Here is a 230,686-nt window from a genome sequence, read left to right on the forward strand (position 1 = left end):
CGTCGAATACGCCATGAATATAAACGTCCTCGTATTCTTTGATACGGCCAAGCCCTTTGGTTGCAGTAAGCCCTTCGCTTCGTGTTTGGGCGGTAATTCCCTTGGCCCCTACGTCTGTAATGACTCGTTCTTTTGTTGGTTTACTAATCACGGTTGTGAGTACAGAAGCAGCACAGCGATCATACGTACCAATTACATTTGCTTGTGAGGCGTCCATAAAAATGTAAGTGCCAGGTCTAATTTCTGTCACCCCTTCTGGAATATCAAACTTAAACATGAAGGGGGGAGTAGAGCCAATACTAACCACTTTCGGCTTTAGATCCATTTCTTCCGCAATTCGGGCAAAATGTAATGTTCGTTCTACACTTTCTTTATAGAGTTCTTTACAATGTGCTACACTTTTCGCTTTATAAGAATGTCCGTCATGTGAGAAGATTCCTTTTAGCTCGACATTTTGACACGTTTTGATTTCTAATAAAGTACGAAAATCATCTTCTTCAATAATTCCGGAGCGTTGTTCTCCTACTTCAATTTCCACTAACACTTGGGCTTTCTTTGAAGCTCCTTCAAATACTTCTTCAATTTCACGTACTTGATACGCACTATCGATTCCAAAAGAGATATCAATCGTTTCAGATAGTTTTCTAATACGTTCAAGCTTTGATTTCCCAACAATTTCATTTGCGATAAAGATATCTTTTAAGCCATTTCTCGCCATCACTTCAGCTTCTCCTACTTTCGCTACAGCGATTCCTGTAGCTCCCATTTCTTCTTGTAGCTTAGCTAATTTAGGCATTTTATGTGTTTTTGTATGAGGTCGTAAGTTTACTTTCTGTTCATTAGCGTAATTTTGCATATCCTTCATATTGCTTAACATCACGTCTTTATCGATTAAAAGAGCTGGTGTATCTAATTGTAAATCATTCATTGTACCTCCTCCTTTATCGCTGCAATGGCTTCAACTTCAACAAGACATCCGGCATATAAATGATTTGATGGAACAACTACTCTTGCCGGTTTATGATTGCCGAAGAAATGAGCATAAACCTCATTGATATCCGGCCAATACTTTACATCTGGGGTATAAAGTCTGCATAATATCACATCTTCCTTGGCTAATCCCCGTTCCTTGAGGACAAGCTCCATATTTGCCAATGCCTGTTTTGCTTCTTCTTTTATGCCCCCAGCTGGAATTTTCCCCGTTTCCGGATTCATCGACAACTGCCCTGAAATATAGAGAACACCATTGTGTTCCATGGCTGGCACGTAATGGCCCCCCATCACGTGTTGAATATTTCGTGTGTACAGGCTTCAATAAAATCGCCTCCTATTATCCCTTTTAGTATTTAAAGCTAGCCTCATCAATCTTCTGTCCAGCAGCCAGCAAAACAGCGAGTTTGATTCTTGCTTTCTTACTGTCATAGCAGCCGCCTAGTATGATTCCGGCATCTGCATATGTTGAAGCACTTCCTTTGAATCCATATACTCCCTTAACTTCACCTTCATCAGCACTTGTTGTCAGAACGACAGGAATCCCTTTCTCTACGGCTTTCTTTGCACTTTCTAATATTGCTGGAGCCGTATGCCCTCTTCCCGGCGCCTCAATAATGATTCCTGCACTTCCGCACTCGGCCGCATAATCTATAAACTTTCCGTCTGATCCAAGTGAACACTTAATAAGTTCTACATTTGGCAATGGTTGAATCAGCTGATACGCCTCATGCTTGATTAATCTTTGATGAATTGCGATCTCATCTTGATCGGCCGTTCCCAAATAACCGAATCCCGGTGAGAAAAAACCATCAATATTTGACGCATGCTGTTTTTTCACATATCGAGCAGCAAAGACCCTCTCATTAAACAACACTGTTACCCCTAAGCCTCGCGCATCAGGATGTGCCGCTAATAAGAAAGCTTGTCTTAGGTTCACAAATGCATCTGTACCTTCAAGTGTCGATCCTCTTTGTGACCCCGTTAACACGACCGGCCGATCATCAGAAATAACCAGATCAAGGAAATACGAAGTCTCTTCAAGGGTATCTGTCCCATGCGGTATCACAATTCCGGCAACATCTTCATTCCGGAAGAAACTCTCTATATTTTGCTTCAGAATGTCAAGGTGATGAAAAGTCATATGACTGCTTGACATTTGAAAGACTGACTTGATTTCAATCTCTATATGAGAAGGCAGTCGACACATTTCAGAAAGCTCTTCACCTGTCATAGCACCTGCTTCTAATAGACCTGTTTCAGGATCAGGCTTACTTGCAATTGTACCGCCGGTACTCAGTAAAATGATTTTCTTGTTTTCCATGCTAACTCCCCCATTTTCATATTAAATGTTTCTCTCTTCGTTCCTAATTAGATTTAATCCCAGCCCCGCATAATGGAATCACGATTTTTTCATCAGAAGAATGATCGTATTTTAAATATCCTGCATAGTTAGCTGCTGTTGTTGGCTCAACATAAAAGCCTTTACTTGCTAATGCTGTACGAGCTTTTAGAATCTCTTCCTCATTGGTTGTAATGATTTGACCGTTTGTGGCACGGATGGCTTCTAATATTTGAGCAGATCTTGCCGGTTTGGCAATCGCGATGCCCTCTGCAAGTGTTCCGCTGCTTTTGACGGATTCAGCAGCTTGTTGATTGTTGATAAATGCCTTTGCCAACGGCGCACAATTCTCTGCCTGTATCGCAACAAGCCTTGGCATTTTGTCTATACATTTGCTCTCTAGTAATTCTTTAAATCCATAGTAAACTCCAAGTAATAACGTACCATTGCCAACTGGAATAATAAGCGTATCCGGCGCTCCATTCATTTGTTCCCAAATCTCAAAGGCATACGTTTTTGTTCCTTCATAGAAATATGGATTAAAAACGTGACTGGCATAGAATTTTTTCTCTATATTCACAGCCTTTTGCGCTGCTTCAGCCACATCTTCTCTTGTTCCTTCAATTTCGCGAACGTTGGCTCCATGCGCTTTCACCTGCGCGATTTTCTTAGGCGATGTACCCTTCCGAAGAAAGATGTCACATGCGATGTCAGCCCGCTTGGCGTAAGCTGCAATAGATGTCCCCGCATTTCCGCTGCTGTCAGCTATTACATGCTTCACTCCCAGCTCCTTTGCCTTAGCTATTAATACAGCAGCACCGCGATCTTTAAAAGACAAAGTAGGCATCATATAGTCCACTTTCACAAAAGTATTCGGCTCCCCGCTGTCTAACACGATTAAAGGCGTGTATCCCTCCCCCATCGTGATGCCGCTCCATATGGCTGAGTCGCGATCAAATGGCATAGCATCAATATATCTCCACATAGAAGGAATATCTTTGAGCACTTTTGAATCGGACCATTCTACTTTTTCTTTTACAAGGTCTAACACTCCGCCACACTGGCATTTCCACACCTGTTCAGATACATTGTATTTCGTACGGCAGGAATGACATTGATACTGTTCCATTATTTTTAGACCTCCTATTATATATTTTTTTATATGTTATATATTTTTTTATATGCTTTAGGCAAAAAAATATATTACAGACTGGCGCTTGCTTCAATTTCAACCTGAAAACCGTAATGCAGCTCGTTCGTCGGAACAACTGACCGCGCTGGGCGATAATCGCGAAAAAAACCCTGACAGACATTGTCAACACGGTCTAATAAATTGATATCGTGTAGATATAGGGTCATCTTTACAATTTTGCCTTTATGACTGCCGGCTTTTTTTAAGATATACTCTATATTTGACAATGCCTGTAAAGTCTCTTCTTCAATGGTACCAAATTTCTTTTCCTGCGTGATTGGGTCAATGGCAAATTGCCCTGATACATAGACCGTGTTTTGATGAATTACAGCTAATGCATAATGACCGTTCGATTTTAAATTCCCTGCTTCAAAAATACTCTCCACTCCGCTCACTCCGATTGTCTTTTTTTCACTTCATCCAAATAGCTGTAGACGGTTACCTTTGAAATGCCTAGTTGTTCTGCTACTTTATCAATGGCACCTTTCATGAGGAATATTCCCTTCTCATCCATAAATCTGATCAGCTCGATTTTTTCCCGGCGTTTCATCAGGGAATGTTTGCGATTCGCCACAATTTGTTCAATTAACTGGTTCGTGATCTCTTCTACATTCTGAATCGAAGCTTCCTGCTCCGCCGTATTCGAAGTTTGTATTTGATTTTTCTTTTCAACACCGGGCATAAATGCATCTAACATTTCTTTCATTTGAATCATTACATTCATGTCGTAATTGATGCAAAATGCCCCAATCACCTGCTGCTGGCCATCTCTAATGAGGGTAGTCGATGATTTTATTGTTCTCCCATCATCTGTTTGAATTTCATATCCAGCTAAGTAATCCTCTTTAAATTCATTGGATAAAAGAACCTTTTTCACCAAGTGGTCAAAGGATTGGCCAACCTCTCTTCCCGTCACATGGTTGTTCATTGTAAAAATGACGGAAGACTGGGGGGTTGTCAAATCATGAATGACGACCTCACAATATGGACCAAACATTTCCCCTATCGTTTTTGCAAATGGTATATAACTTTTTAAAACCTGTTTTGCTTCAGTCAAACCTAACACCTAACTTTCATTTACCCGCATTTATCACAAGTGATTTCATTCTTGACTTCATTATATAATTTTTTATACAAAAATGAAACAAAAATATATTTTTTTATACGAAGGATTGATCATTCATTACCTTCAGTTTGCATCTTTTTATTTTGTCATCAAACAGGAACTATTTAGATATAGTTCGGTATCTTTTTAGTTCAGTCCCTCAACCTGGTAAAAGTAATTGCCCAAAACGGATAACCTGTGAGTGGCATTTAAATCAGCCTCATCGAGAAAAAAAGTCATCGCCGGCCGCTTCAGCCTTGATTTGAAGAAAGAAAAAACGCAGCGGGAAATTGCGAAGGAGCTCGGGATTTCGCGGATTGAAAAGCGCACGCTGATGAAGATGTTTCATGAGTTTTACCGGGCGGAGAAGGAGAAGCGGAAGTGAGATCAATGAAGAGACTAGGAATAATATAAAACCCAGCCTCTTTTTATGCCAGCTAATTTGGCTGGATAACGGGTGCGTCTTCTTCTACTCGATGAAGTTTCACCGTATGGAATAAATCAGCCAATTTTGATTGCTCTTGGAGCGTGTCAACTTCACTAGTGACCATTTGTTTATTTAGCTTTTTTATGTGTGAGATGAAGATTATGGCAAGGACAATTGTATATACTAAGAACCCGGCATGATAAACTTTTAGCTGTCGCAAACAATTAGATTTGTGTATTCATACTTTTCTATAACATCGATAACTTTTTTTATCGTTTCTTTAGACATTTCGCCTGAGAATATTTCTTTTCCCGAATCTATTACGTAAGCACCGTTCTCAGCAACGAAAGCTATTTCATTTTTAATTGATGGAAAAAAGGATTTAAGCTGATCATATTGATTGCCGCTTGCAACCACAAATTTTATTCCCCGTGCTTTTAATTCATGATATTGTTTCATAAAACGATCATTGTTATATTTCATGTCATCGTCCAAAAATGTTCCATCCATATCAACCGCTATTAGTTTTATGCTCACTTTTTCCTCCTTATCAGCTGAACATAAAGTGAACGCCCAATTTAACCAACTGCTCCCCCCTTATGCTTCTATTTTTTTAAAAAACCTTGGCAAATGCTCTTTATGCGCTTCAAGCATTTCATCTAAAATCGCTTTGCCGATTTTATCAGAAGGGACAAGCGGATTGATCGTCATCGCCAGCAAAGCTGTATCATAGCTTCCTGTTACAGCGGCTTCGGCGCCTACTCGTTCAAATGACTTGATTTGCTGAACGAGTCCCCGGACTGCAACTGGCAGATCACCATGAACGATTGGCCTTGGACCTTCCTTTGTAATCACACAGCTTACTTCAACCGCAGAGTCATCCGGAATACTTGCAATCGCTCCATTGTTGATTGTGTTAACCGGCTGAATATCACGTTTATCGTTATAGATAGACGAAACGAGACGAACGGCTGCGTCGCTGTAATACGCACCGCCGCGCTCCTCTAATTGAGGCGGTTTAACGGCCAGGTCGGGATCTTTGTACAGCTCGAATAATTCCTCTTCAAGCTTCTGAACGACTTCAGCTCTCGTTGTTCCCTTTTTAAAGTTCTCCAATTCTTTTTGCAGCATTTCATCTGTCTTATAATAGTACATATGATATGGACAGGTTAATACATTTAAGGCCCGAATAAATTCCGGCTCCCAGCCTTGCCCTTCGATGTTTTTTACAAAACTGCTGTTCTCCGGATCTGATAACAGCTCCATCACTTTCTCTTTTACACTGACTCCGTCGACGTATACATCCAATCCATATACCATATGATTGAGACCGGCGAAATCAATGCGAACCCGTGAATGATCAACATCCAAGAGCTTGGCGATCCCCATCTCAATACCGATTGGAACATTGCACAAGCCGACGATTTTCTTATGGTCAGTGTAGCGAAGGACAGCTTCGGTCACCATTCCGGCAGGATTTGTAAAGTTGATTAACCAGGCATCCGGACATAACTCTTTCATATCTTTTACAATATCCAATATAACCGGAATGGTACGCAGTCCCTTAAACAATCCGCCCGGTCCGTTTGTTTCTTGGCCTAAAACCCCGTGACTCAAAGGTATTCTTTCATCCTTTGCACGGGCATCAAGCAGCCCTACGCGAAACTGAGTCGTAACAAAATCGGCATTGTGTAAAGCTGATCTCCTGTCAAGCGTTAAATGAATTTCAATTGGAAGACCGGCTTTTTCAATCATTCTTTTCGCAAGGTTTCCGACGATTTCTAATTTTTCTTTTCCCGCTTCAATATCTACCAGCCATAATTCTCGAACCGGCAATTCATCGTACCGTTTGATAAACCCTTCTACTAATTCAGGAGTATAACTCGATCCCCCGCCTATCGTGACAATTTTAATTCCTTGTGTCATCCTCTTTACACCTCCGGGTAATTTAGCAAAAGTACTTATGGATCAATTGTATCTGCAGATGAGCAAGCCGGTAAATAAGCCGGTAACATGTTGTTTTTAATCACACAAGAAGTCATTTGTTGCACATATGTAACACTATGTTTCTTAGGAAGCAGGTATGCTAAGATGGAGTTAGCAGAAAGGGTCAAGGGAAGGAGAGCCCCGCATACATGTTTACACACGAGATCATCGCTTCGTTTAATGAACTGGAAACTTCTTTATATAATTACATTTGTCAAAATGGCGAGAAAGTCGTCTATATGCGAATCCGCGAATTGGCAGATGAAACGCACGTATCAACAGCCTCCATTCTGCGTTTCTGTAAAAAACTAAATTGTGAGGGTTTTTCGGAATTTAAAGTAAAGCTTAAAATGCAGTTAGAAAAAGATAAAAAGACGGTATTGAAGAGTTCCCAACATTCAATAGCCGAGTTTTTTGAGAGAACGTTAAAAGGAGACATTGAAGAAAAGATTGCGGAGGCCGCGCTTCTAATTACCAAAGCGGAGAGTGTCATTTTTATCGGCGTAGGAAGCTCAGGTATTCTTGCCGAGTATGGAGCAAGGTACTTCTCATGTTTAGGCAAATTTTCAATGTATATTAAAGATCCTTACTTTCCGACACATTCCCAATTCCGCCGCAATAGCATCACGATTGCTTTATCCGTCTCAGGTGAAGGCCATTCTACAGTCACTCATCTTCATCAGCTCAAGCAAGAAGGAAGTAAAGTGATCAGTATTACAAATCATAAGCACTCCACCATTGCCAGAATATCCGACATTAATATCTCGTATTACGTGACGGAAGAGTGGTTTGAAAATGCTAATATTACTACGCAAATCCCCGTTATGTATATTTTGGAATCAATGGCTCGTGAAATACATAGGCTTAGTAATAAACAATCGAATTAATACCTTTGGCCTGATCTAGTATCTACTTGTGATCGCCCTTAAACATTCCTTAAGTTACAGTAGATATTTCATTAGCTTTACCAGGCGGAGAAGCGGAAGAAGGGGAAATGAAGAAGAAGCCGGTCCATAAGTTCCGGCTTCCCTTTTATTTCACCAGGCCCTCAACCTAGCTATTGAAATTGATTTGCCTTACACCAATTCAATTTATTTTTATTTATTCTGGGCAGTTCATGAGCTCTTTCAGCAAGAGCTTTGCTGAAACAGAGCCCTTTATACCGTTTGATTTTTTGACGCGCCCAGACCGAATATGAACAGCAGAATGCTGACCATAAGCAACAGTAATATTGGGAGATTCCAGCTTGCCGTGACATCATGGAGCAAACCAAACAAGGTCGGTCCTGTTGCAGCCAGCAAATATCCGACAGATTGGGACATACCAGACAAAGAAGCCGCATCGGTGGCATCTTTCGTCCGCAAGCTTAAAAAGATCATAGCCAAACTGAACGCACATCCCCCAGCAATTCCGAGTAAAATTGTCCATAACAAAATAAGTGCATTATCGCCGAAATAAAGGCCACCTAATGAAACAAAAAACAGGACAGTCATGATGACAACCAGCAAACGCTGGTTCTTCATGCGTCCCGCAACGATTGGTACGATGAATGATACGGGAAGCGAAGCGAATTGAAACAACGATAGCATCCAGCCAGCGCTGTCTTCATTCAAGCCCCGGCTTGTCATGACTTCAGGTAACCAAGCGATCAATACATAGAAAAGCAAAGACTGCAATCCCATAAAAAGTGTAATTATCCATGCCAACGGTGAACGCCACAGACTTCGCCGCGTCGACGCACCGCTAGTTGTTATTCCGGCTGACGCGTGACTCGCCCGCACTTTAGGAAACCAGAATAGTGCGGCTATCAGAGCGAGCAGACCCCAGATTCCAAGTGCGCCATTCCAGCCAAAACCGAGATTGCGGGCGAGCGGGACGCTTACACCGGAGGCTATCGCACCGCATAAATTCATCGATACTGAATACAGTCCTGTCATCAAACCGACATTATGAGAAAAATCCCGTTTAACCAGACCTGGAATTAGCACGTTGCACACCGCAATCGCAAGCCCAAGCAAAACGGTGCCTGCAAACAAAGGAACTGTTGCGGACAGAGAGCGGACAGCGATACCTATCATGAGCAGAACCAAGGCATAAAGTATAATCCGTTCCATCCCGAAGCGGCGCGCCAAGATAGGTGCGAAGGGGGAAAGAAGCGAGAAAGCAAGCAACGGCAATGTCGTGAGCAAGCCTGCCGCAGTATTTGATAATCCAAGGGACTCGCGAATCGAACCTACCAGTGGGCCTACCGATGTCAGCGGTGACCGCATCGTCAGTGAAATAAGGACAATGCCTATGATGATCGGCAAACTCAATGAGAACGAAAGCTTTGCCTCAGTTGGCTTTGTACCACTTTGTACGCTCATAGCCGCTCCCCCTCTTCACCGGCAATAACATCCTTCGATTCCCCGATATAGCGATGAACTGCTTCCACGGCACGAGCAGCGTTTTGACCAACAATCGCTTCGACCAGTTGACGGTGCATTTCCAAGAAATCCGCATCTACTTCATAACGGGTCAGGCTTGTGATCGAATCTTGTAACGCTTCGGCGATATGGCTGTATATTTCAATCAATATTTCATTATGAGATGCCTTGACAATATTTTGATGCAGATCAATATCGGCCGCTACAAAGCTATCAATGTCACCGAGTTCTGCCGCTGCCTCGCAGCGTTCCAGCAGAAGAAGAAGGTCGCGCGCCTCGTCATCGGTTCTGCGTTGTGCAGCAAGATGAGCTCCCTCTCGTTCGAGTGCATATCGAACTTCTAATGTTTGCAGCGTATCTGATCGCAAAATGCGTTTTTTCAACACGGCTCCCAAGGCACTTGAAGAGCAGACATAAGTTCCGTCACCTTGTTTCGTCTTCAAGAGTCCCGCATGTATCAATGCCCGAATTGCTTCCCTTAATGTATTGCGGCTAACATTCAACTCGTTCATCAACTCCGGCTCGGCAGGAATGCGCATCCCGACACCCCACTTACCAGATTCGATCATACTTTCTATTTGTAGTGCGACTTGCTCAACCAGCGTCTGCCGGTTTGTTTTCTGAAGCATATGTCTATCCTCCTGTAATGCATTTATCAAACATAGGATGTTTGGTTATTTGGAATTTTATCATGCCTATGAAATTAAGACAACAAAAGCAACTTAATAATAGGATTAATGAAGATGAATTTTAACTTGCAATTTTCCCAAAACAAAAACAGATAGTCTGCAAATGGAAATTTAAATACCTTTTGGAGGGTAAAATGAATTGAGCCTTACAAATATAAAAAGACCGCAAAGCCTTCTTAAAGAGAAGCGTTGCGGTCTTTGGTCTCTTTTTTACTTCGTATAAGTCAATGAGTTCCAGCGGAGTCCGCTGCAGATACATTCATTGATTGGTTTCCTCTACTCTATGCGGAGAAACCTGAATGTTTCAATCAGTTTTGGGATAAAAAACGTGTTGACGCTCCTCTGCTTGACTATTTAATATTCGATAGCTGGCCCCTCCAATATGAAGCGGAACATCCAATTTCTCTAAATTCGGCATACCATTTTTTAAGAAAAGCTCTTGATCTTGATATCTCTGTAAAACTTCTCCCGCAATCCACTCTTGATCGCCTAAAGTGGAAACACTGTGTACTTTACACTCATAAGCGAAATACGCATCAGTTAAAATCGGTATCTCAGCTTTTAGTCCTTCTTCGTATTGAATATGAAATGCTTCAAACTTATTTAAATCTCTGCCGCTATGGGTGCCTAATGCTTGAATGAGTTCCGAACATCTCCCCGGAAGAAAATTCACACCGAAAACGCCGCTTTTCTCAATCAATTTGTAAGTATATGTCTCTTTATTTATCGATATCCCATACATTCCGGGAGAAGATCCAATATACGTATGCCACCCGGAAGCCATTGCGTTTTTTTCACCTTTATATTGAGCCGTAACGACAGCTACCATTCCAGGGTAAGCGTACCAAATGGGTTCATCTATCGGTGCTCTCATCTTCATCGCTCCTTTTGTTTTAGATTCATTAAATTTGAGAGGCACACATCTAAGTCGCCAGGTACTTCTTCAGATGAACCATTCGTTTAGAATTTAATAAATGGGCTTCCAGCAGGCTTTTTGGCATGAGTAACCGAAGCGTCTTATTTTCTGCCATTTTTATACATCCTCCCTTTCGAATATTCATCAGAACGATGCATAAATCATAAACCCTATAGCAACTATAGGGTCAAGGGGATTGTTATTTTTTCCGCACTCTAAATTCTGTGAGGAAGTCTTCTTCTTTTAATGAGTTATAGCTATTTGGAAAAGAAACTTGATATACTTTTCCATCCGTTTGAATACCATGTGATTCAATAAAATGGTACAGTTTTTGATAGTAGTCAAAATAATTTGTTGCCGTGCAATCAAATGAAATACATACATATTCGCCGGATGGGATTGTATCTAACCTCATGTTTTGTTCCCCTGTATCTATCTTTACTCCATCATAAATCGTCGTATAAACGCTGTTGCAATAAATGTCACCGGAATCTTTATAAGGCTTTAAATCATAAATCAGTCCATAATAGTTATCAACGATATCTCCACTTTCTTCAAGAACTTCAGCCAATTTTCGGTAGTACAAATCTGATTGGTCATGAGGATTCACTTGAGGTGCCGTTGCTTTTAAAATGGTTTGGCCTCCTATATGTCGAACATAAACTAGACCTTCTTCTTTTTTAGTGCGGATCTCCAATTGTTCATGAAGCTGGTTCTTTCTTCTTTGAAGCAATTGCCTGGCACATTCGAGTCTTTCCATCTCACGCTCAATCACGCTTTCTTGCTCCTCAAGAAAGGCTTGCATCAGTTCGGGGGTACATGTATGTGAGATCATGCGCTTAATTTCTCCCAACGGCGTTTTAATAGATTTGAGATATTTTATAATATCTAAATAAAAGAACTGTTTAACATGGTAATATCGATAGCCATTATCCTGATCTGTACATTGAGGCTTGAAAATTCCGATCTTATCATAATAGCGCAATGTTTGAATAGAAATGTTATTTAGACGGGCTGTTTCCCCGATTGAAAAATATTCCTTCATTAATCTCATCCTTTCTTTTTAGTTTCTATTCTTTATGTTCATGGTTCTTCTGATCACCGAAATGCGAATGGAAATTAACCACATTATAGCAATTTCGCGGTCGATGGAGTGTATATAAGTCTTGAATATAGCCGTATTCTCAGGGATTGTGCTGGAAAAAACAACAGATATGCGACATACTAAGCCATCTCCAAGTGCAATGTTTAATCCGCCACCTGAACTTGTATACAGATCATGACCATAAACTCTCCCTGAACGGTCTCTTTATCCGTACAAAACGAATAACCGTCGAGTGGCAACGAAATCACCCTTACGATGTCCTCAGGGTCGGAAAACGAAAGCTTCATCGTCACCAGCAAGTTCAGGTATGAAACTTGAAAAGTGAATCATACATCGACATCCATAAGGAGAGAGAAAAAGAAGTCATCGTCGGCCATGATCCGAAGGCAGAGAAAACGCGAAGAAGCGGGGCTGTGGAAATGTTTCAGAGGTTTGATCGGACGGAGAAGGAAAAGCGGAAATAATATCAGTCAGAGGCCGGGAGTAAGACAATATCGGCCTCTTGACTCTTTATTCCATGACTTGAGCAGAAATTTTCTTTCATTAAAATCCGCTGCAAGGGGTTGAAATGGCAAGACCGTCTTTCTGCCATTGGACAATGCCGCCGCTCAAACTCAAAACTTGTTTGAAACCGCCGTTAGCTTGCAGGATGCTGGCCCCTATTGCAGATCGGGCTCCGGAATGGCATTGCACAAGGATTGGACAGTCTTTTCTAATGTCATCCAGACGTTCTTGAAGCGTTCCCAACATGATGTGTTGTGCATTCGGAATATGACCTTCCTGCCATTCAGTCAGATTGCGAACATCAAGCACGTGCACGAATCCGTCATCGACTAATTTTGCGATTTCAGGTGGTGTAATCTCCGCGTACGATTCAAGTGAAAAAGCACCGCTTGCCAGGATTTTGTCCCGATCTATAAACCCTGCCGCATTGTCAATGCCCACAGAGCGCAGCGCTTCCAGGAGTTCGTTCACTTCGGCCGGATTCGTTATGAAGTATACAGGACGAGTGTAGTCGATGAGCCAGCCAGCCCAGTTCGTAAACGCCTTGTTGAATGGAATGTTGATTGTGCCTTTGATATGCCCTTCAGCAAATTCTCGGGAAGAGCGGGTATCCACAATTTGCTCTTTTCCCTGCAAATCTTTCACTTGTTCAATCGAAGTAATCTCTAAAACAGCAGAAAGATCTTTGAGCAATGCAGGACCTTCTTTATTTACTCGTTTCATCACAGCGAAATACTTTGGCGGTTCAGGTTGCCCGTCAAGCAAGGCTTTAACAAATTCTTCTTCATCGGTGTATGCCATTGCCCAGTTAAACATCTTTTCGTAGCCGACAGTCGTAGTTGGAATGGCTCCCAATGCCTTGCCGCAAGCGCTGCCTGCGCCATGAGCCGGCCAAACCTGCAAGTAATCCGGGAGTTGTTTAAACTTTCCGAGGGACTTGAACATCTCTCTTGCTCCCGATTCTGACGTTCCTTTGATTCCCGCCGCTTTTTCGAGCAAATCGGGTCTGCCGATGTCGCCCACAAAGACGAAATCTCCTGTAAAGATGCCGATAGGACGATCCGCATTTCCTCCGCCGTCCGTCAACAGGAAGGAAATGCTTTCCGGGGTATGGCCGGGAGTATGCATAACCTCAAACATCAGGTTTCCGATGGAAAAGCGATCGCCGTCTTTTACAAGTTGATGGTTCAATTCATCGACATATTGGTATTTCCAGTCTGCGTCTCCTTCATCGGAAAGATACAGCTTCGCTTGATGTGTAGCACCGAGTTCGCGAGCGCCGGAAACAAAGTCGGCGTGAATATGGGTTTCTGCGGCCGCTGTGATGTTTAGCCCTTCATCTTCGGCTGCTTGCAAATATGGTTTCAGATTGCGGCCGGGATCAATGACAATTGCCTCCCCTGTTTTTTGGCAGCCAACCAGATAGGATGCATGGGCCAGTTTTTCATCGTAAAAATAGCGCAATAACATGTTGTATTCCCCCTCTTGAAACATTTATCGAAATATATCCTTTTTTGAGTTCGCATCACATCAGTCCTTTTAACATGCCATTCCAATACATGATGGGAAGCAATCTTCTTTTTAACAGGTACATGCTGAATCGTTCCTTGGACTGATCAAATGGAAACGTTTCTTGCGGCACCTTATGATAGTCAAACTCGGCCAGCACGAGTTTGTTGTACCCTGTAACCAAGGGGCACGAGGTATATCCATCGTACTTTGCATCTAATGAAGATCCTTTGATCAAGGACATCAGATTTCGCACCACAACCGGAGCCTGTTTACGAACAGCCGCCCCTGTTTTGGACGTCGGCAGGTTGGCACAGTCACCAATTCCGAAAACATTGGCAAACTTTTTGTGCTGCAGAGTGTACGGATCAACATCGACCCAGCCGCCGGCATCCGCCAATGCGCTTTCTTTGATGAATAGAGGCGCTTTCATCGGCGGCGTCACATGAAGAAGATCATATGCTAATACTTCCTGCTCTCCCGTATCCAAGTTTTCGAACAAGGCTTCTTTTGAATCAGGCCGAATTTCGATTAGATTTCTCTTGTACATCGTTTGGATATCCTTGCGCCGGACGACTTTTTCGAGCGCATTTGCGTATTTGGTGACATCAAAAATGGTTGATTTCGCCGATGCAAAAATCATGTCCGATTGATTGCGAACATTTGACTTGCGAAAATAGTCGTCTGCTAAATACATAATTTTTTGCGGAGCTCCCCCGCATTTCACGGGAGAATCAGGATGAGTGAAAATGGCGGTTCCGCCTTTGAAATTGCGGATATTTTCCCAAGTGCTGTCTACCGTATGATATGAATAGTTGCTGCAAACCCCGTTTTTTCCAACCGCATCTTTCAAGCCTTTGACCCCGTCCCAATCGATTTGCAAACCGGCTGCTGCCACGAGATAATCATAGGAAACGATCGTTCCTTGTTTTGTAAGAAGTGTGTTCTGATTCGGGCGAAACTCTGTTACAGCATCGCCGATCAAGTCTACCCCGGCAGGAATCAGGGAAGCTAATTCGCGCTCGGACTCTTCCTTCTTCGCTGCGCCGCCTCCGACTAATGTCCACAAAGGCTGGTAGTAGTGCTTTGTTTGCGGGTCAATGATGGCAATTTGTCCTTTGAGTTTTTTAGAAGCCCGGACGAGACGGGCGGCGACAGAGATGCCAGCAGTCCCTGCTCCTACAATGACAATGGTATAACGAGCTTGTCTTGCCATAGTCAACCACCTTTTGTTTTAAAAAGTTGCTGTTTGTCTTAAAGATGTGTCTCTCGTTTTTTAAGTTACCATCCATCTTCCTTTTTTTGTATAGGGGAACTCCCCTACTTTTATTTGAGCCCCGTCTTCCCAAGCTGCCAAGGTTAAGAGGCAGTATGTTAGAACGTCAGATCGAGATATTTGTTTTTGATCGCATATTGGATTAATTCGTGTTTCGAGTCCAGTTTTAATTTCTGCATCATATTTGTTTTATGATTTTCGACGGTTTTGACGCTGATTGAGAGTTTATCGGCAATCTCCTTATTGGCATAACCCAGCACAATGAATCTGAGAATCTCCTTTTCGCGAACAGTTAAAACAGAAGGCGGCTTTTGGGAATCTGAATTCAGCCATTGATCAATGATGTCTGGCGATACAGATGTCTTGTAGAAGAGATTGCCCCTGTACACTTCGACAATTGCCTGATAAAGCAACTGATAATGGCTGTTTTTCAAGACGTATCCATGGGCCCCCGCCTCTATCGCTTTTTGGATAAAAATTTCTTCATCATGCATGGTCAAAATCACGATTTTAACAGAAGGGTTCATCTTTCGGATCGCAGTGCTCGCTGTGAATCCGTCCACCCCGTTTGGCATCGACAAATCCATCAGCACGACATCCGGCTTCAACTGTCCGGCGCTAAGAACGGCTTCGTTGCCATTATTGCTTTCTCCCGCAATCTCAATTCCAGAAAAGCCTTCCAAAAGGACACGGATGCCCTTGCGAATCATCATGTGGTCATCGACCAGCAATACCCTGATCACTCCCCCTTCCCCTCCTTGTCCTGTACTTTCACTTTAATCGTCGTTCCTCTCTGAAGTGCAGAGTGAATTCGAAGACTTCCATCCATCTGATCGACTCTCTCTTTCATATGTTTGAACCCCAGGCCTTCCTCTGTCAGCCCGCGTTCAAAACCAATGCCATCGTCCTGAATGATCAAAACGAGCTCGCCGTCTTCTTTGTGCAGTATGACTTCAATAAGTGTCGCCTGCGAATATTTCAGGGCATTATGCAGCGCCTCCTGAATAATTCGGTACAAATTGATTTCAAAAATCGGCAGCAAGCGATTGCTGACATTGCTTGAGGCAAACGTAATAGAAACATCCTGATGAGTCTTGTTTAAGCTGGACACAAGGTGCTCGACAGCAGGAATCAGCCCCAGCTGATCGAGACTGTGCGGCCGCAGCTGGAGAGCGTAGAGCTTGACGTCTTGGATCGCCTTTTCCAATTCATCGATGATTTCCTGCATGTACTCTCTAAATGTTTCTTCCTGCTCCATGCGCGATTGAATCGCTTGAATACCTACTGAAACCGAATAAAGCGATTGCCCTACGCCATCGTGCAGTTCCTGGGCCAGCCGCTTGTGTTCGTTTTCCTGAGTTTCTAGCGTTTTTTGCAGAACAAGCTTGGAGATCCGCGCTTCCTCTTCCTTTTTCTTTATCGTTAAATCTTTCAGAACCAAAAGAACTTCCATTTGATCGCCGTTTTCAGAAATGACAGCCGTACTCATCTCCATGTCGACGAATCGCCCTTCATAGGTGGGCATCGAAGAAAGAAAATAAGGAACTTCCCGCTTGGCCAGCAAATAACAACGCTCTTCTCCCGCTTCCAATTTTCTCGTTTGGCAGTAGGAACAATACGGAACCTTGTCCCCTAATTTCCATCCCGTCATCTTCTCTGCGGACGGGTTCATCACCAGAATTCTGCGTTCCTGATCCATCATGATGATTCCATCCTGCAAGTGGTCGAAGATCTGCCTTAAATAGCCGCTTTCCATTGAGATTCCTTCTTCTTTATACCGTTCAAAAAAAGTCGGTTTTTGACACATCATGGCCCCTCCCTCAGCTATCTATTCCTCGTACAACTGATAGATTCTTTTTAGCTTCTGTTCAAGCTGTTCAAAATGAACAAAACGCGCTTCTCTTAGACATTCGGTTCCCTCAATAAACAAAAGAAGCACAGGAACTGTGAAAACTGAAAACCTGCCGGCAACCTCCTCCACTATGTCAGCATTTATATGTCCTAATTTGATCTTTGGAAAGCGGGCCAACAGCGCTCTAAGCTGAGGCAGAACAGCGTGACAGACTGTGCATTGAGGTCTTGATATATATATAAAACTTAATTGATGATCAGTTATAAATGTCTCAATTGACACCATTGAAGTTAGTTCTACAGCCTCTTTCATCCAATTCCTCCTTCAAAACGGATCATACAGAAATCCTTAAATACGGAAGATATCAACCCAAATTTTCACTGTTGTAAGCAAAATAACGAATATCAAAATACCTTGAAGAACTTTGACATTCATTTTCTTGCCAATGAAAACACCGATCGGGGATGCAATTAGACTGGCAGCCATTACAATCAAAGCCGGTAAAATGGGCACCTGTCCGAATATAAGCTTTGTGGCTGTTGTTCCAACCGATGAAATAAATGTAACTGCGAGCGATGTTGCGATTGTGATTCGTGTAGGTATTTTTAAAACGACTAACATGAGCGGAACAAGCAGAAAAGCTCCGCCCGCACCGACTATGCCCGAAGTCAAACCGACTGCAAAAGTCATGATTGAGGTTAATATCTTTGGAAAGCGAACGTGATCACTTTGATGAGCTTCTGTTCCTGTCTTTGGAATAAACATCATGATGGCAGCGATAATCGCCAATAATCCGTAAACCAGGTTTATGGCGTCTTCAGAGAAAAAATGTGACCCATAACCACCGATCAGACTGCCGATCAAAATACTTAATCCCATGATGGAGATCAGTTCTTTATTTAAGTAACCGTCTTTCCGGTAAGCCCATACACCGGAAAATGTTGCAACAAAAACCTGGGCTGCGACAATACCTGAAACCTGGTGAGCATTAAAACCTGTAAACCCTAATAACACAGGAATATATAATAATAGAGGGTAATTAATTATTGCCCCGCCGACACCAAGCATTCCGGACATAAAAGAGCCAACAAATCCGATGAAAAATATGAGAAGAATAAAAGAGATGTCCACCGGCTTTCCCCCTTTTCTTCAATAAAAAGGGGAATAGTCCCCCCTTTTATCACCTTAACCTTTTTTAAGCCAAAACTTTAGTACACCATCTTCCTCAGTACCTTGAAGCAACTCATGACCGCCTGACTTCGCCCATGCTGTCAGATCACTTTTTGCCCCTTTATCAGTGGCATGTACTTCTAACACTTCTCCGGATTGCAATTCATCCATCGCTTTTTTTGTTTTCACAATTGGCATCGGGCACGCGAATCCTTTAGCATCTATGACTTTATCTGATTTCATGTTTTATCTCTCCCTATCTTCAAATCTATATTCATCCATGAACCGCACAACGGTTTGGTCCAATTTCCATCTCACTTTGTCTGTCAGCATCAGGCATTATTCTGCCCATGTTGGTTTGCCGAATTTCCCGATAGGCATTTGGCTGTGGCGGCAGGTTTTCTGATACAGCACGTCTGAACTCATTTTCATCCAGATTTAAACCGGCATTCTTTTTATATACATCACTCAGCTTAGCTTGAACCTGCCCTTGATCGCCTAATTCACTGACTGTCGAAAAGTGAGCTGGAAGAACAATCAAGTCACCTGATATTTGTTTGTATTTTTCATGCAACGTGTTACGTAAATCCTCTGCCCAGTCCCCGGCTTTTCCAGCCAAGTCTGGCCGGCCGATTGATTCAACAAATAAAATATCTCCTGTTAACAAATAGTGATTATCAACAATTAAAGATGTGCTTCCGATCGTATGGCCCGGTGAGTAGATAGGCTCCACTTTCATGCTTGTGTTTCCTATCGAAACATCATGACCTTCAATTAACGATTCATGCGAAAATCGCACTTCCTCTGCATCTTTTGGCGGCAGGTAGTATGCGGCTCCTGTACGCTCACGCAGTAAACGTCCGCCAGAAATATGATCCGCATGTAAATGTGTATCGACCACATGTTTAATTGTAACGTTTCTCTCTTTTGCAAAATCTATATATGCGTCTACAGTACGAGCAGGGTCAACTACAATCGCTTCTCCGTCAGTCTCAATAAAATAGGATAAACAGCCTTTCCCCATTCTTACGAATTGATAGATTGAGCCTCCTTCTTTCAAGTTTCCTATTTTTACTGGATGTAAAAATTCGCTCCACGCCTTCATGCCGCCTTCAAGCGCAAAAACTCTTTCAAAACCGGCATCCACTAAATGCTGTGCAACCATCTCTGAAGACCCTTGTTTGGCACAAACCACTAAAACATCTTGATCTTTAGGAACTTGGCCTGCAATCTTATCTACACCATCAATTAAATCAAAATACGGAACATTTAAATGCTCAACCCGGCTGCCCTCGATTTTCCAATCACTAAAGGCATCTTTATTTCGTACGTCTAAAATAAAAAACGATTCTTTTCTTAATAGCTTTTCGGTTACTTCTTTTGGTGAAATGATTGTAAAGTCCACTTCTAAACCTCCTTAGATTGTTAGCATCTCATTGGCATCATGTTGCAGTGGTCGCAACTTTTGCAGCCGTTCAATTTATTGATCCTTTTTCAATAGGCCCTGACCACTCCTCCATTCCCCGCACCACATTTTCAACGTCTTTAAAGCCGTTAGCTGCAAGCTGTTTAGCTGCCAGATCGCTTCTATTACCTGTACGGCAAACAACGTACATTTTCCCGTCTCTATTCAGTTCATTTGCTCTTTTTTCAAGTTCACCTAATGGGATTGAAATCGCTCCTGGAATATGGCCGAGACGGTATTCTGCAGGTTCCCGAACATCAACGACTGTTATCCGTTCTCCCGCCTCTACCTTTTTTTGAAGTTCTTCATTTTGAATCACATAAGGAAACGTTTTTTCTTTCTTTATTTCCGAGTGACCTGCTTTACGAAGAAAATGCTTTAATATATCTCCGTCTTCTGTCGTCCCGAGATACTGGTGGCCGCTTCCTTTTGCCCATGCCTGTATATCAGCAAGAGACCCTTTATCAGTAGCATGCACTTCAATTACCTGCCCCGGTTCTAACTCATTAATGGCCTTTTTCGTTTTTACAACGGGCATTGGACAAGCAAGCCCCTTTGCATCTAACACGCGGTTAGATTTGATGTTCATCAATCATCCCTCCATACTCATTTTCTGTATCACGGTTCCATTTGATCGCTCCGGCAACCATATTCCTTAAAGCACCGTTTAATTTGGAGACCGTTATATAAATAAATTCACTTTTGCTTCGTTGGCATCCCCGAGATATGCGGCAACTCCTGCATAATCAATACCATCGATAAGTTCTTCTTTTTGCAAGCCTAACAAGTCCATTGTCATTGTACAGGCAACAAGCTTAACTCCTTGTTCTTGGGCCATTTCAATCAGCTGAGGCAGAGACAACACGCCGTGCTTTTTCATGACATGTTTGATCATTTTAGGCCCGATACCGGCAAAATTCATTTTAGATAATCCGAATTTCTTTGGACCCCGGGGCATTATGAAGCCGAACGCTTTTTCAAGCGGCCCTTTCTTTACTGGCACCGGTTCATCTTTTCTTAAAGCGTTAAGGCCCCAAAATGTATGAAAAATTGTTACCTCATGATCATAAGCAGCGGCGCCATTTGCAATAATAAAAGCGGCAATCGCCTTATCTAAGTCACCGCTAAATAAAACAATGGTCGTTTTTTCTTTTTGGTCTGACATAGATCAACCCTCCTATTTTATATACCTATACCCGCATGGGTATATAATAAACTAAAAAAATATAAGTCAGCTTTTTTATACCCTAGAGGGTATAAAAACAGCAAAAAATTTTTCTTTTAACCAGGGGTATATAGAGGTTGTATCATAAACAACAGCCATCTAAACATTATCTGCTTTTAACCAATAAATTAACGGCTTCTTGAATGAGGTCTTCGGTATCTTCTCCTCTTTCGATTTGAAGGCGAACGCATTTCTCCAAGTTGCTGCTGACAACAACACCAATGGCGCGATCTAATGCGGAACGAACCGCTGACATTTGGCTTACGAGCTCTTTACACTCTTTTCCTTCATCCATCATTTTTAATATCCCTCGAACTTGACCCTCAACTCGTTTGATCCTATTTTTTAATTGATCATCGTATTCCATCAGATTACCTCCCATTTTCTTATGATGATAGCATATCATTTTTATCAACAGTTTCGCGAAACCGTTACTATGCGGATATGAACTGTCCTGCATTTCTGTCATATTCGTTAAGAATCCAGCCTGTGATGACTTTTTGTACAAAACAGCCTATCCTACCGGAAGAATATCTCCCATAACATACATATACCCCTATATGTATAATATACTGAACTGCTGAGGATAAATCAAATTTTAGGCTCCTGTAAGGAAAGGGAAGTATTAATAAGCACTCCTTTAAAATTAAAAAATACAGCGATATCTTCAGCGTCAGGGGCGAAAGAGCTTGGGATTTCATGAGCTGTGTGTCGCAGATCGCGGATGAAGATGTTTGATGAGCTTTACCGGGCGGAGAAAGAAAAAGGATGCAGAAAAAGCCGGATCGTTTTCCGGCTTCCGCTATTTCTTTTCAAAAAACAAGAAATCACTTTATGCTGCTGGATATAAACATTGAAGCATCTTGATTCATAAAAATACGATGGCCGTGATAGAATGTCTTCATTTCAGTTGATTTAAATCCAACATCGGATAATCTTTTTTTCAATTCTTCGTGCGAAAAACCGCTGTGAACTTTCGGATGTTGAATTTTATCGTTTTGGTCAAAATCAATAATCATGAGCTTTCCGCCATTATTTAAAACACCGAACAATTCTTGTAAAATTTTATCCGTTTCCGGAATATGAAGAAGGACGAGTGACATTAAAACGATGTCTGCCTTCAGTTCAGGAGTTTCTTCGGTAAAATCTGAATAAAGCACTTTTGCGTTGGCGATTCCTTTGCGAGAAATTTTAGCATTAGCCACCTCCAGCATTTGTTTTGATGAATCGACCAACAAAATAGAATGTACTAAATCTGATAATTCTAAACTAATGAGACCCGTACCGCTCCCATAGTCGATTAAAGATTTTGATTGACTATTTCGCAATTCCTGTCTTACTTCATTCACGATCACTTTTGCTAATTCAATTCTTTCTTCTGTATCATATCGTTTTGCCATCTGTTCAAAAACGTTATTTTCCATATTCCACTTCCTATTTATTTTTAGATGGTTTACTAAAACTATGCTAACACCTTACATATTTCCGTTTGAAACCAAGACGGCCTCTATCAATATCCATTTGAATATTTTTGGAAGCGTTCAGGATACTGCCTTTTTTCTTGCCTCGCCTGAGTTCGACCGGGCCTACTGCTTTTGCGGTTTCAACCGCCTTTTCATGAAGCGGCAAATATGAAATCGCGACTGTGTAGATAAAGTTATTCATAGCCGATTTTGTTCGATCCGGAGAATCGTGAATCGCCTGTTCCACCTGATCAAGCATACCGGCAATTTTGGTCACATTAAATTCATCGTCCGGTCGATTACCTAAAAGCCAGCAGTAACAGCTCCAGCCTGCCGACATTTTAAGCTCTTCACCGCTTGAGATCCATTTATCAGCAACAGCCTGTGCAAAATCGGTTTCTGCCAAAGTTACTGCAACAACATAATCAGATAGCATATAGAAATACGCCTCATCGATCCACCGCTCAAAATCCGCTTCAGTCATTGTGATTGGGTCAGCAATAATGCCGGCAAAATACATGGCATCGTAGTTCCCGGTAGCGTAAAGCTGCTGCGCCAAAGGTTGATTTTTCTTGATTTTCTTTGCAAGCGGCTTCATTTTGCCTGTAGCCACACCAAAAAGCGGATCGTGTGCACCATTCGTTATGTATCTTTTTTTCATATTTTCCGTACCCAGCGCTTCAAGTTCCTTCATAACCGTTTCAAAATCCATGCTTTCACTTCCCTCTGTAAATTAAATTCATTTCTTTGATTCCATTATCATGCTCTTTCGCTTCATCTAATCAATACAAATCAACTTTATTTGTTTTTTGCTCTCCATAAACGGTACATCATAATCCTCATCTTTTTTAGCGGCTGTTTTGTTTCTAAGTCTGATAAAAACTAAATTTCCCCTGCATATCATTTATATTTATTATGTGAAACATTTTAACAAGCAGAAAGGGGTTGTTTTTGACCGCTTTTCCTCTTAGACAAACAGAGAATATATGAAATCGTCAGCGGAAAGCCGATTTTCTCTTACCAAATCCCGGATACCCGGTGTTGAGCGCAGTCTGCGATGCCGTGAGAATGCGAATGACTGATTCAATGTTATTGCACCACTTTTCTATGAGTTATTTACAAATCATAAATATTACGATTTGTATTTTGAATTATAGACAATCACATCTATAATTTCAATGTTAGCAGACTCCTATTCTTAACACTGCCTGGTTAACCCCTGCGATATTCGTAAGGAGAAGAAAATTCCAGACGTTGACGTTTTCCAAAGAATGCCCTACAATGAGATCGTAACTTTAACTTTTCAGGAGGATTATTAAAAAATGACACACTCAATGAGACTTCGTTTCCCAACTTTGAACCAGTAATTAAATACGTTCAAAGGCTCTGTTTGTGTATGCAGAGTAAACGGGATCAGTCTGTCCTTTTTTAATAATCTTCAATTTGCATATAAAATTTGTAATTTGTAGAAAGGCGGATCGTTCTGCCTTTCTTTTTTGTTTAATCCTTTTTTTCTAACGGCTGAGAAAGGCTTATTTGGTTATGGAAATACCGCGGCTTCATCCTTAAAGGATGGCTCTTCCCTTTACTCTGAATCACAGGCAGACCGCCTGTGATTTTTTATGATGAGAGGAAGAGGAAACATGAAGAAAAAAAATCATAAGTACAGAGGAAAAAAGTTAAACCGCGGGGAATATCCGAATTTTTCCGGACAGCATTTGATGCATAATAAAAAATTAATTGAAGAAATTGTGGATCGGGCAAATATTAGCATAGACGATACGGTTTTAGAGTTAGGAGCGGGAAAAGGGGCTTTGACAACTGTGCTAAGTCAAAAAGCCGGTAAGGTATTGGCAGTGGAAAACGATTCTAAATTCGTTGATATACTCACACGTAAAACGGCACAACATTCAAATACGAAAATTATTCATCAAGATATCATGAAGATTCATTTACCAAAAGAAAAGTTTGTGGTGGTCTCTAATATTCCCTATGCCATCACAACCCCCATCATGAAAATGCTTTTGAACAATCCTGCAAGCGGATTTCAAAAAGGGATCATCGTAATGGAAAAAGGGGCTGCTAAACGTTTCACATCAAAATTGATTAAAAATTCCTATGTTTTAGCTTGGAGAATGTGGTTTGATATTGGCATTGTCAGAGAAATATCGAAAGAGCATTTTTCTCCCCCTCCAAAAGTGGACTCGGCAATGGTCAGAATAACACGAAAAAAAGAAGCGCCTCTATCACATAAACATTACATTGCGTTTCGGGGGCTTGCCGAATATGCGCTAAAGGAGCCGCAAGCCCCTTTCTGTGTTGCTTTACGCGGAATTTTTACCCCGCGTCAAATGAAACACTTAAGAAAAAGTCTAAAAATCAACAATGAAAAAACCGTTGGAACGCTCACCGAAAACCAATGGGCGGTTATTTTTTACACGATGACTCAGTATGTAATGCATCACAAATGGCCAAGAGCAAATAAGCGAAAACCCGGAGAAATATAAAGAAAAAAGCTGCTGACTTCCCGTCAGCAGCTTTAGCTATTTCTGGAGGGATTCAGATGTCCCTGTCAACATTCCTTTTGTCCGCTTACAGCTTTCCAGTTAAAAACTGCGCCTCGCCGAGGCCGAAACTCCAATCGGCATCTCCATTTTCTGTGATGGACACCATGACATCTTCAGGTGAAATGCCGCATTCCGCTTCAAGCTTTTCAGCAAGTAAAGCGTACAATTTCTCTTTTTGGCTTTCTGTTCTTGTTTTACTGGTGATGCTGATCACAACCAGATCCTTTGATCTATTCAATCCCAAGCCTGTATCTTGGATAATAAGCTCATTCGCCGGATGCTGATGGACAATTTGATAGCGGTCTTTCTCCGGAACGCTAAACGCTTCTACCATCGCATCGTGTGCGGTATCTAATAATTTTTTTAATGCTTGTTCATCACGGCCTTCTATTAGATCGAAACGTAATAATGGCATTTGTTTATCCCCTTTTTGATCATTTTAAATTTCGTTAGCAAAATAACAAGAAATGATGTCTGTTAACTTGATAAAAACATAACACATAACCAAAATATATTCAACAATTGATAATCTTTTCATCTGCTTTATCAGTATCGAAGATATAAGGTCTGTATTATTAAAAATTAGTTGACACCTGTTCTTTAGGAGATGAGTATGTACATAATAGTTCATCAAAACATGACAATAATATGATCAGAAAACGCTTTTTTTGTCTTCCAGTCAAATGAAATCGAATGCGGTTAAGGCGGAAATTACGAAGACCGCCTCCTTCTTTATCAACACTCTACTTATTTCTAAAAAAAAAGGACAAGCTTTCTCAACACGAATATGATGAAAATAATAAAAACAAATAAAGGGATAAACCCAACCAAGCTAAAACTTGTAAGCATAATAAGCTCCTTTCTTCATATATCCATTTAGTCCCTGCTCCAGTTTACGTTATCCACATTTTAAAAATATAATATAGATGTAAATGATATATTAAAAACAGATTTGTATACAAAAAAATCACCATCCAAGATTACGGATGGCGATTTTCTATTATTCAAGATTGGCATGATTTCCATACATGTTATGAGTATTCAGCCCTTTCATTTCCATGATTCGCAATATGATAGCGTCATAATACAATAAAAGAGTCTGTTCAAAAAGCGAGCCCATCGGTTGTATCGTCTGTTTATTGCCTGTCGTTTGATCTTTTGGGGAGCCGGGCAGCTGCAGTATCAGGTCAGATATTTCAGCTATCGGCGAATCTGGAGAGATCGTAACTGTCGCTACAGTGCCTCCGATATCTTTTGCCTTTTCCGCCATATGAAGCAAACTTTCTGTTTTCCCTGATCCCGTGCCCACGATAAGCAAGTCTTTTTCGGTAAATACCGGTGTTACGGTTTCCCCTGTTACAAACGCATTGATCCCCATGTGCATTAATCGCATAGCAAATGATTTCCCCATTAAACCGGAGCGGCCTGCACCGGAAACAAACACTTTTTCAGAAGACAAGATAGTGGATATTAAGTCTTCTATACCTTCCGCTTGATTTTGAGACGTTGCATGATCAAGCTCTGCGATGATCGCTTTTACATAATCATAAGTCTTCATGTTTATTGGATCATCTGCTTCATTTTTGCGGCTGCCGCAGCTTTATCGTCTTGATTTGCAATACCGCCCCCGACAATAACCAAATCAGGTTTTAATTTAACGACTTCGGGCAGTGTGTCTAATTTAATTCCGCCTGCAATAGCCGTTTTAGCGTTTTTCACAACATTTTTAATCGTCATTAAGTCTTCAAATGAATTTTGGCCAATGGCTTGAAGGTCATAACCGGTATGGACACAAATATAATCGACACCAAGCTCATCCAATTCCTTAGCACGCGATTTGATGTCTTTAATCCCAATCATATCCACCAGGATTTTGTTCCCTTGCGCTTTCGCCTCTTCTACAGCGCCTTTAATAGACATGTCTTCAGCAGCCCCTAAAATGGTGATGATGTCGGCTCCTGCTTCTGATGCTTTCATCACTTCATACCCCGCCGCATCCATAATCTTAAGGTCTGCCAGCACTTTCAAATTCGGGAAAGCGGCTTTCATCTCTTTCACTGCACGGAGTCCTTCATTTATCACAACCGGCGTACCGATTTCTACAATATCAATGTATTCTTCTACTTCTTTTACTACTTCGATGGCTTCCGGTATATTGACTAAATCTAATGCTAACTGTAATTCCACTTACAATCACTCCTGTTTGAATTAAGAATTCCGCGGATTATTCTTTTCATATTTTGTTACATCAAGAGTATAACAAGGGGAAAATTCCATTAATAGTACGCACTTTTTTTTTACATACTATACTTTTCCTCATATGGTATAGAAAAAGATACTGTCTCCAAAACAGTATCTTAAAGTCAATCATTCTATTCATCATCTTTTGAAAAGTTCGTTTCTATATAATTTTTACCCCATTCATACATCGCCTCTAATATAGGCATTAAACTTTCTCCTTGTTTTGTTAGGGAATATTCAACTTTTGGGGGAACAACCGGATATACTTCCCTATGTACAATATGATCCTCTTCTAATTCACGCAGCTGATTCACCAGCATTCTTTGCGTAATGCCGGGCATCAAAGCTTTTAATTCTCCGAACCTTTTCGTACCTTCTTTTCCTAAAAACCACAAAATCAGCATTTTCCACTTTCCGCCGATAATGTTGAGCGTCAGCTCCTTCTCACAATTAAATGTTTTATTTTCCATTCGTGACATATGAATTCTCTCCTTATGAAATGACTAAACAATGAACATCTATCACATCATTGTAAAAGAACTTTGTTTAACTAATCAATCACCGCGTTTTTGCAGATTCCATTATTCACCATATCATCATGCGGATTTGCCCATCATGACATTGTCAATCTTCTTATCCATTCGGGTGAAGGAAACATGACAAGTGTCATGTTTGAAGCATGATGTGTGCTACTACAAAGACATCTCTCTGTGCCGTAAACTTAACTTAAGACCCATTTATGAGAGGATAACTTTACTATGACTGAACAAACCACCACACACAAACAAAAACAGTTAACAAAACAGGTTGCTGCATTTGCCCAGCCTGATACCAAAAACAGTCTGATTCAGCTCTTCAATACGTTTATTCCTTTCTTCGGACTGTGGTTTCTTGCCTATCTCAGCCTCGATGTCTCCTATCTCCTTACTTTAGGAATAACGGCGATTGCCGCAGGGTTTTTGACGAGAATTTTCATTATTTTTCACGACTGCTGCCATCTATCCTTTTTCAAACAAAAGCGCCATAACCATATTCTCGGCTTTTTGACAGGCGTTCTGACTTTATTTCCTTATCTTCAATGGCAGCACAGCCATTCGATTCATCATGCGACAAGCAGCAACCTGGATAAACGCGGAACAGGCGATATCTGGCTGCTGACGGTAAACGAATATAAAGCCGCACCTCTACGCACAAAAATCGCATACAGACTTTACAGAAATCCGTTTATCATGTTTATTCTCGGACCGATTTATGTCTTTCTGATCACAAACCGCTTTAACAAAAAAGGTGCAAGACGAAAGGAACGTGTGAACACATATCTTACCAACCTTGCAATCGCGGCATTGGCTGCTGTCTGCTGCCTGATCTTTGGCTGGCAATCGTTCTTGCTCGTACAGGGTCCGATCTTTCTGATCTCAGGTTCGATCGGCGTCTGGCTGTTTTATGTTCAGCATACATTTGAAGATTCTTATTTTGAAGCGGATGAAAACTGGAGCTACGTTCAGGCGGCTGTGGAAGGAAGTTCATTTTATAAACTACCGAAACTGCTTCAATGGCTTACAGGCAATATCGGGTACCACCACGTTCACCATCTGAGCCCAAAGGTGCCTAACTATAAACTTGAAATCGCACATGAGCAGCACGAACCACTAAAAAACGTCCCGACCATCACTTTAAAAACAAGCCTGCAATCACTCGCGTTCCGGCTTTGGGATGAAGAAAAAAAGCAGTTTGTAACCTTTCGGGACATGAAACAAACATCTTCCCCTCTTCCGCAGGATTCAACGGAAAAACAGAAGCTGCGAAAGAACGCCTGACGATGAGGAGGTCTTCTTATATCAACAAGAAGGCTTCCTTATTTATTGTCGGATGATGCAATCCGGCTCAGGCAATGGTAAAGTTACTCTAAAGATGAAAAGCTGAAAACGAGGTTATATCATGTTCAAAAAGCACTTTGCATTTCAAAAACTTAACGGGATCTCGCCGTATATATGGACGATATTTTTCATCCTGCCCTTCTACTTTATCATGCAATCATCATCTACCCTTGTCATCGTCGTCGGCATCATTTTGACACTTTTATTTTTTGCGGTATACAGATTTGCGTTTGTTTCAAAAGGCTGGGACATTTATTTGTGGGCGTTTATATTAATCGGCATTTCAACCGCCTCGATTATGCTGTTCAGCTATATTTATTTTGCTTTTTTTATCGCGTATTTTATAGGGAACATAAAAAAACGAGCCCCTTTTCACATTTTATATTACGTTCATTTAATAAGCGCAGCCGTCGCTGCCAACTTCAGTCTCGTGTTAAAAAAGGAATTTTTCCTGACACAAATTCCTTTTGTGGTCATCACCCTCATCAGCGCGATTTTATTGCCGTTCAGTATTAGAAGCCGCAAGGAGCGCGAACGCCTCGAAGAAAAACTCGAGTATGCTAATGAACGGATTGCCAATTTGGTAAAATTAGAAGAACGGCAGCGGATTGCCCGCGACCTCCACGATACACTTGGACAAAAGCTGTCTCTGATCGGTTTAAAAAGCGACTTGGCGAGAAAATTAATTTACAAAGATCCCGATCAAGCCGCGCGTGAACTGAAAAGCGTTCAGCAAACTGCGAGAACTTCTTTAAATGAAGTCAGAAAAATTGTATCCTCCATGAAAGGCATTCGGCTCAAGGATGAAATGATTAACATCAAACAAATTCTCGAAGCAGCCGACATTGCGTTCATCTATGAAGAAGAAAAATTGCCGGAAAATATCTCATTGCTTAATGAAAACATATTGAGCATGTGCTTAAAGGAAGCTGTCACTAATGTCGTCAAGCACAGTCAGGCTAAAACCTGCCGCATTGACATCCAGCAGCTCTGGAAGGAAGTTGTCATTACAGTGACTGACGATGGAACGTTTCAAGGTGAAGAGAAGTACTTTTCAAAAGGACACGGCTTGCTTGGCATGAGAGAACGGCTTGAATTTGCAAACGGAAGCCTTCACATTGATACAAAAAACGGCACCAAGCTTACCATGTCAATTCCTAATAACTCAAAATAAACAAAAAAGGATGGCTTGCATGATTAGTATATTTATTGCGGAAGATCAACAGATGCTCTTGGGCGCTTTAGGATCACTACTGAATTTAGAAGATGATATGGAAGTCGTCGGCAAAGGCACAACCGGACAGGATGCCGTTGATTTCACAAAAAAACATCGGCCTGATGTATGCATTATGGACATTGAAATGCCGGGAAAGACGGGACTTGAAGCTGCTGAGGAACTAAAGGATACAGGCTGCAACATTATTATCTTAACCACTTTTGCCCGCCCCGGTTACTTTCAGCGGGCCATTAAAGCAGGTGTTAAAGGCTATTTGTTAAAGGACAGCCCAAGCGAAGAGCTTGCGAGCGCCATCCGCAGCGTCATGAAAGGAAAGCGGATCTATGCGCCTGAATTGATGGAAGACATGTACAGTGAGGCCAATCCCCTCACAGATAGAGAAAAAGAAGTGCTCGAACTTGTGGCTGACGGAAAAAACACAAAAGAAATCGCCCAAGAACTCAGCATCAAAAGCGGAACCGTGCGAAATTATATCTCAATGATTCTTGAAAAGCTTGAGGTCAAAAATCGGATCGAAGCCATTACCCGTTCAAAGGAAAAAGGCTGGTTTAAATAAAAAGAGAATCTTGGCATATCTCCAAGATCCCCTCGACGAATCAGCCGCTCCCACGGCGGAAACGTTCCTTTTCTACACGAACATCTTCTTCACAAGCTCGCGGTTGCGCTCTTTGAAAACCTCATTATGTGACGACACCATCGCACTCTTGTGTGCTTCGGGATCGATAAAGCGCTTGGCGCTGTTGACCGCGTTTGCCGCATCCTGAAACGCTCCGGCGATCAAGTGCAGCTTGCCTTCATAATGCACAATATCCCCTGCCGCATACAGTCCGGGCACGGAAGACTGGCAGTTGGCGGTACCTTTAATATAATAGTCATCAACCCTGGTAATATGAAGCCGGCTGTTCTCCAGCAGTGAGGTGTCGCGTTCATAGCCGTGGTTGATAACCACTTCGTCGACAGGCAGCTCCATCACCTCACCGGTTTGAGCGTTCGTGAGCTCGACCCGTTCGATCACCTCATGATCTTCCGAAGCGATCAGCTTGGTAATCTGTGTATGGAAGAAGCAGCTCACCGAGCTGTTCAGCAGCTGATCCACCTGGGCCTCATGCCCGCTGAGCGCATCTTTGCGGTAAGCGAGGTAGACCTTTTTCGCTACAGGTTCGAGCTCGTTGGCCCAATCGACAGCCGAATTGCCGCCGCCTGATACTATGACCGTTTTATCTTTAAAATGCTGCAGCGATTTGACCGTATAATTCAGATTGGACACTTCAAAGCGCTCTGCTCCTTCAATCTGAAGCTTTTGCGGATTGAGGATGCCGCCGCCCACGGCAACGATGACCGTCTTGGACAGATGCACCCCTGAGGCAGCCGTATGTAACTCAAACAACCCTTCTTCATTGCGGGCAATCGATTCAACTTTCTCATTCAGCAGCACTTCAGGATGAAATGTTAGCCCCTGCTGCACGATCTGTTCTATCAGCCTGGCTCCGGAAATCGGCGTTAGCCCCCCGACATCCCAGATCATTTTTTCAGGATATACGTGAACCTTTCCGCCCAGCATCGGCTGATATTCGATAATCTTCGTTTTCATTCCCCGCAGTCCGCTGTAAAAGGCGGAATATAAACCGGCCGGACCTCCGCCGATCACGGTCACATCAAACACTTCATTTCTGCTCATCGCTCTTCACTCCCGGTATATGTCATGAGTTTACACCCTTAATCGTAAATGATTATCATTATCATTAAGTGTACTTTGATTGCTTCGTTTTTACAATCCATTTTAATAAAAAGTTCATTCTTCGCCACTTCATTTTCGCCTCTCCCTCTTTGCGCTCGTTCTTCACGGGATGCCGCCGCTTCCCCATTCCGCAGCATGTAAGCAGTTCCTATATCTTACATTGACAAGGGTATGCTTCCTGCATAGAATGAAAATGATTATCAACTTCATTTAGGAGGAAACAAAGCATGATAAGCGGAAGGATTAGTTCGAAAATTAAAATTACTTTTGTATTAATGCTCGCCTTTTCTATTTTATTGGCCGGATGTACAACCTCAGGAAATTCAACAGAGAAAACGCATGAAAACATGGTCACAATGGCTTGGCCTAGAGATATTGGCGAGATGAATCCGCATGTGTATAATCCTTCCCAATTATTTGCCCAGTCGATGGTATATGAACCTTTGGTTACCTATGAAGCGGGAGGAAAGCTTAAACCGCATTTAGCCGAATCTTGGGATATATCAAATGACGGTAAAGTATATACGTTTCATTTGCGTAAGAATGTAAAATTTTCAGATGGGACAACGTTTAATGCAAAAATTGTGAAGAAGAATTTTGATTCCATTTTAAAACATACTGAATTACACAGCTGGTTAGGGTTTCTTTCAAAAATAGCCCAAACAGAAGTGATTGATGATCATACATTTAAATTGACATTAACTGAACCATATTACCCGACCATTCAGGAACTAGCCGTAGTACGGCCGGTCCGGTTTTTGGGAGAAGCCGGCTTCCCTAAGGACGGCGATACATCAAAGGGTGTCGCAAAACCGGTAGGTACGGGCCCGTGGGTATTGGAAGAGCATAAAGCTGATGAATATGCGGTTTTTAAACGCAATGAACATTATTGGGGTGAAAAGCCAAAAGTCGAGAAAATCAAGGTGAAAGTCATCCCGGACGCCGAAACAAGGGTGCTTGCATTTGAAAAAGGTGAGCTTGACCTCATTTACGGCGAAGGCGTTATCAGTTTGGATGCATTCAAGCAGCTGCAAGCGACAGGCCAATATGAAACAAGCCTTTCTGAACCTGTGGCGACGAGACAGCTTGTCATGAATACGAAAAAAGAACAGCTCTCTGATGAGCGCGTGCGTCAAGCCCTCCACTATGGTTTTGACAAAGAAGCCTTGGTGAAAGGCATCACCTCCGGGTTAGAAGAAAAAGCAGATCATATTTTGCCGACAGACTTCCCATACACGTCTGATATTGATGTAAAGCAAATCAACTATGATCCAGAGAAAGCAAAAGCGCTATTAGATGCAGCAGGCTGGAAGCTTCCGAATGGCAAGACGGTGCGCGAGAAAGACGGAAAGCCTCTTGAATTTAGTTTAATGTATGATTCAGCGGAATCCATTCAAAAAACAATGGCCGAAACGCTGCAGGCAGAATGGGCGGCGATCGGGGTAAAGCTGAATCTTGAAGGTGTAGAATTGGCAACCCAAGTCAAACGGTTTAAAGCGAATGAGTTTGATATGAACTTCTTTAGCAACTATGGTGCGCCTTATGACCCGCACACATTTTTAAACATTGTCTCCTCCAAAGGATTCGGATTTAATGAAGCGATTTCAGCCTATCCAAACAAGGACGAGCTGATCAAGCAGATGGCAAAGGTACCTCAAACGACTGATGAAAAAGAGCGGCAGGAGCTTTACTCATCTATTTTAAAATCCCTTCAAGACCAGGGAGCCATCGTTCCTGTTTCTTATATTAAAAAGACGGCGATATATCAAAAGAATATCAGCAACTTTACGTTCCCTGCCAATCGTGACGAACATCCACTTACAGGGATTCGCATCAAGCAGCAACACTAGGAGGCTTTTATGGGCAACTATATATTGAAACGAATCATGTCTATTATTCCAGTGTTTCTTTTAGCTGCACTTCTCACAACTGGAATGATTCATCTCTCACCGGTTGACCCAGCTGAAGCATACTTAGCTGCAGCACATATCCAGCCAACCGATGAAATTTTAGCGCAAAAAAGACATGAGTTTGGCTTGGATCAGCCATTCTTCATTCAATATGTAAACTCTGTATTGAAGATATGCCAACTTGATTTTGGCATATCTTATGTTTCGAATCAGCCGGTTTGGGATGAAGTTGCACACCGAATGCCGGCGACGATCGAGCTCGCGCTTGGGAGTTTATTGATTGCGGTGCTTGTCAGTGTGCCGCTAGGCTTCTTAGCGGGAATTAAAAGAAACGGTGCAGTTGATCATATCAGCCGCTTCATTTCCTTTTTCGGAGCATCCATCCCGACTTTTTGGTTAGGGTATATGCTGGTTTTTTTCTTTTCTGTTCAGTTAGACCTTTTGCCGGTAGAGGGAATCGGGACATGGCAGCATCTTGTACTGCCGTCGATGACTTTGGCGCTTCCTTTAATCGCGATGTATACAAGGCTGCTCCGTGCAAGTGTCATCGAAAACCTGCAAGAACCCTATGTGCAATTTGCTCGCATAAGAGGAATGACGAGGATGAACATTATGGCCAAACATGTATTGCGAATGGCCATTTCTCCGATGATTACGGGGCTGGGAATGAACCTTGGCAAGCTGCTCACCGGCACAATCATTGTTGAAGTCGTTTTTTCTTGGCCGGGCTTTGGCCGTTATTTTATTGAGGCCATTTTCAATCGGGACATCCCTGTCATTCAATGCTATGTGTTCTTAGCCGCCGCCTTTTTTATATTGAGCAACTTAATTGTTGACCTTATTCAAATGTATATTGACCCGCGCATTTCAAGGAAAGAAGGACAGCATCGATGATAAGTATACGCAAGATTTTCAAAGGCCCAAAAGTGATCACAATCTGCACCATCATATTAACCGTCCTTTTTATCATCGCTGTATTCGCCCCTTGGATTGCGCCGCATCACCCTGCTGATGTCCATTTGGTCTATAAGCTGCAGCCTCCATCCTGGACGTTTCCTTTAGGAACTGATCATCTGGGAAGATGCAACTTATCCCGCCTTTTGTACGGCGCCCGGATTTCTCTTGGATTCGCGATGCTCATTTTCATTTCCTCACTCGTTATCGGCCTCATAATCGGGACGATCTCAGGGTATAAAGGCGGCTGGATTGATCAGCTGTTAATGAGATGCTGCGATGGTGTGATGGCCTTTCCGAACTTAATTTTAGTTCTTGGCCTCGTGGGCATATTCGGTCCTGGACTTCCTCAAGTCATTGTGGCCCTCATGCTTGTGCAATGGGTCTATTATGCAAGAATTTTTAGAGGAATGGTGCTTAGTCTGAAAGAGGAGAATTTTATTGCGGCGGCAAAAATCAATGGATCTTCCCAATGGAAAATTATTAAACAGCATATTATCCCTAATGTCCTCCCTCCCCTCGTCGTCATCGGCACGTTGGAAATGGGCTGGGCCATTATGGATATCTCCGCCATGTCTTTTCTCGGATTAGGCGTCCAGCCCCCGGCAGCTGAATGGGGAGCGATGATTCATGAAGGTAAATCGTATATTCGGACGAACCCCGAGTTAATGATTTATCCAGGGCTGATGATCATGGTTGTCGTTGTGACGTTCAATTTATTGGGCGAAGCCTTATCAGATCAATACGGCGTCAAACGTCGATGATAAAAAGGAATGAGGAAGTTGGGAACAGAACAATCAACAGTACTTCAAGTCAGAGATTTGCATGTGCAGGTTCACAATCAAAAAGGAAATTCAACTATCGTTCAAGGGATTAATTTTGAACTGAAGCGCGGACAGGTTCTTGGTTTAATTGGTGAGAGCGGTTGCGGAAAAACGGTAACGAGCATGTCTATTCTTCAGACGCTTGATCCAAAAACAACCAAGGTGGAAGGAAGTATTGCTTTGCGGGGCCGGGAATTGAACGGATTAGCAGAACAGGACATGCGTAAAATCCGCGGCAAAGATATAGCCTATATCATGCAGAATCCGATGAACGCTTTTACACCCGTTTTTACGATCGGCCAGCAAATGATCGAATCGATTCGCTCTCATACATCTTTTAGCAAAAAACAGGCGAAAGAGCTCGCGACCGAAGCATTGCATCATGTAAACCTCCCCCACCCCGCTAAACTTTTGCATTCTTACCCTTTTCAATTAAGCGGCGGAATGCTTCAACGGGTCATGATTGCAATTGCAGCATGCCTGGAGCCGGCCGTTCTTATTGCGGATGAACCCACAACTGCGCTCGACGTGTTTAATCAGAAGACGGTGCTGAAATATTTAGACGGCTTGCGATCTGAATTCGGCACGGCGATTTTGCTTATATCTCATGATCTGGGCGTCATTGCTGAAATGGCCGATGAAGTCGCTGTGATGCAGAATGGGAGAATTGTAGAAAATGGAGATGTGTTTCAGGTGTTTGATGAACCAAAACATGACTATACAAAGAAGCTGTTAAGTTCACGGTTGACTTTGCCAATGGATCAACTTGCCACTTGAGGTAGTATGAAGAAGACCTGCATTTGATATGGGGTGAACAAGTGAGTTTATTACAAGTGAAAGACGTCACTCATCATTATACGGCGCGCAAATTGTTCAAATGGAAAGCTCTATCGAAACAAGTCCTTTCCAATGTCAGCTTTTCAATTGAAGAAGGCGCATGTCTGGGCATGCTTGGACCAAGCGGAGCCGGGAAAAGCACATTGGGAAAAGTGATGCTCGGTTTGGAACGGCCGCAATCAGGCCAAATCTTTTTTCAAGGTCATGATCTATATAAAGCCGAGCAATCCATCCGGCGGAAAATCCGCCGCGACCTTCAAGCTGTTTTTCAAGACTCATATTCTTCCGTCAACCCGCGAATGACGGCGGAACAAATCATAGCAGAACCGCTGGAAAACTATGAAAGGCTCACAATCGCCGAGCAAAAACGGACCATTATCGAGCTGTTGGAAAGAGTAGGCTTAACTGAAGAGGATTTAACAAAATATCCGCATCAATTCAGCGGCGGCCAATTGCAGCGAATTAATATTGCAAGAGCAGTCTCGCTCAAGCCGAAGCTGATCGTATTGGACGAGTCTGTCAGCAGCCTGGACATGGTAACCCAAACGCTTATATTGGATTTATTAAAAGAGCTCAAAAACGATTTTGGAATGTCGTATTTCTTTATAACGCATGATTTAAAAGCCGCCTATCAATTAAGTGATACACTAGGTGTTTTAGATCACGGCCAATTGACCGGGCTTTACGAGAAAGATCGGTTTTTAAAGTCAGATCACCCGGTTGTAAAAGAAATGAAGCGTTCCATACTGGCAGAGCATCCGCGATTTCGTTCGATCGGAACAAGAGCGCTTCAGCAATAAACTTGCCGGGAACAATTCAAACCTTTTCTCTGAAATGAGCTTCTTTAATTCACGTTTGTGAAAAATAAATGAGGGCTTCCAATCATGAAGCCCTCATTTATTTTTGAAAATCTATCATTTGGCGTAATGCCCCTTTTAGAGGCTGCGGTTCCTTGTTGACCAGGCATGCATTTTCACCTAATGTCAATAGTAGGCTTAAGATATACATCCGATAACCCTAAAAAAAGTTCACATACCAACAAATGAGGTGAAAAATGGTGAATAATCGATTCCGCGTGGGAGAAGTAGCACGGCTTTTCAAGCTGCCCGCATCGACTCTGCGTTACTATGATGAAATCGGACTGTTCAAGCCAAAGTATACTGACCCTGAAACATCCTATCGATATTATGGTGTTGAACAATTTCAGGTTCTGGATACCATTATTTTTTTAAGGAAAAATGGATTTTCGTTAAAAGACATTCAGCATCAGTTAGATAAAAGGACTCCGGAAACGACGATGGATATTTTGAAGAAGAAGCTTGAGGAAGTGAGGATGGAAATTTGCCGGCTCCAACGCAGTGCGGCGAGGATCGAAAACAAAATTTCCACAATCGAAGAAGGAATAAAACTTGCCGGTCATCCTGCTTTAACATTTCAGTATTTCCCAAAACGGCCTGTTTCCTATCTGTATTTTGACAAACCTGTCGATCTGATAGAGGAAGGCGACGACATCTATTTAAAGGATAGAGAAACGCTTTCGAGCCAGTCGATCGAGAATAACGGCTTCTTCACCGGAGACATCGGAACGATCGTGGATATGGAAAGCTTGAAGCAAGAAGGACCTGTAAAATACATCGGCTTATTTGAATTGCTGCACGGCGAAAACAGCAATGAATATTTAAACGAAGGTTTGTATGCAAGCTATCCTCATATTGGCCCCTACGAGGACATGAGAAAAAGTTATCAGCTTGTTTTACGTCAGCTGAAAGAGGAAGGATATAAACTTGAAGGAATCCCCGTTGAGATTTCCGTTCTTGATGAGGCTGTCATCAAGGAGTCCGATCATTTTGTCACTTTAATCCAAATTCCGGTGACAAAGTTTTGATTGACCTTCAAGTAACTTGAAGGTTTAGAATACTCCTGTAGCTCATTATAGGAGGAATACATGATGACAGAAACACATCAGCAGCTAATGAAATTACCAGTTAATCAAGTGTTTTTTAAATATTTCATCCCTGCAACGCTTGGATTACTCTTAATGTCAGCGAATATTTTAATTGATGGCCTATTCGTTGGAAATGGGATTGGAACCGCAGCACTGGCTGGAGTGAACCTTTCCTATCCGGTCATTTCTTTGATTATGGCCATCGCTCTGTGGATTGGGATAGGCGGAGCAACGAAGTACTCTATCAGCATCGGGGAGAATCGTCCGCAAAAGGCAAGCAGCGTTTTTTCTCTGGCTCTCTTCTCTACACTAATCATCAGTGCGCTATTAGGAGTGTTCGGGCTTTTCAATATTCAAGCCATTTCCCTATGGCTTGGCGCTAACTCCGACACCTCTTCTTACGTCATAGAGTACTTAAACGTCATGTTTTTATTCGGCTGGGTCATCGCATTAGAACAGGTCTTAAGTATTTTTGTAAGGAATGACGGCAGTCCAAAGCTTTCGATGATAGCTCTTGCAACAACATCGATTGTGAATATCATTCTGAATTTTTATACAATCATGATTTTGAACATGGGGGTAACAGGCGCTGCGATTTCAACGGTGCTTGGCGGATTCGCCGGACTGCTTGTATTATCCCTGCATTTCTTTAACCGGCAAGCGCAACTGAGAAAGCTGGCGTTTCAGTGGTCTTGGAAATCCCTTCTGCACATCTTTGCCATCGGGTTTCCAAGTTTTCTGGCGGAGGCCGGGCTCCTCATATTTGTAACAGGGTATAACCTGGCGATGTCCGGACTGGCAGGCACGGGAGGAGTCGCTGCCTTCTCGGTCATCAACTACCTTCACGGGTTTATGTTCCTGTCCTTCTTCGGCATTGAAATGGCGCTTCAGCCAATGATCAGCTATTATCATGGTGCTGAAGAAAGCGAACGAATCAAAAGCAGCATGAAGATTGGGGAGAAGACCGCTGTTATCCTGGGAATTCTTTTGCTCGTTATCGGTTGGGTGGCTGCACCGTTCCTTGTAGGTTTATTCGGAATAGAATCAACCGAAATCCAGGAGCTGGCCATCGATGGAATCCGCCTATTTTTTATCGGATATATCTTCCTTGGCTATAACTTTGTCTATATGAGTTACTTTCAATCCATTGGCCGGGCCGGCTCATCGGCTTTGATCATCATATTGCGAAGCTTCGTGTCCCTTCTCATCCTGCTTTGGATTTTGCCTAAGTTTATTGGCGTCACGGGAGTTTGGCTATCCTTGCCGCTTTCCGAGTTTTTTGTCGCCGCCCTCCTCTTTTTCATGACGAGAAAACATGTGATGAAAACAGGAAATCCCGTGTTTGGCAAGGGATGATTTTACAGCCGGGAGTTTCCTCCCGGCTTGTTTCCTATATCTAAGGACTGCATTCATCAATTGAAGATTCAAACAATAATACTTGTCCCTCCTATTTGAAGGTAATGATAGAATACAGGCGCCTGCCTGTCACAGTCTTCGTACGCTGACACGTTCGGCGTAATCGGCAAGTTAAATGTCGTCCTTTGCTAGTTACAGTCCGACAATGGATAGGTAAAGTTATAACTGTCCCGCCAATAAGGCAGGATGGAATGACGACCAAGTGAGCGAAGGTGCAGAAAGTTAAAGGAGTGCTCATACGTATGATGTCTCATAATCGAATTAAATTCCCGGCAGGGTTTTGGGCGGGATTGCGTCACTTAGGAATGAACGCCTCTGACGTGCTCCGAAAAGCCCAGCTGCCGCTCACCATGATGACTGAACCAGTTGTCACCGCCGCCCAATACCTCGCGATCTGGCAGGCGTATTCCGATCTCGTTGATGATGTTTCCAAAGGAATCATCAAGCTTGCGACCGGCTTTGAGCCGGCACATTACCCTCCAGCCGTATTAGCGGCTTACCATGCTCGTGACTACCGCGACGCGCTAAAGCGAATGGCCCGCTATAAACAATTGTGCCCTCCCGAAAGCTTGCGTATCACCGAGGAAAGTGAGCACTGCACAATCGAACTGGAATGGTTGGATGATAAGCAACCCGGTCCGCCGCTCTTGATTGGCATTACACTGGCATTTCTTCTGGAACTCGGGCGCCGGGGTACAGGTCAGCCGTTGACAGCGAAGTCGGTCGAGTTTGCACACCCAATGGGCGACATGCAGGCGCTTGAAGCATACTTCGGCTGCCGTATCCGGAGCGGTGCAGATCGGAATCGGCTGACGCTGCATCGAGGAGATCTGGACCGCCCCTTTGTCTCGTATAATGCAGAGTTGCTGGAGATTCTGACTCCCGTGCTGGATCAATCGTTGAATGATCAGCAAAATAGCCTTTCAATCACTGAAGTGGTCAAGTGGATCATGAAACGCACGCTCACAGGAGGGCACCCAGACATTCAGACTGTCGCGGGCGAATTGGGAATGAGCGGCCGCACCTTGCAGCGCCGGCTTACTGATGAAGGCACTAGCTTCAAACAGCTGTTGATCCAAGTCAGACATGAGCAGGCGCGGGAGTACTTGGCAGACCCTTCGCTCGATATTAAAGAAGTGGCCTTTCTGATCGGATATGAAGATCAGAACTCGTTCTACCGGGCCTTCCGCCTCTGGGAAGGCGAGACACCTTCTAATTGGCGTAAGCAAACCCGGCTGAATGGACTTAACTAGAATAGGAGAAATGTTTGATGGATATGGGATTAAAAAACAAAACAGCTTTAGTTACAGGATCGACGAAAGGGATAGGAAAAGCCATCGCTATTGAACTTGCCAAAGAAGGTGTTCATGTCCTCATTAACGGACGAAATGAGGAAGAGGCAGAACGAACAGTCAATGAAATAAAATCAGCTTTTCCTGCCACCTCTCCCCAAAACGCCGCGGCTGACATCGTGGATATTAAGCAAAGGGAAGCTTTATTTAAAAAATACCCTCAAATCGATATTTTAATAAACAATATGGGTATTTATGAAATCATGGAATATGAGGACGTTGACGATGAAATATGGGAAAAATACTTCCGCACCAACGTTCTGGCCGCAAACAGTTTAACTAAATTTTATTTGCCGAAAATGCTGAAAAGTGATTTTGGCCGCATCATCTTGATTGCGAGTGAAGAAGCGATGATGCCTTCAGGGCAGATGCCTCAGTATTGTATGACAAAATCAATGCTATTATCATTGTCAAAAAGCTTATCTAAATTAACAATCGGAACAGAAGTGACGGTCAATACGATCATGCCGGGGCCGACGCTCTCTGAGAATGTGAAGCAAATCATTGAGGGAATGTACCCTGATGAAGGAATGACTTTTTCAGAAAAAGAGAAGAAATTCATGACCACAAACCTGCCTCAATCCGAAATACAGCGATTTATCAAACCTATTGAAATCGGCAGACTGGCGGCATTTGTATGCAGTCCTTATGCATCCGCATTTAAAGGGTCTCCGATCCGTATGGACGGGGGAATGGTGCCGACTATTTTTTAAGATCTCCTGTTCAAGATAGACTTCGTCAAAACGAAAAACAAGCTGGCGGCAGTAAGCGCCAGCTTGCAGCTTATGATGAAGATCAGCTTCTCCCCTTTTGATCAAGTTTCAACTGAATACTGTTGGACTTATAGATGATCTTCACTTTATACTTGCTTGGCAATCCTCTGGTTTCGACGGAAGAAAATGAGCCATGACGCTTGCGGAAGGTTATGACCGCCGATCCATCAGCCGGAACGTAATTGTCTGTAAAATTGAGACGTAATGTCCCCTTTAATCTTGCTTTTCCTTTAATTTTCAACTGATCTTTTTTTCCGCTGAGATGAAGTTCAAGTATTCCTTCAGCAGATTGTTTGTAGTCTCCCCCGATCATCAGTTTTCCCGGCACATCTTCCCTAAGGGTGCCCCTTCCCAATGAAACATCACCTCTCCCGAAAGCTGTCTCCGAACCGCCCTCAAGCGTCCCTTGATCAATCCGTGTACCGCCGGAATATGTATTTTTCCCTTCCAGCTTCAAAGTGCCTGTCCCCTTTTTGGTCAGCTTTCCAGCGCCGGAGATGTCGTTGCGCCAGCGATCCGTTGCATGGAAGCCGCCTTTGGCAGCATCCATCTTCACGGTAACATCTTTGGTAAAAGCACCATACCCATCTGCGGCGGAAAAGAGATTAAGCCTTCCCCATCCTTCCGCATCATCAAGAACAGGATAGCCGGCCGGAAGACCGGTAGTGGCTAAAATCAAACGGCGCTGCTTTTTATCAAGGTAAGGAAAACGCGTTTCCAGCAGGACTTCGGCTCCCTTTGGAACTGCCATTGGTTTAGCGGTTGTCTTCATTTGACGAAATCCATATGTCAATCGTTCCGTATATTGTTTTTTATTCGTTTCATAATCGCTGTATCTGTCTTCGCCTGTACCGGTTTGCGTTAATAGTTTACGATGAGCTTCATCATAAGCCGTTTTCTTCAATTTTTCATTGTCGGGATCAGACAGAATCGCAGCTGACAATGCTGTAGCCATGACCCTCCCCCCCATAACGTCCAGCGGGGAATGCATACCGGCAACAATCCGGTTATGACCGAGTTCAGAAGCGCGAGTCAGCAGCTCCTGATAACGCTCTGGTATCGCATAGGCCATGGCAAAAGCGCTGAGATATGCGGCGTTCGTATGTCCGCTTGGAAAACCTCCGTCTTTGCTCGGATCAGGATTGATGACGGGAATAAGCGTTGGAACAATGATCGAATTGTCTTTCCAGCGAAACGGACGGGGATAATTGAAATAGCCTTTAGCCGGATTCGATGAAGAATAGTTGCCGCGTAAAGTATTGACCAAGCTCACGACATGTCCAAGTTCCGAACTGGTGCTGCCTGAATTGGTTCCTTCATCATGATATTTTTTTATCGAGGCATCTGCCGGGATGCTGATGATCGTTGTCGTCGCTCCCGCGTTCATTCGATAGACGTCAGCAAGCTTCCCGAGGCCGTCAATAACACTGTAGCTCTGGCCCCTCCGATCATCAAAATATGCAGCATTTTCCTCAAACATCGTGCGGTGTTCAGTAATATCCACGACTTTTTGGATGTTGGCATCCAACACTCTTCTGTTCAGTTTAGTACCGGTATTCCACGTCTTTCCGGGGATCCAAAGTTTATTAAATTCGGAAAGCACCCCGATGACTGGATTGGATTCCACCGTCATATTAGCAGAGATATTATTTTTGTAATGATCTACGAAAAATCCGGAAGACTGCGGCGAAGCTGCAGTTGTTGGTTTAGTTGCCGCGCTCGCATCGCCTACAACCAGAGAACTTAGAAGAAGTGCCAAAGAACAGACAGCTATCAGTAAATGCTTCCTCATCCTTAATCGTTTCATTCTCACATCATATCCCCCTTACTCTTAATCTCCCAACCATCAAGTTCTATATGATCGTATCGTAAATTTGTTAAATCAAATGGCTTGATTTTATTAATGTTTTGTTTATATTTTTCAACGTTCTCTCTAAACAGTTGAAAGATCGTGTATACGCAAACATCGGATTGAAGGCACTGTCAGAGCTTTTTTGGATTCAAAGAAAAAAAGCGCATCCCGCAGGCCGCAAAGGATCTTGGTGAGTTATGTGTCATGCTTGGAAGCGGGAGTGTTTAAAGTGAGAAAGATACCGGCCTAATAGGTAAATGAGAGACAATAAAAATAAGGGGTCTTCGGAATATATCGTGGAATTCATATTTTAATTGCTTGATAAAAATCACATCATAAATCGGATTATATAGTGTAATAATGGATTAATTAAACCCTATTATAATCAGAATCTTTTAAAAAATAACTTGAAAAACATTTTAAATCGAATTACCTTATCTAAGAAAGGAGGATTAAATATGAAAATAACTATTGAAGAATTACCTGAATCAAGGATTGCTTATTTCCGAAATGTTGGGGAGTATGGTGAAAAGCAAAACAAAGAATTAATGGAGAATTTTAAAAAGTGGGCAAAATCGAATGGTGTATTTGATAATTCTACAATTTTAGGCATACCACAAGATAACCCAGAGATTACTCCTAAAGAGGAATGTCGTTATGATGTTTGCGTTGTTATAAATAAAGATTTTAATGTGGAAAAACCAGCTCATGTTGGTGAATTTTCTGGTGGGAAATACGCTGTTTTCTTGCTTGACCATACAAAAGAGGCAGTCAGTGAATTTTGGGGCAATATTTTTTCTGAGATAGAAAGAAATAATCTATCAATAAGAGAACAACCAATTATAGAAAGATATACCTCACAAATGATTGATAATCATTTGTGTGAAATATTAGTTCCTATACAGTAACGAAGCAGGGACATTTCCTACCTTCTGTTTAAAGGATGAACAACATGACAGACCTACTATGTATTTCAGATCTAACTGCAGTTGAAGCAGTCGAGGTAATGATATAATAAATTTTACCTTCTTGTTTGTCAAACATTTTTCTGAATTCAGTTAGTGACGGTAGACATACTGACGACATAGCGGGACACGGTAGACTTCGGGAAAGCGGGCTAAAGAAACGGAAGGTTTTCACTAAAGTACATATCAAGAACTTCGTTATATGAAAAAGAGCTGTATTGACAGCTCTTTTTGGTTTCATAAATTAACGCTTCTTCGCAACCAGATATTCAACGACAGGAAATATAACCATTCCCAAGCTTAACACAGCTAACAAAAATATATTAATGGTTCCGTTCACTAATTGATCAGCAAACACAGCTAACAATATCGCAAATAACAGAATAAAATAACTGATTTTCGAGCTTTTCTCGAGAACTTTTTGATCAAGTTCATCACTTTGATCTTCTTCCTTCTTATCCTCCCTAGCCATTACAGAAAAAAACATCATGAAAAATATCGATATCGTTATAATTTCATTGAAACCCACATCTTTTCCTGACATCATTTTGTAAGTTGTGTAAGCTATTGCGATGAGAGTAGCAATACCAATTATAATTGCACCAATTTTCCGCGTGCTCATTTTTCTATCTCTCCCTCTAAAAGTAAATATCAAAATTAAAGGCGGAAAACATTGTGAAGAAAAAAGAAAATTCAATAGAGAGGACAGATCTTAAAATCCAGCCCCTCTCTCCTAATCTTTAAAGCGCTTATGAACTTGACCGAAATCCATTTACACTTATTTATTTTCCTTCTCTAAAAACGCCATAACCGCTTTTGTCAGATTCTGTGCTTCTGCCGGCGCATCCGGTGAGCCGAACATCTTATTTAAATCACTGTGAGATAAGCTGTTGACCCGATACACAAAATCCGTTGCTTTCGCTTTGTTTACGGTTTCCGCGAATTTGTAGACGGCGGGGTCTTCCCAGCGGGTCACAAGATAGGCAGGCGGCAATTTTGAGTTGTTGATGTAGGAAAGCGGCGATGCTTCTGTCCACACCTTTTCGTCTGTGCCGAACACTTTTTTATAAGACGGGATCGCTTCGATGAATCGTTTCATATCCAAGGGTCCATCTAAAACCACAATCGAATTGAGCGAGGCCGGCGTGAGGCCGACACGATTTAAATATGCCGGATTTGCGGCAATTAAGGCGGCCAAGTGCCCTCCTGCCGAATGTCCCATAACATTGATTTTTGACGGATCGATTTGATATTCATCAGCATGATCCATCACCCATTTAACGGCCTTAGCCGCATCATCAGCCATCTCTTCATACTGAACATCGGGATGAAGCCGATAGTTGACAGATACGAAAACATAGCCGTTTTCCGTGAACAATGCCGGCTTCGAAGCAGCCCTGCTTTTGTCGCCGCTTGTCCATCCTCCACCGTGAAGATAGATGAGAACAGGATGTTTTTCATCCTCGTTTGTTTGCGGTGTATAAATATCCAATGTTTGTCTGTCGTCTTTTGCGTAATGAACATTTTCAGCATTCTTGTTGGAAGTACAGGCGATCAAGCCAATACACAGAATCGCCACCCCTGTCCATTTGATGAATCCTCTCAAGTTTAAAAACACCTTTCTTCTTTAGCCAGTATATTTTAAAACGTCTCACGGAACATTCCGGGAATGCTCATCTGTTAATCAGTTTTAAGGCGGCGGAACATTAGCATATGTTTCTAATTATAAACAGAAACAAGAAACTTACAAATTTTAAAATCAATGAGAGAATTAAAGGTTTTTACTGTCGAGGGCTGTAAACCTGCGAGGAAAATATGAGAGGCTGCATTCGCAAAAGCGGCCTGAAAAAGTATTAGACAATTAAGCCGGCAAGAAAAGTACTCCCCGTCATATCGGGGAGTACGATTTTTATGAGTCCTGTGATAGATGGTCGTCTGCTTTTTCTTCGAGCCGAAATGACAGCAAACATATCACGGCTGACTGTAAATCCAACCATTTAAAAACATAGTGGCAGTTCTTCTAAAGCTCTCATCAGAAAATTGCCTTTCCATTTGATCTGCTCCCTTTCACCTTTGATCTCTATATGTTCAAAGCCGCGCAGCAATGTTTGAATTGCGATTTTGGCTTCCAGCCGGGCAAGCGGTGCGCCGAGGCAAAAATGGCTGCCATGGCCAAAGGCAAGGTGGCGGTTATCCTTTCTTTCAATATCAAAGCGGTCGGCATTCGGGAAAACCGTGTCATCGCGGTTGGCTGACGCTAATGAAACGATGATCACATCTTTTCGCTTAATCTCCTGCCCGTGCAATGTAAATGGTTCGGCCGCCCAGCGCAGGGTGGTTAATTCCACTGGACTGTAAAATCTGAGCGCCTCTTCAATGGCTGAGTCGATTAAATCAGGATTTTGACGAAGCTTTTCCAGCTGATCAGGGTGGTTCAGCAAGGCAAAGGTCATATTGGTTATTAAGTTTACCGTCGTTTCATGTCCTGCAACGATAAGGAGCATAATCGTCGAATACAGCTCTTCTATGCTTAATCTCGTTCCTTCGCTTTCTGCCTGAATGAGCGAACTGACTAAATCTTCAGCCGGCTCCTCCCTTTTTTTGCGGACCAAATATTCCAGGTATTCAGCGAATTCGCCTATTTTATGCTTGTATTCCTCCAGGCTTTCAGGAGTGTCGGAAAAATCAATAATCGCCTGGGACCAAACCCTGAATTTTTGCCGATCTTCAACTGGAATACCAAGCATCTCACTGATCACGATAATCGGCAGGGGAAAAGCGTAGTCGTCTACAAGATTCATAGAATGGTTCGGTTCTACTTCATCCAATAAGGAATCAGCGATTTGTTGGATTCTTCCTTCGAGCTGCAATATCATCCGGGGAGTAAATGCTTTCTGAACAAGGGACCGCAAACGGCCGTGGTCGGGAGGATCTAAGTTGAGCATATGCTTTGATAAAGGTTCTTCATTTCCCAGAGCGGAGAAGTTTTCTAATTCTTCTTCTGTAAACACATTTTCGTAGTTTTTCTTCATTCTTGCATCCTTTAATATACGGACCGCGTCATCGTACCTCGTAATGAGCCAGCCCTCACCCAGATCTCCCATCGATACGGGATAGACAGGACGGGAAGCGCGTAATCGCTTGTAAAATTCGTACGCTTCATCTTTAAATGCCGCAGAAGACAATTCTCTCTCAGTTAATATGGCGAAGCTCTCCTCTTGTTTTGAAGACATACATCCTACCTCCATCTCTATTTTTGTAAATAACAGCCTGCACCGGAATGATAAACCGCGATAGTGCGTTAGGCTATTCACATCCACTCATTCACAAATATTATAATTCCAGGAAAACCCGCATTCAATCGGCAATCAAGCTGGAGATGTTCATTAATAAACACCTTCCGCATTCATTGTTTAGAAATGAGACGGGGAATGCAAAAAGAGGCATGAAAACAAGTTGAGACCGGCGCTATGCCGATCTCGCTATAAGTAAATTTAAAAATAAAAAGTCCTCTTAGTTTACAGTTCCTTTTCAAGGAACGGCAGTCTAACAGGAGCCCTTCGGTTGTCCGATCGGAATGTATTCGTTTGTTGACGGCCTGAAGTTCTTCCCTTCTCTTGCTTATCGACTTCCGCATCTTTTTTAAAACGCTCATGATATCTGAAGCCGTCGCAAGATTATTGATTTAATGCTTGAGCAGTTTGATCACTTGTTCTTATTTTTACAACAATATATACAATAGCTGATATCCAAACTGCGATGATTCCAATATAAATAGCCGGATATAATGCTGTTTGATTGATCCACGAATGGACAAGCGTTCTTGTGTTGACGAGAATGATCAGTCCGCCGACCAGAACGCCCATTAATCGGGCATGCACCTTCTGCACCAGCCAGGCGGCAATCGGAGCCGCAATAATTCCGCCAATCATCAATGCACCAACCCACAGCCAATTGACTTCTTCCCAGCCGAGAGAAATGAAAAATCCTAACGTTGCCGAAACGGCAATAGCAAACTCGCTTGTGTCAACAGTACCCACTACTTTTCTCGCACTGACGCCTTTTTTGGATAACAAAACTGGAGTGGCAATCGGCCCCCAGCCTCCCCCTCCGGTTGCATCAGCAAAACCCGCGATTAATCCCAGGGGAACGGCTTTTTTTCTCGAAAGGCTGATACCGCTTTTTTGCTCTCCTATTTTAAACATGAATAGAAATCGAGTGAGCACATACACGCCGAGGACAAGCAGAAATATTGAAATATAAGGTTTCGCAAGCTCGCCCGGAATGTTGCTTAAAAAGGAAGCGCCGAGAAATGCCCCGAGTGATCCCGGGATGACGAGTCGTTTGACCGTTTGTTTATCAACGTTTCCAAACTTTATATGCGACACACCGGATGCCGCGGTTGTGACGACTTCCGCCAGGTGAACGGATGCTGACGCAACCGCCGGTGCGATGCCGAAGGCAAGCAGCAATGACGACGATGTCACCCCGTACGCCATCCCTAAGGCGCCATCTATCAGCTGCGCAAATAATCCTATCAAGACAAACACAATCAGCTTTTTCATGTTGGCCTCCCACTTCAATTGGTTTATTTTTATTGTTAAATATAATCTATACTATACCTACCTGTAAAGTGGGAATTTGAAAAATATAAATTTTTTGTATTTTTCATCGACACCAGCAAAAAAGAGCATATGCATGCAAAATGAGCGCCTATCCCCCGGTCTTTTGTCTTATGGATGTTCATTAATGAACACCTTCTGTAATCATTGTTTAGTAATGAAGTTTAATTTGAAAGGTTCATAATGCATCTGCTCCTTTTGCGTTTCACTTACCCCAAAGCGAGCGAGGATGACAACTTTTAAATTAACCGAGGAAGGAAAGAGGCATTAAAATGGGAAGGGAAGAAAACAAATTTGAACCGCTCCCGATTGTCGGGAGCGGTATTTTGTTGACTCATAGCTCTTTGTACATAAAGTAATCAAAATCAGCATGTTGATGTGCTCCGCTTGTATCTTGGCATTGCATTCCCACAAAAGCTCCGGTGAAGAATCCTCCTCCGCGCACATAATCATCTGACAGTTTTTTAGATTCCAACGGGATCTCAATTTTATACCAGTCTTTTTTATTAAAAGAATAGGAGTAATAATATGTTTCCCATTCGACATTTACTCTTAAATAAACATATTGTATGTCCCGCGGGATGACAATTTTGTCTTTTATCGGCTGTGAGAATGTAAAATTATCGCATATCGTTACATCCAAAATGCGCCCAAGGTCTTCATCATAAGTCACTTGAAGAGCCGTCCAGTTTTCGGTGTTGTAGTAATTCACGAGTCCCGCGGCTTGCTGAAAGGTCTCCGGGTTGAAATCAACAGCAGTCTCCGCTGTAAAACGGAGGCTTTGCCAACGCCTGGCTACAAACGCCTGGGTAAATGTAGAGGTTAGTGATTCACGTCCATATAAACGTAAATGATTCGGCCTTTCAGTCAATGATCCTAATTCTTTCGTAAAGGGAATCCGCAATGTCTGAAAGTTCATATTTAATGTCCGATCAGCAAATTGATCGACTTCCTGATATGTCGATGGAAACTTGGTTTCAGATATGCGGGGCGCTTCCACCTCCACCCTCCCCTCTTTTCCGCCTGCCACATAAGGCCAGCCGTCTTTCCACTCTAATTTTTGAATCGCGGTTTCTCTTCCCAAAGGACAATATCCTCTTTGGTGAATAACCGAGTCATCAGCAGGATGAATAGGACGCCCGGTTAAGTGAGCTAAATACCACTCGCCTGTATGCGTTTCCACAATTGATGCATGTCCGCATTTCTGCAACGGATTCCGAGGTTCGTGCCAAGACGTTAAAATTGGATTGTCGGGGTGAATCTCATATGGTCCTTCGATATGTTTTGAACGGGCAATTGTGGCGGCATGCTCGTAACGGGTCCCGCCTTCCGCTGTCAACAAATAGTAATAATCCCCGATATGATAAAGGTGCGGCGCTTCAGTCAGTTTAATATCTGTGCCTTCAAAAATGATTTTCGGTTGATGGATAAGCCTTTTTTCGCGCACGGAAAATTCCTGCATCACAATGCCTCCGAATGAATGGCGGCCGATCCGGTGATCCCACAGCATATTTAACAAATATTTTCTTCCGTCGACATCATGGAACAATGAAGCATCGAAGCCGGAACTATTTAGTTGAATCGGCTCCCCCCAATCTCCATCGACGGTTTCGCAAGTAACTAAATAGTTATGACAGTCTTTCCAGGCTCCATCCACAACTTTTACATCTGTATATATAAGCCAAAACTTTCCTTCACTGTAACTTAGACAAGGCGCCCATACACCGCCTGAGTCGGGATTCCCTTTCATATCCAATTGTGAAACCCTCTGCAACGGATGTGCAATTAAACGCCAATTCACCAAATCTTTTGAATGATGGATTTGCACTCCTGGAAACCATTCGAAGGTGGATACTGCGATATAATAATCTTCCCCTACTCTACATATGGATGGATCCGGGTTGAAACCTTTAAGCACCGGATTGATAATTTTCATCTTCATTCCTCCTCACGGTTGTCTTTAAAATGTATATTTCTACTGAAATTCTTCATAGAGTCCAAGTCACTTTATCTCTATTCTCTAATTCACGTACGACTTTTGCATATTTTTCATCGCTTAAATTGTAAAAATTAATGTCGATCATAGCCAATATAAGGAAAATAACCGGAACTACAGTTGTCGTTAATAATATCCCTGTCAACGCTTCAGGTGTTTGGACCTGGCCTGCGGCATAGCCGAACTTCTCCAATATGAGTCCTGGAACGATTCCGCCGAGTGCCATGCCAAACTTGAAAAAGAAGCCGATAATCGCATAAATCAATCCACTCAAACGTTTCCCTGTCTTATATTCGCCATATTCGATTGTTTCAGGGATAAGCGCCCACATATATCCCCCGGCCGTCACGCTTCCAACTGCGGCAATGACCCGAAAGAAGAGCACCAGAAACACATTGCTTGGCGGAACAATGAGAATGGCTAAAAGTCCAATGATATTTAATAATAAAGCGGCATTTAATAGCTTTCTCTTTCCCAGCCACTTATTGATTCGGGGTATAAACGGCAGGATGGCCAATGCAGGAAGGCTTCCAAGCAAGCCGTACCATTTCACAAGATCGGCTCTGCCTACATTGTACGTCATGTAGTAGATGCCGACGGAATTGCTTATCGAGTTGACGCCAAAAATAATGATAAAGAAAATGCTTAAAACGACTAACGGACGATTCACCCGGAATTGCTCGAATAGATCGGAAAATTTAATTTTTTCTTCGGACATTGGCAGAGTGACCCGTTCTTTTGTACTTTTAAAACAAAAGATTAATAGACAGGCGCCAATTATCCCCAGCATGCTCATCGTCAGCTGCCAGCCAAGAGCCGTGTTTCCTGTCGTATCACCTAAATAAGTAGAAAGTAAAGGAACAAAAAAAGATACGATGAGTCCGCCAAGATTGGCAAAGACCATCCGAACCGAAGTAATGCTGACGACCTCTTGATTATCTCTCGTCATCGCGGAGGTTAATGCGCCGTATGGAACATTTATCGCTGTATATGTGAGTGATAACCCGACATACGTGATATAAGCGTAGATTAATTTTCCGGTATCTGAAAAATCTGGAGTTGTAAAACAGAGGATGGCAAGTACAGCAAGCGGAAACGCGCCGAACAGCAGATACGGCCTAAACCTCCCGAATCTGCTGTTTGTTCGGTCTACTAATGTTCCGATAAAAGGATCGGCAAGCGCATCAATGATTCGAACAATCAGAAACATTGTTCCAGCGGCAGCGGCTGATAAACCATAAACATCCGTATAGAAAAATAACAGATATGTAGAAACCGTGGTGTAAATTAAATTACATGCTAAATCTCCAGAAGCATAACCGGATTTCTCATACATACTAACTTGGTTTACATGTCCACCCGTCATGATTCTTACCTCCTCCACAGCCTTTCAAAACGGCTTTATGATAAGTTTTTATGAAAGCGCATACATTGAACCTGGCAAGCGGCCTTTCAGCCGAAGTGAGACAGATGCTTCACTCGTCAACCACGAATACTAGATTGTAGGTTTATGTCATCTTATCACCTCCATTTTTAAATTTTCGCAAGAATCAGATTTCGAAGGTTGCTTTGATCAGAACATAAAATGATCTCCCTCTTTCATCCACTCCTTATGCACACACTTAGTTTAATCATCAAACTAAGTTTAAGTCAGTTTGAAAATGTTGTCAATCATTAGCAGTGTCTATTTCAATTTCAAAAGAAAAAAACTCGAAAAACCGCGGAGGCCTTCATGGGATATCAGCTTCATTTGTTACAGCGCCGCAGCACCATGATCGGCCTTTTTTCTTAATAAAAGCACAATTTATGGATGCCGTTCGCAAAAAGTGCATCATATGAAAAAGATAAACCCAATTTTTCAGGGAACAATGCCTCATTCTTTCATCTGTGATGAATGATACAATCCCCAGTGTAGTGACTAAAAAGGAGGACCAATCATGAAATTCAGCAAAATCGGTGCCTTACTGCTCACTTTGGCGTGTTTGCTTTTGCCTTTTTCTTCTGCGTCTGCAGCAGGTTCCGGTGTATGGGATAATATCGGCACATACGGCATGACATCGCAGACTCCGATCATTAAATCAGGCGGAGGGAAATTTTATTTTCACAACAACAGCTTTTATGGCTTTACTTTTACGCTGTATGAAGTTGACGGGGCGGGAAGCACGCCCGAAATCGTTAGAAAAAATATCTACGTCGGACCGAAAAGCAACAGTCCGGTGATCGATGTCAGCGATTTTACAGATGGCGCGAACAAAAAAGCAGAACTCGTTCTGTTTAAAGGGAACGATACATACATCACCGTTACTTGCTATGATTGAATTCCCCATAAACAGTAAGCCCGCCGTTTACAGACGGCGGTTTTTTGATGCTTTTTTTGCCTGGTCAAACAAACGGTCCCCTCTTTAAACTGAGGGGGCACAAAAAAGTGCCTATATAACTTTAAAGTGCGTACTTCCGTTTCGGGTTCTTCTGTTCCATAATCATGAATGATGTTTTGTATGACATTGTTCTGTTTATACTGAAAAGAAAACGGAGGGATCCATGATGAACCTGAACATACGAGGAAAAACAGCATTGGTGACCGGATCAACGTCCGGAATCGGCAAAGCGATTGCCGCTTCACTTGCGAAAGAAGGTGCGTCTGTCATCATTAACGGACGCCGGCAAGACAAGGTCAATCAAATAATAGACGAATTGAAAGGCCAATTCCCCGAGGCTGTTCTTCATCCGGCCCCTTATGATCTTGGCACTGAGAAAGGGTGTCAAGACCTAATAGCAGCGTTCCCGCATGTTGATATTCTCATTAATAATTTAGGAATTTTTGAGCCGGCGGAATATTTTGAGATTCCGGATGAGGATTGGTTCCGCTTTTTCGAAGTGAATATTATGAGCGGAGTAAGGCTCTCGCGGAGATATTTGCAAAACATGATCGAGAAAAAAGAAGGCCGGGTCATTTTTATTGCGAGCGAAGCTGCGGTTATGCCGTCACAGGAAATGGCGCATTACAGCGCAACAAAAACGATGCAGCTTTCGATTTCCCGGAGCTTGGCAGAGCTTGCTACGGGTACAAATGTGACTGTCAATACCGTTATGCCGGGCTCAACCTTAACCGAAGGCGTTGAAACGATGCTGAAGACTCTTTATCCAGATGAAAACCTGACGGTCGAAGAAGCGGAAAGGCGGTTTATGAAAGAAAACCGGCCGACCTCTATCATACAAAGGCTGATTCGGCCGGAAGAAATCGCGCACTTTGTCACCTTTTTAAGCAGTCCGCTTTCCTCGCCGATCAATGGTGCAGCCTTGCGGGCGGACGGCGGATTGGTCCGCAGCGTCTTTTAAATGAAAGGCTGGAATGCCCGGCATTCCAGCTTCATCGTTATCGATCAGCATAAACATGTTGGAAGACTGCGGTCGCATCCCATGCATTCAAGCCAAATGCTCCCTCGGTAAACGTGGAATCCCGAGCACTTATCACCAATCGGCCGTCCAAGTAAATATGAAAGTTGGAATCGCGGGCCACCGCCTTCAGGTGATATTTCCGGCCGGTTTCTATCGGTGTGCGGTGTTCGGCAATAACAGAGGCCGAGCCGTTTTCAAATTTGAAAAACTTCACCACATCATGCTTGGCATCCACATTGGCAAGATATCCGTTTTGAACATCCTTGTCGGCCCGAAACACGAGAGCACCCGCCCCTCTGCCATTTCCATCCTTTACCGTGACATCTGCTTCATATGTGAAATCTGTTCCTTTTGCTGAAGATAAAATGAACGAATCCCCGTCAGATCGCCCTTGTTTTCCATCAATCGTGTCGGCCCATACACCGTTTACGGTCGTCCAGCCGGTCAAATTCGATTGAAAGGGTGACGTTCCCCATACGTTTTTCAGAGGATGAACCGTCATAGAATTCAGCTTGACAAACCCGTTAGATGCGTATACTTCAAGCCCTTTACTGGATCGGTCCGGCAGAATAATGTCGGTGATCACCTGCCTCCCGTCGTTGCCGAATACTTCAACTGAAGAGCGGTCGACATAAATGCGCATCTTCACCTTCCCACCGACCGGTTGCAGCGGGGCCGCATGCTTTCCGGTGTTAAAGTTCGGATTAAAGGAGACGTTTCCGGATTGGCTTCGGTCGACGAACAGTGAAGCGCTGTTTTTGCTGTAGCCGATTTTCGTATATTGGTTTTCCCCTGTTCGGACTTTAAAGCCAAATTCGGCCGCAGTTCCGGTATTTACTTGAAATTCCGCATTGATTTCGTACGCATTATCTGACAGCGCTTTCAAAAAATTTCTGTTTCGAGGTGAAATGATCTTGTTTTTCCACATTTGCGATGCACCCCTGATCGACTTCAGCTCAGTTACCGGAGCCTGAACAATTCTGAATCCTTCGGAAAACGCTTTCAATTTTAGTTCTCTCGGGATAGACATTGCGCTTCTCCACGGGGAAGTGGGAACATCGTTTGCGTATTGCCAATTGCTCATCCATCCTAACCAAAGCCTTCGCCCGTCAGACCGCGGGATATCAGACCAGCTGACAGCTGCGTAGAAGTCTTTGCCGTAATCTGTCCATAATACGCGATTCGGCGGGTTTTCATTTTTAAAGGTTGTGCCGTCAAAGCTTCCGACGAAATATTGCATGCCTGATCCTCCTGAGACAGCACCGTCTCCAACACTGACTTGCATCACCCATTTCGTTTCATTCGGTCTGCCCTCTACAGGAAGCTCAAACAGATCCGGACATTCCCACACGCCTCCATGGCTGCCTTCTCCTTCGCCGAATTCGCTCGCATATGTCCAGTGCTTCAGGTCAGGCGATGTATAGATTAAAATTCGGTCGCCGCCCGCAAGCACCATCACCCACTTTTTTGTCTGTTTGTGCCAAACGACTTTCGGATCTCGGAAATCTCTTTTTCCCGGATTTGGAATGACGGGGTTGCCTGAGTACTTCGTCCATGTCCTGCCTTTGTCATTGCTGTAGGCGATGCTTTGTACTTGTTCCCCGTCCCGGTCCTGCGTATAAATGGCAACGAGCGGCTTCTCCGTCCCTGTTTGAAACCCTGTTGTATTATGCCGATCGACGACAGCGCTTCCCGAAAAAATTGTCCCTTTTTCATCCGGATACAGCGCGACCGGCAAATGCTCCCACTTGACCAAATCTTTGCTTACTGCGTGCCCCCAATGCATCGGCCCCCAGCGCAAGCCATACGGATGATATTGATAAAACAGATGATATTCCCCCGCGTAATACACCATCCCGTTCGGGTCATTCATCCAGTTTGCTTCCGGCGTGAAATGATACTTGGGCCGATGATCCTCGTTATAGTAGTCCGGGTCGGCCGCAGCTGCGGAAAAGGCTTCCGGAAACATCATAGCCCCTATGATCCCCATCTGAATCATTCTCTTTTTCATCCCTTTTCTCCCCTCTTCTTCACACGGTTTTTAGTGACGGTTAAGGCAGGAAGTCCAAACAGCCTCCCCCTTTTTGCGGCCGAATGGACCTGCCTCTCCAAAAGCTAAGAAAAGAACAACTAAATCATTTTATGCCAAAAAGCCAGCCCAATAGCCGACAATCCCGATGATAAAAATACCGAAAATCATGAGAAGAGGATTCACCCCTTTGCGAAGCATCCAGGCAGCGAGCAATGTCAATCCTAGAGGCAGTACCCCCGGCATGATGCTGTCTAAAATGTTTTGCACGGTCTGTACATCGACTTTGCCTGCATCATCTTTAATTCTCGACACGACGATCGGGATATTGATCGTCGTCCACTTGGAAACGAGCGCTCCCATCACAAACAGCCCGAGTATTGAAGCGCCTTCCGTCAGTTTCTGAATGCGGTTCCCGACCAAGTCCTGCAAAATTTCCATGCCTTTCACATAGCCGTACTTTAACCCGTAGTATTTTGTACTTAACCTGATCGCGTTGATTAAAAAGAAAAACAAAAGCGGGCCGGCGATGTTTCCGCTTAAAGCAAGCGACGCTCCCAAGGCTGCCAGAACGGGACGCAGCGTCCCCCAGAAAATCGGGTCGCCCACACCTGCCAACGGGCCCATTAAGCCGATTTTCATTCCATTAATCGCTTTGGCATCAATCTTTTTATTGTTGGCCATTTCTTCTTCCATCGCAGCGGTCACGCCGAATATCGGCGCTGTCAGCCACGGATGCGTATTAAACCATTCCAAGTGGCGCTGGAGCGCTTCGCTCCGTTTCGCTCCCGGACCGTACAATTTTTTGATCGCCGGAATCATGACGTAGCAGTAGCCGAGCGCCTGTACACGCTCAAAGTTAAATGATCCGAGCAAAAAGTTTGAGCGGATAAACATACTGAAAATCTCTTTCTTCGTTAACCTTTTTTCTGTGCTCATTATTCGTCCCTCCTTCAATAGTTAAGCATCCAGATCATCGTCATCATCATATGCAGCCACGCTGCTGTCACTGGCGGCAGCCACCGCCCCCTGCGCATGATTTTTTTGCATCACTTGCTGATATAAAAATGCCAGACAAAGCCCGAGGGCACCGAAGCCGACTAAATTGAAATCGGTAAACGCGGCCAGCAAAAAACCGATATAGAAAAACGGCTTCAAATACGGAATGTTCATCATGTTGATGACCATCGCATATCCGACAACAACGATAATCCCCCCGCCTATTTGCAAACCTTTTGTGATGACGTCCGGAATATTTCCCAAAAACGCCTGAACAGCGCTGACACTGATCAGAGCCACAATCAATGTCGGAATCATAACGCGCAGCGCCTGAAACGCCATGGCGGTAATATGCATGATTTCAATTCCTTTAAAATTGCCATCCTTTGCGTATTTGTCGGCACGGTGAATTAAAAATACGGTGATCGTCCTGACGAAAATCGTCAGCGCCTGACCCGCAGCAGCCAAAGCCACCGCGACGGCAATCCCTTCACCGACTCCCTGATCGGCGGTAATCACTAAAATGGTCGAAATCACGGAAGCGATAGCCGTATCGGGGGCCATTGCAAGACCGACGTTCATCCAGCCAAGCGCCATCAGCTCCAGCGTTCCGCCGAGAATGATGCCTGTTTTCAGATCCCCGAGAACCAGGCCGACCAACGTGCAGGCAATCAGCGGACGGTGTGTCTGCCCTTCGTCCAATACACTACCGATACCTGTTATAGCTGCAATGACGAGCAGCAAAATAATTTGAATCGTTGACATGGCTTTAGAACCCTCCTTCTAGGATTTTATTGCGTTTCTTAAAATCTGCATAAAGTCTTCGCTCGAATCTGACGGCAGCTGCCTCAGTTCCAGCTTCACGCCCAATCCGTGCAATTGTTCAAACGATTTGATGTCCTTTTCAGTCACGCTTACCGATTTCGTTATTTGCCTGCGGTTATTCTCGAAGCGCATCCCGCCGACATTGACTGTTTCGATCGGAACACCTGCTTCGATTAAAGAAACAATGTCGCCCGGATTTTCGAATAACAGCATTGCCGTCGTATCTTCGTACCGCGGACTGTGAAACGCTTTGGCCATTTTGGAGATCGAAACGGCGCTGGCTTTCACATTTGAAGGTGCGACAGAAAGGATCAGCGTTTTTCTCATTTCGTCCTGCGCCACCTCATCAGAGACGACGATAATGCGGTCAGCAGCGTGGATTTTAATCCATCTTGTTAATACTTGGCCGTGAATAAAGCGGTCATCAATTCTTGCTAAAACGATTTTCATTACAATTCATCCTCTCTTCCCTGATTAGACTGACTGAATTTTTCCAATTGCTCGCTGCAGATTTGGAAGCATTCCCGGCTCATCTTTTTCAACTGGTTCAGCAGTTGTTTGAGCGGCATATGCTCCCTCAAGCTCAATGCCTCTAACAAAATCGGCAGGTTCACGCCGGCTGCCATATCGAATCTCCGCTCCTTCGCGATGTAAGGAGTCGCTGCGTTGTATGGCGTCCCGCCGAAAATATCCACTAAAAAAAGCACCTCGTGTTCCTCCGGAATGTCCTTCAGCGTCTGATGATATTTTTCTTGCAGTGTCTGAATGCCTTCCCCTTTCAGAAACGGCACCGCGATCAGGCTGTCTTCTTCTCCGAATATCATCGCTGAAGATTCTTTTAATGCTGTGGGAAAGTTTCCGTGGCCGCTGATAATGACTGTAATCATGTACATTGCTCCTTTCTTTTTTCGTTCGCTTATTTATAATGCAAGGATCGTGCCAACAAAGTTGTATTAAGCGCTTTCACTGCATCTCAAGACGAATGATTTTCAAGTTTGAAACACATTCAAGCATAAAAATAAACCTGTATTAAAATGGGATTCCACTTAATACAGGTTTACCTGAAAAAATCGCTCATGGAAAACAGCTATAACTCTTCAGAAAAGATGGTCGCGATAAATATTTTTTCATCTTCGCTGATCGCGAGTCCAAGCTTTTCTTCGTAAGGCTTTAATGTTTTCTCTGTGATGTGAAGAACGTTTTGAAGCTGATCATTCATTTCTTCTTCCTCAGGAAAAGCGATCGGATTCTGTTTGATCACCCTTTCAAAAGCAAAAGCGGTATGCATGATGACTTTGATCAGCACCGCGTTGCTGAATGTGATGCGCAGTTCGTCTTGAACCGTCTGAAGCCACTCCAACAGCATGTCTATCATATGATAGGGATTCAAAAAGACAAGATATTTTTTCAGGCTGTCTTCGCACAGCTCCTTCACCACCACATTTTTACCGGATAATCCGCCGCTCGCAGGGACATTGCCGTTTCCAATCACTTGCTGAATCACTTTTTCTCCTTCGCCTTCAATCAATACTTCTAAAGGCACGTGCGGAGCATCGATTTTAGGATTCTTCGTGCCCACCGTGGCAAGGATCTCATACGCTTTTTCAATTTCTTTCATGCGGCTTGCTAATTTGATCGATGACACCGTCAAAATGCTGATTTGTTCATCTGATGTCCTGCTCACGATTGCTGTTAAGATCTCTTCGAGCTTTTTCGCCGTTCCGCCGCCTGTCGTGCAAATGGAGACGATCGCCTTCTTTTTGCCTGAGACCCGCGGTTTATCGGCCCATAAATCGATGAAATCCTTTGTAACCGAATCATAGATGGCGTGCAAATTCAAATTCAAATAATTCACCTTGCGGACAGCATCAAGCACCATCGATGTCGTAACATTGCTGATCGTTTTTATTTTTACGCCCGTTTGTTGTTCGAGCCTTGTTTCCAGCATCGCAAGCGATCCCATGTCGACAAGCATTAATACGCCTTCTCCTTCATCAACCTGCTTCACTTTCTCCGCCAGACTGCTTACGATTTCCGCAGGTGAAACGGTCAAAGGCATATCAACCGCAGCAATCGGGGTGCTCCCCAGCAGTTCAGTGGCTACTTCAACCATAGAGCTCGCCGTGCTGTTTCCATGGGCCGCCACGACAATGCCCGTCCTTTTGTTTTCTTTCCATGATTTAATCGACTGAATCAGCATCGTCAAGTAGATGACTTCGATTTCCGGAACGGTTACTTTAAAATACGCTTGAATTTTATCTTTGAAAATCAGTGCGACCTCATATTCTTTCACATGGGTTTCCCTGATTTCATCTGTTTCCTGCGGGTTTAAAACATCAATCTGTTTTCCGCGCTTTAAAAATGCGGCGATGTGCATGCTCAGGAAATAGATGAATTTACGGTCGAATTTGCAGTCTAACTCATGTTCAGCGACTTCCTTTAATTCTTTCGTCATCTGAATCACGTCGTCTTCAACGAATTTGAGCAAGCTGTGGTTTTGAAGCATTTTCTGATTAAAAAAGCTTCTGACGTGCAAATGAATATCCGTTAAAATATATTGATTGATTTGTTTTTTTGTTAAGCCTTCTTTATTCAGGATTTTCGCTTTTTCTTCTATGACATGGTATAAGTTAAATGAGTCATCGATTTTCGTTGTATCATCTTCCACAATCGGAGAGATGATCGTTGTAATGTTGACGTATTCAGAAATCATTTTGCTCCGTTCGATATTTTTGCTGCTGGACATCCAGTCCTGTTTGATCTCATCGGGAAGATCCCGGACGGTCAGTTCAACAACCTCGTCTTTGTCAAGGTTATTTAAAAATCCGTGCGCACAGACCAGCTGCACATTTGATTTCAGCTGCCCGACATTTCCGAATTTTGCAGAATGAATCAATGCATTATAGACGTCGATATGCACATTTAAGTTTTTTTTGATCCGCTCTGCTTCTTTCCCCAATAAAAACGTTGTCAGCTCCACTCTTTCTCCAAGGGACCGTTCATCGAGCGACGGAATATGTACGGTCATCGGAATTCTCCGTAAAAATGTCTTCAGCAATGCAGAACTCGGGTTTTCTGTTGTTGCGCAGATAAACAGGACTTTTGCCGTTCGCTTATGCTCTGTTTCACCAAGCCTGTTGTATGTGCCGCTGTCAATGAAATAAAACAGCATTTCCTGCCCCTCCGGCGGGAGACGATGAATTTCATCCATAAACAGAATGCCCCCGTCCGCCTGTTCGACTAATCCTGCTTTGTCTTCGCCGGCACCTGTAAACGACCCTTTTTTATGTCCGAACAATTGCGAGAGCAATAATTGAGGATTGTTATAATAATCGGCACAGTTGAATGTGATGAACGGGGAATCGGGCTTCAATATGTCCGAATAAACGGCGAACTGGTAGATCCGGTTCGCAAACAGCGATTTACCTGAACCCGTCGGACCGAGCAGCAGCATGTGCAAGCCGTGCGGAGGATAAAAGACAGCCGCTTTCGCCTGAGAGATTGCCTTTTTCAAGCTCCCTTTAGCCCCGATCATGAGCTCGAGGGGATCGGCGGACATGTTGCGCGCCGGCTTTTTTTGGCCGTCAGCCAGCCGCTTCAGTTCTTCAACCTCCATCAACTCTGAGTTCCATTTGATGTTCAAGATGTTTTCAACGATTTCCACCGGGACATAGCGCACAGGGAACGTTTTAATCTTGATCACCTTTTTGGCACGAACGAGATTGTTTAATTCAAAGCTGACATTTGAACGCTCCATTTGCAGCTGACCGGCGATTTCTTGAGCCGAATTCCCTTGTATCTTTAAAAGCTGATGGATATTCGTTTCGCGAAAATTATCCAGCAGCTGATGGTAGATTTTATCTATTCTTTTCATATGTATCATCCTTTGTTCTCGATTGATCAGCAAAAAGGCGGCAAACTTCTTGAAGATTCAGAACTTTAAAGCCGAATCACGGGATAAAAAAAAGATCTTTTACAGATTGACAATCCTGACTCTCCTACTTTTATATCGATTTGTTCGTGCTCTCATGACACAGTCTGGTGTTTTTGCTTCATCAGAATCCACAGAAACACCCCACCCAAAGTAGCAGCTTGTCAATAGTGTATCATTATTGAGAAAATATTGGTGAAAACATCCTGTATTTTTCTCTAAATGTAAATGTTTTGTGAAAGCTCTGCTGATCAACGTTCACTTCGATACTATGTTGGCCGAACGACCGGCTGCCTTAACTTTCACAAAAAAGGCCGTTGACGGTTCAACGGCCTCTATCTTTATGATTCATCTCCCTTTGAAAATAAACGATTCCTTTAAAAGTCTGCCTTCGCTCCCTTTTTCCGTCCAAATCAAGTCCACTTCCAATTCGGTCGCATTCTCTGCCAATAGCAAATTCCGGTGCTTGACAGGGCTTCCGTCATTTAAGCTTTTGGCTAAAGAGACCGCATTGTCGTGAGGAATATTCCAAAGCGAAAATTTCGTTGAAGAATTGGGTTCATTCCGATAGAGATAAATTTCCGCCGAAGCTACATCGTGTCCAATGTTTTTGATTTCGACAGCATAAGTATGAAAGCTACCTTTTTCCGGCTTCGCCATTCCGTTTTTTGCTTCGGCTTTACCGATTTGAACTTCCCATTGTTTTGAAGCCTGTTTAACCGGCAATTCTTCAAACGTCAGCGCTCTCGTTTCAATTGTCGGAACAATCATGCTGAACAGGCACAATGCACATATGAATAGCCGCATATTTTTCACTCCTCGATGGTCGATGTCCCTATATGTTTTTCCTTATTCATAAATCCTATGCATACCGACGTTTCACTCCTGCTTCCGGCAGGGTAATAAAAGGACTGGAGGGATCAAGCAATGCCGCAAAACCACAATGATCGATACGAACTCTTTTTCAAAAAAAGATACAAAGTTCTTCATACATTAAACGATTTTCTTATCGGTCTTTTATTCCTTGTCGGGAGCTTCTGTTTTTTCTTCGAGGAACTGAAGCCGGCGGGAATATGGATGTTTGTGATCGGCAGCTTTCAGCTGTTAATCAGGCCGACGATCCGTTTGGTTCATGATTTTCATTACCGGAAGTTTGTTGAGAGCCGGCGTTCCAAATCCCGTGAGTAAATTTAAACAGCAGGGAGAGATGGTAGGAGACCCGCTAAGAAGTGCATATAAAAAAGGCCGAATCCAATCGGCCTTTCCTCTGTCACATAAGCCACTCCTCACAATCGGCGGCAAGCCGTTCCAACTCGTTCATAAAAGCGCCGGCATGATAGCCGTCACACACTGCATGGTGTACTTGCAGGGAAACCGGCAAAAATGTTTCACCGCCTTCTGAAAAGTATTTCCCGTTTGTAATAATCGGCAGCAAGTGTTCGCTGTTATCTAGGTTTAAATTAAAGTTTGTAAAGCGCACCCATGGAATAGAAGAAACTGAAAACGCATTGGGCGGGATGTCCGGCTTAGCCCATAAGCCCTTTTTGTCTCCAAAGCGCTCGGCATCCTGAAGATATTGACGATAAAACCGCGAGAAATCATTTGAGTATTCTGTCCAGAGGGCGGAAAACGTTTGGTCGTCCTGATGAAAAATCGTATAGCACGGGTGCATTTGTTCCCAATATCCCAGCTGTCCTTTGTCGTTAAAAGTTGTTCTAAACTCAGGACGCGAATGAATGGCCCTTGATACGATATAAATAAAAACCGGGTACAGCTTGATCTTCTTTTTCTTGAGCACGGCAAGCAAATTGGTCACATTGACGTTTGTCGTTATACTGAAAGAACATTTCGCTTCCTTCATGTAATGGTCAAAATAAGATTTTCTATACCAAGTGTCGAGATCGATTGTTTGAAAATTCATGTTTTACCTCCTAAAATATAGCTTTTTTATTTTAGGAGGCCTGCTTCTCTGATTTCGGCAATATTCTCACCTCATCCTGTATTGCAAATGAATTGTAGCGCGTTTCGGAGACGCAGGCAACCGTCCCTCTTCTTCTTTGTCTTCTTGCTGTGCCATTCCCCGCCTCTCCACCTCCGGCTGTCATTTAGGTTATACTGACATAGATCGGGGTGAAGATATGAACAGCAAATCACGATTGACGCCTGAAAGGTGGCGGGCGATTACGGAAAACGATTCCGCCTATGACGGAGTTTTTTATTACGCGGTCAAAACGACCGGGATATTTTGCCGCCCTTCCTGCAAATCGAGAGTTCCGCAAATCGAAAATGTGCAAATCTTTTTCAATGCAAAAGATGCTTTATCAGAAGGGTACCGCCCCTGCAAACGCTGCAATCCGGCCGGGATGCTGCTGCCGGATGAAGAGCTGGCACAGCGGGCGGTGCAAATCATCGAGGAATCTTATCGCGATCCGCTGTCTCTGCAAGCTTTGGCTGACAGGTGCCATATCAGCCCTTTTCATCTGCAGCGGACGTTTAAACGAATCAAAGGCGTCTCGCCGGCAGAATACATCCTGCAGAAAAGGATTGAGAAAGCATTCGTTTTGCTTGCCCATTCTGAACGAACGATCGCAGAAATCGCCTCAATGGTAGGCATCGGGAATGCGGATTATTTTGCCGCTTTGTTTAAAAAGAAAACAGGGCAATCACCGACGTCATACCGGCAAATGAAACGGAGGTAAACATATGGAAGATCAAATCGTATACTGGCGTACGCTGACTTGCCGCCGCTCGCAGATTCACATTGCGGCGACTGCCCGCGGGCTCTGTTTTACAGGGGCATGGAATCAAGGATTCGGTGAGCTGGCCGCTTGGGCTGAAAAAAGGTACGCACAGCCAGTTTTCATTCGGGATGACAAAGGATTGGCAGAATACGCCGAGCAGATTCAGGCGTATTTAGATGGCAAGCGGACTCATTTCAGCTTTCCTGTCGACCTTGCCGGAACGCCTTTTCAGCTAGCCGTGTGGCAGGCGCTCTCCGAAATTCCTTTCGGCAGCACGCGTTCCTATTCCGATATCGCCGGGCGTATACAAAAGCGGAACGCTGTCCGGGCCGTAGGTACGGCGATCGGCGCAAATCCGCTGTTAATGGTAGTGCCGTGCCATCGGGTTATCGGCAAAAACGGACAGCTCACGGGATACCGGGGAGGATTGGAGATGAAAAAAGAACTGCTGATACTGGAGGCCGCAGGCGCCGCTGAACATCCTTTAACAACGGCATCCCGATCTCAAGCTTTCTCATCCGAGACAATGTGAAGGTCGATTCCGTCTGTATGCCTCATAATGCTGTTGACAATCGAGCCTTTTCTGATTTCTTCCCATCGCGATCGGGCGGATTGGCCGAGCACGATTTGTGTAATGCCGTGCTGTTTCGCTGTATCAGTGATCGTTTCAGAAATGCGCCTTTTGTTTGAGTGTTTAAAAATGAATTCGGCGCCGAATTGTGCACAGAGCGTCTCCCATTGCCCGATTTTATCCCGTTCTGTCGGGGCCAGCTGCTCCTTTGACGTGCGCGACACGTTTAAAACGAGCAGATCGGCCTTCAGCCGGCTTGCGATTCTCCATCCGCGCCGTATCAGTTTTTCGGCATTTTTTCCGTGCTGGACGCACACCAAAATCTTTTCATTCGTTCCCCTCGGCCGTCGGCTGCCGTTCGTCCGCTCCAGACGATCATCCACATCATCTGCAACTTCTCGCAAGGCGAGCTCTCTCAACGCAGCTAAATTATTTTTCGTAAAAAAATGGGTTAAAGCCTGTTGTATCTTATGTTTTTCATATACCTTTCCTTCCTGAAGCCGCTTTTGCAATGTTTCCGGAGTGACGTCAATCAAGATGACTTCATTCGCCAATTCCAACACGCGGTCCGGGATCCGTTCTCTTACTTTCACCCCGGTGACGTGTTGAACGATATCATGGACGCTTTCGATATGCTGGATATTGACGGCGGACAGCACGTTGATGCCTTCCTGTAAAATATCTTCAACGTCCATGTACCGCTTTTCATTTTTCGAACCTGGCACATTGGTGTGAGCCAGTTCATCGACAAGCACAAGGTCTGGCTTCCGGTTAATAATCGCATCGACATCCATTTCTCCCATCGTTATCCCTTTATATGAAATGTTTCGTTTTGGAATGACTTCTAAACCTTTGACGAGTGCGGCCGTGTCTTTTCGATGATGCGTTTCGACAAGGCCGATCACGGCATCGATCCCTTCCCGCTTTAAATCGTGCGCTTCCTGGAGCATCCGATACGTTTTTCCGACTCCCGGCGCAGAACCGATATAAATGGTCCAATGCCCTCTTTTCAGCTGTTCAATTTCGGCCAGCAGCTCTCCCGGCGTCTTCCTTCGATAATCACGGGTGTTTTTTGTCCGCATTGCAGCATCTCCGTTTTCTCATCAAGTTTGTTTTTCCCGGTGTCGTATGATCAGACACCGGGCAGCATTCTACTTCAGTTTTTCTTTTAAATCGATATTGAGAAGCAGCACGTTGACGCGCGGTTCACTTAAGAAGTCGCTTTTGGTATGCTGATGAACAAGCTGCACAAGCTCTTTCTCCGGCAGTCCTGTCAGACGGCTGATTCTCGGAATTTGCGCCATCGCCCCGTCGGGACTGATATCAGGGTCTAATCCCGAAGCGGAGTTCGTGACTAAATCGACCGGCAGTTTACTGATCGGAACATCAGGGTTTTCCTCCTTCCACTTTTCAATCGATGCTTTCATCCGTTTCAGCAAATCGGGATTTGACGGCGCTTCGTTTGGGGATCCAGATCCTGCGGCATCATACTTGATGCTGGATTCCCTTCCTTGAAAGAGCCGCGGGTCTCTAAACCGCTGGCCAATGAGTTCAGAGCCGATCACATTCCCCTGCCGGTCATACACAAGACTTCCATTTGACTTTCCAGGCATGGCGGCCTGTGAAATCCCTGTCAGCGCGAGCGGATATCCAAGCCCGCAAACCAGCATTAACAGCAGGCTGATTCTGAAGATTACTCCGATTTCTTTCATGACGATTCCTCCTTACAACATAATCTGAAGCAGCATATCGATCAGCTTGATTCCGATGAAAGGGACGATGACGCCGCCGAGGCCATAGATCAATAAATTGCGGGCCAGCAAAGCATTTGAGCTCATCGGTTTATAAGCAATTCCTTTCATGGCTAAAGGCACAAGAAGCGGGATGATCAGCGCGTTAAATATCAGCGCAGATAAGATTGCTGAAATCGGCGAACCAAGCCTCATGATGTTCAGCGCGTTCATCTCGGGAATCGCCAGCATAAACATCGCCGGGATGATGGCAAAATATTTGGCGATATCGTTTGCGATGCTGAACGTAGTCAAAGCGCCGCGCGTCATAAGCAGCTGCTTTCCGATCGAGACGACTTCAATGATTTTTGTCGGATTCGAATCAAGGTCCACCATATTCGCTGCTTCCTTGGCAGCTGTTGTGCCGCTGTTCATGGCAAGCCCGACATCAGCCTGCGCAAGTGCGGGCGCGTCATTGGTTCCGTCGCCCGTCATGGCGACAAGCTTTCCTTCAGATTGTTCGCGCTTGATCACATTAATCTTGTCTTCGGGCTTGCTTTCGGCAATAAAGTCATCAACGCCCGCTTCCCTTGCGATCGTAGCGGCCGTTAACGGATTGTCGCCTGTGCACATCACCGTTTTGATCCCCATTTTGCGAAGCTCGGCAAAGCGCTCTTTCATGCCCGGTTTAACGGTGTCTTTTAAATAGATCAAACCGAAGATTGTTCCGTCTGCCGCTACAGCCAGCGGTGTTCCGCCTTCTTTTGAAATCCGTTCGCTTTCCAGATCGAGATTCGAAGGTATCGTTCCGCCATTGTTGATCACCCACTTTTTCACGGCATCGACAGCGCCTTTGCGAATGTGCCTTCCGTCGGGCAGGTTCACGCCGCTCATTCTCGTTTCCGCCTTGAATTCAATCGGTTCTCCTGCTTCAGCAACGGACGAGTCATAATGAATCGAGAGTTTATCAGCGAGTTCGATGACTGAGCGTCCTTCCGGTGTTTCGTCATGGATGGAGCCAAGCGCCGCATATTCACCAACGGTTTGAAGCGATTCATCTCCGACAGGAACAAATTCCCCGGCCATCCGGTTTCCAAAAGTGATCGTCCCTGTTTTATCAAGAACAATCGTGTTAATGTCGCCCGCAGCCTCGACAGCTTTCCCCGACATCGCCAGAACGTTGAAGCGGGTCACGCGATCCATTCCCGCAATCCCGATGGCTGACAGGAGCCCGCCGATCGTCGTCGGTATAAGACAGACAAGCAGGGCAATCAAGACGGCGGGATCAATTTGAAAACCGAGATAGGACGTGAAAAACGGGAGTGTCGCAACAACGATCAGAAAAATCAGCGTTAAGCTCGTTAAAACCGTATTCAACGCGATTTCATTCGGCGTTTTTTGCCTTTCAGCCCCTTCGACTAAAGCGATCATCTGATCGAGGAACGTTTCACCCGGATCACTCGTGATCTTGACTTTAATCGAATCGCTGACGACCCGGGTGCCTCCCGTAACAGAGCTGAAATCACCGCCTGCTTCCTTTATGACCGGAGCAGACTCTCCCGTGATGGCCGATTCGTCTACTGATGCGAGACCCGCGATGACTTCACCGTCGCCAGGTATCATTTCTCCCTGGGAGACGATGACGATGTCCCCCTTTCTAAGCTCGGCAGACGCTACCTTCTCAATGCGGTCATCCATTACTTTATTGGCCGAAACCCCTTTTTTCGTCTGTTTTAAAGAATCGGCCTGCGCCTTTCCTCTTCCTTCAGCCAGCGCTTCGGCGAAATTCGCGAATAACACGGTGATCAGCAAAATGAAAGAAACCGCCGGATTGAACCAGGGAGCCGCCGTACTGCCGAAAAACCGGGGAAACACGGAAAGCAGAACCGTTATGAAAAATCCAACTTCTACGACAAACATAATCGGATTTTTGATCATAGTTCGCGGATCTAATTTTAAAAAGGCATGTTTGACCGCATCTTTGATGATCGTGTCGTTCATCGTTTGCTTTGTTGTGTGAACGGCATCCGGTGTGGCCTGTTGACTGGAATGATGCAAATCGTTCATGAGTAAAGCCCCCTTATCGTAATGTTAAATATTCTGCGGCCGGTCCCAACACAAGCACCGGAAAGAATGTTAAAGCCCCGACGATCAGGATCGAAGCGATAAAAATCCCGCTGAACAGGCTTGAATCGGTGCGAAATGTTCCGATTGTTTCCGGAACGGTTTGCTTTTTCAAAAGTGACCCCGCAACTGCGAGCAGTGTGACAATTGAGAAATAACGGCCGATAAACATCACAATTCCCGTTGTTATATTCCAAAAAGGCGACGCGTCTCCGAGCCCTTCAAATCCTGAACCGTTATTCGCGGCTGAAGACGTATATTCGTATAAAATCTGGCTGATCCCGTGAAATCCGGGATTTGAAATTGCAGCCTGACCCGCTTGCGTCATGACGGCAAGCGCTGACGCCCCTAAGATTAACAAAGGATGAATCAGCAGAGTAACGGCTAAAAGCTTCATTTCATTTCCTTCAATTTTTTTGCCTAAAAACTCAGGCGTTCTTCCGACCATTAAGCCCGACAGAAAAACCGCAACCATCGCGTATAGAAGCATGTTCATCAATCCGGCGCCTATTCCGCCAAACACCGTGTTCAGCATCATATTAAGCAATGCCAAAAGACCCGTTAGTGGCGTGAGCGTGTCGTGCATCGTATTGACAGCTCCTGTCTCGCTCGCGGTGGTAACCATCGCATAAAAAGCTGAATTCAATGTTCCAAAACGCACTTCCTTACCTTCCATGCTGCCTTCTGTGTGCTCGATTCCGAGCTGATTGATGACGGGATTGCCTTGCGATTCCGCCATGAAAGCTGCCCCGGCTGAAAGCAAAAACAAAAGACCTGCGGATACAAAAAGAATGCGGCCTTGCTTCAGATTCCCAACCATTTTCCCATACGTAAACGGCAGTGAGATGGTAATCAAGAGCATTAATAAAATTTGTATCGCATTGCTCCATCCATTCGGATTTTCAAATGGATGAGAAGAGTTGACGCCAAAATACCCCCCGCCGTTGTTCCCCAGCTCTTTGATGGATAAAAAGGACGCCACCGGCCCCCGAACAATGGACTGCTCACCTCCGCTCACCGTATGGGCTGTCACGGAACCGTCAAGCGTCTGCGGTACGCCTAGGGCGACGAAAACAAGCGACACCACAACTGTGATCGGCAGTAAAATCCGCGTGATCGAACGGACCAAATCGACAAAAAAGTTGCCGAACGGTTTCCCGGCGAGCCCCCGAATCATCGCAACCGCGGCTGCCAGCGCCGTAGCGGGAGCGGCAAACATTAAAAAGGTGATCGCAATCATCTGCGAAAGCATGGACAGACCGCTTTCGCCGCTGTAATGCTGCAAATTTGTATTCGTCATAAAACTGACTGCCGTATTAAAAGCCAGTGTGGGTTCCATTCCCGCGACCTTTTCAGGATTTAAAGGCAGTACACCCTGCAGACGAAAAACGAGATAAACGATGAAAATCATCGCCGTATTCGTGAGTACCAGCGCGGCGGCGTATTTCTTCCACGATTGGTTTTCTCCTTTTACTCCGCCCAGCTCAAGCAGCAAGCGTTCCGCCGGAAGGAAAAACCGGTCGATTTTGGACGGGGCGCCGTCAAATACCTTCGCTATGTAAAGCCCCATTGGTTTGGCTGCCAGCAATGCGGCAAGCAGGATAAAACAGATGGATATGAGCGACGTCATTTCAATACCCCCAATTTGTGTACAATTAAAATTTCTCAGGATTCAATAAAGCATAAGTCAAATAGACAAACATGGCGGCTGCTCCCGCTGCCAATAGCGCCATGGCAATCACTCCTTTCACATTTATGATTGATCAGCGGTTTTCCCCGCCCATCTCAGCAACAGAAACATCATCCCCGCTAAAAATGCGACAATGGCCAGCATCACGATATCCAGCACTCCGCTCACCTCCTTTCATGTTTTTTGCACGAAAAAAAGCCGCAAGAGAACAAACCTCTTACGGCTTTTTTGGGCACAGTTAAGAAACCGTGCTTTATGCACGTTTTTTGGTTCTCTTTAAACGCTTGCGAGGTTAGCTGTCGGATTCAGGTGCAAAGAGTCACCTTACCTTGAAAAGGATTCACCCCAAGTGGCAGCGCCACAAAAAATTGGTTCCCCCGCTTCCAATTGGAATTCAGCGGTTACGTTAATTGGAAATTTTATTCAGTTTTTTGATGAGATTTATATTACGCCCGTTCAATCATCGTGTAAAGTTTCATAAATGATCAAATTTCCTCGTTTATCAATTTTATAACCTTTTTTACACAGTTTATGACTTATTACCTTCTATTTTCTCTTAATATCTCGTTTTCTCTTTCATGTTATGGCCTTTACCTGTGAAAAACGGCGGATAAAAAATGTGTCGAAGCCCCGCTCGGAAATTCGAACGGGGCCGTTTTTTGTTAAAAGTCAAAGTTATCAGGATCAGGACCGACACGGGTGTTTTCATTCAGCCCGTCAATTTGCTTCATTTCCTCGAGGGTCAGTTCAAAATCAAATACGTCCGCGTTTTGGGCAATTCGCTCCGCTTTTGTCGACTTTGGAATGGTGATGACTCCGTTTTGCAAATCCCAGCGTAAAATGACTTGAGCAGGTGTCTTGCCGTGCTTGTCCGCGATATCTTTCAGCAGCGGGTGGCTGAGCAATTGGCCTTGCATCAGCGGCGACCATGCTTGAAGCTGGATGCTGTGCGAACGGCAAAACGCTTGCAGCTCTTTCTGCGTGAGCCGCGGGTGATACTCGACCTGGTCGATCACCGGTTTGACGGCGGCATCTTTCAGCAAGTCTTCCAGATGGTGAACGTGAAAATTGCTGACGCCGATTGCTTTTACGCGCCCTTGTTCATAAAGAGTTTCAAGGGCTTTCCACGCCGCTTTATAGCGCCCTTCAACAGGCCAGTGGATCAGGTATAAATCCAGGTAATCGAGCCCGAGCTTTTCGAGACTCGCTTCGTAGGCTGCAATCGTTTCGTCATAGCCTAAATCGTCATTCCAGACCTTTGATGTTACAAACAAGTCTTCTCTAGAAATTCCGGCTTCTTTCAACCCTTCGCGAATTCCTTGGCCAACCCCTTCTTCATTTCCGTAGATGGCTGCCGTATCGATACTGCGGTAGCCGTGCTTGATTGCCGTTTTTACGGCTTGCACCAGTTCGGGCCCTTCCTCTACTTTAAACACGCCTAGTCCAAACCAGGGCATGTCCGACCCGTTATTCAATGTGATTCGATCTTGCAGATTTTTTGCCGTCATCTAATTGGCCTCCTCATATTTTTGTATACATCATGCGCAGTTTTTCTTTAAAGCTTGATTTTGTTTTTGGTCATTTCGTTCCAGCGCCCTGCTCCAGCCCGTCAGCGCGACGGCGCCGAGCACCATCAAAGCTCCGGCCCATGGAGTGTGAATCAAACCGATCGACTGTGTGATGGCGCCTCCTGTATAAGATCCGATCGCGATCCCGGCGTTGAATGCAGCGATATTGACAGCTGATGCGACATCTACCGCCCCCGGAACAAACCGTTCAGCCAGAATTACCACATAGGACTGGAGCCCGGGGACATTCATAAATGCTAAAAATCCCATCAGCATGATGACGATAAAGCCCGCTGCCTGATAAGGAGCAGCCGCCGTTAAGATGAGAAGCACAACCGCTTGGGCGATGAACATATAGAATAATGCAGTAAGCGGTTTTTGGTTGGCCGCTTTACCTCCGATGATATTTCCGAGCGCGACGGCAATGCCGTAAGCAAGCAAAATGACGGCAACAGCTTCCTGTTTAAAACCTGTCACATGCTGAAGCAGCGGGGATAAATACGTAAAGACAACAAATGTTCCTCCATAACCAAGCGCCGTAATGATGAATAAAAGCAGCAGACGGCCATTGGTTACAAGTTTCAATTGGCTCTTGAAAGACGTTCGGACGCCTTTCGGCAAATCGGCCGGAACAAGAAAGCTGTTGGCGATAAACGCCAGTGCGCCGATAGCGACGATCGCCGCAAAAGCAATCCGCCAGCCGAACAGCTGACCGAGGAACGTGCCGATGGGAACTCCGGTAATCATCGCAATCGTCAGACCGGTAAACATAATTGATATCGCTCCGGCTCTTTTATCCACCGGGACCAGGCTTGCCGCAATCGTTGAACCGATTGACATAAATACGCCATGAGAAAACGCGGAAATCACGCGGGCGGTTAATAAAACACCGATGCTTCCGGCACATGCCGCAAGCCCGTTTCCGATCATAAAAATAATCATAATCACAAGCAACAGCGCTTTTCTCGGCATACTCGATGTGACAGACGTCAATACGGGTGCGCCGACTGTCACGCCCAAAGCGTATAACGATACAGTCAGCCCCGCGGTCGTCACTGAAATGTTCATGTCATCAGCAATTAAAGGCAGAAGCCCCACGCTGATGAATTCGGTTGTTCCGATGGCAAATGCGCTGGCCGCCAAGGCTAAAAGCGCTAATGTACTGCGTTTTTTATCATGAACAGAAGTCATTCTTTTTCCCCCTTTCGTTTTTAATGTATAGCAAATGTCTGCCGGCAAATGATATTATGGTACATATCATCTATAAAAAAAAGTACGCACTTTTAAGTGCGATAGGAACCAAAAAGTTAGATAGGTACTTTTCGGTTCCTATGGTTTGGAGGAGAACATGAAGCCGAAAAAGTACAATATATCTGTCGAAGCTACACTTGAAGTAATTGGAGGTAAATGGAAATGTGTGATTTTGTGCCATTTGACGCACGGCAAAAAACGCACGAGCGAGCTGAAGCGGCTGATGCCGAACATTACGCAGAAAATGCTGACCCAGCAGCTGCGCGAACTGGAGGAGGACGGCGTCATCAATCGGCTCGTGTACCAGCAGGTGCCGCCGAAGGTCGAATACGAACTCAGCGAATACGGATGGACGCTTAAAGACATATTGGATTCATTGTGCGCCTGGGGTGAAACACATATTACGAAAGTGTATGGAGACAAATTTGCCGTTTTGGAGGACAGCGTGCTGAATGAACAATTAAAGGAAACATAATAAATAGATGGAGGTCAGGATGGGAAAATGGTTTCTTTCCGGGGGCGGAGATGCGCACCAAACTGAACGGCTGGATCGACATTTTGCCGGGAGCCTCTGCCCGCATAAGCCTTTGTTGTATATTCCGATTGCCATGGACGCCGACAGGTATGATGAAGGCTTCGATTGGATCAGCCGGCTCTTTCACCCGCTCGGCGTTAAAAATATCGTGATGTGGACGGATGTCAAAGGCAAAACCGTGCACGATTTAGACGCATTTTCTGCCGTATATATTGGCGGAGGAAATACGTTTCGTCTGCTCAAACAATTCATTGAATCACATTTTATCGAGGTGTTAAAGCGCTATGCCGAAAGCGGCGGCGTCATTTACGGCGGAAGCGCAGGCGCCGTCATTCTCGGAAAGAACATCATGACTTGCTCTTATATGGACCGCAATGCTTGCGGATTGCGCGATTTTAACGGATTAAAGCTTCTGGGAGACTATGCGGTTTGGTGTCACTACAAGGTTGAACATGATCCGCTGATTAAAAGGTATAGGCATGCCTTTGACACTCCCGTCATCGCCTTGCCGGAAGAAACGGGAATCGCCGCAAGCATTTCAGACATCCGGGTCATCGGAACAAAGCCCGCACGGATTTTTAATGAAGACGGCGCGGTATTCGTTTCAGATCAATTTGTTTTATAAAGCAAAAAACGCTTCGGCTCATCGGCGAAGCGTTTTTCTTGTTTTTGCGGCTGCAAGCCGTTTGACCAGGCTTTCCGTCAGAAAAAACACGGTGAGACTCAAACCCAGCAAAACAGAAAAATTTGACATCAACGGCTCACGATCAACATATTCAAAAGCATGATGCACAAAAAGTATCACAGCCCAGAAAATGATAGCCGCACGGCAAGCTGTGTCTGCGGCTTTTTTCCTTTTGGGTCTGCATACATGACAGCGCCTCCCAAGGAGACTCTCACGCCCCAATCTGCTGATTTCCTTCGCACTTACTGTGTTTTGATTTCCTCTTCCGTTTCATAAAACCGAGCCAGCTCCACAATCATCGCTCCCATTCGTTCGAGGCCGGGAGCGAGCAGGCGTTCAACTCCTTCTTCTCTTAAAGCTTCTGCCGTCACTTTTCCGACAGCGGCTGCCAACACGCTGTCTTGAAAAGATTGGACAATTTTCTCCGCATAGCCGTTTTCTTTCGCAAAATGAAAAAGCGAGCGGACTTGGACGGCTGTTGTAAAGCAAACTGCATCCACTTCACGGTTGATGACCTCGCTGCACAATAAGGCGACGGTTTCCCGGTCCGGTGCAACATGGCGATACGGCAGAAGCGGAAAAACAGCTGCACCTTTCTCTTCCAAAAACTGAAGCAGTGACGGTGCGTTTTCGCCGTGAAGCTGGACCATCACCCGTTTCCCGGAAAAATCATTGGATTGAAGCGAGTCGATCAGTCCTTTGGTGGTGCCGTCTTCATCCGCCGCAACCGGCGTAATGCCGAGCTTTTTTAATGCGGCGATTGTTTTGTAGCCTCTCGATGCCGCCTTCGCCCCGCGGATCGCTTGTAAATAGCGCTCACCGATCCCCAGTTTATCAGCTAGGTTGACAAGCGTCTCCGTCCCGATTCCTGTCGTAAAAATCACCCAGTCGGCTCCCGTTTCAACAAAGGCTCGCAAATCAGGACCTACTTCTTTTTCGGCCAAAAACACGGTACCCTGAAGGGAACGTACGACGGGAACCCCGCCTTGCTTTTTGATTAATGTGCTCATTTCATCCGTTTTTCGCGATGCTCCGATGGCAATTCTTCTGCCGTTCAATCCTTTTCCCAATCCAATCCCTCTTTTCCGTATCTGTTTCTATCAATGTAATGGTTTACTATCATCTTCCAAATGAGATATGATTGAATTATCAAAAAATAACAGGAGGTTTTTCAATGCATTCTCAATTTGAAACCCGAGCCGAGCATTTGACGAAACATGCCCGTTTTTTCGAGTATACCACTGCCTCTGACCCGATTGGAAGCGGAATAATCAGTCCGATTCCTGTGAAAGAGTTCGGACCTGAATTGTATGAAACAGGTGAAACGCGGATCATCCCGCTGGACATCTCAGAAGAACTGAAGACGGAATATCCCGCTTCAAGCCCTTCCCTTCTCGCCCACTTCATCAAGATTCGTTCGGGCGACACGATTCACACCGCCCCCCGCGCGACAAGCGAACTATATTACATTGTCAGCGGCGCAGGGCGTACCGAAGCGGGCGAAGATACGATTCACTGGCAGAAAGGCGATTTTTTGACTTTGCCTGCCGGTTCAAGCAGCCAGCATACCGCAGCAGAAGATGCAGCCATTTATTACATCACCGATTCACCTCTCCTGCATTATTTGGGCGTAAAGCCGTCGGAATCCCGCTTTCAACCAACCATCTACACCGCTGAACAGGCAAAAGCAAAATTGGCTGAAGCGGCCGCCGCTCCTGACGCCCGTTTCCGAAACCGTATTTCCGTTCTTTTAAACAATGATATATTCGATCAAACGCTGACGATCACCCATGTATTGTGGGCGATGTTCGGCATCGTGCCTCCCGGCTCCAATCAAGCGCCCCACAGCCACAAGTCGGTGGCTCTCGATTTTGTCGCCTATGCCGCACCAGGCACGTACACATTAGTCGGAAGCAAAATCGATCCGGACACAAAGGAAATCATCGATCCGAAACGGATTGACTGGGTAACCGGAAAAGCCTTCATTACACCGCCGGGATTATGGCATTCCCACCATAATGAGTCAGGTGAAGCGGCCTATATCATCCCCATCCAAGATGCGGGCCTGCAAACGTACCTCCGGACACTGGATATTCAATTTCAGCATTATGAAAAATGAAAAAGCGGGAAGCCGGATCATTCTTTTCGGCTCCCCGCTTTTCTATTCGTTTTTCGCTTTCTTGGAAATCATGTCCGCGATTTCTTCGGCCTGCGCCTGAACAGCGTTTGGATCATACGGCCAGAACCTGTCCGGATCGAGGAAAAAGACCTTGCCTTTTTTCACCGCGTCAAGCGACTTCCAAACCGGATTGTCCTGATCAAGCTTTCCGTTGTATGATTCATCGACAAATATGTAGTCTCCGGCATATTTCGGCAGAACTTCGAAAGATATGGCTTTATATCCATCAGCTGTATCAATGGCATCCTTTTTAACAGATTCAGGCGGCGTCAGTCCCAGCTGCGTATAGATCGCCTCTCCGCCCCGATACCCGTAGGCCCCGTAGACATACACAGATTTTGCATATGCGCCGATTAAAGAGAACGTTTCGCCTTGCACAGATGCATCTTTGATTTTCGCGCGGGCGACTTTCATTTTTTGATTAAACATTTTCGTCCACTCCCGGGCCTCCTTTTCCTTGCCGAGCAGCGTGCCAAACGTTTTCATTTCATCGCGTGCATCTTTAAACGTGCCGAACGGATAAACGACAGTCGGAGCGATTTTTGAGAGCTTTTCATATTCTTTTTTATCGTTTGTCATCGATACGATCAAATCGGGTTTAAGCTTAAGAATCTTTTCCACAGATACTGAAAAACCGTCTTTTCCCCCGATATTCTTTATTTCTGAAATATGATCTTTAATATAGGGACTTTCAAGATATTTCCCTGTTTCTCCAAGCGGCTTGATTCCGAATGCAAGCATTGTCCCTGCATATCCTATCGTAACGACGCGCTTCGGATTGGCCGGTACAGTGACATTTCCGTTGATTGTTTTCACCACTCTTGTTTTCGCTTCGTTCTTTGATGCCGTCTGTTTTTGGCCGCTTTGACAGCCTGAAAGAAAAACAGAAAATGCGAGTAAAACGGTCAATATATAAGAATACTGCTTTTTCGTCATGTTCAACCCTCCAATTGATAATAATTATCATTATCAATATAAAGGATAATTGTCACCATGAGAAGTCTTTATTTGCTTTACGGCTGATCAGGCCGCTCATTCCGTCGATAGTATTCGATGACAAATTCTTTAAAGTTGCGTGCCGCCGGCGATAAATAATAGTCTTTCAAAACGGCGAGACCGATCGTCCTCTCAGAACGGTAGTCTGACACTCGGCAAAATGCCACCGGAGAATGGATATGTTCCGCCGTTTTCGGCAGGATCGCCGCACCGAGCCCTGCTGACACAAGGCCCAAAATCGTCGACACTTCTTCCCCTTCAAACGCAAGCTTCGGGCTGATGGACAGTTCCCGGCACATTTGATCAAACACATATCGAAGACCATAACCCGGCTTAAAACCGACAAAGTCCTCATGGGCAATGGATCTGATCGCGACTTCTTTCCGATTTGCGAGCGGGTGGTCGGCGGGAAGCACCAGGTAAAGCGGTTCAGTATCCAGCACCGTCCATTCAAGAAGTTCGTTTGGAAGGGGTGGTGAGCTGAGACATATATCAGCCTCGCCCGTCTCCACCATATGCTGAAGATGTTCATTTGCGGCCTGATACAGACGGAACGCAACATTCGGGTATTTCTTTTTAAAACCGGCAATCAGCTGCGGCATCAGGCGTGAACCAAGCGTATGCAAAAAAGATACCGAGATTTCCCCGGCATTCGGATTGACGCTTTCCCTGATTTGCTGGACGCCTTCGTCAAGAGCAAGGCGGGCCTGTTTCGCTTTGATAAGGAACTGCTCGCCGTACTTTGTTAGGCGGATCGATTTTGTTTTTCGAATAAACAGCGGGACGCCCAATTCTTCTTCAAGCTTTTTGATCGACCTGCTCAAAGCCGGCTGGGAAATCCTTTGTTCCAGGGCGGCTTTTGTAAAGTGTTTATGCCTGCTCACGGCAATAAAATGGTCAATTTGATAGAGTTCCAATGCTCATCCGCTCCTTCATAACTAGAATGCATGATGTTGATAGATATTATAAATTAGACACATCACAAATGAAAGCGTACCATGAAACATAGATTGTCATTCTGGAAAAGAGGAGCTACCATGACTTACATACAGCCGCATACGAAAGATTATCAAAAAGCAAGCATCGCTTTATTCATCAGCGGTTTTGTGACATTTGCCACGCTTTACACCACACAGCCGCTCATGCCTCTGTTTGCGGAGGAATTCGGCATATCGGCGGCAGCTGCAAGCTTAACTTTATCCATTTCAACAGGTATATTGGCTTTTGCACTGCTTACGGCAGCAGCTTTATCTGACGGATTCGGCCGGAAGACGATTATGGCAATATCCCTGTTTGCGACATCTGTGCTCGGCCTCTTGACCGCCTTTAGTCCGAACTTCGCGGCGCTCTTGGTGATGAGAGGGCTGCTTGGCTTTTTCCTTGCAGGCGTACCCGCGATCGCCATGACTTATGTCGGAGAGGAATTTGATCCGCGAGGGCTCGGGAAAATGATGGGGTTATACATTAGCGGCACAAGCCTTGGAGGAATGAGCGGAAGGCTTTTGACCGGCCTTTTGACAGACTTGTTCAGCTGGCGTGCAGCGCTTGGAATCATCGGGGGATTATCAGTGCTATTAAGCTATTTGTTTTGGATTTTGCTGCCCCGGCCACAGCACTCCGCTAAGCGAAAAACGAGCATGAAAAAGGCGAGCCTCGCCTACTCTGCCGTCTTGATGAACAAACGGCTGCTGTCGATTATTTCACTCGGATTTCTATTAATGGGAAGCTTTGTTACGCTATTCAATTATATCGGATTTCAATTGATGGGACCTCCGTACAGACTCTCTCAAACTGTCATCGGGTTCATCTTTATCGTTTATTTGGCAGGGGCAATTAGTTCCGTTTATATGGGAAAGAAAGCCGACCGTTTTGGCAGCCCGCTGATGCTGAAAATCGGGATTGCCATTATCGCGGGAGGCGCATTGCTTACGCTTCTGCCTCAGCTTTCTCTGAAAATCGCCGGAATCGCTGTCTTTACATTCGGATTTTTCGGCTCGCATTCGATCGCAAGCTCCTGGGTCGGGCAGACGGCCGGCGAACAGCGCGTTCAAGCTTCCTCTCTTTATTTGCTGAGCTATTATCTCGGCTCAAGCTTAGCGGGGTCTTTCGGAGGCTTCTTCTGGACTCATTTTAAATGGCCGGGAATCGTCGCCTTCATTACCTTGTTGCTTTTGGCCGCTTATCCGGCAATTTTCTTTGCCGAAGCCAAAAGGAACAAGCGGCAAGACGATACACAGATCCGAAATAAAAGCTAAACTTTCTTCACCACATGCCGATATTTAAATCAAAGCCAGCATGACGATTCCTCCTGAAGATCAGCCGTTTTTAGAATGAATAAATGCAGCCTGTCATGTTGGCTTTTCCTTTATCTCCCTCTATAATGGTTTGAGGGGGAATCATCTTGCTTAAAACAATTGGATTTAACGGATTTTTGGCATCTGCATGTTTGAATCTTTTTCTCAGGTTTGGGCTCAAAATAAACGGCACAGCGAATGATATCATCTCAATGGTCTCCCTGGTCTTCGTACTGATGTACGTATGGGGAGATTTGAAAAAACGAAGTGCAAAAACGCTCATTTTACAAGGGCTCGCTCTAGTCACCTCTGTGGCGTTATTCGTGTTTGTCATCATGAAAGGGCAAACATTCATTGATTCTCTGCCTTTTTTCGAGGGCTGGGAGACGCCGGCAAAATGGGGATATATTTTGCTCGTTTGGTTCTTGGGATTAAACCTTTTCATCTATATCAATGAAAAATCACAAACTCTAAAAAAGAGGCATCCTGTTAAGATTACAAGACCTAAATTGAAAAAAGATAAATAAATTAAAGGGCATAACATATTTTATATGACTAATATGTTATGCCCTTTCTTCTTCAACTAACGCCCCCGTTACTTTAAGTACATTCTTTCACAAAGTTAGTCAGATTGATGTTATTTGAATGCGCAGCACCGTTGTACTACGTAGCTAATAGATCTGTTGTTTTTTCGGCTTGATTATTCAACATTAGCTTCTATTGCTGAATAGTTGAAAATGCGAAAAAACATGCTTTATTACCTGTCTGAATACTCTTTTGAGTATTTTAAAAGGTCCGGACTCGAGTATAGTCGCGAACCATGATTTGAAATATTTCAAACTGACTGTATGTGTATTTTACATTTTGATCCATCATACTTATTCACTCAATGTTCCTATATGATAAATATTCTAAAAATTCCTTGGACGCAAGGGAAAGTGATTTTTGGTCCCTTGTGGCTATACCAATATTTCTAAATGCAGGAATTTCAAGCTCTTTCGCTATAATCTTGTGAGGAATACGCTTCAAGATCAATTCTGGTAATATACTGATTCCTAGTCCGTTTTCCACCATAGACATAATGGCATAATCATCCCATGTTGTAAAATTAACTTGGGGTGAAATTTGGTGCATCTCAAAAATTTCAGAGATTTCTGCTTTTGCTCCCTTTTCCAGTAGCATAAACGGACTATTCAATAAGTTATCGATTGGAAATTTTTCGCAATTAGCAAGAGGATGATTTAATGGCATTACGACCAGCAAACGGTCTTGCTCCACAAAGATAGTATCTAAATCTGGTTTTGATGGAAGTCGCACAAATCCAAAATCAACACGTCCATTTAGAATCCAACTTTCAATTTCTGTATAATCACCAAGCAGAAGTTCAAAATCAATCTTTGGGTAATCCTTCTTAAAAATTCTAATCATATTAGGAAGCCAATGGGTTGCTACGCTAGAAAATGTCCCAATACGAATCATCCCAGTCTTTATATCGTGTAACTCTTCGATCTGAGTCATTAAGATCTCATGCTCATTACATATTCTCTTTAATTGGGGCAGTAACTTTAAGCCATCAGAGGTTAAATTAATACCGGCACGTCCTCTTTCAAAAAGGGAAACCCCCCATTCCGTTTCTAAATCGTTAATCATACGGCTGATCCCCGACTGTGTATAGTCCAAGCTTTGAGCAGCTTTTGTAAAGCTACCCAATTCTACTACTTTTACAAACGCCACATATTTTTGGATATTCATACTCGTTTCCTTTTCCATCTGTTTTTGTCATGCATATCATGAGAAAAATTCGTTTTTGTAATACATATGAACATGATATGTTATTACTATCAAAAATTCAAGTTAGGAAAGGCTAGGGATATAAAGATGTTTTTTGTGAGTGATATTATGGAAAAAGTACCAGATAGCTATAAGTCTCCGCTACAAAAAATGGTCTACGAATCATTGACAAAGTTACAGATTTCATTTAAACGAGTGACTACTGATGAAGCCATATCAATGGAGGACTGTATCGAGATCAATCAAAAATTGGATATGAAAATGGTAAAAACGCTGTTGCTCTGCAATAGTAAAAAGACAAGGTTTTATTTATTTATAACCACCGCTGATAAGCCATTCAAATCAAAAGATTTTAGCAATGCACTTGACATTTCACGCGTATCCTTTGCTCCGCCGGAACTAATGGAAAGTATTCTTGGCGTAAAAATCGGTGCTGCTACTGTATTTGGCGTTTTAATGGACAAGGAAAATGTTGTGCAGGTTGTTTTTGATAGGGATGTGCTTTTGGAAGAGTGGTATGGATGTAGCGATGGAACGACAACCGGATATATGAAGGTCAAAACAAAGCTGATCGTCAATAATTTCCTAACTTATGCAAAGCATATTCCGACAGTAATCGAAGTCTAAATTCGGAAAAAGAATGGCGATTCATTACTTTATTTTAATAACAGGTTAATTCTATGCGAAATATAAGCAGTTTCGAGATTATTAGGAGTAGACGATGAAAACTAAAAGGTTCAAAGGAGGGAAGTTTGTGGATCAAAAGCGATTATTACTAATCTATGGTTTAGTATTTTTTGTCACAGCTATTTGGGGACTTAATATGGTTTTAATTAAAGTATTGGTGGAACATTTACCTCCACAAACCATGACGGCATTTCGAATTATGATGGCTGGGATTACGGCATTGATCATAATTGTTCTTGGAAAATCATTTCGTCGTTTATCGAAAAGAGAATGGATTTATACACTACTCGGGTGTGTTTTTGGTGTCATTCTACATCACTCGCTTATAGCAATAGGCTTAACAATTATTGATGCTTCGAATGCTTCTTTAATTCTATCATTAGTACCACTTACAACAGCAATACTTGCCGTCCTCTTTTCAGGTGAACAATTAACAAAATTGCGAATCATAGGATTTCTCCTCGCATTAATTGGTGTCTTTTTTATTCAAGGTGGTTCATTCAATAATATGCAATTGTCTCAAGGAGAATTGATTTTATTTATTGCAATGTTCGTCCAAGCCATTAGTTTTATTTTTGTAAAAAAGGCAACAGCAACTCTCGATTCCAAACAGGTAACAACAATAATGTATTTATTAGGTTCAATAGGTTTGTTGATTATTAGTTTTATAACTGAACCTAAAGGATTCAACGAAATGACTTCAGCCACTTTCTTTATTTACTTTTTATTTATTGTGTCAGGGGTAGTGGCAACAGGTGTGGGGTATATAGTTTTTTATGCAGCGATCCAGCAGATAGGAGCCGGAAAAACAGCCATATTTAATAACTTTGTTCCTTTTTTTGGTCTTGTGTTCTCCGCACTTTTCTTAAATGAAAACATTACAGCTTCACAATTAATTGGATTTGTAATTATTGTAGCTGGAGTTCTATTTGGAACAGGTTATATTGAAAAACTTTGGGCGAAAAAGCATAATCGGATTAATAATACACAAAAGAGTATAGATTAATATCCATTTTTTAGTATTAACTGCTTAATTTCACCTACATCGTTTATATTCCATTTGCGATAATCTCAATATCTAATTAACAAATATAATATGCCAAAGAAAAGAGGATACATGCTCATATATTGAACATAATATCCTCTTATAAGTTTAGTCTATTTAAATCAATTCAGAATGCCTCTTTTTGTTTTACGTTCTTGCAATGTGGTTCGCATTCACGTTATGTTGGGAAACGCCGCCGTCCCACACATCCTTTGCATACCGCCCTTCTTCCAAAAGTCCGGACAGCCAGCTTTGCGACTCTTCCTGACTCGCTCCCTGTACAATGCGGTACGCCTCGCACAAAGCTTGTTCAACAGCGGGAGCCATGTGGCTTCCGTCTCCGCACACATACAGGCGGCCGCCTTCGTTCAACAAGTGAATCAGCATGTCTGCATCCTCTCTGAGCAAATCTTGCACATATGTTTTCGGACGGCCTTCAAGCCTGGAAAACGCTGTATGCAAATGGACGATTCCGTCCTTTTCCGCTTGCTCCAATTCGTCTCGATACAGAAAATCTTCGTTCGGACGGCGGCAGCCGAAGTACAAATGCGCTTCACCGAGCTTTATCCCGGCATCACGCTGGAGGCGGCGCGCCTGAAGAAATCCGCGGTAAGGTGCGATTCCGGTGCCCGGTCCGACCATGATCATCGGTGTTTCAGGATCTTCAGGAAGCCTGAAGCCTGACTGGGGCTCCCTGATGAAACAAGAAATCGCATCTTTCGGCTCAAGGCCTGCGAGATAGTTCGATGCAACCCCCTTATATTGCCCGCGGCCGCTCAATGCCGGGCTGCTTACGACAGAGACGGTGATGCTTGTTTGCCGAGGGTTAATCTGCGGCGAACTGGAAATCGAGTAATACCTCGGTTTTAGCGGAGGCAGAAGCGCCAGAAAGCGGGCGAACGGCAGTTCACAGGCCGGGTATTGCTCAAGCAGGTCAAGCATTGTCAGCCGTTTTTTCAACACTTGATTCTTATAGACGTCATCTTTCAGCAAATCTTCAAGCTCGCGCTGATGAGGCGGACATACAGTATGTGCCGCCAACTCGCGAATCTGGGCCCTTGCAGCCGGTTCCTGCAGCTCGACACAATGTTGAAAAAGATCCTTGACATGAACGGGCCGCTCCAAAGGCAAATGTGATGCTTGACTCCGGCCGCTGATCATAATTTGTTCATTTCCGTTCAGCCCAAACCGCTGAAAAACGCGTTCAATCAGCACCTCGCTGTTTTGCGGAAGCACCCCGAGATGGTCTCCCTCCTGATATGCGGTACCTTCAGGAAGCGATATTTCAATATGCCTCGTGCTTCTCCCGCTCTCTTCACACTGCAGTTCCCGGTTTGCCGATATTTTCGCTGTAAACACTTGATAAGCTTTAGCCAGCGGCGAAGCCGCAGGTGCGCTTACAAACTCGACAGATATGGCTTGTCTGTCTGTTTCTGTTTGATTCGGCTCGGGTTCGGACAATGAAAATTCGGTTCTTAAAAGCGGCCACAGATCGTTTTTCCATGACTCAAACTGTCCTTCAAAATCATCGCCTGCGTCCCCTTCTCCAAGCTTGTGCAGCCTTTGGGCGCCTCTTTTTTCCAATGCGCTGTCAATCAGGCGCGGAATCCGCTGGTAGGTGCTGGCCCAGCTCCGGTTACCGCAGCCGAATACCGCATATTTGACACCGTGCAAATCGCCTGTCTGATCATGCTCAAGCCAATGGACAAATTCCCTTGCGCAATCGGGCGGGTTTCCGTTATAGGAAGCCGTCACAATGATAACAGCCCCTTCTGCCGGGAGGTCGCCTGAATATTGATCAAGCTCCGCCATCCGGCTTCGATATCCTTGCTCACGCGCTTCTTCAGCAAGCTCCTTTGCAACCTCTTCGGCTGTGCCGAGATTTGAACCGTAGAGCACAAGGAGAGGGGTTCCGTGCGTATTTTCCGCAGCCGGTGCGGAAGGCTTTTCTTCCTGCCGCATGTTCTCTTCAGGTTGAGCACCCGGCGTCACCATCATTGCTTCTTTTTTCCTCGGCCTTACCCTGATTGTGAAGCCATCCGGTTTTAATGTCAGCGATTCTTTGATCTTCAATTGATAGTTTGCATGATCTTCAAGATCAAAGTACTGAAGAATCATGCCGAGCACAAGCGTCGCTTCGTGAAGGGCGAACTGCATGCCGATGCATGCCCTTTGGCCGTTGCCAAACGGTTTGTATGCGTGCGCCGGAATGCTGTCCATCTGCTCGAACCGTTCAGGCCGGAACGCCTCGGCATCTTCTCCCCAGACGCTTTGATCCCTGTGCAGTTTTGGGATGAGCACTGTGACGCTCTGGCCTTTCGGAATCAAGTATTTTCCCCCGATAACCGTTTCGTCTTTTGCGTAAAGAGAAAAAGCCGGCGCCGTCGGCCAAAGCCTTATCGATTCATTCAAAATCATTCGAATGTATTTCAGCTGCTGAACCTGTTTGTAGGAAGGAACGGGATCGGTCAGCACGCGGTCCGCTTCTTCATACGCTTTCTTAAGCTTATCCGGATGCTTCAGGAGCAGATAGGTCGCAAACGATAATAAACCGCTCGTCGTCTCGTGCCCGGCGATCAAAAACGTAATGATTTGATAGCGGATATTCTCATCATCCAGTTTTTCGCCGGTCTCAGGGTCTTTCGCATGAAGCATAAGCGATAAAAGGTCATTTCCGCTTTCGCCGCCGGCCTGCTTCCGGTCAGCGATGATCCGGTCAACAAGAGAAAACATCGACTCAACATCGCTGTCAAACTGACGCTTCGTTTGGACCATCAGCTTATCCTGCAGCGGAAAGCGCTTCGTCTGTCTCATCGCTTCGCTCAAACCCCGGACCATGCTCTCGATAAACGGATGCTGCCCTTCGCGGTAGAAGCTGTTAAATCGGTAGTTAAATCCGCATAAGCCGATCGTATCCAGCGTCAGCCGCGTCATATCATCCGGTACGTCAATACTTTCATCCGGATTGAGACGGGACCATTTTTGGATGAGCTGGACGGCGATGTCCTGCATCATGGGATGGTATCCCTTCATCGCTTTTTGGCTGAAGCTCGGCAGAAGGATATTGTGGGCTTTCCGCCAATTGGGTTCCTTCGTCCAGCTCGTAAACAGCCCGTCTCCGCTGAACTCGCGAACTTTCAATAGCCCCTTCCCCATGTTTTTGTCAAACCGGGATTCGTCAGAGACTTCTTTAACCAGTTCATGGCTGGACACAAATACCCCAATCGCATCCGCAAACTTAAATTGAAAGATAGGCCCCATCTCATCCGCGATTTTCCAAAGAGACTGGGAGACCTTGTTTTTGTCAAGCAAAGGCAGGTTGCCGAGCGGTCCGTAAGTTTTAGGGATTGGAATTCCATTTAACGTGTTCATGAAAATCATCCTTTCTGTTTTGAAAAAAGCTTTTCATCCATGATGTTTGACAGCATGCCAGGAACATTCTTCAATCTCTTTGATCAGTCCGGTAGGATCTTCGATTTCCCCAGCCCTTACCAATTTCTGAATATGAACGAACGCCCCGAATACCACAGCCGACAAGATGTGAGAAGGCAAGGGGCGAATCACACCGGCCGCTTTCCCTTTTTCAAAAAATAAATAGACGAAATCCAGCAGTTCGTTTAAGACTTCACGGCTTTTCTCTGTCAGGTAATGAGAGGTTTTGTCAATTTCCAAAAAATAAAGCGCATGGACATTTTCCTGAGAAAACTCGAAAAGGCAGCGGAAAATATGCTGAAATTGTTTTTTTATCCCTGCTGAATCTTCAGGATAGTCCTCCTCAATCTTTTCTTTAAATCTCTTCACACTGTCTTGGAACAAGACGTTCACAAGGTCTTCCTTGCTGTCAAAGTAGCGGTAGATGGTGCCTGCACCGACGTTTGCCTTCTCGGCAATCATCGGAATGGTTGCAGCGTCAAAGCCACGGTCTGCGAAAAGGACGAGCGAAGCCTCGATAATCTTCTGATATTTGCTTTCCGATTCCATTGATTTTGCCCTCCAAGCCAGCGGAATGAACGTTCATTCCGCTTTTTCCAATACATTCACTTTTTGACAGAACACTCGAAAATTCCTTTTTTAATATAAAATTTTTTAAAGAAAAACAAAAAAAGGGAGAATAGACCCAACTGTTGACATGAGTTGAAATTCATAAATCGAATGCAGGCAGCGCGGCTGTTTAATAGTATTCTTATATATTAATTTCGATTAAAAAAGAGGAACTGATATGTCATCAGTTCCCTCTGCCATCGGATTATTTTGCTTGTTTGACTTTTAATATGCTCGCTTTGCTCGTATTGCCGGCTTTATCTTTTGCAGTGACCGCTAAAACAGTGTTTGCCTTTTGTTTTTTTATTTTAACGGAAAACGCGCCTTTTTTATCGGCCTTGCCGGTTCCAAGCGTTTTCTTTCCTGCTTTGACGGTGATGGCGGCGTTTGCCTCTGCTTTCCCCTTAACGGCCGTGCTCTTGTTTGTTACCGTATTCACTTTTGGCGCGGGCGGGGGAGTTTTGTCAAGCACAGTGACGGCTTTCGCTTTGCTGACATTCCCGGCTTTATCCTTTGCTGTAACACTGATGACCGTTCCGGCTTTTTGCCTGCTGATTTTCAGCTTGTATTCACCTTTTCCGTTCGCTTTACCGGAAGCGATCGTCTTTCCTTTTACTTTTGCGCTGACTTGCGCGTTTGCTTCTGTTTTTCCCTGAATCACCGTACTTTTATCGGAAACCGGATAAACTTTCGGGGCGCCTGGCGGGATGACATCAGCAACCGTCATTTTAACATCGCCGCTTTCTCTGTAGTCATCAGCAGATGCGGAGACATACAAAACGGCATATTCTTTTTGCTTATTGATGTTCACTTTAAACGCTCCGGATGCATCCGCTTTGCCTTGCGCGATCACTTTTTTGGACGCGTTTTTCACTTTGATCGTGTAGCCGGCTGCCGTTTTCCCCGTTACGGCAGTATCTTTGTTCGTGATGCGTTTGACGGAAGGGTTTTTCGGCGCTTTTTCCACGACGGTTCTGAGCGAGGCTTCCGCCTGATAACCCGATGCCGCGACATGAAGAACTTGCCCCGCCTTCTGGGCCGGAATTTTCACTGAAAACGCGCCTGATTTTCCGGCTGTTCCCGTGCCCAATACTTGCTTCCCTCGCAAGATTTTGACCGCCACACCGCTTTTGGCTGTGCCTGTCACTGCCGTATGGCGGTTTAAAACGGGATGAACCTTCATGTTCAGCTCAAAAACGCTGGCTGCGTGATAAACATTCAGCCTCCCCCACCCGGAAACGAAATCATAACCAGGGATTTGAGCAGCCGGTTCTAAATCCAGATCATAGTCCGGGTTGGGATTATCCTGTTCTTCAAATGCCACATCTGCTGTCGTCTCGGTCAATAGCTTTGCGACTTGCTTTGGTTTCAAAGATGGATTCTGTGACAAAAGAAGTCCTGCTGCAGCTGCAACATGCGGCGCCGCCATGGATGTTCCGCTCATATAAGTGACATTTCCGTCCGGAACGAGGCTTGGAATATCGGTTCCCGGTGCCACCATATCGAGACCTTTTCCATAATTGGAATAGTCCGAGACGAGATCTCGGAGACGCTTAATTCTGCAGGACACTCTTCTTCCGCCTCCTGGTTTGCCGGAGGCAGGGTGACGCCTTCATAGCTGATGGTGTAAGAAATATCTGTAATTGAAGTGGTTTCGTTTTCCTCATCATGGTGATTTTCTACTTTTATGTAGTAAGGACCTTTCCAGGCAATCGGAAAATCGATTAAAGCGGGATTATTTTCATAGGAGTAGCCGTTGTATCTGTCAAACGTTTGGTGATCAGCTGCGTTTTCCAGGCTGGAGTAAACGGAAATGTTCAGCTCTGCATCTGATTTCAGTTTAACGCGGAAATGCGTGTGGTTTGCGATTTCCTGATTTGAAGGATTGATTTTATACCAATGCACCTCATCATCGCTTTGAAATGACGCTTCAACTGGGGACGCGCCGGTCAGTGTGGTTTCGTTAATCGGAACGCTGTCTTCGGCCGCCATAGTCTTCGGTAGAGGCAGCTGGCCAAAAATCAATGCAACAAGGAGAAAGAAAGCAATTGAACTTTTCACGATCCTTTTGTTCATAAATACCTCCGGAAAATATAGTAAAAACGTTCACTTTGATATTAAACCATGTTTGCTATGTTATTGGAATACTTTTCTTTAAAAATCAAAAATATGATATTTAAGATCCGGTTTCAACTCTATCAAACATAAAAAATCCCTCTCGTATGAAAGGGATGATCGTACAAAGCTCACGATTTTACCGCAGAAATGCAGCAGTCATTTTCGTTCATATGTACCGTGATGTCTCTGAAATGGCTTTCTTCAAGCAGTTGCTTGATTTGCTCTTCTGAGTATAAGGAAAAGCCTTTTGTTTTTTTCGATTTTTTCATTTGCCCTTCCAGATGGACGGCGAGAAACAGCGTGCCGTCAACCTGTAAAACACGGTAAATTTCTTTTAATGCTTGTTTGAAATCCGTCCAAAAATAAAGGGTGTGGACTGAATATACTTTATGAAAAGAACGGTCCGGATAAGGAATGTTTTCGGCATGGCCGAGCTTCAATTCGGCTTTTCCTTCTTCTTTCATATGACGGATTCGCCGCATCCCTTGCTTGACCATGCTTTTTGAAGCGTCTATGCCGCAGGCTTTGCCGCTTTCAAGCATCTCCGCGATCTGATAAAGCGCCGCTCCGCTTCCCGTTCCGATTTCAAGGATGCGCTCATGCGGACAGACATCCATTAAATTGATGGTCCATTCGTTTATATCATGATTTCCGTTTTCCATATATGACGCGACCCATTTCGACAAAATGCCTCTCGGGCTCCGCAATTGTTTTCCAAGCCATTGTTCAAACACGTTATAACACCTGCTTTAATATCTAATTAGCCCGGTTTTTCAGGTTGCAAATCGTTCAAACGGGCCTTTCACCACTCATATCGGTCAATAAACCGAATATTAAAAGCATTAGCAAAAATAACTGCATTCTTTTGTTACATTCCATAACTAGACGGCTTCAGCTTTGAAAATGTTTCGCTTTAAGAAAACTGTTTTTTTAATGAATTGGTCTATCCGCCCTTTCCACAACTCAAACCCATGCATAGTATATATGGAATTTTCACTAAAAGGTGGTGCTATTTATGGGCTTTGGTTACGGCGGCGGATGCTGCGGCGGCTGGGGTGGCTACCCTGGCGGATACGGCGGTGGATACGGCGGCGGATACGGCTATGGAGGCGGATTCGCGCTTGTTGTGGTTCTATTCATTCTGTTAATTATCATCGGCGCTTGTTACGTCTGCTAAATGAACAGGAGGGGGGCTTTAAATCCCCCCTTTTTATTTTGCCATTCAGTTTGTCCACATGAAAAAGAGCAGAAAACAAACGTTTTCTGCTCTTTCTCAATAATACCAATAATGCGGCCAATACCCGAATTGGCGCGCTATCTCCATTCTTTGGCGCCGGTACGGATTACCGTATCCGTGCTTGAAAGAATGAGGCATTGATGTATACCCGTGGCCGATAAAAGGCATTCTGCCGTTTTTCTGCATGCTTTTCACCCGCATTCATTGAATTGCTTGCTTCATATTATGCAGAAAAGCGGAGATGCGGAACTCGTTTCAGCCCCGGCTAAACCTGGTCCTTCTCCCGAGTGTAATGTGCCAACAGTTCCCTTCTATGCATCATCTTGATCTCCTCCTTTATTTTTTTTCGCGCTTTAAGCTAGCGCTGGCTGTTCATGTAAAGATATTTCAGCTGCAGGTCTTTCATTTCGTTGTACATTTGTTCGATTTCGTATTCTCGCTCGTACTCTTCCGGACTTTTAAATCGTCTCTGAATGGTTAGTGTTAAGAAGAATAGATTTATTGTCACATCGCTCACCTCCTTTCAAGTTCGCTAAAAACAAAAACAGCCCGCAGATTATCTGACAAACCTGCGGGCGCAAACAAAAACCGCCAGATAAAAACGAATCGAGTCTTTATCTTGCGGGAGGAGCAGCGTATGATTATGCCTAACTTCCTAACGGACCGGCTGTGCTGAAAAAGCATCGGTTAAGGAAGTGCACAATCTCTCCCACAGGTTTGATGAATCATGATATTGGCGTTCACAAAGTCTAATGTATGTAGTCAGTGCTGGTTTCATGTTCATCAACCTCCTTTGCTTTTTGTTTACTTTGTAAGTATATCCATCAAATTCCTGTTTGTAAACCGTTTTTTTAATAAATGGACGGATTGATCAAACAAAAAAAGCGGAGAGCCCCTCTCTGAGTCTCTCCGCTTACGATTCTTCCATCTCATCTAATTGTCTTTTATATTTAAGCGAGCGCTTCACACAATAGAAGGCTCCTCCCAAAAAGCCGCATGTCGCGAGCATCATTGTCATCTTTTGGCCGGTTTCCAAACCTTGTCCGGGAATGACCGATCCGATATATAAAAATGCGCTTACGCTGAGAAGCGTAAAAGCAAACTGCTTATAGTCTTCCATCAGCGATTTGACTTTTTTCTTCTGCATGTCATGATCACCTGCTTTTGTTTCATAATGGATATGATTCAGGATAACATAGATTGACAGATGACCAGACATGTAAATTCAGCCATTTTAAGAAATCGGGGCCAGCGCTTGCTGCAAGTCTTCCAACAGATCGTCAATATCTTCTACCCCGGCGGAAATGCGGATCAATCCGTCTGTAATGCCAAGCTCCAGCCGGCGTTCACGCGGGATCGAAGCGTGAGTCATCCGCGCCGGCACTGAAATCAGGCTTTCAACCGCGCCAAGGCTTTCGGCAATCGTAAACCATTTCAGACGGCCAAGGACAATGTCCACGTTCTCTTCTTTTCCGATATCAAACGAGATCATGCCGCCGAAGCCCGTGCTTTGCCGCTTGGCAAGCTCATGTCCCGGATGGGACGGCAGCCCTGGATAATAAACCTTTTTGACGGCCGGATGATCATCTAAAAAAGCTGCGATTTTCCTGGCATTTTGCTCATGCGCTTCCATTCTCAAGCCAAGGGTTTTCATCCCCCTCATTAAGAGCCAGGAATCCTGAGGCCCGAGAATCCCGCCTGTAGAATTTTGGATGAAATGGATCTCTTCTGCAAGTTCCTTCGAGGCTGTCACAACCAGTCCGCCGACGACATCGCTGTGTCCGCCCAAGTACTTCGTCGCGCTGTGAAGGACGATATCGGCTCCCAACGAGATTGGGTTTTGAAAATACGGTGTGTAGAAGGTGTTGTCGACAATCAGCAACAGGCCGTGCTTTTTCGCTGTTTCAGCGGCTTTCTTGATGTCCGTGATTTTCAATAAAGGATTTGTCGGCGTCTCAACATAAATCGCTTTTGTATTCGGCTTGATCGCTTTTTCGATGTCTTCAATGCTGCTCGTATCACTGAAGGTCGCTTCAATGCCGATGCGATTCATCACCTTTGTCATCACGCGGTATGTGCCGCCGTATACATCATCTGTCAACACGATGTGATCGCCGCTTTTAAAAAGCATCATGACCGCTGTGATCGCTGCCATCCCAGAGCCGAACGCGTAGCCTGCTTCACCGCCTTCAACATCCGCGATCAAGGATTCGAGCGCCGTTCTTGTCGGATTTCCCGTCCGGGAATATTCGTATCCTGTATGCTGTCCGGCGCGCGGCTGTTTGTACGTGCTGACTTGGTAAATAGGAACCGATACCGCTCCTGTTTTTTCGTCTCCTGTAATGCCGCCGTGGATCATTTTCGTTTTTGGCTTCATCTCATATTCCTCCTTCGTAAATTTTTTTGCTTAAATAGCGGTCGCTGCTGTCGGGGAAAATTGTCACAATGTTTGTGCCGGCTTTCGCTTTTTCGGCTTCTTTCAACGCGGCAAACAACGCGGCGCCTGATGAGCTTCCGATCAGAAGCCCTTCCTTTTCAGCGGCTTCTTTTACAAGCCGGAACGCCTCTTCGTCAAGCACGGTGTAAATCTCATCGAAATGGCTTTCGTCCATATATTCCGGAATGAATTCCATTCCGATTCCTTCGGTTTTATGTCCGTGCGGTTCTCCTCCGTTTAAAATCGAGCCTTCAGGTTCAACAATAACCGTTTTAATGGACGGATTTTTTTCTTTTAGAAACTTGGCGGTTCCCGCAAATGTCCCGCCTGATCCCGCACCGGCGACGAAGACGTCAATCCGGCCCTCAAGATCATCCCATATTTCCGGGGCGATCGTTTTATAGTAAGCCAATGGATTTACTGGGTTTTTAAACTGCAAAATGCAATAAGAATCAGGAATCTCCTTCTCAAGTTCAAGTGCCTTTTCAATCGCACCCTTCATTCCGGCACTTCTGGGGGTATGAACAATTCGAGCGCCGAGCGCTTTCATGATCGACTGTTTTTCCATGCTGAAATGCTCGGGCACGCAAAAAACGGGTCTAATCCTGTGCTTTCTGGCGGCGAGGGCAAGGCCGATTCCCGTATTGCCTGCTGTCGCCTCAATGACCGTTCCACCGGGTTTCAGCTTTCCCGAATCGACGGCTTCAGCAATCATCACTTCTCCGAGCCGGTCTTTAATGCTGCCTCCCGGATTCATCATTTCAAGCTTTGCATATATGTTAACACCGCTGGGGATATGAAAATTCAAAATCTGCAGAAGCGGCGTTTTACCGATCAATTGGGTGATGTCCTTGATCACATTCATGTTCCTTCCTCCTTCAAGAGGTGCAAAACAGAGGGGGGGCTCCCCCCTGTTTTTAATTGATTCTTTTGATCATGCGGAGCACAAGATCTGTCGAATGCTTGGCAGCCTGCTCCAAAAATTGGTCAAATGAAATTTCAGACTCTTTTCCGGCGATGTCTGAAAGCGCCCTGATGACAACGAACGGCGTATTAAATTGATAGGAAACCTGTGCGACAGCAGCCGCTTCCATTTCAACCGCGTAAAGATCTGCAAACTTGCCGCGGATGAATGCCACGCGGTCAGGATCGCTCATAAAGGAGTCGCCTGTTGCAATCGTTCCTTTGACAACCTGAATGTGTCCCAGTTCAGACGCTTCGGCTTCCGCCGCTTGGATCAATGTACTGTCGGCCTTGTATGCGGCCGGCAGATTCGGAACCTGTCCATATTCATAATCAAATGCCGTGACATCGACATCATGATGGCGGACTTCGGTCGAGATGACGATGTCTCCGACATTAAGCGAATGATGGAAGCCGCCGGCTGATCCGGTGTTGATGACAACGTCCGGTTTAAAGCGGTCGAGCAGAATCGTCGTGCTCATGGCTGCATTGACTTTGCCGATGCCGGACTTTAAAAGTACGACTTCTTTTCCTTCATAAAATCCGCTGGTAAATTCACAGTTTGCGATGACTTCTTGGTTCGTCTGTTCGAGCTTGCTTCGCAAAATCGTGACTTCTTCTTCCATTGCTCCGATAACTGCGATTTTCATATCTTAAAACTTCCCTTCAAATTACAATTTTGCCGCTTCCATTACCCAGACAAAATCATTATGCTTTTGAAAGGCAATACTGAATTGTTCTGAGGTAAAGATCATTTCCATTTCCGAAAGCGTCGGATAATGTTCCGTTTCAAGGTCTTCCGCCAATTGCAGGAACCCTTTTTCCTTCGCTTTTTTAACAGCGGCAGAGAAGGCTTCCCGATCCTTGAAGACGGTATCAGCAAACACTATTTTACCATGCTTTCCGAGCATTTTTCCATATCGCTTCACAGCCTCCCGTTTCTCTTCGTTTGTCAGGTGGTGAAACGCATAGGAACTGACAATCGTGTCGGGAGAAAACGGCGGTTCCGGAAAGTCGAGAAAGTCTCCGTCAACGATCACTGCAGTCTCCGCTAGCTTTGCCTCGGCAATTTCCCTCATTGCTTTTGAAGGTTCTACACCTGTGACTCCCTTTCCGGCTGCCAGCAATTTTGCAGTCAGATTGCCAGTGCCGACGCCGAATTCAAGAACTTTATGCCCGGAGCGGCTGACGACATCATCCAGAATGCCGTCGTAGTTGCGAAACACTTCTTTGTACTGAAGATCGCGGCCAACTACTGTATCATCATAAGAATTTGCCCAGTTCTCAAATAAAGGAATGAACTCTCTTCCCATTTTATCGTCACTCTCCATCTATTTTTACAATTCCTATAAGTATAGTATGATTTATTCAGTTGATTAGTTCTTATCCTACCACAAGTCATTCGTTTTGGGTACAAAAAAGGCTTGGTTATATTTCCCTTGTCACCCGGACGCTTCTTTGCTTTAATAAAAAATGACTTGAAACGAATGGAGGATTGGTTTATGAACTTCGGGCTCGATCTGATCAAAGATAAAATTGAGTTTTTTGAGGCGCTGAGCTTAGAGGAGCTTGAAAAAAAGATCAGTCAGCAGATTGAAAACAACCAGGCGCTTTTGCTGAGGGTCCATTCGGTTTCCCATCAGACGGCGGTCATTGACGGACGGATCCACTACAGCGCAGTCGTGCATTTTAAAGCCGAATCATAAAAAAAAGCGCCCGGTTGTTAAAACCGGACGCTTTTTTCTTTACTTCAACTGTTCAACTTTTGTCGGCTTCCAGCCTTTCCCGTCAACCCAAGTAATGGCTACCTGGTATTTGACGCCGGTGTCCTTCGCCTGAATGGTTCCTTTCGCATCTTGCGGGCTGCCGTTGTTTCCGAGCCAGATCAACGTCATGTTATCCTGGGAAACCCCTGTCGCATATGAAATGGCTTCAAGCATTTCTTTCCAGTCTTGTGAAGACGAATCATATGTTGCGGTATGCTGTCCGCTCTGTTGTGTGCCGACAGGCTTCCAGTCAGGATTGATGATCGTTTTTTCAACATTGGCGCTTGAACCGCCTTCTTTCACTTCGGCTCCTTCAAACGGATCATCTGATGTTGATTTGTCCTCGTCTGAAGCAGAGTCTTTATCCTTGTCCGAGTCGGAATCGCTGTCTTCTTTGTCGGCAGAATCGCTTTTTCCTTTGTCCTCATCTTTTACATCTTCGTCAGACGTTTGTTTCTTATTGTCGGAAGCAGGTGCTTCTGTCGTCTGTTCAGAATCGTTTTTCGAAGCATCTTGCTGCGCCTGCTCCTTCGGGCTGTTCATCATCAGACTGCTGGCGACGACAACGATTAATACCAATACGATGCCTATTAAAATGTTAAGCACAAGATTCGCTTTCCTGCGCTTATCACGATTTTCAAAACGAGATTCCCTTGTTTCGCTCAAGTTCATTGCACTCCTTTTTCCCTCTTGCCTCGCTTTCTATTTTATCATCACCTGAGGCATTCTTCTATGTCTGGTTCTTTTCAATTTCATATACTTTTTTAACAATATCATAAAATACGGCATTTGTCGCAGCCTTGCTATCCGGCGTATCCATATGGACGACGACGAGCGCATATTTCGGTTTGTCCGCCGGAAAATAACCTGCGAACCATTTATGATAGAGCGATTTTTTGTCATCTGCCGTCCGGCCTGTCTGAGCTGTGCCCGATTTGCCCGCTACTTCGTACGGAAGATCTCTGAAGCGCCGGCCTGTCCCCTTTTCAGACGTGACGACTTTTCTGAGCAGTTTCTGCAGCTTTTGCGCGGTATACTGATCGATTTTCTCTCCGGGGAGCTTGTGATCTTTAAAAGCCGTCATCAATGTGCCGTTTTTATATTCGATCTGGTCTGCGATCTTGACTTGTTTTTTCTCTCCGCCTCTTGCAATGGTCGCCATCATGTTGGCGATTTCCAACGGGGTCAGCTTCACATTTTTTTGGCCGATGGCGGTCTGGGCTACAGCTTTTTTGACTTTTTTGTCCTTTTCATCCCCCCAGATTGATCCGGCAGTTTCATGATGAAACTGTCTGAACTCATCTTCATGATACAGTTTCCCTTCCCAGCCGACCCGTCCGGTCAGCCCAAGCTTTGCGGCGGTATCTTCGATCACGGAGCTGTTTTTTTCAACGAGCTGCCCAGCAAGATTTGTAAACGTGTAGTTGCAGCTTTCCGCAAAACTGTCTTCCAAGCTGAGCTTCCCTTTGTCTTCTCCGGCCTCACCGTACAGGTTCAAATTGCAGTTAAAGGTTTTTGACGGATGGTCCAAGCCGTTTTCGATCGCTGCCGCAGCAATCACGGTTTTAAAAACCGAGCCGGGATATACCGGTGTCAGCATATAGTTTTGCCTTGTTTTTTGCAATGCCATGTTGAGATCGGGCTTGCTCGCAATCGCCGCCACGCCGTTCGTCTCGATGTCAATCAGAACCGCTCCGCCTTTATCAAGCTGATGGTCAGCCAGTACATCTTCCATTGCCCGCTGAACCTTTTTGTCGATCGTTGTTTTGACTTGCAGCGGGTAAAACGGATTTGCATCTGCCGTATATTTGACGTCCATACCAAACAAAGGGTTTCCCAATCCGTCCACATGATACAACAGTTTTGTATCTTGTTCAGGCAGCAGGAATTCATCAAATGTCCGCTCCATGCCGAAGGTGCCGATTTTCGTGCTGATGGAGAGGCCCTCTTTATCGGGATATTTTCGTCGGAGAAGGTCCGGGTCTTGATTGGTCATACCGAGCGTATGCGAAGCCAGCCTGTTCTTTTCTGTTTCTTCTATGTATACGCCGTAAACGCCGGGATATTTCAGTTTATTGATTTTTTCGAGAGCCGTCTTTGAAATGGACGCTCCTTCATGTTTTGTAAGAATCACAGGTTTTTTCGCATGCTCAAGCTTATTCTCGAGCTCATCTTTTGTCATGTTTAAAATTTCGGCTGCTTCTTCGGCCGGCCATGGCTGATGTTTTAAAAAAGGAAATAAGACGATGGCCGGTTTTTGGGTGACGGACAAATGTTCGCCGTTCCGATCTAAAAAAGATCCTCTCCCGTCTGAAATCCGAACTTCCTCAGTGCGCTGTTTGACGCTTTCCTGGATTAAGTTCACATTCCGTTTAGAAAAGGATTCGGTAAAAAACAGTTGAATTTCAGCGAGCCTGATCAGCAGAAATAACAGGGCAGCCGAAATGATAATCGACACCCACTTCATGCGCTTTTGCCATTTCATAATAAAAACACCTCATCCACATTGTGGACGAGGTCATCGTTTGCTAAACAAATTTTATGAAATTTTCACAATTTTTACAAGCATTTCGCCGCCCGGTGTTTGAACGGTCACTTCGTCCCCGACCTGTTTGCCGAGAAGGCTTTTCGCGATTGGGGAATCGTTCGAGATTTTTCCTTCAAACGGATCAGCTTCCGCGCTGCCCACAATGGTATAAGATTCTTCTTCACCGTCAGGAAGCTCCGTAAATGTAACGGTTTTTCCGAGGCCGACGATATCTGAGTTTGCACCATCGTCTTCGATGATCTTTGCGTTGCGGATCATATTGTCAAGGGTTGTGATGCGCCCTTCTACAAAAGCTTGTTCTTCTTTTGCTGAATCGTATTCGGAGTTTTCGGAGAGGTCTCCGAAGCTTCTTGCCACTTTAATACGTTCAACAACTTCTTTACGTTTAACCGTTTTCAAATACTCAAGTTCTTCTTCCAGTTTTTTCTTTCCCGTTTCTGTCATAGGAAATACTTTCTCTTGTGCCATGTTCCTTCACTCCTTCTAGTTGGTTCCTCATCACTTGTATGTGAGGTATAGACTTGAATATACAAGAATGAGGACAACCCTTGTCCCCTTCTTCTCTCCCATATTTGTAAAGTATCATATAAACCGGATGGAAGGCTCCGGTAAATGGTGCTTATACAGTTAAAGAAGGGCTCAGGATGAGAACCCTTCAATTTCTATACATAATATGGTCAGAGTTGTGTTTGTCTATGCTATGTTATTATAAAATCGCGTTTTGTTCAAGAATAGTTTGTATTTTTGTTACCATCAGGTCGATGGCGACGCGGTTTTGTCCGCCCTCCGGAATAATGATATCGGCATAGCGTTTCGTCGGTTCGACAAACTGGTTATGCATCGGTCTGACGACTGAGATGTACTGCTCGATGACAGAATCGATCGAACGTCCTCTTTCTTTTATGTCTCTGACCATCCTTCTGATGATCCGCAGGTCGGCATCCGTATCGACATACAGCTTGATGTCCATTAAGTCGCGGAGCCTTTCATCCTCGAGGACAAGGATTCCTTCCAAAATAATAACATCTTTCGGATCGACGTGCACGACTTCCTCTGAACGCGTATGCAGCTTGTAATCGTAAATCGGCTTTTTGATCGGCTTGTAGGCAAGCAATTCATTTAAATGCTCGATCAAATAGTCATTATCAAATGCAAGCGGATGGTCGTAGTTCGTGTTCAGCCGCTCTTCAAACGGCAGATGGCTCTGATCTTTATAATATAAATCCTGTTCCAGCATCAAGATCGAATGACCTTTAAACTGTTCATAAATGGATCTGGTGACGCTCGTTTTTCCAGATCCGGAGCCTCCCGCTATGCCGATAACTACCGGTTTTTTCCCCATGCCATTACTGCCCCTTTCTCATCATGTTGCTAGGATATATCTTGTTGTCCACTTTAAATTTGACGATCTGCAGGGGATGGCGGGCTGCATCAAGCACATTGCCTTTTTCGTCCCATATCGTGTCAATTTTGCATGTGAAATTTTCGATTTCCGGACCGAAAAATTCGACTTCATCTCCGGTTTTAAAGAAGTTCCGCTGCTGGAGCGTGACCATTTTTGTCTCTTCATCATAATCAAGGACAAGTCCGGCAAAGTCGTATGTTGTCTTTTTGCCGTGAACGCCGAACATCTGCTCTTCATATCCGGGGGTTCCTTCAAAGAAAGCAGGCGCCGTGTCTCTATTGGCGCATTTGTCCAGTTCTTTCAGCCATTCTTCTTTGATGACGAAATTTTCGGGGTCAGCGCAATAAGAATCGATCACTTTTCTGTACACACTGACGACTGTCGCAATGTAGTGAATCGATTTCATCCGGCCTTCGATTTTCAGGCTGTCAATACCCATTTCAATCATTTGCGGAATCGATTCGATCAGCTTCAGATCTTTCGGGCTCATCGCAAACGGTGCATCGCCTTCTTCATATAGCGGCAGTGCATTCGCCCCGTCCGTCTGATACAAATCATAGTCCCATCGGCATGACTGGCAGCAGCCTCCGCGGTTAGAGTCTCTGGCCGTCATATGGTTGCTGAGCACGCAGCGGCCGGAATAAGCGATGCACATCGCACCGTGTATGAATGTTTCGATTTCAATATCCACTTTTTCTTTCATTTCTCTGATCTCAAGTGCGCTCGTTTCGCGCGCGAGCACGACCCGCTCAAGGCCTTCTTCCTTCCAGAACTGAACGGCTTTCCAGTTTGAAAGGGACTGCTGGGTGCTCAAATGCACTTCCAGCTTCGGCGCGACCCTGCGGCATGTTTCAATGATCAGGGGATCAGCGACGATAATGCCTGACACGCCTGCTCCCTCGAGGTCGCGCAAATAGTCTTCTAGCCCGTCGATATTTTCTTCATGCGCAAAAATGTTTGTCGTCACATAAATTCTTGCGCCGTATTTTTTCGCAAATTCGACACCTTCAGCCATTTCTTCAATTGAAAAGTTATCTGCGTTTGAGCGGAGTCCATATTCACGTCCGCCGATAAATACAGCGTCTGCGCCATAGTGGACAGCGATTTTCAGTTTTTCCAAATTTCCCGCCGGAGCAAGAAGTTCTGGCTTTTTCGTAATGACGCGTTTTCCATCAACGATTTTGGAAATTTTATCTTTTACTGCAGACATGGCTATCCCTCCTTTTAGTATACTGTTTCTTTGAAAAAGAATCCGGTATCGATGCTGCGGTTTGCAGGCTGCAGCTGTTCAATCCGCTCGATCCATTCTTCTTTCTTGTCTTCGTATGCTTCTCTGTCTGCGATGCAAAGGTCGATGGCTTCGCGGTACATGGCCGTTACCTCAGTCATGTATTCGACCGATTTTAAAATCCCTTCAATTTTAAATGAATCGACGCCGGCATCGATTAAATCCTCAAGCTCATCAATGATGCAGACGTCATTCGGACTCATGATGTGCGTGCCGTTTTCGTCTTCGAAAATCGGATATTTGTTACCGCGTTCTTTATCATGAAGATACATGCCTTTTTCTTTTTTCTTTCCTTCGATATCCATGACTTTTCCCTGGTATTCAAAATAGTTGCCGATCAGGGAGCGCTTTGACTGGAACATACATGTCATGCCGTGAACCTGAATTTCGATCTCGACTTCTGCTTTCTCTTTAATCTCAACGATGCTGTCCATGTTGAGCTCTCTTGCGAGCACCGCGCGCTTCGCGCCCTTTCGCCCCCAATAGTTGCAGGAATAATGGTTGGTTGCGGTCGTTTCCGTATTCCAGTGAAGTTTCATATTCGGCGCTGATTCCCGTGCAGCCATAAGTACAGCGGGATCGCCGAAGACAACCGCATCGGCGCCTGCCTCTGCCAAGAAAGAAAGGTAGTCATTCAGTTCTGGCACCCGGTCATTGTGAAAAATCGCATTCACGGCAACATATACTTTTGCGCCTTTTTGATGAGCCTGAATGATGGCTTCTTTTACTTCCTCTCTGGAAAACTCCCCGGCTAAACGCAGACCGAACCTTTGTTCACCGATGATAAACGCATCGGCGCCCGCCTCTGCCAAAGGCTTAATATCCGAAACAGCCGTCGGCGTCACAAGCAGTTCAGGCTTTTTCATATCCGTTCACCTCTTTTTTGACTGACGGCCAATCCGTCGCCCACAGGCAGGATCGCCGTGTGGTAGTCAGGATGCTCCATCAGCCAATGATTGTAATGATCTATTTTCGATACAAGCTTTTTGATGCGCTTGTTTTCGATCTGATTGTAATCTGATGCGACAAGGCCTTTGAAAAGGACATTGTCAGTAAAAATGATGCCGTCATCGGCGAGCATTTTTTCATATATACTGAAAAACTTCTGATACTGGCCTTTTGCGGCATCGATAAAAAGCGCATCATAAGGAGCCATCGATTGAACGGCGTCCGATTCGCTGAGCGCATCGCCGAAGAACACGTGAATTCTGTTTTCAAGCTGGAATGACCGGATGTTTTTCAACGCTTCCCGATACCTGTCTTCATCGCGCTCGATCGTAAAGATTTCAGCTTCGGGAAGGGCAAGTGCCATCCGAATCGCCGAATAACCGATGGCGGTACCGATTTCAAGAATTTTTTTCGGATTTTTGAGTGAAAGAAGCTGCAGGAGCACTTCGATTCCTGTCGGTTCCATAATGGGCACGCCATGCTTTTCGGCATAGGCCTCCAGTTTCATAATTTCAGCCGGTCTTTGCTTCAGCAGCTTTTCAAGATAGCCGGTCAATTCTTCGTGTCCAATCTTCACGGGCAGATGGCCTCCCTTTCATAAAAAAGAGCCTTAGGTCAGATGTGCAGCACTCTCCTAAAGCAGTCGACTGTCTTTTCTCAATAAACAACCCGATATATTTTATCATAAAACCTTTGTATTTGCGAATAAAAGGAGAGTAATTTTTACTCTCCTTTTTCCTCGTCCTGCGTGTTCGTAATGTATTTTGCTTTTGCTTTATTGTGTTCTTCAAGCGTTTTTGTAAAGACGACTTCCCCATTTTTCTTTGCAAGGAAATAAACATAGTCTGTTTGCTCCGGATTTAATGCCGCTTCCCAGGAGCTCTCTCCCGCGTTAGCAATCGGCCCAGGCGGTAGACCGGCATGTTTGTACGTATTATACGGGGAATCCGCTTCAAGGTCTTTGTACATGACACGGTTTTTATGCTCCCCAAGCGCGTATAAAACGGTCGGATCCGTTTGCAATGGCATGTTTTTGCTGATGCGGTTGTAAAAGACGCTTGAGATTTTATGCCGGTCCGCTTTTTCGGTAGCTTCTTCTTCAATTAACGAAGCCATCGTCAAGGCTTTGTGGACGGACATCTTTTTGTCTTTCATCTGCTTTTCATACTTTTCAGCCAGCTGATCTGTTTGTTTGATCATCGCTTCGATGATTGCGTCCAGCTTCGTCTCAGGGTCGTAAAACGGATATGTCGCAGGATACAGGTATCCTTCAAGCGGATGCTTGATATTCTTGTTTAGCACGTCGTCGGTGATCAGTTTCGGATACTTCTGTTTTAATCGGCTGATGAATTCGCGGTCATCCAGCTTTTTCATAATGTCCGCTGCCGAGTAGTTGGTTTGTCCGGCGATGATAGCTGCGATTTCCTGGAGCTGTCTTCCTTCAGGAACGGTAATTTTAAATGCCGGTACATGCGAAGCGCTCGTCAGCTTTTTGACCATGCCGGCCGCATCCATCGACTGGCTGAGCTGAAAGTTCCCCGCTTGAAAGCCGGAGGCATTTTTAAATTTCACATAAGCGATAAATACTTTTTCGTTTTTAATTAGGTCCTCTTTTTTCAGTTTGGCGGCGATGGACGTAACGGTCGATCCTTCCGGAATATAGACGCTGACCGTTTTTGCATTATTTTTATCGACCGGTTCGAGCGCCGATTTGACGTAGAGCGAAATAGCGCCTGCGGTTAAAATCAGCAGAACCGCGACCACAGTCAGCCAAAACTTTATTTTATGTTTAAGGAGTCTTTTTATAAACGGTTTCTTTGTCTGATCTTCAAACATTGGTGTCCTCCTCTCCTCCCATGGTATATACTACATGATTCGTTATCATTCGGCAATTTATTACAAAATGTTTTAATAAAAAAAGCCGCCTGTCGGCAGCAGGGCGCAAATGATTGCAGATGCCCATTTAAAAAATGACAAAATCCTAAAACGGTTTAAGTTTTAGGATTTTGTCAAGCGGTTCAGCCGCTGCTTTATTCTTCTTCGTCTTCATCCGCTAAAAACGTGTTCAGTGTCTCTTCGATCATATCCCACTCTTCTTCTGTTTCAATCGGCATCAGTTCGCCGTCTTCTCCGGCTTCATTCGGTACGAAGCTTGAAGCATGGATCTCGATCTCTTCCTCGTCCTGTGCTTCAACCGGATAATAAAGCACGTATGACTTGTTAAACTGATCGCTGTCAAATGTGAAGAGCACTTCACACAGCTGTTCGTTTCCTTTGTCGTCTACAATCGTAATGTTTTTTTCTCCGTGTTCCATCTTAATCACCTCATGAGTTTAGGCTGTCGAGATATCCTTGAAGGATCATCACGGCCGCCATTTTATCTATTACTTTTTTTCTTTTCTGCCTGCTTACATCTGCTGAAATCAGCATTCTTTCGGCCGCCATTGTCGAGAGGCGCTCGTCCCAAAGCACGACGGGAACTTGAAACGTTTCTTCAAGCACTTCCGCGAACTTCTGGCTCGCCTCCCCCCTCGGGCCGACGGTTCCATTCATGTTTTTGGGAAAACCGAGTACAATCTTGTCAATTACATAGTCTTTCGTCAATTCGGCGAGGCGGTTCAAGCCGTAGTCACCGCCCGCCTCGTCGATTTTAATCGTTTCTATCCCTTGAGCCGTCCAGCCCATTTCATCGCTCAGCGCTACGCCGAGCGTTTTCGAACCTAAATCCAGACCTAATATTCGCATGCTTGTTTACGCCTCTTTATGCTGTTCTAAGTACGATTTAACCAATTCTTCGATTATCTCGTCTCTTTCTATTTTCCGAATCAGGTTACGTGCATCTCGATGCCTTGGAATGTAAGCGGGATCTCCTGATAGCAGGTATCCGACAATTTGGTTGATCGGGTTGTAGCCTTTTTCCTGAAGCGCATCATGGACGGTTATCAGCACTTCATTTACATTGGTTTCCATCGAATCGTCGGAAAAGTTAAATTTCATCGTCTTATCAAATGAGCTCACCGTTTTGCACCTCTTTCCCAAATTCGCAGGCAAAGTTTCAGCCTGATTACCTTCTAATCACCATTCTACACCACAACGGCTATTTATAAAACGGATTTTACCCATTCTTCCGCAGATGCTAATGCTTCAGCAAGCCGCTCAGGCTGTTTTCCCCCCGCCTGCGCCATGTCTGGACGGCCGCCTCCGCCGCCTCCGCATGCTTCTGCGACTTGCTTGACAAGCTTGCCTGCGTGGAAACCCCGCTCTATTAAATCTTTTGTAACTCCGGCGGAAATATTCACTTTTTCGTTTTGAACCGCCCCGAGAACGATGACGGCTGAGCCCAGTTTCGCCTTCAGATCGTCAACCATTGTGCGCAGGTGATTCATATCTTTGGCATTCACTTTTTCTGCGAGCAGTTTGATTCCGTCAATTTCTTTTACTTTTTCTAAAATCTCTCCGGCTTCTTTATTTCCCAGTTTCGCCAATAAAGATTCGTTTTCTCTCTGAGCTTCTTTCAGATCAGACTGGAGCGCTTCGATCCGTTTCGGCACTTCCTTCACATTGGTTTTCAGGACTTCTGCCGCCTGCTCGAGAAGCTCCAGTTTGGCGTTCATCTCTTCATAAGCGCCCTGCCCAGTTACCGCTTCGATTCTGCGGGTGCCGGCCCCGATGCCTGATTCGGACACGATCTTAAAGAGACCGATTTCAGCCGTGTTTCTCACGTGGCAGCCTCCGCACAGCTCGATGCTGTAGTCGCCAACTTGAACGACGCGGACGATGTCTCCATATTTTTCGCCAAACAGCGCCATGGCTCCCATCGCTTTCGCTTCATCAATCGGTTTAAAGTCGATTTGCACAGGAATCGATGCCCAAATTTTCTCGTTCACTTTTGTTTCTATTTGTTCGAGTTCTTCCTTAGTCACCTGTCCAAAGTGAGAGAAGTCAAAGCGCAGACGGCTGTCAGTGACTAGCGAGCCGGCCTGGTTGACATGCGTACCGAGCACATCTTTCAGCGCCTGGTGAAGCAAATGTGTCGCGGTATGGTTTTTGACGATGTCTTTTCTTAGCCGCTCCGTGACTTCTGCGGTCACGCTCATGCCTCTTTTAATTGCGCCGCTTTCCACGATCCCTTCATGCAGGTTCTGGCCGTTCGGCGCTTTTTTAACGTCTGTGACGCGAATCGCGGCATCCCCGCTTTTAACCCAGCCTCTATCACCGATTTGCCCGCCGCTTTCAGCATAGAACGGGGTTTTTTCCAGGATAAACTGAACTTTCTTGCCTTCTTGAACGAGGTCGGCAAGTTCCCCGTCTTGAAGAAGCTCGGCGATTTTCGTTTCCGTTTTGATATCGGAATAGCCGATGAATTCGCTTTTTGTCATGATATCGCGGAGAGCGCCGCCTTGAACCTGCATGCTGCCGACGTCCTGGCGCGCCTGCCGGGCCCGTTCGCGCTGCTTGTCCATCTCGCGCTCAAATCCGTCATGATCGACTTCCATGCCTTCATCTTCGGCGTATTCTTCGGTCAGTTCAACAGGGAATCCATACGTATCATACAGTTTAAAGACATCTTCCCCGGAAATGATGCGGTTTCCTTTTGCTTTTTCCTTTTGAATCACTTCTGAGAGAATCGCCAAGCCCTCGTGCAATGTTTCATGGAAGCGTTCTTCCTCTGTTTTGATGACTTTCGCGATAAAGTCCGCTTTTTCTTTGACTTCGCCGTAGAATGCGGCCATGATGTCGGCAACTACCGGCACGAGCTCATACATAAACGGACGGTTAATATTGATGGACTTCGCATAGCGGACAGCGCGGCGAAGCAGTCTTCTGATGACATAGCCGCGCCCCTCGTTTGACGGAAGCGCTCCGTCGCCGACCGCAAACGCAGCCGTTCGAATATGGTCGGCCACAACCTTAAATGCCGTATCTTTTTCAGCAGATGTGCCGTACTTTTCTCCTGAAATGGCTTCTGTCGCCTTGATGATCGGCATAAACAAATCTGTATCATAGTTCGTCTTGGCATCTTGAATAACAGATACCATCCGTTCAAGACCCATCCCCGTATCGATGTTTTTCTTCGGAAGCGGTGTGTATGTTCCGTCAGGATTGTGGTTGAACTCGGAGAACACAAGATTCCATACTTCAAGGTAACGCTCGTTCTCCCCACCCGGGTAAAGTTCCGGATCAGACGGGTCATTTCCATAATCTTCACCACGGTCATAGAAAATTTCGGTATTCGGTCCGCTCGGGCCTTCACCGATATCCCAGAAGTTTCCTTCCAGTCTGATGATCCGTTCCTCTGGAACGCCAATTTTTTTTGACCATAATTCATACGCTTCGTCATCTTCCGGATGGACCGTGACTGACAGCCGTTCGGGATCGAAGCCGATCCATTTTTGATCGGTTAAAAATTCCCATGCCCACTCGATCGCTTCTTCTTTGAAATAATCGCCGATCGAAAAGTTCCCGAGCATTTCAAAGAACGTATGGTGGCGGGCTGTTTTCCCGACATTTTCAATATCGTTCGTCCTGATTGATTTTTGAGCGTTGCAGATGCGCGGATTCTCCGGCACAACCCGTCCGTCAAAATATTTTTTCAGCGTCGCAACTCCGCTGTTGATCCAAAGCAGGGAGGGATCTTCATGCGGAATAAGAGAGGCGCTCGGTTCAACGGCATGCCCTTTTTCTTTAAAAAAATCTAAAAACATTTGGCGCACTTGTGCGGATGTCAATGTCTTCATTATTTTTTCCTCCTTTAAATGATGCACATGCAAATTAAAAAGCCCCCGCCCTATGCAAACAACGTTTACACAGGGACGAGAGCTCCTCTCGCGGTACCACCCTGATTATGGGCGTAACAAAACGCCCATCACCTTGATATCCGAATAACGCCGGATGAAGACGGCAGGTTTTCGCCTGCACTCAGGATTAGCTTCTACTGATCTTCTGTTAAAGCTCTTTCACCGCAATGGAGCTTCTCTCTATAAAACAGGGCTTCAGTATACTCGGATCCGTCAATCGAGATACGTATGTATGTCTATTTCGAAATTATAGACAACGGAAGCCGTTATGTCAAACTTCTGCCGCTCACGCTTTTCTTGCCGCTAAAAAATGGACGAGCATCACTTTGATAACGGCCATGACAGGCACAGCCAGAATCATGCCGATGATGCCGGCAAGCTCCCCGCCCGCCAGCAATCCAAGCATAATGACGACGGGATGCATATGCAGGCTTTTCCCGACGACAAGAGGGCCGAGAATATTGCCTTCGATAAACTGCAGCACCAAAATCGTAATGATCACCACGAAAACGAGCCTCGTCGATAAAGCGGCAGCTACCATAACGGCGGGAATCGCGCCGATGACGGGACCGAAATACGGGATGACATTTGTCGCGCCGATGACAAGGCCGAGGATCAGCGGATAGGGCAGGTCAAAAAACCAAAATGACAGGCTCGCTCCCAAGCCGATGACAAGACAGACAAAAAGCTGGCCTCTGATGTAGTCTCCAAGAGAATCATCGACATCGCGGATGAATTCGCTGCCTCTCGACCTCCATGAAGAAGGCGTCAAATACCATACCGCCTTCTTCATCGTATCAATATCTTTCACCATGTAGAATACTAAAAAAGGAATAATCGCCGCCACGAGCATATAATCAAAAACGAACCGGATGCTTCTGATCGTCCGTTCCACCCAGCTTGCTACGAATTCCTCCGTCTGATTGACGAACCTGTCGATCCTGTCGTGCATGCCGTCGGGCCAGCCGTCTGTATGATGATGCAGCTGATCCAGCATGCTTTCGTAAGATGCGGCAAGAAACGGAATTCCCTCTGATAGCTCTGTCAGCTGTTTAATGAGGATCGGCACCCCTTTGTAAAAGGCGTAGCCGAGACCGGCAAAAAACAGAACATAAATCAGCAAAATACTCAATGTTCTCGGCACGCCGGCCCGGTGTATCTTTTCAACGACAGGCAAAAGCAGATAGGTGATAAAAACCGCAATTACAAGCGGGATCAGAATCGACTTCAGCAGCACGCAGACAGGCTCCCAAATCATTCTCAGCTGCAAAAAGATATAGACGGTTAATAGCAAAAGCATGAAGATCGAGACCCACATTAAAAGCTGCAGCGGTTTTTTCAGCATTTTTTTCACCCCTTGTTAGCTTTTGATTTCTGCTTGTAATTATTCCCGAAGAAAAAAGGGACACCCTTTTTAAGGGTATCCCTTCTGCTTAAAACATTTTCATGACGCGTCTTCTCAGCTTTCTCATGTTTCGCTTGTTCATCATATCGTTCTGAGACGCCATGTAGTACATCAAAGCCCCGGCTCCTAAAGAAATGAGAGAAGTCATTGTACGATTCAACTTTCTAACCTCCATTCAAAGGTTAATCGTTCGTTCGTCATCTGAAAACAGATCGTCCAGGCTGCTCAATGTTCCGTCCTCTTCGACTTGATGAGTCGAAATTTTTCCTTTTGAAAGGGTCAGCTCAATAAAGCATCCCCAGCAGTAATATTGATTTACACCGATTTTGCCGATGTTTTTGCTTTTGCAATTCGGGCAAACGAGCATTTGAACACACACCTCTTATTCGTTCAAGACGATTGTGCTTCTGCCTACTTCAAGCGGTTCCCCAGATGAGTGAATCTGCTTTTTGTCGCCTGACAAATCGGCAAAAAAACCGTCTGATAGTTCATATGCTACGATTATGCCCGTGTCGGAAGAAAAGTATACATCTTCCAGCATGCCCAGCGTATCTCCTGCTCCGTTTTTGACCATTTTTTGTTTCATCTGGTCATAAGAAAGACTCTGCTTCGGAATTTGCATCGGCTTGAATTCGGTGAAATCAACATATACGCTGTCACGTCCGATTTCGGTGACAGCGGGAAGCGGAAGAAGCGAACGGGGATTGTAAAAGCGCCGCTTCTCTTCCATAATCAATCCGAGACATGTCCCTTCATTGGAAAAACAGATATCTGTTACCACCCCAAGCGGGAGAGAAGATTGTCTGTCGTAAACATTGAGTCCTTCCAGCTCATTGCATGTTCTCAAAGTGTGATCAACCACCTTTTTACGAACATTCTTATGATCTGCTGTTGCAACGCGACTCATACGATGAAATGGATTCCATGAAAAACACTTATTCTGCTTCCTTTTCCATAAAATCAAAAGGTGTAATGCCTTCCATCCCGATATTGGCGTCATAGACGCTAAAAGGCAGCTCTTTTTGCAGCGCCATGAGCTCTTCATCCTCTTCATGCGCCGCCTGCTGAAGCCTTCTTTTAAGCGATGTCTGCCTTTCCGATGATTCCTTATTTTTCACGCCCCATTCAAGGGCCTCTTCTTCCCCGCACAAAATCAGGAATTTCTTGCTTCTTGTGATGGCCGTGTAAAGCAAGTTCCTTCTCAGCATGCGGTAATAGCTTTTGACGACCGGAAGGATGACGATCGGAAATTCGCTGCCCTGCGATTTGTGGATTGAACAGCAATAGGCGTGCGTAAATTGGTTAAAATCTTTTTTTGTAAAGGTGATTTCATTCCCGTCGAAAGAGACGACGGCCATATCTTCTTTTTCCGTATTTTCTTTTGCATAAAAAATCGAGACGATCTCACCCATATCACCGTTAAACACGTTGTGTTCCGGCTGGTTGACGAGCTGAAGCACTTTATCCCCGGTACGGTACACGACATCGCCGTACTTCATTTCCCTGCCTTTCGGCTTCGGGGGATTCAGGATGCCCTGCAAAAGCGCGTTTAACTCGTTGATACCGGCTGCTCCCCTGTACATCGGAGCCAAAATCTGAATATCCCTGGCCGAATACCCTTTTTGCAGCGCGTTTTTGACGACTTTTTCGACGACTTCTTTAATCTGCTGCTGGCGGCAGCGAATGAAAGAACGGTCTTTTGTCGGCGCGGTCAAGTTTTCAGGAAGCTTTCCTTGTTTCATTTCATGCGCCAGTTCAACGATGGAAGAGCCTTCAGCCTGCCTGTAAATATCGGTTAATCTGACAGAAGGAATGACATTCGATGCCAAAAGATCCCTCAGCACCTGTCCGGGACCGACGGACGGAAGCTGGTCTTCATCTCCGACCATGATGACCTGAATCCGGTCGGGAATCGCCTTGAACAATTGGTTGGCGAGCCATATATCAAGCATGCTCGTTTCATCAATGATGAGCAGCCGTCCGTCAATCGGATTGTCTTCATCGTGCGTAAATCCTTCGGCTCCATTCCAGCCGAGAAGCCTGTGAATCGTTACGGCCGGCAACCCGGTCGACTCGCTCATCCGCTTAGCGGCCCGGCCGGTCGGTGCTGCGAGCACAAACGGAAACGTTTCATCCTTTTTGTAATCAGCCGGATTTAAGCTTAAGCCGTGCAGCTCGCTGTACAACTCGACGATTCCCCTAATGACGGTCGTTTTCCCGGTTCCCGGTCCGCCTGTCAAAAGCAGCATCGGCGACATCAGCGCTTTTTGAATCGCTTCTTTTTGACTTGGCGCGTACTGCACTTTCATCCGTTCTTCAAGCTCCCCTAAAGCGAGCAGGAATTCCGATTCGGGAAACTGGTCATCGTATTCGGTCTGTCCGGCGATTTTCTGCACCCTTTTGGCAAAGCTTTGTTCAGCGTAGTAAAGGGACGGATAATAACACCTTTCATCTTCAATGAACAGCTCTTTTTGCTCCCCTAAAGAAATGATCGCGTCCGCCACATCCATCTCGGTTACTTTTTCATCACCTGCAGACTGGTTTAACAGTTTTTGCGTCTCGATGATGAGCTGTCTCGTGTCTATGTATGTATGCCCTTCTTGAAGGCATGTCGCTTCAACCGTGTATAAAATCGCCGCCTTGATCCGCTCTTCATGTTTGCCTGAGATCCCCATTCTGCCGCCCAGTTCGTCCGCCTTGATAAAGCCGATTCCTTCGACATCCTTGACAAGCTGGTACGGATTTTCGCGGATTTTATCAAGCGTTTCCGCTTCATACGCCTGATAAATTTTCATGGACAGCTGGGGGCCGAAGCCGAATTCGCTCAAGGAGATCATAATCTGTTCGAGCCCCTGATGCTGCTGCAGGGCAGCGGCAAGCTTATCCGCCTTTTTTTTGGAGAGCTTCGGAACATCATACAGGACGGTGCCGTCGCTTAAAATTTTGTTGATCGCACCTTCCCCAAGCTTATTAACAATTTCCTCGGCCATTTTTTTGCCGATTCCTTCAAATAAATCGCTGGCCAAGTATTGGATCACACCTTCTTTCGTTGTCGGCACTTCTTTTTTAAAATGATCCGCTTGAAATTGCAGGCCAAATTTCGGATGGGAGGCGGTTTTTCCGTAAAAAGTGTAGATATCGTCTTCATGGATCAAAGGAAAGTAACCCGTGACAGAAACGGTTTTGTCTTCAAAAGACTCCGATGTTTCTTCCACTTTTACTTTTAATACGGTATACAGGTTTGTTTCATTATGATAAATGACAGCCGCAACCGTTCCTTTTACAAATGAAGCTTCTTCCATTTCAATTTGGTCCGGGTTATGGCGCTGCATCACTGTTCTCCCCCTCTCCATTCAAAATCCGTTATGACGGCCCTTGATCAATCAAGCTTCTTCCAAAAGCTGCTTGGCGCGAATGCTGAGCATATGGTCCGGCTGAATGTCCAGCGCCTTGTTCAGCATGGCAAGCGCGGTTTCCCGATCTTCCTTAAACGCATAGGCAACGCCTAAATTATAAAAAGCATCTGCATGGGACGGATCGCGCTCTGTTACATTTGAAAACTCCGTGATCGCTTCGTCCAGCATCCCTTCATTGGCAAGGCACATCGCGTATTGAAAACGGGCTTCGACATCCGTATCGTTCAGCTCAGCGGCCCTTTGCAAATACGGCATCGCGAGCTTCGGCTGCTCAAGCTTCACAAGCGTCGTCCCGAGCATATAATATAAGTCGCTGTTTTCCATGCCCGTCCGATGCGCTTTTTCAAACATGTCCTTCGCTTCTTGATACCGTTCTTTCATGACATAGACATTCCCGGCTCCATAATAAGCTGCTCCCGCTTTCTCGTCCAAAGCAGCCGCCCGGTCGTAAAACTTAAGCGCCCTGTCCAGTTCCCCGACTGCCGAAAGCAGATTGGCAAAGTTGATATAAGGCACCGGATCGCCGCTGTTTTCATCAATTGCCTTTGTAAAGGCTTCTGCGGCTTTTTCAAAGTCGCCTTTTTGCATAGCATCTATTCCAATTTGATTGTAATCCAAAAGCCCTCTCCCTTTCACGAACTATTTTAAAAAGGCCGCCGACATTGCCGGCAGCCGTTCGAGAAGCTCCGGGGTGTTATCCAGAGCCCCGGTTTTATACATACCAAAGTTGTTGTCCGTCTTTAAACACATCATCAATCGTTCCGCCGCCTAGGCATTCTTCACCTCTGTAAAAGACAACTGCTTGTCCCGGCGTAACGGCGCGGACCGGCTCTTTAAAGACGACCTCTGCTTCATCTGTCCCGGTCATTCTGACAGTGACTTCGTGATCGGCTTGGCGATAGCGGAATTTGGCCGTGCAGGCGAGCTCGTCTTCGCCGCCGAAGACGCCGTCATGCACAAAGCTTACGTTTGTCGCCGTGATCTTATCGGAGAAAAGAAGCGGATTGTCGAATCCTTGGTCAACATACAAGATGTTTTTTTCAAGGTCTTTTCCGACGACGAACCAAGGGTCTCCGCTTCCGCCGAGGCCGAGGCCGTGCCTTTGTCCGATCGTATAGTACATTAAACCGTCGTGGCGGCCTTTGAATTCGCCTTCCATCGTCCGCATATCTCCCGGCTGTGCTGGAAGGTACTGGCTGAGAAACGTTTTGAAGTTCCGTTCTCCGATAAAGCAGATGCCTGTGCTGTCTTTTTTGGCAGCTGTCGCAAGCCCCGCTTCTTTTGCGATTTCCCTGACGCGGCTTTTTTGAAGCTCGCCGATCGGAAACAGCACTTTGCTTAACTGCTCTTCTGTCAGCTGGTTAAGAAAATAGGTCTGATCTTTATTTTCGTCCAACCCTCTGAGCATTTTAACACGCCCGTCCGTACGGTCGACCCGCGCATAGTGGCCGGTGGCCAAATAATCGGCTCCAAGCGACAAAGCGTGCTCCAAAAAGGCTTTAAATTTAATCTCTTTGTTGCACATCACATCCGGGTTCGGCGTTCTGCCCGCTTTATATTCATCAAGGAAATATTGAAAAACCTTTTCCCAATACTGCTTTTCAAAATTTACCGCATAGTACGGAATTCCGATTTGATTACATACCTTTATAACATCTTCGTAATCTTCCGTCGCTGTGCAAAAACCGTTCTCATCTGTGTCATCCCAGTTTTTCATAAAAATTCCGATGACATCATAGCCCTGCTCTTTCAAAAGCAAAGCCGCCACAGAGGAATCAACGCCTCCGGACATTCCGACGACCACCCGTGTATCTTCAGGCCGCTTCGTCATTTTCATCAACTCCAATAAATCAATTCAAAAACTTGTCTTCAGATCATATCATCATTTTCGGGCAAGATGCGAATCTTTAGCTCGGAGCGTCGCTTCCCGACACTTATGACAGGCGCTGAACAACTGCCGCAAGTTCTTTCGCGGCCCGCTCCACCTGCTCCTCTGTATTGCCAAAGCCGAAGCTGATCCGTATGGATGACGTCAGCCGGTCATCTTCCTCGCCAAACATGGCGGAGAGAACATGAGACGGAAGCACAGATCCGGCCGTGCACGCCGATCCGCTCGATACTGCAATTCCCGCCATATCGAGATTAACGAGCAGCGATTCAACAGATACTCCCGGAAAATACAGATTTAAAATATGCGGCAGGCTGTGCTCTCTGCTGCCGTTCACATCGAAGGAGACGCCATCTGCTTCCAGCGTACGAATGACGATGTCTTTAAACCGGCGGTAAAGCGCCGATTTTTCTTCTCTTTCCTGACCTGACAGCAAAACGGCTTCACCGAGTCCCGCGATTCCCGGGACATTTTCCGTTCCCGCCCGGCGTTTGCGTTCCTGCTCTCCTCCGAAAAGCAGCTGGCTGAGCTTCACCTTTTCGTTGACGTATAAGAAGCCTGTCCCCTTCGGCCCGTTCAGTTTATGTCCGGAGACTGACATCATATCGATGCGGCTTTTTTGCACATCAATCGGCAAAAAGCCGAAGGCTTGTACCGCATCTGTATGAAACAGCGCCCGATGGTCTTTTAGCAGATCGCCGATCTCATCTATCGGCTGAATCGTTCCCACTTCATTGTTTCCATACATTACCGTCACCAGGATGGTATCGTCCCGCAGCGCGTCTTTCACCTGCTCAGCGGAGATTCTTCCGCTTTCGTCGACATCAAGATATGTGATGTCAAATCCCATTTCTTCAAGCCTGTTGCACGTATGCAGAACGGCGTGGTGCTCGATCTTTGTCGTGATGATGTGGCGGCCCTGCTGCTCTCTCGCCAGCGCGGTTCCGAGAATCGCCATATTGTCGGCTTCGGTTCCCCCGCTCGTAAAAACGATTTCATTGGGATGCGCTCCGATTTCCCGAGCGATCATCTCCCTCGTGCCGTCTAGCCATTTTCGGCTTTCCCTCCCAAAGGAATGAATGCTTGAAGGGTTTCCGAAGTTTTCCGTTAAGTAAGGCAGCATTTTTTCCACTACCCGTGGGTCAGTCGGAGAAGTCGCTGCATGGTCTAAGTAAATCCGTTCCATCCTACCATTACACCTCGATCTTAAATGTAAAACATATACGCTTCTTGCTCGCCCTCTGTATAGCTGGCCAAGTCTTCAAGCGTCGTGGAGTCCAGCACTTCCTTGACAGCGTCGCGAATCTTGATCCACAGCTCGCGCTTTGCCGGCTCCTCATTTTCAAGTACTTCCACCGGGCTGATCGGTCCTTCCAGAACGCGAATGATATCGCCCGCCGTAATCGCCTCAGGCTCGTCACCCAGAATATAGCCGCCGTACGCGCCGCGGATGCTTTTCACAAGCCCTGCGTTCCGCAAAGGTGAAACAAGCTGTTCCAAATAATGTTCCGATAAATCGTTTGTCTGAGCAATACTTTTCAAAGAAGTCGGGCCTTCCCCATGCTTTTTAGCAAGCTCAATCATAATCGTCAGCCCGTATCTGCCTTTAGTTGATATTTTCAAAATAAACACCTCTAACCTATAATAAATCATGCCTTCAGGACGAAGGTACTCGGCGTTTTTCGCAGGACGCGAAAGCTCTTAGCCGAGTCTCCTTTTCTCACCAGGACAAAGCTACTCGGCGTTCCTCGCAGGACGCGAAAGCCTTTAGCCAAGTCTCCTTTCTCACCAAGACGAAGGTACTCGGCGTTCCTCGAAGGACGCGAAAGCCTTTAGCCGAGTCTCCTTTCTCACCAGGACAAAGCTACTCGGCGTTCCTCGAAGGAGGAAAAAGCACGCAGCCGAGTCCCGTTCGGACGCAGGAGGCGTCCGGCACATCCTAACAAGGCATAAGCCGTTCTCCAAATGAAATTACCGGTGCAAGCCGGCTGTTGGTTTTTAAGCATCTGTTATATATTAAAAACTCGGTTAAGGCAAGGTACCGTCCTTGCCCTTCTGATAGATTACAGGTTATTATAGCACACTTTATATAAACTTTCATTTTCGGCCCTATATTCAGCTTGCCATATTCATTTCTTTTCTAATCGTCTTTTTTCCGTTACTCTATAAAAAGAATACATTCGGGAGAGATCAATCATGAAACCACTCGCATTTCGAATGCGCCCTACAAAAATCGAAGAGGTTCTCGGCCAGGATCATCTGGTCGGAGAAGGAAAGATCATTCATCGGATGGTGCAGGCCAAACACCTCTCATCGATGATTCTGTACGGCCCCCCGGGCATCGGCAAAACGTCGATCGCCACGGCGATTGCCGGCAGCACAAGCATCGCTTTCCGAAAGCTGAACGCTGTCATCAATAATAAAAAGGACATGGAAGCCGTTGCCGCCGAAGCCAAAATGTCGGGGCAGGTCATCTTAATCCTTGATGAAGTGCACCGGCTCGACAAAGGCAAGCAGGACTTTCTCCTTCCGTATTTGGAAAACGGCATGATTATTATGATCGGGGCGACGACAGCCAACCCGTACCATGCGATCAATCCGGCGATCAGAAGCAGAACGCAGATTTTCGAGCTGCAGCCATTAGACTCTGAACAAATCAAAGCGGCCATTAAACGGGCGCTTGAGGATGAACACAGAGGCCTCGGTTCTTATGATGTTGCCCTCGACGATGAAGCCCTTGACCATATGGCCCGCGGCTGCGGCGGCGATGTCCGCTCCGCTTTGAATGCGCTCGAGCTTGCCGTATTGTCCACAAAGGAAAACAGCGAAGGAACCATCCGCATTACATTGGAAATCGCAGAAGAATGCCTGCAGAAAAAAAGCTTTGTCCACGACAAAGATGGAGACGCGCATTATGATGTCATTTCCGCTTTCCAAAAATCGATCAGAGGCTCTGATGTCAATGCGGCACTTCATTATCTGGCAAGGCTCATTGAAGCGGGGGATTTGGAAAGCCTTGCACGGAGGCTGCTTGTTATCGCCTATGAAGATATCGGCCTGGCGAGTCCGCAGGCTGGAGGAAGAACGCTTCAAGCTATTCAAACGGCGGAACGAATCGGATTTCCGGAGGCAAGGATTCCGCTCGCCAACGCCGTGATCGAGCTTTGCCTGTCTCCTAAATCGAACTCGGCGATCCTTGCGGTTGACGAAGCGCTGTCAGACGTCCGCTCCGGAAAGATCGGCGATGTGCCGAACCATTTAAAAGACGCCCATTATAAAGGAGCCGCAGAGCTTGGCAGAGGCGTCGAATACAAATATCCGCACAATTACGAGAACGGCTGGGTCAAACAGCAGTACCTGCCTGATCCGCTGAAAAACAAAGTTTACTATCAGCCGAAGCAGACAGGAAAATTTGAGCTCGCGCTGAAACAAGTATATGACAAGCTGATGAAACAAAAATAATAAACAGCCTGTTCCCTTTTCATATGGGGAACAGGCTGTTTATTCTTACACTGAGCTTTAAAGGATGACAAAATCCCAAAACGGCTTTTAGTTTTGAGATTTTGTCAACAATCTTAAACGACAGCACCGTTGCCGTCATTTTTGTATTACTTATCTTTCACCCTTTTGATCGGGATATCTTTCAAAAGCTCCATGATCACATGGCCGCCCATGATCAAGCCTGCGACTGACGGAACAAAAGCATTCGAAGACGGCGGCATCTGCGCTTTGCGAATTTTCGCTTCGTCATTTCCGACGATTTGGCGTACGTCTTCGCGGATCACGATCGGGCTTTCGTCAGAAAAGACGACTTTAATGCCTTTCGTAATGCCTTCCTTGCGAAGCCTCGTCCGGATGACTTTTGCAATCGGATCGGTGTGGGTTTTTGAAATATCGGCCACTTGGAACCTTGTCGGATCTGTTTTATTGGCCGCTCCCATGCTTGAAATGATGTTGATGTCCCGCTTCAGGCACTCTTTCATTAAGTGAATTTTATAATGAATCGTGTCTGACGCGTCGATTACATAATCCGGTTCATAAGCAAAAAACTGTTCATACGTCTCTTCGGTATAGAACATTTTTAAAGCGATGACATCACACTCAGGATTAATATCGGCGATTCTCGCTTTCATTAAGTCAACTTTCGGCTGTCCTACCGTTGAAAGTAAAGCCGGCAGCTGACGGTTGACATTGGTGATGTCAACATCGTCTTTATCGACCATCACGATTCTGCCGACACCAGAACGGGCGAGCGCTTCCGCGGCGAAAGAGCCGACCCCGCCGACGCCTAAAACGGCGACCGTGCTGTTTTTTAAAATATTTAAACCTTCTTTTCCAATCGCTAATTCATTGCGTGAAAACTGATGTAACAAGAATCTCACTCCATCTTTATTAACAGTTACCGATAGTATCTTATCATAATCGGGTGATTAAACAAGCGGTCTATTTCATTTTCCCGTCATATTTTTTCGCTTCGCCTCATAGATTATCCTATGTATGGCCGAAAAAGGCCTTTTCAAGCACAAAAAAAGTCCCGATTGTGCCGTTGTCGTATTCCTTCGTTTTGATCCCGCTCTCGGCAGGTGGGTGTTCTGTTCCAAACTTTGCAAGTCCTCCTGAGCACACGAGTGATAAGAGGCATTTGCTCCATTTGGAAACGTCGAACTCCCAAGTAAAAAAATGTTCGGTCAAAACTAGGTGTACAACAAACACATCAGGACTTTATTTGTTAAAAATGATATCATACGTCCCTTTGATTTTCAATGGGATGTACAGCCGTATATTTTACAATTTACTGTCGAACTTTGCGGTTGATTGACAGGTGCAGCTCATCGAGCTGGGCGCTGTCCACTTCGCTAGGTGCTTCCATCAACAAACAGCTTGCGCTTGCCGTTTTCGGGAATGCGATCGTATCTCTCAGGTTGGTGCGGCCGCTGAGCAGCATCACAAGCCGGTCAAGGCCGAGCGCGATTCCGCCGTGCGGGGGAGCCCCGTATTCAAACGCTTCAAGCAGGAAGCCGAACTGCTCTTTCGTCTCTTCCTCAGATAGGCCCAAAAGCGCAAACATTTTCTCCTGAACATCTTTTTCAAAAATACGGATCGATCCTCCGCCCAGCTCATAGCCGTTTAAGACAAGATCATAGGCTTGCGCTTTCATGTCTTCCGGATTCGTGTCGACCAGATCAAGGTCTTCCCGGACAGGCATCGTGAACGGGTGGTGTGCCGCATAGAAACGTCCTTCTTCTGAATCATACTCAAGAAGCGGCCAATCAACGACCCATAAAAAGTTGAACAAGCTTTCATCGATCAGATTCAATTCTTTTCCGAGCTTTAAGCGCAGCGCGCCGAGCGCGTCATTGGCGACTTCCAGCCGGTCTGCGACAAAGAGGATGAGGTCCCCTTCCTTCGCGTCAAGCGCTTCAATGAGCACCTGCTGTTTTTCGTCCTGGAAGAACTTCGCAATCGGGCCTTTCAGTCCGTCCGCTTCGGCTTTCAGCCATGCCAGCCCTTTCGCCCCGTAGTTTGCGGCGAATTCGCCGAGTGCGTCAATGTCTTTCCGCGAATATTTAGATGCAGCGCCTTTAACGTTTATCGCTTTAACCGCGCCTCCGTTTGCCACAGCTGTCGCAAACACTTTAAAATCGGAATCCTTTACGTTTTCTGATACATCGGTCAAAAGCATGTCAAAGCGGGTATCCGGTTTGTCGGATCCGTAAAGGTTCATCGCATCCTGATACGACATTCTCGGCAGCGGCAGAGAAATGTCCACACCGTGCGTTTCGAGCATGACTTTCGCCATCATTTCTTCAGCGAGCTTCATGATGTCTTCCTGGTTCATAAATGACATTTCGATATCGATCTGCGTAAACTCCGGCTGGCGGTCGGCGCGCAAATCTTCGTCCCTGAAGCAGCGTGCGATTTGATAATAGCGGTCAAAGCCGGACACCATCAACAGCTGTTTGAAAAGCTGCGGAGACTGCGGCAGCGCGTAAAATTCTCCTTCATGGACGCGGCTCGGCACGAGATAGTCGCGCGCTCCTTCAGGCGTTTTTTTTGTCAACACCGGTGTTTCAATATCGATAAAGCCGTTGTCATCAAGGAAGCTGCGGACGGCTTTTGTAACGTTATGCCGCATTTTTAAGGTGTTGAACATCTCCGGTCGGCGCAAGTCGAGATAGCGGTGCTTCAACCTGATGTCTTCAGACACTTCTGAAGCCTGGTCGCTGATCGCAAAAGGCGGCGTTTTGGCCGCACTCAGCACATTGACCGATTCCGCTTGGATTTCGATTCTTCCGGTTTTCAAGTTCGGATTGACTGTTGCTTCTTCACGGGCAACGACTTTTCCTGTAATGTCAAGCACATATTCGCTGCGGATGCTTTCAGCTGTTTCAAGGGCGTCTTTGGAAACGTCGGGATTAAATACAACCTGCACAATGCCGGTGCGGTCTCTCAAATCAATAAAAATCAAGCCTCCGAGATCGCGTCTTTTTTGAACCCATCCTTTTAAAACGACGGATTCTCCGATCGCCTTCTCCGTTATTTCGCCACAATAATATGTTCGTCCAAACAAAGCGGTCCTCTCCTTTAACTTTCAGTGTTTGTTTTCAAGAAATGGATGAATTCATCAAGGCCGATGGCCTGTTGATCTCCTGTTTTCGCATCTTTGACATTCATTTGATTTTGGCTCAGTTCATCCTCGCCCAAAACAGCGATATATTTCGCATTGAGACGGTCGGCGGATTTAAACTGGCCTTTCATTTTTTTCTGTTCATAGTCGATTTCGGCGGAAATTCCTGCTTCTCTCAATTTATAAAGGAGGGATACAGAATAGTCTTTGGCTTTGTCGCCAAGTGTCACGATATAGCAGTCAATGCCTTCATCCGCTCCGACTTTCACATTTTCCGCGTCCAGTGCGGCGAGAAGACGTTCGATACTCATTGCAAAGCCGATGCCCGGCGCTTTCGGTCCGCCGAACTCCTCGGTAAGGCCGTCATAGCGCCCTCCGCCAGCAAGCGTTGTAATCGCTCCGAAACCTTCGGCATTGCTCATGATTTCAAAAGCCGTGTGATTGTAATAGTCAAGACCTCTCACCAGGTTCGGATCGACCTCAAACGCAATGCCGATGTCGGTCAGATATTGCTGCACTTTCGCAAAATAGGCTTTGGATTCTTCATTTAAGTAGTCAAGAATCGAAGGAGCGGTTTTCAGCAGTTCATGATCCCTGTCTTTTTTACAGTCCAGAATCCGCAGCGGATTTTGCCGGAGCCGTTTTTGACAGTCTGAACAAAACTCGTCGATCCTCGGCTCAAAGTGGCGGATCAGCGCTTCTCTGTGAGCGGTTCGGCTCTCTTTGTCGCCGAGGCTGTTAATGACCAGCTTCAGATTACTGAGACCCGCTTTCCGGTATACGCTCATCGCCAAGGCAATGACTTCCGCGTCAATCGCCGGATCGTTCGAACCGATCGCTTCGATGCCGAATTGATAAAATTGGCGGTAGCGGCCTGTCTGCGGCCTTTCATAGCGGAACATCGGTCCGATGTAGTAAAGTTTCGTCGGCTGAACCGGATTAGCAAAAAGTTTGTTTTCCACAAAAGAGCGTACTGCAGATGCAGTGCCTTCAGGACGAAGCGTCAGGCTTCTTCCTTTTTTGTCAGCGAATGTGTACATTTCCTTTTGTACGATATCGGTCGATTCTCCCACCCCGCGGGAAAATAGTTCTGTATGTTCAAAAATAGGCGTCCGGATTTCTTTATATTGATACGCATGACACGTTTCTCTCGCAATCTTTTCGACGTATTGCCAGCGTTCCGATTCTCCTGGGAGAATATCTTGTGTTCCCCTTGGAATATTAAATCCCATTTTTAAATCCTCCTCATGACTTAAATGCTTTTTTTCATTTATGGAAATAAAAAAACCCCCGAACCTACTATAAAACCAATAGTAGGGACGAGAGTTATACCCGTGGTGCCACCCTAGTTGGAACGATCAACCCGTTCCCGCTCATGCCTTTAACGCAGGTTCACGTCCGCCGCCTAATTGCTCGCAAGTTCTGCCGGGCTTTCAGCGGGAAACCTTCGGAGTGTTCATTCGGTCAAGATACCGTGCAGACCGCTTTCAGCCCAGGGCGGTTCCTCTCTTTTCACGTACTCTTGCCTACTATTCTCCATCTTCAGTTCAACTCATATGTACACTAATTTATATTATAATACGAGTGTTAAGTGTGCATGTCAACCCTATTTGCGGTTCTTTTTATTCTGAATTGATTCTTTGGACGCGAGCCCCAGCTCACTCGCCGTTTCTTCCATAAAGCCGGCTTGCTCCGGATCCGCATGATCCTTTAGATGCAGATTTGCATCTTGCTCATGGATCGCTCTGCCCATTCTTTGATTATACCTCACACAACAACATCCTTTTGATATCTTTTTTCTATAGTATAAACAAATCATTTTCATTTTATTAAAAAAACGGCAAGGAATATACGATATAGAAGAAGAAGTAGTGTTCCAAGTTTTTTACCGAAAGGAGGAGATGGGTAACAATATGAAAAAAAGAACAGTATTGATCCTATCGATGATGCTGGCAGCACAAGCAGCCTTTTATACATCGTCAAACACAGCTTCTGCAGCCATCGGGGAAGCCGTGATTGCCACCGATGAAATCAATGTCAGGAGCGGACCCGGACTGAGCCATGAAATCGTCAGCGTCGTCAGCCGGAATGAAAGCTATCCGATTCTTGAAGAGCGCGGGGATTGGGTCCAGATCCAGCTGAACGGCGGACAAAAAGGATGGGTTGTATCCTGGCTGATCAAGAAAAAAAGCCAAGTCTCCAACGGCTCTGATTCAGCGGCGGGAAAAGTCACATCTTCCGAAGCAAACCTGAGAATCAGAAAAGGCCCCGGCACTTCATATGAAGTCCAAGGCGTATTCCCTGAAGGAGAACAGGCTGACCTGCTAAAGACCGACGGAAACTGGGTAAAGATTTCCTATCAGAACATCACTGGCTGGGTCCATTCAGACTATGTCAATCAAGGTTCAGGAGCAAAACAGTCTCAATCGTCTTCATCACGCGCTTCATCAACAAAATCAGGAACGGTCGGCGTATCCACCTTAAATGTCAGAAGCACAGCTTCCCATCAAGGACGGATTATTGCGTCGCTTCAACGGAATGCAAGTGTGACGATTTTAAACGAACAGCACGGCTGGTATGAAATCGAATTTAATGGTCAAAAGGGCTGGGTCGCAAGCCACTATATTCTCGAAGGACCCAAACAGAAAAGCGGAACTTCGGAAACAAGCAGCGGCTCCGGGTCAAAACAGCAGGCCACCATCGTGTATGAAGGCACAAATGTTAGAAGCGGGCCTTCGACATCCTCAGCGATCGTCAAGCGCGCAGGGAAAGGCGAGTCTTACCCGATCGTCTCTGCAAAAGGCGACTGGTATGAAATCAAACTGTCAAACGGCGATTCCGCCTATGTGGCAAACTGGGTCGTTCAGACCGCTGACCAGTCTGGCTCAGCCGGAGATTCGAAAAGCGCAGCACCGCCTTTGGCAAAGCGGTCAAGCGCGAGCGGCACAATCAAAAATAAAACGGTTGTCATCGATGCCGGACACGGAGGACATGACAGCGGGACAATCGGAACGCGGGGGACGCTGGAAAAACGGCTGACCATCAAAACGGCAACGCTTCTTGCCGCGAAACTGAGAGCCGATGGCGTCAACGTCTATATGACGCGGAATGACGATTCTTTCGTCAGCCTTCAGTCGCGGGTCGCGACCTCTCACTATCGAAACGCCGACGCTTTTATCAGCATTCATTATGATAGTTTTGCAAACGCGTCCGTAAGGGGAAATACCGCCTATTACTATAGCCCGTCAAAAGACCGGAAGCTCGCAGCAGACGTGCAGTCCGAGATCGAAAAGCACTCGCCTCTGCCAAGCCGCGGCGTATTATTCGGGGACTACTTCGTATTAAGAGAAAATAAACAGCCCGCCGCATTGTTTGAACTCGGCTACTTGAGCCATCCTCAAGAAGAAGCGGTTGTCAGCACGAACGCTTATAGAGAAAGAGTGACAGACGGCATTAGAAGCGGCTTAGAAAACTATTTTAACTAATAAAAAAGCTCCCAAATGGGAGCTTTTTTATGCTTTCGAATCCATAACAAAGGTGACGGGACCCGAATTTGTCAGCTTGACATCCATCATTTCGCCAAATCTTCCCGTTTCGACAGCAACGCCTTTTGCGCGAAGCATGCTGTTCCACTCCTCGTATAATTGAAGCGCCTGATCGGGCTTTGCCGCTTTTGTAAAATTCGGCCGTCTTCCTTTTTTCGTGTCGCCGTACAAGGTAAACTGAGAAACCGATAAAACGGAGCCTCCGACATCTAAAAGCGACAGGTTCATCTTTTCGCCTTCATCTTCAAAAATCCGCAGATTGACTAGCTTTTCCGCCAAATATGCGGCATCTTCGCTCGTATCCTCATGCGTCACGCCGACAAGCACCATCAAGCCGAGGCCGATTTGACCGACAGTCTCGCCTCCTACCGAAACGCTTGCATCTGTGACGCGCTGAACAACTAATCTCATGACGCTTTTCCTCCTAATTCATCACCCTGCGCACGGAGTAGATATCTTTGATCTGTTTGATCCGTTCAACCACTTTATGCAAATGATTAATATTTTGAATGAAGATGGCCATATGGATCGTCGCCACTTTATTGCGGTCCGATTTACCTGACACAGATGAAATATTTGTTTTTGTCTCATTAACGGCCTGAAGAACTTCATTAAGAAGGCCGCGGCGGTCATAGCCGAGAATTTCGATTTCGACGTTATATTCTTTTCTCCGCTGCGTCTGCGGCTCATGCTCCCATTCTACTTGAATCAGCCGGTCGAGCGCTTCATTTGTTAAAACATTCGGGCAGTCCTCGCGATGGACGGATACACCACGGCCTTTTGTAATGAATCCGACGATCGGATCTCCCGGAACGGGGTTGCAGCATTTTGACAGTCTGATCAGAAGGTTGTCAACGCCTTTGACGCGAACACCCGCTTCGCGTTTTTTCCCTTGGTAAGGTTTCGGTTCAGGTGTTACATCTTGAACGCTTTTCACCTGTTCTTCCTGATCTCTGATTTTCCGTTCTTTTTCCGTCAGACGGTTTGCAACTTGAGCGGCTGTAATGCCGTTATAGCCGACTGCGGCATACATGTCTTCTTCATTGGCAAAATTGAACTTGTCAGCGACTTTCTGCAGATTCTCAACAGTTAAGACGTCCTTCACTTCAAAGTCCAGGTTTTTAATTTCTTTTTCAACCAGTTCTCTGCCTTTTTCGACATTTTCCTCTCTGCGCTGCTTTTTAAAGAACTGGCGGATTTTATGCTTAGCCTGAGATGTCTGCGCAAGGTTGATCCAGTCCTGGCTCGGACCGTACGAATGCTTGGATGTCAGAATTTCTACGATATCCCCTGTGCGCAGCTTGTAATCAAGCGTGACCATTTTTCCGTTTACTTTCGCCCCGATCGTTTTATTGCCTATTTCTGAATGGATCCGGTACGAAAAGTCGATCGGCACAGAGCCTGACGGCAATTCAATGACGTCCCCTTTCGGCGTAAAAACGAACACCATGTCGGAAAACAAATCGATTTTTAGAGATTCCATAAATTCTTCGGCATCGCTCGACTCATTTTGAAATTCCAAAATTTCGCGGAACCAGGAGAGCTTTTTATCAAAGCTTGAATCTTCATTGACATTTTTGCCTTCTTTGTAAGCCCAGTGGGCCGCGATTCCGTATTCCGCAATTTCGTGCATTTCAAACGTCCTGATCTGGACTTCCAGCGGATCCCCCTTCGGCCCGATGACGGTGGTGTGGAGGGACTGGTACATGTTCGGCTTCGGCATTGCGATATAGTCTTTAAATCTGCCCGGCATCGGCTTCCAGCATGTATGAATGATGCCTAGAACCGCGTAGCAGTCCTTGATGCTGTTGACGAGGATCCGGACTGCGAGCAAGTCGTAAATTTCATTGAATTGCTTGTTTTGCATCGCCATCTTTCTGTAGATGCTGTAAATATGCTTCGGCCGGCCGGAAAAGTCCGCTTTAATATTGACCTCTTCGACGCGGCTTTTCACTTCGTTTACGACCTCTTCGACGTACAATTCCCTTTCGGCCCGCTTTTTCTTCATCAAATTGACGATCCGGTAATATTGCTGCGGATTTAAATAGCGTAAAGCGGTATCCTCAAGCTCCCACTTTATTTTTGAAATCCCAAGGCGATGAGCCAGCGGAGCAAATATTTCAAGCGTCTCATTTGAAATTCTGCGCTGCTTTTCCTGCGGCAGGTGCTTCAAGGTTCTCATGTTGTGAAGGCGGTCCGCCAGCTTGATCAAAATGACGCGGATGTCCTGAGCCATAGCCACAAACATTTTCCGATGATTTTCTGCCTGCTGTTCTTCCTGTGATTTATATTTAATTTTCCCAAGCTTCGTGACGCCGTCGACAAGCATCGCAACTTCTTCGTTGAATGCTTCCTTTAAATCTTCAAGCGTTACGCTCGTATCTTCCACCACATCATGGAGAAATCCTCCCGCTATTGTGGCGGGGTCCATTTCCAAATCGACGAGAATACCCGCGACCTGGATCGGATGGATAATATACGGCTCGCCCGATTTGCGGTATTGTTCGCGATGTGCGTCTTCTGCGTACTGATAAGCCTTTTTTATAAAAGCAACATGTTCATCGGAAAGGTAACTTTTCGCCTTCTCAATGACTTGCTCAGCGGTTAATACTTGTTCGTTCGCCATGGAATCACCTTTTTTATAATTGAAAACTGTATTGTAATTATTATCAAGAAAAATGTCACAGATGTAAAGAGAAGAAATTCAAAAGGACTTTTGCCGGCCCCGGAATACTATATGAATAGGAAAAAAAGCACCCGCTTTTTATGAGTGCTTTTTATAGTATAAAATTTGTTTAGTATTGCATCAAGGTTAAAATATCATATCCGTCCAGTTTATTTCTTCCTTCAAGATATGTCAGTTCGATCAGGAAAGCGATTCCGGCTACGACGCCGCCAAGCTCTTCAACCAGCTTAATCGTTGCTTCGATCGTTCCGCCGGTTGCAAGCAGGTCGTCAGTGATCAAGACGCGCTGCCCCGGTTTAATGGCATCTTTATGGATGGTCAGGACATCTTTTCCATATTCCAATCCGTAGTCGACTTTGATGACTTCGCGCGGCAGTTTGCCTTCTTTGCGGACAGGCGCAAATCCTACCCCAAGCGAATATGCGACAGGGCAGCCGATGATAAATCCTCTCGCTTCAGGTCCCACGACAAGATCGATCTCTTTTTCTTTCGCATACGTTACAATTTGATCTGTCGCGTAGCGATAGACGTCGCCTTTGTCCATCAATGTTGTAATATCTTTAAATTGTACGCCTTCCTTCGGGTAGTCCGGCACAATTGTCACATACTTCTTCAAATCCATCTGTATTCATGTCCTCCTCATACTTTATAAGCGACGGCGTTTTCCGCCATCCGCTTATCCAGCCACTGTTTAAGCTCATCCGCCGAAGAATAAATGAGCTTTTGCTCCAATTCAATCAGGCGCTGTTTTTCCCGGTAGGTTTCAGAATCTGTCAGATCGCGCTTTTCGGCATGATAAACAACAGATAAAACACCATTCTCTATTGTAACAAAACCGAGCTCAAAAAACACCTTTGTCATAAAATCAATTGTGTCTTTTGTCCAGCCTTTATGTCTGGCAAGCTCCCCGCCGTATTTCGGCAAGTCAAAAGAACCTCTTTTCAGGAGGAAAGCATAGTACCATTTAAAATATTCCCTAGTTGGAAATGTTGAGAAAAAATGTTCGTCTGATTGATAAAAAATCAGATAAATGCGCTCCAGTTTTTTGCCTTTTATCACTTGGTCAAAGATGTCGAGCGACGGCGGAATATCTATAAATACCGCAAAGCGGCTCTCAAGGACGAGACGCTCTGCATCTTCAGGACCGCTGATGACGGTCAGCTCTTCTTCAAGGCCTGTCCCCGCAAGCTTCGCTTTGGTTTCCTCACGGAAGCAGATGCACGCCCGTTTCGCAGGATCCAGCTGCAATATTTTTTCTTCCCATGACCGTTTTCCCCGCAGATCAAACAGCTGCCATTCATTGACGGCCGCATCTTTGATCATCAGCTGCGGTTTTTTTCTGTTATTCCACTCGTTAATCGACAGTTCCCCGACAATCGAGATCTTTGCTCCAGGAACGATCCCGTCTTCGATGGCGCCTTTATAAAATCCGATGCAATCAAGCTTGTTCTCGCCGTCTGCCAGCACAAGCTTCAAGTGATTCTTGTTGGCGCCGATTTTCCTGGAATCATCAATTTTAACGTCGCTGACAAGGACGAAGGGCTTCGGATTTCCCGTGCCGAACGGCGCCAGCATGTTCATTTCGGCAATGCTGTCAACCGTGATATCTTCGAGCCGGCAGCACAAATCGACGTCTTGAACGGGAATAAAATCTTCCTCGGTCAGAACCGCTTCAGCCTGACGGTTGATTCTCTCCCTTAGTGCCGAAACATCTTCCAGGTTGAGTGTCATTCCGGCTGCCATCGGGTGCCCGCCGAAGTGCGGGAGAATATCCCGGCACTCCGAGAGATTTTGAAATAAATCAAATCCTTTGATGCTGCGCGCAGATCCTTTGGCAATGCCTTTTTCTTCATCGATACCGAGAACGATGGCGGGCCTGTAATACCGCTCGACAAGCTTTGAAGCCACGATTCCGACGACACCGGGATTCCAGCCCGGCCGCGCCGCGACGATCACCGGCCGGTCAAGCCCTTCCTCCTCGATCATCTGAACGGCTTCCTCTGTCATCTGATTGACGATTTTTTGGCGCTCCTTGTTCAAGGCGTTGATATCTTCGGCCAGCTCTTCCGCTTCTGTTTCGTCTTTTGTGTTCAGGAGGTAAACGGCCGGGTCAGCCTGTTCAATTCTGCCGACCGCGTTTAAGCGGGGCGCAATTTGAAAACCGATGGTCTCTTCATCCGCACTATGTATCTCCGCTCCGGCAATTTTGGTCAGCGCCTTTAATCCGGGGCGCTTCGTTCTCCTGAACTGTTCCATGCCGCGCTTGGCAATCTGCCTGTTTTCATCATGAAGCGGCACAAGGTCGGCAATCGTGCCGATCGCACAAAGGTCGAGCAAATCTTCCGGGAGCTCTCCGTTCAAAGCGTGGGCTAGCTTAAATGCGACACCGACGCCGGCAAGCTCTTTAAATGGATAGCCGCAGCCCGGCTGCTTCGGATGAATGATCGCATAGGCATCCGGCAAAACGGGTCCCGGCTCATGGTGATCCGTAATGATCAAATCGACGCCAAGCTCTTTAGCGACTTCAGCTTCATGAACGGCGGCAATGCCTGTGTCAACTGTGATGATCAATGAATAGCCTGATTCTTTGATCCCGCGAAAGGCCGCTTCGTTCGGGCCGTACCCTTCTTTAAAGCGGTCAGGTATATAAAAATCGGCTTGTGCTGAACATTTTTTCAACATTTGCAAAAGGACAGTCGTGCTTGTCACACCGTCCGCATCATAATCGCCGTAAATCATAATCTTTTCTTGATCTGAAATTGCCTGTTTGATTCGCTGTACAGCTTTTTCCATATCTTTCAGCAGATAAGGATCGTGAAAAACTGCATCCTTGCCATTTAAAAATGAAGATGCTTTGTCGGCTGTATCGTAACCTCTCATGACAAGCAATGAGGCGGCAAGGGGAGTAATGCCTAATCTTCCGGCGAGCTGCTCCACCTTTTCTTTGTCGGGCGTTTGCACGTCCCAACGCATTTTTGACGCTAACATAAATTCACCCCTCAACCACACTATTATACTAGAGCAGCATGAGGGGATTCAATTTATTTCGTGCAATCTTTCTAGTCTTTCTGATTTTCAGGGGCCGCCGATTCGGCTTCAAGTTCAGGATACTTTACCCGTTCTTCTCTCTTGAGCGCCTTCAGCTCTTTTTTCAGCCGCATGATCTGGAAAGCGCCGGCCGAGCCGATAATGAGCGCCCCCATCAATACCGATACCAAAATGACCAGGATCAAAGGCCATTCTGCCGTTCCAAAAAGAAAATCAACCTTCACCGGTTCAACATTAATGACCGCGAAAACAGCAACAATTAATGTAAAAATAAGTGCAGAGATTAACGTCCATTGTTTGTTCATGAGATACTCTCTCCATTCGCGTCGTTTTCTAGCGTTATTTTCCCGCTCTGCTCCCATTTTAAACAAAAAGAAGATCGATAGAAAGCCGCCAAAACAACTTTTTTCTCTTCAAACCAAAAAAGGACCGCCCGGCAGTACGGGCAGTCCTCGATTTATTCTCCTGCAGGCTTGCGCTTCGGCTTTTTCAGGTCGCGCCCTTTCCAGACAAGCCATACTTGAGCTGCGATGTAGAGCGATGAATACACTCCACTCAACAGCCCGATTAACAGCGCGACAGAGAAGTTCGTAATCGATGCTGCGCCAAAAATGAGGAGCGCAATGACCACAATGACGACGGTCAGCACCGTATTAATCGAACGAGTGAACGTTTGCTGCAAGCTCAGATTCACAATATGCGATAAATCGCTGAAGCTCTTCGGCTTGCGCTTTTTCACCTGTTCCCTGATTCTGTCAAACGTTACGATCGTATCGTTGATCGAATAACCGATAATCGTCAGCACGGCTGCGATAAACGTAATATCCACCTCGAGCCTTGTAATGCTGAAGACCGCGATGATGAAGAATGCATCGTACAGCAACGAAGCGATCGCCGCAATTGCCATCTTATATTCAAAGCGGATCGAAACATACAGGATGATCCCGAGAGCCGCGACGGCCACCGCATAGAGGGCGTTTCTCGCCAGCTCTTTTCCGACGGTCGGTGATACTGTGCTGACGTTCGGCTCCGAGCCGTATTTATCTTTAAAATAATCCTTCACTTCGGCAATTTTTTTCTGATCCGGAACGCCGACAAATCTGGCGACGCCGTGTTTTTGATCATCACCCGAAAGAACGATTGAATCGGCTGTCAACCCGACCTCTTCAAAGTCTTTTTTCAGCTCTTCGCTCGTCAGCTTGTGGTCGCTTTGCACTTCGATCCTTGATCCGCTGGAGAAATCGATGCCAAGGTTCAGCCTGAAAACAAGCAGAATGACAATTCCCGCAGCCAAAATAATTCCGGAAAATACGAAGAACCATTTACGCTTACCGACGAAATCCCATTTGGTAAACGGAGTCGGAGGCTCAGTATTTTCGTCTGTCTTGCTGATGTCCAGGATGTCTTTTTTGCGCACTCCAAACCAGCCTTTTTTCCGGTCAAGCCAGCGGCTTTCGACCAGCAGGCCGAGCAGGAAGCGCGACAGGAAGACAGCTGTAACAAAGCTTGTCAAAATGGATAGGATCAGCATGGTCGCGAAACCTTTGACAGAGCTCGTACCAAATATGAAAAGCACGATTCCGGCAAGCATCGTCGTAATATTGGCATCAAAGATCGTTGCAAATGATCTTCTGTTTCCTGCTTTAAAAGCCGAGCGAACCGATTTGCCGAGCTTCAGCTCTTCTTTTATGCGTTCGTACGTAATGATGTTGGCGTCAACCGCCATCCCGACGCCCAAAATAAGAGCCGCGATCCCCGGAAGGGTCAGAACCGCATTCATCCAGTCAAAGATCTGCAGTGTAATGTAGATATAGACAGAAAGCGTAATGACCGCGACAAAACCAGGCAAGCGATAATAAAGAAGCATAAATAAGAAAATAATAGCAATACCGACGATTCCCGCAAACACGGTATCATTCAAAGCCTGCTCCCCAAACTGCGCGCCGACGGATGTCGAATACTTTTCAACGAGTTTGACAGGAAGAGCGCCCGCATTTAAAATGCTCGCCATATCTTTTGCTTCCTGAATCGTAAAATTTCCTTCAATCATCACGTCTGACGTATTCAGCACCTGGCTGACATTCGGAGCGGAGATGTATTTGTGATCCGCTTTTTGCGATTCTTTTTTAAAGGAGTCGCCTTTTTTGTAATCAAGCCAGATGACGAGCTGGTTGTTCGGCTTCATATCGAGCACTTTCTTTGTCACTTCGCCGAATTTATCGGCATCCTTCAGCTTGATCGTCACGATCGGCTCATTTGTGTCCTGCTTGAACGACTGTTTAGCACCGTTTTCGACAAGATCTGAACCGTTCAAAAGCTCTTTGTCATTCGTATCCCTGAACGTAAGCTGAGCCTGTGTGGATAAGATTTCCCGCGCCCTGTTCTGGTTGTCGACGCCGGCAAGCTGAACCCTGATCCGGTTGTTTCCTTCGATTTGAATGTTCGGTTCGCTGACGCCCAACACATTCGCCCGGCGGTTCAGTGCTTCAACCGTACTGATGAGGGCGTCCCTGTCAATTTTGTCGCCCTGTTTGGCAGGCTGGACTTCATACAGAACCTCAAAACCGCCCTGAAGGTCAAGGCCGAGGCTGATGCTGTCTGCAGCCGGCTTCGTGAACATTCCCAGTCCCGTACCGATCAAGAGAACGGTAAGGAAAAACGCAATCAAGCGTCCTTTTTTCATTATGTATTTCCTCCTTAAATCAACCAAAATCTACGGCTACCTCAGCAGCTCATCGAGCATATTCTGCCCTTCTTTGCTGTCGAGTAAATTAGACGTTTTAAACGATTCTACGGTTGCATAGTTCATAAATTCGCCAATTTTCACAGATAAAATATCACCGGCGAGCTGATGAATTTGAACATCCTTCTTTTTCTTCCATTTCTTATTCAATAAGTATGACCACAATTCCTCTATTTCAATATCGTCATAACCGAGTATCCTGAACTCTTCCGTCTTGCTGTGAAGAAAGGGTTTTAAATGATCCTTGTACAGATCAGCCGGATGTTTGCCCATGCCAAAGCCACGCTCCTTTCACATTTTTTCAGAGAGACTTGTCATGCTTGGACGATGTATGCGCATATCTTATTGTATATGATTAAAGGTTGTTTGAGAAGGCAGGGGACTCTAGAAATGACGAAGCAGACGTTTTTAAAAGGAACGCTCATTTTAATAGCGGCAGGTTTGATTACGAGAATGCTCGGCTTTATCAACCGGATTGTCATCGCAAGGTTCATCGGAGGTGAAGGTGTCGGGCTTTATATGATGGCGGCTCCGACTTTTTTTCTGGCGGTCACCCTCACCCAGTTCGGCCTACCTGTCGCCATCAGCAAGTTGGTTGCTGAAGCGGAAGCGCGCGGAGACCACAGAAAGACAAAGCAGATTTTAGTGATGTCTCTTGCAATTACCGGGACGCTCAGCGCCGTCATTACTCCGGTGTTTCTCATCTACGCCCCGCTGATGGCCGACACGCTGCTCACAGACAAAAGAACGCTTTATCCGCTTTTGGCGGTTACTCCGGTCGTTCCGATCATTGCTGTTTCCAGCGTGCTGAGGGGCTATTTTCAAGGAAAGCAAAATATGAGGCCGCTTGCCGTATCCCAGGTTCTCGAACAAATTGTCCGGATATCGCTTGTCGCCGTATGCACGACGGCATTCCTTCCGCTCGGCATCGAATATGCGGCTGCGGGCGCGATGCTGTCATCCGTGTTTGGCGAGTTGGCTTCACTCCTTTATTTGTTCGTCGCCTTTAAATACAAAAAGAAAATCCGCATCAGAAAACGTTTTTTCCAATCCCTGAAATCTGGACGAACCACGTTTTTCGAGCTGATGAGCGTCTCGCTCCCAACAACGGGCAGCCGTTTTATCGGCAACCTGTCATGGTTTTTTGAACCGATTGTCGTAGCGCAAAGCCTTGCAATAGCAGGGGTCGCCGCTTCCGCCGCAACGAGCCAGTACGGAGAGTTGACCGGCTTTGCCCTGACGCTTCTCACCCTCCCGAGCTTTATCACATATTCTCTGTCTACGGCGCTCGTTCCAGCCATCAGCGAAGGAATCGAACAGAAAAAAATGCAAGTCGTGGAATACAGGCTTGAGCAGGCGATGAGGCTTTGCCTTTTAAGCGGCGGAATATCGGCGGTCATTTTGTTTTCGTACGCGGATGAGCTGGTCAGCGTGATGTACGGGTCGTCAAATGCTGCGATTTATGTGAAAATCATGGCTCCATTCTTTTTATTTTACTATTTCCAAGGTCCGCTGCAGGCCGTCCTGCAGGCTTTAAACCTGGCCGGCGCGGCAATGATGAACAGCCTGGTCGGCGCCGTTGTGAAAACAGGTCTCATTTTTGTTCTCGCTTCACGGCCTTCACTTGGCATTATGGGGGCTGCGCTGGCGATTTTGACGGGGATCATCCTCGTCACCCTGCTGCACGCCGCAACCGTCAGCAAAGTGCTTCCCATCAGCATTAACCTGAAAGAATATATCGTATCCTTCGGCGTCATTTTGATATCAGGGTGGGGAAGCCTTCTGATGAAAGAACACCTTTTTTTAGACCAGTCCGAGCCGATGCGCCTGCTTTTGTGTGTCGCGGTTACAAGCTTTCTTTACGTCTTCCTTCTGGTCGCCTTCAAGCTGGTCAAAAAAGAAGAAATCCAGCGGTTTCCGCTGTTCGGCCGCTGGATTTCGTAAGCTCTCGCTTTAAGGTTTAAATTCATCCTTTATGTCAATAAAAAAAGAACCTTTATTATATGTGCAATAAGAAATTTTGGAAAGATCGCGGTGTCCTCTTTTTTCAAGCTTTTGCTCAAGCCACTCCCGGTCTTTCCCGATCTTTTCTAATTGTTCTTTTTGAACCATTCCGTCAACAATCAACGGCAGTTCGATCATTTTGTTTGGCCCGTCTTTTGTAAACACTGAAAGCTTCCCGGTCGGCTCCAAAATCGCATATGAAACATCCCCGATTCGTTCCACATTCTTATCTCTCAGCTGTGTCATCAAATCATCGTAATTATAGCGCTGTGTCCTCATGGCGTGTTCATCAATTTTTCCGCGGTCTATGATAATCGTTGGTTTTCCATCGAGAAGCCGGCGGATTTTTTGATTTTTCAATGACAGATATGCAAATATAACCTGGATCAGCGTCAAAACGAGAATTGGAATGATCGTATGGAGAAGGTGGTCATCGAGATTTTCAATGGCCAAAACCGCGATTTCGGCCATCATAATAAAAACGACAAGATCCAATATGCTCAGCTCGCCTATTTCCCTCTTTCCCATCAAGCGAAACAAAATAAAGATGATGAAATACAAAACGACCGTCCGAAACGTAAGAGCTAAAATTTCATCCATTACCGCCCGCCTCCTTCCGCCTATCATGATCATAAACATAGCCTTTGTAAAATTGAGGCTTTTATGTATAAAAGGTCGGGGGAGCTAGTCTATTTGCCAAACGTGCAGAATACATTTAAAAAGACGAGCCCGTCTATATTGAAAGGAGGATCGTGATGAACGAACCAAAACAAGTCGGCAAAGGGATTTTATACAGCTTGGCGGTTATTTTCGCTTTGATGTTTGCGGGAAGCCTGGTCATTTCGCTGCTCCTCACCTTCACATCATTAACCGAAAGTTCATTCAGCTGGTTTATTACCGCCATTTCTTTTATTACCTTGTTCATCGGCGGTTTTATTGCGGGAGGCAAATCGAAGGAAAAAGGGTGGCTGAGCGGAGGGTTGACAGCGCTTTGCTTCTCTCTTACGGTGCTTTTGTTTCAATATCTCGGCTTTGGCGAAGCCTTCAATTTGAAGCAGCTGCTCTATCATTCCGGTTTTTTGGGAGTCAGCATGCTGGGCGGGATTTTCGGGGTCAATCTGCAGGGGAGCCGTGCATAAAGACAGCAAAAAGGGAGCGGATGACCGCTCCCTTTTCTCATGCCCATCAGGCTTCTTTTATGCCATGTCACATCAGGAACAACTGCGGCTTCATCAAGACATAAGGAACGGCGCTAGCGCCGTTTTCACGTCCTACGACAGTCTGATTTCCGATGCTTATGTATCAGCCTTTCGGCTATTCTGCTGACGCCTCTCTGATCGCGCGGCGGTCGAATGTCAGACGGGTATTGTCGCCTGTTTTGATGACAACCTTGCTTTCGTCAATTGAATCAACGATGCCGTGCAGGCCGCCGATCGTTACGACCTTATCTCCTTTTTTCAGCTCCTCCTGCATCTGGCGGACAGCCTTCTGCTGCTTTTGCTGCGGACGGATCAAAAGGAAATAAAGAACCGCAAACATTAAAATAATCGGAAGTAATGTTCCAAGCATCTCCATTATTTTTTCACCCCTTTCAAATGGCTTTATCGCTTTCTTCGTTTATGTGTCAGAAACTTTTAGCATTTGGTTTATTAAAACCGTAGCGCTCAAAAAACTCTTCCCGGAAATCACCTAAACGATCTTCACGAATGGCATCTCTGACTTGCCCCATTAATTTTAACAGAAAATAAAGATTATGATAAGAAGTTAAACGAATTCCAAACGTTTCGTTACAGCGGATTAAATGTCTGATATAAGCGCGCGAGTAATTGCGGCACGTATAGCAGTCGCACTGCTCGTCGATCGGTCTGAAATCTCTTTCATATTTGGCATTTTTCACGACGAGACGCCCTTCGCTCGTCATGAGCGTACCGTTTCTCGCTATCCTTGTCGGCAGCACGCAATCGAACATATCCACTCCGCGGATGGCTCCGTCAATCAGAGAGTCCGGTGAGCCGACCCCCATTAAATAGCGCGGTTTATCCGCAGGAAGCAGCGGAGTTGTAAACTCCAGCACACGGTTCATCACGTCTTTCGGCTCTCCGACGGATAGTCCACCTATAGCATATCCCGGAAAATCCAGTGAAATCAAGTCTTTCGCACTTTGTTTTCTCAAGTTTTCGTACTCTCCGCCTTGAACGATTCCGAAAAGCCCTTGCTCGTCAGGGCGTTTGTGAGCTTTCAGGCACCTTTCCGCCCAGCGGCTCGTCCGTTCAACAGACCTCTTCATATAATCGTACTCTGCCGGGTACGGCGGGCATTCGTCAAACGCCATCATAATATCTGATCCGAGGGCGTTTTGGATGTCCATCGCTTTTTCAGGAGATAAAAACAGCTTGTCTCCGTTTAAATGATTGCGGAAATGAACGCCTTCCTCTTCGATTTTGCGGAACTCGCTCAGGGAAAACACCTGAAAGCCGCCTGAATCCGTCAAAATGGCGCGGTCCCAATTCATAAACTGATGAAGGCCCCCCGCCTCTTTGACGATGTCATGGCCCGGTCTCAGCCAAAGGTGGTACGTATTGCTTAAAATAATGCCTGCACCCATTTCTTTCAGCTCTTCCGGCGCCATCGTTTTAACGGTGGCGAGCGTTCCTACGGGCATAAACACCGGCGTTTCAAATGAGCCGTGCGGGGTGTGCACTCTCCCCAGCCTTGCTCCTGTTTGTTTACATGCTTTTATGAACTCATAGCGTATCGGTTGCTGCGACAAATTATGAGCCCTCCAATCTTTTTGAATTTTATTTGATCAACATGGCATCTCCGAAGCTGAAGAAGCGGTATTCGTGTTCCACTGCGGTGCGGTAGGCAGAAAGCACATGCTCTCTGCCTGCGAGCGCGCTGACAAGCATAATGAGGGACGATTTCGGAAGATGAAAATTGGTAATCATCCCGTCAATCGCCCGGAATGTGTAGCCTGGATAAATAAAAATCGATGTCCAGCCTCTCGCTTCCCGGAAACGGCCGTCATGTTCGGAAGCGATGGTCTCAAGCGTCCTCGTCGATGTCGTGCCGACGGAAATGATTTTTCCGCCTTCCTGTCTGACGCGGTTTAACAATGCTGCCGTTTCTTCCGACATTTCATAAAACTCGGCATGCATATCGTGTTCCTCTACATTTTCCGCACTGACAGGCCGGAATGTCCCGAGCCCGACGTGAAGGGTAATAAACGCAATATGCACGCCTTTTTTCCTGAGCGCATCCAGAATCTCTTCCGTAAAATGCAGCCCGGCCGTCGGCGCAGCCGCCGATCCTTGTTTCTTTGAGTAAACCGTCTGATAGCGCTCTCTGTCATCGAGCTGTTCTTTAATATAAGGAGGCAGAGGCATTTCGCCGAGCGATTCGAGCACCTCGTAAAAAATTCCTTCATAGCGGAATTCAATTTTTCTTCCGCCGTGCTCGAGCTCTTCTGTGCAGACCGCCGTTAGACGGCCGTCTCCAAACGAAAGAACGGTTCCGCGCTTGACCCGCTTTGCGGGCTTGACAAGCGTTTCCCATACGTCCCCTTCCTCCTGTTTTAACAGAAGAACTTCAACCTTTGCGCCCGTCTCTTCCTTGACTCCGTACAAGCGGGCCGGTAGCACCCTCGTATCATTCAACACGATGCAATCGCCCGCGTTCAGAAAATCAATCACGTGCTTAAACGTGCTGTGAGTGATTTCTCCTGTTTTTTTATCCAGCACCATCAGCCTGGACGCATCCCGCTCTTTTAAAGGAACCTGTGCGATAAGGCGTTCAGGCAAGTCAAAATCGAATAATTCTACTTTCATCTTTTTTCACCTTACTCTATCTATAGACTTGAATGTCGCGTCATTTCATTCGTCCGAAAAACGAAAACACCACGGACAGAATGATGCTGATGACAATGCATGTAACAACCGGAAAGAAAAATGTCACGTTTCCCTTTTTTACAAAAATATCGCCGGGGAGCCTGCCGATGACTTGCATGAATAAACCGATGCCAAAAATGACGGCGCCCAGCACCATTAAAATCTTTGGAAATTCAGTCACGGTTCGGAACCTCCATTTTAAAGTGGCTGTATACATCAGGGGTTACGATGCGCCCCCGCGGCGTTCTTTGAATAAAACCGATTTGAAGAAGATACGGCTCATACACATCCTCGATCGTGTGAGACTCCTCACCGATGGTAGCCGAAATCGTATCGATGCCGACTGGACCGCCGCCAAATTTTTCGATCATGCCCATTAAAAGCTTGCGGTCGATATGATCAAGCCCGAGTTTATCAACCTGGAGGCGTTCCAGCGCATCCACCGCCACTTCCTCCGTGATGGAGCTGTTTCCAAGCACCTGGGCAAAATCTCTGACCCTCCTCAAAAGCCTGTTGGCAATCCGCGGCGTCCCTCTTGACCGTCTCGCGATTTCGAGAGCCGAGAGCGAATCGATGTCAACCTCAAACAGCTCCGCCGTTCTGATCACGATGTCTGAAAGCTCGTCACGCGTGTAATACTCAAGCCTTGACAGAACGCCGAACCTGTCCCTGAGAGGCGCGGTTAAAAGCCCGACCCTTGTGGTCGCGCCGACAAGGGTAAAAGGAGGAAGATCGAGCCTCACAGAACGCGCCGACGGCCCTTTGCCGATCACGATATCAAGGCAGAAATCTTCCATCGCAGGATACAGCACCTCTTCGATCGAACGGTGCAGACGGTGGATCTCGTCAATAAATAAAACGTCACCTGGCTCCAGAGCCGTTAATATCGCCGCCAAATCGCCGGGGCGCTCGATCGCCGGACCTGACGTCGTTCTGAGATTGACTCCCATTTCGTTGGCGATGATCGCAGCGAGCGTCGTTTTTCCCAATCCCGGCGGCCCGTACAACAAGACATGGTCAAGCGTTTCTTCCCGCATTTTCGCAGCTTCAATGAATACCTTGAGGTTGTCTTTCACTTTTTCCTGGCCGATATACTGAGCCAGTCTTTGCGGACGCAGACTTTGCTCGATCGCTGATTCATGGTTGTCTAGTTCACTTGATACAAGCCGCTCATCCATGATATCACCTTACTTTAACAATTTTTGCAATGCTTTTTTAACGTATTGATCCGTCGAAAGCGCCTCTTCCTTTTTCAAATGAGGCTGGACTTTTTTAATTTCCCGGTCGGAATAGCCGAGCGCTCTTAATGCTTCAAGCGCCTCCTCAAGAGCCGTTTCCGCTTCATGAATTTGCTCCCGCTCTTCATGGTTAAACAGATCGGCCGCGATTTCAGGAACGGCGTCCGCGAGCTTCCCTTTCAGATCAAGAATGATCTGCCTTGCCGTTTTTTTGCCTACGCCGGGGAACTTGACGAGAAACGCTTCATCCTCATTCTCGATCGCTTCAATCACCGCTCCCGGATCGCCGGAAGCGAGGATCGCAAGCGCTCCTTTCGGGCCGATTCCCGTAACATTCAGCATTTTCGTAAACAGCATTTTTTCTTCCCTTGTCGAAAAGCCGTACAGCGCATTCGTATCTTCTCTTACATAATGGTATGTATAGATTGTTTCGTTGCTGTTTTTCTTATAAATAAACGGATTTGGCGTAAAGATCTGATAGCCGATCCCGCCGTTTTCAATGACAATATATTGGGGCGATACATAATCAATCGTCCCTTTTACGAATTCGATCAACGTTCATTCACCTCTTTGACTGCTCTTCATTGTAACACAAAACAGGCAAAGCTAGAATGAAAAAGTTAACATATGTTCGCTAAAAATGGCTTCTGTCTGCAGCTGAAAAAAGACATAACAGCGTCATGTCTTCATATCTTTTACATGATGTTGGCTTCCGGATGATTTTACGGCTTCAATGACATGTTCAAATTCCTTTTTCGTGCGGTATGGGATCCCTTTGCGCAAATCATCCACCATCCGGCTTTCCAGGCGCTTTATATCAATCTGAAAAAACGATTGAATCGGCTCTGATAATATGCCCGGGCGGCCGTGAAAAGTCGAAATCACGCCGTCTTCCGTCACTCCGATATAACCGTTTGTTTTGCTGAGGGGAGAAATGTCGTCCACCTGTTTGCGAAACAGAATAAACCCCTTTTTCTGATCGATGAGCTGCCACCCTTTATAAGCAGCTTTAAAGTCTTCCAGTGTTCGAGCGGCCTCTACTTTATTTTCGATTCCAACGTCCCCGTCCAGATAAACCTTTTCAAGCTGGATTTGAACTTTAGCCGGCTTTTCGGCCAGGGCCTCCAGGTGAAAGCTGAGCGCGGCCAGCAGACTTCCAATAAGCAATAAACCGATTTTGAACTTGCTTTGGCTGTTCATCAATATCACCTTCTTTTTTGCCTTAACGATCATATCCATAGTTTGACCAACGCTTTTAAAAATTAATCTAAAAAAGCAATTAGATGACAACCGGTTTACGAATGTTACATTTTTAAACCAAAATGAAGAACTCAAAAGCATTTAAGGTGCAAAACCCCTCGTTCTCATGTATAAACAACATTATAGAGAGTTTTTCGTTTGACCAGCCCTTAAAAAGAAGGTGAGTTCGGCGTGAAAAAGGCGCAAACCTATGCAGAGGCCGTAAAGTATAATACGAAAAAAAAGTTCAATAAACTTATCCAAAAACCCGATGACTTAGAGTTGATCGGGAAAGGCAGGAGCGCATACGTTTTTAAGCTGACTGAAGAGGGCAGGGAAATGGCTCTTAAAGTCTTTTTTCCCGAATTTAAGAACATTGCCGCAAGGGAAGCGGAGATTTACAAAAAGCTTTCTGATTCGAATTATTATCCTGATATATATGAAACAGGGCCATCATATATTTTAATGGAGTATATTAAAGGATACACTTTTTATGAGTGTTTAAACAAAGGCATTCCGATCGATGATGACATGATCTGCGAGGTCGACCGCGCATTGAACGATGCGAAGCGGAAAGGATTGAATCCATCCGATATCCACCTCAGAAACCTGATACTGACGCCGGCTGGGACAATCAAAGTCATCGATGTGGCCAGGTTTTTGCAGACGAAAGAATGCAGACAGTGGGATGACTTAAAAACAGCCTATCAAACCATTTATAAAAAAAGCCGTTTCCCGCAAAGGCTTCCTAAGCTGTGGATGGAATTGATCGCTTATCTTTATAAAAAAAACTGGCTTCAGAAACAATGGGCCGCCAGAAAAAACAAATTTCACCCGTAATTTGAAACTTAAAGAAGGCGCGCCCGTATATGAAATAACCCCATTAAAGTCAGGAAGGGAGAAACAGCTGTTGAAGAAAAAGAAGAAACGAAATGATGATAAATGGGATTATCTTTATCTCGTTGATTTGCTTGAGCCGTTGTTTTATGTGCTGAGGCTGGCAGTAAGAGGACTTGCAAAAATCATAAATTAAACACTCGGGCTTTCGGGTGTTTTTTTTTGATGGCCGAGTGATAAGACAAATACAAAACCCCTTCATTTGAAGGGGTTGCTTTTTAATGCTCTTTCAAATTTGCGAGCGGTACTTCCTGCTCGTTCTCCGGCTGGCCGAGCGGAAAAATTCTTGCGGTTTCATTTTGTTCGTTGACATGCTGAATATAAATCGGCCTGCCGTTATAAGTAACATCAACCATGTCGGGTGATTCGACGATTTCCTGGGCACGATGCGTATTCATGCTGACACCCTCCTTTTGCTTTTACTCATAATGTGTACACCCGGCTGCTTTCGTATTCCTTTTGAGCCGGTTTTCTTTCAAGGAGGGGTGATCTTCAGGCTCCCGTAATCAATGAATCTTTACGTACAAAGGCAGATCCGTGTGTCCCATTTCACGCACATAAACAAACAGATTGCCTTTGTGATGAATTTCGTGTCCGATCGCGAGCTGCAGCAGCTGTTCGCCGGCTACTTTCCGTCCGAAGACGCCGGTCAAATCGACCTCACGATCCAATTCTTCATCCGTAAAAGATTCAAGCAGCTTTTTTGTTTTTTCTGTATACGTTTTGGCGAGCTCGCTCAGGCTTGACCCTGTTTCTTCCGGCTTCTTTTTAAAAGACTCTCCGTTTCCTTCTTTTGCCGCCGAAGCAAAGGCATAGAAAGATTGCAGCATATGCGTGACAAGTTCCTTCGCTGACATCGACGTTTCAGTCGGTTTGTAATCGAGATGTTTTTCATCAATCTTTTGAATCAGTTCTTCTGTCACCAGGCGGTGGGACATAAATTCCTGAACGATGCGGTCTTTTCGTTCCATTTTTTATTCCTCCTTCGTGTTTTAGCAGTTCATACACAGAATAACACGAGTTTCCATTTTCAGCATCTGTCCTGCAGCACCCTTCGGACCGCCTTGACATATTTGCGGAATGTTCTCGTTTTTGTTTCCTCCCTCTCTTTATAGGAAAAGTCTTCGAAAAACTCTTTCCTTTGAGCCGTGCTGATTTCAAGCTGCACGCTCATTCCTGACTGGCTTTCATTATTGATGTTTTCCTCGGCAGTTCCGGCAAATTTCCCGTCCACTTTGACCAATTCTGCGGAAAAGTCAGACTTTTTCAGAGATTTGACGATGGCTTTTGCCAGCTTTCTGTCCGTTCCTCCCACAAGCGTGTGCGGGCGGTCGCCGGAATAGCCGTGGAATGCGATGGTATAGCGGTGTTCTTTTATTTTCTGCAATGCCAGAGGCTCGTCAAAGTTTGTGCTTGTAATATGAAGATCCGAGTTGTTCTCATCCTTTTTTCCTTCGAATAAATAAGTTGAATAATCATCTTTGAAAGCTCTGACAAGCTCGCTTACTCCGCCTTCTATTCTTCCTCCATGAGGCGAAAAAATTAAACAGTCGCTTCCCGCTTTTTCGTGGTACTCAATGTCATAACCGCTTTTTTCGTGTTCCTGCAATTCCTTGAAATTCATGTATCTGTCCCCGGCCTGGATCTGAAAGTTCTCCCGGGTTGTTTTTTCGAACCACCTGTATGCGCCATTTATCATCACTGCTGCGATCACCAAGTAGATGAGTACTTTTTTCTTCATTGATTATTCCCCTTTTACACTACCTTTCGATTTCTAAGCATGTCCTCCAAGCCTCATTGTATTTTTGGCTTTTTTGTGACACAGTTATTTTACGCTTTAGACATGACGCGTTCAATTATGAATAAGTTTGATAAAAAATAAAAATTTAATTAAAATGATGCTTTTTCATTAGTTTAAAAGATCGATAAATTTTAAGAAAAAAATCTCATAAGAATAGGCGTCTCTTGTTGCACGACTTTCCCTACAGCCTATCCCGCTTGAGAATAAGGCATTCTATCAGAAACGGGGTATACGGTTTGATAAAAGTAACATCTGCCGCGTCTGCCGGCTGCTGATGTTATATTTTCTTTTCATCCCCGTTCTGTTATCCTATTACCGACAATAAAAATGCAGGTGATAAAACATGGAAACAGAATATGAAACAAAAGGCTACGACCTGACAAAAGTTTATGATTACAATCAATATCCGGATGTCCGCCACGGACGGTGCGACAATTGCGATTACACCCTTTTTAAAAGCTCTGTAAAAAACGGGCAGTTTTTGCGTGAATGCCGGCGCTGCGGCATGAAAAAAAGCATTTAGCGTTACAGTACATTCTCATATGTATAAAAAAACTTGCCGACAAGGCTGAATGGAGCTTTGCCGGCAATACACGTCATGCTGTCAAATGCTTAAACATCTTTTTGATCTTTGTTTGTGACGATGCCGTTGATCGATTCACCGATCTTTCCGCTAAGATCAGCATTCAGGCTGTTGATATTTTGAATGTATTCGCTGATGATATTTTGGACCGCTTGATTCATCTCTGCATTTTCACTTTTTGTGAGGTCGGCCTCTCTCAGATCGATGCCGCTGTTTTTCTGAACCAGCTCATTGATGGATTGACCAAATCCCGTGATAAAGCTGTTGATTTTTTCGATGACTTGAGCGGTTTCCTGATCTTGCGCACCCGCGTCTATAGCCGTGAAAGGCTTCTCATTTTCGCGCTGTTCAGCCATTTATAGAACCTCCTCTCATGATGACAGATTCCTTCACAATATATGATGAACAATCAAATCTTGATTCCGCAGCAGCTTGATACGGCTGCTAAATGGTTGAATGCATAAAAAGACGCCGCGAACCTGGTGCGGCGTCCTTTAATGAACGTTCGTATACACTTCCTGCACATCGTCATCATCTTCAAGTGCGTCAATGAGTTTTTCGACTTTTTCCTGAAGTGTTTCATCGACCTCTGCATAGGTTTGCGGAACCATTGTCATTTCGGCTGTCGCCGTTTCGTAGCCGCGCTCCTCCAAGTTTTTCTTTACTTCTTCAAACTGTTCGGGCTCTGTATAAATCTCGAACAGCTCTTCGCTCGTTTCGAGCTCCTCGGCACCGGCATCAATGACCTCAAGCATAAACTCCTCTTCATCTATCTCAAGATCTTCACGCTCGATTGCAATATATCCTTTCCGGTCGAACATATAAGAAACACATCCTGTTTCCCCCAAGCTGCCGCCGTTTTTGCTGAAAGCGGTTCTGACGTTTGTCGCCGTCCGGTTTTTATTATCTGTCAAACATTTGACCATGACAGCCACACCGCTTGGGCCGTAGCCCTCATACGTAATTTCCTCGTAGCTTTTTCCATCCTGGCTGCCGGAAGCTTTTTTGATGGCGCGGTCGATGTTGTCGTTTGGCATGTTTGCATTTTTGGCTTTATCGATGACGAGACGCAGACTTGCGTTAGATTCGGGATCGGGTCCCCCTTCTTTTGCGGCTACATATATTTCTTTGGCAAGCTTCATGAAAATTTTGCCGCGTTTAGCATCTTGGGCATTTTTTCTTCTCTGAATATTTTTCCATTTAGAATGGCCAGCCATATCTTTCTACCTCCAAAAAAATTCTCGTCTCTATGTACACTTTATACGGTTTTCCCCGTTTTTGTAAAGAAATCGGCCGAACGCTTACAAAAAAATTGCCGGGGAATCCCCGGCAATTCCCTGCTTATTGGTTGCGCAAGCGGTTCAAATTGTTATTCGTCGCGTCTCCGCGATCCCTAATGTTCTGAGGGTCGTCGTTCATTTCGCGCAGCCTTGTAAATGCGCCGTCGTCCTCGACAACTTGAACGGTCCGGTCTCCAGCAAACGTTTTGGCTGCTTTTCTAATTTGAGTTCTCTCATTATTTGTCAGCTGTTTATCTGACCGTACCGCGATGATGACCGTTTCATTCGTTACGACGGCCTGACTCTCGTCAACATAATTCAACTTGTTGACGCTTCCAGTGATATTCCTGGAGATTTTACGGTTTTCCGGTCTGTTATAGCCCGTGTCCGCCGTGTTCACCAAATGATTGTGATAATTCATGTCTCCCCGGCTGAAAGTTCCATCGCCTGTTGGAACGGGATTGCCGTTGCCCGCTCGATTGTTCACGTTCGTTGCACCGTTTCTCCCGTTCATGTTTTCAAGCATTTCTGTAACAGGACCGTCATTATCAAGACCGTTATTACGATCTGCATCATTTGAATAATATCCGATCGGACGCGTATTGTTTCCATTATCTATAGCGTCGTTCGTTCCGCAGGCAGATAGACCAGCTGTCAAAAGCAAAATACCCGAAAACACTTTCAGCTTGCTGTCCAATGGTAATACCCCCCGTGAAAACCGCTGAATTTGAGCATTGCGCTCTTTTTTAGGATGTGCGAGATGTGAAGAGTTACCCTTGACAGTTATAGACAGTCCCGTGAAAAAGCATGAAAGTGTTTATAGCGGCCCACAATAAAAAAGGAACGATAGATCATCGTCCCATTCCGAATCAGTCTTCTTCATCTTCCGGTCTGTTAAACATCTGTCCGCCTGCGGGCTGCTGTCCGTATCCGCCCATACCGTACGGAGCTCCCATTTGCGGCATCTGTCCATATGGCGCTGCACCCGGAAAACCTCCCGGGAATTGGCCTGGCCCGCACCCGCAGTCATCTTCTTTGCCGTGTGCCATATTGGGATCGTGTCCGACGTTTGGCGATGCATATCCCGGAAACGGCTGATAAGGCGCATATGCCGGAGCAGTCATCGGCTGATGATGATATCCGTGATGACCGGCATTGTCATGCCCCATGTTGTCATCACCGTCATATTCAGCAGGAGATACATAGCTAGGCTGAGGCATGTAAGGCATTTGAGCAGGATATGGATACCAAGGGTGGCATAAGCCCGATCCAGGCAGCACCGGTGAAACAGGAATCCAGCAGCCTCCAGGATAGAACGGATAAGGATGCGGATGGTGATGGTGATGATATCCGGCAGCAGCTACATTTGGCATGCCGTGAAACTGCTTATTTTCATCACCTGCTGCACCGACATTCGGCGGCTGCGGAACATTCGGATAATTGACATTTTCCATATGATTCTCCTCCTCATTTGTCCATGGATTATACATGTTAGGGCCTTTCTCTTGATGTTCATAAGGTTTTGGAGGTGCGTACGGCTGATGAAGCTGATTGACGCTTTGATACAAATTTGAAATGTCGCCTTCAGGCAAACTTGACTGCCCGATGTTCGGGACAGGCGGAACATAAGGAACCGAAGGCTTTTCTTTCGGTTTTATATCTTCAACATCAAGCTTACCTTTCGGTTTTTCTTTTGCAAATGGATGTTCCTGCTGTTTTTTCGGTAATTCTTTTCTCATATTGAGCTGTTCTTCTTTTTTGACCGGCACTCCCCCTGATGGTACTTTGATTTTCATGCCCGGCATGATCAAATCTGGATTGCTCAGCTGCGAATTCAGCTTTTTCAGTTCTTCAAAGTCCACTTCATATCTTTCCGCGATTTTTTCCAGAGAATCGCCCTTTTGGACAATATGAATTTTCAACGTTTTCCCCTCCTATGCAAAAACGTGAACGAACAGATGAGAATAACAAATATGCTTCTCCACAAATTTATGCGCATAGCGGAGGGGTTATGATAAAAACTTGTTCTCCAAACATTTAACGGATCGTTAACATCCGATTCAGCGCAAGAATGGCATCTTTTGCGATATCTTGATCAACTTTGATCACGCCTGTCAGTTCACCTTTGTCAATCTGCTCCAGCGACCACAGCAAATGCGGCATGTCGATTCTGTTCATTGTCAAACAAGGGCACATATCTGGATTAAGGGATTCGATTTGTTTATCAGGATGTTCTTGAATAATGCGCGAAACAAGGTTCATCTCTGTTCCAATCGCCCATTTACTCCCCGGTTTTGCTTCATTAATCGTATCGATGATTTTTTTTGTAGACCCGCTGAAATCGCTGAGCGCGACGACTTCATGGGTGCATTCCGGATGAACGATAACATTAATGTCCGAATCCCGTTCTTTAACACTTTTGATATTCGCCGCGGTAAATTTTTCGTGAACAGAGCAATGCCCCTTCCACAAAATGATTTTTATGTCTTCATAATTGCCGTTATACTCAAGTTTTTCTTCGATGGGATCCCACACCGCCATTCTGCTGAGGGGAATGCCGAGGTCAAATGCCGTGTTTCGTCCCAAGTGCTGATCCGGAAGAAATAAAATTCTCTCCTTTTGCGATAGCGCCCATGTCAACATGCGGGCCGCATTTGAGGATGTCACGGACGCTCCCCCGTTTCTTCCTACAAAAGCTTTGATTTCCGCTGTCGAATTGACATATGTGAGGGGAATGATGGTATCGCCAAACAGCTCTGCAAGCTCTTCCCAGGCGCGATTCGTCTGCTGCATGTTGGCCATATCGGCCATCGAACAGCCTGCGCGCATGTCCGGCAAAACGACAATCTGTTCGTCGGAAGTAAGCATATCGGCTGTTTCTGCCATAAAATGCACGCCACAGAACACGATATATTCCGCTTTTTTATTTTTTTGGGCGACTTGCGCCAGCTGAAGCGAATCTCCCGTCGCGTCCGCAAATTGGATCACTTCGTCTTTTTGGTAGTGATGCCCCGGGATAAACAGCCTTTCTCCGAATTTCTTTTTGATATTCAAAATCCTTCCGGCCATTTCTTCTTCGGTCAATTCTTTATACAGCTCCGGCATCATGCCGGCGTTCCTGTCATGAATCAAGTTTAAAATAGACATCTGTCACCTCTCCAATCCCGCTTATTTTTTTAGATCGACATTCATGCTGATATCAAGGCTTTTCGCCGAATGGGTCAAGTAGCCCAATGAAATACAGTGCACCCCTGTTCCCCTGTATGCGGGGAGATTTTCAAATGAAATTCCGCCTGAAGCTTCCGTCATAATGCCTGCGGGTGTCATTTCCGCAAATGCTTTCACCTTGTCAGGAGGACAATTGTCAAACATAATGATATCGGCTTCAGCCTCAATCGCTTCTTGAAGCTCTTGTTCAGACTCGATCTCCACCTCGATTTTGACCATATGGCCGCACGCTGCCCGTGCTTTTTCAACCGCTTTTGAAATCGAGCCGCAGGCGGCAATGTGGTTGTCTTTAATCATGATGCCGCCGTCCAAACCATAACGGTGATTGCAGCCCCCGCCGGTTTTGACCGCGTATTTTTCAAGAATGCGCAGGCCCGGCGTCGTCTTTCTCGTATCGCAAATCGCGATATCCGGATCATTCAGCCTGATAACGGACTGCTTTGTTAAAGTGGCGATCCCCGACATTCTTTGAATGAGATTCAGCACGACCCGTTCGCCGGTCATGAGAGAAGCTGCACGGCCTTTGAGCCGCGCGATCGTTTCTCCTTTATGGACCGCTTCGCCATCTGTTTTCAGCATTTGCACGGCAATCGTTTCATCGAGCAGCCGAAAGCCTTCGAAAATTACTAATTCTCCTGCAAACCATCCGTCATCCTTCGCTGTGATGACAGCTTCGCATTGAAGATTGGCATCGAAAACGGCTTCAGAAGTGAAATCCCCCCAGCCGATATCTTCCTTGAAAAATTCTTTAAGCATGTTCCTAAGTATGAGCCGCTGCATATTTCACAATCCCTTCGTTTTGTCTTATCTTGATCCCGCCTTTTGTGTGAACGATTTGCTTGCCATGCCAGTTTTTATCATCAGGCACCGGGCGATCCGAACGGTAATGGCCGCCTCTGCTTTCTGTACGAAGCAATGCCGAGGCCGTCATCTGCTTGGCGGTCTGCCATAAATGAGCTAATTCAAGCTGTTCTTTTGTGATTTCTTTCACATTCACGATTTGAAAAGGCACTCGCTCAAGCCATTCTTTCGCCTTCGTCAATTCATCCTCCGTTCGCACGATCGCCACATGATCTGTCATGTGTTTTTGAATATCCTTCACATCTGTCAGGGGAACAGAATATGTCACATCCTCAGGCTGAGGAGATTGTCCTCTGACAGGCTCAGGTTTTTGATAAGCTTGTATCCGTTCCGCCGCTCTCCTTCCGAAGACGATGCATTCCAAGAGAGAATTGCTTGCCAGACGGTTGGCACCGTGAAAGCCGGTGCATGCAGCTTCCCCAATCACATAAAGGTGTGGAACCGCCGTTTCCCCCCATCTGTTCACAGAAACGCCCCCCATTAAAAAATGCATGCCCGGTGAAACCGGAAGCCGGCCTTCTTCAATGGAAATTCCGGCTTTTTCGCAAAGAGAGGAAATCGTAGGGAAGCGGCTTTTAAAGTCTGATATGCGGGTAATATCCAAAAATACGCTGCTTCCACAGGCAAGCTTTTCGTGAATCGCACGAGATACGATGTCCCGCGGCGCTAAATCCTGCATGGGGTGAATCCCTTCCATCACCCGCTGGCCGTTTTCATCAACCAAGACAGCGCCTTCTCCACGCACAGCTTCTGAAACAAGCCCGTGTGCGAGCCCGTCTTTGACGAGCAATGTAGGGTGAAATTGAACGAATTCCAAATCTGCGAGCTCGGCTCCTGCCCGATATGCCAAAGAAATCGCATCGCTTGTCACAGAACGGTTATTCGTGTTGATTTGAAATAGATTTCCGCAGCCTCCTGCCGCCAGCACAACAAAATCGGCTTTCCTGAGAAAAGTCTTTCCCTGGCGGTCTTTCGTCCAGACTCCCGCACAGCGTCCGTCTTCCATCCATAAATCCGCCGCCGTTTCGTATTCTTTCAGTATGACGTGAGGACCGAGCCTTCCGATTAAGTGCCGGATCAGCGCCTGCCCCGTAGCGTCTCCCCCGGCATGCAAAATTCTGTTCATCGAATGTGCGCCTTCTTTGCCGAGGCTGAGCTTTCCGGATTCGTCAGTATCAAAAGGGAAATGCTGAAGAATCAGCTCATCAACAAGGCGCTGGCCGTCTTTAATGGCATCTTGAACGGCTTCGATTTGATTGTGGCCGCATCCGGCATATAATGTGTCGTCCGCATGAGCTGACCAGGAATCGCGAGGCAATACAGCCGAGGCAATTCCTCCCTGAGCGAGGGTTGAATTGCTGTCTTTTACAGATGCTTTTGTCATCACAATCACTTCATAAGACGGCGGAATGGATGCAGCAAAAGACAGCGCAGCGGCACCTGCTCCGACAACAATTATCGTCTGATGAGACATGTCGACTCCTCCTGTAAATTTACATGTGTCTTGACACCTATATTTACATATCGATAAAATAAACTCAAGTATTTTTTATAAAGAATGGGAGACGAGAGCCGTGATTTATCTTGATTATGCAGCGACGACACCGGCGGCAAAAGAAGCCTTGGACGCGTTTCAAAAACTGAGCACAGACGTGTACGGAAATTCGAGTAGTCTGCATGATGCAGGAGGGAAAGCCGAAAGTATTCTGCGCTACTGCCGCCAAAAGATGGCGGAACTTTTATCCGGGGAAGAAGAAGGCGTTTATTTTACGAGCGGCGGCACCGAAGCCAATTTTTTGGCGATTCACTCCATCTTAAATGGACTCCCCGCCGGAAAGCAGCGCTTTTTAATGACCGAAATGGAACATCAGTCGATCCACATTTTGAAGCGGCATCTTGAGATACTGGGCTTTGAAGTCGACTTGATGAAACCGAATGCTTCAGGCATCATCACAACAGAGATACTGGAACGGCACCTCCGTCCTGATACAGGTCTTGTCTCAATTCAGCATGCCAACTCAGAAACAGGCGTCATCCAGCCCCTGGCAAAGCTTTCGGCTTACTTGCATAAGCGGGACGTGCTCCTGCACAGCGACTGCGTACAGACCTTTGCCAAGATTCCGGTCGGCATTGATGAGCTCGGCGCTGATGCCTTATCTGTTTCAAGCCATAAAGTATACGGACCAAAAGGAGTTGGAGCGGTCTATATTCGGCCTGGTGTGAACTGGAAACCCGTCTACCCGGGCACTTTACATGAAAACGGATTGAAGAGCGGCACCGTCAATGTCCCTGGAATCGGCGCTTTCATTACCGCTGCCGAGTTGACAATAAAGCGTATGGATGCCGCGTATCTTAAACATCAGGAGCTGCGCGCCCGTTTTCTGGAAAAGGCAAAAGCCCGGAAGCTTCCCGTCTCCCTCGCTGTGCCCGATTCGGCAAATTCGCATGTTCTGCCGCATATTATAGGTTGTTTTTTTCATTCCTTTGAAGGACAATATACTATGCTGGAATGTAATCGGAGAGGAATTTGCATTTCTACCGGAAGCGCGTGTTCAGCCGGCTATCATGAGCCGTCGAATACGATGAAAGCCCTTTTAGTCCCAAGAGAGCTCGCGCTTCAATTCGTCCGAATTTCGTTCGGATGCGATACGACAAGCGAACATGTTGATAAGCTGTTGGACGTTTTTGAAGATATGATGCATGAGAAAGGAGACCATCGGATTGACAGACGGATTAAAACTTACGGGCGCTGAGCGGCGCCAGCAGCTTCTGGCCTGGCTGAAGGAGTCTGAGGCTCCGCTGACAGGAAGCGAACTGGCGAAAAGAGCATCTGTTTCACGGCAGGTCATCGTACAGGACATTTCTTTATTAAAAGCAAAAAACGAACCGATCATCGCAACAAGCCAAGGATACGTGTATTTGCAGTCAGTTCTCGGCAAAAAACAGCCGGTTCAGCGGCTCATCGCTTGCGACCATGAGCCGGAAAAAACGGAAGAAGAGCTGAATCTGATCGTCGACTTTGGCGTAACGGTGAAAGATGTAACGATTGAACATCCTGTCTACGGCGACTTAACAGCTTCGATCAGAGTCAGCACAAGAAAAGAAGTCTCGGACTTCGTCAAAAAAATCTCTTCGACAAACGCCGCTTATCTGTCTCAACTGACAAACGGCACCCATCTGCACACATTGGAGGCAGATGACGAAGAGAAGATCGAACAAGCTTGCGACGCCCTGCAAAAAGCGGGCATCCTCATTCCCGAATAAAGAAAAGGTCCTTTGCCGTCATCAACGCAAAGGACCTTTCTTTATAATGTATACGCATTGTAGGCTCCGAGCATTTTCACCTTGCAGCCCAAAGCTTCAAGCTCAGCTATCGCACCTGGAATCAGCACGTCGTCCAGTGCCATTTCAATATCAATAATGAAAAAATAATTGCCGAGACCGGTTTTTGTCGGCCGCGATTCAATTTTAGAAAGATTCAAATTTCTCCAGGCGAAAGCCGACAGCACCTGGTGGAGAGCCCCTGATCTGTCCGAAGGAAGGGTTACCAGCAAAGTCGTTTTCGGCCTTCCCTTTAACTGAGGATTGACCGGCGGAGATGCCTCGTGATCCGGATGAAGCATCACAAATCTCGTGTGATTGTATTCATAGTCATGCACATCTCTTTTGACGATGTCTAATCCATACGTAGCGGCTGCCATTTCATTGGCAATCACGCCGATGTTCTCGTCCGGATGTTCACTCACGTATTTTGCAGCTGCACCGGTGGATGTCGCATATTCAAACGGAATGGAGCGGAACCGGCTGTGCAAAAATTTATGACATTGCGCGATCGCATGGGAATGGGAATAAACTTTCTGAATGTCTTCCCAAGCCTCTTTTCTTGCAGGATGCACAAGTAAATGCTGACGGATGGGAGCGGTGATTTCTCCGACAATATAAAGAGGCTGTTCGTGGATTAAGTAGTCTATTGTCAGATTCACCGATCCTTCAATCGCATTTTCAAGCGGGACGACAGCCAGATCAATCTCGCCGTTCATCGCCGCATCCATACAGGCGGGTATTGTGTTAAATGCTTGCTGGTCTGCATCTGAAAAGCAGGAGCAGACGGCAAGGTGCGTAAATGTTGCTTCTGGACCTAAATAACCTACTCTCATACTCATGATATATGACATTCTCTCCCTTTAAGCGCCCGAACCTAGTATTTCGACCTTTTCTACGAATTCCAGCTTTCTTAATTTGTTCATCAGCAAATCGATATTTCCATCCATTCCTCTCGTACTGACGGACAGCGTGACATTCGCTCTTCCTTGAAGAGGGATGGTCTGGTGGATCGACAGCACGTTGCAGCCCGATTCAGCCACCACTTGGAGCAGATGGGACAGCGTTCCCGAGCGGTCCTCCAAATGAAAAAAAAGCGTGATAATCTGTTCCTTGACCATCGTATAAAAAGGAAAAACCGCATCTCTGTACTTGTAAAAAGCGCTTCGGCTCAAATCTACCTTTTGGACGGCTTCAGCTACAGATTCCGCTTTTTTCCGCTCAATCAGCTTTTTGACCTCAAGTGTTTTCCGCATTGCCTCCGGCAGCACGTCTTCCCTGACAAGATAAAAGGTCTCCTCTTTCACAGACTTTTCTCTCCTTTTAAAAACCCTGATTCCTTTACATTGATCCAGCAAGCGAAAGGAAAGGCGTTCCTTTCAGCTAAAAGTCGGAGAGCTTGCCTGGCAAACTCTCCGGTATGATCAGTCGATAAATTCAAATTCAAATTCGAGAAGACGGATGGTATCTCCGTCTTTTGCACCGCGGGCCCGAAGCGCGTCATCAACGCCCATTCCGCGAAGCTGTCTGGCGAAACGCTTAACAGACTCGTCTCTTGAAAAATCCGTCATTTTAAATAAGCGTTCAAGCTTGGCTCCGCTGAGCACAAAGGTGCCATCAGGATCACGGCTGATCTCAAACGGCGCTTCCTCATCCTCAAGCTTATACATGACTCTGTTTTCAGTCATGTCTTCTTCGTCGTAGAGCGGGAATTCCGGCGTCGTTTCCAAACGGTCGGCAATCTCAAACAGCAGATCCCTCAATCCTTGTCTGGTCAACGCGCTGATTGGAAAAACAGGATAATCATCTGTAAGCTTTTCTTTGAATGCCTTCAGATTTTCTTCCGCATCCGGCATATCCATTTTATTGGCGACAATAATTTGAGGACGTTCTGTCAGCCTCAGATTATACTGTTCAAGCTCTTTATTGATGGTCACATAATCTTCATACGGGTCGCGCCCTTCAAGACCCGACATGTCGATCACGTGCACGATGACGCGCGTTCTTTCGATATGTCTGAGGAATTGGTGTCCGAGGCCAACCCCTTCGTGCGCCCCCTCAATCAGTCCCGGAAGATCCGCCATTACAAAGCTGCGGCCATCTTCCGTTTCGACCATTCCGAGATTCGGATTCAGCGTTGTAAAATGGTAATCGGCAATTTTCGGCTTGGCCGAAGACACGACAGACAGGAGTGTTGATTTTCCAACGCTTGGGAAACCGACAAGACCGACATCGGCCAAAACTTTCAGCTCGAGAACGATATAGCGCTCCTTGCCGGGTTCGCCGTTTTCAGAAAGCTGCGGCGCCGGGTTGGCAGGCGTCGCAAAACGGGTATTGCCTCGTCCGCCGCGTCCTCCTTTTGCGATGACGGCTTCCTGTCCGTGCTCCGTTAGATCAGCGATGACCTGCTTTGTATCATCGTCAATGACAACCGTGCCGGGCGGGACTTTTACAACCATGTCTTCTGCATTTCGGCCGTGCTGGTTTTTAGACATGCCGTGTTCTCCGCGCGTCGCCTTAAAATGTCTTTGATATCTAAAATCCATCAGCGTGCTGAGGCCTTCGTCAACTTTGAAAACGACGTCTCCGCCTTTTCCGCCGTCACCTCCGGCAGGGCCTCCTTTTGGCACATATTTTTCGCGGCGGAAAGCAACCATTCCGTTGCCTCCGTCTCCGCCTTTTACGTATATTTTTACCTGATCAACAAACATAATGTCCTCCGTTCTATTCCTAAAAAACCGCTTTACTTGATATGAATTTCAGCGATGCACTCACGGTCTGTTACATCAAGCCGCTTGATTTCATAAAAATCAGCCAGTGAATGATGAAAGTCTTTGATACCGGTCAGCTTTGTGAATACGCCGTGGAAATCCAGAAAGATGACGAGCCGGTCGTCCGGACCGTCCGTCTGCAGCGTGATCGTCAGATGATTGTCGCCGCCTTTCAAAACGGCATCCTCAAAAGTCCCAAACAGCTTTCTGACGAAAACGACGAGCTTCTCTTCATAAGCTGACAAATCTCTGACCTGACCGATCACCTCATATTCAAGCGTCAGCGAATGGGCCATCCAGTTAAATGTAAGCAGCTCATACGCCGCACGCGGGATTTTAAGGTTTGAAAGCTTTGATTCATGCTGAGCTTCGATGACCACTTCATCAATAATTTCAAATACGCGGTCATACTTTTTTAATGTTAAGTTTCCTTTAATCAATTGCAGTTTATTCATCCAGTCGTGCCTTGAATGGCTGAGCAGATGAATAAGCTCATGGGTCAAAGCCTTATCGTCCATCGTCTTTTCTTGTTTTTTCGAAGTTTCTTCCATTTTTGCACTCCCAATCGTTTGTTCTCTATTTTAGGAGTCTGATTCAGTTTGTACTTTGAATTATAACAGAGAAGGCAGTATAAATGAAACACGTTTATATACTTTAAAGAAGCAGAATCAGAGCGGAAACCCGGCCTTGTCCAGGGGGCGGGAAGGTGTTTTTCAGCAAGTCACGGTGCTGTATGTAAAAAACTCCGGTCAGAACGACCGGAGTTTCGTTTAAAGGTTAGGCTACAGGATATACGCTCACTTTTTTGCGGTTACGGCCGAAACGTTCGAATTTAACAGTTCCGTCGACTTTTGCATATAGAGTGTCATCTCCGCCGCGCCCAACGTTTTCACCTGGATAGATTTTTGTTCCGCGCTGACGATAAAGGATGGAACCGCCAGATACGAATTGACCGTCTGCACGTTTAGCACCTAGGCGCTTCGCCTCAGAGTCACGTCCGTTCTTCGTTGAACCTACTCCTTTTTTAGATGCAAAAAACTGAAGATCTAATCTTAGCATGTAGCTCACCTCCTATATTTTGTTCGTCGTTACTTTTAAGTAACCTTTGTAGTCTCGTTCGATCGTTTCAAGGGAGACGATCATGCCTTCGAGAAGGAGCTGCGCCTTTTCAAAAGCCTCCCGATCCGTACCGTCCGGGAATCCGAAAGATAAAAATCCTCCGTCTTCCCCGAGGTCAATGACCGGCTCAATGCCCGTCAGCTTCATGACGGCATTGACAGCTCCAAAGGCGACCGCCGATGCCCCTGCACAAACGAGATCCTGACCATGTTCAGCAAAATTCGCATGTCCCGACATTTCAAAGCCTAAGATGTCTTTGTTCGATCGGGCTCTGGTAACCTTTGCATGAATCATATCATACACGCCTTAAGCGTTGATTTTTTCGATTACAACTTTAGTGTAAGGTTGACGATGACCTTGTTTTTTATGTTGGTTTTTCTTCGGCTTGTACTTGAATACGGTAATTTTTTTCGCACGGCCTTGTTTTTCAACTTTGCCTGTTACCGTAGCGCCTTCAACCGTAGGGCTGCCAACTTTAACATTTTCACCGCCGACAAACAATACGTTGTCAAAAGTAACTGTTTCGCCGGCTTCAGCAGCAAGCTTTTCGACGTATACAGTTTGGCCTTCTTCAACTTTGATTTGTTTTCCGCCTGTTTGAATAATTGCGTACATCTCTGCACCTCCTAATAAACTAAGACTCGCCAATCACAGGGGGCTAAGAAAGCACTTAACACCTGTGCTGAGCGGTTGTAGCACGGGTGCTACATCCATAACATTAAAAAATATACCAGAAAAGAGCCCGAGTGTCAATGTCTTTTAGAAGGATGGACGGTCAATAAACCAAAAGCAGATCTTCCATTGAGGAAGTCGTACGCTTGTCTGTAAAATAAGCGTGGAGAACTTCATTTTCATCAAGCTGGCTCAGTTTTTGTCCGTCCTTCTCAATAATGATCGGGTGTTTGCAGCCTCGTTTAAACAGGAGCATGACCTCATAAATCTGCTGTTCAGCGCACACCGTGATCGGGGCGAGGCGTCGCACTTCCCTCTCCTTTCCGTAATAGCGCTCAAGCAAAAAACGGATATGGACGTAATGGCGATTGCGATATTCTTGGTAAAGGGATGCAGCCAAAAATACGAGGAGCACCCAAGCGCTCAGCTGTGACGGGGAAACCAACAGAATTGCCGCGATTAAAACAGTACAGCAAAAGCACGACACAGCCAGCATCACCCGCTGTGCTTTCTGATACGGAAGGTGTTTTGAAAACAGCAAAAACAGCAGCTTCCCGCCGTCAAGCGGCCAAACCGGAAACAGATTAATCAAGAGGATGGTCAGATTGTAAAAGGTAAACGTTTCAAATATATGAGGGCTGACGAGCGAATTGACCGCCAAAAGCCATGCAGCAAATTGAAGCCAGATATGCTGAACAGGCCCCGCGGCGATGACGGCCAGCTCTTCCTTTAACGGTCTGTTGCCATGTTCATCGACTTCAAGCGTTCCCCCAAAAGGCAGCAGGAAAATGCCTTTAATTCTCCATGAAAAATAAACGGCAGCAGCAGCGTGGCCAAGCTCGTGGATCAAAATAACGATCATTAAACAAAACAGCGCTTTAATATGTCCTGTCATGATACCGATCGCCATGACAAGCCACAGCAGCGGGTGAATGTGAAGCTTGGTGAAGAGCTCCGTCCATTTATTCAAATGTGATCACCTGTATCGGATCAACAAATTCCTCTCCTTGTTTGATCGCAAAGTAATAGACGCCTTTTTGATTTTTATCCTGCTTAATCGTTCCGAGCTTCGTTCCTTTATCTATAAAATCGTATAAAGCGACATCCGCTTTTTTCAGCTGGCCGTAGTAGGTATAGCTGTTGTCCGCATGCTGCAAAACCACCGTCAGGCCCGTTTCCGGATTTTTGTCCACTTCAATGACATAGCCTTCCTTCATGCTGCGGATCGTTTCGTCTTCTGTTTCTACCTTAATGCCCTGGCCTGAGAATTTCTCCTGAACCTTTCCCATGGCAGGAACAGCGAGATCTTGATTCACCTCGACCTGACCGGATGGTTTTTCACCTTTCGATTGAAAGAATGCGAGGGGATCGCCAAACTTGGATTCATACCAATTCTGGAGAGCCGCAAATTGGAACTCTTCAGTAAACACCTGGCTGATGACCGGTTTGATTTGGTTTGCGGGTTCAAACTGGCCTTTGTAGGCAATAGCGGACACAAGGACAAGACATGCCGACAGAAGACATTTCATGATGAGCGCATCCGCTTTGACAAGAGGGTGCTTCCCATTTATCAGCAGGGAGCTTCCCTCAGGCGGAGGGAAGTCTCCGGCCTTTTCATCTTCCGAAAAGGCTGTCCATGCAGGCGGCTTGACCGGCAGCTTTTTGCCGCCTGACGAAAAGGGCTGTTTATCCGGCGCTTTCCGCTTTCTTTTCCTGGCCATTCTTTTTCGAATCTCATCTGCTCTATGACTCATAACCCTCATCCTTTACATTCAGGTTCGTTTGTTCAATGATATGTCTTGTCCCAGGCGTTTATGACGGTATATTGACATAAAACCAAAAGGTTTCATATAATAGATAGGAAACCTTTTGGTTTTACTTTTTTCTAGGAGGTCTATTATGAGCAATCAACAATTACCTGATATACATAAACAGGCTGTTTTTCACGCATCGATAGAAAAAGTGTGGGAGGCCGTCGCCACCAGCGAAGGCATCGCCGCCTGGTTTATGCCAAATGATTTCCGTCCGGAGATCGGCTGTGAATTCACCTTGCAGTCTCCGTTCGGCCCCTCCCCTTGCAAAGTGATCGAGCTTGAAGCGCCGCATCGACTCGCTTTCAGCTGGGATACGTCGGGATGGATCGTCACATTTGAATTGAAAGAGCTGTCTGCAGAAAAAACCGAATTTACCCTGATTCATTCAGGATGGGGCGCGCCGGAAGAAACGGTTGCAAAAGCGGGAGAAAAACAAGCGGATGTCCGCAATCGGATGAATGGCGGCTGGGAAGTGATCGTCAATCAAAAGCTGCGTCAGGCAGTTGAAGGCTAGTGACATCATCGGCCGTAAAACATGATGTGTTCCAAGCCGTTTCCGATCCCTCACGGCGAAAGATGCTGAAGCTCCTCGCCGGCAGGGAATTGCCTGTAACAGATATCAGCACTCATTTCCCGATGAGCCGAACGGCTGTTTCAAAGCATCTGAGAATTTTGTCAGAAGCCGGACTTGTCAGCGGAAGAAAAGCGGGCAGAGAAAAACTGTACAGGCTTCATCCCGAACCTCTCGCGGAGCTGCAGCAGTGGCTCGCCTACTTCGACATGTATTGGGACAATAAGCTTTCCTTGTTAAAGCACAAAGTCGAAAACGATCAATGAAACTGCAAAAAAAGCAATCTCGTTTTGGAGATTGCTTTTTTGCAAGTTAAGCGCGTACGCCGAAAAATGATTTAATCTTTGCGAAAACGCCTTTATTTTCTTCTTCAAACGACTGTAAAGGCACAGATTCGCCCAGCACGCGGCGGGCGATGTTCCGGTATGCGATTGAAGCTTTATTGTTCGGATCCATGACGACAGGCTCCCCGTTATTGGAAGCTTTAATCACTTCGTCATCATCCGCAACAATACCGATCAGTTCGATCGACAAGTGCTGAATGACTTCATCAACATCCAGCGTATCGCCGTTTTTCATTAAGTGGTTGCGGATCCGGTTGACGACAAGTCTCGGCGGCTCAATATTTTCTTCTTTTTCAAGCAGGCCGATGATCCGGTCGGCGTCACGAACAGCGGAGATTTCCGGTGTCGTCACGACAATCGCTTTGTCAGCGCCCGAGACCGCATTTTTATAACCTTGCTCAATCCCTGCAGGGCAGTCGATGACAATGTAGTCGAAGTCTTGTTTGAGCTGCTGGACAAGCTTGACCATCTGCTCGGGAAGAACAGCCGACTTATCGCTTGTCTGGGCGGCCGGGAGCAAATAAAGCAAATCATCGAAGCGTTTATCTTTCACAAGCGCCTGATGGATTTTGCATCGCTCCTCAACGACATCTACCAAATCATATATGATTCTATTTTCAAGGCCCATGACGACATCAAGATTGCGCAGGCCGATATCCGTGTCAACGAGACATACCCGTTTTCCCAAAATGGCCAAGGCGGTGCCAAGATTTGCGGATGTCGTCGTTTTGCCTACTCCGCCTTTCCCCGAGGTTATTACGATAGCTTCACCCAATTTTACATTCCTCCCTCAAGCCTTGTTAAACTAGGTCTTAAATGAGCTAATTGCTGAAGGCGGTCAATGACCATATTCTCATTTTCATCTAAATAAGCACATTCCATGTCGTTCCCTTCTTGGATGTGGTCTGGGGAGCGATTGAGCACATGATTGATACGCAATTGAGTCGGTCTCATATCCGAAGCCGCAATAACAGCTCGTTTATTTCCATTAAAACCGGCGTGGGCAATCCCTCTTAATGAGCCGAGGATGAAAATATTCCCTCCGGCCTTCACCATTCCTCCCGGATTCACATCCCCAATCAGAAGCAAATCACCCTCCGTTTCGAGGACTTGCCCTGAACGGACAATTTTAGCGACAGAAATAATTTCGCTTTCCGCTTTTAAACGGTTTGCTTCATCTTTGGTTATGACTTCACTTTCAATGGAGTGGATGAACAGATTTTGTTTCTCAGTGATCACATCGGTCAGGATCTGTTCTTGCTCCTCGGTCACAAAACGGTGGCCGAGCTTAACGAGCACACTGATTTTCTGGCCTTTTCCATCCATATAATGTTCGAGTGACAGCATATCCTGAAGACCGTACAATAATTCTTCAAAAGAGCATGTGTCATCAAGATGAAGCGTCAATCCATTTTTCGTTCCTTTAATTGTTACGTATTGCTGCTTTTGGGTCTTCACGGTGTTCACCTCAACATCATACTCTTTTCGACATCGGCTCATAAAATCCTCTTTTACTCATTCCTCAGCTCTTTCTTAAGACTGGTAAAAAACCATTTGAACGGGTAAATGAGCAAAAGGCCGCCAACGGCGTTCAGCCCAAGCGTAGGCAGGAGCCTGCCGAGCACAAATTGATGGAACGGCATGATTTCCGGACGTATCAGCATCTGCACGCCATATTGGTAAAATTCAAGAACACAGACGGCGAGCAGCGAAATAAAAATGACGACCAGCGCGTTTGTCTGCAATACTTTGAATGCTTTTGACGATAAATAGCAAATACCGGCAAAACCGAACATATATACACCTAAAAGGTCGGTGTAATTAATATCATATAACAGTCCGAAAATAAATCCATATGTAATGGCAAAAGGCTGATTGACATAAGCCGTCATAAAAACTAAGACAAGCAGCAGAAAACGCGGGATGAGCTGCTGTTCTTCCGTCACAAAAGGCAGGTTGACAAAATCCGCGTAGACGCTGTCAGATACTAAAACAAACATCATCACGACGGGAAGAAGGAAGCGTTTCACGAACCTTCCTCCTCATCGTCCATCTTGTTGACATCCACCGTATCAAGCGTTCTGTCGACGACGATGACGTTATCAAGGTTATACATATCGGCCGCCGGCTCTACATAAGCGATTTTTGTCAAGCCGTAGGAATCGGGTTCAACCTCTGTCACTTTTCCGATTGTCAGGCCTTTCGGAAAAACGCCGCCCGCCCCGGAAGTTTCGACGAGGTCTCCTTTTTTCACTTCCCTGTCTTCATCAGGCTCAATGATTTCCATTGACAGCGCCTTTTTCTCGGAGTCGTAGCCGTTGATGATTCCGTTGACCGTTTTCTTGCCTTTATTTGCAGCGATAACCGTAGAAATTCTGTTGTTTCTGTCTGTTGCGCTTAAAAGCTGGACGGTGGAAGTGAAATTGTTCACTTTAGTGCTTTTGATTTTTCCGATCAAGTTGCCGTTTTCATCTGTGACCGCCATATCCTTTTCGACGCCGTGCTTAGAACCTTTGTTAATCGTGATCAGGTTCCACCACTCATACTTATCGGGATTTCTGGCGATAACAGTCGCCAGAATCGGCGTGTAGTCTTTAATTGATTTCAAATGGCCGAGCTCTTTTCTTAAAGACTTATTTTCATTTTCAAGCTCTTGCAGCTTTGCCTCGTATTGCGTCTGGCCGTCGAGCTTTTTCCGCAGGCGCTCATTTTCGCTGTACGTATTTTTTAAGTCTTCGATATTTTCAAAGAAGCCCGCAAAAAATTGAGCGGGCGTATGAAAAATCGTCTGGAATACACCAGTTGTATCGCCAATAAATTTTTCGGGCCAAGTTGCATTCCGGTCATTCTTTAACGAAAATCCAATCATTGCCACTAAAATGATGATACAAAGGAGTAAAAGCATCAACCGTTTATTCGTAAAAAACTGCGGCATGATTATACACCTCTTCTATTCCCTGTGTCCTTAATTTTTGCCTTTAAATAGATGAATTTGCTCGAGAGCTTTACCTGTTCCGATCGCTACACAGTCAAGAGGGTCTTCCGCAATTAAAACCGGCATTTTCGTTTCTTCGCTGATGACTTTGTCCAAGTGGCGCAGCAGCGCACCGCCTCCTGTCAGGACGATTCCGCGGTCCATAATATCAGCCGCGAGTTCAGGCGGAGTTTTTTCAAGCGTATTTTTTACGGCATCGACAATTGCAGTCACAGTGTCGCGAAGCGCCGCTGTAATTTCTTTTTCAGTGATTTCAATCGTTTTCGGCAGACCTGTTAAAAGATCGCGGCCGCGGATTTCCATGCTTTCTCCGTTTTCAGAAGCTTCGGCAGAACCGATTTCAAGTTTGATCGCTTCCGCAGTACGGTCACCGATCATCAAGTTATATGTTTTTCTAATATAAGTAATGATTGCTTCATCCATTTCATCACCGGCAACGCGAATAGACTGGGATGTGACGATGCCGCCGAGGGAAATAATCGCGACTTCGGTCGTTCCGCCGCCGATGTCGACCACCATGCTTCCAGTCGGTTCCCAAACAGGAAGATTGGCTCCGATCGCCGCTGCAAACGGTTCTTCAATCGGATATGCATCTCTCGCCCCGGCCTGGCGCGTAGCGTCGATTACCGCACGCTGCTCAACCGCCGTAATTCCCGACGGGACACAAACCATGACATAAGGCTTTCTCGCAAATAAGCCTTTGTTTTTAACAGCTTTGCTAATATAATGTTTCATCATTGTCGCTGTTGTTTCATAATCAGCGATTACGCCATCTTTCATCGGGCGGAGGGCGACGACATTGCCGGGCGTACGTCCGATCATGTTTTTCGCATCGTTTCCGACTGCAACGATCTGCTTTGTATCTGTTTGCAGCGCAACGACGGAAGGCTCCCTGACGACAATTCCTTTACCTTTCACAAAAACAAGCGTATTCGCCGTTCCTAAATCTATTCCAAGGTCTCTCGCACCAATTCCAAACATTTGTATGTATCTTCCTTTCTTAAAACAATATTCCTAAGCAAAAACCCATAAATTCTATTATAGCTTAATTTAATGAAAAAAAAAGTGTTACAAATATCCTTTTTCTTTTAAGCTCACAAATTTTTGATCACCGATGATGATATGATCGAGCAATTCGATTCCAAGCAGCTGTCCGGACTCGTGAAGGCGCTGTGTAACTTCTATGTCTTCGCGGCTTGGAGCCGGATCTCCAGACGGATGATTGTGGACGCAGATGAATGAGGCTGCGGAGCGCTTTAAAGCTTCCTTAAACACTTCCCTCGGATGGACGATTGAAGAGTTCAAGCTTCCTATAAAAATTGTTCGCTTGTGGATCACCTGGTTTTTCGTGTTCAGATACAGGCATACGAAGTGCTCCTGAGACAGAAAGCGCATATCCCCCATTAAAAAATTGGCCGCATCTTCGGGAAAACGGATCACATAACGGTCTTTGCAGGCAAGGCTGTGAATGCGCCGGCCAAGTTCGAGCGCCGCCAAAATCTGCACGGCTTTGGCGCGGCCGATCCCGGAAATGCTTGAAAGCTCCTCAGCGGATGCTTCTTTTAACAAACGGAGGCCGTCAAACGTTTGAAGCAGCCGGCTTGAAAGCTGAAGAACCGATTCTTTTTTCGTCCCGGTTCTGAGCAGTATCGCGAGCAGTTCATGGTTTGACAAACTTTCGGCGCCTGTGTTGAGAAGGCGCTCCCGCGGCCTTTCTTCATCAGGAAAATCCTTTAATTTCAACGGCAGATCGCTTATGATAAACCCTCCCTTTTGATTCCCTTCTCGTTCGGTTTATCAAAAGGAGTGAAGATCGAACGTTTTCAGCATTCTCATCGTTTTGGAAATCGGAAGACCCACAACTGTATAATAGTCTCCCTTTATCTGTTTGACAAAAAGCGCGCCTTTTCCTTGTATTCCGTATGAACCGGCTTTATCAAACGGCTCTCCTGTAGCGATGTAAGCGCTGATTTCCTTTTCTTCAAGAGGCCAAAAAAAGACTTCGGTTTCTTCAAAAAATGTTTCGCATCTCTCGCCGTCCTTAATGCAGACGCCGGTAAGCACTGAATGGGTCTGTCCCGAAAGCATGCTCAGCATCCTTTTTGCATCTTCGGCATCTTTGGGCTTGCCCAAATAAGCCCCGTCATAAAGAACAATGGTGTCGGCGCCAAGCACGACGGCATCAGGATATTGTTCGGCTACTGCACGCACTTTTTGTTCCGCCAACCATTTGACGTTTTCTGCTGGTGAAAAGTTTCGAATTAATTTTTCTTCCGCGTTGCTCGTAACGATGCTGTATGGAATCTGAAGAAGATCGAGGAGTTCCTTTCTGCGGGGTGATTGTGAAGCCAATATGAGCTGTCGGGTCATAAGAAGACATCCTTTCAAAGGTTTTTGCATAGGAAAAAAAGATACCTGTTTTATCCTACCAAAAGAACGCCGCCGCCACAATTTCAGAAAAGTAACTTTTTAATGACAAAAATCGTGAAAATAAAAAAACCAGCGCCTCTGCTGGTTTTTTTATTTTATTTGGCTCAGCAATAGCTGCTGGCTTTTCCAGCCGTTGGCTGCGGTCGGTTTCTCAAGCAGGTTGACGGCTTCCAGTATGCTCTTCTTTACCTCTTCAGATTCTCCTTTTGATTTGGCGCCGTCAAGTTCAGCTTTGACATCAGCTATGTTTTGAGATGTAACCTCCGCGCCGAGAATCGCTTTTGCCGACAGCTCGGCCGCTTCTTTAAAAGGCTCTAGCAAACCGGGCTCGAGTGCAACCGGAAGCTCTTTTCCGCCCCACGCTTCAAAATCGTTTTCGATTAATATTTTGCCAATTTCAGATGTCATCTGTTTTTCCCCTGTTATTCCGGCGATCACATAAAATCCGTCGTCTTTGGCAATCGAAACGGCGGCATACCCCTTGTCTGCGATTTGAGAGGCCAGCGTCTCCGCTCCTTCTTTAGATGAAAACTTGCCGGCCTGAACGGCAAAGCTGTTAAAAGATTCTCCCGCTTGTCCGCTATTTTTTTGTCCGCTCTTTTTCTCTTCGGCACCTGAGTCACCGGCTTTTACCGCCTGTCCGTTTTCCGCATCCGCACCCAAGCTGCCGGATGCCGGCACTCCTTCTTTATGGGTTGCGAGATTCAGCGCGAACAGCCCGAGTCCCGTGCCGAGCAACACAGCAAAGATAATGGTTGCAGCAAAGCGCTTCAAAGGAAACGTAAGGGACATTTTCGCTTTTCGGTTGTTTTTAGCCTCGTTTTTCTTTTGATAAGGCGCCACCACTTTGGGATCGTCTTTGTACACGGTTTCTTCTTCGTCTGGAGGCGTCCATGTAAATTCATCTGTTTCAGGTGCGCCGTCCTCTTTTGAAGCCGATATTTCCCGTTCCGCCTTTCTCTTTTCTTCCCAGTTTGAAAAGGTGAACTTCTTTTCTTCATTTCTGTTGGAAAACTCTTTTTCATTTCCGTAGATGGTCTCTTCTCTGCCATTGATCATCACTTTAAGCGGGTCTTCCTGGGGCACTTTTTTAGCTGAGTTTTTCTTGCTCTTCCGTTTTTTCATGTGGCTTCCCTCGCTTTCCGTTTATTGTTTTATATTGAGATTAGGCGGCAGATTGGCCGCTCTCTATACGATCGGCAGAGGGAAGCCAGAAGGAAGGAGGAGTTCTCCCAAAGGCTGTCCCTCTTATTGTCCACACTTTATCACAGCCTCAAAAAAAAAGAACAAGACTTTTGTCGTCTTGCCCAAAAAGGTTTCGTCAAATTTTTCACCACCGTGCCATTTGAAGATACCACTCGATCATTGGATTGCCATAGAAACAGCTTATCAGCGTCCCGATCAGAATCGCGGGAGCAAACGGCATAGGTTCATTTTTCTTTAGCTTTCCTGCCAGCAATGCAATCAGACCAAGCACCGTTCCTGCGGCTGCCGAAAGGAAAAAAGCGAGAATGAGGAGGCGGCTGCCGAGCGCCATGCCGAGCACCGCAAACAGCTTTACGTCCCCCCAGCCGATCCCTCCTTTCGTCAAAAGCAGCGTCAAGAGCGGAAGCATGCCGCCGGCAAACGCACCGCTTAAACCGGAATGCCACGGCTCGAGGGGAACAAGAAACCGTCCGACAGCAAAGACAATCAGGAAAAAACAAAGCACAGCATCCGGAATGACCATATGTGTCACATCAGATACAAAGACGATCAAAAGCAGGGAAATAAGAGCAAGCACAATCACCAGCTCCCCCTGATGCCCAACCTGCATACCAGCAAACGCAAACAGGATGGCGGCGGAGAGCTCAACTGCCGGATACACGATCGATATCGGGGTTTGACACCCCTTGCACCTCCCCCGCTGCATCAAATAGGACAAAACAGGTATCAGCTCCGCGAGGCCCAGCTTTCTTTTGCAAGCCCGGCAGAGGGAACGCGGAGCAATCAATGATATCTTTTCAGGGATGCGGCGCCCGGCTGAACTAAAAAAGGAACCGAGCACTAACCCCGCCGTAAAAAGGTAAAAGATGAACATCACTATCAGCCTCGCACAATCAAATTTAACCGCTTCATGGGAAAAAACAGCTTCCTGAGGCTGTTATTTTAGCAAATATGAAGCGCCTCCGCTTTTCATAAAACATAAAAATGCGCAGTCAGCCGATGGCCAAAAGCGCATTTTTATGTTTTTTATTCAGTTAAAACTGCCCTGACGGCGGAAATAAAGTAAAGCGACCCGGTAACAATGACCACCGCTTTTTCATCTTCAGCTTGTTCTTCGATATAGCGGAAAACAGAGCCGATGTCTTCATCACATGTTTTATGATCAGCGGTACTTTGCTCAAACAGCTTTTGAGCGGATTCCGCTCTCGGAAAATCAAAAGATGTGAAGTGAATCGATGACGCAAACGATTCGATTTTGCGGATCATGTCTCTGTACGGCTTATCTTTGAGAGCACTAAAGCATACGTGAATATTCCGCCCGTCGAAGTGGGACGTGATCGTCTCGGCCAGCCGCTCTACCCCTTCTTTGTTATGAGCGCCGTCGATATAAACGAGAGGCCTGTTCAATACCTTCTCAAACCGGCCGGGCCATCCCGCCTTATGAATGCCGCGTTTCAGCTCTTCTTCGCTGATGGCCGCATGTTTTTCGGCTGTCAGCCATTCGGCCGCAAGTATGGCCAGAGACGCGTTTTGCCGCTGATGGGTGCCGATCAGGCTTGTTTCAATTCTTTCATAACGATGTAACGGTGTTTTCAGTGAAAACTGCTCTCCATCGGGCAGTGAACGCTCTCCGGACAGCTCGCAATCCTCATGAAGGGATATAAAAGCAGATTCTGTCTCCATCGCCTTTCGCTTTATCACTTCAGCTGCTTCACGCTGATGAACGGCTGTGATAACAGGAACGCCGTGTTTGATGATTCCCGCCTTTTCTGCGGCAATCTCTTTCAGCGTGCCGCCTAATATTGCCATATGGTCATGGCCGATCGAAGTGATGACCGTTAACATCGGCTTCACGACGTTTGTCGAATCCAAACGGCCGCCTAATCCCGTTTCAAAAATAACAAAATCGGTGCGCCGGTATTTAGCAAAATATAAAAATGCGCATGCCGTAATAATTTCAAATTCGGTGGCTGCTCCGAATTCGGTTTTTTCAAGCTCAAGGACGAGAGGCCCGACCTCATTAAAGAGCGCCGTCCATTCGTCGTCCGAGATCGGTGCGCCGTCAACGCTGATCCGTTCGTTAAAGGTAATGATATACGGTGATGTGAAGGTGCCTGCTGTATAACCGGCTTCATTGAATACCGTACGGAGAAAAGCGATCGTTGAACCTTTTCCGTTTGTTCCGGCGACATGAATCGCATTAAGCTTTTTCTCGGGGTGCCCGAGCTTTCTCAGAAGCCATTCCATTCGTTCCAAACCCGGCTTCACGCCGAATTTAAGCCTTCCGTTAATCCAGCTGAGTGCTTCATCAAACGTTTTGAACAAGCGAATTCCTTCCCTTCAATTGATGAAGGTGTTTTCCAGCACCTTTAGAAAGACCTGGAAAACACCTCCTTTTTTTCGTGTGATTAATTTTTCAATTCGGCGATTCTTTTTTCTACAGCTTCACGTTTTGCCGTATAATCGGCTTCTTTCGCCCGCTCTTCTTCAATGACATGTGCAGGCGCCTTTTTCATAAATCCTTCGTTGCTTAATTTCTTTTGAACCCGTTCAACTTCCTTCGTCAGCTTATCGAGTTCTTTTTGCAGGCGGCTGATTTCTTCCTCAATGTTAATCAGACCTTCGAGCGGCAAAATCAGCTCGGCGCCGGATACGACAGCGGTCATCGCTTTATCGACCGCCTGAATATCCGTTCCGATTTGAAGAAGGCTCGGATTCGTAAAGCGTTCCACGTACGAACGGTTTTCTTCAAGTCGTTCGGCGATTTCCGGCGTGCTTGTTTTAATATAAAGCTCAATCTGCTTGCTGAGCGGCGTGTTGACTTCGCTGCGGATGTTCCGTACAGCGCGGATGACTTCAACGAGAAGCTTCATATCCGCCGCTGCTTCGGTGTCCGTATATTCTTTAACAGCTGCAGGCCACTTGGCGACTGTAATGGATTCCCCTTCGTGAGGAAGATGCTGCCAGATCTCCTCCGTCAGGAAAGGCATAAACGGATGCAACAGGCGCATCGTTTGATCCAGCACATACGCTAAAATAGAGCGGGTCGTCTTTTTCGCCGCTTCATCTTCACCGTAAAGCGGAAGTTTAGCCATTTCGATGTACCAGTCGCAGAAATCATCCCAGATAAAATTGTAGAGATGGCGGCCAACCTCGCCGAATTCGTACTTGTCAGCCAGCTGTGTCACAGTTTCAATCGTTTCATTCAACCTTGTTAAAATCCACTTATCGGCAACTGATTTTTCTCCTGACAGATCAAGCTCTTCGTATGTCATGCCGTCCATGTTCATCAGGGCGAACCTTGATGCGTTCCAAATCTTGTTCGCAAAATTCCATGTTGACTCCACTTTTTCAAAGCTGAAGCGTAAATCCTGTCCTGGAGAGCTTCCCGTCGCAAGGAAGTAGCGCAGCGAATCCGCTCCGTACTTATCGATCACATCCATCGGATCGACGCCGTTTCCGAGCGATTTGCTCATTTTGCGGCCCTGGTCGTCGCGGATGAGCCCGTGGATCAAAACATCTTTAAACGGACGTTCTCCGGTAAATTCGATACCTTGGAAGATCATTCTGGATACCCAGAAGAAAATGATATCGTATCCTGTGACAAGGACGTTCGTCGGATAGTAACGCTTGAAATCTTCCTCATCGATATCCGGCCAGCCCATCGTTGAAAACGGCCAAAGAGCGGAACTGAACCATGTGTCAAGAACGTCTTTGTCCTGCTCCCAGTTTTCGGCATCTTCAGGAGCTTCAGCGCCCACATAGATTTCCCCCGTTTCTTTATGGTACCACGCAGGAATACGGTGGCCCCACCAAAGCTGGCGGGAAATGCACCAGTCGCGGATATTTTCCATCCAGTGCAGATACGTTTTTTCAAAACGGTCAGGGACGAAGTTGACTTTTCCTTCGCTTTTTTGCAATTCGATGGCGGCATCGGCAAGCGGCTGCATTTGCACGAACCACTGCGTTGACAAATACGGCTCAACGACTGCTCCGCTGCGTTCGCTGTGGCCGACCGAATGCGTATGTTCTTCAATCTTGAACAGCACGCCCTCTTCCTGAAGATCTTTCACGATCTGCTTGCGGCATTCAAAACGGTCCATGCCTTTATATTGAAGCGCCTTGTCATTCATTGTGCCGTCTTCATTCATAACGAGAATGCGTTCAAGGTTGTGGCGGTTTCCGATTTCAAAGTCGTTCGGATCATGGGCAGGTGTAATTTTGACGGCACCTGAGCCGAATTCCATATCGACGTAGTCGTCTCCGACAATCGGAATTTCCCTTCCTGTGATCGGCAGAATAACCGTTTTTCCGATTAGGTGTTTGTACCGCTCGTCTTCCGGATGTACCGCAACCGCTGTATCGCCGAGCATCGTTTCAGGACGGGTCGTCGCAATTTCAATCGAGCCTGAACCGTCTTTCAACGGATAGCGCATATGATAGAACGCGCCTTGTACGTCTTTATAGATGACTTCGATGTCAGACAGAGCCGTTTTAGTGGCCGGGTCCCAGTTAATGATATATTCTCCGCGGTAAATCAGCCCTTTTTCATATAGCTTCACAAATACTTCGCGAACCGCTTTAGAAAGCCCTTCATCAAGGGTGAAACGCTCCCTTGAATAGTCAAGGCCAAGGCCGATTTTCGCCCATTGGCCGCGAATAAAATCGGCATATTCCTCTTTCCATTTCCATGTTTCTTCAAGGAATTTTTCGCGGCCGAGATCATAGCGCGTTTTTCCTTCTTCGCGAAGCTTCGCTTCTACTTTTGCCTGAGTTGCAATACCGGCGTGATCCATACCCGGCAGCCAGAGCACGTCATAGCCCTGCATCCGTTTCATTCTTGTCACGATATCCTGCAAGGTGGAATCCCAAGCATGCCCCAAGTGCAGCTTACCCGTCACATTCGGCGGGGGAATGACAACGGTGTACGGTTCTTTTTCAGGGTCGTTTTTCGCTTCAAAAAATTTGCCGTTCACCCAATAGTCGTATCTGTCTTTTTCAACTGCAGACGGATCGTATTTTGTCGGCATCGTCAGTTCTTGATTATCCATTTTCAAACCTCCAACAGTATTAAACGGCTGAACAATAAAAAAGAGCCCTCTCGATCCTGTTAAAAGGACGAAGAGAACTCTCTCGCGGTACCACCTTTTTTCATGAATGCGAAAAAAACGCATTCACGCACTTAAATGGGATAACGGGACTTTCCCGAATTTCTCTACTTTTTGTTCGAGAAATTGCGCTCCTGGGCGACCTTCCAAAAAAGACTGACTGGGAGCCTTTCAGCGAACCGGCTTCCCTCTCTGCAAGCGTCTGTTTTTGTACTCTTCCCATTCAAAGCGGGTGATCATTGACTTTTCAGCACGTACTTTTTCTTTTTCTTATATTACTAAATCTTTTTCATTTTCGTCAATCATCTTTTCCGTTTTTCTCTTGTTTTATACGATACTGGGCCATGCACACAAGCTCCTTTTCCTCATATGATGCTGTAACGATAAGAGAGGAGGCATAAGATGCGAAAAAAATTCAACACACATTCATTCCAGCCGTGGCTGAAGCAAGTCAGGCTTGTTGCTGTTCAAGTCGTCCTCCCGATCACGATCTTCCAGGGCATACGCACGATCATCTTTCCGACCACATTTGATGTCCTCCTTTTGGGCATTCTCATATTCCTTGCGTGCGCCTTTCACCTTGACTGGATATAAGCACGAAAAAAGTCCGCATCATGATGATGGGGACTCTGTTTCTTCCTGCAGTTTTCTGTTTTCTTCCGTCTCGTGAATGCTCATCACAAGCGGTTCGGCGTTTTTCATTTGCCAGTACGCCTTCAAAAGCGTTGTACAGGCTTCTTTTTCTCCGGGCCCCTTCTCAAGGTCGTAGCGGTTCAGCACACCGAATACAGGCCCGGGGTAAGCCATATAGCTGAGGAATAAGCTGATTTCTTCCTCCCGCAAAGGATAGACATTGTGATACGTATAAAACCAGTTTACACATTCCGTGCACATCACGGGATTCGTCTTAAACATTCTTGTAAAAAATACGATGAGATCGTTCGCTGGGGGCCCGTGTCCCGCTTTCTCAAAGTTCGTAAAGTAACCCGTTCCGGTATCGTTATAGAGAAAATGCCGGACGGACAGCTGCCCGTGGTTTAAAACCATTCTCGAAGACTCTTTGTCTTTCATGGTCTCATACCACTCTTCAAGGCGGGCAAGCGCAAAGTCTGCAGCTGATATCGTCTCTTTGAAATACATGGCTGCCTGAAGCTGGAACGGGGACATATACCATTCGTTTTCCGCTCTTGAGATGAATTCTTCATATTTCTGTTTTTGCTGTTCCCATTTCCGTTTTGTCCGTTCATAGTGCCCGAGTATTTCTTCCCGCCTCACACCGAGCTCTTTTTCCGTTCGCTGGTGAAGAAGAGCGATTTCTTTAAACATATATTCGTGTTTTTGGTCACGCTCTTCCTCTCTTTCAAGGGTAAGCCAAGGCATGAGATAACAGACATCTTCTCCGGCTTGCGTTAAAAATTCGCCCGTGCGATTTCGATAGACGGGAACAAACTGCCTGTAGCCTTTTTCCTCCAGCAAGATCATCTGTTCTGTGAAGCGGGCGTTTCTTGAAGCCGCCAATTTTTTCAGGGCGAATACACCGTGATCCGTATACACTTTCCATACCTTTGGACTGACCGATTCCATATATTCAGGCGTAAGACCGTACTCATTTAAAACAGACTGGATGCCTTCCATCGGCTTCACCACATTTTTATCAATGCATTAGGCATGGCTGCTTTGATAATCCGGTATATAAAGGATCTGTCCCTCTTTTAATTCCTCGTCAAGGGAAAGGGAATTCATCCGGATGAGCTGCTGGACATTAATATCATAGCGCTCGCACAAAAGATCAATGGTATCGTTTTGCTGAACGATGCACATCCTCATTCGAGTAAACTCCTCCTCTCCCTGTTTTGTAAACAGCTTTGTCAAATAGAGAGCATTGTCATTCTCCTTCGCTGACACTTCCTGGTCGTCTGCTGCCGGCATCTCATCTCTTTCTTCTTCAGGCTCCGTCTGCTCATGAAACGAATATTCCGGGATTTCAATGGTATGCCCGGCTTCCTCTTCTTCATCAATCGCTTCTGCTTTCTGTGTCACTTCAACTTCAAACGTCTCAGGCTCCCTGTCATTCTGGTCTTCCTCCAAAAGAGGCGGAACACCGTAGAACGGGGTTTCTTTCGGTTCATCATGAGGTTGATAAGCCCTTTGGAGCGGCTCCGGCTCTTCTTCCGCTTCTTCCCTTTTTAACTCGTATTCTTCCGGCTTCTCTTCCGCTTTCTCCCTTTTCAGCTCATATTCTTCCGGCTTTGCTTCTTTCTCCTCTTTCAGCTCATATTCTTCCGGCTTTGCTTCTTTCTCCTCTTTCAGCTCATATTCTTCCGGCTTTGCTTCTACTTTCTCCCTTTTCAGCTCATATTCTTCCGGTTTTGCTTCTACTTTCTCCCTTTTCAGCTCATATTCTTCCGGTTTTGCTTCTACTTTCTCCCTTTTCAGCTCATATTCTTCTTCCGGATGTTCAAGAGCGGAGTCTTTTGGATTTTCCATTTCGCGCTTCGTCCGCTCTACCGCAGACAAAGACGCTGTAAAAAACGGCTTTGTTTCCTCTGTATCGTCTCCGAGAAACGACTGGTAAATCGGAACCGCTTCCGCATCGGTATCAGTTTCTTCTGCTTCTTCATACGGCTGTTCTTCGTCCTGCTCTTCATAAGACCTGTCAAGCTGAATCAAAAATTCTTCCTCTTTACCCTGTTCTTCGTCGTTTGAAGGTGATCTGAAGGCAGGCTCAAGCTCCTCTTCCGACTGGACGGCCGCAGGCATAGTACGCGGTTCTTCTTCTCCGGCTTCACCGCTTACATTCAAGAGGCCTTCAATCGCCAAATCAGCTTGAATCGTCAGCATCCTCGCATCTGTCAGCTGATAATCGAAAGCGTCAATAAAAACAAATACGTCGTTTAAATGATTGACCTTGTCTTTCGGGATGGTGATATCCACTGGGAAACAATGCGTCAGCTCTGCGCTGCCGTCCCCTTTCAGCTTTACATCTTCCACAAATCGGCTTGTCGCAGGCAGCTCTGCATATTCCCGGGTTTGATCTATGTTGTATTCGCCTGTCAGCTCTAATGACCCTCGTATGGATACATAATCATTTACTTCCTGAACGGTAATGTCAGGATCCAATGAAATCGATAATAATTCGGATACTTCCTGTCCTTTTTGAAAACAGATTGACTCTTCTACAGAAAATTGCAAACGATTGTTTTGCGGCAAACTGATATCCTCCCTTCACCTAATTTTTAAAATTAGATGTCAGTAAAGATGTATGAGAAAAGCAGGCAGAATATGAACAGAAAAATCATAAGCCGTTACCGGCACCATGCAAAAAAGAGCCGCCGGCAATGTCCGGCAGCCCTTTTCTTTATCTGGAGCGGCTGATTCTTTCGAATACGCGTTCAGCAGCTTGAATCGTATGCTCAATGTCGTCATCCGTATGAGCGGTTGACAAGAACAGCCCTTCAAACTGTGAAGGCGGGAGAAACACGCCTTCATCGGCCATCCCTTTATAATATTCGGCAAACAGTCCGAGATCAGACTGTTTCGCTGTATCATAATTGATGACCGGTTCATTTGTGAAGAAAAAGCCGATCATAGACCCCGCTCGATTAAATGTACACGGAATGCCATTTTTCTCGGCAGCTTCAGAAATTCCTTTTTCCAAACGGTCTGCTTTGCGGGAGAATTCCTGGTAGGATTCAGGAGTCAGCTGTTTCAATGTTTCGAGTCCGGCTGTCATGGCAAGCGGGTTGCCGGACAGCGTGCCGGCCTGATAGATCGGACCGCTCGGCGCAATTTTCTCCATGATTTCCGCCTTTCCTCCATAAGCGCCGACAGGAAGACCGCCGCCGATCACTTTTCCGAGGCAAGTCAAATCAGGCGTCACTCCGAAATAGCCTTGCGCACAGTTGTAGCCCACCCTGAAGCCTGTCATTACTTCATCAAAAATCAGCAGAGCGCCATGCGTCTCAGTCAGCTCGCGAAGCCCTTCGAGGAACCCTTTAACCGGAGGTACGACACCCATATTGCCCGCGACAGGTTCAACGATAACGCCGGCAATGTCCTCTCCGAATTCCTGAAAGACAAGCTTCATGCTTTCCAGATCATTGTAAGGAACGGTAATCGTGTTTTTTGCAATGCTTTCCGGAACTCCGGGGCTGTCAGGGAGGCCGAGCGTTGCTACTCCAGAGCCCGCTTTAATCAGCAGGGAATCACCGTGTCCATGGTAGCAGCCTTCAAATTTCACGATTTTGTTACGGCCTGTGTAACCGCGCGCCAGCCGCAAGGCGCTCATCGTCGCCTCCGTACCGGAGCTTACCATCCGAACGATTTCTATGGAAGGAACACGGTCGATGACAAGCTCGGCAAGCTCGGTTTCCAGTTCTGTCGGTGCACCGAAGCTTGTCCCGTGTTCTGCCGTGTTTTGAATTTCTTTCACCACTTTTTCATTGCTGTGTCCTAAAATAAGCGGTCCCCATGACAAGACATAATCGATGTATTCGTTTCCGTCAATATCATAGATTTTTGATCCTTTTCCCCGCTCCATAAAAATCGGGTCCATGTTCACTGATTTAAAGGCTCTGACCGGGCTGTTCACCCCGCCAGGCATGACTCGTTGCGCCTCTTCGAATGCCGCTTTAGACTTCTCATAGCTCCGCATCCTCTAAAACCCCCAGTTCAAATTCTTATTCCGAAATCCATTTTGCCGCATTTTTTGCAAAGTACGTAATGATCAAATCAGCGCCCGCCCGCTTCATGCTTGTCAGCATTTCGAGAACAAGAGCTTTTTCTTCAATCCAGCCGTTTTGGGCCGCGGCTTTGACCATCGCATACTCCCCGCTTACATTGTATCCGACAACAGGCAGGTTAAATTCGTTTTTCACTTCTCTGACGATATCAAGATATGAAAGCGTCGGCTTGACGATCAGGAAATCGGCGCCTTCTTCCACATCGGATTTTGCCTCCCGGAGAGCCTCCCTGCGGTTGGCATAATCCATTTGGTACGTCTTGCGGTCGCCGAACTGCGGACTGCTTCCCGCGGCATCGCGGAACGGGCCGTAAAACGCGCTCGCATATTTTACAGCGTACGACATGATCGGCACATTTGTAAATCCTTCCTGATCAAGCGCATCCCTGATGGCGGCAACGAAACCGTCCATCATGTTTGAAGGCGCAATAATGTCAGCGCCTGCACGGGCTTGGCTGACAGCGGTTTTTGCCAAAAGAACGAGCGATTCGTCATTTAGTATTTCACCGTTTTCCACAAGGCCGCAGTGACCGTGGTCCGTGTACTCGCATAGGCATGTATCTGCGATAACGACAAGCTCAGGAAAGTCTTGTTTAATTTGCGCAATCGCTTTTTGAACGATGCCGTGGTTGTGATAGGCTCCGCTTCCCACATCATCTTTGTGTTCAGGCACGCCGAAGACGATCACAGATTGAATGCCGAGGCCTGCGACTTCCTCCATTTCCTCTTTCAGCCGGTCCAAAGACAGCTGGTATACGCCCGGCATGGACGGAACTTCGCTTTTAACGTTCTCTTCCTCGGTTACAAATATCGGATAAATGAAGTCAGATGCTCTTAACTCGGTTTCTCTTACCAATTTTCGCATACCTGCTGTCGTCCGCAGGCGGCGGTGTCTTTGAAATGATGCTTCCATTTGTCATTCTCCCTTTCTTGAAATGCGGCATATTTCACGCAGCATTCCGTCGATTGTATAGACGTCCGGCATATATGAAGGAATTCCGTAGTCCGACAGCGCCTTCTTTGTCATAGGCCCGATCGTAATAAAAGCCGTACCGTTCTTTTCGGCCCACGTTCTGCTCTCCTCTTTCAAAATGGACATGAATGTATGTACCGTCGAGGAGCTGGTAAATGTCACAAAATCAAAAGACGCGTGTTTTGCTGCTTCCTTAAGCTCCAGAATTCCTTTTTCATCACGAACGGTTTCATACAAAATCCATTCCGAAACTTGAATTCCGAGCGGAGTGAGGGTTTTCTTGATGACGTCCCGGGATAAATTTCCTTTTAAAACGGCCACTTTATCATGACGGCCGGCATTTCGCTTCAGTGCCTCCGCCAAATGTTCAGCCACGTATAACTCAGGCATCAGATCGACAGAAAGACCCCTGTCGCGCAAATACCTGGCCGTTTTTTCACCGACAGCGGCAACCTTGGCCTTTGATGCGAAAGGAACGCTGAACCCGGCGTTCTTCAAATAAGAAAAAAAGAATTTTGCCCCGTTCACGCTTGTAAAAACAAGCCAGTCCGCGCTTTCAAGATCTGCTCGAAAGCGCTGGGCCTGTTCTCGCGGGAGGGCGGGCCGAAACGAAATCAATGACGTTAAAACAGCTTCTCCGCCCAAAGCCTCCACCTTTTCCCTGAAGGATTGGGCTTGGGCTTTATTGCGGGTGACGAGCACTTTCTTTCCCTGTAAAGGAAGATCATGCTTCATTGTCTTCCAGCTCCTGTTTCACACGGTCAATCAGTGCCTTTGCTCCTTTTTCCGACATGACCGCCGCGCATTCTCTGCCGACAGCCTCCGGATCTTTTCCTTTTACTGTTTCTCTGTATGCGGTTTTTCCGTCAGGCGATGCCACAAGACCGGTCAGTTCGATGACGCCGTCTTCGTCCATCGTCGCAAATCCGGCGATTGGCACTTGGCAGCCGCCTTCCATCGCATGAAGAAAAGCACGCTCGGCCGTGACGGTCAGCTGTGTGTAGCGGTCGTTCAGGCGCGAAAAGAGGGACAGCAGCTCCTCATCCGAGCCTCTGCACTCGATCGCCAACGCGCCTTGCCCAACGGCGGGAAGGCAGCTCTCTGGATCAAGAAATTCGGTGACGACATCGTCCTTCCAGCCCATTCTTGACAGGCCGGCCGCTGCTAAAATAATCGCGTCGTAATCTTCGGTTTCAAGTTTTTTCAACCTTGTATCGATATTTCCCCTGATCCACTTGATCTCAAGGTCGGGGCGCATTTGCAAAAGCTGCGCGCTTCTTCTGAGGCTGCTCGTGCCGATAACCGCATCTTGTTTCAGGTCGGCCAGCTTTTGACGGCTTTTTGAAATGAGAACGTCCCTGGCATCTTCCCGTTTTGGAATGCAGCCGACCACCAGCCCTTCGGGAAGCGCCGACGGCATGTCCTTCATGCTGTGAACGGCCATATCAATTTCCCCTGAAAGCATCGCCTGTTCGATTTCTTTGACGAACAGGCCTTTCCCGCCGACCTTTGACAGCGTGACATCCAAGATCCGGTCGCCTTTTGTAACGATTTCCTTTATTTCAAACGTGAAATCCGGATTTAATTCCTCCAGCTTTTTGATCACCCATTTTGTCTGGGTCATCGCCAATTTGCTTCTTCTTGAGCCTACAATGATGTTTCTCATGTTTTCTTCCTCCCAATCCGTCACGGGCAACCGTTTTAACTAACTAAACCAATGAAATTGCGAAAAGCTGCCGAGCAAAAAGAAATTGATTAAAAGAACAAGAAAAGACGCGGTATTCCACATGGCCGCGATCCTTCCCTGCAGCTCTTTGACAATCCTGATAAATAAATAGTATCCGTATAAAAAAAGCAGCACGATCGATCCGAGCACTTTCGGATCCGCCCAGTACAGGGTTTCAAGCGATACATACGACCAGATAATCCCCAGAATCAGACTCAGCAAAAGCATAGGAACGCCGATGAGATTAAGGACATAAGCCATATGATCAAGTTTTGGCAAATCTTCGATTCGTAAGAGCCATTTCCCCCACTTTTTCTTTTTCAATAAACGGTACTGAAAAAGATACAGCACGGAAAAGACAAACGACAATGAAAACGCTCCATACGAAAGAATCGCCATTGTAATGTGGATGATCAAGAGCTCGGACACGAGCCTTCCCGAAAGCTCCGCCGACTGCTGGGCCGTCGGTGTAAACGTGTGGATCGCCGCCATTGAAAAGCCGATGAGATTGGTGAAAAAAACGAGAAATTCCACTTTCAAAAGCTTCGTCAAAACGAGAGACAGCGTGACAAGCACCCACGCGTAAAAATAAAGCCCCTGCGCATTATTCAAAACAGGAAACTGATCTGTGTACTGCATGAAATAAAAAAGGTATACCGTCTGCAGAATCCAGACAATAGAAAGCAACCAGAAGGCCGCTTTTCCCGCCTTCCGGTTGTGCTGTAAAAAGTCTATAAAATAAAAGAGGACGGTGAGCGCGTACAACACGATTGTAACTTCGTTAAGCCTTGCTAACAATGTGTCTGTCATGTCTGTCACTCGCTCGCGATAGAAGTCAAACCCTGCTGGTTTTGCCGCTTAAACGCATGAACCGGCTGGCGTTCGTCTTGATTCTCTCCGTCAGGAAAAGCCGCTTCTTCAATATCAAAAATCTGCGTAAACAGTGCAAGCTTTTCTTCGGCATCAGCTTCTGACGCAAACTCCTTCACTTTTAAAATCGGGTCGCGCAAGAGCTGGTTGATAATGCTTTTCGTATGCTTGTTTAAAAGTTTTTTCTCTCTTGTGCTCAAGTGAGGGAGCTTCCGTTCGATGCTCTGCATCGTTTCCGCCTGGATTGTCAAAGCTTTTTCCCTGAGAGCAGAGATGACCGGCACGACGCCGAGCGTATTCAGCCATTGTTTAAAAGCGACGATCTCAGCTTCAATAATCAGCTCCACTTCTTCAGCAACGGCCTGACGCTCCTTCAGATTTTCTTCCACGATCCCTTCAAGATCGTCAATATCGTACAGAAAGACGCCTTCCACATCGCTGAGAGCCGGGTCAAGATCCCGCGGCACGGCAATATCCACCATAAAAAGCGGACATCCTTTGCGAAGCTTATTGACATGTTCGATCATCTCTTTTGTAACGACATAGCCGCTTGCGCCCGTTGAACTGATGAGAATGTCGGCTTCCATTAAAGCGCATTGCAGCTCATTTAAGCTTTTCGCCGCGCCTGAAAAACGGCCGGCAAGCTCCTTCGCTTTTGAAAATGTTCTGTTGATCACGGTAACCTGTCCGATTCCGTGGCCGTGCAGGTTTTGAACCGCAAGCTCTCCCATTTTGCCCGCGCCGAGAATCAGCACGTGTTTATCGGAAAGGTCGCCGAAGATTTTCCTGGCAAGCTCGACGGCTGCATAGCTGACGGATACAGCATTTGAAGCAATGTCCGTTTCGGCATGGCAGCGCTTCGCAACGGTGACAGCCTGCTTAAACAAATAGTTGAAAACGGTACCAATTGTCTTCTCTTCCTGAGCCAGCTTAAAACTTGTACGCACTTGGCCTAAAATCTGCGTTTCTCCAATAACCATCGAATCCAATCCGCACGATACGCGGAACAAATGTTCAACGGCTCCGTCGTTTTCATAAAACTTCAAGTAAGGCGAAATGTCCTCTTTGCTTAGTCCGAACCAGTTCGCCAAAAACATTTTCATATAATAACGTCCGGTGTGCAGCTGATCAACGACTGCATACAGCTCTGTCCGGTTGCATGTCGACACGATGATATTCTCAAGTATGCTTTTTTCTTCTTTCAATTGCGACATCGCCTGCCCCAGCTCATCCGGCTGAAAGGTTAACTTTTCACGTATATCAACAGGGGCTGATTTGTAATCCAATCCCACGACAAGTATATGCATAACTCTTGCTTGCACCCCCAACATCTATCTAAATTAGAATGATTATAATATAGAATTTATTATTCAAAACGATTATAACATATATTCACTATTTTCTCTTCCCAAAATGTGAACAGATTTTAAAAAATTGATGTGATATAGTAGAAAATGTGTTTCTATTTCTTTCACTACATCAAGAAGGTGATACTTTGAAAAAGAAATCTGTTTTGCTTCCATTGCTGTTGATAGCCGTGGCTGTCTACGCCTTTCTGCGGTCGGGCCGGATCAACCTGTTTGACGGACAGGAAGAATGGTCTGTACTTGCGGGGCTCATCGGGCTGGCTCTTTTTTATCAGGGACAGAAGGAAGCCGATTCCGCCCATTCCTTTGCAGGGCTCTTCATGACAGCGATCGGTGTTTATTTCACATTTAAAGAGGACTATTTCAGCCGCGCGGATGATTTTGCGGTCATCGTGCTGATCCTCGGTGCGGCGCTTCTTGTCAAATCGTTTAAGACGAAAGAATATCAATATGAGAGTCTGCTGATGATCGCAGTCGCCCTCTATCTTTATTTTTTCCGGCAGATTGCCGCCTGGCTGAAGACGGCGAATATCGAGACGGCATATGTAGAAGCTTATTGGCCGGCCGCTTTTATCGCGGTTAGTCTGCTTTTATTATTCTTAAAAAGAAAATAGTTTATTCAAGAAAAAGCACTTGCATTAATCCCGCAAGTGCTTTTTCTTTTATCTCGCGATCATTTGCTCGATCGCCGACCACGCTTCTTGTTTACCCTTTTTCGTCTCGGAGGAAAACAAGATGAGCTTGTCTTCTTTTTCTATATTGAGCGTCTCTTTGACGACTTTGGCATGCTTTTCCCATTTACCTTTAGGGATTTTATCCGCTTTTGTCGCAATCACGATCACAGGAATTTCATAATGCTTTAAAAAGTCGTACATCATCACATCATCCTGTGAAGGGGCATGTCTGAGGTCGACGATTTGAACGACCGCTTTCAGTTCTTCGCGGGATGTCAAATACGTCTCTATCATACGGCCCCAAGCCTCGCGCTCCGTTTTGGAGACTTTCGCAAATCCGTAACCGGGCACATCGACAAAGTGAAGGACATCGTTAATGATATAAAAGTTTAATGTCTGTGTTTTGCCCGGCTTTGATGATGTCCTCGCTAAGTTTTTACGGTTGATCATTGTATTGATAAATGACGATTTTCCGACATTAGATCTCCCGGCAAGGGCGATTTCCGGCAGCCCCCCTTCAGGGTACTGCTCGGGTTTCACCGCACTGATGACAATCTCTGATTTCGTTACTTTCATTTCTCTTCTCCTACTAGCGCATGCTTTAGAACTTCGTCCAGGTGAGCGACAGGAATGAAGGTTAAGCCTTCCCGCACGCTGTTTGGAATGTCCTCAATGTCTTTTTCATTATCTTTCGGCATAATGACAGTCTTTAAGCCGGCACGGTGTGCGCCGAGCGCCTTTTCCTTCAAGCCGCCGATCGGAAGGACGCGGCCTCTTAACGTGATTTCGCCGGTCATGCCGACATTTCGTGAAACAGGTCGGCCCGTCAGCGCCGAAACAAGAGCTGTCGCCATTGTGATCCCCGCGGATGGCCCGTCCTTCGGAACGGCCCCTTCCGGTACGTGAATGTGAATATCGTGTTTTTCATGAAAATCAGGGTTGATGTTTAACTCTTCCGCTTTTGAACGGACATAGCTGAATGCGGCTTGTGCCGACTCTCTCATGACATCGCCGAGCTTTCCGGTTAAAATGAGCTTGCCTTTCCCGGGGGAAAGAGACACTTCGATGGACAGCGTATCTCCGCCGACCGTCGTGTAGGCAAGACCTGTGACAACGCCGATCTGATCGTCGAGCTCAGCCTGTCCGTACCTGAACATTCTTTTTCCTAAATAGTCTTCAAGGTTTTTGTCCGTGACCGTAATTCTTTTTCTTTCCCCTGATACGATCAGCTTCGCCGCTTTTCTGCATATCGCTGCGATTTGGCGTTCAAGACTTCTGACGCCGGCTTCCCTCGTATAATAGCGAATAACATCAAGGACAGCCTGCTCCCGTATTTGCAGATTGGATTTTTTCAGACCGTGTTCTTTCAGCTGTTTTGGAAGCAGATGGTCTTTGACGATTTCGACCTTTTCCACTTCCGTATAGCCGGCGATCGTGATGATCTCCATACGGTCTCTGAGCGGACCCGGGATTGTGGCCAGGTTGTTCGCGGTCGCAATAAACAAAACCTTTGATAAATCAAACGTCTCTTCAATATAATGGTCGCTGAACGTATGGTTTTGTTCAGGATCGAGCACTTCCAGCATCGCTGAAGCAGGATCTCCCCTGAAATCCGAAGCCATTTTGTCAATCTCGTCCAAAAGGAACACGGGATTGTTCTTGCCTGCTTTTTTCATCCCCTGAATAATGCGGCCCGGCATGGCGCCTACATATGTGCGGCGGTGGCCGCGGATTTCGGATTCATCCCTCACGCCGCCAAGGGAAATGCGGACAAATTTGCGTCCGAGCGATTTGGCGATCGATTTGGCCAGCGAGGTTTTTCCGACACCCGGAGGTCCGGCCAAGCATAAGATCGGTCCTTTTAACGAGCGGGTCAGCTTTTGGACTGCCAAATATTCGAGAACCCGTTCTTTCACTTTTTCAAGTCCGTGATGTTCTTCATCAAGAATTTGACTGGCGAGATTTAAATCAAGCCTGTCTTCTGTTGCATCATTCCATGGGAGGGAAATAAGCCATTCAATATAATTGCGGATGACAGAACTTTCAGCTGAGCTTGACGGTATTTTTTCGTACCGGTTTAGCTCTTTAAACGCGGCTTCTTTCACATTGTCAGGCATGCCGGCCTGTTCAATTTTCTCAGTCAGCTTTTGGACCTCGCCCGTTTTTCCTTCTTTATCGCCAAGCTCTTTTTGGATGGCTTTCATCTGCTCGCGCAGGTAATACTCCTTTTGCGTTCTTTCCATTGAACGCTTGACGCGCTGCCCGATCTTCTTTTCAATCTCAAGGACTTCTTTTTCGTTGTGAATCAGGTCGATCACTTTGTTTAATCTGGCTTTGACATCGATCGTTTCCAGCACTTTCTGCTTGTCTTTCAACTTAAGCGGCAGGTGGGAGGCGACGATATCGGCCATTCTTCCCGGCTCTTCAATATCTGTCACAGCGGCAAATGTTTCAGCCGATATTTTTTTAGAAATCTTTATGTATTGATCGAAGTGGTCAAGCAATGTGCGCATGAGTGCTTCATCTTCAACATCTTTTTCAGTCTCTTCATCGATTCGTTCGATTTTTACAGACGTATATTCATCTAAATCATGGTACTCAAGAATGCGGGCGCGCTGCAGCCCCTCCACCAAAACGCGGATCGTTCCGTTCGGCAGCTTGAGCATCTGCTTGATTTTTGTATAGGTTCCGAATGTAAAAATCTCGTCTTCATCCGGTTCGTCTATGGATATGTCCTTTTGTGTTGCCAAAAAGATCATATGGTCATTCATCATCGCCTGTTCAAGCGCCTGAACCGACTTTTCACGCCCGACGTCAAGGTGCAAAACCATCGTCGGATAGACGAGTAAACCTCTTAAAGGGAGGAGCGGGATGTTTCGTTTCGTTTCATCTGCCATTTTGACTGACACCTCCGTAACTTTAGTATGAACCATTATAATATACTTTTTTTATCCCTGTACAATTGTAAGCCCGGCGAAATAAAAAGGGTCTCCTGTAGTATACCCTTTCTTTCAGTTCTGAAAAAGGAAAAGATGTCCTCCGCTAAGAAAACATGCCGGCGCCTGTCGGAGAAAACCGGCCCGAAAAAAATCCCCATCTGAAATGATGGGGATTTATACGGATTCTCTTTTCATCTGAGCGCCGTCAGGCATTTCTGAAGGAGGGTTGACCAATGCAAGGTCCAGCACTTCCTGCAAGGTTTTGACGGGAATGATATGTACGCCTTCTATCCGCTTTAAAATCGACTGGACATTTTCATGCGGAATAATAACCGTTTTTGCCCCCGCATGCTTGGCCGCTTTGATTTTCGGAATCACGCCGCCGATCGGCTTTACCCGGCCGTTCAGGCTGATTTCCCCCGTCATGGCGACAGTATGGTCTATCGGAACCTTATGAATGGCGGAGAAAATGCCCGCCGCCATGGCAATTCCTGCAGATGGTCCGTCAACCGGGATACCGCCGGGGAAATTCACGTGAATATCATAATCCGAAGCTTTTACTCCCATTGTCCGCAATACAGTCATGACATTTTCGACCGACCCTTTCGCCATGCTTTTCCGGCGGATCGATTTTGACTGGTTGCCGATATTCTCTTCTTCTGCGATGCCTGTGATATTAATCGATCCCTTATCAGCAGCCTTGTTGACTGTGACTTCAATTTCGAGCAGCGAACCGCTGTTAGGGCCGTGGACGGCAAGTCCGTTGACGATGCCGACCTGCGGTTTGGAGGCGATTTTTTGTTCGTATTTCGGTGTCAGCTGGCTCGAATGGATCACCCATTCGATATCTTCAACCGTCACCTCGTCGCGCTCTTCAGTCAAAGCCATTCCGGCGGCGATTTGCATCATATTGACGACTTCGCGGCCGTTTCTCGCATACCGCGTCAACAGGTCAAGTCCTTCCTCTGCGACTTTCTTCTGAATCTTATCAGCCGCTTTTTTGGCGACCGTTTTTAATTCTTGCTTTTCAAGGTCGCGGAAGAACACTTCCAGACATCTCGACCGAATCGCAGGCGGGATTTCGTCAGGCATCCTCGTCGTCGCGCCGATCAGTCTGAAATCCGCCGGCAGCCCGTTTTGAAAAATGTCGTGGATGTGTTTGGGGATTTGCGTGTTTTCTTCACTGTAATAGGCGCTTTCCAAAAACACTTTCCGATCTTCAAGCACCTTCAGCATTTTATTCATTTGAATCGGATGAAGCTCTCCGATTTCGTCGATGAATAATACCCCGCCGTGCGCATGCGTAACGGCTCCCTGCTTTGGCTGAGGAATTCCGGCCTGCCCCATCGCTCCGGCACCCTGATAAATCGGATCGTGGACCGATCCGATCAACGGGTCGGCGATTCCCCGCTCGTCGAAGCGGGCCGTTGTCGCGTCAAGCTCGACAAAGACGGAATGTTCCTGGAACGGTGAGCGCTTGTTCTTTTTCGCTTCTTCGAGGACAAGCCTTGCAGCTGCGGTTTTCCCTACACCTGGAGGGCCGTAAATAATGACATGCTGCGGATTTGGTCCGCAAAGGGCGGCTTTCAGCGCTTTAATGCCGTCCTCTTGGCCGACGATGTCTTTAAAAGCTGTCGGCCTTACCTTTTCTGATAACGGTTCTGATAAATGGATTGATCTCATTTTCCGGAGCTGTTCCATCTCTTTTTTGGACTCTCTGTCTATCGTAACCTTTTGGGTTCTTTGATTCTTGAGCAGATTCCAAAAATATAATCCGATGATGATCCCGAAAAATAGTTGTACAAAAAGTGCAATGCTCGTCCAGCTCAACTGATGGTCCCTCCTGAAATGGTTTCGTATCTTTAAGTATGTCAGATAGTATTTCCTGATCACGGAGGGAATAAACGTACAGAAAGGGATAATTTTGCTTTTCGAACCGTCACTTTTTTCTGTATGGCGACGGTTTCCAAATGCAAAAAAAGAACCTCCTTTGGCTAGGAGGTTCTCTGCATTATGCTGAAGTTTTTTTGTCTTTATTGACGACCGTGCCGTCTTTCATAATGAGACGCGGCGGTTCGCCGTCAGTGACGGTTTTGCCTGTAATCACGCATTTTTCAATATCCTCGCGTGACGGCAGATCGAACATCACGTCGAGCATGATTCCTTCGATAATGGAACGAAGTCCGCGTGCTCCTGTTTTACGTTCAATTGCTTTTTTAGCGATTTCTGTGAGCGCTTCGTCTTCAAATACAAGCTCCACATCATCCAGCTCAAGCATTTTTCTATATTGTTTAACAAGTGCGTTTTTCGGTTTTGTTAAAATTTCAACCAGCGCTTTTTCATCGAGTGGTTCAAGGCTTGCGATGATCGGGAGACGGCCGATGAATTCAGGGATCAGACCGAAGCGAAGCAAGTCTTCCGGAAGCACTTTGGAAAGAAGCGCTTCTTTTTCAAGATCTTCATGCTTGTTGTCAGAGCCGAAGCCGATGACCTTTTGACCGAGACGGCGCTTGATGATTTGCTCGATTCCGTCAAAAGCTCCGCCGCAAATGAACAGGATGTTCGTTGTGTCAATCTGGATGAACTCTTGATGAGGATGCTTTCTTCCGCCTTGTGGAGGAACGCTTGCAACCGTACCTTCAAGAATTTTAAGCAGAGCCTGCTGAACGCCTTCACCTGATACATCGCGTGTAATTGAAGGGTTCTCGGACTTTCTGGCCACTTTATCGATTTCATCGATGTAGATAATGCCTTTTTCCGCTTTTTCAACATCGTAGTCAGCAGCCTGAATCAGCTTAAGCAAAATGTTCTCCACATCTTCACCGACATAGCCTGCTTCAGTAAGCGAAGTGGCATCTGCAATGGCAAACGGCACATTCAGGATGCGGGCTAGTGTTTGAGCAAGAAGCGTTTTTCCGCTTCCAGTCGGTCCGATCATGGAAATATTACTTTTTGACAGCTCGACATCATCGACTTTGCTGTTCGAATTGATCCGCTTGTAATGATTGTAGACGGCCACGGCAAGGGATTTTTTTGCCTGGTCCTGGCCGATGACGTATTCATCAAGAATCTCGCGGATTTCCTTTGGTTTTGGGACATCTTTGAACTCCACTTCTTCTTCAGAGCCGAGTTCCTCTTCTACAATTTCAGTGCAAAGTTCGATGCACTCGTCACATATATATACGCCTGGTCCGGCGACAAGCTTGCGTACCTGATCTTGTGTTTTTCCGCAAAACGAGCATTTTAATTGTCCTTTTTCCTCGTTGAATTTAAACATTCTTTCACCCCTTATATCCTTGTCATTCCTGTTTCTTCGTTAAAAGAAACATCGCTTGAAAACATTCGTTCCATTATGTATTGCATTTTACCACACTTTCCAAAAAGGCGATAACGTTGTGTTTGCCGTTCGGCATATTCAATATGTATGTTGATCAAAACGACATTATCTATCCTTTCCCAAAGAAAAGATGATAAGTCAAAATTGTATAAAACAAGGCACGAAACATTCGCGCCCTGTTTTATATAAAGTATGATTATGAAACATATTAACGGTTTTCTACAAGAAAATCAATTGCTTTGCGAACTTTTAAGTCCTCTTTCATTCCTTCTGTAGAACCGATTGCTTGTTTGATGTTTTCAACAGGCATGTTGTACGCTTCAGCCATTTTAGAAAGCTCTTCTTCGACTTCTTCGTCAGTGACTTGAAGGTTTTCAGCTTTGGCGATCGCTTCCAGTGTCAGGTTGGATTTCACGCGTTTTTCAGCATCCTCTTTCATTTGCTCTTTCAGCGCGTTTTCATCCTGTCCTGAGAATTGGAAGTAAAGCTCAAGGTTCATGCCTTGCATTTGCAGACGCTGTTCGAATTCTTTCATCATGCGGTCAAGCTCTGTGTCGATCATCGCTTGAGGAATGTCAGCTTCAGCGTTTTCAGCTGCTTTTACGACAAGCTCTTCGCGAAGTTTAGCGTCCGCTTCGTTTTCTTTTGCTTCCTCGAGACGTTTTTTCGTTTTTTCAGTCAGCTCGGCAAGCGTTTCAACTTCCTCATCGACATCTTTCGCAAACTCGTCATTAAGCTCAGGAAGCTCCTTCGCTTTGATTTCGTGGATTTTCACTTTGAATACGGCAGGTTTGCCCGCAAGCTCTTCCGCATGGTATTCCTCAGGGAATGTTACTTCTACGTCTTTTTCAGCACCGGCTTCAAGTCCGACAAGCTGATCTTCAAAACCTGGAATGAAAGAGCCTGAACCGACTTCAAGGGAATAGTTTTCCGCTTTTCCGCCTTCGAACGCTTCGCCGTCTACGAATCCTTCGAAGTCAAGAACAACAGTGTCCCCTTCTTCCACTTTGCCGTCTTCTTTTACAACGAGTTCAGCCTGGCGCTCTTGAAGAGACTTCAGTTCATTTTGAACGTCTTCATCCGTTACGGCAGTATCGTCTTTTTCAATGCCAAGGCCTTTGTATTCGCCAAGTTTCACTTCAGGCTTAACCGTTACCTTCGCAGTGAAGATCAGGTTTTCGCCTTTTTCGATTTTTTCCACATCGATTTCCGGGCGATCAACAGGCTCAATGCCCGCTTCCTCTACCGCTTTCGGATACTCGACAGGAAGCAGGATGTCCAGCGCATCCTGATAAAGCGCCTCAACACCAAAACGCTGTTCAAACAAACCGCGCGGTACTTTCCCTTTGCGGAATCCAGGAATGGATACTTGCTTTACGACTTTTTTAAATGCATCATCAAGGGCTTTATTAAAGGTATCGGCATCTACCTCAACCGTTAAAACGCCTTCGTTTCCTTCTTGCTTTTCCCATTTTACTGACATGTGTTTCCCTCCAAAATCTATTCAGGTTGTGTCGGTTTTCCATTTTAAAACAAACAAACGGCTACGTCCATCGCAAGCTGCCGACTGTGTGCAGCTCATGTGTTTCTGACAGCCATCATTATGTATACAAAGATAAATAATGAACTTTAAGCGGCAAACGGATCAACTTCCGTTTTTCACAAATGCAACCACTATATTATAACACAATGCCCGCTGCTTTCAACATTTACAAATAAGAAATTTCTTCTATGTCTTTGATGAGCGCGCAGGCCTCGTCAAGCTGTCTGTCATTGAATTCATAGAGAATATGAAGCTCCTCTTTATCGATGTCGATCCCGTGCATTTCGTATCCGACTTTATGCAGCGCAGCAGCCCAGAGCTCGCGGTTTGAGTATTTCGGCTGAAACGGATAGAGGACGTAAATATGCCTTCTCCACAGCTCTTCGACCGCTTGGTACAGCGTGGGATTTTCATTCCCCAGCGTGTCATCCAGCACGCTCAGAACATGCTTTAATATCGGCATATCATCCGGCTTGACTGTCTCTGTCGGATTAATTGTCATCGAATCGCCAAATTTTGCGACAAGTGTCGGCTTTTCATGGTCTGACTCGGCCAAAAGCTGGAGAATCATCGTTTTTACGACAGGATGCGCGCTCGGATTTTGCAAAATTGTTTTCAACAAGCCGATATAGCTTGTCAGATTGCGGTCCTTCAGTCCGTGAAGAAGCTTAACCTGCTCTTCCGTGTCATTCAAAAGCCTTTCCTGATCAACCTCCTCCGTCTCGGGAAGGTCTTCGGTGATATCCTCAGGTCCGGGGTCTTCCGTCATCTTGCGGCTGAAATCAAGCAGTTTATAAAACTGTTCCGCGCTTTCAGGAGGCAGCTTATTTTCTTCGAGTACAGCTTCAATCGTTTCTTTTACTTTTTCGTATTGTCTGAGCTGGATTAAAATCGTCATATAGACTTGTAAAACGGTAAAATAATGGCCGTGGCCTTCTTTCAGCATTTTTTCACAGATGCCTTTCGCTTCTTCAAGCTCGCCGATTTCCAGCAGGCAGATGGCCATTCCCAGATAAATATCCGATTCCTCGTCATCATAGCGCTTCGCTTCAGAAAACAGCCTGAGCGCTTCATGGTAATTCTTTTCTTTAAGCGCGGCCATCCCTTTGTGCACTAAACGCTCCTTAACGTTCGGGAACGGGATGATCTTCGAGTTTTTCTTGTCATGCTTCATTTCTAAGTTCCTTTCAGGCACTTATTTTTTAACAAGTGTATCAACCCGGCCCGCTAAACACAAGAAAGAACCGGCGGCAGTATGCTGCCTTCAGCAAAAAAAGCCTCCGATCTACATCGGACAGCTTTTTTATGCTTGCAACCAAGAACTTCTCTGTTTCTCAAATTGTTCGATTTCTTCTTCAAGGAGCAATGTTAAAGAAATTTCATCGTAACCGTTCAGCAGCATCTCTTTCCAATGCGGATCGACCTCAAATGCAATCTGCTGCCCGGCGTGGTCTGTTATCGTCTGTTTTTCAAGATCGACAGTCATCGGCAAAGACTGATGTTCATACTGTTCAGCAAGCACTTTCCACGTCTCGTAAGGAAGGCGGATCGGCAGCATGCCGTTTTTGAAACAGTTCTGGTGAAAGATATCGGCAAAAGACGGCGCGATAATGATTTTAAATCCGTAGTCGTCTAGCGCCCATGGGGCGTGTTCCCTTGAAGAGCCGCAGCCGAAATTTTCGCCGGCGATTAAAATCGAAGCGCCTTTGTATTCCGGCCGGTTCAGCTCAAAATCAGGGTTTGGATCGCCGTTATCCAAATACCTCCAGTCAAAGAAAGCAAAGCGGCCGTATCCCGTTCTTTCGATCCTCTTTAAAAATTGCTTCGGAATGATCTGGTCCGTGTCTACGTTGATTCTGTTTAGCACCGCCGCTATTCCGGTATGGGTCTTTAATGGCTCCATCTTGTCACTCCTCTATACAGCTGTTGTCTCTTGGTAATATTTTCTGACATCGACAAAGCGTCCGTGAATCGCGGCCATCGCGGCCATCGCCGGGCTGACGAGATGCGTCCTGGCCCCTTTGCCCTGTCTGCCTTCAAAATTGCGGTTGGAAGTGGAAGCACAGCGCTCTCCTTCAGGGACAACATCGTTGTTCATGCTCAAACACATGCTGCATCCCGATTCTCTCCATTCAAAACCCGCTTCGATGAAAATCTGGTGAAGCCCTTCATTTTCAGCTTGAATTTTGACGCTTTGCGAGCCGGGAACGACGATCGCTCTGACGCCGTCGGCGACTTTTTGGCCTTTTATCATTTCAGCAGCCTGGCGAAGATCTGTCATGCGCGAGTTGGTGCATGAACCGATAAAGACGTGCTCGATTGTAATGTCCTCGATTTTTTTATATGGTTCAAGACCCATATATTCATATGCGCGCTGCGCTTCTTTTTTATCGTCTTCCTGAGAGAAGGCCTCAGGGCCCGGAATCGCTTCATCAACCGGCAGCACCATGCCAGGGTTGATGCCCCACGTCACCATCGGTGAAATCGCGCTTCCGTCCATCAAGATCGTCCGGTCGTAGACCGCCCCCGGATCGGTTCTCAGATTCTTCCACTCTTCTACAGCTTTCTCAAACTCTTCGCCTTTTGGCGCATATTTTTTCGTTTTGACATATTCAAATGTTGTTTCATCCGGTGCAATCAATCCTGCTCTTGCCCCAGCTTCGATTGACATGTTGCACACCGTCATCCGTTCGTCCATCGACATGTTTCGGAATACTTCGCCGGTATATTCAATGACATAACCCGCACCGAATTTAACCCCGTATTTTCCGATGACCGCCAGAATGACGTCTTTAGCCGTCACTCCTTTTTGCAGTTTGCCGTCAACGCGGATTTCCAGCGTCTTCGGTTTTTGCTGCCAAAGCGTCTGCGTCGACAAGACGTGCTCCACCTCGCTCGTTCCGATTCCGAAAGCGAGCGCACCAAACGCTCCGTGTGTAGATGTATGACTGTCTCCGCAAACGATCGTTTTGCCCGGCAGCGTCAGCCCCAGTTCAGGCCCGATGACATGGACGATCCCCTGGTCGACGCTTGACAAGTCTGCGAGGCGGATGCCGAATTCTTCGCAATTCCGTTCGAGCGCACTGACCTGCCGTTTGGCGACATCATCTTTAATCTCAAACCGATTGACAGTCGGAATGTTGTGGTCCATTGTGGCAAACGTATTTTGAGGCCGTCTGACTTTTCTATTCTTTTGCCTTAGGCCTTCAAAGGCCTGGGGTGACGTTACCTCGTGTATCAGATGCAGATCGATATAGAGAAGGTCAGGCTTCCCTTCACCTTTTTTAATCACGTGTTGATCCCAAATTTTTTCGATGATCGTTCGAGGCATCATCTTTCTTCCTCCCTCTACCAATATCCATTTTCCTTAAACGTAAGCGGTCATGATGTTTGAAATGGCATTGTCGTCTGCCAGCGCAGCTTTTACTTCCCCTGTAATCGATTGAGTCGTGGAATGTTCCGATCCTTTTGCCAGGTCCTTCGTCCGCTTACCTGCCCGGAGAACTTGATCAACTGCGTGTTCAACAGCTTTCGCTTCAGCTTCAAGACCGAATGACGTCCTGAGCATCATAGCCGCGGACAAGATCGCCGCAAGCGGATTGGCAATGTTCTGTCCCGCGATATCAGGGGCCGATCCGTGGACAGGTTCATATAGATGAAGTCCGGAGCTTGATAAGCTTGCCGACGGCAGCATGCCGAGCGACCCGGTCAGCATCGATGCTTCATCGCTTAAAATATCGCCGAACATGTTTTCAGTCACGATAATGTCAAACTGTCCAGGCGCATAAATGAGCTGCATCGCTGCATTGTCGACGAGCATGTGCTCAAGCTTGACGTCAGGAAACTCTTTCGCTACTTCTTCCGCCGTCTTGCGCCATAGTTTGCTTGACTCAAGGACGTTCGCTTTATCAACTGAGGTCACTTTGCCTTTTCGTCTCTGCGCCATTTGGAAGGCCTCCCTGATGACCCTTTCCATTTCCGACTTTTTATAAAACAGCGTGTCAACGGCTTCTTCCTCGCCGTTCTGATTGACGTACTGCTCGCTAGGCTTTCCGAAATACAGGCCGCCCGTCAGCTCGCGAACGATGACAAAGTCAACACCTTCGATATATTCAGCTTTTAACGGAGAAGCTCCCGCAAGGCTTTCAAATACTTTAACAGGCCGCAGATTGGCAAAAAGATCGAGCTGCTTGCGGATGGCGAGCAGCCCTTTTTCAGGCCTCAGCTCAGAAGGATTTTGATCCCATTTCGGCCCGCCTACTGCTCCGAGCAAAATGGCGTCCGCAGCTTTGCAAGCGGCGACAGTTTCCTCGGGAAGCGGCGCTCCCGCCTCATCAATTGCCGCTCCGCCGATCAGGCCGTATTCAAATTCGAATTCATGCTGATAATGTTCAGCAACGCTTTTCAGCACATCAACAGCCGCGTCCAATACTTCGGGACCAATTCCGTCACCGGGCAAAAGTGCGATTCGTTTTTTCAAATTCAACAAACTCCTTCCTTATTACTGTTATGATCCTACAGCCGCCTGTTTTGACAATCCTTCCGTATTCGTCTTCAATACGAGATAGCGGTTCACTGCGTTCAAGTAAGCTTTGGCAGATGCTTCGAGAACATCCTGGGCGACTCCGCGTCCTCCGGATTCTTTTCCGTCGATCATCACCCTGACGTATACTTGCGCAAATGCATCCTGTCCCTTGCGATTGGATTGAATCCGGTAATCAAGGAGCTGGACTTCTTTATCCATACAGCGCTTCAGCGTGTTGTACACCGCTTCAACACTTCCCGCTCCGGTCGCCGCTTCCTGGATGATCTGATCCGTTTCCTGATCTTTAAGGGAAACCGTTGCTGTCGGAACCTGCGAGGTGCCGTAATGAACCTGCAGCGAAATAAATTCATAGCCGATTTTGCGGTCTGCCGTTTTCTCCTCGAGAATCAGCGAGATGAGATCTTCATCCGTAAATTCCTTTTTCTTGCCGGTAAGTTCTTTAAAGATGTTAAAAAATTTATTGATTTCTTCTTCTCCAAACTGGAATCCGAGGTTTTGCAGCTTATCTTTAAATGCGTGGCGCCCTGAATGCTTTCCGAGGACAAGCGCATCCGTTTTTACGCCGACAAGCTCCGGAGAAATAATTTCATATGTTGTTTTTTCTTTTAAGAAGCCGTCCTGGTGAATGCCTGATTCGTGGGCAAAGGCATTATCGCCGACGACCGCTTTGTTCCGCGGCACGGCCATGCCGGTCAGTTTGCTCACTAAATCACTTGTCCGCTTAATCTCATTCAGCTGAATCGTTGATTCCGCCTGGTAGAAATCTTTTCGGAGATAGAGGGCGACGGCGATTTCTTCAAGAGAGGCGTTCCCCGCTCTTTCGCCTATGCCGTTGATGACCGATTCGACTTGATCCGCTCCGTTTTCAATCGCAGCCAAAGAGTTGGCGACAGCCATGCCTAAATCATCGTGGCAATGGGCTGAAAGCGTGACTTTGTCAGCATTGCGGGCATTTTCTTTAATATAGCGGAAGATATTTCCGTATTCGGCGGGCGCTAAATAACCGACCGTATCCGGAAGATTGACGACGTCCGCTCCCGCGGCGATCACTTCGCTGACGATCTCGGCTAAAAACGGAAGGTCGGTCCGGCACGCATCTTCGGCAGACCACTGGACGATCGGGAAGCGTTCTTTGGCGTATTTCACCATTGCGACCGCCTGTTCCAGAACCTGTTCGCGCGTTTTTTTCAGCTTATATTTTAAATGGATGTCAGAAGTGGCGATAAAAATGTGAAGCCTTGGTTCAGCCCCGTCTTTGAGCGCTTCCCACGCCGAATCGATATCTCCTTTGACAGAGCGGGCAAGCCCCGTTACCGAACAGTTTTTAATCGTCCTTGCGATTTCTTTTACTGCGTTGAAATCCCCGGGGGATGAAGCGGGGAAACCCGCTTCCATAATGTTGACCCCGAGTTTTTCAAGCTGCTGGGCGATCGCCAGCTTCTCCTGCGTGTTTAAATTAACGCCCGGCGACTGCTCACCGTCACGGAGTGTCGTATCAAAAAAGTTAATTTTTCGCACCGGCTACCACCGCTTCCTTCTTCTTGCCCTGCTTGACAAACGGCATCATTTCGCGAAGCTTTCTTCCGACCACTTCGATTTCGTGTTCGTTTTCGCTTGTATTGATGGCGTTGAAACGCGGACGGTTGACTTGGTTTTCGACGATCCATTCTTTCGCGAATGTACCGTTTTGGATGTCTTTCAATACTTCTTTCATTGATGCTTTTACCTTCTCATCGACGACGCGCGGGCCTGATACGAAATCTCCCCACTGCGCTGTGTCTGAAATCGAATATCTCATGCCTGCTAAACCTTCTTCATACATCAAGTCGACGATGAGCTTCAGCTCGTGCAGACACTCGAAGTATGCGAGTTCAGGCTGATAGCCCGCTTCTGTCAGCGTTTCGAATCCTGCTTTGACAAGGGAAGTCAATCCTCCGCACAGCACCGCCTGTTCACCGAAAAGATCGGTTTCAGTTTCTTCTTTAAATGTTGTTTCAAGAACACCGGCTCTTGCTCCGCCGATCGCTTTAGCATAAGCAAGGGCTTTGTCTTTCGCTTCCCCTGTGACATCCTGATAGATCGCAAACAGCGCCGGAACCCCTGCACCTTGTTCAAACGTTCTTCTGACTAGATGTCCCGGTCCTTTAGGAGCGACAAGGAATACGTCAACATCTGCCGGAGGCACGATCTGATGGAAATGAACGTTGAATCCGTGGGCGAATACGAGTGAATTGCCCGCTTGAAGTCCGTCTTTAATTTCCGCTTCATACACTTTTTGCTGCTGTTCATCCGGAAGAAGCACCATAACGATGTCGGCCTGTTCTGCCGCTTCTCTTACCGTGAAAACTTGATGGCCGTCTTCCTCTGCTTTAGCAAAGGATTTCCCTTTTCTGACGCCGACAATGACGTCCACTCCGCTTTCTTTCAGGTTCAGTGCGTGCGCATGGCCTTGAGAGCCGTATCCGATTACCGCTACTTTTTTGCCTGCCAATACGTTTTCTTTGATATCACCGTTATAATATACTTTTACCATTTCAATCTCTCCCTTTTTATGTTTTATACAATAGATATTGTTTTAATAGAGGACGGCTTTTGCTGGGTTCCCCTCGCAAAGGCCGTGGTGCCTGTTCTGGCAACCTCTTTAATCCCGTATGGTTTCAACAGTTCGATCAGGGCTTCGATCTTGCTTGATTCCCCCGTCACTTGAATCACGACGCTGTCTTTTGCGACATCGACGACAGTCGCCCGAAACGGTTCAATGACGCCGTTTATTTCCGCCCTGCTCGACGGAGGGGAAACCACCCTGATTAATGCCAGCTCTCTTTGGACGATCGATTGATTTGTAATATCCGTGACTTTCAGTACATCAATCTGTTTGTTTAATTGTTTTGTCAGCTGTTCCGTTTCTTTTTCATCTGCCACATGCACGACAAACGTGATCCTGGAAATCCCCGCTGTTTCGGTGTGGCCGACGGTAATGCTTTCAATGTTGTAATGCCGTTTTGTAAACAACCCTGTAATTCTGTTTAAGACGCCGCTTTGATTCAAAACCGTCAGCGTGATGATTCTTTTCAAGGTTTCACCCCCACCATTTCGTGCAGCCCTTTTCCAGGCGCAACCATTGGAAATACTTTTTCAGCTTGTGCAACCTGAACATCGATGACCACCGGTTCATTCGACGTTAGCGCCGCTTCCAGCTTTTCTTCCGCTTCTTTTTCAGATGTGATTCGGACACCTTTGATGCCGTATGCTTCAGACAGCTTGATAAAATCAGGCTGTGATGCGAACTTGGAGTGTGAATAGCGCTCATCGTAAAAGATCTCCTGCCATTGCCGGACCATTCCGAGGCAGCGGTTGTTTAAGACCACGACTTTGATCGGAAGGTTCAGATCGCGAATGACGGACAGCTCCTGCAGTGTCATCTGGAATCCTCCGTCACCGAGTATCGATACAACTGTCGCATCCTTATCCGCAAGCTGTGCCCCGATTGCCGCCGGAAGTCCGAAGCCCATCGTGCCGAGCCCGCCGGAAGTGACCCACCTGTCGGCTTTTTGGAACTGATAAAATTGCGCGGCCCACATTTGATGCTGTCCGACGTCCGTCGTTAAAATAGCTTCGCCTTTTGTATAGCGGTGGATATATTCGATCAGCTTCTGCGGTTTGAATCCCTCTGCTTCATTCTCTTCATACCAGAGCGGATATTCGTTTTTCCAGTCCGCAAGCTGCTTTTTCCACTCATCGGAAGCGCTCGGTTTGCCGTTTTGCTTGATCAGCTCTGTCAGTACAAGCTTGCTGTCGCCGACAACCGGAATGTGCGTATGAACGATTTTGCCGATTTCAGCCGGATCGATGTCAATGTGAGCGACTTTCGCATATTTTGCAAAATGCTTCAAGTTCCCTGTGACCCGATCATCGAATCTCGCACCGATGCTGATTAACAGATCGCTTTCATACAGAGCCATGTTGGCCGCATACGTTCCGTGCATTCCGGCCATCCCGAGGAAAAGCGGATGGTCGGCTGGAAATCCTCCCAAGCCTAACAGCGTATGCGCCACCGGAATTTGCTGCTGTTCGACATAATTTTTTAATTCTTCTGACGCTTTCCCGTGCAAGACGCCCGCGCCCGCTAAAATTACCGGCTTTTTCGCTGCACTGACCGCTTCCACAAGCTTTCTGATCTGCAGATAATTCGGTTCCTTCGTCGGCTGATAGCCAGGAAGGTGAATCTCATGGTCGTAGCGGAATTCTCCTTCTACAACGGCGATGTCTTTAGGAATATCGATTAAAACGGGGCCCGGTCTTCCTGTTGTTGCGATATGAAATGCTTCTTTAATAATTCTCGGCAGATCTTCTGCATGGCGAACCTGGTAGCTGTGCTTTGTAATCGGCATCGTAATTCCGATGACATCAGCTTCTTGAAATGCGTCAGATCCGATAACCGAGGTCGCAACCTGACCGGTGAATACGACGAGAGGCAATGAATCGATCATCGCGTCGGCCAGACCCGTTACAAGGTTGGTCGCTCCCGGACCGGATGTGGCGATGACGACACCCGGTTTCCCCGAAATCCTCGCATATCCTTCGGCTGCGTGGATAGCGCCTTGTTCATGGCGCGTCAGTACATGAAACATCCCCGATCCGTAGAGTTTGTCATAAATCGACAGGACCGCACCGCCGGGATACCCGTAGATCACTTCGACATTTTCCTTTTTTAAAGCCTCAATCAGCATTGACGCCCCTGCCATTGTTTGTGTACATTGGGCATTTTCAGCATCCAACTGTACATTCGTCCCCATTTTTCTTCCTCCTTATCAAGTGATCATCATCACTGTTCATTCACGTGGTTTTTTTAAAAATAATTCATGTATATATGCCGCAAAGCATGTTTCCAATCTGCTTTTGCAGCTAAAAAAAGCCTTCCCGCCCACTGTTGACGCTGCACACCTTGCAGGCCAAAGGGGCGAAAAGGCTTTTCTTTCCGCGGTACCACCCTTGTTCGCGGCTTTCGAAAGCCGCCTTATGGATAATCGCTTATCCGGTTTAATAACGAGTGAACCTTCGTGACGTTCACCCGGCCAGCCTTACTAAACTTGGAAGTCGTTCAGGCTGACACTCAGAGGGGAGTTCACAAGCGGAGGCCGTCACCGGTTTCCAGCAATCCCGGCTCTCTGCAGGCGGCGTTTCCGCTGTTACTTATCCTCTTCAACGTTTGTCTTTATTCAACTGACACTTAAGCTTTGATCTTCGAGGCTGACTTTTATCCCTTCACGGACGACGCGCTCGCGGAACTTTTCAAGCATCCGGTTTGTGTGGACTCCCGGTTTGCCGTCCCCGATCTTGCGGCCGTCAACTTTAACGACCGCGATGACTTCTGCAGCCGTTCCGGTTAAAAACACTTCGTCGGCTGTGTATACGTCATGGCGGGTAAACGGCTCCTCCTTCACTTCATAGCCGAGCTCCTGCGCTATTTCGATAATGGCATTCCGAGTGATTCCTTCAAGCGCTCCGATATAGCCCGGAGGCGTCAAAAGCTTTCCGCTTTTATAAATAAATACGTTATCCGCAGAACCTTCGGCGACATAGCCTTGATCATTGAGCATGAGCGCTTCTGTCACGCCCGCCATGTGCGCCTCGATCCGGACAAGAATATTGTTTAAATAGTTCAGCGATTTCACTTTAGGGCTCAGCACATCAGGTCTGTTTCTTCTTGTCGGAACCGTAACGATGTCAATTCCCGTTTCATATAAGTGTTTCGGGAATATTGCCAATGGTTCGACAATTATAATGACACTCGGGTGTGAACAATTGTTTGGATCGAGTCCGAGGTCACCTGCTCCTCTTGAAACGACCAAGCGGATGTAAGCGTCTTTAAGCCCGTTTTTTTCGACTGTTTTGAGAACGTGCTGTGTCAGTTCTTCCTGCTGGTATGGAATCTCCAGCATGATCGATCTCGCAGAATCGTAGAGGCGGTCCATGTGCTCTTTCATTCTGAAGATGTTGCCGTCGTATACCCTGATCCCTTCAAACACGCCGTCCCCGTATAAAAATCCGTGATCATAGACTGATATTTTAGCGTCTTCTTTTTTAACGAGTTTGTCGTTTAGGAAGATCCACTGGTCTTTCTGGTCCCCCATCCCTCTAGCACACCTTTCTGTTGTAAATGAACGCTTTAAACGGTTAAAAATCGATGATGCGGGAACCCGTTTTCCCGCTGTCATTCCCGGGAAAGATGAAAAGTTTTCAAGTGATTTGTTCTTTTGTTTGAACTCATATTACGCCCCTTTACATGCAGTGTCAACCGTATTTTTTAAAATTATTAGACAATTTCGATTAATCAATCTACTTGTATACGCTTACATGATTGATATAAAAGGAAATGCAAAATTGAAAAACAATTTGAAATTTTTTATGCAATCTATAAAGATTACATAAAAAAACTGGTGTTTTATACAGTTTTGTTAGATTTTATGACTGACAACTTTTTAAAATTTCATCCCGGAAGGTTAGATTTTTTACTACATTTGTGTACAGACTCCATTTTACGATTTTTTACATAAACTGCTGTTAATCCAAATAGAAACGGGTGAATATGATGTACCGCACCTTTCCTCCATACTCTGATCCCCGCGTGCGCCAATACCCGGGATACTTCGGTTATCCGACTACTTATGTCTATAATCCTTCAGCACACGGGCCCTATACCTATTATCCGTACGGCGGAGTGTTCACCACTCCGACTCTCGGATTCAGCATCAGCTATCCGGGAATTTCCGTTCCCGCTGTGCACGGCTTTACCGGTGGATTCAGAGAAGATTAACAAAGCACAAAAAAGAGAGAGCATTTTGCTCTCTCTTTTTACGGTTAAACGACTCCCTGAGCGATCATCGCATCCGCCACTTTAATAAATCCGGCTATATTGCAGCCGTCAAGCAGATTGCCGGGACGTCCGTATTCTGAAGCCGCTTCAACGCTTCTCTTGTAAATATCGGTCATGATCGTTCTGAGCTTCTCATCCGTTTCTTCCGCCGTCCAGTGGAGCCGTGCGCTGTTCTGCGCCATTTCGAGCGCTGAAACGGCCACACCGCCGGCATTTGCAGCCTTAGCCGGCCCGAAAAGAACCCCCGCATCCAAAAAGCGTTTGACGGCGCCCTCTTCAGACGGCATATTCGCCCCTTCTCCGACAGCTTTGACCCCATTTGAAATGAGCACTCCGGCCGCCTCTTCGTCAATTTCGTTCTGGGTCGCGCACGGAAGCGCGATATCGCACGGAATAGACCAAATGCCGGAGCATCCTTCGAAATAGTGTGCTTCCGGATGCTCGCTGACATACTCGCGAATCCTTCCGTTCCCGCTTTCTTTAAGCCGCTTCACCGTCTCAAGGCTGATGCCTTTTTCGTCATAGACATAGCCGTCAGAATCACTGCAGGCCACTACTTTTCCGCCGAATTGAGCGGCTTTTTCCATCGCATACAGCGCGACATTGCCTGAACCGGAGACGACAACGGTGCTGTTTTCAAAACGCAGCCCCTGATCCTTCAGCATTTCTTCTACGAAATAAACCAGACCGTACCCTGTCGCTTCTTTCCTCGTCAAACTGCCCCCGTATTCAAGGCCTTTGCCTGTTAACACACCTGCATCATAGCGGCCCCGAATCTTTTTATACTGTCCGAACATAAACCCGACTTCCCTAGCTCCGACACCAATATCACCGGCAGGGATATCCGTGTCCGGTCCGATATGTCTGTACAGTTCATTCATGAAGCTTTGCGTAAAACTCATGATCTCCCTGTCAGACTTGCCCTTCGGATCAAAATCAGCCCCGCCTTTTCCGCCGCCGATCGGCTGGCCGGTCAAAGAATTTTTAAAAATTTGTTCGAAGCCCAAAAATTTAATAATGCTCGCATTTACAGAAGGATGAAAACGGATGCCGCCTTTATACGGACCGATTGCGCTGTTAAATTGAACCCGGTATCCCCTGTTAACCTGGATATTGCCTTCATCATCGACCCACGGCACCCTGAAGGTGATCATCCGTTCAGGCTCTGCAATCCTTTCAAGAATGCGGTGTTCGATATACTTTGGATGTCTTGCCAATACAGGGACGAGGGAATCGAAAATTTCTTTTACAGCTTGAAGAAATTCGCTTTCGTGAAGATTTCGCTGCCGCACTGTCTCGTATGCTTTTGTCACATAATCTCTCGCCATCTGAACATTTGTTTGCTCCATTTTTTCTAGCGTATGCATCTTTCTTCAGCTCCCTTTCTAAAATAAAAGCAGAACGAACGTTGTAAGATTTTCTACATGGTAAATTTTACAACCAATGCCCCATTTACATCAATCTGAAAAACAGATTAAACCATTGCTGAATTGAGATGTATAACAAAAAGCGAGAATAGACGGGTATTAAGATAGAAGAACCGTTCTTAAATGCTGAGGAGAAAAGAACCAATAAACCATAAAATACCATAACATCCGAAAGGTTTTTTCTGTGCTTTTCGTTGCGATCGGCGCATTTGCCCGTTGTACTCTCGGCAGAAAATGAGCATCTTCTCCCGTTCTTAAAATGAATCCTACTGCACAAAACGAAAACACATAGCTCTTCTTTTTCATGGCAACAATAAAACTAAAACAGGGGTGATCTGATGGACGACAAAAAAGAACTGTCAAACGTTGAAACACAAAGAAACTTTTTAACGGCAGAAGAATTTCCTGAAGGAGCGTATGGAGCTGCCCAGGGCAAAGACAAGCCTGTTGAAAACAAAAACACGCCATGGAAGGAAGGTCAGCAGTACTACAGCAATTTCACATATGAATTCCGCAACCTCCACCAAGGAATGCCGCGACAGTACCCCGGGGCGCATCCAACCCATGACGAAAAGGATCAAAACGCGGAATGACCGATATAAAAAAGAGCCGTGCTAAACGGCTCTTTTAAGCTTTTTTATTGGAGGGGCTGCTGGAAATTTTGATTGTGCTGCTGGTTTTGTTGGTTTTGCTGACCCTGTTGACCTTGCTGTCCTTGCTGGTTAAATGATTGCTGCGCCTGCTGAAGTGCCTGGCTCATTTGGTTCATGGCCTGGTTTGTCTGGATTCCTTGAAGAGCCTGATTCAGCTGCTGAACAGCCTGCTGAATGCTTTGCTGAATTTGCTGATCCGTCTGCTGCATTTGCTGCTGAGATTGGGAGCTGAATTGCTGAATTTGCTGCTTCAGCTGATTGATTCCCTGGCTCAATTGAGAGCTCTGCTGGCCGCTTTGGCCCTGCTGCTGTGACCCCATTTGATTAACAGTTTGCTCCAGCTGGGCAAGCTGCTGCTGGATATTTCCGAATTCCTGAGCAAGTTCGGTATCCGTGATGTTCACTCCGAGCAGCTGCTCATGCTTTTGTTTTTGTTGCTTTTGTTTTTGCTGCTGGTTTTGCTGTTGTTTTGTCATGACAACATCCTCCTTAAAATTGATCACACCCTTTATCTTTTTCATTTTGTTCGAAATGATGAAAGGAAATTTTTAGGGTGTTGTTGCTTTACAATATCAAAAGCCTCAAACCCTTGTATACCAAGAAGTTTGAGGCTTATTTTCAGTGACGTCTTAGGAGAGATTCGAACTCCCGACCGACGGAAGGCCGATGGCCCCATGGACAGAAGGAACATCGATTTCCGATTTCCCCTATAATAATTCAAAAAAGGAGACACCTTTTATAAAATTTCATGATGCAGTTGGTCTTAGTAGTTAGCCTCTACGGGCAGGTAAAGGGCTTCATCTTTATACGACTGATACTTTTTTGGACAGCTTCATTAAAAAGAGATTTTCATCAGTTTTTATTCAGCTTTTTTAGATGAATACTCATTTACTTCAAACGTAAGAATATTACCAAAGATAACATGGTCTTTCCTGTTATCAAACGGTCCTATGTTATTTTCATGCTTATCAATTACATACCTCGCAGGGCCTGTACCAGCAGCTTTCTGATCGTACCACGAAATAAAATCATTAACCTCTTCCATCGATAGATCAAACTCTTTTTCGAGACCAGATACCATAGTTACAACTAGAATTGCTCGTTTACCTTTTATGTCTTGAGTCGGTTCATCTGATGTTTGTGGATCTTCTCCATTTCCTGTAGAATCATCAAGAGTTTCAACAGAATACATTTGTACAGAGTTGTATATTCCATTTTCTTGTATTACTATATTATTCGTTGTTGATTGTCCACCAATTATATAAAGATTTTCTCCTATTGTAGCTGCCCCCGCTGCTAATCTAGGAATTTTAAAAGGTTGAAAATCTGATATTGAATCGTCTTTAGGGTTGTACACCTGAACTTTGGTAGTTGGCTCGTTTTTGTTTGTTTTTCCTCCCATAATGTAAATTTTCCCATTTAAAACTGTTGAAGTAAGATATTGTGTTCCTATAATTAGATTTTGTTTTTTTAACCATATGTCTCTCTTAGGATCGTATTCATAAATAGAATCATTTATTTTTGGTTGTGTAACAATACTTGTATCCGCACCACCTATCAAATAAATTTTCCCATCAATTGTCTGGGATGTTGCCCCTGACGAAGGAATGGGCAAGTCTTTTTTCTTTGTCCAAGTTTTAGTCTCTGTATCATAACAATAATTCGCAGATAAACTTTCAGCATTGTTTCCACCCATTACATAGATTCTATTGTCTACAACAGAGGCAGTGGAAAAAATTAACCTTTCTGTAGGTATATCTATTCCTTTTTCCCATGTATCATTTTGTGTATCATATATCTGAACTGACTTTCGATAAGTACTACCTGAGGTTCCTCCAATTACATAAATTTTCTTCCCAACTACAGCTACAGAGGCTGCAGACACCGTTAAAGGTATGCTTGCTTTCTCAGTCCATTTCTTACTATCTTGATCATAAACATAAGTGGTATTTATAGATCTCCCACTGCTTGTACCACCGATTACATAAATTTTTCTGTCTACTGCTGCTACAGCAGCAGCAGTTATTTTATCTGGAAGATAAGCTTGTGGTATCCACTCTTTCGTTGTAGATGCTTGTTCTGCCTCTACCCGTACATTACCAGGGAAAACGGAGGCAACTAAAATGATCAAAAGCAAAAATATTTTCTTTTTCAACTCTCTCTCTCCTAACGATTTAATGTCACTAAATATTATCGTCAATATTTGTTTTTTTTTAATATCATCTCCTGTTATTTCCTATAAATCCGCTCCTAAAATAGAACAAAGTTTCTGGCAAAATAAAAAAGCCTCAAACCCTTGTATACCAAGAAGTTTGAGGCTTTTTCCAGAGACGTCCCAGGAGAGATTCGAACTCCCGACCGACGGCTTAGAAGGCCGTTGCTCTATCCTGCTGAGCTACTGGGACATGATGTTGTTTTGTTTCGCTTTAACTATCAGCGACAAGATTTATTATATGTGGATCGGGACATAAAGTCAACAACTTTTTAGAATTTTTTTCTTCACGAGGAAGAAAAAAATTCTTCCTCATGAATGTGCTGGCAGTTGGATATGGTTCGTCAGGCTTTCGACTTCCCGGCCGTCCAAGTCGTAAAAGCGGACCGTTGCATTGTCTTTGTCAATGTTCAGTATAGCATAAGTTTTTTCTTTCCGCACCCGCGGAAGGCGGATGCTGCCGGGGTTGATCAGCAGTTTTCCGTCCATCAGTTCGCTTCCCGCGATGTGGGAATGGCCGAAACAGATGATATCGGCGCCGAGTTCTTCAGCGCGGTAGTATACATTTAAAAGCGACTGTTTAATGCCGTATAAATGCCCGTGTGTGAAAAAAAGCTTTTTTGATCCGACGGGAACGACAACTTCGTCTTTAAACTCCCCGTAAAAATCGCAGTTTCCTTTTACCGTTAAGTAAGAGGAAAGCGCGGGATGGGAAGGATCCAATTCGGAATCTCCGCAATGGATGATGAGATCTGTTTCCTTCCCGTGCCGCTCAGCGATCATTTCCAGTTCGTCTTCAAGGCCGTGGCTGTCGCTGACAATCAGAACCTTCATGATCGGCCCTCCTCCTTTTACGCTTGGTCCAATAGAGCGGACAGTTTTTTCAGTGCTTCCGCTCTGTGGCTGATTTTGTTCTTTTCGCCGCTTGAGAGCTCGGCCATCGTTTGATCTTTGTCTTTGACGAGAAAAACCGGGTCGTAGCCGAAGCCGTTTGTGCCGCGCGGTTCTTCGGTAATGTATCCTTCCACAGAACCTTCGACCGTTTTCGTTTCCTGTCCTGGAATGCATAATGCGAGCGCGCATCTGAACCTCGCGGAGCGGTCTTCTTTTTCCACCCCTTCAAGCTCTTTCAATAGCTTTTTCAGGTTGGCGAGATCGTTTTTCTCTTCTCCTGCATAGCGGGCCGAGTATACGCCGGGGCTGCCGCCGAGGTAGTCGACAGACAGGCCTGAGTCATCGGCAATTACGATTTTGCCGGTTTCTTTCGAAATCGTTTCCGCTTTAATCACCGCGTTTTCTTCAAACGTCTGCCCGGTTTCTTCGATTTCGGGCGTATAGCCGATGTCCAGTAGAGATTTGACATCGTAGCCTCTCGGTTCGAGCATCGCTTTGAATTCCCTGACTTTTCCTTCGTTTTTCGTGGCAATGATGACTTCTTTCATCGTGTATCAAGCCTTTCTCATGTTATTGTTGAATGGCTGATGCAACGTCGCCGAGCACTTCTTTCTGCTTTTCGATGAGTTCGGCGATCCCTTTTTCAGCCAGTTCTAAAAGCCCGTCCAATTCACTTCTTGAGAATGTCGCTTCCTCTCCTGTTCCCTGAAGTTCGACAAAGCGGCCTTCGCCTGTCATGACGACGTTCATATCCACCTCTGCCGCAGAATCTTCCTGGTAGTTCAAATCAAGGATTAATCCTTTTTCCTTATCGATTCCCACTGAAGTGGCAGCCAAAAAGTCAGTGATCGGCATCGCCTTCAGCGTGCCTTTTTCGACAAGTCTTCCGACGGCAAGCGCCATGGCTGTAAATGCTCCGGTGATCGACGCGGTTCTTGTGCCTCCGTCAGCCTGAATGACGTCGCAGTCGATCCAGATCGTCCGCTCACCGAGCTTTTCCAAATCAACGACCGCCCGCAAAGCTCGTCCGATCAGCCGTTGAATTTCCATCGTCCGCCCGGAGATTTTCCCTTTTGACGATTCTCTGATCGTCCTTTGGTTCGTGGCCCGCGGCAGCATGCTGTATTCCGCGGTGATCCAGCCCTTCCCTTCTCCTCTCAAAAAGGGCGGTACGCGGTCTTCCACAGACGCGTTGCATATCACCTTTGTCCCGCCGACTGTGATCAGGACCGATCCCTCGGGATGCGTAATGAAGTCGAGGTCCATTGTGACAGGGCGCAGTTCATTGTTTTCTCTTCCATCGTATCTCATTTTTTACCTCCGATTGTATGTACATAAACCTTTCACAATCATTCTGCTCTTCCAAAAAGCTGAATAAAGAAAGAGGCAGCTTTAATCGCTTACCTCTTTTTTTATAGTATATCAAAAATCTCTGCTTAAAAACTACCTGTGTTCACCTTGCTCGGTCTTGAAACCGGCTTGGAAAGCTTTTCTCCTTTTTCATTGACGAGCTCGGATTTTCCGTTCACAGTAACCGACACACTTTTCACATCAGGCAGTTCGGTTAATGTCAGCACAATACTATTTAACACTTCATCCGATATCACTTTCTTCTCGCCGTCGGCGCTCCCGTAGATCGCTTCGTTAAAGTCGAGAGTCACATGGCCGTCTTCAATCTTCGGCTCGTTTTCAAGCTTGACATCGCCCTGGAAATCGGAAAGCAGGCCGCTTTTATTGCCCGGTCCTTCCGTCAGCTCTTTAATCGCCGCCGTCACCTGGTCTTTTTCTTTTGCAGACGTCCGTTTCGTTACAGGAACATAGTATGTGCCTTTGTCCGATTCAGCCAAATAATAGATGGTGACCGGCTGTGTCGCTGTTATATCGGTCACACCCGCCGTATCGAGGTTGATGCCGTCCTCGCGGCTGAGTTCTTCTGAAATCGGCGTGCCGTTAACAGGCATTTCTTTCAAATCATGGCCGTTCATGCGGATCTTCACTTTATCAATCGAGTTAAACTGTGTTAACGTCCATGTAATCGCCTGTACGATTTTTTGCTCGTCTTCAGCTTTATAGTTTTTAAATTCATTTGAAAAGTCAGCGATCGCTGTTCCGTCTTCTTTAATATCAACATTGACCGCTGTATCCGCCGGCAGCACGGCTCTGAATCCGTTTGGCATGATGTTTGAAACAGGGCCGCCTTCAACGAGGTATTCAAGCGCTTGTTTAGCCGTACCTTCCTGCTTTGGCAGCGGCAGCGTCTGCGCTGTCACATAGCCGTTCTTATCAATGAGATAAAGCTCTCTCATGACCGTATCGCTTGTTTGAGCCGCTTTATCGTCGCTTGTCGTTTTGCTGCCTTTGTCTTCTGTTTTATCTTTGGTTTTGTCTGTTTTGTCTTGCTCCTTCTCCTCTTTTACATATGTGATGTCCTGCGGCGGATCTATCTCCTCTGAGGCTTGATCTGACTGAAATATTCCGCACCCGGAAAGAAGCAGCGCGGAGGCCGTAACCGAAACCGCGATTCCTTTCATTCCTTTTTTCAGCATACTTTTCCCTCCTAAGGCAGTTTGTACTATTATGTATACGAGCCCGTTTTTGAATTAGACCGCTTTTTAAAAAAATCCCTCTGAATACAAAAAACCTTTTCTTTTAAAGAAAAGGCTCATGAAAAAAGCTGCCGTTTGCTTGTGCGGCAGCTTTATTTTATAGCGGTTTCCTGAAGAGAAATGCTTTCCACATTTTTCACTTCGTATCCAAACCAATCATTTGCAATTTTTGTGAAGCGGGCGCGCTCCCCGGTTGTTAAAAACAAGTGTTCCGGCGGTTCACCCGTTTTGCTTAATAAACCGTTGTATGACAAGATCGTGCTGACTTCCCTGGCCGTTTCATCTCCGGAGGAAATGATGTTGACGCGCTCTCCCATATAGCGCTGAATCGGCTCTTTTAAAATCGGATAATGCGTGCATCCGAGAATCAGTGTATCGATTGATGAATCCCTGAGCGGGTGCAGTGACGACCTGACGATTTCATCAGCCGTCTCATCCAAAAATTTACCGCTTTCCACAAACGGGACAAACATCGGGCAAGCCAGATTTTCTACCGTTAAATCTCCGTTCAGCGAAAGAAGCGCTTCTTCATATGCGCCGCTTTTGATCGTGTTTTCTGTTCCGATCACGCCGATCCGCTGGTTCTCCGTCACTTTAATCGCGGTTCTGGCTCCGGGCTGCACAACGCCGATGACCGGGATCGCTACTTCTCTGCTGATTTCTTCAAGTGCGATGGCCGTCGCTGTATTGCAGGCGATCACGAGCATTTTAATATGGTGGCGGGATAACAAATAATTTGTCATTTCCCATGTATATGACAGGACTTCTTTTCTGTCCCGGGGTCCGTACGGACACCTTTTCGTATCTCCAAGATATATAATTTTTTCTTTCGGCAGCTGCCTCATGATTTCTTTTGCAACGGTTAAACCGCCGACTCCCGAATCGATGACTCCTATCGGTTGATCCAACAAAATCGCCTCATTTTCTGTTCATTTCCTGCTGAAGTTTAATTAATAATTTTTCAAATGCGGCTGTTTCTTCCTCGGAAAACGCCTCTAACATGTCTTCCAAATAGTCCTGCCTTTTTTGAATGACCTCCTGGATGATCCGCTCTCCTTCCGAGAGAAGATGAATGCGGACTACGCGCCTGTCGGACGGATCTTTCACCCGTTCAACGAGGTTGTTTTTCTCCATTCGGTCAATTAAATCCGTCGTGGTGCTGCACGCCAGGTACATCTTTTGTGATAACTCGCCGATCGTCATATCCCCGTATTCATACAGCCATTGAAGACCGACAAACTGGGGAGGGGTAATCGTATATTGGGTGAGAATTTCTCTTCCTTTTTGTTTGATGATGCCCGCAATATGGCGGAGTGATTTTTCAATATCCGCTATGTGATTCAAAGAAGCATTCGAATTCATTTTCTCTACCTCGCTCGACTCGTTGTTTTGTTTTCAAAACACTTGAGTCTATTTTCCTTCTTTTCTACACAAATTGCAAGACTTCAACATGAATATACAAATTGCACCTCAAAACAAATAACCGGTTCCCTTCTTGTTACAAGAAGGAACACCGGCTCAATTTAGAGCTCTAGCTCACCCATTCGAAGAAGTTCAACAACAGCTTGCGAACGGCCTTTCACTCCCAATTTTTGCATCGCATTGGAAATGTGATTACGTACAGTCTTTTCACTTATAAAGAGCTCGCTTGCGATTTCCTTTGTTGTCTTGTCTTGAACGAGCAATTCGAACACTTCTCTTTCTCTTTTTGTTAGCAGCGGCTTTGATTGAAACTCTTTCTCCTTCAAGTATTGTAACCCTCCTTGCTAAGGTGAGAGCTGATCTGAAACGAATGGGTTTCGATATAGTCGTGATATCATATGAAACATACGCAAGGTCGGTGACGTTTCTGACGGAGAAAAGGGTTCCCTCAAACACCTATTTTTCAGATCATGACACAGGCATCGTTTCAGGGCTGAACTTCTAAGGAAGACATTTTAAAATCCAGGCGATCAGCCGCCATCTTTTCGTAATATATGCGTGCGTTTTCTTTTTCTGCACAGCACTGATGATTTGTGCAGCCGCTTTTTCGGGCGAAGCCGTCCAAAACAGGTGATCACCTTTTGCAAGAGCCGTGTCCACAAAGCCCGGCTGAATTTCGGTGACCACGATTTCATCATACCCAAGTTTTTTCACTTTTTGACGGAGCCCTTTTAAGTAATTAGAAACGAATGCTTTTGAAGCGGCGTAGGTGACGGCCCCTCCGTTTCCTCTCAGCGCGGCAATGGATGAAATGCCGACTAAATGCCCTTTCCCATTTTTGATAAAATGCTCCATCAACACGTTCGAGCAGGACACAAATCCTGTCATATTGACATCGATCGTTTCCTTTTCTTTGCTCCAATCCATTTCGCTTTCCAAATATCCAACACCTGAACAGATGAAGACTGCATCTGCCCAATTCATCTCATCAAGCAGTTCTTTCAACAGTATAGGCGAGCGTTCGCTGTCGGCTGTATCGATCTTTTTAATGTATGAAGGTCCAGGGAGGTCGTCGCGCAATTCGGCTAGCAGTTCATACCTTCTTGCAGCAAGACCGACCTCAACTCCTGCGGCTGACAGCTGCTTGGCAAGCGCCTTGCCAATTCCGGAACTCGCGCCGATGATCATCGCTTTTTTCATTTTCCTCTACCTCTCAATTATTTCTCAGGAAATGAGTGATTGCCAAGCAGTTTTGCTTTTTGTTCATCTGTCCATTTCACCGGTTTACCCGTATCTTTCGCAATTTGCACCATAACCGCCACCCCTGTAAAGCAAAGGTCACCTTCCCCATTTTTCGCCGCATAGTGGAGGGTGAGGGAAGCGTTGCCGACAGATGCTGTTTTGACGCCGATTTTCAAATGTTCATGAAGGATGACCTGCTGAAAATAATCGCATTGCTGGCTCGCCACGACGGGAATGGACGCGCTCTTCCCGTCTGAAAGGCGGTCCATGACGCCCAGGTGCTTGAAATAGGAAATCCTCGCTTCCTCGAAATAGACAAACGGTGTGACATTGTTCATATGACCGAACATGTCCGTTTCTGAAAAACGGACGGATACTTCATCAAAAAAAGAAAATGACTGACACCATGTGTCAAACGGTTCTTCAATATATCCCGGCAGCTTCATTGTTTTTCATCCCCTTTGGTCATAAAAACACCTCTTCGGCTTGAAGAGGTGCGTTTTTTCGTGTTATTCCGTGTTGTCGCTTCCGAAGAAGTTTTTAAACGCCTGAACGGTTGTATCCCTGTTTAATGCAGCGATTGAGGTTGTGAGCGGGATGCCTTTCGGACATGACTGCACGCAGTTTTGTGAATTTCCGCATTCGGCCAGTCCGCCGTCTCCCATAATCGCTTCAAGCCGTTCCGATTTGTTCATCGCTCCTGTCGGATGGCTATTGAATAAGCGGACTTGCGAGAGCGGTGCAGGCCCCATAAAGTTTGTTTTATCGTTCACGTTTGGACAAGCTTCAAGACATACGCCGCAAGTCATGCATTTTGACAGCTCATACGCCCACTGCCGTCTTCTTTCCGGCATTCTCGGTCCCGGTCCGAGGTCATATGTGCCGTCGATCGGTACCCATGCTTTGACTTTCTTCAATGAATCAAACATGCGGCTCCGGTCCACTTGAAGGTCGCGGACAACCGGGAATGTTTTCATCGGTTCAAGGCGGATCGGCTGCTCAAGCTGGTCGATCAGGGCTGTACAGGACTGTCTCGGCTTGCCGTTGATCACCATCGAGCAAGCGCCGCACACTTCCTCGAGACAGTTCATATCCCAAGCAATCGGCGACGTTTTTTCCCCTTTCGTATTTACCGGGTTCCTTCTGATTTCCATCAAAGCGGAAATGACGTTCATATTCGGACGGTATGGAATTTCAAACTCTTCCTGGTAAGGACTAGAATCCGATGTATCCTGACGAGTGATGATAAACTTGATTGTCTTATTTTCACTCATGATTTCGCCACCTTTTTCTTCGAGTAATCCCGTTTACGCGGTGCGATTAATGAAACATCGACATCCTCATAATGGAATTTCGGGGCTTCAAAATCGCCTGCATGTTTCGCCATTGTTGTTTTCAGCCATTCCTCGTCATTACGTTCAGGGAAATCCGGTTTATAATGGGCGCCGCGGCTCTCATTCCGGTTGTATGCACCGAGCGTGATCACCCGTGCCAATTGCAGCATGTTGTGCAGCTGGCGTGTGAATACGGCGCCCTGGTTGCTCCATTTTGCCGTATCGTTGATATTGATGTTTTGGTAGCGCTCGGCAAGCTCTTGGATTTTTTCATCCGTTTTCAGCAGCTTGTCATTGTGGCGCACAACCGTCACGTTATCTGTCATCCATTCGCCGAGCTCTTTATGAAGGACATATGCATTTTCATTGCCGTCCATTTTCATAATGTCAGCCCACTTTTCTTCTTCCTTTTTGACGCAGCTGTCGAAAACGGAAGAAGACAGATCTTCTGCGGATGTTTCAAGACCTTGAATATATTCAACGGCTTTCGGACCTGCCACCATGCCGCCGTAAATGGCTGACAAGAGCGAGTTCGCGCCCAGGCGGTTTCCGCCGTGCATTGAATAATCGCATTCCCCTGCGGCAAACAGTCCTGGAATGTTGGTCATCTGATTGTAGTCGACCCAGAGTCCGCCCATTGAGTAGTGGACTGCAGGGAAAATCTTCATCGGCAGCTTGCGCGGATCGTCACCCATGAATTTTTCATAGATTTCAATGATTCCGCCCAACTTGATGTCCAATTCCTTCGGATCTTTGTGGGAAAGATCGAGATATACCATGTTTTCGCCGTTGATGCCGAGCTTTTGTCTGACGCATACATCAAATATTTCACGCGTCGCAATATCCCGCGGCACAAGGTTTCCGTATGCCGGATATTTCTCTTCGAGGAAATACCAAGGCTTGCCGTCTTTATACGTCCAGACTCGTCCGCCTTCACCGCGCGCCGATTCGCTCATCAGACGGAGCTTGTCGTCTCCCGGAATGGCGGTCGGGTGGATCTGGATGAATTCTCCGTTCGCATAGTAAGCGCCCTGCTGGTAAACGATCGAAGCGGCTGATCCGGTATTGATCATCGAGTTCGTCGATTTTCCAAAGATGATGCCCGGTCCCCCGGTCGCCATGATGACTGCGTCTGAACGGAACGACTCGATTTCCATCGTCGTCAGATTTTGGGCGACGATGCCCCGGCACGCATTGTCATCATCAAGAACGGCTCCGAGAAACTCCCAGCCTTCATATTTCGAAACAAGCCCTTCTACTTCAAAGCGGCGAACCTGCTCATCCAGCGCGTACAAGAGCTGCTGTCCGGTCGTCGCCCCCGCATATGCCGTTCTGTGATGCTGAGTTCCCCCGAAGCGCCGGAAGTCAAGCAGCCCTTCAGGTGTTCTGTTAAACATGACGCCCATGCGGTCAAGCAAATGAATAATCGACGGCGCCGCATCACACATCGCTTTGACCGGCGGCTGGTTGGCCAGAAAGTCGCCTCCGTAAACGGTATCGTCAAAATGCTCCCAAGGGGAGTCGCCTTCACCTTTTGTATTGACCGCTCCGTTGATTCCGCCCTGCGCACATACGGAATGTGAGCGCTTAACGGGAACGATCGAAAATAGTTTTACATTTGTTCCTGCTTCCGCAGCTTTAATGGTCGCCATCAGACCCGCAAGTCCTCCGCCGACAACGATGATGCTTGAATTGCTCATGCCTGCCCCACTCCCTCTAGTAATCTAGTTCTTTTACACAAATGCCAAAATCGCTCTCAGCCCTACATAGGACAACACAACAAAGACTCCCATTGTCACAAACGTGGCGATTCGCTGTGAGCGAGGAGAAACGGTGATTCCCCAAGTGACAGCAAACGACCATAAACCGTTTGAAAAGTGGAAGATTGTTGAGAGGACACCTACAATGTAAAAGCCGAGCATGATCGGGGAGCTCAAAATATCAGCCATCATGTCAAAGTTTACTTCTGCCCCCATTTGGGCGGCAATCCGTGTTTGCCACACGTGCCAGCTGACAAAAATCAAGGTAACGATTCCTGTAATCCGCTGCAGAACGAACATCCAGTTTCTAAAAAAGCCGAATCTGTTCGCATTGTTTTTCGCTGTAAAAGCTATGTATACTCCATAAACAGCATGATAAATCAGCGGAAGGAAAATCACGAAGATTTCCAAGACGTACCTGAACGGCAGGTTTTCCATAAAGTGAGCGGCGTTATTAAACGCCTCCTCTCCGCTTGCCGCAAAATGGTTGACAACCAAATGCTGGATTAAAAATATGCCTACCGGTATGACGCCAAGTAAAGAATGCAGTCTTCGATAAACAAACTCTCTGTTCCCGGCCATTGCTTTACCCCCTAGTTGAAAAGTGCAGTAAAAATGAAAGGTCTCCTATCCCCCGTCCTGTTTCAAATATCGCACTTTGTTAAGTTTTTATGACAATTTCATTTTACTCCTATGAGAAATAGGCGTCAAGAAAACGCGTACATAAATTGAAATTTTCTAAAATTTAATCATATTTTAGAAAATTTTATTTTATCAAAATATAAATATATCAGATTTTTTTCTTCCTAATTGCATGTCCCCGCTGTAATCTTTCACCCCATTTAAGCTATAATAAACGGAGAAAAGAGGGGAGACATTGGATATGAACAAATATGAAGCAAACTTAGCGCAATTAAAAGAGCTGGAAGTCTCCGCATATGGCTATGAGTTGATCAGGGAAGTGCTGCTTCCCGATATGCTGGGACAAGACTACGCAGATATGATGTACTGGGCGGGAAAAAAGCTCGCCCGCAAGTTCCCGCTTGAATCCAGGGAGGATCTTCCCGCTTTCTTTCTGGATGCAGGCTGGGGAACGCTTACGATCGCCCATTCAAAAAAACAGGAGCTTGAGTTTGAGCTCGAAGGCCCGCTGGTCTCAAACCGCCTCAAATATCAAAAGGAACCCTGCTTTCAGCTAGAAGCCGGATTTATCGCCGAGCAAATCCAGCTGATGAACGAACAAATTGCCGAATCGTATGAACAAGTGAAAAAAAGAGCCGGAAAAGTTGTATTGACCGTCAAATGGGATATGAAAGATCCGGTATGATGCTCGAAAGGCTGCTGTTGATTTTCAGCAGCCTTTTTACAATAAAACCCAAATAGACACACATTCTTAAACCTTCTGTTGAGAATATCGGCAAATCACACATCCACTGCTTCATTCTTCCAGCACGTTAGAAACGGTTATGCTTAAAAATTAATCTTCAAACACCGATTTTACTAAGTTACTTTTTGAAAGCCACAGTGCAGAAGGAAGGGCAGATAGAATACCCAGTAACGGACTTATTAATAATATGATGAAAATTATCACATAAGGTATTTCGAGGTTCTTTACATCTAAAGCTGATAATAGATTATACCCCAGTATAACGCTTGAAATTAAACCCATTATACAGCCAGCTAATGAAATAACAATTCCTTCATATAAAGCGAGTCGAACGATTTGCCACGGCTTTCCACCTATGGCTCTCATCATCGCAAACTCTTTTTTACTTTCCCTTAAATTGCTTGCCATACTATTCATTAAGCCAACAAGTGCAATTAAGGTGATGATTAACACGCTGCTTCCCAATAATACAATACGCTGTTTGTACTGTTGATAAAATTTATCCATTTCTTCTTTTCTATCATACAAAATAGCATCTTGATATTGGGGATTTTCCATCAGTTTCTCAATTTTGGCCTTTATATGGCCTTTTTCACTTTGGTCCTTAATATTAAAAAATATTTGTTCTGTTTTTTGAAGATGAAATAACTCTTTTAACGTAGTCTCATTAGTAAAGAATCTTAAATCTTCATCAGGTAAAATAGGCACTTCGTCAACCACACCGACAATGCGTAATGTAAATGGCTTCTTGCCAGAAACTTCACTTAATTCATCTGGTTCCAATGTGACTGTATCTCCGACTCGAAACCCGATGTCCTCAGAGAATTGTTTCGTAATCACGGCCTCATCATCTTTAAGGTGATCAATTCGGCCTTTCACAATTTCAAAAGGGGCAGTGTTGCGTACTTTTTCCAAATCCAGGCCACCCACACTCGTTAAAACTTCTTTTTTTCCGTTTACGGTCATAAATTGCCCGTTCCAGTTTGAATCTACTTTTTTTATATCTAAATCCAAAGTATGTGTTAATATACTTGTTTGAACCGGGATTGTTTCAACTCCGTTCATATGATCAATTTGTTTTATAATTGAAGAAGAGAAACCTGGTTCATACGAGGCTTCTGTAGCCTGTATGACATAATCAAGCGGATATTGTTTTGATATTGTTTTTTCTGTTTGACTGACAACAGCTTGCAAAATCATATATCCAACGAATCCAACAATGACTGCTAACGTTAATACCCTGGCAATTTGCTGACTTCTTCTCATTCTTTTCAGAGCATTTCTTCCGGCAATCATACTTTCCATTTGATAAAACGGCCTTAAGAGAAAAGTTAGTGCCGTTACAATGATCCTCAATACTGCAGGAGTCATCACAAACATAATGAGTACAAATGATACCCCTAACAGAATACTGAAGCTGCCGCTTCCTCCGCTTTTATGCACTGCAAATGTCATAGCTGCCAGCAATAGCAAAATCATGGACAGGCCGATAATGGTTCCTTTTGATTCCGCTTTACTTTTACTGATTTTTTGGCTGTATGCAGCGATAGGAGAAAGCCTGCTAGTCGATAAAGCTGGTATTGTTGCTGCTAAGACAGTCAAAAGAATGCTTCCAAAAAACGACATGATTATACTTTTTGCCGGGATTGATATTGATTGGATGGAATAGCCTATAAATTGTTCAGCAATATTTGTCAGGGCATAACATAGTACAGTACCTGTAACCGTTCCTATTAATGCAGCCATAGTCCCTTTCAGAAAAGCTTCCCAGATGACCATATAAAACAATTGGGCAGGCTTTCCGCCTAAAAGTCTTAATGTTGCTAATTCCTTTTGTCTTTCTTGAACCGACATTTGCAAAGTGCTGACTACGATTAAAAGGCTTCCTAACAAGACTGTAATTGATAAACCGTTGACAATCGGTTTTAACCCGCCCAGTTGTTCTTTCTCTGCCGTCATCGCCTTTCGTTGATCAATGGATATGTCTGCAAAATGTTCCTTTAAATCCTCTATTACTTTTTGTTTATCAGCTGATTGATTTAATTTCAGCATGACTGCCGTTGCTTTATTTTCATTATGAGTTTGTGCTGCGAGCCAATCATAATCAAAAATGACGATATTATTTAATTGCTCGCTTTCATTTAAAATACCAGATACTCGTACCTTTACGTCGTCCCCTGGAGGAAAAGGAAAACTAATTTCAGAATCAATATCCAAGCCCTTAGCTTTTGCATATCGAGCAGGGATTACCACTTCCTGAGCTTTCGGAAATCCACCTTTACCGATGGAAACCAGCGGGTGCTCCATAGCCAATTGGTGATGTTTAAAGCCTATATAAACAGGCTGAGATGCAACAGCAGCCGGCATATCTTCACTTGCATACGGAAATAACATCGGGGTTATTTGATCTACATCTGGAAATCCCTCTATCTTTTGCAAATCTTTCGCACTCAATTTTTTGGTTGATCCGTTATAACCTGAAACCAAATCAAAATCTCCGTATTTTTCCAACACAGATTTTTCGTTTGATTGTTCTAAAGTTGTCATCATGATTTGCGAAATAATGAGCAGCATAACCCCAAGACTAATACCGATCACAGCAAATATAGACCTGGCTCTTCTTGCTTTCAAAAATCGCCAAGCCAATTGAGCAGTTAATTTCATGCGTATACATCCTCTAATCTTTTAGTGATATGGCTTAAATTTACTTTAGGAGTCGCAGTAAGCTGAATATCTCCCGCCAATTCACCGTCCTTCATAAATACAATCCGATGTGCATGTGAAGCCACATTTGCATCATGCGTCACCATGATAAGCGATTGTTTTTTCGTATCGCAAAAGTGGCGGAGAATTGTCAAAATTGCATCACCAGTTTTTGTATCAAGACTTCCGGTTGGTTCATCTGCTAATACGATACTGGGTTCCATAATAAGCGCTCTTGCAATTGCAACCCGCTGCTGCTGTCCCCCTGACATCTGGGACGGATAAGAAGAAGCGAGTCTTCCAATCCCTAATAATTGCAGCAAATCATTTGCCTTTTTATTTACCGATTTATCTTTCTTTCCAGCTAGGAGTATAGGAAGCGTTATATTCTCCTCCGCCGTTAGAACAGGAATCAAATTAAACATTTGGAAAATAAAACCGATATTATCTCTTCTGAGTTGTGTAATTTGAGCCTCATTGCAATGAGATAAATGAATACCGTCTAGTGTGACTTCTCCTGAAGTTGGTTTATCTAGCCCTGACAGCATATTTAATAACGTAGACTTTCCCGAGCCGCTAGGACCCATAATGGCTGTAAATTCACCTTTTTTTATATCCAAATCAATATTTCTCAATGCAAAAAATTGATGTGCTCCCTCTCCATATGACTTTGATAACTTTTTAGTTTGCAGGACTGAAGCTCTCATGTTTTTCACCTCTTTTTATAGTTCAGTTTCATTTTAAATAGCTAAACTCAATAGGGCGTTAATAAAATATCAATAAAATATCAAGATTTATTCACACATATTCCGCAATTACCAAAAAAACGTCATAATGTTATTCAGAAGCAAAACAGAAAGGAATGGCGATAATGAAAGAAACCATTTTAGTCGTCGATGATGATGCAGAAATTATTGAACTGATGAAAGACTTTCTGGAGATCGAGAATTACAATGTTCTAACAGCATTTAATGGAGAACAAGCCCTCTCCATTGTCAACAAACAAGAGGTCGACTGTATCTTGCTAGATGTAATGATGCCGGGGGAATCAGGCTTTTCGATATGCAAGAAGCTGAGAGACATAAAGGATGTCCCTATCTTATTTTTAAGCGCCAAAGAGGATCCAACCGATAAAATCAGGGGATTAAGTGTCGGGGGTGATGATTATATTGTAAAAACGGCAACACCAGGTGAGATTGTAGCCAGAATCAAAGCAGTGAGACGGCGCTCCGGACAGCAAAAACCCGGACACTCATTCAACGGCCTTACAATTGATTACTTATCCCGAGAAGTACATATACACGGAAGAAAAGTTTCCCTCACCTCAAAGGAATTTGACTTATTATCTCTACTTAGCAGACATCCCCATCAAGTATTTACACACGATCAAATTATCCAATTTATATGGGGGGAGCATTATAGTGATCCGCATACAGTAAGGGTATTCGTCGCGAGAATCAGGGAAAAAATTGAAGAAACCCCCTCTCGGCCGCGCTGGATCCTAACTGTCTGGGGAGTCGGATACAAATTTGTGGAGGGGGCATAAACATGTTAAAGGGGCATAAAAAAAGACTGACAATAAAAAAATGGCTGTTTCTCTTTATGATTGCATTTATTTTGCTCCCCATTCTTACTACAAAAATGGCCGTCCATTTTTATAATGAATCAAAAACAAATTCTATTGAAATAGAAGATATAATGCCTTGGCTGGAACAAAACATTCTAAATCAGCCGGAAAATTGGAACAAAAAAGAGTGGCAAAAACAAATACATCATAAAACTGATGAGCTTCATATAGGGATACGCTTGCTAAACAAAGATCAAAAAGTCTTATTTTCAACAGTAGAAAAACCAGATAATCATCAGATTACAAAAATAGAGCAAACAGCAGACTACTCAGTTGGGAATACAAACTATCTTCTTGAAGAATATTATGTATATCAGAACAAAAAACTCGCAGGCATTTTATATGTTCAAGATAAAAGGCCTGCACTCCATGCTTTCAATGGTCCAGAAAACAGTTTTCTAGAACAGTATGGAGGCTTATTCATCGCATTATTTGTTTTCCTAATGCTTTTGGCGACAGCTGCATGGTTTATGAATAAACAAGTATTAATTCCGTTGACTGCACTGGAGAAAACATCACAGCTCATTTCAAAGCAGGATTTCAATTTTTCTCTTCCTTCTTCACGTGTTACAGAAATTCATGAAGTATCAAACGGATTTAAGTCTATGCAGCTGCAGCTAAAGAAATCATTAGCCAAACAACAATCACTTGAAAACGAAAGAAAACTGTTTATTGCTTCTATCGTGCATGATTTACGAACACCAATATTTACAATCCGGGGATATCTAGAAATCATAGAAAAGCAATTACACCAAGCCCCTGAAAAAGTAAAGAAATATATTGTAACATGCAGAAATAAAGCGGATATGCTGAATCATTTAGTGTCAGACCTATTCTCGTATACGAAGCTAGAATTTTACAAAGAAAAACCAAGTGTAGAGTTTGTAAACCTAAACCGCTTACTTGACGATTACCTGAACGATTACTCAGCAATATTAGAAGAAAAGGGAATTCATCTCATAAAATCAATTCCTGAAGGTGATACATATGTTTATGCAGATCCCGAGCTTTTTTCCAGAGCTTTTTACAACATAATAGACAATGCCATAAGATTTTCTTTTAAAAACAGCGACATCTACGTTTCACTGTTCGAAGAGAAAAAATACGCTGTCATTGCCATTCGGGATAAAGGAAAGGGGTTGCACGAGTCCGAGTTAGACCAGATATTTACGCCGCTTTACAGAGGAGAAACCTCTCGCAATCGAAAAACAGGAGGAGCCGGATTGGGCTTAGCCATAAGCAAGGAGATTTTAGAAGTGCATGGAGGTAAAATCACTGCAGAAAACCATAACAAACAAGGTGCCGTTTTTAAATTATATTTGCCATTACCTAATGGATCATGATTAATCATCATACTTTTTTTGATCGCTTGTTTTAGATGATATAGAAAAAGCAATAAAGAAATCGCTCATCATACAATAAAAGCACATAGCTTGAATATGAAAAAAGGACCCATACATCAAGTAGAAACCAAAACAGCCAACCAATAGCTGAAAAGTAACATTTTATTTTTCGGCCTATTATTTATATCAAAAAGGAATAAAATTTGGCCTCTGGCTGATTCGGTATTACAAACATCGCAACCGTATTGGGCTATGTTTAATCAAATTTATTTCGCACAAAGTGTCATAGGCGGGGACCGCGGATATATTTTACGAAGAAGCACCGTAAAATCGCTCTGTGTTATTATCAATCGTCTCCCGACTACTGGAGCCATTCCACAACAAACAATGGATAAAAGCTTATCAGAGCGGAAAACAGCGATATGATTGAGCTCCCTAAGGAAAAATATTCATCTTCATTTTCGCGGATTTCCCGCCTTATTCGACTTTGCATTAGCCCTTACTAACTCTGATTACATACCATTCTCCTCCTGCTAGCAAATTGCAGGATGTTTAATTCGCAGCTATGCTTATTTTCGACAGTTCAAAAGCATCATGCAGCGCTTCGACGGCTTTCACCATATCGCCTTCGCTAACGACAGTCGAAACTTTGATTTCGGATGTGCTGACCATTTTGACCTGGATGTTTTTTTCCGCCAGCACAGCGAACATTTCCGCTGCTACTCCCGGGTTGGAGATCATGCCTGAACCGACGATCGAGACTTTGGCCAGCCTGTTTTCCGTTTCAATCTGTTCATAGTCGAGCGCGTCTTTGTATTCTTCGAGAACTTCGACCGTCCGTTTTAAGTCTTCCGTTTTCACGGAGAAAGAAATCGACGTTTGGCTTGTGCTTGTCACCGATTGAATGATGATGTCAACGTTGATGTTCTGTTTAGCGAGCGTTGTAAAAATCGTTGACAGCGTCGTCAAGCCGCTCGCCAGGCCGCATACAGTCACACGTGTGATCTGATCTTCAAATGCAATGCCTCTTACGATTAAATTCTGTTCCATTGATGATTCCTCCTCGATTAATGTGCCCGCTTCTTTCTCGGTGCTTGAACGGACTTCCAAAGGCACCTGATAGTTTTTCGCAAATTCAACAGCTCTCGGATGCAGGACGCCTGCTCCAAGATTGGCAAGCTCAAGCATTTCATCGTAGGAGATTCCGGCCAGCTTCCGCGCTGTTTTCACATAGCGGGGATCGGTTGTGAAAACCCCCGGTACATCGGTGTAAATGTCGCATTTATCGGCTTTCAGGGCAGCTGCGAGGGCAACGGCTGTCGTATCTGATCCGCCTCTGCCGAGCGTTGTGATTTCACCTTCCGCTGTCGTCCCTTGGAATCCGGCGACAACTGCGATTTTCCCTTCATTCAGACGCTCTTTCAGCTTGCCTGTATCAATGTTCGTAATTCTTGCGTTGCCGTGAATATTTTCGGTTTCGATGCCGGCCTGCCAGCCTGTATAGGAAACCGCATCATACCCCTTGTTCTGCAAAGCCATTGTCAACAGCGAAATTGTTACCTGTTCTCCTGTTGTCAGCAGCATATCCATTTCCCTGCTGCTCGGCTGTTCGGTAATTTCCTTAGCAAGCGCGACGAGGGAATCCGTCGATTTGCCCATCGCTGAAACGACGACGACAACATCATGACCGCGCTGTTTTTCTTCGATGACGCGGTTTGCGACATTCAATATTTTTTCCACTGATCCTACTGAAGTTCCGCCAAATTTTTGGACGATGAGACCCATCAAATACCACCCTTTTTGTTTTCGTTCGTGCTTGTTTATGTATGAAGAGGAAAACTTGACCGGCGGGCTGTACGTTTTTTCGTACAAAAAAAGCAATGAGAGAAATTCCCTCATTGCTTTAACCAACAAAAATGCCGATGATTTTAACAACGAGATAGCCCTCCAAGAAATGATTTCTTGACAGCCTTACATTTATTCAATGTAAAGCCAGCAGGAAAAACGAATGGATTTTTTCCCCGCTTCGGCGACGCTCCCCTTTCAGCTTTTTTCATCGGAATCCATCTTCCTCATCAAGCCTACTCTTGAAGTTCGCACCTCTATCTTCACCATATCACACGATCTTATTATGAAATTAGTACAAATTCTATCAGATTCTTTTTAAAAGTTCAACATTATTTTTTCAAAGCCTCTTCAATCAGCTGCGCCGTCTTCAGGGGGATGCCGAGCTTGCGGATATCTTCGGCGCTCGCTTCCTTCATTTTCTTAACGGAACCGAAATGTTTTAACAGCAGTTTTTTCCGCTGTTCGCCGACGCCCGGTATGCCGTCGAGCACCGATTGAAATGCGCTTTTTCCCCTGAGCTGCCTGTGGAAGCTGATCGCAAACCTGTGCACTTCATCCTGAATGCGCTGAAGCAGGTAAAATTCCTGGCTGTTCCGCTCAAGCTGGACGATCTCAAGGGGGTCGCCGATCAAAAGGTTGGAAGTTCTGTGTTTATCATCTTTCACCAGACCGGCAACAGGGACATCGAGCCCCAATTCATTTTCCAAAACGTCAAGGGCGGCAGACACCTGGCCTTTTCCGCCGTCGATCAATACTAAATCAGGCAGCGGCAGATTCTCTTTCAGCACCCTTGTATATCTTCTTCTGATGACTTCGCGCATTGACCCGTAGTCGTCAGGGCCTTCAACCGTCTTAATCTTATATTTGCGGTACTCTTTTTTATGCGGTTTTCCGTCGAGAAAGACGACCATCGCCGAAACGGGGTCCGTTCCTTGAATATTTGAATTATCAAACGCTTCAATTCGGTACGGCGTGTAGATGCCCAGTGCTTTGCCGAGCTTTTCAATCGCGCCGATCGTCCGCTCTTCGTCCCGTTCAATGAGCGAAAACTTCTCTTTCAAAGCGAGCTTTGCATTTTTATGGGCAAGGAGCAGCAGGTCTTTCTTCGCTCCCCTTTTCGGCTGGCGCACGTTCACGTCCAAAAGCTCCTCAATCATGTCCTTATCGACGCTGTCTGGAACTAAAATTTCCCTTGGGAGGAAATGGTTGTTTTTCGAGTAAAATTGCCCGATGAACGTCAAAAACTCCTCGTCTGCTTCCCTGTATAAAGGAAACATGCTGACATCTCTTTCAATCAATTTGCCCTGCCTGATAAAGAAGACCTGGACGCACATCCAGCCCTTGTCATACGAATAGGCAAATACATCGCGGTCAACCATGTCATTCAGCATCATTTTCTGTTTTTCCATCGTTGACTCGATATGGGCCATTTGATCGCGGAATTCTTTCGCCCGTTCGAACTGCAGGTTTTCCGAGGCTTCGAGCATTTTTGCTTCAAGTTCTTTCTTGACTTCATTGTATCCGCCCTTTAAAAAGCGGGTGATTTCTTCTGTGAGCTGTCGGTTTGTCTCCTCAGACACATCATATACGCATGGCGCCAGACATTGTCCGAGATGATAGTACAAACAGACGCGGTCCGGCAGTTTGGCGCACTTTCTGAGCGGATAGAGGCGGTCCAGCAGCTTTTTTGTTTCCCTCGCAGCCTGGACATTGGGATACGGCCCGAAATAGCGGCCTTTGTCTTTTTTGACCTTCCTCGTGACAATCAGCTTCGGATGCCGCTCGTTCGTGATTTTAATAAACGGGTAGCTTTTATCATCTTTCAGCATCACGTTATATTTCGGGTCGTACTTTTTGATTAAATTCATTTCAAGAATGAGCGCTTCGATGTTCGAGGAGGTGACAATGTATTCAAAATCTTCAATTTCACTGACAAGACGCTGTGTTTTGGCATCATGGGACCCGCTGAAATAGGAGCGGACCCTGTTTTTTAAGATTTTCGCTTTCCCGACGTAGATGACGGTATCCTGCCTGTCTTTCATCAAGTAGCAGCCAGGCTGATCCGGGAGAAGGGCCAGCTTTTCTTTGATTTTTTTGTTCATCAAAAATCCTTCCTTGTTTCGGCGTTTTTTCTTCATTTCAGTTTACCATGACCGACCGTACGTTCGCTACAATTGGAGGAGGAAGATGGCGCGTTGTAAGAAAAAAGCGATCCCTTTGGAATCGCCTTTTTCACAGGTTTCTATTTTACAAATGTTTGTTGACCAGTTCTTCAAGGGCTTCTTTCGGTTTAAAGCCGACAGATGTTTCAACCACTTCGCCGTCTTTTAGTATGAGGAGAGTCGGGATGCTCATCACGCCGTATTTGCCGGCAGTTTCTTGGTTTTCGTCAACATCGATTTTTACGATTTTCAGTTTGTCTCCCATTTCTTGATCAAGCTCTTCAAGTACCGGCGCGATCATTTTGCAAGGTCCGCACCAAGGAGCCCAGAAGTCGGCAAGAACTACGCCTTCACTTGTTTCAGATGAGAATGTTTGATCAGTTGCTTTTACGATAGCCATTCTTTCATTCCTCCAATTGTGAAATTATGCTTTTTAGTATAGCATCTCCCTTTGGTTCACGCTAACATAATGCTTGATTATACATTTCCCTATCTGCGCAGTTTTACACATCGGGATTTTAGCCTTTCTAAAAATGTCCTTGTTCCATGTTATTTTGCAAAAGGCGGAAATGTGCCTATGTAAAAAGCCGGCCATTTCAGGCCGGCTTTTGATCAAGTACTGACGCTCAGCTTTTTAAATTCCTCCGTGAGCAGCGGAACGATTTCAAATAAGTCGCCGACGATCCCGTAGTCGGCAATTTTAAAGATGTCGGCTTCCGGATCTTTGTTGATGGCAACGATGATTTTGCTGTTTGACATCCCTGCGAGGTGCTGAATCGCTCCTGAAATGCCGCAGGCGATATATAAGTCTGGAGTTACGACTTTGCCGGTCTGGCCGATTTGAAGCGAATAGTCGCAGTAGTCTGCGTCACAGGCTCCCCTTGAAGCGCCGACCGCGCCGCCCAGTACGTCGGCAAGCTCCTGCAGCGGTTTAAAGCCTTCCTCGCTTTTGACGCCGCGGCCGCCGGCTACGATGATTTTCGCTTCAGACAAATCGACGCCTTCGGACGTTTTTTTGACAATGTCCTTGATAACCGTTCTGATGTCCCGAATATCCGCTTCGATGCTTTCGACCGCTCCCGTTCGCGTCTCATCTTTGTCGAGCGGGGCGATATTATTCGGTCTGATCGTTGCAAAAATCGTTTCATCTTCGGAAATGATCCGCTCAAACGCTTTGCCTGAGTAGATCGGTCTTGTAAACACGATGTTGCCGCCGGCTACTTCGACGTTGACGGCATCTGATATCAGCCCTGTTCCCATACGGGCTGCAAGCTTCGGCGACAAGTCTTTGCCCATTGACGTATGGCCGAAAATTATCACGTCCGGACTTTCGCGCTCAATGATCGGCATAAAGGCTTGAACATAGCCGTCAGACGTATAGTTTTTCAAGAGCGGGTTTTCGGCTGTAAGCACTCTGTCAGCGCCGTAATGGATCAGTTGTGCCGCATCGCTTGAAACGCTTTCACCGAAGAGAACACCGATCACCTCTCCCCCTTCGGCAACCGTTTTTCCTGCAGCTATCGCTTCGAATGTCACATTTCTCAACGAACCGTCCCTGAACTCTCCCAATACGATAACTTTTTTGCTCATGTCCATTTCCCCCTGTATTTTAATGACCGTGTTTTTGCTCCCTTCGGCTTCAAACGACCTTTGCTTCGCTTCTCAGCAGTGATACAAGGTCTGCCGCCTGCTGTTCCGGCTCCCCTTCAAGGATTTTCCCGGCTTCTTTTTTCGGAGGCAGGAACCGTTCGATCGTTTTTGTTTTGGCGGCCACGTCTTCCTCGTCGATGTCCAGATCATCAAGTTCAAGCTCCTCAAGAGGCTTTTTCTTCGCCTTCATGATTCCCGGAAGTGACGGATAACGCGGTTCGTTCAACCCCTGCTGTGCAGTCGCTACGATTGGAAGCGACGTTTGGATCACTTCAAGGTCACCCTCGGCGTCGCGTTCCGCTTCAACATCTCCGCCGTTTACCATCAGCTTTGTAATCGTCGTGATACAAGGGATGCCGAGCAGCTCGGCCAAACGAGGCGCCACCTGTCCCGATCCCCCGTCGATCGCCACATTCCCGCCGAGTATCATGTCATACTCGCGGTCTTTCAAATAGTTGTATAGGATGGCTGACGCCGTATATTGGTCCGCTTCTTCCAGATCGTCTTCAATGTTGATCAAAACGGCTTTGTCGCACCCCATCGCCAGAGCCGTCCTGAGTTCTTTTTCAGCTTCTTCCTCGCCGACTGTGACAACCGTAATCTCACCGCCGTGCTTCTCCTTCAGCTGAAGCGCTTCTTCAATGGCGTACTCATCGTACGGGTTGATGATGAATTCCGCTCCATCCGTGCTGATTTCCCCTTGTTCAATCTGAATTTTCTCCTCTGTA

The 230,686-nt window shown here is 45.7% G+C and carries 231 protein-coding genes, 1 tRNA gene, 1 other RNA gene, 1 pseudogene, 2 riboswitches and 4 other annotated features (2 of these 240 running past the window's edge); of the genes and pseudogenes, 50 read left to right on the forward strand and 184 right to left on the reverse strand.

All coding sequences use genetic code 11. The annotated features are described in order from the left end of the window. The 6 genes from M1D67_RS14535 to M1D67_RS14560 all read right to left on the reverse strand — a co-directional run. Window positions 1-928 carry the 5' portion of a D-TA family PLP-dependent enzyme gene (locus M1D67_RS14535; RefSeq protein ID WP_479831354.1) on the reverse strand. Its footprint begins 176 nt before the window's first position, so only the first 928 of its 1,104 coding nucleotides appear in the window; the start codon lies at window positions 926-928; its stop codon lies beyond the left edge, outside the window. After that, complete coding sequence (locus M1D67_RS14540) at window positions 925-1,257, reverse strand: RidA family protein (protein WP_479831849.1); 333 nt, start codon at window positions 1,255-1,257, stop codon at window positions 925-927. The genes M1D67_RS14535 and M1D67_RS14540 overlap by 4 nt, the downstream gene beginning before the upstream one ends. Before the next feature lie 82 nt (window positions 1,258-1,339). Beyond that, window positions 1,340-2,314 (reverse strand): asparaginase, encoded by a 975-nt coding sequence (locus M1D67_RS14545; RefSeq protein ID WP_479831355.1) that lies wholly within the window; start codon window positions 2,312-2,314, stop codon window positions 1,340-1,342. A gap of 43 nt (window positions 2,315-2,357) precedes the next feature. After that, window positions 2,358-3,461 carry a threonine synthase gene (locus M1D67_RS14550; RefSeq protein WP_479831356.1) on the reverse strand — a complete coding sequence of 368 codons (1,104 nt, stop codon included), beginning with the start codon at window positions 3,459-3,461 and terminating at the stop codon, window positions 2,358-2,360. A 74-nt stretch (window positions 3,462-3,535) separates the two neighbouring features. Further along, a complete protein-coding gene (locus tag M1D67_RS14555; protein WP_479831357.1) occupies window positions 3,536-3,910 on the reverse strand; it encodes a RidA family protein in 375 nt (124 codons plus the stop codon). A 5-nt stretch (window positions 3,911-3,915) separates the two neighbouring features. Next, window positions 3,916-4,581, reverse strand: coding sequence for a helix-turn-helix transcriptional regulator (locus tag M1D67_RS14560; protein ID WP_105981095.1), 666 nt, complete (start codon window positions 4,579-4,581; stop codon window positions 3,916-3,918). Between the two features lie 250 nt (window positions 4,582-4,831). Between M1D67_RS14560 and M1D67_RS14565 the strand changes: the two genes are divergently transcribed. After that, complete coding sequence (locus tag M1D67_RS14565; RefSeq protein ID WP_224067410.1) at window positions 4,832-5,014, forward strand: hypothetical protein; 183 nt, start codon at window positions 4,832-4,834, stop codon at window positions 5,012-5,014. 249 nt (window positions 5,015-5,263) lie between these two features. Here M1D67_RS14565 and M1D67_RS14570 read toward each other — a convergent pair whose 3' ends face one another. Further along, window positions 5,264-5,593, reverse strand: a complete 330-nt coding sequence (locus M1D67_RS14570) for an HAD hydrolase family protein (protein WP_479831358.1) — start codon at window positions 5,591-5,593, stop codon at window positions 5,264-5,266. Window positions 5,594-5,653: 60 nt separating this feature from the next. Further along, on the reverse strand, window positions 5,654-6,982 hold the full coding sequence (locus M1D67_RS14575) for a 6-phospho-beta-glucosidase (RefSeq protein WP_105980235.1): 1,329 nt from the start codon (window positions 6,980-6,982) through the stop codon (window positions 5,654-5,656). A 209-nt stretch (window positions 6,983-7,191) separates the two neighbouring features. Between M1D67_RS14575 and M1D67_RS14580 the strand changes: the two genes are divergently transcribed. Then, a complete protein-coding gene (locus M1D67_RS14580) occupies window positions 7,192-7,929 on the forward strand; it encodes a MurR/RpiR family transcriptional regulator (protein WP_035338395.1) in 738 nt (245 codons plus the stop codon). Between the two features lie 270 nt (window positions 7,930-8,199). Here M1D67_RS14580 and M1D67_RS14585 read toward each other — a convergent pair whose 3' ends face one another. From M1D67_RS14585 to M1D67_RS14600, 4 genes are all read right to left on the reverse strand, one after another. Continuing rightward, complete coding sequence (locus tag M1D67_RS14585; protein WP_095290956.1) at window positions 8,200-9,408, reverse strand: CynX/NimT family MFS transporter; 1,209 nt, start codon at window positions 9,406-9,408, stop codon at window positions 8,200-8,202. Beyond that, window positions 9,405-10,097, reverse strand: a complete 693-nt coding sequence (locus M1D67_RS14590; RefSeq protein WP_101561114.1) for a FadR/GntR family transcriptional regulator — start codon at window positions 10,095-10,097, stop codon at window positions 9,405-9,407. Before M1D67_RS14590 ends, M1D67_RS14585 begins: the two co-directional genes overlap by 4 nt. A 364-nt stretch (window positions 10,098-10,461) precedes the next feature. Further along, a complete protein-coding gene (locus M1D67_RS14595; protein ID WP_039072867.1) occupies window positions 10,462-11,031 on the reverse strand; it encodes a flavin reductase family protein in 570 nt (189 codons plus the stop codon). 241 nt (window positions 11,032-11,272) lie between these two features. Then, window positions 11,273-12,118, reverse strand: coding sequence for a MerR family transcriptional regulator (locus M1D67_RS14600; RefSeq protein WP_224067305.1), 846 nt, complete (start codon window positions 12,116-12,118; stop codon window positions 11,273-11,275). Between the two features lie 374 nt (window positions 12,119-12,492). On the opposite strand from M1D67_RS14600, the gene M1D67_RS14605 reads away from it, so the two are divergent. After that, on the forward strand, window positions 12,493-12,642 hold the full coding sequence (locus M1D67_RS14605; RefSeq protein ID WP_156125050.1) for a hypothetical protein: 150 nt from the start codon (window positions 12,493-12,495) through the stop codon (window positions 12,640-12,642). A 79-nt stretch (window positions 12,643-12,721) separates the two neighbouring features. Here the strand turns inward: M1D67_RS14605 and M1D67_RS14610 are convergent, their stop codons facing one another. The 14 genes from M1D67_RS14610 to M1D67_RS14675 all read right to left on the reverse strand — a co-directional run bounded on the left by M1D67_RS14610 (window position 12,722) and on the right by M1D67_RS14675 (window position 23,729). After that, on the reverse strand, window positions 12,722-14,152 hold the full coding sequence (locus M1D67_RS14610) for an MBL fold metallo-hydrolase (RefSeq protein WP_096748249.1): 1,431 nt from the start codon (window positions 14,150-14,152) through the stop codon (window positions 12,722-12,724). 55 nt (window positions 14,153-14,207) lie between these two features. Next, on the reverse strand, window positions 14,208-15,407 hold the full coding sequence (locus M1D67_RS14615) for an NAD(P)/FAD-dependent oxidoreductase (protein WP_195257681.1): 1,200 nt from the start codon (window positions 15,405-15,407) through the stop codon (window positions 14,208-14,210). A gap of 158 nt (window positions 15,408-15,565) precedes the next feature. Then, window positions 15,566-16,210 (reverse strand): response regulator, encoded by a 645-nt coding sequence (locus M1D67_RS14620; protein ID WP_224146145.1) that lies wholly within the window; start codon window positions 16,208-16,210, stop codon window positions 15,566-15,568. Further along, window positions 16,207-17,274, reverse strand: coding sequence for a PAS domain-containing sensor histidine kinase (locus M1D67_RS14625; RefSeq protein WP_122934933.1), 1,068 nt, complete (start codon window positions 17,272-17,274; stop codon window positions 16,207-16,209). Before M1D67_RS14625 ends, M1D67_RS14620 begins: the two co-directional genes overlap by 4 nt. Window positions 17,275-17,295: 21 nt before the next feature. Next, window positions 17,296-17,631 (reverse strand): thioredoxin family protein, encoded by a 336-nt coding sequence (locus M1D67_RS14630; protein ID WP_039072872.1) that lies wholly within the window; start codon window positions 17,629-17,631, stop codon window positions 17,296-17,298. Window positions 17,632-17,667: 36 nt separating this feature from the next. After that, window positions 17,668-18,450 carry a sulfite exporter TauE/SafE family protein gene (locus tag M1D67_RS14635; protein ID WP_023855296.1) on the reverse strand — a complete coding sequence of 261 codons (783 nt, stop codon included), beginning with the start codon at window positions 18,448-18,450 and terminating at the stop codon, window positions 17,668-17,670. A gap of 54 nt (window positions 18,451-18,504) precedes the next feature. Beyond that, window positions 18,505-18,732, reverse strand: a complete 228-nt coding sequence (locus tag M1D67_RS14640) for a sulfurtransferase TusA family protein (protein ID WP_023855297.1) — start codon at window positions 18,730-18,732, stop codon at window positions 18,505-18,507. 31 nt (window positions 18,733-18,763) lie between these two features. Beyond that, window positions 18,764-19,894 carry an MBL fold metallo-hydrolase gene (locus M1D67_RS14645; RefSeq protein WP_457982292.1) on the reverse strand — a complete coding sequence of 377 codons (1,131 nt, stop codon included), beginning with the start codon at window positions 19,892-19,894 and terminating at the stop codon, window positions 18,764-18,766. A gap of 70 nt (window positions 19,895-19,964) precedes the next feature. After that, window positions 19,965-20,543: a sulfurtransferase TusA family protein gene (locus M1D67_RS14650; protein WP_212110779.1), complete on the reverse strand. Its 579-nt coding sequence runs from the start codon at window positions 20,541-20,543 to the stop codon at window positions 19,965-19,967. Between the two features lie 93 nt (window positions 20,544-20,636). Beyond that, complete coding sequence (locus M1D67_RS14655) at window positions 20,637-21,119, reverse strand: DsrE/DsrF/DrsH-like family protein (RefSeq protein WP_101561122.1); 483 nt, start codon at window positions 21,117-21,119, stop codon at window positions 20,637-20,639. Window positions 21,120-21,285: 166 nt separating this feature from the next. Continuing rightward, window positions 21,286-21,546, reverse strand: a complete 261-nt coding sequence (locus M1D67_RS14660; RefSeq protein ID WP_009327831.1) for a metal-sensitive transcriptional regulator — start codon at window positions 21,544-21,546, stop codon at window positions 21,286-21,288. A gap of 460 nt (window positions 21,547-22,006) precedes the next feature. Then, window positions 22,007-22,603, reverse strand: coding sequence for a class I SAM-dependent methyltransferase (locus M1D67_RS14665; RefSeq protein ID WP_025811092.1), 597 nt, complete (start codon window positions 22,601-22,603; stop codon window positions 22,007-22,009). Window positions 22,604-22,646: 43 nt separating this feature from the next. Beyond that, window positions 22,647-23,354, reverse strand: a complete 708-nt coding sequence (locus tag M1D67_RS14670; RefSeq protein ID WP_457982296.1) for a DNA alkylation repair protein — start codon at window positions 23,352-23,354, stop codon at window positions 22,647-22,649. Between the two features lie 255 nt (window positions 23,355-23,609). Beyond that, window positions 23,610-23,729 (reverse strand): hypothetical protein, encoded by a 120-nt coding sequence (locus tag M1D67_RS14675; RefSeq protein ID WP_315897772.1) that lies wholly within the window; start codon window positions 23,727-23,729, stop codon window positions 23,610-23,612. 235 nt (window positions 23,730-23,964) lie between these two features. Between M1D67_RS14675 and M1D67_RS14680 the strand changes: the two genes are divergently transcribed. Next, window positions 23,965-24,009 carry an erythromycin resistance leader peptide gene (locus tag M1D67_RS14680; protein WP_105980607.1) on the forward strand — a complete coding sequence of 15 codons (45 nt, stop codon included), beginning with the start codon at window positions 23,965-23,967 and terminating at the stop codon, window positions 24,007-24,009. A 276-nt stretch (window positions 24,010-24,285) separates the two neighbouring features. After that, entirely contained in the window at window positions 24,286-25,149 is an 864-nt protein-coding gene (gene erm / locus M1D67_RS14685; RefSeq protein ID WP_479831359.1) for a 23S ribosomal RNA methyltransferase Erm, read from the forward strand. Between the two features lie 85 nt (window positions 25,150-25,234). On the opposite strand, the gene M1D67_RS14690 is transcribed toward erm, so the two are convergent. From M1D67_RS14690 to M1D67_RS14705, 4 genes are all read right to left on the reverse strand, one after another. Beyond that, window positions 25,235-25,624 carry a tautomerase family protein gene (locus M1D67_RS14690; RefSeq protein ID WP_411202591.1) on the reverse strand — a complete coding sequence of 130 codons (390 nt, stop codon included), beginning with the start codon at window positions 25,622-25,624 and terminating at the stop codon, window positions 25,235-25,237. 585 nt (window positions 25,625-26,209) lie between these two features. Beyond that, the gene (gene hxlB / locus M1D67_RS14695) at window positions 26,210-26,767 is read right to left on the reverse strand and encodes a 6-phospho-3-hexuloisomerase (protein WP_023855326.1); all 558 of its coding nucleotides are present in this window, start codon (window positions 26,765-26,767) and stop codon (window positions 26,210-26,212) included. 2 nt (window positions 26,768-26,769) lie between these two features. Further along, window positions 26,770-27,396 (reverse strand): 3-hexulose-6-phosphate synthase, encoded by a 627-nt coding sequence (hxlA, locus tag M1D67_RS14700; RefSeq protein ID WP_003183787.1) that lies wholly within the window; start codon window positions 27,394-27,396, stop codon window positions 26,770-26,772. Window positions 27,397-27,581: 185 nt separating this feature from the next. After that, window positions 27,582-27,929, reverse strand: a complete 348-nt coding sequence (locus tag M1D67_RS14705) for a winged helix-turn-helix transcriptional regulator (protein ID WP_003183789.1) — start codon at window positions 27,927-27,929, stop codon at window positions 27,582-27,584. Window positions 27,930-28,208: 279 nt separating this feature from the next. On the opposite strand from M1D67_RS14705, the gene desA reads away from it, so the two are divergent. The 3 genes from desA to desR all read left to right on the forward strand — a co-directional run bounded on the left by desA (window position 28,209) and on the right by desR (window position 31,120). Continuing rightward, complete coding sequence (gene desA, locus M1D67_RS14710; protein WP_035338410.1) at window positions 28,209-29,267, forward strand: Delta(5) desaturase DesA; 1,059 nt, start codon at window positions 28,209-28,211, stop codon at window positions 29,265-29,267. Between the two features lie 121 nt (window positions 29,268-29,388). After that, the gene (gene desK, locus M1D67_RS14715) at window positions 29,389-30,501 is read left to right on the forward strand and encodes a two-component sensor histidine kinase DesK (RefSeq protein ID WP_020452332.1); all 1,113 of its coding nucleotides are present in this window, start codon (window positions 29,389-29,391) and stop codon (window positions 30,499-30,501) included. 19 nt (window positions 30,502-30,520) lie between these two features. Then, the gene (gene desR / locus M1D67_RS14720) at window positions 30,521-31,120 is read left to right on the forward strand and encodes a two-component system response regulator DesR (RefSeq protein ID WP_043926574.1); all 600 of its coding nucleotides are present in this window, start codon (window positions 30,521-30,523) and stop codon (window positions 31,118-31,120) included. Between the two features lie 72 nt (window positions 31,121-31,192). Here the strand turns inward: desR and M1D67_RS14725 are convergent, their stop codons facing one another. Further along, window positions 31,193-32,242 carry an NAD(P)/FAD-dependent oxidoreductase gene (locus M1D67_RS14725; RefSeq protein ID WP_020452334.1) on the reverse strand — a complete coding sequence of 350 codons (1,050 nt, stop codon included), beginning with the start codon at window positions 32,240-32,242 and terminating at the stop codon, window positions 31,193-31,195. Window positions 32,243-32,529: 287 nt separating this feature from the next. On the opposite strand from M1D67_RS14725, the gene nikA reads away from it, so the two are divergent. The 9 genes from nikA (at window position 32,530) to M1D67_RS14770 (ending at window position 42,253) form a co-directional block, all read left to right on the forward strand. Then, the gene (gene nikA / locus M1D67_RS14730; protein ID WP_318601729.1) at window positions 32,530-34,152 is read left to right on the forward strand and encodes a nickel ABC transporter substrate-binding protein; all 1,623 of its coding nucleotides are present in this window, start codon (window positions 32,530-32,532) and stop codon (window positions 34,150-34,152) included. A 9-nt stretch (window positions 34,153-34,161) separates the two neighbouring features. Beyond that, on the forward strand, window positions 34,162-35,106 hold the full coding sequence (gene nikB / locus M1D67_RS14735) for a nickel ABC transporter permease subunit NikB (protein ID WP_020452336.1): 945 nt from the start codon (window positions 34,162-34,164) through the stop codon (window positions 35,104-35,106). After that, a complete protein-coding gene (nikC, locus tag M1D67_RS14740; RefSeq protein WP_479831360.1) occupies window positions 35,103-35,930 on the forward strand; it encodes a nickel ABC transporter permease subunit NikC in 828 nt (275 codons plus the stop codon). The genes nikB and nikC overlap by 4 nt, the downstream gene beginning before the upstream one ends. 18 nt (window positions 35,931-35,948) lie before the next feature. Then, the gene (gene nikD, locus M1D67_RS14745; RefSeq protein ID WP_479831361.1) at window positions 35,949-36,767 is read left to right on the forward strand and encodes a nickel import ATP-binding protein NikD; all 819 of its coding nucleotides are present in this window, start codon (window positions 35,949-35,951) and stop codon (window positions 36,765-36,767) included. Between the two features lie 41 nt (window positions 36,768-36,808). Beyond that, complete coding sequence (gene nikE, locus M1D67_RS14750; RefSeq protein WP_023855331.1) at window positions 36,809-37,627, forward strand: nickel import ATP-binding protein NikE; 819 nt, start codon at window positions 36,809-36,811, stop codon at window positions 37,625-37,627. 254 nt (window positions 37,628-37,881) lie between these two features. Beyond that, window positions 37,882-38,712 (forward strand): MerR family transcriptional regulator, encoded by an 831-nt coding sequence (locus tag M1D67_RS14755; protein WP_023855332.1) that lies wholly within the window; start codon window positions 37,882-37,884, stop codon window positions 38,710-38,712. 60 nt (window positions 38,713-38,772) lie between these two features. Beyond that, entirely contained in the window at window positions 38,773-40,128 is a 1,356-nt protein-coding gene (locus M1D67_RS14760; protein WP_479831362.1) for an MATE family efflux transporter, read from the forward strand. A gap of 305 nt (window positions 40,129-40,433) precedes the next feature. Next, entirely contained in the window at window positions 40,434-41,441 is a 1,008-nt protein-coding gene (locus M1D67_RS14765) for an AraC family transcriptional regulator (RefSeq protein ID WP_026579219.1), read from the forward strand. A gap of 17 nt (window positions 41,442-41,458) precedes the next feature. Next, entirely contained in the window at window positions 41,459-42,253 is a 795-nt protein-coding gene (locus M1D67_RS14770; protein ID WP_035338415.1) for an SDR family NAD(P)-dependent oxidoreductase, read from the forward strand. A gap of 82 nt (window positions 42,254-42,335) precedes the next feature. Here M1D67_RS14770 and M1D67_RS14775 read toward each other — a convergent pair whose 3' ends face one another. Further along, complete coding sequence (locus M1D67_RS14775) at window positions 42,336-44,120, reverse strand: phosphatase PAP2 family protein (protein WP_180806825.1); 1,785 nt, start codon at window positions 44,118-44,120, stop codon at window positions 42,336-42,338. A 503-nt stretch (window positions 44,121-44,623) separates the two neighbouring features. Here M1D67_RS14775 and M1D67_RS14780 point away from each other — a divergent pair. After that, on the forward strand, window positions 44,624-45,073 hold the full coding sequence (locus M1D67_RS14780; RefSeq protein WP_025811085.1) for an AraC family transcriptional regulator: 450 nt from the start codon (window positions 44,624-44,626) through the stop codon (window positions 45,071-45,073). A gap of 301 nt (window positions 45,074-45,374) precedes the next feature. Here the strand turns inward: M1D67_RS14780 and M1D67_RS14785 are convergent, their stop codons facing one another. The 6 genes from M1D67_RS14785 to M1D67_RS14810 form a co-directional block, all read right to left on the reverse strand. Beyond that, the gene (locus M1D67_RS14785; RefSeq protein WP_025811084.1) at window positions 45,375-45,752 is read right to left on the reverse strand and encodes a hypothetical protein; all 378 of its coding nucleotides are present in this window, start codon (window positions 45,750-45,752) and stop codon (window positions 45,375-45,377) included. Between the two features lie 156 nt (window positions 45,753-45,908). Further along, window positions 45,909-46,736, reverse strand: coding sequence for an alpha/beta hydrolase (locus tag M1D67_RS14790; RefSeq protein WP_095290913.1), 828 nt, complete (start codon window positions 46,734-46,736; stop codon window positions 45,909-45,911). A 391-nt stretch (window positions 46,737-47,127) separates the two neighbouring features. Continuing rightward, on the reverse strand, window positions 47,128-48,363 hold the full coding sequence (locus tag M1D67_RS14795; RefSeq protein ID WP_224146143.1) for a cytochrome P450 family protein: 1,236 nt from the start codon (window positions 48,361-48,363) through the stop codon (window positions 47,128-47,130). Between the two features lie 444 nt (window positions 48,364-48,807). After that, window positions 48,808-49,695, reverse strand: coding sequence for a sulfite exporter TauE/SafE family protein (locus M1D67_RS14800; protein WP_020452347.1), 888 nt, complete (start codon window positions 49,693-49,695; stop codon window positions 48,808-48,810). A 391-nt stretch (window positions 49,696-50,086) separates the two neighbouring features. After that, the gene (xynB, locus tag M1D67_RS14805) at window positions 50,087-51,688 is read right to left on the reverse strand and encodes a xylan 1,4-beta-xylosidase (protein WP_020452348.1); all 1,602 of its coding nucleotides are present in this window, start codon (window positions 51,686-51,688) and stop codon (window positions 50,087-50,089) included. Between the two features lie 52 nt (window positions 51,689-51,740). Next, window positions 51,741-53,114 (reverse strand): MFS transporter, encoded by a 1,374-nt coding sequence (locus M1D67_RS14810; RefSeq protein WP_043054411.1) that lies wholly within the window; start codon window positions 53,112-53,114, stop codon window positions 51,741-51,743. 571 nt (window positions 53,115-53,685) lie between these two features. Here M1D67_RS14810 and M1D67_RS14815 point away from each other — a divergent pair. After that, window positions 53,686-54,066 (forward strand): hypothetical protein, encoded by a 381-nt coding sequence (locus M1D67_RS14815; protein ID WP_020452350.1) that lies wholly within the window; start codon window positions 53,686-53,688, stop codon window positions 54,064-54,066. Window positions 54,067-54,292: 226 nt separating this feature from the next. Next, a complete protein-coding gene (locus M1D67_RS14820; RefSeq protein WP_043054412.1) occupies window positions 54,293-55,087 on the forward strand; it encodes an SDR family NAD(P)-dependent oxidoreductase in 795 nt (264 codons plus the stop codon). Window positions 55,088-55,124: 37 nt separating this feature from the next. Here the strand turns inward: M1D67_RS14820 and M1D67_RS14825 are convergent, their stop codons facing one another. The 7 genes from M1D67_RS14825 to M1D67_RS14855 all read right to left on the reverse strand — a co-directional run bounded on the left by M1D67_RS14825 (window position 55,125) and on the right by M1D67_RS14855 (window position 63,738). After that, window positions 55,125-57,158: a glycoside hydrolase family 32 protein gene (locus M1D67_RS14825; protein WP_023855342.1), complete on the reverse strand. Its 2,034-nt coding sequence runs from the start codon at window positions 57,156-57,158 to the stop codon at window positions 55,125-55,127. Window positions 57,159-57,287: 129 nt separating this feature from the next. Beyond that, window positions 57,288-58,115 (reverse strand): PTS system mannose/fructose/sorbose family transporter subunit IID, encoded by an 828-nt coding sequence (locus M1D67_RS14830; RefSeq protein WP_020452353.1) that lies wholly within the window; start codon window positions 58,113-58,115, stop codon window positions 57,288-57,290. 21 nt (window positions 58,116-58,136) lie between these two features. After that, window positions 58,137-58,940, reverse strand: a complete 804-nt coding sequence (locus M1D67_RS14835) for a PTS mannose/fructose/sorbose transporter subunit IIC (RefSeq protein WP_020452354.1) — start codon at window positions 58,938-58,940, stop codon at window positions 58,137-58,139. A gap of 18 nt (window positions 58,941-58,958) precedes the next feature. Continuing rightward, window positions 58,959-59,450 carry a PTS sugar transporter subunit IIB gene (locus M1D67_RS14840; RefSeq protein ID WP_023855343.1) on the reverse strand — a complete coding sequence of 164 codons (492 nt, stop codon included), beginning with the start codon at window positions 59,448-59,450 and terminating at the stop codon, window positions 58,959-58,961. Beyond that, window positions 59,450-59,887, reverse strand: a complete 438-nt coding sequence (locus M1D67_RS14845) for a mannose/fructose/sorbose PTS transporter subunit IIA (RefSeq protein ID WP_101561132.1) — start codon at window positions 59,885-59,887, stop codon at window positions 59,450-59,452. The genes M1D67_RS14840 and M1D67_RS14845 overlap by 1 nt, the downstream gene beginning before the upstream one ends. Before the next feature lie 200 nt (window positions 59,888-60,087). Continuing rightward, entirely contained in the window at window positions 60,088-62,874 is a 2,787-nt protein-coding gene (locus M1D67_RS14850) for a sigma-54-dependent transcriptional regulator (RefSeq protein WP_025811079.1), read from the reverse strand. A 405-nt stretch (window positions 62,875-63,279) separates the two neighbouring features. Beyond that, window positions 63,280-63,738: a hypothetical protein gene (locus M1D67_RS14855; protein WP_020452358.1), complete on the reverse strand. Its 459-nt coding sequence runs from the start codon at window positions 63,736-63,738 to the stop codon at window positions 63,280-63,282. Window positions 63,739-63,858: 120 nt separating this feature from the next. Here M1D67_RS14855 and M1D67_RS14860 point away from each other — a divergent pair, with 120 nt between their 5' ends. Next, window positions 63,859-64,119 carry a YrhK family protein gene (locus tag M1D67_RS14860; protein WP_023855347.1) on the forward strand — a complete coding sequence of 87 codons (261 nt, stop codon included), beginning with the start codon at window positions 63,859-63,861 and terminating at the stop codon, window positions 64,117-64,119. An 82-nt stretch (window positions 64,120-64,201) separates the two neighbouring features. Here M1D67_RS14860 and catA read toward each other — a convergent pair whose 3' ends face one another. Next, window positions 64,202-64,852 (reverse strand): type A chloramphenicol O-acetyltransferase, encoded by a 651-nt coding sequence (gene catA, locus M1D67_RS14865; protein WP_020452359.1) that lies wholly within the window; start codon window positions 64,850-64,852, stop codon window positions 64,202-64,204. A gap of 217 nt (window positions 64,853-65,069) precedes the next feature. Here catA and M1D67_RS14870 point away from each other — a divergent pair, with 217 nt between their 5' ends. Together M1D67_RS14870 and M1D67_RS14875 are read left to right on the forward strand one after the other, a co-directional pair. Next, window positions 65,070-65,630 (forward strand): bifunctional transcriptional activator/DNA repair enzyme AdaA, encoded by a 561-nt coding sequence (locus M1D67_RS14870; RefSeq protein ID WP_020452360.1) that lies wholly within the window; start codon window positions 65,070-65,072, stop codon window positions 65,628-65,630. A gap of 4 nt (window positions 65,631-65,634) precedes the next feature. Further along, window positions 65,635-66,204, forward strand: coding sequence for a methylated-DNA--[protein]-cysteine S-methyltransferase (locus tag M1D67_RS14875; protein ID WP_065644208.1), 570 nt, complete (start codon window positions 65,635-65,637; stop codon window positions 66,202-66,204). Here the strand turns inward: M1D67_RS14875 and kdpDN are convergent. From kdpDN to M1D67_RS14910, 7 genes are all read right to left on the reverse strand, one after another. Further along, complete coding sequence (gene kdpDN / locus M1D67_RS14880) at window positions 66,177-67,325, reverse strand: KdpD-like non-kinase potassium sensor (protein WP_149169213.1); 1,149 nt, start codon at window positions 67,323-67,325, stop codon at window positions 66,177-66,179. The genes M1D67_RS14875 and kdpDN overlap by 28 nt on opposite strands. A gap of 69 nt (window positions 67,326-67,394) precedes the next feature. Next, entirely contained in the window at window positions 67,395-67,955 is a 561-nt protein-coding gene (kdpC, locus tag M1D67_RS14885) for a potassium-transporting ATPase subunit KdpC (RefSeq protein WP_020452363.1), read from the reverse strand. A 12-nt stretch (window positions 67,956-67,967) separates the two neighbouring features. Further along, window positions 67,968-69,974: a potassium-transporting ATPase subunit KdpB gene (kdpB, locus tag M1D67_RS14890; protein WP_023855353.1), complete on the reverse strand. Its 2,007-nt coding sequence runs from the start codon at window positions 69,972-69,974 to the stop codon at window positions 67,968-67,970. A gap of 79 nt (window positions 69,975-70,053) precedes the next feature. After that, entirely contained in the window at window positions 70,054-71,727 is a 1,674-nt protein-coding gene (gene kdpA / locus M1D67_RS14895; RefSeq protein ID WP_020452365.1) for a potassium-transporting ATPase subunit KdpA, read from the reverse strand. Between the two features lie 25 nt (window positions 71,728-71,752). Further along, window positions 71,753-71,830: a K(+)-transporting ATPase subunit F gene (gene kdpF, locus M1D67_RS14900; protein ID WP_075213487.1), complete on the reverse strand. Its 78-nt coding sequence runs from the start codon at window positions 71,828-71,830 to the stop codon at window positions 71,753-71,755. A gap of 224 nt (window positions 71,831-72,054) precedes the next feature. Beyond that, window positions 72,055-72,197, reverse strand: a riboswitch (cyclic di-AMP (ydaO/yuaA leader). 252 nt (window positions 72,198-72,449) lie between these two features. Continuing rightward, window positions 72,450-73,295: an aldo/keto reductase gene (locus tag M1D67_RS14905; RefSeq protein WP_224067324.1), complete on the reverse strand. Its 846-nt coding sequence runs from the start codon at window positions 73,293-73,295 to the stop codon at window positions 72,450-72,452. 30 nt (window positions 73,296-73,325) lie between these two features. After that, window positions 73,326-74,546 carry an MFS transporter gene (locus M1D67_RS14910; RefSeq protein ID WP_318601724.1) on the reverse strand — a complete coding sequence of 407 codons (1,221 nt, stop codon included), beginning with the start codon at window positions 74,544-74,546 and terminating at the stop codon, window positions 73,326-73,328. Between the two features lie 157 nt (window positions 74,547-74,703). On the opposite strand from M1D67_RS14910, the gene M1D67_RS14915 reads away from it, so the two are divergent. Both M1D67_RS14915 and M1D67_RS14920 read left to right on the forward strand, forming a co-directional pair. Continuing rightward, window positions 74,704-75,081: a winged helix-turn-helix transcriptional regulator gene (locus tag M1D67_RS14915; RefSeq protein WP_020452368.1), complete on the forward strand. Its 378-nt coding sequence runs from the start codon at window positions 74,704-74,706 to the stop codon at window positions 75,079-75,081. A gap of 19 nt (window positions 75,082-75,100) precedes the next feature. Next, on the forward strand, window positions 75,101-75,766 hold the full coding sequence (locus M1D67_RS14920; protein ID WP_020452369.1) for a peptidase E: 666 nt from the start codon (window positions 75,101-75,103) through the stop codon (window positions 75,764-75,766). A 302-nt stretch (window positions 75,767-76,068) separates the two neighbouring features. Here the strand turns inward: M1D67_RS14920 and M1D67_RS14925 are convergent, their stop codons facing one another. Next, complete coding sequence (locus tag M1D67_RS14925; protein ID WP_105980190.1) at window positions 76,069-76,896, reverse strand: uroporphyrinogen-III synthase; 828 nt, start codon at window positions 76,894-76,896, stop codon at window positions 76,069-76,071. Between the two features lie 104 nt (window positions 76,897-77,000). Here M1D67_RS14925 and M1D67_RS14930 point away from each other — a divergent pair, with 104 nt between their 5' ends. Then, complete coding sequence (locus M1D67_RS14930) at window positions 77,001-77,945, forward strand: cupin domain-containing protein (protein ID WP_023855360.1); 945 nt, start codon at window positions 77,001-77,003, stop codon at window positions 77,943-77,945. Between the two features lie 42 nt (window positions 77,946-77,987). On the opposite strand, the gene M1D67_RS14935 is transcribed toward M1D67_RS14930, so the two are convergent. Both M1D67_RS14935 and M1D67_RS14940 read right to left on the reverse strand, forming a co-directional pair. Then, a complete protein-coding gene (locus M1D67_RS14935) occupies window positions 77,988-78,941 on the reverse strand; it encodes an ABC transporter substrate-binding protein (RefSeq protein WP_458117499.1) in 954 nt (317 codons plus the stop codon). A 77-nt stretch (window positions 78,942-79,018) separates the two neighbouring features. Next, complete coding sequence (locus M1D67_RS14940; RefSeq protein ID WP_059231416.1) at window positions 79,019-79,918, reverse strand: LysR family transcriptional regulator; 900 nt, start codon at window positions 79,916-79,918, stop codon at window positions 79,019-79,021. 120 nt (window positions 79,919-80,038) lie between these two features. Between M1D67_RS14940 and M1D67_RS14945 the strand changes: the two genes are divergently transcribed. Next, the gene (locus M1D67_RS14945; RefSeq protein ID WP_023855361.1) at window positions 80,039-81,256 is read left to right on the forward strand and encodes an MFS transporter; all 1,218 of its coding nucleotides are present in this window, start codon (window positions 80,039-80,041) and stop codon (window positions 81,254-81,256) included. A gap of 146 nt (window positions 81,257-81,402) precedes the next feature. After that, window positions 81,403-81,822 carry a YoqO family protein gene (locus M1D67_RS14950; protein ID WP_268510351.1) on the forward strand — a complete coding sequence of 140 codons (420 nt, stop codon included), beginning with the start codon at window positions 81,403-81,405 and terminating at the stop codon, window positions 81,820-81,822. A 355-nt stretch (window positions 81,823-82,177) separates the two neighbouring features. Here M1D67_RS14950 and M1D67_RS14955 read toward each other — a convergent pair whose 3' ends face one another. Beyond that, complete coding sequence (locus M1D67_RS14955; protein WP_145624144.1) at window positions 82,178-83,047, reverse strand: LysR family transcriptional regulator; 870 nt, start codon at window positions 83,045-83,047, stop codon at window positions 82,178-82,180. 147 nt (window positions 83,048-83,194) lie between these two features. On the opposite strand from M1D67_RS14955, the gene M1D67_RS14960 reads away from it, so the two are divergent. Together M1D67_RS14960 and M1D67_RS14965 are read left to right on the forward strand one after the other, a co-directional pair. Continuing rightward, window positions 83,195-83,713, forward strand: a complete 519-nt coding sequence (locus M1D67_RS14960; RefSeq protein ID WP_261379641.1) for a prolyl-tRNA synthetase associated domain-containing protein — start codon at window positions 83,195-83,197, stop codon at window positions 83,711-83,713. A 127-nt stretch (window positions 83,714-83,840) separates the two neighbouring features. Continuing rightward, entirely contained in the window at window positions 83,841-84,779 is a 939-nt protein-coding gene (locus M1D67_RS14965) for a DMT family transporter (protein WP_479831363.1), read from the forward strand. 186 nt (window positions 84,780-84,965) lie between these two features. On the opposite strand, the gene M1D67_RS14970 is transcribed toward M1D67_RS14965, so the two are convergent. From M1D67_RS14970 to M1D67_RS14985, 4 genes and pseudogenes are all read right to left on the reverse strand, one after another. Beyond that, window positions 84,966-88,190 carry a bifunctional cytochrome P450/NADPH--P450 reductase gene (locus tag M1D67_RS14970; protein ID WP_479831364.1) on the reverse strand — a complete coding sequence of 1,075 codons (3,225 nt, stop codon included), beginning with the start codon at window positions 88,188-88,190 and terminating at the stop codon, window positions 84,966-84,968. Between the two features lie 33 nt (window positions 88,191-88,223). Continuing rightward, a complete protein-coding gene (locus M1D67_RS14975; protein ID WP_023855364.1) occupies window positions 88,224-88,799 on the reverse strand; it encodes a TetR/AcrR family transcriptional regulator in 576 nt (191 codons plus the stop codon). 265 nt (window positions 88,800-89,064) lie between these two features. Beyond that, a pseudogene (locus M1D67_RS14980) lies at window positions 89,065-90,935 on the reverse strand (Ig-like domain-containing protein). 170 nt (window positions 90,936-91,105) lie between these two features. Beyond that, on the reverse strand, window positions 91,106-91,711 hold the full coding sequence (locus M1D67_RS14985; protein ID WP_025811068.1) for a class I SAM-dependent methyltransferase: 606 nt from the start codon (window positions 91,709-91,711) through the stop codon (window positions 91,106-91,108). A 281-nt stretch (window positions 91,712-91,992) separates the two neighbouring features. Between M1D67_RS14985 and M1D67_RS14990 the strand changes: the two genes are divergently transcribed. After that, window positions 91,993-92,154: a YjcZ family sporulation protein gene (locus M1D67_RS14990; protein WP_020452380.1), complete on the forward strand. Its 162-nt coding sequence runs from the start codon at window positions 91,993-91,995 to the stop codon at window positions 92,152-92,154. Window positions 92,155-92,250: 96 nt separating this feature from the next. Here M1D67_RS14990 and M1D67_RS14995 read toward each other — a convergent pair whose 3' ends face one another. The 7 genes from M1D67_RS14995 to M1D67_RS15025 form a co-directional block, all read right to left on the reverse strand. After that, a complete protein-coding gene (locus tag M1D67_RS14995; protein ID WP_479831850.1) occupies window positions 92,251-92,400 on the reverse strand; it encodes a hypothetical protein in 150 nt (49 codons plus the stop codon). A gap of 172 nt (window positions 92,401-92,572) precedes the next feature. Beyond that, window positions 92,573-92,722 carry a YrzI family small protein gene (locus M1D67_RS15000; protein WP_020452381.1) on the reverse strand — a complete coding sequence of 50 codons (150 nt, stop codon included), beginning with the start codon at window positions 92,720-92,722 and terminating at the stop codon, window positions 92,573-92,575. Between the two features lie 405 nt (window positions 92,723-93,127). After that, complete coding sequence (locus tag M1D67_RS15005) at window positions 93,128-93,361, reverse strand: YrhC family protein (protein ID WP_011198155.1); 234 nt, start codon at window positions 93,359-93,361, stop codon at window positions 93,128-93,130. An 87-nt stretch (window positions 93,362-93,448) separates the two neighbouring features. Then, entirely contained in the window at window positions 93,449-94,591 is a 1,143-nt protein-coding gene (locus M1D67_RS15010) for a bifunctional cystathionine gamma-lyase/homocysteine desulfhydrase (RefSeq protein WP_020452382.1), read from the reverse strand. Between the two features lies 1 nt (window position 94,592). Next, entirely contained in the window at window positions 94,593-95,516 is a 924-nt protein-coding gene (locus tag M1D67_RS15015; RefSeq protein ID WP_020452383.1) for a PLP-dependent cysteine synthase family protein, read from the reverse strand. A 52-nt stretch (window positions 95,517-95,568) separates the two neighbouring features. Then, window positions 95,569-96,264: a 5'-methylthioadenosine/S-adenosylhomocysteine nucleosidase gene (mtnN, locus tag M1D67_RS15020; RefSeq protein ID WP_020452384.1), complete on the reverse strand. Its 696-nt coding sequence runs from the start codon at window positions 96,262-96,264 to the stop codon at window positions 95,569-95,571. Window positions 96,265-96,285: 21 nt separating this feature from the next. After that, complete coding sequence (locus M1D67_RS15025; RefSeq protein ID WP_103749536.1) at window positions 96,286-96,927, reverse strand: class I SAM-dependent DNA methyltransferase; 642 nt, start codon at window positions 96,925-96,927, stop codon at window positions 96,286-96,288. 189 nt (window positions 96,928-97,116) lie between these two features. Here M1D67_RS15025 and M1D67_RS15030 point away from each other — a divergent pair, with 189 nt between their 5' ends. Continuing rightward, window positions 97,117-97,320, forward strand: coding sequence for a YrzA family protein (locus tag M1D67_RS15030; protein WP_023855370.1), 204 nt, complete (start codon window positions 97,117-97,119; stop codon window positions 97,318-97,320). A 39-nt stretch (window positions 97,321-97,359) separates the two neighbouring features. Here M1D67_RS15030 and M1D67_RS15035 read toward each other — a convergent pair whose 3' ends face one another. The 21 genes from M1D67_RS15035 to cymR form a co-directional block, all read right to left on the reverse strand. Next, window positions 97,360-98,052 carry a YrrS family protein gene (locus M1D67_RS15035; RefSeq protein ID WP_020452387.1) on the reverse strand — a complete coding sequence of 231 codons (693 nt, stop codon included), beginning with the start codon at window positions 98,050-98,052 and terminating at the stop codon, window positions 97,360-97,362. A gap of 58 nt (window positions 98,053-98,110) precedes the next feature. Continuing rightward, window positions 98,111-99,865, reverse strand: a complete 1,755-nt coding sequence (locus M1D67_RS15040) for a peptidoglycan D,D-transpeptidase FtsI family protein (RefSeq protein ID WP_328055942.1) — start codon at window positions 99,863-99,865, stop codon at window positions 98,111-98,113. 54 nt (window positions 99,866-99,919) lie between these two features. Then, on the reverse strand, window positions 99,920-100,396 hold the full coding sequence (greA, locus tag M1D67_RS15045; RefSeq protein ID WP_020452389.1) for a transcription elongation factor GreA: 477 nt from the start codon (window positions 100,394-100,396) through the stop codon (window positions 99,920-99,922). A gap of 238 nt (window positions 100,397-100,634) precedes the next feature. Next, on the reverse strand, window positions 100,635-101,270 hold the full coding sequence (gene udk / locus M1D67_RS15050) for a uridine kinase (RefSeq protein ID WP_020452390.1): 636 nt from the start codon (window positions 101,268-101,270) through the stop codon (window positions 100,635-100,637). A 4-nt stretch (window positions 101,271-101,274) separates the two neighbouring features. Beyond that, window positions 101,275-102,543: a peptidase U32 family protein gene (locus M1D67_RS15055; protein WP_020452391.1), complete on the reverse strand. Its 1,269-nt coding sequence runs from the start codon at window positions 102,541-102,543 to the stop codon at window positions 101,275-101,277. 14 nt (window positions 102,544-102,557) lie between these two features. Further along, window positions 102,558-103,487 (reverse strand): peptidase U32 family protein, encoded by a 930-nt coding sequence (locus M1D67_RS15060; protein ID WP_023855373.1) that lies wholly within the window; start codon window positions 103,485-103,487, stop codon window positions 102,558-102,560. Next, complete coding sequence (locus M1D67_RS15065; RefSeq protein ID WP_020452393.1) at window positions 103,484-104,146, reverse strand: O-methyltransferase; 663 nt, start codon at window positions 104,144-104,146, stop codon at window positions 103,484-103,486. Before M1D67_RS15065 ends, M1D67_RS15060 begins: the two co-directional genes overlap by 4 nt. Before the next feature lie 146 nt (window positions 104,147-104,292). After that, window positions 104,293-105,405 (reverse strand): endolytic transglycosylase MltG, encoded by a 1,113-nt coding sequence (gene mltG / locus M1D67_RS15070; RefSeq protein ID WP_479831365.1) that lies wholly within the window; start codon window positions 105,403-105,405, stop codon window positions 104,293-104,295. A 194-nt stretch (window positions 105,406-105,599) separates the two neighbouring features. Beyond that, window positions 105,600-105,884 (reverse strand): DUF1292 domain-containing protein, encoded by a 285-nt coding sequence (locus tag M1D67_RS15075; RefSeq protein WP_016885528.1) that lies wholly within the window; start codon window positions 105,882-105,884, stop codon window positions 105,600-105,602. 10 nt (window positions 105,885-105,894) lie between these two features. Beyond that, entirely contained in the window at window positions 105,895-106,314 is a 420-nt protein-coding gene (gene ruvX, locus M1D67_RS15080) for a Holliday junction resolvase RuvX (protein WP_003183918.1), read from the reverse strand. Between the two features lie 6 nt (window positions 106,315-106,320). Continuing rightward, the gene (locus tag M1D67_RS15085; protein ID WP_003183920.1) at window positions 106,321-106,587 is read right to left on the reverse strand and encodes an IreB family regulatory phosphoprotein; all 267 of its coding nucleotides are present in this window, start codon (window positions 106,585-106,587) and stop codon (window positions 106,321-106,323) included. Window positions 106,588-106,670: 83 nt separating this feature from the next. After that, the gene (gene alaS, locus M1D67_RS15090) at window positions 106,671-109,307 is read right to left on the reverse strand and encodes an alanine--tRNA ligase (RefSeq protein WP_479831366.1); all 2,637 of its coding nucleotides are present in this window, start codon (window positions 109,305-109,307) and stop codon (window positions 106,671-106,673) included. 346 nt (window positions 109,308-109,653) lie between these two features. Further along, window positions 109,654-110,712: an AI-2E family transporter gene (locus M1D67_RS15095; RefSeq protein WP_075213061.1), complete on the reverse strand. Its 1,059-nt coding sequence runs from the start codon at window positions 110,710-110,712 to the stop codon at window positions 109,654-109,656. An 88-nt stretch (window positions 110,713-110,800) separates the two neighbouring features. Next, on the reverse strand, window positions 110,801-110,932 hold the full coding sequence (locus M1D67_RS15100; RefSeq protein ID WP_003183926.1) for a YrzQ family protein: 132 nt from the start codon (window positions 110,930-110,932) through the stop codon (window positions 110,801-110,803). A 15-nt stretch (window positions 110,933-110,947) separates the two neighbouring features. Continuing rightward, entirely contained in the window at window positions 110,948-111,139 is a 192-nt protein-coding gene (locus M1D67_RS15105; RefSeq protein WP_016885531.1) for a hypothetical protein, read from the reverse strand. A gap of 15 nt (window positions 111,140-111,154) precedes the next feature. Continuing rightward, entirely contained in the window at window positions 111,155-111,619 is a 465-nt protein-coding gene (locus M1D67_RS15110) for a PRC-barrel domain-containing protein (protein ID WP_023855377.1), read from the reverse strand. A gap of 88 nt (window positions 111,620-111,707) precedes the next feature. Further along, window positions 111,708-114,104 carry an SF1B family DNA helicase RecD2 gene (recD2, locus tag M1D67_RS15115; RefSeq protein WP_479831367.1) on the reverse strand — a complete coding sequence of 799 codons (2,397 nt, stop codon included), beginning with the start codon at window positions 114,102-114,104 and terminating at the stop codon, window positions 111,708-111,710. 51 nt (window positions 114,105-114,155) lie between these two features. Beyond that, window positions 114,156-114,806, reverse strand: coding sequence for a tetratricopeptide repeat protein (locus M1D67_RS15120; RefSeq protein ID WP_025811062.1), 651 nt, complete (start codon window positions 114,804-114,806; stop codon window positions 114,156-114,158). A gap of 94 nt (window positions 114,807-114,900) precedes the next feature. Continuing rightward, entirely contained in the window at window positions 114,901-116,019 is a 1,119-nt protein-coding gene (mnmA, locus tag M1D67_RS15125) for a tRNA 2-thiouridine(34) synthase MnmA (protein ID WP_479831368.1), read from the reverse strand. 103 nt (window positions 116,020-116,122) lie between these two features. Beyond that, complete coding sequence (locus M1D67_RS15130; protein ID WP_101561148.1) at window positions 116,123-117,262, reverse strand: cysteine desulfurase family protein; 1,140 nt, start codon at window positions 117,260-117,262, stop codon at window positions 116,123-116,125. A gap of 20 nt (window positions 117,263-117,282) precedes the next feature. Beyond that, window positions 117,283-117,699 carry a cysteine metabolism transcriptional regulator CymR gene (gene cymR, locus M1D67_RS15135; protein WP_023855382.1) on the reverse strand — a complete coding sequence of 139 codons (417 nt, stop codon included), beginning with the start codon at window positions 117,697-117,699 and terminating at the stop codon, window positions 117,283-117,285. 573 nt (window positions 117,700-118,272) lie between these two features. Here cymR and M1D67_RS15140 point away from each other — a divergent pair. After that, complete coding sequence (locus tag M1D67_RS15140; RefSeq protein ID WP_023855383.1) at window positions 118,273-119,538, forward strand: replication-associated recombination protein A; 1,266 nt, start codon at window positions 118,273-118,275, stop codon at window positions 119,536-119,538. Window positions 119,539-119,684: 146 nt separating this feature from the next. Here M1D67_RS15140 and M1D67_RS15145 read toward each other — a convergent pair whose 3' ends face one another. The 5 genes from M1D67_RS15145 to M1D67_RS15165 form a co-directional block, all read right to left on the reverse strand. After that, entirely contained in the window at window positions 119,685-120,449 is a 765-nt protein-coding gene (locus M1D67_RS15145) for a tRNA threonylcarbamoyladenosine dehydratase (protein WP_025811059.1), read from the reverse strand. Window positions 120,450-120,603: 154 nt separating this feature from the next. Beyond that, a non-coding RNA gene (gene ssrS, locus M1D67_RS15150) (6S RNA) lies at window positions 120,604-120,800 on the reverse strand. A 68-nt stretch (window positions 120,801-120,868) separates the two neighbouring features. After that, the gene (aspS, locus tag M1D67_RS15155) at window positions 120,869-122,647 is read right to left on the reverse strand and encodes an aspartate--tRNA ligase (RefSeq protein ID WP_256164177.1); all 1,779 of its coding nucleotides are present in this window, start codon (window positions 122,645-122,647) and stop codon (window positions 120,869-120,871) included. A gap of 14 nt (window positions 122,648-122,661) precedes the next feature. After that, window positions 122,662-123,936 (reverse strand): histidine--tRNA ligase, encoded by a 1,275-nt coding sequence (hisS, locus tag M1D67_RS15160; protein WP_023855387.1) that lies wholly within the window; start codon window positions 123,934-123,936, stop codon window positions 122,662-122,664. 80 nt (window positions 123,937-124,016) lie between these two features. Next, window positions 124,017-124,256, reverse strand: a binding site (T-box leader). A 54-nt stretch (window positions 124,257-124,310) separates the two neighbouring features. Beyond that, window positions 124,311-124,475 (reverse strand): YrzK family protein, encoded by a 165-nt coding sequence (locus tag M1D67_RS15165; RefSeq protein WP_479831369.1) that lies wholly within the window; start codon window positions 124,473-124,475, stop codon window positions 124,311-124,313. 142 nt (window positions 124,476-124,617) lie between these two features. Here M1D67_RS15165 and M1D67_RS15170 point away from each other — a divergent pair, with 142 nt between their 5' ends. Continuing rightward, the gene (locus tag M1D67_RS15170; RefSeq protein ID WP_026579149.1) at window positions 124,618-126,189 is read left to right on the forward strand and encodes an N-acetylmuramoyl-L-alanine amidase family protein; all 1,572 of its coding nucleotides are present in this window, start codon (window positions 124,618-124,620) and stop codon (window positions 126,187-126,189) included. A gap of 27 nt (window positions 126,190-126,216) precedes the next feature. Here the strand turns inward: M1D67_RS15170 and dtd are convergent, their stop codons facing one another. The 7 genes from dtd to M1D67_RS15205 all read right to left on the reverse strand — a co-directional run bounded on the left by dtd (window position 126,217) and on the right by M1D67_RS15205 (window position 134,999). Beyond that, a complete protein-coding gene (gene dtd / locus M1D67_RS15175; RefSeq protein WP_197407180.1) occupies window positions 126,217-126,660 on the reverse strand; it encodes a D-aminoacyl-tRNA deacylase in 444 nt (147 codons plus the stop codon). Window positions 126,661-126,673: 13 nt separating this feature from the next. After that, window positions 126,674-128,875: a RelA/SpoT family protein gene (locus M1D67_RS15180; RefSeq protein WP_023855390.1), complete on the reverse strand. Its 2,202-nt coding sequence runs from the start codon at window positions 128,873-128,875 to the stop codon at window positions 126,674-126,676. 169 nt (window positions 128,876-129,044) lie between these two features. Next, complete coding sequence (locus M1D67_RS15185; RefSeq protein WP_023855391.1) at window positions 129,045-129,557, reverse strand: adenine phosphoribosyltransferase; 513 nt, start codon at window positions 129,555-129,557, stop codon at window positions 129,045-129,047. 17 nt (window positions 129,558-129,574) lie between these two features. Next, the gene (gene recJ, locus M1D67_RS15190) at window positions 129,575-131,923 is read right to left on the reverse strand and encodes a single-stranded-DNA-specific exonuclease RecJ (RefSeq protein WP_479831370.1); all 2,349 of its coding nucleotides are present in this window, start codon (window positions 131,921-131,923) and stop codon (window positions 129,575-129,577) included. Window positions 131,924-131,994: 71 nt separating this feature from the next. Continuing rightward, a complete protein-coding gene (locus tag M1D67_RS15195) occupies window positions 131,995-132,288 on the reverse strand; it encodes a LapA family protein (RefSeq protein ID WP_023855393.1) in 294 nt (97 codons plus the stop codon). 152 nt (window positions 132,289-132,440) lie between these two features. Continuing rightward, window positions 132,441-134,666: a protein translocase subunit SecDF gene (gene secDF, locus M1D67_RS15200; protein ID WP_039072894.1), complete on the reverse strand. Its 2,226-nt coding sequence runs from the start codon at window positions 134,664-134,666 to the stop codon at window positions 132,441-132,443. A gap of 36 nt (window positions 134,667-134,702) precedes the next feature. Continuing rightward, window positions 134,703-134,999 carry a post-transcriptional regulator gene (locus tag M1D67_RS15205; RefSeq protein WP_023855396.1) on the reverse strand — a complete coding sequence of 99 codons (297 nt, stop codon included), beginning with the start codon at window positions 134,997-134,999 and terminating at the stop codon, window positions 134,703-134,705. A 117-nt stretch (window positions 135,000-135,116) separates the two neighbouring features. Here M1D67_RS15205 and spoVB point away from each other — a divergent pair, with 117 nt between their 5' ends. Next, window positions 135,117-136,670, forward strand: a complete 1,554-nt coding sequence (gene spoVB / locus M1D67_RS15210; protein WP_026579144.1) for a stage V sporulation protein B — start codon at window positions 135,117-135,119, stop codon at window positions 136,668-136,670. A 9-nt stretch (window positions 136,671-136,679) separates the two neighbouring features. Here the strand turns inward: spoVB and M1D67_RS15215 are convergent, their stop codons facing one another. Further along, window positions 136,680-137,330, reverse strand: coding sequence for a DUF421 domain-containing protein (locus tag M1D67_RS15215; RefSeq protein WP_020452417.1), 651 nt, complete (start codon window positions 137,328-137,330; stop codon window positions 136,680-136,682). A gap of 155 nt (window positions 137,331-137,485) precedes the next feature. On the opposite strand from M1D67_RS15215, the gene M1D67_RS15220 reads away from it, so the two are divergent. Beyond that, window positions 137,486-137,869 (forward strand): TIGR04086 family membrane protein, encoded by a 384-nt coding sequence (locus tag M1D67_RS15220; protein WP_020452418.1) that lies wholly within the window; start codon window positions 137,486-137,488, stop codon window positions 137,867-137,869. Between the two features lie 175 nt (window positions 137,870-138,044). On the opposite strand, the gene yajC is transcribed toward M1D67_RS15220, so the two are convergent. From yajC to M1D67_RS15255, 7 genes are all read right to left on the reverse strand, one after another. Continuing rightward, window positions 138,045-138,308 carry a preprotein translocase subunit YajC gene (gene yajC, locus M1D67_RS15225; protein ID WP_085959518.1) on the reverse strand — a complete coding sequence of 88 codons (264 nt, stop codon included), beginning with the start codon at window positions 138,306-138,308 and terminating at the stop codon, window positions 138,045-138,047. A 46-nt stretch (window positions 138,309-138,354) separates the two neighbouring features. Beyond that, window positions 138,355-139,500, reverse strand: a complete 1,146-nt coding sequence (gene tgt / locus M1D67_RS15230) for a tRNA guanosine(34) transglycosylase Tgt (RefSeq protein ID WP_020452419.1) — start codon at window positions 139,498-139,500, stop codon at window positions 138,355-138,357. A 28-nt stretch (window positions 139,501-139,528) separates the two neighbouring features. Then, on the reverse strand, window positions 139,529-140,557 hold the full coding sequence (gene queA / locus M1D67_RS15235; RefSeq protein WP_020452420.1) for a tRNA preQ1(34) S-adenosylmethionine ribosyltransferase-isomerase QueA: 1,029 nt from the start codon (window positions 140,555-140,557) through the stop codon (window positions 139,529-139,531). Window positions 140,558-140,597: 40 nt separating this feature from the next. Beyond that, window positions 140,598-140,798 (reverse strand): DUF2905 domain-containing protein, encoded by a 201-nt coding sequence (locus M1D67_RS15240; protein ID WP_003183984.1) that lies wholly within the window; start codon window positions 140,796-140,798, stop codon window positions 140,598-140,600. Beyond that, complete coding sequence (ruvB, locus tag M1D67_RS15245; protein ID WP_023855398.1) at window positions 140,791-141,795, reverse strand: Holliday junction branch migration DNA helicase RuvB; 1,005 nt, start codon at window positions 141,793-141,795, stop codon at window positions 140,791-140,793. The genes M1D67_RS15240 and ruvB overlap by 8 nt, the downstream gene beginning before the upstream one ends. Before the next feature lie 9 nt (window positions 141,796-141,804). Further along, window positions 141,805-142,410 carry a Holliday junction branch migration protein RuvA gene (ruvA, locus tag M1D67_RS15250; RefSeq protein ID WP_023855399.1) on the reverse strand — a complete coding sequence of 202 codons (606 nt, stop codon included), beginning with the start codon at window positions 142,408-142,410 and terminating at the stop codon, window positions 141,805-141,807. 123 nt (window positions 142,411-142,533) lie between these two features. Then, on the reverse strand, window positions 142,534-143,055 hold the full coding sequence (locus tag M1D67_RS15255; protein WP_144498724.1) for an intercompartmental signaling factor BofC: 522 nt from the start codon (window positions 143,053-143,055) through the stop codon (window positions 142,534-142,536). 231 nt (window positions 143,056-143,286) lie between these two features. Between M1D67_RS15255 and M1D67_RS15260 the strand changes: the two genes are divergently transcribed. Both M1D67_RS15260 and M1D67_RS15265 read left to right on the forward strand, forming a co-directional pair. Beyond that, complete coding sequence (locus M1D67_RS15260; RefSeq protein WP_020452425.1) at window positions 143,287-143,934, forward strand: protein kinase family protein; 648 nt, start codon at window positions 143,287-143,289, stop codon at window positions 143,932-143,934. Between the two features lie 70 nt (window positions 143,935-144,004). Beyond that, the gene (locus M1D67_RS15265; RefSeq protein WP_023855401.1) at window positions 144,005-144,127 is read left to right on the forward strand and encodes a hypothetical protein; all 123 of its coding nucleotides are present in this window, start codon (window positions 144,005-144,007) and stop codon (window positions 144,125-144,127) included. Between the two features lie 82 nt (window positions 144,128-144,209). Here M1D67_RS15265 and M1D67_RS15270 read toward each other — a convergent pair whose 3' ends face one another. The 3 genes from M1D67_RS15270 to M1D67_RS15280 form a co-directional block, all read right to left on the reverse strand. Next, window positions 144,210-144,389, reverse strand: a complete 180-nt coding sequence (locus M1D67_RS15270; RefSeq protein ID WP_023855402.1) for a small acid-soluble spore protein H — start codon at window positions 144,387-144,389, stop codon at window positions 144,210-144,212. Between the two features lie 108 nt (window positions 144,390-144,497). Next, window positions 144,498-144,962 (reverse strand): DinB family protein, encoded by a 465-nt coding sequence (locus M1D67_RS15275; RefSeq protein ID WP_023855403.1) that lies wholly within the window; start codon window positions 144,960-144,962, stop codon window positions 144,498-144,500. 59 nt (window positions 144,963-145,021) lie between these two features. Then, window positions 145,022-145,732 (reverse strand): poly-gamma-glutamate hydrolase family protein, encoded by a 711-nt coding sequence (locus tag M1D67_RS15280; protein WP_023855404.1) that lies wholly within the window; start codon window positions 145,730-145,732, stop codon window positions 145,022-145,024. 403 nt (window positions 145,733-146,135) lie between these two features. Between M1D67_RS15280 and M1D67_RS15285 the strand changes: the two genes are divergently transcribed. Further along, window positions 146,136-146,315 (forward strand): DUF8096 family protein, encoded by a 180-nt coding sequence (locus M1D67_RS15285; RefSeq protein WP_003183993.1) that lies wholly within the window; start codon window positions 146,136-146,138, stop codon window positions 146,313-146,315. An 89-nt stretch (window positions 146,316-146,404) separates the two neighbouring features. Here M1D67_RS15285 and M1D67_RS15290 read toward each other — a convergent pair whose 3' ends face one another. The 7 genes from M1D67_RS15290 to nadB form a co-directional block, all read right to left on the reverse strand. Beyond that, the gene (locus tag M1D67_RS15290; RefSeq protein WP_023855405.1) at window positions 146,405-146,731 is read right to left on the reverse strand and encodes a hypothetical protein; all 327 of its coding nucleotides are present in this window, start codon (window positions 146,729-146,731) and stop codon (window positions 146,405-146,407) included. 138 nt (window positions 146,732-146,869) lie between these two features. Further along, window positions 146,870-147,592 carry a YebC/PmpR family DNA-binding transcriptional regulator gene (locus M1D67_RS15295; protein ID WP_023855406.1) on the reverse strand — a complete coding sequence of 241 codons (723 nt, stop codon included), beginning with the start codon at window positions 147,590-147,592 and terminating at the stop codon, window positions 146,870-146,872. Window positions 147,593-147,716: 124 nt separating this feature from the next. Next, complete coding sequence (locus M1D67_RS15300; protein WP_479831371.1) at window positions 147,717-148,352, reverse strand: YhcN/YlaJ family sporulation lipoprotein; 636 nt, start codon at window positions 148,350-148,352, stop codon at window positions 147,717-147,719. 172 nt (window positions 148,353-148,524) lie between these two features. Continuing rightward, window positions 148,525-149,577, reverse strand: coding sequence for a SafA/ExsA family spore coat assembly protein (gene safA, locus M1D67_RS15305; protein ID WP_023855408.1), 1,053 nt, complete (start codon window positions 149,575-149,577; stop codon window positions 148,525-148,527). Between the two features lie 115 nt (window positions 149,578-149,692). Continuing rightward, entirely contained in the window at window positions 149,693-150,802 is a 1,110-nt protein-coding gene (nadA, locus tag M1D67_RS15310) for a quinolinate synthase NadA (protein ID WP_479831372.1), read from the reverse strand. Between the two features lie 21 nt (window positions 150,803-150,823). Then, window positions 150,824-151,663 (reverse strand): carboxylating nicotinate-nucleotide diphosphorylase, encoded by an 840-nt coding sequence (gene nadC, locus M1D67_RS15315; protein WP_035338343.1) that lies wholly within the window; start codon window positions 151,661-151,663, stop codon window positions 150,824-150,826. Further along, complete coding sequence (gene nadB, locus M1D67_RS15320) at window positions 151,644-153,218, reverse strand: L-aspartate oxidase (RefSeq protein ID WP_023855411.1); 1,575 nt, start codon at window positions 153,216-153,218, stop codon at window positions 151,644-151,646. Before nadB ends, nadC begins: the two co-directional genes overlap by 20 nt. Window positions 153,219-153,318: 100 nt before the next feature. Here nadB and M1D67_RS15325 point away from each other — a divergent pair, with 100 nt between their 5' ends. Next, window positions 153,319-154,497, forward strand: a complete 1,179-nt coding sequence (locus tag M1D67_RS15325) for an IscS subfamily cysteine desulfurase (protein ID WP_146873426.1) — start codon at window positions 153,319-153,321, stop codon at window positions 154,495-154,497. Then, window positions 154,466-155,008 (forward strand): transcription repressor NadR, encoded by a 543-nt coding sequence (locus tag M1D67_RS15330; RefSeq protein WP_020452437.1) that lies wholly within the window; start codon window positions 154,466-154,468, stop codon window positions 155,006-155,008. Before M1D67_RS15325 ends, M1D67_RS15330 begins: the two co-directional genes overlap by 32 nt. 41 nt (window positions 155,009-155,049) lie before the next feature. On the opposite strand, the gene pheA is transcribed toward M1D67_RS15330, so the two are convergent. The 9 genes from pheA to M1D67_RS15375 form a co-directional block, all read right to left on the reverse strand. Then, a complete protein-coding gene (gene pheA / locus M1D67_RS15335) occupies window positions 155,050-155,901 on the reverse strand; it encodes a prephenate dehydratase (protein WP_231006003.1) in 852 nt (283 codons plus the stop codon). Window positions 155,902-155,928: 27 nt separating this feature from the next. After that, window positions 155,929-156,372: an ACT domain-containing protein gene (locus tag M1D67_RS15340; RefSeq protein WP_023855415.1), complete on the reverse strand. Its 444-nt coding sequence runs from the start codon at window positions 156,370-156,372 to the stop codon at window positions 155,929-155,931. A gap of 117 nt (window positions 156,373-156,489) precedes the next feature. Next, the gene (gene obgE / locus M1D67_RS15345; RefSeq protein ID WP_020452440.1) at window positions 156,490-157,776 is read right to left on the reverse strand and encodes a GTPase ObgE; all 1,287 of its coding nucleotides are present in this window, start codon (window positions 157,774-157,776) and stop codon (window positions 156,490-156,492) included. A 32-nt stretch (window positions 157,777-157,808) separates the two neighbouring features. Continuing rightward, on the reverse strand, window positions 157,809-158,387 hold the full coding sequence (locus tag M1D67_RS15350; protein WP_020452441.1) for a sporulation initiation phosphotransferase B: 579 nt from the start codon (window positions 158,385-158,387) through the stop codon (window positions 157,809-157,811). A gap of 226 nt (window positions 158,388-158,613) precedes the next feature. Further along, a complete protein-coding gene (rpmA, locus tag M1D67_RS15355; RefSeq protein WP_003184023.1) occupies window positions 158,614-158,895 on the reverse strand; it encodes a 50S ribosomal protein L27 in 282 nt (93 codons plus the stop codon). Window positions 158,896-158,907: 12 nt separating this feature from the next. After that, window positions 158,908-159,249: a ribosomal-processing cysteine protease Prp gene (locus M1D67_RS15360; protein WP_020452442.1), complete on the reverse strand. Its 342-nt coding sequence runs from the start codon at window positions 159,247-159,249 to the stop codon at window positions 158,908-158,910. A gap of 12 nt (window positions 159,250-159,261) precedes the next feature. Beyond that, window positions 159,262-159,570, reverse strand: a complete 309-nt coding sequence (rplU, locus tag M1D67_RS15365; RefSeq protein WP_003184027.1) for a 50S ribosomal protein L21 — start codon at window positions 159,568-159,570, stop codon at window positions 159,262-159,264. 12 nt (window positions 159,571-159,582) lie between these two features. Further along, window positions 159,583-159,657, reverse strand: a sequence feature (ribosomal protein L21 leader region). Window positions 159,658-159,730: 73 nt separating this feature from the next. Continuing rightward, window positions 159,731-160,597 (reverse strand): M50 family metallopeptidase, encoded by an 867-nt coding sequence (locus tag M1D67_RS15370; protein WP_020452443.1) that lies wholly within the window; start codon window positions 160,595-160,597, stop codon window positions 159,731-159,733. Then, window positions 160,590-161,381, reverse strand: a complete 792-nt coding sequence (locus tag M1D67_RS15375; RefSeq protein WP_318601711.1) for a M23 family metallopeptidase — start codon at window positions 161,379-161,381, stop codon at window positions 160,590-160,592. The genes M1D67_RS15370 and M1D67_RS15375 overlap by 8 nt, the downstream gene beginning before the upstream one ends. Before the next feature lie 145 nt (window positions 161,382-161,526). Here M1D67_RS15375 and M1D67_RS15380 point away from each other — a divergent pair, with 145 nt between their 5' ends. Continuing rightward, window positions 161,527-161,955, forward strand: coding sequence for an SRPBCC family protein (locus M1D67_RS15380; RefSeq protein ID WP_144498734.1), 429 nt, complete (start codon window positions 161,527-161,529; stop codon window positions 161,953-161,955). Then, complete coding sequence (locus tag M1D67_RS15385; RefSeq protein WP_023855421.1) at window positions 161,955-162,278, forward strand: ArsR/SmtB family transcription factor; 324 nt, start codon at window positions 161,955-161,957, stop codon at window positions 162,276-162,278. The genes M1D67_RS15380 and M1D67_RS15385 overlap by 1 nt, the downstream gene beginning before the upstream one ends. Window positions 162,279-162,324: 46 nt before the next feature. Here M1D67_RS15385 and minD read toward each other — a convergent pair whose 3' ends face one another. The 11 genes from minD to M1D67_RS15440 all read right to left on the reverse strand — a co-directional run bounded on the left by minD (window position 162,325) and on the right by M1D67_RS15440 (window position 174,038). Beyond that, a complete protein-coding gene (minD, locus tag M1D67_RS15390; RefSeq protein WP_020452447.1) occupies window positions 162,325-163,131 on the reverse strand; it encodes a septum site-determining protein MinD in 807 nt (268 codons plus the stop codon). A gap of 2 nt (window positions 163,132-163,133) precedes the next feature. Continuing rightward, the gene (minC, locus tag M1D67_RS15395) at window positions 163,134-163,814 is read right to left on the reverse strand and encodes a septum site-determining protein MinC (RefSeq protein ID WP_096748468.1); all 681 of its coding nucleotides are present in this window, start codon (window positions 163,812-163,814) and stop codon (window positions 163,134-163,136) included. 53 nt (window positions 163,815-163,867) lie between these two features. Continuing rightward, a complete protein-coding gene (mreD, locus tag M1D67_RS15400) occupies window positions 163,868-164,386 on the reverse strand; it encodes a rod shape-determining protein MreD (protein WP_020452449.1) in 519 nt (172 codons plus the stop codon). Continuing rightward, the gene (gene mreC / locus M1D67_RS15405; RefSeq protein WP_020452450.1) at window positions 164,383-165,291 is read right to left on the reverse strand and encodes a rod shape-determining protein MreC; all 909 of its coding nucleotides are present in this window, start codon (window positions 165,289-165,291) and stop codon (window positions 164,383-164,385) included. Before mreC ends, mreD begins: the two co-directional genes overlap by 4 nt. Before the next feature lie 30 nt (window positions 165,292-165,321). After that, a complete protein-coding gene (locus M1D67_RS15410) occupies window positions 165,322-166,332 on the reverse strand; it encodes a rod shape-determining protein (protein ID WP_003184042.1) in 1,011 nt (336 codons plus the stop codon). Between the two features lie 87 nt (window positions 166,333-166,419). Next, window positions 166,420-167,094, reverse strand: a complete 675-nt coding sequence (gene radC / locus M1D67_RS15415) for a RadC family protein (protein WP_020452451.1) — start codon at window positions 167,092-167,094, stop codon at window positions 166,420-166,422. Window positions 167,095-167,148: 54 nt separating this feature from the next. After that, window positions 167,149-167,721, reverse strand: coding sequence for a Maf family protein (locus M1D67_RS15420; RefSeq protein WP_020452452.1), 573 nt, complete (start codon window positions 167,719-167,721; stop codon window positions 167,149-167,151). Window positions 167,722-167,871: 150 nt separating this feature from the next. Further along, a complete protein-coding gene (locus M1D67_RS15425) occupies window positions 167,872-168,906 on the reverse strand; it encodes an SPOR domain-containing protein (protein ID WP_229128951.1) in 1,035 nt (344 codons plus the stop codon). Window positions 168,907-169,111: 205 nt separating this feature from the next. Continuing rightward, entirely contained in the window at window positions 169,112-169,861 is a 750-nt protein-coding gene (locus M1D67_RS15430) for a prepilin peptidase (RefSeq protein ID WP_020452454.1), read from the reverse strand. A gap of 152 nt (window positions 169,862-170,013) precedes the next feature. After that, on the reverse strand, window positions 170,014-171,312 hold the full coding sequence (locus M1D67_RS15435) for a bifunctional folylpolyglutamate synthase/dihydrofolate synthase (protein WP_020452455.1): 1,299 nt from the start codon (window positions 171,310-171,312) through the stop codon (window positions 170,014-170,016). A gap of 83 nt (window positions 171,313-171,395) precedes the next feature. Further along, window positions 171,396-174,038 (reverse strand): valine--tRNA ligase, encoded by a 2,643-nt coding sequence (locus tag M1D67_RS15440; RefSeq protein WP_479831373.1) that lies wholly within the window; start codon window positions 174,036-174,038, stop codon window positions 171,396-171,398. A gap of 60 nt (window positions 174,039-174,098) precedes the next feature. Then, window positions 174,099-174,331, reverse strand: a binding site (T-box leader). 166 nt (window positions 174,332-174,497) lie between these two features. Here M1D67_RS15440 and M1D67_RS15445 point away from each other — a divergent pair. Beyond that, window positions 174,498-174,689 (forward strand): hypothetical protein, encoded by a 192-nt coding sequence (locus tag M1D67_RS15445; RefSeq protein WP_020452457.1) that lies wholly within the window; start codon window positions 174,498-174,500, stop codon window positions 174,687-174,689. A gap of 18 nt (window positions 174,690-174,707) precedes the next feature. Here M1D67_RS15445 and ysxE read toward each other — a convergent pair whose 3' ends face one another. The 8 genes from ysxE to hemA all read right to left on the reverse strand — a co-directional run bounded on the left by ysxE (window position 174,708) and on the right by hemA (window position 183,712). Continuing rightward, window positions 174,708-175,730: a spore coat protein YsxE gene (gene ysxE, locus M1D67_RS15450; protein WP_020452458.1), complete on the reverse strand. Its 1,023-nt coding sequence runs from the start codon at window positions 175,728-175,730 to the stop codon at window positions 174,708-174,710. 27 nt (window positions 175,731-175,757) lie between these two features. Then, the gene (locus tag M1D67_RS15455) at window positions 175,758-177,305 is read right to left on the reverse strand and encodes a LysM peptidoglycan-binding domain-containing protein (protein WP_479831374.1); all 1,548 of its coding nucleotides are present in this window, start codon (window positions 177,303-177,305) and stop codon (window positions 175,758-175,760) included. 148 nt (window positions 177,306-177,453) lie between these two features. Then, complete coding sequence (hemL, locus tag M1D67_RS15460) at window positions 177,454-178,749, reverse strand: glutamate-1-semialdehyde 2,1-aminomutase (protein WP_149169232.1); 1,296 nt, start codon at window positions 178,747-178,749, stop codon at window positions 177,454-177,456. A gap of 25 nt (window positions 178,750-178,774) precedes the next feature. After that, the gene (gene hemB / locus M1D67_RS15465; RefSeq protein WP_479831375.1) at window positions 178,775-179,749 is read right to left on the reverse strand and encodes a porphobilinogen synthase; all 975 of its coding nucleotides are present in this window, start codon (window positions 179,747-179,749) and stop codon (window positions 178,775-178,777) included. A gap of 3 nt (window positions 179,750-179,752) precedes the next feature. Further along, window positions 179,753-180,544, reverse strand: a complete 792-nt coding sequence (locus tag M1D67_RS15470) for a uroporphyrinogen-III synthase (RefSeq protein ID WP_026579130.1) — start codon at window positions 180,542-180,544, stop codon at window positions 179,753-179,755. Next, complete coding sequence (gene hemC, locus M1D67_RS15475; protein WP_095290842.1) at window positions 180,534-181,475, reverse strand: hydroxymethylbilane synthase; 942 nt, start codon at window positions 181,473-181,475, stop codon at window positions 180,534-180,536. Before hemC ends, M1D67_RS15470 begins: the two co-directional genes overlap by 11 nt. A gap of 39 nt (window positions 181,476-181,514) precedes the next feature. Beyond that, window positions 181,515-182,345, reverse strand: a complete 831-nt coding sequence (locus M1D67_RS15480) for a cytochrome c biogenesis protein (protein WP_020452464.1) — start codon at window positions 182,343-182,345, stop codon at window positions 181,515-181,517. A 5-nt stretch (window positions 182,346-182,350) separates the two neighbouring features. Further along, complete coding sequence (gene hemA, locus M1D67_RS15485) at window positions 182,351-183,712, reverse strand: glutamyl-tRNA reductase (protein WP_020452465.1); 1,362 nt, start codon at window positions 183,710-183,712, stop codon at window positions 182,351-182,353. A gap of 188 nt (window positions 183,713-183,900) precedes the next feature. On the opposite strand from hemA, the gene M1D67_RS15490 reads away from it, so the two are divergent. Further along, a complete protein-coding gene (locus M1D67_RS15490; protein ID WP_035338224.1) occupies window positions 183,901-184,386 on the forward strand; it encodes a hypothetical protein in 486 nt (161 codons plus the stop codon). 48 nt (window positions 184,387-184,434) lie between these two features. Here the strand turns inward: M1D67_RS15490 and yihA are convergent, their stop codons facing one another. The 14 genes from yihA to ilvE all read right to left on the reverse strand — a co-directional run bounded on the left by yihA (window position 184,435) and on the right by ilvE (window position 202,945). Then, window positions 184,435-185,022, reverse strand: coding sequence for a ribosome biogenesis GTP-binding protein YihA/YsxC (gene yihA / locus M1D67_RS15495; protein WP_075752023.1), 588 nt, complete (start codon window positions 185,020-185,022; stop codon window positions 184,435-184,437). Then, window positions 185,019-187,343: an endopeptidase La gene (gene lon / locus M1D67_RS15500; protein WP_479831376.1), complete on the reverse strand. Its 2,325-nt coding sequence runs from the start codon at window positions 187,341-187,343 to the stop codon at window positions 185,019-185,021. The genes yihA and lon overlap by 4 nt, the downstream gene beginning before the upstream one ends. A gap of 216 nt (window positions 187,344-187,559) precedes the next feature. Beyond that, on the reverse strand, window positions 187,560-189,215 hold the full coding sequence (gene lonB / locus M1D67_RS15505) for an ATP-dependent protease LonB (protein WP_035338220.1): 1,656 nt from the start codon (window positions 189,213-189,215) through the stop codon (window positions 187,560-187,562). Between the two features lie 181 nt (window positions 189,216-189,396). Then, complete coding sequence (clpX, locus tag M1D67_RS15510; RefSeq protein ID WP_003184083.1) at window positions 189,397-190,662, reverse strand: ATP-dependent protease ATP-binding subunit ClpX; 1,266 nt, start codon at window positions 190,660-190,662, stop codon at window positions 189,397-189,399. A gap of 268 nt (window positions 190,663-190,930) precedes the next feature. After that, a complete protein-coding gene (gene tig / locus M1D67_RS15515; protein WP_020452470.1) occupies window positions 190,931-192,205 on the reverse strand; it encodes a trigger factor in 1,275 nt (424 codons plus the stop codon). Between the two features lie 226 nt (window positions 192,206-192,431). Further along, window positions 192,432-193,439: a DNA damage checkpoint antagonist DdcA gene (gene ddcA, locus M1D67_RS15520; RefSeq protein WP_023855434.1), complete on the reverse strand. Its 1,008-nt coding sequence runs from the start codon at window positions 193,437-193,439 to the stop codon at window positions 192,432-192,434. A gap of 129 nt (window positions 193,440-193,568) precedes the next feature. Next, window positions 193,569-194,168: a 3-isopropylmalate dehydratase small subunit gene (leuD, locus tag M1D67_RS15525; RefSeq protein WP_026579127.1), complete on the reverse strand. Its 600-nt coding sequence runs from the start codon at window positions 194,166-194,168 to the stop codon at window positions 193,569-193,571. Between the two features lie 12 nt (window positions 194,169-194,180). Beyond that, window positions 194,181-195,599, reverse strand: a complete 1,419-nt coding sequence (gene leuC, locus M1D67_RS15530) for a 3-isopropylmalate dehydratase large subunit (RefSeq protein WP_026579126.1) — start codon at window positions 195,597-195,599, stop codon at window positions 194,181-194,183. A gap of 33 nt (window positions 195,600-195,632) precedes the next feature. Next, window positions 195,633-196,745 carry a 3-isopropylmalate dehydrogenase gene (gene leuB, locus M1D67_RS15535; protein WP_023855435.1) on the reverse strand — a complete coding sequence of 371 codons (1,113 nt, stop codon included), beginning with the start codon at window positions 196,743-196,745 and terminating at the stop codon, window positions 195,633-195,635. Between the two features lie 27 nt (window positions 196,746-196,772). Continuing rightward, window positions 196,773-198,329, reverse strand: a complete 1,557-nt coding sequence (locus M1D67_RS15540; protein ID WP_026579125.1) for a 2-isopropylmalate synthase — start codon at window positions 198,327-198,329, stop codon at window positions 196,773-196,775. Continuing rightward, complete coding sequence (gene ilvC / locus M1D67_RS15545; RefSeq protein ID WP_020452476.1) at window positions 198,316-199,344, reverse strand: ketol-acid reductoisomerase; 1,029 nt, start codon at window positions 199,342-199,344, stop codon at window positions 198,316-198,318. The genes M1D67_RS15540 and ilvC overlap by 14 nt, the downstream gene beginning before the upstream one ends. 23 nt (window positions 199,345-199,367) lie before the next feature. After that, the gene (gene ilvN, locus M1D67_RS15550) at window positions 199,368-199,886 is read right to left on the reverse strand and encodes an acetolactate synthase small subunit (RefSeq protein ID WP_020452477.1); all 519 of its coding nucleotides are present in this window, start codon (window positions 199,884-199,886) and stop codon (window positions 199,368-199,370) included. Continuing rightward, window positions 199,883-201,607: an acetolactate synthase large subunit gene (ilvB, locus tag M1D67_RS15555; protein ID WP_079289276.1), complete on the reverse strand. Its 1,725-nt coding sequence runs from the start codon at window positions 201,605-201,607 to the stop codon at window positions 199,883-199,885. The genes ilvN and ilvB overlap by 4 nt, the downstream gene beginning before the upstream one ends. Before the next feature lie 157 nt (window positions 201,608-201,764). Further along, window positions 201,765-202,026: a binding site (T-box leader), on the reverse strand. Window positions 202,027-202,030: 4 nt separating this feature from the next. Next, a complete protein-coding gene (ilvE, locus tag M1D67_RS15560) occupies window positions 202,031-202,945 on the reverse strand; it encodes a branched-chain-amino-acid transaminase (RefSeq protein WP_023855438.1) in 915 nt (304 codons plus the stop codon). 458 nt (window positions 202,946-203,403) lie between these two features. On the opposite strand from ilvE, the gene M1D67_RS15565 reads away from it, so the two are divergent. Next, window positions 203,404-203,628 carry a hypothetical protein gene (locus tag M1D67_RS15565; RefSeq protein ID WP_081691800.1) on the forward strand — a complete coding sequence of 75 codons (225 nt, stop codon included), beginning with the start codon at window positions 203,404-203,406 and terminating at the stop codon, window positions 203,626-203,628. Window positions 203,629-203,672: 44 nt separating this feature from the next. Here the strand turns inward: M1D67_RS15565 and gdhA are convergent, their stop codons facing one another. Next, complete coding sequence (gdhA, locus tag M1D67_RS15570; protein WP_448156405.1) at window positions 203,673-205,055, reverse strand: NADP-specific glutamate dehydrogenase; 1,383 nt, start codon at window positions 205,053-205,055, stop codon at window positions 203,673-203,675. A gap of 398 nt (window positions 205,056-205,453) precedes the next feature. Here gdhA and M1D67_RS15575 point away from each other — a divergent pair, with 398 nt between their 5' ends. After that, window positions 205,454-205,708 (forward strand): hypothetical protein, encoded by a 255-nt coding sequence (locus M1D67_RS15575; protein ID WP_479831377.1) that lies wholly within the window; start codon window positions 205,454-205,456, stop codon window positions 205,706-205,708. Between the two features lie 44 nt (window positions 205,709-205,752). Here M1D67_RS15575 and M1D67_RS15580 read toward each other — a convergent pair whose 3' ends face one another. The 15 genes from M1D67_RS15580 to M1D67_RS15650 all read right to left on the reverse strand — a co-directional run bounded on the left by M1D67_RS15580 (window position 205,753) and on the right by M1D67_RS15650 (window position 217,820). Further along, a complete protein-coding gene (locus tag M1D67_RS15580; protein WP_031304790.1) occupies window positions 205,753-206,244 on the reverse strand; it encodes a hypothetical protein in 492 nt (163 codons plus the stop codon). A 383-nt stretch (window positions 206,245-206,627) separates the two neighbouring features. After that, entirely contained in the window at window positions 206,628-207,923 is a 1,296-nt protein-coding gene (locus M1D67_RS15585; protein WP_145654322.1) for a Kelch repeat-containing protein, read from the reverse strand. Between the two features lie 176 nt (window positions 207,924-208,099). Continuing rightward, window positions 208,100-208,173 (reverse strand) — tRNA-Arg (locus M1D67_RS15590). 119 nt (window positions 208,174-208,292) lie between these two features. After that, entirely contained in the window at window positions 208,293-208,814 is a 522-nt protein-coding gene (locus tag M1D67_RS15595) for a YfcE family phosphodiesterase (protein ID WP_479831378.1), read from the reverse strand. Between the two features lie 17 nt (window positions 208,815-208,831). Continuing rightward, complete coding sequence (locus tag M1D67_RS15600) at window positions 208,832-209,422, reverse strand: XTP/dITP diphosphatase (protein WP_020452485.1); 591 nt, start codon at window positions 209,420-209,422, stop codon at window positions 208,832-208,834. 22 nt (window positions 209,423-209,444) lie between these two features. Further along, the gene (gene rph / locus M1D67_RS15605) at window positions 209,445-210,185 is read right to left on the reverse strand and encodes a ribonuclease PH (protein WP_020452486.1); all 741 of its coding nucleotides are present in this window, start codon (window positions 210,183-210,185) and stop codon (window positions 209,445-209,447) included. 125 nt (window positions 210,186-210,310) lie between these two features. Further along, the gene (locus M1D67_RS15610; RefSeq protein WP_479831379.1) at window positions 210,311-211,420 is read right to left on the reverse strand and encodes a GerMN domain-containing protein; all 1,110 of its coding nucleotides are present in this window, start codon (window positions 211,418-211,420) and stop codon (window positions 210,311-210,313) included. A gap of 152 nt (window positions 211,421-211,572) precedes the next feature. Beyond that, window positions 211,573-212,391, reverse strand: coding sequence for a glutamate racemase (racE, locus tag M1D67_RS15615; RefSeq protein WP_020452488.1), 819 nt, complete (start codon window positions 212,389-212,391; stop codon window positions 211,573-211,575). Between the two features lie 7 nt (window positions 212,392-212,398). Beyond that, complete coding sequence (locus tag M1D67_RS15620; RefSeq protein WP_003184148.1) at window positions 212,399-212,842, reverse strand: MarR family winged helix-turn-helix transcriptional regulator; 444 nt, start codon at window positions 212,840-212,842, stop codon at window positions 212,399-212,401. A gap of 161 nt (window positions 212,843-213,003) precedes the next feature. Further along, entirely contained in the window at window positions 213,004-213,228 is a 225-nt protein-coding gene (gene gerE / locus M1D67_RS15625) for a spore germination transcription factor GerE (RefSeq protein WP_003184172.1), read from the reverse strand. Window positions 213,229-213,403: 175 nt separating this feature from the next. Further along, entirely contained in the window at window positions 213,404-214,102 is a 699-nt protein-coding gene (locus M1D67_RS15630; RefSeq protein WP_105980124.1) for an SDR family NAD(P)-dependent oxidoreductase, read from the reverse strand. Between the two features lie 17 nt (window positions 214,103-214,119). Further along, complete coding sequence (locus M1D67_RS15635; protein WP_026579117.1) at window positions 214,120-214,590, reverse strand: acyl-CoA thioesterase; 471 nt, start codon at window positions 214,588-214,590, stop codon at window positions 214,120-214,122. Between the two features lie 63 nt (window positions 214,591-214,653). After that, window positions 214,654-215,418: a succinate dehydrogenase iron-sulfur subunit gene (sdhB, locus tag M1D67_RS15640; protein WP_020452491.1), complete on the reverse strand. Its 765-nt coding sequence runs from the start codon at window positions 215,416-215,418 to the stop codon at window positions 214,654-214,656. Continuing rightward, the gene (gene sdhA / locus M1D67_RS15645; RefSeq protein ID WP_020452492.1) at window positions 215,415-217,178 is read right to left on the reverse strand and encodes a succinate dehydrogenase flavoprotein subunit; all 1,764 of its coding nucleotides are present in this window, start codon (window positions 217,176-217,178) and stop codon (window positions 215,415-215,417) included. The genes sdhB and sdhA overlap by 4 nt, the downstream gene beginning before the upstream one ends. 33 nt (window positions 217,179-217,211) lie before the next feature. After that, complete coding sequence (locus tag M1D67_RS15650) at window positions 217,212-217,820, reverse strand: succinate dehydrogenase cytochrome b558 subunit (protein ID WP_023855447.1); 609 nt, start codon at window positions 217,818-217,820, stop codon at window positions 217,212-217,214. A gap of 301 nt (window positions 217,821-218,121) precedes the next feature. On the opposite strand from M1D67_RS15650, the gene M1D67_RS15655 reads away from it, so the two are divergent. Next, window positions 218,122-218,565: a YslB family protein gene (locus M1D67_RS15655; RefSeq protein ID WP_144498754.1), complete on the forward strand. Its 444-nt coding sequence runs from the start codon at window positions 218,122-218,124 to the stop codon at window positions 218,563-218,565. A gap of 150 nt (window positions 218,566-218,715) precedes the next feature. On the opposite strand, the gene M1D67_RS15660 is transcribed toward M1D67_RS15655, so the two are convergent. Beyond that, window positions 218,716-221,289 carry an FtsX-like permease family protein gene (locus M1D67_RS15660; RefSeq protein ID WP_479831380.1) on the reverse strand — a complete coding sequence of 858 codons (2,574 nt, stop codon included), beginning with the start codon at window positions 221,287-221,289 and terminating at the stop codon, window positions 218,716-218,718. Beyond that, window positions 221,286-222,035: an ABC transporter ATP-binding protein gene (locus M1D67_RS15665; protein WP_144498758.1), complete on the reverse strand. Its 750-nt coding sequence runs from the start codon at window positions 222,033-222,035 to the stop codon at window positions 221,286-221,288. Before M1D67_RS15665 ends, M1D67_RS15660 begins: the two co-directional genes overlap by 4 nt. Window positions 222,036-222,199: 164 nt before the next feature. Here M1D67_RS15665 and M1D67_RS15670 point away from each other — a divergent pair, with 164 nt between their 5' ends. Both M1D67_RS15670 and M1D67_RS15675 read left to right on the forward strand, forming a co-directional pair. Further along, window positions 222,200-222,874, forward strand: a complete 675-nt coding sequence (locus M1D67_RS15670; RefSeq protein ID WP_105980114.1) for a response regulator transcription factor — start codon at window positions 222,200-222,202, stop codon at window positions 222,872-222,874. A 2-nt stretch (window positions 222,875-222,876) separates the two neighbouring features. Further along, window positions 222,877-224,298, forward strand: a complete 1,422-nt coding sequence (locus tag M1D67_RS15675) for a sensor histidine kinase (RefSeq protein WP_479831381.1) — start codon at window positions 222,877-222,879, stop codon at window positions 224,296-224,298. A 552-nt stretch (window positions 224,299-224,850) separates the two neighbouring features. On the opposite strand, the gene M1D67_RS15680 is transcribed toward M1D67_RS15675, so the two are convergent. From M1D67_RS15680 to M1D67_RS15700, 5 genes are all read right to left on the reverse strand, one after another. Next, window positions 224,851-226,083 (reverse strand): aspartate kinase, encoded by a 1,233-nt coding sequence (locus M1D67_RS15680; protein ID WP_105981371.1) that lies wholly within the window; start codon window positions 226,081-226,083, stop codon window positions 224,851-224,853. A 147-nt stretch (window positions 226,084-226,230) separates the two neighbouring features. Then, window positions 226,231-226,411, reverse strand: a riboswitch (Lysine riboswitch). A gap of 64 nt (window positions 226,412-226,475) precedes the next feature. Then, the gene (gene uvrC / locus M1D67_RS15685) at window positions 226,476-228,248 is read right to left on the reverse strand and encodes an excinuclease ABC subunit UvrC (protein ID WP_023855450.1); all 1,773 of its coding nucleotides are present in this window, start codon (window positions 228,246-228,248) and stop codon (window positions 226,476-226,478) included. 145 nt (window positions 228,249-228,393) lie between these two features. Next, entirely contained in the window at window positions 228,394-228,708 is a 315-nt protein-coding gene (gene trxA, locus M1D67_RS15690; RefSeq protein WP_020452497.1) for a thioredoxin, read from the reverse strand. A gap of 212 nt (window positions 228,709-228,920) precedes the next feature. Continuing rightward, entirely contained in the window at window positions 228,921-229,898 is a 978-nt protein-coding gene (locus tag M1D67_RS15695) for an electron transfer flavoprotein subunit alpha/FixB family protein (RefSeq protein WP_039072904.1), read from the reverse strand. Window positions 229,899-229,947: 49 nt separating this feature from the next. After that, on the reverse strand, window positions 229,948-230,686 hold the 3' portion of the coding sequence (locus M1D67_RS15700; protein ID WP_026579113.1) for an electron transfer flavoprotein subunit beta/FixA family protein. Its footprint extends 35 nt past the window's final position; only the last 739 of its 774 coding nucleotides appear in the window; its start codon lies off the right edge, out of view; it ends in the stop codon at window positions 229,948-229,950.

This window comes from Bacillus sp. PK6-025 (assembly GCF_056530265.1).

Coding starts and splice junctions, on each gene's coding strand:
- M1D67_RS14540 (WP_479831849.1), bottom strand. CDS start 1,257: ATGGAACACAATGGTGTTCTCTATATTTCAGGGCAGTTGTCGATGAAT.
- M1D67_RS14545 (WP_479831355.1), bottom strand. CDS start 2,314: ATGGAAAACAAGAAAATCATTTTACTGAGTACCGGCGGTACAATTGCA.
- M1D67_RS14550 (WP_479831356.1), bottom strand. CDS start 3,461: ATGGAACAGTATCAATGTCATTCCTGCCGTACGAAATACAATGTATCT.
- M1D67_RS14575 (WP_105980235.1), bottom strand. CDS start 6,982: ATGACACAAGGAATTAAAATTGTCACGATAGGCGGGGGATCGAGTTAT.
- M1D67_RS14580 (WP_035338395.1), top strand. CDS start 7,192: ATGTTTACACACGAGATCATCGCTTCGTTTAATGAACTGGAAACTTCT.
- M1D67_RS14585 (WP_095290956.1), bottom strand. CDS start 9,408: ATGAGCGTACAAAGTGGTACAAAGCCAACTGAGGCAAAGCTTTCGTTC.
- M1D67_RS14590 (WP_101561114.1), bottom strand. CDS start 10,097: ATGCTTCAGAAAACAAACCGGCAGACGCTGGTTGAGCAAGTCGCACTA.
- M1D67_RS14595 (WP_039072867.1), bottom strand. CDS start 11,031: ATGAGAGCACCGATAGATGAACCCATTTGGTACGCTTACCCTGGAATG.
- M1D67_RS14600 (WP_224067305.1), bottom strand. CDS start 12,118: ATGAAGGAATATTTTTCAATCGGGGAAACAGCCCGTCTAAATAACATT.
- M1D67_RS14610 (WP_096748249.1), bottom strand. CDS start 14,152: ATGTTATTGCGCTATTTTTACGATGAAAAACTGGCCCATGCATCCTAT.
- M1D67_RS14615 (WP_195257681.1), bottom strand. CDS start 15,407: ATGGCAAGACAAGCTCGTTATACCATTGTCATTGTAGGAGCAGGGACT.
- M1D67_RS14625 (WP_122934933.1), bottom strand. CDS start 17,274: ATGTGTCAAAAACCGACTTTTTTTGAACGGTATAAAGAAGAAGGAATC.
- M1D67_RS14630 (WP_039072872.1), bottom strand. CDS start 17,631: ATGAAAGAGGCTGTAGAACTAACTTCAATGGTGTCAATTGAGACATTT.
- M1D67_RS14640 (WP_023855297.1), bottom strand. CDS start 18,732: ATGAAATCAGATAAAGTCATAGATGCTAAAGGATTCGCGTGCCCGATG.
- M1D67_RS14650 (WP_212110779.1), bottom strand. CDS start 20,543: ATGAACATCAAATCTAACCGCGTGTTAGATGCAAAGGGGCTTGCTTGT.
- M1D67_RS14655 (WP_101561122.1), bottom strand. CDS start 21,119: ATGTCAGACCAAAAAGAAAAAACGACCATTGTTTTATTTAGCGGTGAC.
- M1D67_RS14660 (WP_009327831.1), bottom strand. CDS start 21,546: ATGGAATACGATGATCAATTAAAAAATAGGATCAAACGAGTTGAGGGT.
- M1D67_RS14665 (WP_025811092.1), bottom strand. CDS start 22,603: ATGGAAAATAACGTTTTTGAACAGATGGCAAAACGATATGATACAGAA.
- M1D67_RS14670 (WP_457982296.1), bottom strand. CDS start 23,354: ATGGATTTTGAAACGGTTATGAAGGAACTTGAAGCGCTGGGTACGGAA.
- erm (WP_479831359.1), top strand. CDS start 24,286: ATGAAGAAAAAAAATCATAAGTACAGAGGAAAAAAGTTAAACCGCGGG.
- M1D67_RS14690 (WP_411202591.1), bottom strand. CDS start 25,624: ATGCCATTATTACGTTTCGATCTAATAGAAGGCCGTGATGAACAAGCA.
- hxlB (WP_023855326.1), bottom strand. CDS start 26,767: ATGAAGACTTATGATTATGTAAAAGCGATCATCGCAGAGCTTGATCAT.
- M1D67_RS14705 (WP_003183789.1), bottom strand. CDS start 27,929: ATGTCACGAATGGAAAATAAAACATTTAATTGTGAGAAGGAGCTGACG.
- desA (WP_035338410.1), top strand. CDS start 28,209: ATGACTGAACAAACCACCACACACAAACAAAAACAGTTAACAAAACAG.
- desK (WP_020452332.1), top strand. CDS start 29,389: ATGTTCAAAAAGCACTTTGCATTTCAAAAACTTAACGGGATCTCGCCG.
- desR (WP_043926574.1), top strand. CDS start 30,521: ATGATTAGTATATTTATTGCGGAAGATCAACAGATGCTCTTGGGCGCT.
- M1D67_RS14725 (WP_020452334.1), bottom strand. CDS start 32,242: ATGAGCAGAAATGAAGTGTTTGATGTGACCGTGATCGGCGGAGGTCCG.
- nikA (WP_318601729.1), top strand. CDS start 32,530: ATGATAAGCGGAAGGATTAGTTCGAAAATTAAAATTACTTTTGTATTA.
- nikB (WP_020452336.1), top strand. CDS start 34,162: ATGGGCAACTATATATTGAAACGAATCATGTCTATTATTCCAGTGTTT.
- nikC (WP_479831360.1), top strand. CDS start 35,103: ATGATAAGTATACGCAAGATTTTCAAAGGCCCAAAAGTGATCACAATC.
- M1D67_RS14755 (WP_023855332.1), top strand. CDS start 37,882: ATGGTGAATAATCGATTCCGCGTGGGAGAAGTAGCACGGCTTTTCAAG.
- M1D67_RS14760 (WP_479831362.1), top strand. CDS start 38,773: ATGATGACAGAAACACATCAGCAGCTAATGAAATTACCAGTTAATCAA.
- M1D67_RS14765 (WP_026579219.1), top strand. CDS start 40,434: ATGTCTCATAATCGAATTAAATTCCCGGCAGGGTTTTGGGCGGGATTG.
- M1D67_RS14770 (WP_035338415.1), top strand. CDS start 41,459: ATGGATATGGGATTAAAAAACAAAACAGCTTTAGTTACAGGATCGACG.
- M1D67_RS14775 (WP_180806825.1), bottom strand. CDS start 44,120: ATGAAACGATTAAGGATGAGGAAGCATTTACTGATAGCTGTCTGTTCT.
- M1D67_RS14780 (WP_025811085.1), top strand. CDS start 44,624: ATGAAAATAACTATTGAAGAATTACCTGAATCAAGGATTGCTTATTTC.
- M1D67_RS14785 (WP_025811084.1), bottom strand. CDS start 45,752: ATGAGCACGCGGAAAATTGGTGCAATTATAATTGGTATTGCTACTCTC.
- M1D67_RS14795 (WP_224146143.1), bottom strand. CDS start 48,363: ATGTCTTCAAAACAAGAGGAGAGCTTCGCCATATTAACTGAGAGAGAA.
- M1D67_RS14800 (WP_020452347.1), bottom strand. CDS start 49,695: ATGAAAAAGCTGATTGTGTTTGTCTTGATAGGATTATTTGCGCAGCTG.
- xynB (WP_020452348.1), bottom strand. CDS start 51,688: ATGAAAATTATCAATCCGGTGCTTAAAGGTTTCAACCCGGATCCATCC.
- M1D67_RS14810 (WP_043054411.1), bottom strand. CDS start 53,114: ATGACGGGTGGACATGTAAACCAAGTTAGTATGTATGAGAAATCCGGT.
- M1D67_RS14815 (WP_020452350.1), top strand. CDS start 53,686: ATGAAATTCAGCAAAATCGGTGCCTTACTGCTCACTTTGGCGTGTTTG.
- M1D67_RS14820 (WP_043054412.1), top strand. CDS start 54,293: ATGAACCTGAACATACGAGGAAAAACAGCATTGGTGACCGGATCAACG.
- M1D67_RS14825 (WP_023855342.1), bottom strand. CDS start 57,158: ATGAAAAAGAGAATGATTCAGATGGGGATCATAGGGGCTATGATGTTT.
- M1D67_RS14830 (WP_020452353.1), bottom strand. CDS start 58,115: ATGAGCACAGAAAAAAGGTTAACGAAGAAAGAGATTTTCAGTATGTTT.
- M1D67_RS14835 (WP_020452354.1), bottom strand. CDS start 58,940: ATGTCAACGATTCAAATTATTTTGCTGCTCGTCATTGCAGCTATAACA.
- M1D67_RS14840 (WP_023855343.1), bottom strand. CDS start 59,450: ATGAAAATCGTTTTAGCAAGAATTGATGACCGCTTTATTCACGGCCAA.
- M1D67_RS14845 (WP_101561132.1), bottom strand. CDS start 59,887: ATGATTACAGTCATTATCAGCGGCCACGGAAACTTTCCCACAGCATTA.
- M1D67_RS14850 (WP_025811079.1), bottom strand. CDS start 62,874: ATGAAAAGAATAGATAAAATCTACCATCAGCTGCTGGATAATTTTCGC.
- M1D67_RS14855 (WP_020452358.1), bottom strand. CDS start 63,738: ATGCGGCTATTCATATGTGCATTGTGCCTGTTCAGCATGATTGTTCCG.
- M1D67_RS14860 (WP_023855347.1), top strand. CDS start 63,859: ATGCCGCAAAACCACAATGATCGATACGAACTCTTTTTCAAAAAAAGA.
- catA (WP_020452359.1), bottom strand. CDS start 64,852: ATGAATTTTCAAACAATCGATCTCGACACTTGGTATAGAAAATCTTAT.
- M1D67_RS14870 (WP_020452360.1), top strand. CDS start 65,070: ATGAACAGCAAATCACGATTGACGCCTGAAAGGTGGCGGGCGATTACG.
- M1D67_RS14875 (WP_065644208.1), top strand. CDS start 65,635: ATGGAAGATCAAATCGTATACTGGCGTACGCTGACTTGCCGCCGCTCG.
- kdpDN (WP_149169213.1), bottom strand. CDS start 67,325: ATGCGGACAAAAAACACCCGTGATTATCGAAGGAAGACGCCGGGAGAG.
- kdpC (WP_020452363.1), bottom strand. CDS start 67,955: ATGAAAGAAATCGGAGTAATCTTCAGAATCAGCCTGCTGTTAATGCTG.
- kdpB (WP_023855353.1), bottom strand. CDS start 69,974: ATGAACGACACGATCATCAAAGATGCGGTCAAACATGCCTTTTTAAAA.
- kdpA (WP_020452365.1), bottom strand. CDS start 71,727: ATGACGTCGCTCATATCCATCTGTTTTATCCTGCTTGCCGCATTGCTG.
- kdpF (WP_075213487.1), bottom strand. CDS start 71,830: ATGGCGCTATTGGCAGCGGGAGCAGCCGCCATGTTTGTCTATTTGACT.
- M1D67_RS14905 (WP_224067324.1), bottom strand. CDS start 73,295: ATGACGGCAAAAAATCTGCAAGATCGAATCACATTGAATAACGGGTCG.
- M1D67_RS14910 (WP_318601724.1), bottom strand. CDS start 74,546: ATGACTTCTGTTCATGATAAAAAACGCAGTACATTAGCGCTTTTAGCC.
- M1D67_RS14915 (WP_020452368.1), top strand. CDS start 74,704: ATGAAGCCGAAAAAGTACAATATATCTGTCGAAGCTACACTTGAAGTA.
- M1D67_RS14920 (WP_020452369.1), top strand. CDS start 75,101: ATGGGAAAATGGTTTCTTTCCGGGGGCGGAGATGCGCACCAAACTGAA.
- M1D67_RS14930 (WP_023855360.1), top strand. CDS start 77,001: ATGCATTCTCAATTTGAAACCCGAGCCGAGCATTTGACGAAACATGCC.
- M1D67_RS14935 (WP_458117499.1), bottom strand. CDS start 78,941: ATGACGAAAAAGCAGTATTCTTATATATTGACCGTTTTACTCGCATTT.
- M1D67_RS14945 (WP_023855361.1), top strand. CDS start 80,039: ATGACTTACATACAGCCGCATACGAAAGATTATCAAAAAGCAAGCATC.
- M1D67_RS14955 (WP_145624144.1), bottom strand. CDS start 83,047: ATGAATATCCAAAAATATGTGGCGTTTGTAAAAGTAGTAGAATTGGGT.
- M1D67_RS14960 (WP_261379641.1), top strand. CDS start 83,195: ATGGAAAAAGTACCAGATAGCTATAAGTCTCCGCTACAAAAAATGGTC.
- M1D67_RS14970 (WP_479831364.1), bottom strand. CDS start 88,190: ATGAACACGTTAAATGGAATTCCAATCCCTAAAACTTACGGACCGCTC.
- M1D67_RS14975 (WP_023855364.1), bottom strand. CDS start 88,799: ATGGAATCGGAAAGCAAATATCAGAAGATTATCGAGGCTTCGCTCGTC.
- M1D67_RS14990 (WP_020452380.1), top strand. CDS start 91,993: ATGGGCTTTGGTTACGGCGGCGGATGCTGCGGCGGCTGGGGTGGCTAC.
- M1D67_RS14995 (WP_479831850.1), bottom strand. CDS start 92,400: ATGCAGAAAAACGGCAGAATGCCTTTTATCGGCCACGGGTATACATCA.
- M1D67_RS15005 (WP_011198155.1), bottom strand. CDS start 93,361: ATGCAGAAGAAAAAAGTCAAATCGCTGATGGAAGACTATAAGCAGTTT.
- M1D67_RS15010 (WP_020452382.1), bottom strand. CDS start 94,591: ATGAAGCCAAAAACGAAAATGATCCACGGCGGCATTACAGGAGACGAA.
- M1D67_RS15015 (WP_020452383.1), bottom strand. CDS start 95,516: ATGAATGTGATCAAGGACATCACCCAATTGATCGGTAAAACGCCGCTT.
- mtnN (WP_020452384.1), bottom strand. CDS start 96,264: ATGAAAATCGCAGTTATCGGAGCAATGGAAGAAGAAGTCACGATTTTG.
- M1D67_RS15025 (WP_103749536.1), bottom strand. CDS start 96,927: ATGGGAAGAGAGTTCATTCCTTTATTTGAGAACTGGGCAAATTCTTAT.
- M1D67_RS15030 (WP_023855370.1), top strand. CDS start 97,117: ATGAACTTCGGGCTCGATCTGATCAAAGATAAAATTGAGTTTTTTGAG.
- M1D67_RS15035 (WP_020452387.1), bottom strand. CDS start 98,052: ATGAACTTGAGCGAAACAAGGGAATCTCGTTTTGAAAATCGTGATAAG.
- M1D67_RS15040 (WP_328055942.1), bottom strand. CDS start 99,865: ATGAAATGGCAAAAGCGCATGAAGTGGGTGTCGATTATCATTTCGGCT.
- greA (WP_020452389.1), bottom strand. CDS start 100,396: ATGGCACAAGAGAAAGTATTTCCTATGACAGAAACGGGAAAGAAAAAA.
- udk (WP_020452390.1), bottom strand. CDS start 101,270: ATGGGGAAAAAACCGGTAGTTATCGGCATAGCGGGAGGCTCCGGATCT.
- M1D67_RS15055 (WP_020452391.1), bottom strand. CDS start 102,543: ATGTCTGCAGTAAAAGATAAAATTTCCAAAATCGTTGATGGAAAACGC.
- M1D67_RS15060 (WP_023855373.1), bottom strand. CDS start 103,487: ATGAAAAAGCCTGAACTGCTTGTGACGCCGACGGCTGTTTCGGATATT.
- mltG (WP_479831365.1), bottom strand. CDS start 105,405: ATGTTTGAAGATCAGACAAAGAAACCGTTTATAAAAAGACTCCTTAAA.
- M1D67_RS15075 (WP_016885528.1), bottom strand. CDS start 105,884: ATGGAACACGGAGAAAAAAACATTACGATTGTAGACGACAAAGGAAAC.
- ruvX (WP_003183918.1), bottom strand. CDS start 106,314: ATGCGAATATTAGGTCTGGATTTAGGTTCGAAAACGCTCGGCGTAGCG.
- alaS (WP_479831366.1), bottom strand. CDS start 109,307: ATGAAGACATTGACATCCGCACAAGTGCGCCAAATGTTTTTAGATTTT.
- M1D67_RS15095 (WP_075213061.1), bottom strand. CDS start 110,712: ATGCTGAAAAAACCGCTGCAGCTTTTAATGTGGGTCTCGATCTTCATG.
- M1D67_RS15105 (WP_016885531.1), bottom strand. CDS start 111,139: ATGCTCGTTTGCCCGAATTGCAAAAGCAAAAACATCGGCAAAATCGGT.
- recD2 (WP_479831367.1), bottom strand. CDS start 114,104: ATGCAGCGCCATAACCCGGACCAAATTGAAATGGAAGAAGCTTCATTT.
- mnmA (WP_479831368.1), bottom strand. CDS start 116,019: ATGACGAAGCGGCCTGAAGATACACGGGTGGTCGTCGGAATGTCCGGA.
- M1D67_RS15130 (WP_101561148.1), bottom strand. CDS start 117,262: ATGGAACGGATTTACTTAGACCATGCAGCGACTTCTCCGACTGACCCA.
- M1D67_RS15140 (WP_023855383.1), top strand. CDS start 118,273: ATGAAACCACTCGCATTTCGAATGCGCCCTACAAAAATCGAAGAGGTT.
- hisS (WP_023855387.1), bottom strand. CDS start 123,936: ATGGGATTTAATATTCCAAGGGGAACACAAGATATTCTCCCAGGAGAA.
- M1D67_RS15170 (WP_026579149.1), top strand. CDS start 124,618: ATGAAAAAAAGAACAGTATTGATCCTATCGATGATGCTGGCAGCACAA.
- dtd (WP_197407180.1), bottom strand. CDS start 126,660: ATGAGATTAGTTGTTCAGCGCGTCACAGATGCAAGCGTTTCGGTAGGA.
- M1D67_RS15180 (WP_023855390.1), bottom strand. CDS start 128,875: ATGGCGAACGAACAAGTATTAACCGCTGAGCAAGTCATTGAGAAGGCG.
- M1D67_RS15185 (WP_023855391.1), bottom strand. CDS start 129,557: ATGGATTTGAAGAAGTATGTGACAATTGTGCCGGACTACCCGAAGGAA.
- recJ (WP_479831370.1), bottom strand. CDS start 131,923: ATGTTAGCGTCAAAAATGCGTTGGGACGTGCAAACGCCCGACAAAGAA.
- M1D67_RS15195 (WP_023855393.1), bottom strand. CDS start 132,288: ATGAACAAACAATGGACGTTAATCTCTGCACTTATTTTTACATTAATT.
- secDF (WP_039072894.1), bottom strand. CDS start 134,666: ATGAAAAAAGGACGCTTGATTGCGTTTTTCCTTACCGTTCTCTTGATC.
- M1D67_RS15205 (WP_023855396.1), bottom strand. CDS start 134,999: ATGGGCAAACATCCGGCTGATCTGTACAAGGATCATTTAAAACCCTTT.
- spoVB (WP_026579144.1), top strand. CDS start 135,117: ATGACGAAGCAGACGTTTTTAAAAGGAACGCTCATTTTAATAGCGGCA.
- M1D67_RS15215 (WP_020452417.1), bottom strand. CDS start 137,330: ATGGATGAAATTTTAGCTCTTACGTTTCGGACGGTCGTTTTGTATTTC.
- M1D67_RS15220 (WP_020452418.1), top strand. CDS start 137,486: ATGAACGAACCAAAACAAGTCGGCAAAGGGATTTTATACAGCTTGGCG.
- queA (WP_020452420.1), bottom strand. CDS start 140,557: ATGAAAGTAGAATTATTCGATTTTGACTTGCCTGAACGCCTTATCGCA.
- ruvB (WP_023855398.1), bottom strand. CDS start 141,795: ATGGATGAGCGGCTTGTATCAAGTGAACTAGACAACCATGAATCAGCG.
- M1D67_RS15255 (WP_144498724.1), bottom strand. CDS start 143,055: ATGAACAGCCAAAGCAAGTTCAAAATCGGTTTATTGCTTATTGGAAGT.
- M1D67_RS15270 (WP_023855402.1), bottom strand. CDS start 144,389: ATGAATACGCATCGTGCCCAGGAAATCGTCGAATCACCCGACATGGTT.
- M1D67_RS15275 (WP_023855403.1), bottom strand. CDS start 144,962: ATGGAACGAAAAGACCGCATCGTTCAGGAATTTATGTCCCACCGCCTG.
- M1D67_RS15280 (WP_023855404.1), bottom strand. CDS start 145,732: ATGAAGAAAAAAGTACTCATCTACTTGGTGATCGCAGCAGTGATGATA.
- M1D67_RS15285 (WP_003183993.1), top strand. CDS start 146,136: ATGGAAACAGAATATGAAACAAAAGGCTACGACCTGACAAAAGTTTAT.
- M1D67_RS15290 (WP_023855405.1), bottom strand. CDS start 146,731: ATGGCTGAACAGCGCGAAAATGAGAAGCCTTTCACGGCTATAGACGCG.
- M1D67_RS15295 (WP_023855406.1), bottom strand. CDS start 147,592: ATGGCTGGCCATTCTAAATGGAAAAATATTCAGAGAAGAAAAAATGCC.
- nadA (WP_479831372.1), bottom strand. CDS start 150,802: ATGTCTATTTTAAACTTGATTCATGACAGGAACGCCGGCATGATGCCG.
- nadC (WP_035338343.1), bottom strand. CDS start 151,663: ATGCAGCGGCTCATACTTAGGAACATGCTTAAAGAATTTTTCAAGGAA.
- nadB (WP_023855411.1), bottom strand. CDS start 153,218: ATGTCTCATCAGACGATAATTGTTGTCGGAGCAGGTGCCGCTGCGCTG.
- pheA (WP_231006003.1), bottom strand. CDS start 155,901: ATGAGAGTAGGTTATTTAGGTCCAGAAGCAACATTTACGCACCTTGCC.
- obgE (WP_020452440.1), bottom strand. CDS start 157,776: ATGTTTGTTGATCAGGTAAAAATATACGTAAAAGGCGGAGACGGAGGC.
- M1D67_RS15350 (WP_020452441.1), bottom strand. CDS start 158,387: ATGGAAGAAACTTCGAAAAAACAAGAAAAGACGATGGACGATAAGGCT.
- rpmA (WP_003184023.1), bottom strand. CDS start 158,895: ATGCTAAGATTAGATCTTCAGTTTTTTGCATCTAAAAAAGGAGTAGGT.
- M1D67_RS15360 (WP_020452442.1), bottom strand. CDS start 159,249: ATGATTCATGCAAAGGTTACCAGAGCCCGATCGAACAAAGACATCTTA.
- rplU (WP_003184027.1), bottom strand. CDS start 159,570: ATGTACGCAATTATTCAAACAGGCGGAAAACAAATCAAAGTTGAAGAA.
- M1D67_RS15375 (WP_318601711.1), bottom strand. CDS start 161,381: ATGAGTCATAGAGCAGATGAGATTCGAAAAAGAATGGCCAGGAAAAGA.
- M1D67_RS15380 (WP_144498734.1), top strand. CDS start 161,527: ATGAGCAATCAACAATTACCTGATATACATAAACAGGCTGTTTTTCAC.
- mreC (WP_020452450.1), bottom strand. CDS start 165,291: ATGCCGCAGTTTTTTACGAATAAACGGTTGATGCTTTTACTCCTTTGT.
- M1D67_RS15410 (WP_003184042.1), bottom strand. CDS start 166,332: ATGTTTGGAATTGGTGCGAGAGACCTTGGAATAGATTTAGGAACGGCG.
- M1D67_RS15420 (WP_020452452.1), bottom strand. CDS start 167,721: ATGACCCGACAGCTCATATTGGCTTCACAATCACCCCGCAGAAAGGAA.
- M1D67_RS15425 (WP_229128951.1), bottom strand. CDS start 168,906: ATGAAAAAACGGAAGAGCAAGAAAAACTCAGCTAAAAAAGTGCCCCAG.
- M1D67_RS15430 (WP_020452454.1), bottom strand. CDS start 169,861: ATGTTCATCTTTTACCTTTTTACGGCGGGGTTAGTGCTCGGTTCCTTT.
- M1D67_RS15440 (WP_479831373.1), bottom strand. CDS start 174,038: ATGGATAATCAAGAACTGACGATGCCGACAAAATACGATCCGTCTGCA.
- M1D67_RS15445 (WP_020452457.1), top strand. CDS start 174,498: ATGCGAAAAAAATTCAACACACATTCATTCCAGCCGTGGCTGAAGCAA.
- ysxE (WP_020452458.1), bottom strand. CDS start 175,730: ATGGAAGGCATCCAGTCTGTTTTAAATGAGTACGGTCTTACGCCTGAA.
- hemL (WP_149169232.1), bottom strand. CDS start 178,749: ATGCGGAGCTATGAGAAGTCTAAAGCGGCATTCGAAGAGGCGCAACGA.
- hemB (WP_479831375.1), bottom strand. CDS start 179,749: ATGGAAGCATCATTTCAAAGACACCGCCGCCTGCGGACGACAGCAGGT.
- M1D67_RS15470 (WP_026579130.1), bottom strand. CDS start 180,544: ATGAAGCATGATCTTCCTTTACAGGGAAAGAAAGTGCTCGTCACCCGC.
- hemC (WP_095290842.1), bottom strand. CDS start 181,475: ATGAGAAACATCATTGTAGGCTCAAGAAGAAGCAAATTGGCGATGACC.
- M1D67_RS15480 (WP_020452464.1), bottom strand. CDS start 182,345: ATGACAGACACATTGTTAGCAAGGCTTAACGAAGTTACAATCGTGTTG.
- hemA (WP_020452465.1), bottom strand. CDS start 183,712: ATGCATATACTTGTCGTGGGATTGGATTACAAATCAGCCCCTGTTGAT.
- yihA (WP_075752023.1), bottom strand. CDS start 185,022: ATGAAAGTAACGAAATCAGAGATTGTCATCAGTGCGGTGAAACCCGAG.
- lon (WP_479831376.1), bottom strand. CDS start 187,343: ATGGCAGATGAAACGAAACGAAACATCCCGCTCCTCCCTTTAAGAGGT.
- clpX (WP_003184083.1), bottom strand. CDS start 190,662: ATGTTTAAATTCAACGAGGAAAAAGGACAATTAAAATGCTCGTTTTGC.
- tig (WP_020452470.1), bottom strand. CDS start 192,205: ATGTCAGTAAAATGGGAAAAGCAAGAAGGAAACGAAGGCGTTTTAACG.
- ddcA (WP_023855434.1), bottom strand. CDS start 193,439: ATGAAGCATGACAAGAAAAACTCGAAGATCATCCCGTTCCCGAACGTT.
- leuD (WP_026579127.1), bottom strand. CDS start 194,168: ATGGAGCCATTAAAGACCCATACCGGAATAGCGGCGGTGCTAAACAGA.
- leuC (WP_026579126.1), bottom strand. CDS start 195,599: ATGATGCCTCGAACGATCATCGAAAAAATTTGGGATCAACACGTGATT.
- ilvC (WP_020452476.1), bottom strand. CDS start 199,344: ATGGTAAAAGTATATTATAACGGTGATATCAAAGAAAACGTATTGGCA.
- ilvB (WP_079289276.1), bottom strand. CDS start 201,607: ATGGGGACGAATGTACAGTTGGATGCTGAAAATGCCCAATGTACACAA.
- ilvE (WP_023855438.1), bottom strand. CDS start 202,945: ATGGGGGACCAGAAAGACCAGTGGATCTTCCTAAACGACAAACTCGTT.
- M1D67_RS15565 (WP_081691800.1), top strand. CDS start 203,404: ATGTACCGCACCTTTCCTCCATACTCTGATCCCCGCGTGCGCCAATAC.
- gdhA (WP_448156405.1), bottom strand. CDS start 205,055: ATGCATACGCTAGAAAAAATGGAGCAAACAAATGTTCAGATGGCGAGA.
- M1D67_RS15575 (WP_479831377.1), top strand. CDS start 205,454: ATGGACGACAAAAAAGAACTGTCAAACGTTGAAACACAAAGAAACTTT.
- M1D67_RS15580 (WP_031304790.1), bottom strand. CDS start 206,244: ATGACAAAACAACAGCAAAACCAGCAGCAAAAACAAAAGCAACAAAAA.
- M1D67_RS15595 (WP_479831378.1), bottom strand. CDS start 208,814: ATGAAGGTTCTGATTGTCAGCGACAGCCACGGCCTTGAAGACGAACTG.
- M1D67_RS15600 (WP_020452485.1), bottom strand. CDS start 209,422: ATGAAAGAAGTCATCATTGCCACGAAAAACGAAGGAAAAGTCAGGGAA.
- rph (WP_020452486.1), bottom strand. CDS start 210,185: ATGAGATACGATGGAAGAGAAAACAATGAACTGCGCCCTGTCACAATG.
- M1D67_RS15610 (WP_479831379.1), bottom strand. CDS start 211,420: ATGCTGAAAAAAGGAATGAAAGGAATCGCGGTTTCGGTTACGGCCTCC.
- M1D67_RS15620 (WP_003184148.1), bottom strand. CDS start 212,842: ATGAATTCGAATGCTTCTTTGAATCACATAGCGGATATTGAAAAATCA.
- M1D67_RS15630 (WP_105980124.1), bottom strand. CDS start 214,102: ATGAAAAAAGCGATGATCATCGGCGCGAGTTCCGGAATTGGCAAGGCG.
- M1D67_RS15635 (WP_026579117.1), bottom strand. CDS start 214,590: ATGAAGCTGCCGGGATATATTGAAGAACCGTTTGACACATGGTGTCAG.
- sdhB (WP_020452491.1), bottom strand. CDS start 215,418: ATGAGTGAAAATAAGACAATCAAGTTTATCATCACTCGTCAGGATACA.
- sdhA (WP_020452492.1), bottom strand. CDS start 217,178: ATGAGCAATTCAAGCATCATCGTTGTCGGCGGAGGACTTGCGGGTCTG.
- M1D67_RS15650 (WP_023855447.1), bottom strand. CDS start 217,820: ATGGCCGGGAACAGAGAGTTTGTTTATCGAAGACTGCATTCTTTACTT.
- M1D67_RS15655 (WP_144498754.1), top strand. CDS start 218,122: ATGAACAAATATGAAGCAAACTTAGCGCAATTAAAAGAGCTGGAAGTC.
- M1D67_RS15660 (WP_479831380.1), bottom strand. CDS start 221,289: ATGAAATTAACTGCTCAATTGGCTTGGCGATTTTTGAAAGCAAGAAGA.
- M1D67_RS15665 (WP_144498758.1), bottom strand. CDS start 222,035: ATGAGAGCTTCAGTCCTGCAAACTAAAAAGTTATCAAAGTCATATGGA.
- M1D67_RS15670 (WP_105980114.1), top strand. CDS start 222,200: ATGAAAGAAACCATTTTAGTCGTCGATGATGATGCAGAAATTATTGAA.
- M1D67_RS15675 (WP_479831381.1), top strand. CDS start 222,877: ATGTTAAAGGGGCATAAAAAAAGACTGACAATAAAAAAATGGCTGTTT.
- M1D67_RS15680 (WP_105981371.1), bottom strand. CDS start 226,083: ATGGGTCTCATCGTCCAAAAATTTGGCGGAACTTCAGTAGGATCAGTG.
- uvrC (WP_023855450.1), bottom strand. CDS start 228,248: ATGAACAAAAAAATCAAAGAAAAGCTGGCCCTTCTCCCGGATCAGCCT.
- trxA (WP_020452497.1), bottom strand. CDS start 228,708: ATGGCTATCGTAAAAGCAACTGATCAAACATTCTCATCTGAAACAAGT.
- M1D67_RS15695 (WP_039072904.1), bottom strand. CDS start 229,898: ATGAGCAAAAAAGTTATCGTATTGGGAGAGTTCAGGGACGGTTCGTTG.